184 protein-coding genes and 8 pseudogenes (2 of these 192 cut by a window edge) are annotated in these 230686 nt (G+C 39.8%); 77 read left to right on the forward strand and 115 right to left on the reverse strand.

Translation table 11 applies throughout. From position 1 onward, the window contains the following. Positions 1-864, forward strand: partial view of a LacI family DNA-binding transcriptional regulator gene (locus CIK86_RS15745; RefSeq protein WP_024597773.1) — the 3' portion only. The gene continues 168 nt to the left of window position 1, outside the view; the window shows 864 of its 1032 coding nt (coding positions 169-1032); the start codon falls outside the window, past its left edge; the stop codon is at positions 862-864. 95 nt (positions 865-959) lie between these two features. On the opposite strand, the gene gtfA is transcribed toward CIK86_RS15745, so the two are convergent. Continuing rightward, positions 960-2432: a sucrose phosphorylase gene (gene gtfA, locus CIK86_RS15750; protein WP_086996866.1), complete on the reverse strand. Its 1473-nt coding sequence runs from the start codon at positions 2430-2432 to the stop codon at positions 960-962. Positions 2433-2608: 176 nt separating this feature from the next. On the opposite strand from gtfA, the gene CIK86_RS15755 reads away from it, so the two are divergent. The 3 genes from CIK86_RS15755 to CIK86_RS15765 all read left to right on the forward strand — a co-directional run bounded on the left by CIK86_RS15755 (position 2609) and on the right by CIK86_RS15765 (position 7449). Beyond that, positions 2609-3835, forward strand: coding sequence for an MFS transporter (locus CIK86_RS15755; protein ID WP_086996863.1), 1227 nt, complete (start codon positions 2609-2611; stop codon positions 3833-3835). Positions 3836-4005: 170 nt separating this feature from the next. Beyond that, positions 4006-6390 carry a TonB-dependent receptor gene (locus CIK86_RS15760; protein WP_086996860.1) on the forward strand — a complete coding sequence of 795 codons (2385 nt, stop codon included), beginning with the start codon at positions 4006-4008 and terminating at the stop codon, positions 6388-6390. Between the two features lie 111 nt (positions 6391-6501). Continuing rightward, complete coding sequence (locus CIK86_RS15765; RefSeq protein ID WP_086996857.1) at positions 6502-7449, forward strand: carbohydrate kinase; 948 nt, start codon at positions 6502-6504, stop codon at positions 7447-7449. 235 nt (positions 7450-7684) lie between these two features. Here the strand turns inward: CIK86_RS15765 and CIK86_RS15770 are convergent, their stop codons facing one another. The 6 genes from CIK86_RS15770 to CIK86_RS15795 all read right to left on the reverse strand — a co-directional run bounded on the left by CIK86_RS15770 (position 7685) and on the right by CIK86_RS15795 (position 15410). Beyond that, entirely contained in the window at positions 7685-8377 is a 693-nt protein-coding gene (locus CIK86_RS15770; RefSeq protein WP_011329844.1) for a cupin domain-containing protein, read from the reverse strand. Positions 8378-8553: 176 nt separating this feature from the next. Continuing rightward, the gene (locus CIK86_RS15775) at positions 8554-10026 is read right to left on the reverse strand and encodes a carbon starvation CstA family protein (protein WP_086996854.1); all 1473 of its coding nucleotides are present in this window, start codon (positions 10024-10026) and stop codon (positions 8554-8556) included. 301 nt (positions 10027-10327) lie between these two features. Then, entirely contained in the window at positions 10328-11242 is a 915-nt protein-coding gene (locus tag CIK86_RS15780; RefSeq protein WP_011329842.1) for a carbohydrate kinase, read from the reverse strand. 2 nt (positions 11243-11244) lie between these two features. Beyond that, positions 11245-12768, reverse strand: coding sequence for a mannitol dehydrogenase family protein (locus CIK86_RS15785; protein ID WP_086996851.1), 1524 nt, complete (start codon positions 12766-12768; stop codon positions 11245-11247). 60 nt (positions 12769-12828) lie between these two features. Beyond that, positions 12829-14550 (reverse strand): hypothetical protein, encoded by a 1722-nt coding sequence (locus tag CIK86_RS15790; protein ID WP_086996846.1) that lies wholly within the window; start codon positions 14548-14550, stop codon positions 12829-12831. A 179-nt stretch (positions 14551-14729) separates the two neighbouring features. Next, a complete protein-coding gene (locus tag CIK86_RS15795; RefSeq protein ID WP_086996843.1) occupies positions 14730-15410 on the reverse strand; it encodes an HAD family hydrolase in 681 nt (226 codons plus the stop codon). A gap of 353 nt (positions 15411-15763) precedes the next feature. On the opposite strand from CIK86_RS15795, the gene CIK86_RS15800 reads away from it, so the two are divergent. Further along, positions 15764-17299, forward strand: coding sequence for a catalase (locus CIK86_RS15800; protein WP_086996840.1), 1536 nt, complete (start codon positions 15764-15766; stop codon positions 17297-17299). A 111-nt stretch (positions 17300-17410) separates the two neighbouring features. Next, entirely contained in the window at positions 17411-17926 is a 516-nt protein-coding gene (locus CIK86_RS15805) for an ankyrin repeat domain-containing protein (RefSeq protein WP_086996837.1), read from the forward strand. Positions 17927-17985: 59 nt separating this feature from the next. Here the strand turns inward: CIK86_RS15805 and yddG are convergent, their stop codons facing one another. After that, positions 17986-18906, reverse strand: coding sequence for an aromatic amino acid DMT transporter YddG (yddG, locus tag CIK86_RS15810; RefSeq protein ID WP_086996834.1), 921 nt, complete (start codon positions 18904-18906; stop codon positions 17986-17988). A gap of 277 nt (positions 18907-19183) precedes the next feature. Between yddG and CIK86_RS15815 the strand changes: the two genes are divergently transcribed. Next, positions 19184-19666, forward strand: coding sequence for a putative 4-hydroxy-4-methyl-2-oxoglutarate aldolase (locus tag CIK86_RS15815; protein WP_086996831.1), 483 nt, complete (start codon positions 19184-19186; stop codon positions 19664-19666). A gap of 113 nt (positions 19667-19779) precedes the next feature. Here the strand turns inward: CIK86_RS15815 and CIK86_RS15820 are convergent, their stop codons facing one another. The 6 genes from CIK86_RS15820 to CIK86_RS15845 all read right to left on the reverse strand — a co-directional run bounded on the left by CIK86_RS15820 (position 19780) and on the right by CIK86_RS15845 (position 24036). Then, the gene (locus CIK86_RS15820; protein ID WP_176359685.1) at positions 19780-19944 is read right to left on the reverse strand and encodes a hypothetical protein; all 165 of its coding nucleotides are present in this window, start codon (positions 19942-19944) and stop codon (positions 19780-19782) included. 273 nt (positions 19945-20217) lie between these two features. Continuing rightward, positions 20218-20739 (reverse strand): hypothetical protein, encoded by a 522-nt coding sequence (locus tag CIK86_RS15825; RefSeq protein ID WP_086996828.1) that lies wholly within the window; start codon positions 20737-20739, stop codon positions 20218-20220. A 56-nt stretch (positions 20740-20795) separates the two neighbouring features. Further along, the gene (locus tag CIK86_RS15830; protein WP_086996825.1) at positions 20796-22364 is read right to left on the reverse strand and encodes an EAL domain-containing protein; all 1569 of its coding nucleotides are present in this window, start codon (positions 22362-22364) and stop codon (positions 20796-20798) included. A gap of 81 nt (positions 22365-22445) precedes the next feature. Further along, a complete protein-coding gene (locus CIK86_RS15835; protein ID WP_086996822.1) occupies positions 22446-23069 on the reverse strand; it encodes an SGNH/GDSL hydrolase family protein in 624 nt (207 codons plus the stop codon). Continuing rightward, on the reverse strand, positions 23069-23593 hold the full coding sequence (locus CIK86_RS15840) for a DsrE family protein (protein WP_086996818.1): 525 nt from the start codon (positions 23591-23593) through the stop codon (positions 23069-23071). The genes CIK86_RS15835 and CIK86_RS15840 overlap by 1 nt, the downstream gene beginning before the upstream one ends. Before the next feature lie 80 nt (positions 23594-23673). Beyond that, a complete protein-coding gene (locus CIK86_RS15845; RefSeq protein ID WP_086996815.1) occupies positions 23674-24036 on the reverse strand; it encodes a DUF1294 domain-containing protein in 363 nt (120 codons plus the stop codon). A 61-nt stretch (positions 24037-24097) separates the two neighbouring features. On the opposite strand from CIK86_RS15845, the gene CIK86_RS15850 reads away from it, so the two are divergent. Continuing rightward, positions 24098-24625, forward strand: coding sequence for a hypothetical protein (locus CIK86_RS15850; protein ID WP_086996812.1), 528 nt, complete (start codon positions 24098-24100; stop codon positions 24623-24625). 73 nt (positions 24626-24698) lie between these two features. Here the strand turns inward: CIK86_RS15850 and CIK86_RS15855 are convergent, their stop codons facing one another. Next, positions 24699-25244 carry a carboxymuconolactone decarboxylase family protein gene (locus tag CIK86_RS15855; RefSeq protein ID WP_086996809.1) on the reverse strand — a complete coding sequence of 182 codons (546 nt, stop codon included), beginning with the start codon at positions 25242-25244 and terminating at the stop codon, positions 24699-24701. Between the two features lie 110 nt (positions 25245-25354). Between CIK86_RS15855 and CIK86_RS15860 the strand changes: the two genes are divergently transcribed. After that, complete coding sequence (locus CIK86_RS15860; protein ID WP_011329821.1) at positions 25355-25939, forward strand: TetR/AcrR family transcriptional regulator; 585 nt, start codon at positions 25355-25357, stop codon at positions 25937-25939. Positions 25940-26022: 83 nt separating this feature from the next. Here the strand turns inward: CIK86_RS15860 and CIK86_RS15865 are convergent, their stop codons facing one another. The 6 genes from CIK86_RS15865 to CIK86_RS15890 form a co-directional block, all read right to left on the reverse strand. Beyond that, positions 26023-28143, reverse strand: a complete 2121-nt coding sequence (locus CIK86_RS15865; protein WP_086996806.1) for a methyl-accepting chemotaxis protein — start codon at positions 28141-28143, stop codon at positions 26023-26025. A 288-nt stretch (positions 28144-28431) separates the two neighbouring features. Then, positions 28432-30552 carry a methyl-accepting chemotaxis protein gene (locus CIK86_RS15870; RefSeq protein ID WP_086996803.1) on the reverse strand — a complete coding sequence of 707 codons (2121 nt, stop codon included), beginning with the start codon at positions 30550-30552 and terminating at the stop codon, positions 28432-28434. Positions 30553-30654: 102 nt separating this feature from the next. Continuing rightward, on the reverse strand, positions 30655-31875 hold the full coding sequence (gene arsJ / locus CIK86_RS15875; protein ID WP_086996800.1) for an organoarsenical effux MFS transporter ArsJ: 1221 nt from the start codon (positions 31873-31875) through the stop codon (positions 30655-30657). Positions 31876-31887: 12 nt separating this feature from the next. Next, entirely contained in the window at positions 31888-32901 is a 1014-nt protein-coding gene (locus CIK86_RS15880; RefSeq protein ID WP_086996797.1) for an ArsJ-associated glyceraldehyde-3-phosphate dehydrogenase, read from the reverse strand. Positions 32902-33063: 162 nt separating this feature from the next. Continuing rightward, positions 33064-33408 carry a metalloregulator ArsR/SmtB family transcription factor gene (locus CIK86_RS15885; RefSeq protein ID WP_011329817.1) on the reverse strand — a complete coding sequence of 115 codons (345 nt, stop codon included), beginning with the start codon at positions 33406-33408 and terminating at the stop codon, positions 33064-33066. Between the two features lie 157 nt (positions 33409-33565). Then, positions 33566-33994 (reverse strand): organic hydroperoxide resistance protein, encoded by a 429-nt coding sequence (locus CIK86_RS15890; protein ID WP_011329816.1) that lies wholly within the window; start codon positions 33992-33994, stop codon positions 33566-33568. 132 nt (positions 33995-34126) lie between these two features. On the opposite strand from CIK86_RS15890, the gene CIK86_RS15895 reads away from it, so the two are divergent. Continuing rightward, entirely contained in the window at positions 34127-34561 is a 435-nt protein-coding gene (locus CIK86_RS15895; RefSeq protein ID WP_086996794.1) for a MarR family transcriptional regulator, read from the forward strand. Positions 34562-34967: 406 nt separating this feature from the next. Next, on the forward strand, positions 34968-36314 hold the full coding sequence (gene astB / locus CIK86_RS15900; RefSeq protein ID WP_086996791.1) for an N-succinylarginine dihydrolase: 1347 nt from the start codon (positions 34968-34970) through the stop codon (positions 36312-36314). A gap of 289 nt (positions 36315-36603) precedes the next feature. Here the strand turns inward: astB and CIK86_RS15905 are convergent, their stop codons facing one another. After that, entirely contained in the window at positions 36604-37470 is an 867-nt protein-coding gene (locus tag CIK86_RS15905; RefSeq protein ID WP_011329813.1) for a mechanosensitive ion channel family protein, read from the reverse strand. Between the two features lie 226 nt (positions 37471-37696). Here CIK86_RS15905 and CIK86_RS15910 point away from each other — a divergent pair, with 226 nt between their 5' ends. After that, positions 37697-38695: a DUF4382 domain-containing protein gene (locus CIK86_RS15910; protein WP_086996788.1), complete on the forward strand. Its 999-nt coding sequence runs from the start codon at positions 37697-37699 to the stop codon at positions 38693-38695. A 55-nt stretch (positions 38696-38750) separates the two neighbouring features. Beyond that, positions 38751-39431, forward strand: coding sequence for an SDR family oxidoreductase (locus tag CIK86_RS15915; RefSeq protein WP_086996881.1), 681 nt, complete (start codon positions 38751-38753; stop codon positions 39429-39431). A gap of 124 nt (positions 39432-39555) precedes the next feature. Here the strand turns inward: CIK86_RS15915 and CIK86_RS15920 are convergent, their stop codons facing one another. Beyond that, on the reverse strand, positions 39556-39936 hold the full coding sequence (locus CIK86_RS15920; protein WP_086996783.1) for a VOC family protein: 381 nt from the start codon (positions 39934-39936) through the stop codon (positions 39556-39558). A 127-nt stretch (positions 39937-40063) separates the two neighbouring features. Here CIK86_RS15920 and CIK86_RS15925 point away from each other — a divergent pair, with 127 nt between their 5' ends. Next, entirely contained in the window at positions 40064-41200 is a 1137-nt protein-coding gene (locus CIK86_RS15925; protein ID WP_008466968.1) for an ISAs1 family transposase, read from the forward strand. Positions 41201-41331: 131 nt separating this feature from the next. Here CIK86_RS15925 and CIK86_RS15930 read toward each other — a convergent pair whose 3' ends face one another. The 9 genes and pseudogenes from CIK86_RS15930 to CIK86_RS15970 all read right to left on the reverse strand — a co-directional run bounded on the left by CIK86_RS15930 (position 41332) and on the right by CIK86_RS15970 (position 51998). Then, positions 41332-41838: a hypothetical protein gene (locus CIK86_RS15930; RefSeq protein ID WP_086997248.1), complete on the reverse strand. Its 507-nt coding sequence runs from the start codon at positions 41836-41838 to the stop codon at positions 41332-41334. A 231-nt stretch (positions 41839-42069) separates the two neighbouring features. Beyond that, entirely contained in the window at positions 42070-42867 is a 798-nt protein-coding gene (locus CIK86_RS15935; protein ID WP_086997245.1) for a response regulator, read from the reverse strand. Positions 42868-42976: 109 nt separating this feature from the next. After that, positions 42977-43693 (reverse strand): Sir2 family NAD-dependent protein deacetylase, encoded by a 717-nt coding sequence (locus CIK86_RS15940; RefSeq protein ID WP_041454972.1) that lies wholly within the window; start codon positions 43691-43693, stop codon positions 42977-42979. A 98-nt stretch (positions 43694-43791) separates the two neighbouring features. Beyond that, positions 43792-44667, reverse strand: coding sequence for a sensor domain-containing diguanylate cyclase (locus CIK86_RS15945; protein ID WP_086997242.1), 876 nt, complete (start codon positions 44665-44667; stop codon positions 43792-43794). 44 nt (positions 44668-44711) lie between these two features. Then, complete coding sequence (locus CIK86_RS15950; protein WP_086993120.1) at positions 44712-46151, reverse strand: IS66 family transposase; 1440 nt, start codon at positions 46149-46151, stop codon at positions 44712-44714. Positions 46152-46426: 275 nt separating this feature from the next. Next, a pseudogene (locus CIK86_RS15955) lies at positions 46427-47064 on the reverse strand (isoprenylcysteine carboxylmethyltransferase family protein). Between the two features lie 143 nt (positions 47065-47207). After that, complete coding sequence (locus CIK86_RS15960) at positions 47208-50135, reverse strand: TonB-dependent receptor (protein ID WP_086999049.1); 2928 nt, start codon at positions 50133-50135, stop codon at positions 47208-47210. Between the two features lie 258 nt (positions 50136-50393). Then, on the reverse strand, positions 50394-51167 hold the full coding sequence (dsbG, locus tag CIK86_RS15965; protein ID WP_086999052.1) for a thiol:disulfide interchange protein DsbG: 774 nt from the start codon (positions 51165-51167) through the stop codon (positions 50394-50396). Positions 51168-51176: 9 nt separating this feature from the next. Continuing rightward, a complete protein-coding gene (locus CIK86_RS15970; RefSeq protein WP_086999055.1) occupies positions 51177-51998 on the reverse strand; it encodes a TlpA disulfide reductase family protein in 822 nt (273 codons plus the stop codon). Between the two features lie 160 nt (positions 51999-52158). Here CIK86_RS15970 and CIK86_RS15975 point away from each other — a divergent pair, with 160 nt between their 5' ends. The 5 genes from CIK86_RS15975 to CIK86_RS15995 all read left to right on the forward strand — a co-directional run bounded on the left by CIK86_RS15975 (position 52159) and on the right by CIK86_RS15995 (position 56540). After that, complete coding sequence (locus CIK86_RS15975) at positions 52159-52830, forward strand: response regulator transcription factor (protein WP_086999058.1); 672 nt, start codon at positions 52159-52161, stop codon at positions 52828-52830. After that, positions 52830-54146: a histidine kinase dimerization/phospho-acceptor domain-containing protein gene (locus tag CIK86_RS15980; RefSeq protein ID WP_086999061.1), complete on the forward strand. Its 1317-nt coding sequence runs from the start codon at positions 52830-52832 to the stop codon at positions 54144-54146. Before CIK86_RS15975 ends, CIK86_RS15980 begins: the two co-directional genes overlap by 1 nt. Positions 54147-54300: 154 nt before the next feature. Next, positions 54301-54606 (forward strand): hypothetical protein, encoded by a 306-nt coding sequence (locus CIK86_RS15985; RefSeq protein WP_013465796.1) that lies wholly within the window; start codon positions 54301-54303, stop codon positions 54604-54606. Next, complete coding sequence (gene tnpB / locus CIK86_RS15990) at positions 54603-54956, forward strand: IS66 family insertion sequence element accessory protein TnpB (RefSeq protein ID WP_254910727.1); 354 nt, start codon at positions 54603-54605, stop codon at positions 54954-54956. The genes CIK86_RS15985 and tnpB overlap by 4 nt, the downstream gene beginning before the upstream one ends. A 39-nt stretch (positions 54957-54995) precedes the next feature. Continuing rightward, complete coding sequence (locus CIK86_RS15995; protein ID WP_086960352.1) at positions 54996-56540, forward strand: IS66 family transposase; 1545 nt, start codon at positions 54996-54998, stop codon at positions 56538-56540. 172 nt (positions 56541-56712) lie between these two features. On the opposite strand, the gene CIK86_RS16000 is transcribed toward CIK86_RS15995, so the two are convergent. From CIK86_RS16000 to CIK86_RS16020, 5 genes are all read right to left on the reverse strand, one after another. Next, positions 56713-56967: a YfhL family 4Fe-4S dicluster ferredoxin gene (locus CIK86_RS16000; RefSeq protein WP_086993288.1), complete on the reverse strand. Its 255-nt coding sequence runs from the start codon at positions 56965-56967 to the stop codon at positions 56713-56715. 335 nt (positions 56968-57302) lie between these two features. Further along, the gene (locus tag CIK86_RS16005) at positions 57303-58391 is read right to left on the reverse strand and encodes a cell division protein FtsZ (protein WP_086993289.1); all 1089 of its coding nucleotides are present in this window, start codon (positions 58389-58391) and stop codon (positions 57303-57305) included. A 74-nt stretch (positions 58392-58465) separates the two neighbouring features. Then, entirely contained in the window at positions 58466-59440 is a 975-nt protein-coding gene (locus tag CIK86_RS16010) for a WYL domain-containing protein (protein WP_254910701.1), read from the reverse strand. A gap of 15 nt (positions 59441-59455) precedes the next feature. Further along, positions 59456-60361 (reverse strand): HNH endonuclease signature motif containing protein, encoded by a 906-nt coding sequence (locus CIK86_RS16015; RefSeq protein WP_086993290.1) that lies wholly within the window; start codon positions 60359-60361, stop codon positions 59456-59458. A 67-nt stretch (positions 60362-60428) separates the two neighbouring features. After that, positions 60429-62450, reverse strand: a complete 2022-nt coding sequence (locus tag CIK86_RS16020) for an ATP-binding protein (RefSeq protein ID WP_086993291.1) — start codon at positions 62448-62450, stop codon at positions 60429-60431. 226 nt (positions 62451-62676) lie between these two features. Between CIK86_RS16020 and CIK86_RS16025 the strand changes: the two genes are divergently transcribed. Genes CIK86_RS16025 through CIK86_RS16035 form a run of 3 tightly spaced genes read left to right on the forward strand, consistent with a single transcriptional unit; the run spans position 62677 to position 64289 of the window. Continuing rightward, positions 62677-63318 (forward strand): hypothetical protein, encoded by a 642-nt coding sequence (locus CIK86_RS16025; RefSeq protein WP_086993292.1) that lies wholly within the window; start codon positions 62677-62679, stop codon positions 63316-63318. A gap of 45 nt (positions 63319-63363) precedes the next feature. Beyond that, positions 63364-63816 carry a hypothetical protein gene (locus CIK86_RS16030; RefSeq protein ID WP_086993293.1) on the forward strand — a complete coding sequence of 151 codons (453 nt, stop codon included), beginning with the start codon at positions 63364-63366 and terminating at the stop codon, positions 63814-63816. 11 nt (positions 63817-63827) lie between these two features. After that, positions 63828-64289, forward strand: coding sequence for a hypothetical protein (locus CIK86_RS16035; protein WP_086993294.1), 462 nt, complete (start codon positions 63828-63830; stop codon positions 64287-64289). Between the two features lie 195 nt (positions 64290-64484). Here the strand turns inward: CIK86_RS16035 and CIK86_RS16040 are convergent, their stop codons facing one another. From CIK86_RS16040 to CIK86_RS16055, 5 genes are all read right to left on the reverse strand, one after another. Next, the gene (locus CIK86_RS16040; protein ID WP_086993295.1) at positions 64485-65219 is read right to left on the reverse strand and encodes a hypothetical protein; all 735 of its coding nucleotides are present in this window, start codon (positions 65217-65219) and stop codon (positions 64485-64487) included. A gap of 94 nt (positions 65220-65313) precedes the next feature. Then, complete coding sequence (locus tag CIK86_RS16045) at positions 65314-68658, reverse strand: HsdR family type I site-specific deoxyribonuclease (RefSeq protein ID WP_096317108.1); 3345 nt, start codon at positions 68656-68658, stop codon at positions 65314-65316. Positions 68659-68717: 59 nt separating this feature from the next. Next, complete coding sequence (locus CIK86_RS16050; RefSeq protein WP_176359676.1) at positions 68718-70457, reverse strand: SWIM zinc finger family protein; 1740 nt, start codon at positions 70455-70457, stop codon at positions 68718-68720. Positions 70458-70481: 24 nt separating this feature from the next. Then, positions 70482-70640 (reverse strand): hypothetical protein, encoded by a 159-nt coding sequence (locus CIK86_RS19265; protein ID WP_176359677.1) that lies wholly within the window; start codon positions 70638-70640, stop codon positions 70482-70484. A gap of 52 nt (positions 70641-70692) precedes the next feature. Further along, positions 70693-71046 carry a restriction endonuclease subunit S gene (locus CIK86_RS16055; RefSeq protein ID WP_086995950.1) on the reverse strand — a complete coding sequence of 118 codons (354 nt, stop codon included), beginning with the start codon at positions 71044-71046 and terminating at the stop codon, positions 70693-70695. A 209-nt stretch (positions 71047-71255) separates the two neighbouring features. Between CIK86_RS16055 and istA the strand changes: the two genes are divergently transcribed. Further along, positions 71256-72749, forward strand: a complete 1494-nt coding sequence (gene istA / locus CIK86_RS16060; protein ID WP_086996774.1) for an IS21 family transposase — start codon at positions 71256-71258, stop codon at positions 72747-72749. Continuing rightward, a complete protein-coding gene (gene istB, locus CIK86_RS16065; RefSeq protein WP_086996779.1) occupies positions 72742-73509 on the forward strand; it encodes an IS21-like element helper ATPase IstB in 768 nt (255 codons plus the stop codon). Before istA ends, istB begins: the two co-directional genes overlap by 8 nt. A gap of 149 nt (positions 73510-73658) precedes the next feature. Here istB and CIK86_RS16070 read toward each other — a convergent pair whose 3' ends face one another. Then, complete coding sequence (locus tag CIK86_RS16070) at positions 73659-74546, reverse strand: restriction endonuclease subunit S (RefSeq protein ID WP_086998173.1); 888 nt, start codon at positions 74544-74546, stop codon at positions 73659-73661. Between the two features lie 86 nt (positions 74547-74632). After that, positions 74633-75391, reverse strand: a complete 759-nt coding sequence (locus tag CIK86_RS16075; RefSeq protein WP_254910760.1) for a PDDEXK nuclease domain-containing protein — start codon at positions 75389-75391, stop codon at positions 74633-74635. Between the two features lie 48 nt (positions 75392-75439). Here CIK86_RS16075 and CIK86_RS16080 point away from each other — a divergent pair, with 48 nt between their 5' ends. Both CIK86_RS16080 and CIK86_RS16085 read left to right on the forward strand, forming a co-directional pair. Beyond that, entirely contained in the window at positions 75440-75820 is a 381-nt protein-coding gene (locus tag CIK86_RS16080) for an AAA family ATPase (RefSeq protein ID WP_086998249.1), read from the forward strand. Positions 75821-75921: 101 nt separating this feature from the next. After that, complete coding sequence (locus tag CIK86_RS16085) at positions 75922-76806, forward strand: LysR family transcriptional regulator (RefSeq protein ID WP_244181085.1); 885 nt, start codon at positions 75922-75924, stop codon at positions 76804-76806. Between the two features lie 79 nt (positions 76807-76885). Here the strand turns inward: CIK86_RS16085 and yegQ are convergent, their stop codons facing one another. Continuing rightward, positions 76886-78292, reverse strand: coding sequence for a tRNA 5-hydroxyuridine modification protein YegQ (gene yegQ, locus CIK86_RS16090; RefSeq protein ID WP_086998179.1), 1407 nt, complete (start codon positions 78290-78292; stop codon positions 76886-76888). 229 nt (positions 78293-78521) lie between these two features. Between yegQ and ndk the strand changes: the two genes are divergently transcribed. The 9 genes from ndk (at position 78522) to der (ending at position 89000) form a co-directional block, all read left to right on the forward strand. Continuing rightward, entirely contained in the window at positions 78522-78953 is a 432-nt protein-coding gene (gene ndk, locus CIK86_RS16095) for a nucleoside-diphosphate kinase (RefSeq protein WP_011329780.1), read from the forward strand. 169 nt (positions 78954-79122) lie between these two features. Further along, positions 79123-80253 carry a bifunctional tRNA (adenosine(37)-C2)-methyltransferase TrmG/ribosomal RNA large subunit methyltransferase RlmN gene (locus CIK86_RS16100; RefSeq protein WP_086998182.1) on the forward strand — a complete coding sequence of 377 codons (1131 nt, stop codon included), beginning with the start codon at positions 79123-79125 and terminating at the stop codon, positions 80251-80253. 146 nt (positions 80254-80399) lie between these two features. Then, positions 80400-82142: a type IV pilus biogenesis/stability protein PilW gene (gene pilW / locus CIK86_RS16105; RefSeq protein WP_086998185.1), complete on the forward strand. Its 1743-nt coding sequence runs from the start codon at positions 80400-80402 to the stop codon at positions 82140-82142. Continuing rightward, positions 82139-83002 (forward strand): RodZ domain-containing protein, encoded by an 864-nt coding sequence (locus CIK86_RS16110; protein WP_011329777.1) that lies wholly within the window; start codon positions 82139-82141, stop codon positions 83000-83002. Before pilW ends, CIK86_RS16110 begins: the two co-directional genes overlap by 4 nt. Positions 83003-83007: 5 nt before the next feature. After that, positions 83008-84126, forward strand: a complete 1119-nt coding sequence (ispG, locus tag CIK86_RS16115; RefSeq protein WP_086998188.1) for a flavodoxin-dependent (E)-4-hydroxy-3-methylbut-2-enyl-diphosphate synthase — start codon at positions 83008-83010, stop codon at positions 84124-84126. Between the two features lie 179 nt (positions 84127-84305). Then, positions 84306-85586, forward strand: a complete 1281-nt coding sequence (gene hisS, locus CIK86_RS16120; protein ID WP_011329775.1) for a histidine--tRNA ligase — start codon at positions 84306-84308, stop codon at positions 85584-85586. A gap of 47 nt (positions 85587-85633) precedes the next feature. After that, positions 85634-86254: a tetratricopeptide repeat protein gene (locus CIK86_RS16125; RefSeq protein ID WP_011329774.1), complete on the forward strand. Its 621-nt coding sequence runs from the start codon at positions 85634-85636 to the stop codon at positions 86252-86254. A gap of 10 nt (positions 86255-86264) precedes the next feature. Continuing rightward, complete coding sequence (gene bamB, locus CIK86_RS16130; protein WP_086998191.1) at positions 86265-87443, forward strand: outer membrane protein assembly factor BamB; 1179 nt, start codon at positions 86265-86267, stop codon at positions 87441-87443. Between the two features lie 93 nt (positions 87444-87536). After that, positions 87537-89000 (forward strand): ribosome biogenesis GTPase Der, encoded by a 1464-nt coding sequence (der, locus tag CIK86_RS16135; protein WP_011329772.1) that lies wholly within the window; start codon positions 87537-87539, stop codon positions 88998-89000. A 103-nt stretch (positions 89001-89103) separates the two neighbouring features. On the opposite strand, the gene CIK86_RS16140 is transcribed toward der, so the two are convergent. Then, positions 89104-89691, reverse strand: coding sequence for a DUF4202 domain-containing protein (locus CIK86_RS16140; RefSeq protein ID WP_011329771.1), 588 nt, complete (start codon positions 89689-89691; stop codon positions 89104-89106). Between the two features lie 184 nt (positions 89692-89875). Here CIK86_RS16140 and CIK86_RS16145 point away from each other — a divergent pair, with 184 nt between their 5' ends. Then, positions 89876-91603 carry a DUF885 domain-containing protein gene (locus tag CIK86_RS16145; RefSeq protein WP_086998195.1) on the forward strand — a complete coding sequence of 576 codons (1728 nt, stop codon included), beginning with the start codon at positions 89876-89878 and terminating at the stop codon, positions 91601-91603. Between the two features lie 55 nt (positions 91604-91658). Here the strand turns inward: CIK86_RS16145 and CIK86_RS16150 are convergent, their stop codons facing one another. The 6 genes from CIK86_RS16150 to CIK86_RS16175 form a co-directional block, all read right to left on the reverse strand. Beyond that, positions 91659-92120: a thioredoxin family protein gene (locus CIK86_RS16150; protein WP_086998198.1), complete on the reverse strand. Its 462-nt coding sequence runs from the start codon at positions 92118-92120 to the stop codon at positions 91659-91661. 123 nt (positions 92121-92243) lie between these two features. Next, positions 92244-94193: a hypothetical protein gene (locus CIK86_RS16155; RefSeq protein ID WP_086998201.1), complete on the reverse strand. Its 1950-nt coding sequence runs from the start codon at positions 94191-94193 to the stop codon at positions 92244-92246. 190 nt (positions 94194-94383) lie between these two features. Next, positions 94384-96063 (reverse strand): dihydroxy-acid dehydratase, encoded by a 1680-nt coding sequence (ilvD, locus tag CIK86_RS16160; RefSeq protein ID WP_086998204.1) that lies wholly within the window; start codon positions 96061-96063, stop codon positions 94384-94386. A gap of 147 nt (positions 96064-96210) precedes the next feature. Further along, the gene (locus CIK86_RS16165; protein WP_011329766.1) at positions 96211-97701 is read right to left on the reverse strand and encodes a glutamate synthase subunit beta; all 1491 of its coding nucleotides are present in this window, start codon (positions 97699-97701) and stop codon (positions 96211-96213) included. A 20-nt stretch (positions 97702-97721) separates the two neighbouring features. Next, positions 97722-102329, reverse strand: a complete 4608-nt coding sequence (gene gltB / locus CIK86_RS16170) for a glutamate synthase large subunit (protein WP_086998207.1) — start codon at positions 102327-102329, stop codon at positions 97722-97724. Positions 102330-102954: 625 nt separating this feature from the next. Then, the gene (locus CIK86_RS16175) at positions 102955-104160 is read right to left on the reverse strand and encodes an anhydro-N-acetylmuramic acid kinase (RefSeq protein ID WP_086998210.1); all 1206 of its coding nucleotides are present in this window, start codon (positions 104158-104160) and stop codon (positions 102955-102957) included. A gap of 481 nt (positions 104161-104641) precedes the next feature. Here CIK86_RS16175 and CIK86_RS16180 point away from each other — a divergent pair, with 481 nt between their 5' ends. Further along, the gene (locus CIK86_RS16180; RefSeq protein ID WP_011329763.1) at positions 104642-105670 is read left to right on the forward strand and encodes an NADP-dependent oxidoreductase; all 1029 of its coding nucleotides are present in this window, start codon (positions 104642-104644) and stop codon (positions 105668-105670) included. Positions 105671-105719: 49 nt separating this feature from the next. Continuing rightward, positions 105720-106337, forward strand: coding sequence for a glutathione S-transferase (locus CIK86_RS16185; protein WP_011329762.1), 618 nt, complete (start codon positions 105720-105722; stop codon positions 106335-106337). Between the two features lie 97 nt (positions 106338-106434). Here the strand turns inward: CIK86_RS16185 and CIK86_RS16190 are convergent, their stop codons facing one another. Next, positions 106435-106743, reverse strand: coding sequence for a YkgJ family cysteine cluster protein (locus tag CIK86_RS16190; RefSeq protein ID WP_176359701.1), 309 nt, complete (start codon positions 106741-106743; stop codon positions 106435-106437). A gap of 116 nt (positions 106744-106859) precedes the next feature. Next, complete coding sequence (locus CIK86_RS16195; RefSeq protein WP_086998213.1) at positions 106860-108806, reverse strand: RecQ family ATP-dependent DNA helicase; 1947 nt, start codon at positions 108804-108806, stop codon at positions 106860-106862. A gap of 251 nt (positions 108807-109057) precedes the next feature. Between CIK86_RS16195 and CIK86_RS16200 the strand changes: the two genes are divergently transcribed. After that, entirely contained in the window at positions 109058-110362 is a 1305-nt protein-coding gene (locus tag CIK86_RS16200) for an NAD(P)/FAD-dependent oxidoreductase (RefSeq protein ID WP_086998216.1), read from the forward strand. Positions 110363-110789: 427 nt separating this feature from the next. Next, positions 110790-111563: pseudogene (locus CIK86_RS16205) on the forward strand (DUF2235 domain-containing protein); the annotation flags it as partial. 167 nt (positions 111564-111730) lie between these two features. Here the strand turns inward: CIK86_RS16205 and CIK86_RS16210 are convergent. Both CIK86_RS16210 and CIK86_RS16215 read right to left on the reverse strand, forming a co-directional pair. Further along, on the reverse strand, positions 111731-111931 hold the full coding sequence (locus tag CIK86_RS16210; protein WP_058374703.1) for a ribosome alternative rescue factor ArfA: 201 nt from the start codon (positions 111929-111931) through the stop codon (positions 111731-111733). A 420-nt stretch (positions 111932-112351) separates the two neighbouring features. Continuing rightward, positions 112352-114889 (reverse strand): TonB-dependent receptor, encoded by a 2538-nt coding sequence (locus tag CIK86_RS16215; protein ID WP_086998219.1) that lies wholly within the window; start codon positions 114887-114889, stop codon positions 112352-112354. Positions 114890-115381: 492 nt separating this feature from the next. Here CIK86_RS16215 and hemH point away from each other — a divergent pair, with 492 nt between their 5' ends. Next, positions 115382-116401: a ferrochelatase gene (gene hemH / locus CIK86_RS16220; protein WP_011329752.1), complete on the forward strand. Its 1020-nt coding sequence runs from the start codon at positions 115382-115384 to the stop codon at positions 116399-116401. 231 nt (positions 116402-116632) lie between these two features. Here hemH and CIK86_RS16225 read toward each other — a convergent pair whose 3' ends face one another. Both CIK86_RS16225 and CIK86_RS16230 read right to left on the reverse strand, forming a co-directional pair. Then, positions 116633-117790, reverse strand: coding sequence for a benzoate/H(+) symporter BenE family transporter (locus CIK86_RS16225; protein WP_086998222.1), 1158 nt, complete (start codon positions 117788-117790; stop codon positions 116633-116635). Between the two features lie 184 nt (positions 117791-117974). Further along, the gene (locus CIK86_RS16230) at positions 117975-119195 is read right to left on the reverse strand and encodes an ectonucleotide pyrophosphatase/phosphodiesterase (RefSeq protein ID WP_086998225.1); all 1221 of its coding nucleotides are present in this window, start codon (positions 119193-119195) and stop codon (positions 117975-117977) included. A 331-nt stretch (positions 119196-119526) separates the two neighbouring features. On the opposite strand from CIK86_RS16230, the gene dgt reads away from it, so the two are divergent. Together dgt and CIK86_RS16240 are read left to right on the forward strand one after the other, a co-directional pair. Next, on the forward strand, positions 119527-120993 hold the full coding sequence (gene dgt, locus CIK86_RS16235) for a dGTPase (RefSeq protein ID WP_086998228.1): 1467 nt from the start codon (positions 119527-119529) through the stop codon (positions 120991-120993). A gap of 69 nt (positions 120994-121062) precedes the next feature. After that, positions 121063-122631, forward strand: a complete 1569-nt coding sequence (locus tag CIK86_RS16240) for a hypothetical protein (protein WP_086998231.1) — start codon at positions 121063-121065, stop codon at positions 122629-122631. Between the two features lie 282 nt (positions 122632-122913). Here the strand turns inward: CIK86_RS16240 and gshA are convergent, their stop codons facing one another. Next, positions 122914-124452 (reverse strand): glutamate--cysteine ligase, encoded by a 1539-nt coding sequence (gene gshA, locus CIK86_RS16245; RefSeq protein ID WP_343252018.1) that lies wholly within the window; start codon positions 124450-124452, stop codon positions 122914-122916. Between the two features lie 567 nt (positions 124453-125019). Between gshA and CIK86_RS16250 the strand changes: the two genes are divergently transcribed. Then, positions 125020-126747, forward strand: coding sequence for a potassium/proton antiporter (locus CIK86_RS16250; protein WP_086998237.1), 1728 nt, complete (start codon positions 125020-125022; stop codon positions 126745-126747). Positions 126748-126838: 91 nt separating this feature from the next. Here CIK86_RS16250 and CIK86_RS16255 read toward each other — a convergent pair whose 3' ends face one another. Next, on the reverse strand, positions 126839-127726 hold the full coding sequence (locus tag CIK86_RS16255) for a LysR substrate-binding domain-containing protein (protein WP_086998240.1): 888 nt from the start codon (positions 127724-127726) through the stop codon (positions 126839-126841). A 143-nt stretch (positions 127727-127869) separates the two neighbouring features. Here CIK86_RS16255 and CIK86_RS16260 point away from each other — a divergent pair, with 143 nt between their 5' ends. From CIK86_RS16260 to CIK86_RS16270, 3 genes are all read left to right on the forward strand, one after another. Further along, a complete protein-coding gene (locus CIK86_RS16260) occupies positions 127870-128325 on the forward strand; it encodes a DoxX family protein (protein ID WP_058374694.1) in 456 nt (151 codons plus the stop codon). A 77-nt stretch (positions 128326-128402) separates the two neighbouring features. Then, positions 128403-129353, forward strand: coding sequence for a glutathione S-transferase family protein (locus CIK86_RS16265; protein WP_086998243.1), 951 nt, complete (start codon positions 128403-128405; stop codon positions 129351-129353). 543 nt (positions 129354-129896) lie between these two features. Then, positions 129897-130877, forward strand: coding sequence for an SEC-C domain-containing protein (locus tag CIK86_RS16270; protein WP_086996885.1), 981 nt, complete (start codon positions 129897-129899; stop codon positions 130875-130877). A gap of 26 nt (positions 130878-130903) precedes the next feature. Here the strand turns inward: CIK86_RS16270 and CIK86_RS16275 are convergent, their stop codons facing one another. From CIK86_RS16275 to CIK86_RS16290, 4 genes are all read right to left on the reverse strand, one after another. Then, the gene (locus CIK86_RS16275) at positions 130904-131086 is read right to left on the reverse strand and encodes a hypothetical protein (protein ID WP_086996888.1); all 183 of its coding nucleotides are present in this window, start codon (positions 131084-131086) and stop codon (positions 130904-130906) included. Beyond that, positions 131070-131393 (reverse strand): helix-turn-helix transcriptional regulator, encoded by a 324-nt coding sequence (locus tag CIK86_RS16280; RefSeq protein WP_086996891.1) that lies wholly within the window; start codon positions 131391-131393, stop codon positions 131070-131072. Before CIK86_RS16280 ends, CIK86_RS16275 begins: the two co-directional genes overlap by 17 nt. 290 nt (positions 131394-131683) lie before the next feature. After that, a complete protein-coding gene (locus CIK86_RS16285; RefSeq protein WP_179300460.1) occupies positions 131684-132634 on the reverse strand; it encodes a nucleotidyl transferase AbiEii/AbiGii toxin family protein in 951 nt (316 codons plus the stop codon). After that, positions 132624-133022 carry a DUF6088 family protein gene (locus CIK86_RS16290; protein WP_011329741.1) on the reverse strand — a complete coding sequence of 133 codons (399 nt, stop codon included), beginning with the start codon at positions 133020-133022 and terminating at the stop codon, positions 132624-132626. Before CIK86_RS16290 ends, CIK86_RS16285 begins: the two co-directional genes overlap by 11 nt. 307 nt (positions 133023-133329) lie before the next feature. On the opposite strand from CIK86_RS16290, the gene CIK86_RS16295 reads away from it, so the two are divergent. Then, positions 133330-134334, forward strand: a complete 1005-nt coding sequence (locus CIK86_RS16295) for a nuclease-related domain-containing protein (RefSeq protein ID WP_086996894.1) — start codon at positions 133330-133332, stop codon at positions 134332-134334. Between the two features lie 806 nt (positions 134335-135140). Beyond that, positions 135141-138293 carry a DEAD/DEAH box helicase gene (locus CIK86_RS16300; protein WP_086996904.1) on the forward strand — a complete coding sequence of 1051 codons (3153 nt, stop codon included), beginning with the start codon at positions 135141-135143 and terminating at the stop codon, positions 138291-138293. Between the two features lie 294 nt (positions 138294-138587). Here CIK86_RS16300 and CIK86_RS16310 read toward each other — a convergent pair whose 3' ends face one another. The 9 genes from CIK86_RS16310 to CIK86_RS16355 form a co-directional block, all read right to left on the reverse strand. After that, a complete protein-coding gene (locus CIK86_RS16310; protein WP_089367531.1) occupies positions 138588-139349 on the reverse strand; it encodes an IS5 family transposase in 762 nt (253 codons plus the stop codon). 524 nt (positions 139350-139873) lie between these two features. Beyond that, entirely contained in the window at positions 139874-140428 is a 555-nt protein-coding gene (locus tag CIK86_RS16320; RefSeq protein WP_140391180.1) for an SLATT domain-containing protein, read from the reverse strand. A gap of 10 nt (positions 140429-140438) precedes the next feature. After that, the gene (locus CIK86_RS16325) at positions 140439-140645 is read right to left on the reverse strand and encodes a KTSC domain-containing protein (protein WP_086995443.1); all 207 of its coding nucleotides are present in this window, start codon (positions 140643-140645) and stop codon (positions 140439-140441) included. Between the two features lie 26 nt (positions 140646-140671). Continuing rightward, positions 140672-142441: an ATP-binding protein gene (locus CIK86_RS16330; RefSeq protein ID WP_086995446.1), complete on the reverse strand. Its 1770-nt coding sequence runs from the start codon at positions 142439-142441 to the stop codon at positions 140672-140674. Next, entirely contained in the window at positions 142434-143636 is a 1203-nt protein-coding gene (locus CIK86_RS16335; protein WP_086995449.1) for an SIR2 family protein, read from the reverse strand. Before CIK86_RS16335 ends, CIK86_RS16330 begins: the two co-directional genes overlap by 8 nt. A 32-nt stretch (positions 143637-143668) precedes the next feature. Further along, on the reverse strand, positions 143669-145513 hold the full coding sequence (locus tag CIK86_RS16340; protein WP_086995452.1) for a hypothetical protein: 1845 nt from the start codon (positions 145511-145513) through the stop codon (positions 143669-143671). A gap of 460 nt (positions 145514-145973) precedes the next feature. Beyond that, positions 145974-147512, reverse strand: coding sequence for an HNH endonuclease (locus CIK86_RS16345; protein ID WP_086995455.1), 1539 nt, complete (start codon positions 147510-147512; stop codon positions 145974-145976). Then, on the reverse strand, positions 147509-148105 hold the full coding sequence (locus tag CIK86_RS16350; protein WP_086995458.1) for a class I SAM-dependent methyltransferase: 597 nt from the start codon (positions 148103-148105) through the stop codon (positions 147509-147511). The genes CIK86_RS16345 and CIK86_RS16350 overlap by 4 nt, the downstream gene beginning before the upstream one ends. 864 nt (positions 148106-148969) lie before the next feature. Then, positions 148970-150208 carry a UPF0149 family protein gene (locus CIK86_RS16355; RefSeq protein WP_086995462.1) on the reverse strand — a complete coding sequence of 413 codons (1239 nt, stop codon included), beginning with the start codon at positions 150206-150208 and terminating at the stop codon, positions 148970-148972. A 339-nt stretch (positions 150209-150547) separates the two neighbouring features. On the opposite strand from CIK86_RS16355, the gene CIK86_RS16360 reads away from it, so the two are divergent. Then, positions 150548-152149 carry an ABC-F family ATPase gene (locus CIK86_RS16360; protein WP_086995465.1) on the forward strand — a complete coding sequence of 534 codons (1602 nt, stop codon included), beginning with the start codon at positions 150548-150550 and terminating at the stop codon, positions 152147-152149. A 1243-nt stretch (positions 152150-153392) separates the two neighbouring features. Further along, positions 153393-154286 (forward strand): tetratricopeptide repeat protein, encoded by an 894-nt coding sequence (locus CIK86_RS16365; protein WP_086995468.1) that lies wholly within the window; start codon positions 153393-153395, stop codon positions 154284-154286. On the opposite strand, the gene CIK86_RS16370 is transcribed toward CIK86_RS16365, so the two are convergent. From CIK86_RS16370 to CIK86_RS16390, 5 genes are all read right to left on the reverse strand, one after another. Beyond that, positions 154276-154596 (reverse strand): hypothetical protein, encoded by a 321-nt coding sequence (locus CIK86_RS16370; protein WP_011329726.1) that lies wholly within the window; start codon positions 154594-154596, stop codon positions 154276-154278. The genes CIK86_RS16365 and CIK86_RS16370 overlap by 11 nt on opposite strands. A gap of 27 nt (positions 154597-154623) precedes the next feature. Beyond that, on the reverse strand, positions 154624-155364 hold the full coding sequence (locus tag CIK86_RS16375; RefSeq protein WP_086995471.1) for a nuclear transport factor 2 family protein: 741 nt from the start codon (positions 155362-155364) through the stop codon (positions 154624-154626). Positions 155365-155578: 214 nt separating this feature from the next. After that, positions 155579-156322 (reverse strand): ferredoxin--NADP reductase, encoded by a 744-nt coding sequence (locus CIK86_RS16380; RefSeq protein ID WP_086995474.1) that lies wholly within the window; start codon positions 156320-156322, stop codon positions 155579-155581. A gap of 513 nt (positions 156323-156835) precedes the next feature. Continuing rightward, positions 156836-157537 carry a purine-nucleoside phosphorylase gene (gene deoD / locus CIK86_RS16385; RefSeq protein ID WP_011329723.1) on the reverse strand — a complete coding sequence of 234 codons (702 nt, stop codon included), beginning with the start codon at positions 157535-157537 and terminating at the stop codon, positions 156836-156838. Between the two features lie 13 nt (positions 157538-157550). Next, entirely contained in the window at positions 157551-158768 is a 1218-nt protein-coding gene (locus CIK86_RS16390; protein WP_086995477.1) for a phosphopentomutase, read from the reverse strand. A gap of 191 nt (positions 158769-158959) precedes the next feature. On the opposite strand from CIK86_RS16390, the gene udk reads away from it, so the two are divergent. Both udk and CIK86_RS16400 read left to right on the forward strand, forming a co-directional pair. Beyond that, complete coding sequence (gene udk, locus CIK86_RS16395) at positions 158960-159589, forward strand: uridine kinase (RefSeq protein WP_011329721.1); 630 nt, start codon at positions 158960-158962, stop codon at positions 159587-159589. 17 nt (positions 159590-159606) lie between these two features. Further along, a complete protein-coding gene (locus tag CIK86_RS16400; RefSeq protein ID WP_058374678.1) occupies positions 159607-160830 on the forward strand; it encodes a NupC/NupG family nucleoside CNT transporter in 1224 nt (407 codons plus the stop codon). Positions 160831-161818: 988 nt separating this feature from the next. Here the strand turns inward: CIK86_RS16400 and CIK86_RS16405 are convergent. Together CIK86_RS16405 and CIK86_RS16410 are read right to left on the reverse strand one after the other, a co-directional pair. After that, on the reverse strand, positions 161819-162028 hold the full coding sequence (locus tag CIK86_RS16405) for a cold-shock protein (protein WP_002959120.1): 210 nt from the start codon (positions 162026-162028) through the stop codon (positions 161819-161821). Between the two features lie 249 nt (positions 162029-162277). Then, on the reverse strand, positions 162278-163723 hold the full coding sequence (locus tag CIK86_RS16410; RefSeq protein WP_086995515.1) for a sensor domain-containing diguanylate cyclase: 1446 nt from the start codon (positions 163721-163723) through the stop codon (positions 162278-162280). A 483-nt stretch (positions 163724-164206) separates the two neighbouring features. Here CIK86_RS16410 and CIK86_RS16415 point away from each other — a divergent pair, with 483 nt between their 5' ends. From CIK86_RS16415 to CIK86_RS16425, 3 genes and pseudogenes are all read left to right on the forward strand, one after another. Next, on the forward strand, positions 164207-166006 hold the full coding sequence (locus CIK86_RS16415) for a glycoside hydrolase family 3 protein (RefSeq protein WP_086995480.1): 1800 nt from the start codon (positions 164207-164209) through the stop codon (positions 166004-166006). A gap of 11 nt (positions 166007-166017) precedes the next feature. After that, positions 166018-166746: a 5-oxoprolinase subunit PxpA gene (locus CIK86_RS16420; protein WP_011329706.1), complete on the forward strand. Its 729-nt coding sequence runs from the start codon at positions 166018-166020 to the stop codon at positions 166744-166746. Positions 166747-166898: 152 nt separating this feature from the next. After that, a pseudogene (locus tag CIK86_RS16425) lies at positions 166899-167105 on the forward strand (S9 family peptidase); the annotation flags it as partial. A 48-nt stretch (positions 167106-167153) separates the two neighbouring features. Here the strand turns inward: CIK86_RS16425 and CIK86_RS16430 are convergent. Next, the gene (locus tag CIK86_RS16430) at positions 167154-168368 is read right to left on the reverse strand and encodes an RNA-guided endonuclease TnpB family protein (RefSeq protein ID WP_014610911.1); all 1215 of its coding nucleotides are present in this window, start codon (positions 168366-168368) and stop codon (positions 167154-167156) included. Between the two features lie 24 nt (positions 168369-168392). Between CIK86_RS16430 and tnpA the strand changes: the two genes are divergently transcribed. Together tnpA and CIK86_RS16445 are read left to right on the forward strand one after the other, a co-directional pair. Then, on the forward strand, positions 168393-168806 hold the full coding sequence (gene tnpA / locus CIK86_RS16435) for an IS200/IS605 family transposase (RefSeq protein WP_086995488.1): 414 nt from the start codon (positions 168393-168395) through the stop codon (positions 168804-168806). Between the two features lie 92 nt (positions 168807-168898). After that, positions 168899-170698 (forward strand): annotated as a pseudogene (locus tag CIK86_RS16445) (S9 family peptidase); the annotation flags it as partial. 1117 nt (positions 170699-171815) lie between these two features. Here CIK86_RS16445 and CIK86_RS16455 read toward each other — a convergent pair. Next, positions 171816-173417, reverse strand: a complete 1602-nt coding sequence (locus CIK86_RS16455; RefSeq protein WP_011329704.1) for an isocitrate lyase — start codon at positions 173415-173417, stop codon at positions 171816-171818. Between the two features lie 238 nt (positions 173418-173655). On the opposite strand from CIK86_RS16455, the gene CIK86_RS16460 reads away from it, so the two are divergent. After that, positions 173656-175839 (forward strand): malate synthase G, encoded by a 2184-nt coding sequence (locus tag CIK86_RS16460; RefSeq protein ID WP_011329703.1) that lies wholly within the window; start codon positions 173656-173658, stop codon positions 175837-175839. A gap of 224 nt (positions 175840-176063) precedes the next feature. Here the strand turns inward: CIK86_RS16460 and CIK86_RS16465 are convergent, their stop codons facing one another. From CIK86_RS16465 to CIK86_RS16480, 4 genes are all read right to left on the reverse strand, one after another. Continuing rightward, positions 176064-176789, reverse strand: coding sequence for a YebC/PmpR family DNA-binding transcriptional regulator (locus CIK86_RS16465; protein ID WP_011329702.1), 726 nt, complete (start codon positions 176787-176789; stop codon positions 176064-176066). A 131-nt stretch (positions 176790-176920) separates the two neighbouring features. Next, the gene (locus CIK86_RS16470; protein ID WP_086995494.1) at positions 176921-177538 is read right to left on the reverse strand and encodes an HAD family hydrolase; all 618 of its coding nucleotides are present in this window, start codon (positions 177536-177538) and stop codon (positions 176921-176923) included. Positions 177539-177961: 423 nt separating this feature from the next. Continuing rightward, a complete protein-coding gene (locus CIK86_RS16475) occupies positions 177962-178456 on the reverse strand; it encodes a DUF6702 family protein (protein ID WP_086995497.1) in 495 nt (164 codons plus the stop codon). Further along, entirely contained in the window at positions 178456-180906 is a 2451-nt protein-coding gene (locus CIK86_RS16480; RefSeq protein ID WP_086995500.1) for a M1 family metallopeptidase, read from the reverse strand. Before CIK86_RS16480 ends, CIK86_RS16475 begins: the two co-directional genes overlap by 1 nt. 471 nt (positions 180907-181377) lie before the next feature. Between CIK86_RS16480 and CIK86_RS16485 the strand changes: the two genes are divergently transcribed. From CIK86_RS16485 to CIK86_RS16500, 4 genes are all read left to right on the forward strand, one after another. Next, on the forward strand, positions 181378-181620 hold the full coding sequence (locus CIK86_RS16485; RefSeq protein WP_011329698.1) for a hypothetical protein: 243 nt from the start codon (positions 181378-181380) through the stop codon (positions 181618-181620). A gap of 92 nt (positions 181621-181712) precedes the next feature. Next, a complete protein-coding gene (locus tag CIK86_RS16490) occupies positions 181713-182960 on the forward strand; it encodes an exonuclease SbcCD subunit D C-terminal domain-containing protein (protein WP_086995503.1) in 1248 nt (415 codons plus the stop codon). Next, positions 182957-186610 (forward strand): AAA family ATPase, encoded by a 3654-nt coding sequence (locus tag CIK86_RS16495; protein WP_086995506.1) that lies wholly within the window; start codon positions 182957-182959, stop codon positions 186608-186610. The genes CIK86_RS16490 and CIK86_RS16495 overlap by 4 nt, the downstream gene beginning before the upstream one ends. Positions 186611-186683: 73 nt before the next feature. Beyond that, the gene (locus tag CIK86_RS16500) at positions 186684-187343 is read left to right on the forward strand and encodes a class I SAM-dependent methyltransferase (RefSeq protein WP_086995509.1); all 660 of its coding nucleotides are present in this window, start codon (positions 186684-186686) and stop codon (positions 187341-187343) included. A gap of 119 nt (positions 187344-187462) precedes the next feature. Here the strand turns inward: CIK86_RS16500 and CIK86_RS16505 are convergent, their stop codons facing one another. Further along, on the reverse strand, positions 187463-187915 hold the full coding sequence (locus CIK86_RS16505; RefSeq protein ID WP_011329694.1) for an Lrp/AsnC family transcriptional regulator: 453 nt from the start codon (positions 187913-187915) through the stop codon (positions 187463-187465). Positions 187916-188019: 104 nt separating this feature from the next. Here CIK86_RS16505 and CIK86_RS16510 point away from each other — a divergent pair, with 104 nt between their 5' ends. After that, positions 188020-188664 carry a LysE family translocator gene (locus CIK86_RS16510; RefSeq protein ID WP_086995512.1) on the forward strand — a complete coding sequence of 215 codons (645 nt, stop codon included), beginning with the start codon at positions 188020-188022 and terminating at the stop codon, positions 188662-188664. A gap of 112 nt (positions 188665-188776) precedes the next feature. Here the strand turns inward: CIK86_RS16510 and CIK86_RS19405 are convergent, their stop codons facing one another. The 6 genes from CIK86_RS19405 to CIK86_RS16535 all read right to left on the reverse strand — a co-directional run bounded on the left by CIK86_RS19405 (position 188777) and on the right by CIK86_RS16535 (position 192595). Next, complete coding sequence (locus CIK86_RS19405) at positions 188777-189070, reverse strand: zinc ribbon domain-containing protein (RefSeq protein ID WP_343252014.1); 294 nt, start codon at positions 189068-189070, stop codon at positions 188777-188779. Next, positions 188982-189281, reverse strand: a complete 300-nt coding sequence (locus tag CIK86_RS19410) for a helix-turn-helix domain-containing protein (RefSeq protein ID WP_257010468.1) — start codon at positions 189279-189281, stop codon at positions 188982-188984. The genes CIK86_RS19405 and CIK86_RS19410 overlap by 89 nt, the downstream gene beginning before the upstream one ends. A 123-nt stretch (positions 189282-189404) precedes the next feature. Continuing rightward, a complete protein-coding gene (locus CIK86_RS16520; RefSeq protein ID WP_086993120.1) occupies positions 189405-190844 on the reverse strand; it encodes an IS66 family transposase in 1440 nt (479 codons plus the stop codon). Positions 190845-191142: 298 nt separating this feature from the next. Next, a complete protein-coding gene (locus CIK86_RS16525; RefSeq protein ID WP_086997238.1) occupies positions 191143-191535 on the reverse strand; it encodes an ACT domain-containing protein in 393 nt (130 codons plus the stop codon). A gap of 39 nt (positions 191536-191574) precedes the next feature. Further along, positions 191575-192138 (reverse strand): hypothetical protein, encoded by a 564-nt coding sequence (locus tag CIK86_RS16530; RefSeq protein WP_086997234.1) that lies wholly within the window; start codon positions 192136-192138, stop codon positions 191575-191577. A 1-nt stretch (position 192139) separates the two neighbouring features. Beyond that, entirely contained in the window at positions 192140-192595 is a 456-nt protein-coding gene (locus CIK86_RS16535; protein WP_086997231.1) for a YaiI/YqxD family protein, read from the reverse strand. A gap of 119 nt (positions 192596-192714) precedes the next feature. On the opposite strand from CIK86_RS16535, the gene CIK86_RS16540 reads away from it, so the two are divergent. Next, complete coding sequence (locus CIK86_RS16540; RefSeq protein ID WP_086997228.1) at positions 192715-193239, forward strand: lipocalin family protein; 525 nt, start codon at positions 192715-192717, stop codon at positions 193237-193239. A gap of 164 nt (positions 193240-193403) precedes the next feature. On the opposite strand, the gene CIK86_RS16545 is transcribed toward CIK86_RS16540, so the two are convergent. The 3 genes from CIK86_RS16545 to CIK86_RS16555 are packed head-to-tail and all read right to left on the reverse strand — an operon-like array spanning position 193404 to position 195687. Continuing rightward, positions 193404-193739: a DUF3325 domain-containing protein gene (locus CIK86_RS16545; RefSeq protein ID WP_086997225.1), complete on the reverse strand. Its 336-nt coding sequence runs from the start codon at positions 193737-193739 to the stop codon at positions 193404-193406. Then, positions 193736-195337: a PepSY-associated TM helix domain-containing protein gene (locus CIK86_RS16550; RefSeq protein ID WP_086997222.1), complete on the reverse strand. Its 1602-nt coding sequence runs from the start codon at positions 195335-195337 to the stop codon at positions 193736-193738. The genes CIK86_RS16545 and CIK86_RS16550 overlap by 4 nt, the downstream gene beginning before the upstream one ends. Beyond that, positions 195334-195687 (reverse strand): hypothetical protein, encoded by a 354-nt coding sequence (locus CIK86_RS16555; RefSeq protein ID WP_086997219.1) that lies wholly within the window; start codon positions 195685-195687, stop codon positions 195334-195336. Before CIK86_RS16555 ends, CIK86_RS16550 begins: the two co-directional genes overlap by 4 nt. Before the next feature lie 204 nt (positions 195688-195891). Here CIK86_RS16555 and CIK86_RS16560 point away from each other — a divergent pair, with 204 nt between their 5' ends. Both CIK86_RS16560 and CIK86_RS16565 read left to right on the forward strand, forming a co-directional pair. Further along, positions 195892-196248, forward strand: a complete 357-nt coding sequence (locus tag CIK86_RS16560) for a VOC family protein (RefSeq protein ID WP_011329684.1) — start codon at positions 195892-195894, stop codon at positions 196246-196248. A 151-nt stretch (positions 196249-196399) separates the two neighbouring features. Then, on the forward strand, positions 196400-196978 hold the full coding sequence (locus CIK86_RS16565; RefSeq protein ID WP_041454961.1) for a uracil-DNA glycosylase family protein: 579 nt from the start codon (positions 196400-196402) through the stop codon (positions 196976-196978). Between the two features lie 280 nt (positions 196979-197258). Here the strand turns inward: CIK86_RS16565 and CIK86_RS16570 are convergent, their stop codons facing one another. Continuing rightward, positions 197259-201314 carry a DEAD/DEAH box helicase gene (locus tag CIK86_RS16570; RefSeq protein WP_086997216.1) on the reverse strand — a complete coding sequence of 1352 codons (4056 nt, stop codon included), beginning with the start codon at positions 201312-201314 and terminating at the stop codon, positions 197259-197261. Between the two features lie 181 nt (positions 201315-201495). Here CIK86_RS16570 and arfB point away from each other — a divergent pair, with 181 nt between their 5' ends. Next, positions 201496-201909, forward strand: a complete 414-nt coding sequence (gene arfB, locus CIK86_RS16575) for an alternative ribosome rescue aminoacyl-tRNA hydrolase ArfB (protein ID WP_011329681.1) — start codon at positions 201496-201498, stop codon at positions 201907-201909. Positions 201910-202134: 225 nt separating this feature from the next. Here arfB and CIK86_RS16580 read toward each other — a convergent pair whose 3' ends face one another. The 7 genes from CIK86_RS16580 to CIK86_RS16610 form a co-directional block, all read right to left on the reverse strand. Next, positions 202135-203184 carry a DUF2955 domain-containing protein gene (locus CIK86_RS16580; protein WP_086997213.1) on the reverse strand — a complete coding sequence of 350 codons (1050 nt, stop codon included), beginning with the start codon at positions 203182-203184 and terminating at the stop codon, positions 202135-202137. Between the two features lie 10 nt (positions 203185-203194). Next, entirely contained in the window at positions 203195-204262 is a 1068-nt protein-coding gene (locus CIK86_RS16585) for an HlyD family secretion protein (RefSeq protein ID WP_086997210.1), read from the reverse strand. Then, the gene (locus CIK86_RS16590; RefSeq protein WP_086997207.1) at positions 204252-204743 is read right to left on the reverse strand and encodes a MarR family transcriptional regulator; all 492 of its coding nucleotides are present in this window, start codon (positions 204741-204743) and stop codon (positions 204252-204254) included. The genes CIK86_RS16585 and CIK86_RS16590 overlap by 11 nt, the downstream gene beginning before the upstream one ends. 231 nt (positions 204744-204974) lie before the next feature. Then, positions 204975-205862 (reverse strand): fused MFS/spermidine synthase, encoded by an 888-nt coding sequence (locus tag CIK86_RS16595; RefSeq protein ID WP_041454960.1) that lies wholly within the window; start codon positions 205860-205862, stop codon positions 204975-204977. 13 nt (positions 205863-205875) lie between these two features. Then, positions 205876-206496 carry a fused MFS/spermidine synthase gene (locus CIK86_RS16600; protein ID WP_011329676.1) on the reverse strand — a complete coding sequence of 207 codons (621 nt, stop codon included), beginning with the start codon at positions 206494-206496 and terminating at the stop codon, positions 205876-205878. Positions 206497-206719: 223 nt separating this feature from the next. Further along, the gene (locus tag CIK86_RS16605; RefSeq protein WP_086993120.1) at positions 206720-208159 is read right to left on the reverse strand and encodes an IS66 family transposase; all 1440 of its coding nucleotides are present in this window, start codon (positions 208157-208159) and stop codon (positions 206720-206722) included. Between the two features lie 454 nt (positions 208160-208613). Next, positions 208614-209114 carry a lactoylglutathione lyase family protein gene (locus CIK86_RS16610; protein ID WP_011329672.1) on the reverse strand — a complete coding sequence of 167 codons (501 nt, stop codon included), beginning with the start codon at positions 209112-209114 and terminating at the stop codon, positions 208614-208616. Positions 209115-209218: 104 nt separating this feature from the next. Here CIK86_RS16610 and CIK86_RS16615 point away from each other — a divergent pair, with 104 nt between their 5' ends. Both CIK86_RS16615 and CIK86_RS16620 read left to right on the forward strand, forming a co-directional pair. Beyond that, complete coding sequence (locus CIK86_RS16615; RefSeq protein WP_086996247.1) at positions 209219-210088, forward strand: LysR family transcriptional regulator; 870 nt, start codon at positions 209219-209221, stop codon at positions 210086-210088. A 149-nt stretch (positions 210089-210237) separates the two neighbouring features. Next, a complete protein-coding gene (locus CIK86_RS16620) occupies positions 210238-210687 on the forward strand; it encodes a GyrI-like domain-containing protein (protein ID WP_086996244.1) in 450 nt (149 codons plus the stop codon). A gap of 128 nt (positions 210688-210815) precedes the next feature. Here the strand turns inward: CIK86_RS16620 and CIK86_RS16625 are convergent, their stop codons facing one another. Next, complete coding sequence (locus tag CIK86_RS16625; protein WP_011329667.1) at positions 210816-211685, reverse strand: MYG1 family protein; 870 nt, start codon at positions 211683-211685, stop codon at positions 210816-210818. 603 nt (positions 211686-212288) lie between these two features. Between CIK86_RS16625 and CIK86_RS16630 the strand changes: the two genes are divergently transcribed. Then, the gene (locus tag CIK86_RS16630) at positions 212289-213806 is read left to right on the forward strand and encodes a DUF3360 family protein (RefSeq protein ID WP_011329666.1); all 1518 of its coding nucleotides are present in this window, start codon (positions 212289-212291) and stop codon (positions 213804-213806) included. A gap of 250 nt (positions 213807-214056) precedes the next feature. On the opposite strand, the gene CIK86_RS16635 is transcribed toward CIK86_RS16630, so the two are convergent. The 5 genes and pseudogenes from CIK86_RS16635 to CIK86_RS19415 all read right to left on the reverse strand — a co-directional run. Then, positions 214057-215847 carry a hypothetical protein gene (locus tag CIK86_RS16635; RefSeq protein ID WP_086996241.1) on the reverse strand — a complete coding sequence of 597 codons (1791 nt, stop codon included), beginning with the start codon at positions 215845-215847 and terminating at the stop codon, positions 214057-214059. Between the two features lie 88 nt (positions 215848-215935). Then, positions 215936-217327 (reverse strand): hypothetical protein, encoded by a 1392-nt coding sequence (locus tag CIK86_RS16640; RefSeq protein ID WP_254910736.1) that lies wholly within the window; start codon positions 217325-217327, stop codon positions 215936-215938. A 17-nt stretch (positions 217328-217344) separates the two neighbouring features. Next, complete coding sequence (locus CIK86_RS16645) at positions 217345-217803, reverse strand: hypothetical protein (RefSeq protein WP_086996238.1); 459 nt, start codon at positions 217801-217803, stop codon at positions 217345-217347. An 89-nt stretch (positions 217804-217892) separates the two neighbouring features. Then, complete coding sequence (locus CIK86_RS16650; protein ID WP_086996235.1) at positions 217893-219662, reverse strand: AAA family ATPase; 1770 nt, start codon at positions 219660-219662, stop codon at positions 217893-217895. Between the two features lie 465 nt (positions 219663-220127). Beyond that, a pseudogene (locus CIK86_RS19415) lies at positions 220128-220223 on the reverse strand (LysR family transcriptional regulator); the annotation flags it as partial. 361 nt (positions 220224-220584) lie between these two features. Between CIK86_RS19415 and CIK86_RS16660 the strand changes: the two are divergent. Together CIK86_RS16660 and CIK86_RS16665 are read left to right on the forward strand one after the other, a co-directional pair. Continuing rightward, on the forward strand, positions 220585-221457 hold the full coding sequence (locus CIK86_RS16660) for a DMT family transporter (protein ID WP_086996231.1): 873 nt from the start codon (positions 220585-220587) through the stop codon (positions 221455-221457). Positions 221458-221516: 59 nt separating this feature from the next. Then, positions 221517-222308, forward strand: coding sequence for an aspartate dehydrogenase domain-containing protein (locus CIK86_RS16665; protein WP_086996228.1), 792 nt, complete (start codon positions 221517-221519; stop codon positions 222306-222308). 151 nt (positions 222309-222459) lie between these two features. On the opposite strand, the gene CIK86_RS16670 is transcribed toward CIK86_RS16665, so the two are convergent. From CIK86_RS16670 to CIK86_RS16680, 3 genes are all read right to left on the reverse strand, one after another. Next, positions 222460-223587, reverse strand: a complete 1128-nt coding sequence (locus CIK86_RS16670) for a zinc-binding dehydrogenase (protein WP_086996225.1) — start codon at positions 223585-223587, stop codon at positions 222460-222462. A gap of 68 nt (positions 223588-223655) precedes the next feature. Then, complete coding sequence (locus tag CIK86_RS16675) at positions 223656-224330, reverse strand: glutathione S-transferase family protein (RefSeq protein ID WP_086996222.1); 675 nt, start codon at positions 224328-224330, stop codon at positions 223656-223658. A gap of 327 nt (positions 224331-224657) precedes the next feature. After that, positions 224658-225089 carry a PACE efflux transporter gene (locus CIK86_RS16680; RefSeq protein ID WP_086996219.1) on the reverse strand — a complete coding sequence of 144 codons (432 nt, stop codon included), beginning with the start codon at positions 225087-225089 and terminating at the stop codon, positions 224658-224660. 210 nt (positions 225090-225299) lie between these two features. Here CIK86_RS16680 and CIK86_RS16685 point away from each other — a divergent pair. From CIK86_RS16685 to CIK86_RS16700, 4 genes and pseudogenes are all read left to right on the forward strand, one after another. Next, positions 225300-226184 (forward strand): annotated as a pseudogene (locus CIK86_RS16685) (LysR family transcriptional regulator). A gap of 274 nt (positions 226185-226458) precedes the next feature. Continuing rightward, positions 226459-226653 (forward strand): annotated as a pseudogene (locus CIK86_RS16690) (LysR family transcriptional regulator); the annotation flags it as partial. A gap of 107 nt (positions 226654-226760) precedes the next feature. Further along, positions 226761-228200: an IS66 family transposase gene (locus CIK86_RS16695; RefSeq protein WP_086993120.1), complete on the forward strand. Its 1440-nt coding sequence runs from the start codon at positions 226761-226763 to the stop codon at positions 228198-228200. 4 nt (positions 228201-228204) lie between these two features. Further along, positions 228205-228927, forward strand: a pseudogene (locus CIK86_RS16700) (substrate binding domain-containing protein); the annotation flags it as partial. A gap of 186 nt (positions 228928-229113) precedes the next feature. On the opposite strand, the gene CIK86_RS16705 reads toward CIK86_RS16700, so the two are convergent. Next, positions 229114-230511 carry a heavy metal sensor histidine kinase gene (locus CIK86_RS16705; RefSeq protein WP_086998457.1) on the reverse strand — a complete coding sequence of 466 codons (1398 nt, stop codon included), beginning with the start codon at positions 230509-230511 and terminating at the stop codon, positions 229114-229116. Continuing rightward, positions 230498-230686, reverse strand: partial view of a heavy metal response regulator transcription factor gene (locus CIK86_RS16710; RefSeq protein ID WP_086998455.1) — the end only. 498 nt of this gene lie beyond the right edge of the window; the window shows 189 of its 687 coding nt (coding positions 499-687); its start codon lies beyond the right edge, outside the window — the gene reads right to left on this strand; the stop codon is at positions 230498-230500. Before CIK86_RS16710 ends, CIK86_RS16705 begins: the two co-directional genes overlap by 14 nt.

A 230686-nucleotide genomic window follows, 5' to 3' on the forward strand; every position in this document is an offset into this window, starting at 1 on the left:
GCGCAATCATTGCGTAATGGCACATTTAATATTGTCGCTTTAGTACTGCCCGATAGTGTGGAATACATGGTGTCGGATCCTGTGGCTAGCAGCTTTATGCGCGGTGTTACTTCGGTGCTTGAAAAAAACGGCATTAATGTTTTATTGTTTTCAGGTAATAGCGATACCCTTAATAACATAGTCGACTTTGTTGATGGTTTTATTTGTTATGGCCGTCCTCGTAATAATGCATTGGTTGAGCAGTTAAAAATAGTGTCTAAACATGTGGTGACTATTGACTTTGATATAGCCCGCAATGCCTCTGTAAATATAAATAATGAGCAAGCCAGTTACGAAATTGCTAGGCACGTTATACATAATCAAAATGATAAAGTCGCTATTTTGGGACTTAGATTACTTGATGAAAACGTATTGTGCCGCGTGTATGAGCATTACGAATTTGAAGCCGGACAATCTATTTCTCATCAACGTTTACGTGGTTATCAACGCGCTTTAAGCGAGGCAAATATTACGGTAGCTGACGATCGTATTTGGAATATACCTGAAAGTAGCGAACGTTTTGCCAATATTGCTGCAAAAGAAGTACTTAGTGCATCACCGCATCCTAACGTTATAATTTGTATGAGTGATTTAATTGCCCTTGCCACAATGCGAGAAGCAATAAAGCAAGGCATAAAAATAGGTGAAGAACTGCGTATTGTGGGCTTTGATGGTATTGATGAAGCAGCCCGGTTTGTACCTCGCCTAACCACTATTCATCAAAACAGCCAAGAAAAAGGCGTTATAGCCGCTGAATTATTTATTTCTAAAGAAGAAAAAACTCAGGAAGTCAGTTACGAATTAGAGATTGGTGCGAGTAGTTAGCTTACAAGCCTTGTAATTGTTTTATGTATTAAAAAGCCAAGCTTAAGTAGCTTGGCTTTTGTTTTACATGGCGTTTGTAAATTACTTTTACAGCATTAAGCTAAAAATGAATTTAAGTTAATCGTTGTTTCTTCATCACCGTTTAGCTGCGTAATCAGTGCATGGCGTAATTTAAAATCAACAGTAAGTGAAATAGTTTGCTCACCTAGTTGCCACGATAAACAACACATACTGCCTTCACCTTGGGCACTAAATTCACCTGCAAACGCGGGGTGTGAATTGCGAATTTTAATTAATTCAATTAAACCTTTTACTACAGGCTTATTTAAGGCTTTGTCGATTATATTTGCATCTAAATATGGGCGGTTAATATCACGGCCAACATTTGTATTAGCTAATAGATCCATATCATTTTCACAGGCAAATAAGCCGCCGTAATATACTTGTGGTACACCTGGTGCAAAAAATTGAATTGCACGCGACAGTAAGTAATCAAAGTCTTTAGCGCCTAATGCGTTGTAGTACGTACAGTTAACTTGATATAAGTCGACATTACTCGCCGCAGCGCCCGTAGCTTGGCGGCTTTGGTTGTTACTGTTGGCGTGCATTGTTTCTACTAGGTTATCAATCTGCTGTGCATTTAATAGCCCTGGCTTGTCGCCCATTGGACCTGCGTCAATAATGCCAATACCGTCGTGTGTATCAAGTACGGTTAAGCAATTGCGTGGCGAAATTTGTAACCATTTGAGCAGTGCATCTACATCGTTGTTAAATAAGCTGTGTAAAATAAGTGGTGGTAACGCAAAGTCGTAAACCATATTTACACGTTTTGCCACTTCTACCTGAGTTTGATAATGGCTATGTATTTCTGCAATGGTTTCCATGCCTAAATCGTTTGCTTGCTTAGATAAGTTATCTAGGTAACCAAATGTTTCATCAAGCATAAAGCAATTAGTGCCCGCTTGCTTAATGGCGTAGCCCGCCGCATCTAAACGAATAATATTTACATTGTTAGCCGAAAATTTAGTAAGTACGTTATTTAAATACGCAACACCGGCTTCTACTTTTACGTTTATATCGATTTGATTGTCGGTAAAAGTGGTCCAAAAATCATACGTTTGGCCGTCGCCACAATGCATTGGCGTAAAACAGCTACCTGGGCGTGGGCGGTAAATTGCTTTTTGCTCAGCTTCGCTCATACCATTTGGAAATACATCTTCTTTGGTTAAAAATAAATCCCAAAATTCTGATTGCTTACCTTTAGCTAATACATCTTGAAACTGAAAAGACTGCGCCGATACATGGTTAACAATTAGGTCTGCCATTAAGTCGAGATCTTTACCTAATACTTGTATGTCTTCCCAAGTGCCTATTCTAGAATCAACTTCACTATGATCAATAGGGTCAAAGCCAGCATCGCTGCCATCAATAGGATTGTAAAATGGCAATAAGTGCACACCACCAAATACGCCTTTTAAAGGACCGTTTAAAAGTGTGGTTAGCGCGCCTATATTTTGGCCAGTGATTCGATCAGCATATGTGATCAATTGAACTTTATTCTTCATCATTGTGTGATTACCATGTTGAAACTTAATCGATTAAGATATATCTTTAACTAGCGAGTAAAAATTTACAAGTAATTTTTAATAATTTTACATACAAATTTCGTGGCTCACGTAATACTACAGTAAGCAACTGACTGACTTACGAAGTGTTAATAGAGAATTTAACGAGGAATAAACACATGACAAAATCACACACACAAGTAAGCAGCGGCCCACTGCAACAAATACGCTGGCTTACATATATGATGTTTTTTATGTTTGCCATGACCTCTGACGCAGTCGGCATGATAATCCCCGAACTTATAAAGGATTTCGGTTTGAGCATGACTCAAGCTAGTGCATTTCATTACGCTCCCATGGCATTAATAGCCTTTAGTGGATTATTTTTAGGCTTTTTAGCTGACAGCCTTGGCCGTAAAAAAACCATTATGCTGGGTTTATTAATATTTTCTGCTAGTTGTTTTTTATTTGCATTTAGCACCAGTTTTACCTTCTTTTTAGTATTGCTTTGCTGCATAGGTCTGGCCATTGGTTTATTTAAAACCGGCGCACTGGCATTGCTTGGCGATATTTCACATAGTAACGACGACCATACTAAAACCATGAACAAGGTTGAGGGATTTTTTGGCATTGGCGCTATTGTAGGCCCTGCCCTAGTTGGTGTTTTATTAGTGCAAAACGTAAGTTGGACATACCTGTATATTACTGCGGGCGTAATGTGTTTAATACTTGCTTTATTAGCATGGCGCGCAGACTACCCTGACGTGGTTAAAACAACTGAAAAGCCTGCTTCGCTTGCCACTACCCTGAAAATGGTAAAAAACCCTTATGCACTTGGCTTTTCTTTAGCCATTGCACTGTATGTAGCGACTGAAGTGGCTATTTATGTATGGATGCCAACGCTATTAAAAGACTACACAGGCTCTTGGCCGCTCCTTGCCACTTATGCACTTACTATATTTTTTATACTACGTGCTGCAGGTCGCTTTATTGCCGTATGGTTACTAAACCGTTATAGCTGGCAAGGTGTTATGGCTTATTTAAGCTTAGGCATTGCGCTTTGTTATGTGGGTACACTTATTGGTGGTGTTGACTGGGCTGTAGGGTTACTACCTCTTTCAGGTTTATTTATGTCTATGGTTTATCCAACTTTAAACTCTAAAGGTATATCGTGTTTCCCTGCTGAGCGCCATGGAGCCGTAGCCGGCGTTATATTGTTTTTTACCGCATTATCGGCTGCTTTAGCTCCTTTATTTATGGGTATGATCAGCGATTACTTTGGCCATGTGCGCTATGGCTTTTACTTAGCAACAGGGTTTGCCGTGATTTTATTTGTAGCTATGTTGTTCAATTATTTACGCGACCCATCAATGAGTGCTTTACAAGAAAGTAACCCAACAGCTTAATAAACTTGTATTTCAATACAATAAAAACACCTTAAAAATCAAAATATGAATAATAAAAGAACAAATTAAACACAAAATGATTTGCTTATTGTAAAATATTTGTTATTTTTACTTAATCGATTAAGTAAAAATGACAAATCCTATTGGGTTCAACACAATGAGGCGTTAACATGACAACACACCACACACCTTTATATTTAATCAGTGCTTTGGCACTTGCTGTAAGCCAAGGCGTTCATGCACAAGATGAGCAAGAAACCAAAGTCCAAGCCAACAAGGGCCTTGAAACAATTGTTGTTACCGGTGTACCTCGCCGAACAACCATTATGGCGTCGAGTTCATCAGTAAGCAGTTTATCGCTTGAACAAGTAGAGGTGTCTACACCTCGCTCAACGGCTGAAGCATTTAGAATTATTCCGGGTGTTCGCGCCGAATCAACTGGCGGCGAAGGTAACGCTAACATTGCTGTTCGTGGTTTACCTGTAGCATCGGGTGGCGCTAAGTTTTTACAACTACAAGAAGATGGCCTTCCTGTTATGCAGTTTGGTGATGTTGCCTTTGGTAATTCAGATATTTTTATGCGATTAGATAATACGGTGCAGACTATCGAATCGATTCGTGGTGGCTCAGCATCTACTGCAGCAAGTAATGCACCTGGTGGCATTATTAACTTTATCTCTAAAAATGGCAAAAGCGAATCTGGCAGTGTGTCTACAACTCTAGGCCTAGATTATGACAGCGTTCGTACAGACTTCGAATACGGTACTTACTTAACCGATAGCGTGCGTTTTCATGTTGGTGGTTTTGTTCGTCAAGGCGAAGGCCCGCGCGAAACAGGTTACACGTCTAATAAAGGTGGCCAAATAAAAGCTAACCTTACTAAAGATTTCGACAACGGTTACGTGCGCCTTTATTACAAACACTTAGACGATAAAAGTGTTGGCTACCTTCCTATGCCAATGTACTCAAATGGTGACTCTATTGCTGGCTTTGATGCGCAATCAGACACACCTCACTCAGCGTTATTTACTAAAACAGTACGTTTAAATAGTGAAAACCAAATCAGTAGCGGCGATATCCACGATGGTATGAATCCAAAGGTTGACTCTGTTGGTTTCGAAGCTGTATTTGATTTAGATAACGATTGGCGTATCGAAAACCGTTTTCGTAAATCATCAATTAGCGGTAACTTTAATTCACCTTTCACAGAACAAGTAGGCAGTGCAACATCAATAGCAGAAAGCATTGGTGGCGCAGGTGCAACCTTGAGTAACGCGAACACCGGTGAAGCGTTTAACGATGGTTTAGCAATGAAGATGGTGACATTTGATGTCACAATGAATGACTTTGGATCTATAGTTAATGACTTTAAATTAACTAAATCGTTCGACGATGATACCAGTCTTACATTTGGTTACTATGCATCTACGCAAAACATTGCGATGTCGTGGTTATGGAACTCTTACGTAATGGAGCTCAAGGGTGACAATGCTGCATTATTAAATGTAACAGGTGGCGATGGCACTGAGTTATCTGAAAACGGTTTATACGCTTACAGTGCATTTGGTAACTGCTGCCAACGTGATTACGATACGGAATACGATACACGCGCCCCTTACGTAGCATTTTCTACTAAGCTAGGTGATGTCAGTATTGATGCTAGTGCTCGCTACGATAGCGGTGAAGCTCGCGGAACATACGCAGGTGCAGTGACTTCAACAGTAGATATGAACCGCGACGGTGAAATATCAATCCCTGAGCAAAACGTTGCAGGTATTGATACTGCAAACGCAAGTCCAGTAAATTATGACTGGAACTATTCTTCTTATTCAATTGGTGCTAATTATCAAATTGACCCAAGCCTTGCTACGTTTGCACGTATTAGTAAAGGTGGTCGTGCAAATGCTGACCGTCTTTTATTTGGTAAAGTACGCGCCGACGGCTCTGTTGCAAAAGAAGACGCTGTTGATGAAGTAAACCAGTTTGAGTTTGGTGTTAAGAAGCGCTTTGATTCGTTATCAGTATTTGCTACTGCGTTTTTTGCCGAAACTGAAGAGCAAAACTTTGAAGCAACATCACAAACATTTTTTGACCGTGAATACGAAGCAAAAGGGATTGAAATAGAATCTACTTACTTTATTGATGCATGGGATTTTCGCGGTAATTTAACCTGGACCGATGCAGAAATAGCAAAAGATGCGCTTAACCCAGATGTTGTAGGTAATACGCCACGTCGTCAAGCCGATTTAATTTACTCATTAATGGCACGTTACAACTATGAAAAAGGCGCTGCAGGGGTAAGTTTCATTGGTACTACCGATGCGTACGCTCAAGATAATAACGACTTGCAATTTGACGGCTACACACAGGTAAATGGCTTTGTAAGCTATGATTTATCTGAAAACCTTAATATTGCGCTTAATGTGAACAACCTATTTGATACAGTAGGTATTACAGAAGCAGAAGAAGGCTCAGTACCTGAAAACAACATTATTCGTGCCCGAGCTATTAACGGCCGCACAACGTCGGTAACTTTAAAATACGCTTTTAACTAAATGTGTATTGCGCTGCGGTGAGTAGTCACTGTAGCGCCTTTTAAAGTATGAATAATTAACACCCTTCACGTTTTTTAGCCTAGCCTTGCTAGGCTTTTTAGGATATTCCAAATGACCAAACTTCTGTGCTTAGGCGAGCTATTAATTGATATGCTGCCACAAGATGCGAATAACTCTGCCTATTTACCTATACCAGGTGGCGCACCTGCCAATGTAGCTGTTGGCTATGCAAAACTCGGAGGTGAAGCTGCATTTTGTGGTGGTAGAGGGGACGATCATTTTGCCAATCAATTAAGTAATGCATTAGCGCAATACAATGTAAATACAGACTATTTATTTACCATTGCAGGCTCACAAACAGCTATGGTTATAGTAAGCCTTGATGAAATCGGCGAGCGTAGTTTTGGCTTTTATCGCCATAACACAGCCGATGTACTATTAACCCAGGCGCATTTAGTGCGTATAAATTGGCAAGAAATAAGTACACTACACTTTTGCTCAAACACATTGACCGAATCAGCAATTGCCAGCACAACGGTTAAAGCGCTAGAACTTGCAAAAGCGAATAATAAGCTCGTCAGTTTTGATGTAAATTTACGCTACAGCTTGTGGGAAAACACAAACGATATAGCAAGCAATGTAAAAGCTTGTTACACCTATTGTGACATAGTAAAACTCTCGCGTGATGAGCTTAATTTTTTAGCCCAACATAGCGATACAACGAGCGATGATTACATTCAAACACTATTAAATACCGGAGTAAAACTGGTGTTTTTAACCGATGGGCCAGAGCCTGCAAAGGTTTACCACAGCGCATTTACACTTAACGAATCGGCACCAAAAATAAACGCCGTAGATACAACAAGCGCGGGTGATGCATTTATAGCGGGGGTTTTATACTACTTAAATAAATTGGGAAGTGATTTACCACTAGCAGATAAACTAAATGATAAAGCGAGCGTAAAAGACGCCCTGCACTTTGCTCTTAAATGTGGCTCAAAAGCCTGTTTAACTAAAGGAGCCTTTCCGGCATTACCTGTATTAGCTGATGTAATTTAAACGATTAAAGCCCCATATTATGAGGCTTTAAAGTAATTTATCCGTGTGACTTCTCATAGGACAAAGGTTTACAGCGAAACTGCTAATCAATCTATAGTTGCGGTGGTATTTTAAAGATATCGAACCTCGCAAAATATGATTTTCTTTGAGTATAGGTGATAGCTTAAGGCTCATACTGATACAACTCAAAGATCAGCTATAACGGGTGTTTTGCTACTTCATTTGAAGTGGTTAATTATGCATTTTTTAATCGAGTGATTTGGTTTGCTACATCAGTTAAATAACCGGTTTTAAGCCAGACTGTTGCGCCTGTACTTCCTGCTTTAGCATTAACAGTGCTATTAATAGGCACTCTTAACCAGCTATTTTTAATAAGGGTATCTGTTTGCTCGTTAAGCAACCCCTCAAGTACTAACAGCTCAGCCCCATCCTTTGCATTTATAACCATGTCGGCGTTAGGTTTAAAGTGCAGTAAGCTTACCTCTTCAAAGTTATCTTTATATAAAGAAATTACGCTAACATTATTAAACTGGGGGTGCGTAACGCCTTGCATTTTTTTAGTGTGTAAACACACATGCTGTCTATCTTGTGGTTGAAACTGCCACAATTTTACAAATATTACGCAGCCCCCCTGAGATCCCGGTTTGTGCTTTGACTGGGGAGGATTGCGAATATAACTACCTACAGGGTAATCGCCGTGCTCATCTTGAAATACGCCATCGAGCACTAAAAACTCTTCACCACCTGTATGTATATGCGGCGAAAATTCACTGCCAGGCGCATAGCGCACTATGCTTGTAGCGCGGGCAACTTCATCACCTACTCTGTCCAAAGGGCGTCTATGTACTCCCGCCATTGGCGAGGCTACCCACTCTAGTTTTTCACTATGTACAACAACGCGCTTACTAAAATCAGCGGCTATTTTCATTTTGTATTTCCTAACTCAGTTAAAGCAATTAACAAATAATAGCAGTTATATTAGTGGCATTAAATTAAGTCATGTTATTTAGCCGTAAGTGTGATGGAGCTTTATTATTGGGCATAAAAAAACGAGCAGGTTTAGTTGCTCGTTTTTAATTAACACTTATGATTTATGGTCATTTTTTAATTAATAACTTTTACTCTGCCTTTGTGCTTAGAGTGCACTATGGCAAGTGTAATAAAACCAATTACCGCTACCACTGCACCAATTGGCTTACCCATATCACTTGATAAGTTAAGACCAATTGCCGCTGTCATAATGTATGAAAGCGTCACTGCTGTAGCAATTACTGCAGGAATACTGGCAATCCAATGGAATGCACCGCGGTCAAACAAGTACTTAGTTGCCAGCCATAATACGCTAGTAGAAAGCAGCATGTTTGAGAATGCAAAGTAGCGCCAAATAAGCGAGAAGTCGAGTTTAGTCATAAAGTAAGCAATTGCTAAAATTGGAATCGCTACTAATAAGCGATTACGTAAGCTTTGTGGAATATTAAACGCATCAACTACGGTTAAACGCAGTGAACGGAACGCAGTATCACCTGAAGTAATTGGGAATACAGCTACAGCAATAATAGCCATAACACCACCAAATACACCTAAGTAGCTATTAGCAATATGATTAACCACTAAACCTGGGCCACCTTGATCAAGTAATGCTTTTAAACCGGCATAACCTTCTGGGAATGCTGCAATACCAGCAAGTGCCCAAACACAACCAACAATACCTTCACACATCATGGCGCCGTAATATACCGGGCGTACATATTTTTCGTTTGTTAAACAGCGTGCAATAATAGGTGCTTGCGTTGAGTGAAAACCACTAATAGCGCCACAGGTAATTGTTATAAATAACAATGGCCACGTAGGTAAACCATCCGGATTTGGCTCTAAAAAGTCATGTGCATGGTCACCACTAAAGTAAGCTAAAAAGTCACCTGCAACGGGTAAGTGTGGCGCGTTAATCAATAACGAAACTGCAATAGCAACTGTCATTACAATCATTAAAGCGCCAAAAATTGGGTAAAACTTAGTAATGATTTTATCAATTGGTAGCAAGGTCGCTAAAAAGTAATACGCTAAAATAGCCAACACCCAAAAGGTGTTATTTGCCAGCATTGTACCTTCAAAAAAATCAAGGTTACTTAATAAGCCCGCAGGGCTCATAATAAATACTACACCTACAAAAAACAGTAGCATGGCAGTAAATATCAGCATAAAGCCTTTAAATACAATATTGTAGTAATGCCCGGCTATTTCTGGCAGGCTTTTTCCGTCTTCTTTTATACTCATAACACCTGAGAAGAAGTCGTGAACAGCACCACCTAACACGTTACCTAGTACAATCCAAACTAGTGCAACGGGTCCGTATAAGGCACCAAGAATAGGACCAAAAATAGGACCTACACCGGCGATGTTTAAAAATTGAATTAAAAATGCACGCACAGGATGAATAGCCACGTAATCAACACCTTCGCTAAAGCGCTTTTGTGGTGTTTCAATCGTTGAGTCTAAACCTGCTTGCTTTTCAACAAAGGGACTATAAAATTTGTAACCCAGTATTAAAATTGTGATGCAGATAAAAAAGATGATCATAAAGCATGTTTCTCTTTTTGTATTTGTATTATAGAGCGCACTGTTTGCCGCTCCGGCCTTTCATTCCGTGAATAATCGACGAACATTAACAAAGGATTAATATTCTTACTATAAGACGTTTAGCTAATACTATAGTCGAATAAAATAACTTAGACCTATTTCGTGGCCTTATTGAGCGTTAACTGTACAGAACATAAAGATTTAAAGTAATAAAAAAGGCAGCTTTACTGGGTAAATCTGCCTTTATATGTTGCCCGATAAGCTATCGATAACAATTAACAATACCTTATCACCAATTTATTTATGGGTTCATAAATTCATTTATTTGTTGATGCGTTAAAGTAGGTGTTGCTCCGGCACTTTCGGCGACCATAGCGCCAACAGCACAAGCAAAGTCAACCGCATGTTGTGCGCAATCACTACTGCACAGCTGATAAATTAACGAACCTAAAAACGAATCCCCTGCGCCAACTGTATCAACAACACTAATTAAATAGCCTGAGTTATAGTAGTTTTCGCCTTTAATGGTGAGTAATGCGCCATGGCTGCCTTTAGTTACACATAAATATTCGGTATTAGTTTGTGCAGCAATAAAGGCTAAGTTTTGCTCAAGCGAATGAAACTTACAACCCATAGCTTTAGCAATTTCGTATAGCTCTTCGTCGTTTAATTTGATGAAGTCGGCTTTGTTCATTAAATCTACGAGTGTTGCTAATGTGTAGTGAGGCGCACGTAGGTTTACGTCAAATACTTTAAAGTTTGCTACATCAACTAATTGATTTAATGTTGCCAAAGACGTTTCGCTTCGCCCTATTAGGCTGCCAAATACAAATACATCGCTACTTTTAACTTTACTCAGTAACTCATCTGTAAGCGCTATATTATCCCACGCTGTATCTGCCACTATTTCATAACTTGCTGAGCCACCACTATCGAGTGTTACCTCAACCGTGCTGGTTTTTTTGTCACTGTTAATAGCAATATAATCGCAGCTTACGCCTTTGCTCGCAATTTCGCCGAGCAGTTCAGCGCCTAACTCGTCGTTACCAACGGCGCTGATCATGTCGGCTTTTATGCCCAGTGAGTTAATACGCACACACATATTAAGCGGCGCGCCACCTAGGCGTTTACCAGAGTCAAAACAATCCCACAGTACCTCGCCAAAGCAGCTAACACTTACGTTTTCGCCTGATTTATGATTAATTAAAATACTCATAATTAGTTACTCTTTTGCTCAAGTGCAGCCTGCATAATAGCTTTAATTTTACTATTACGTGCGTATAGCGCGGCAATCGATTTTTTATACTCTGCAGTAAAAGCTTCGTTATGTTCAAGCTTACCAAACAAGCTTGCTAGCTTTAAAAATGCAGTTGGGTTAGCTTGGCTTTGCTGCGCGTATGCATTTAGCTCTTTTTGCATAGCATCTTGAATTTCAAGCTTTTCGCCTTTTTCACTTACACCTTTATCGCTGTATAAACACCAAGTAGCAATGACAAGTGTTGCCAGTGACACATCTCGACCTTGTACTAGGTTTTCGTTAATTGTGGCAATTAAAAACTTAGGCAGTTTAGCAGAGCTTTCACTGCAAATACGCGCCAGGCCGTCTTTAATATTAGGATTAGCAAAACGCTCTATTAACGTATCTTTGTAGCTTTGAAGATCAATACCTTCAAGCGGTTCAAGGTTTGGCGTTACTTCTTTATCCATAAAAGCACGTAGGTATGTGGCAAATAATTCATCAGATACCGTTTCGTCAATTGTGCCATAACCATGAATTGAACCTAATAAACCAAGCACAGAATGCCCAGCATTAAGTAAACGTATTTTCATGGTTTCATAAGGCGTCACATCAGTTACAAACTGTGCACCAACAACATCCCAATTTGGGCGAGAGTCACTAAAGGTGTCCTCTATTACCCATTGTGTAAACGACTCACAAGTAATTGGCCACTCGTCGCTAACACCATAGGCATCAACCACGTAATCAATATCACTCTTTTTAGATACCGGTGTTATGCGGTCAACCATCGCATTTGGAAACGATACGTTTTGCTCAATCCACTCACTTAGGTTTTTGTCTTGCTCTGTAGCAAAGGCTAAAAGCATTTTGCGTGTTACGTTACCGTTATGCTGAATGTTATCGCACGACTGTACTGTAAACGCGCCCAAACCTTGCTCTTTACGCAGTTTTAGCGCAGCAGTAATGTAACCAAACGCCGTAATTGGGTCGTTCGGGTTATTAATGTCGTTAATAATATCTGGATTGCTGTAATCAAATTCGCCCGTTGCCGGGTTAAAGTTATAACCGCCTTCGGTAATAGTAAGCGATACAATTTTAGTATCGCTGTGTGCGAGTTTATTAATTACCGCTTGTTTGTCCTCTGGAGCAAACAAAAAGTCGATCATTGAGCCAATTACTTTGTTATCTATTTTACCGTCTGGGTGTCTAACAGTTAGCGTGTAAAGGTAATCTTGCTGCTTTAAAATATCACGCAGACCACGGTTACCCTCTAACAGGCCAACACCACATATGCCCCACTGCTCAGAGCCTGGGGTTTTTAAAAGCTCGTTAACATATACTGCTTGGTGAGCACGATGAAAGCCGCCTACACCAATATGAACAATCCCCGCTTTAACGGCGCTACGGTCGTAACTTGGTGTGTCAACATGGCTTGGTAATTGAGCCAAGCTCTGTTGGTTTAGCCCTGTAACAAGAGCGTTTGTGTGTTGATGTTGCGTCATGGTGCGACCTTACTAAACAAAAATAAAATATAAATTACGATACTGTATTACAATAAGTAATTACGATGCTGTATTGAGTACTTTATGGCGTTTTAACGACCAGTACGCAGTAACAAAATAAATAACAGTACAAATAAAACAGGCAATTTCGAACTGCGACTTATTAGCGCTGTACATCACCATAGTGTCACTGAAAAACATCACTTGGCTGGCAAATATAAAAATAATCACCAATGAAATAGTCGATATGCCATTAAGAACTTTGGTAAATACAGAGCTGTCAATTACTGGCTTTGGAATGTCTTTAGCCTCAGCTGCTTGATATTCTTTAATATCACGTTGCTCTTGCTCTTCTGCTGCAATCTCTTGCGTGTAATCTTCACCGGCACCGTATTTTTTAGCTAAAAGTGTGTAAATAACGATGGTGAAAATCCAGGTAGGAATAAACAAGTAGTAAAACGACATTATATCAATTGCGTTTAAGCCAAAACCGAACACAAGTGCAAGTGCCCATGAGGCAATAGCAGGGATACTGCGGGTAATATTTTTATATTTAGCCCAGTAACGTGTTAAGCCAATTTTAGGAAATAACACATGCTCGGCAAATACAATGCCGCCCACTGGCACAACTAATAAACCGGCGTAGGTAAGTAGTGGTAGCATTTGTGAAAATACAAACGGGAAGCACGCAATAATCACGGTTACAACACCTACAATAGCGGTTGTACGCTCACGTGACTGATTTACAAAAATCGATTGTGCAGCAAGACCTGCGCGGTATAGGTTTGCGTTAGCTGTAGTCCAACCGGCAATAATTACAATAACAAATCCAGTCCAACCTAATGCATGGTATGCAACATCGCCCGGATCAAGTGACGAAATGGTTGTTTTAAGTAATACCGCAACACCTGCGCCCATAATACCGGCAGAGATCCACGCTAAGTAATGACCAAAAAACATACCCACACCAGAGAACAAGCCATAGCTTTTGCGTTTAGCAAATCTAAAAATAGCCATGTCGATTAAACCAAAGTGAGTAATTGAGTTAGCAGCCCATGCAAAGCCAATCACTTCTAATAGGCCAATACCTTTTTCACCATCGGCATTGGTGCCCGTCCAGATGGAGGAGTCGCCTATGGTCATAAAGTCGCTAAAGCTAGTTAAAGAGGTAGAACCCAATACGTGGTTTGAAAGCTCAGGGAATAACGCGAACGAGCCTGCAATAAATATAACAAATAGCCAGGGCGCACACAGTTTTGAAAAGTCAGCAACGGTTGAAAAGCCATACATAGCAACAAATACAACAATTGAGCCAACGGCTAAAACAATGGCGACAAACCAAAAGCTGTTTGGATACCAATCAAGCTGCGCGGGTATGTCGAACAAAAACCGCACGGCCGTGGAGGAGACCGTGATCATGGCCGCCGATATAACACTAAAAATAACTACATTAGCCCAGTTATAGAGCTTGGTCATTGAGTTACCAGCAATTTTGTTTAAGTAGTTATATAAACTTAAGCGGGTTTGTACTGCAATGGGTGCCGTAATTAGCCACCAAGAACACATTGCTAACAGGTTACCTATTAATAACCCCAATAGAATGTCGATGGTTGATGCGCCTAATGCAACAAAGGTTGCGCCAATAACAAATTCAGTGGCAGCAACATGTTCACCAGCGTATAGCCCTGCAAAGTGTTTCCAGCCGTGAAGCTTATTATTAGCAACCGGAAGTTGCTCTTCGTTTACATCTTTAAATGTGTGTGTGTGTGGACTCGTTGCCATGGTATTTCCTAGTTGTTAACAGCAAAGTACTTAATACCTAAAGACTTTGCTTCTTATAATTTAGTTTTATAAACGCGTAACCACTTGTTTTAGTTTTTATAATTAATATCAGTACTAACAACGCTTATATTTTGCCACTTATAAACCCTATAAATGTGTGTTGGTATAAGTAGCCATGTTTAAATGTTTTTACTTTTAAGTGCAGGATAAGCTGTAAAAAACTGCTGCCAATGAGTTAAGTGAGCAACATTTGGATACGCTTTACGAACATAGTTAATGGCCGTTTGCATGTGCTGCCCGCCACTGTAATGCAGTACTTGCATATTGGCATTTATGGCTGCACATACGCCAGCTTCGCTGTCCTCAATGACCAAGCAATGCTCTGGTTTTACGCCCATTTGCTTAGCTGCATGTAAAAACAAGTCGGGGGCGGGTTTACCACGCTTTACTTCACTGCTGGTAAATATTGCATTGCTAAAACAGTTGCTTAAATTAACTATATCTAATGCTTTAGCTGTACGTGCTGGGCTGCTACTTGTGGCAATACATTTGGGCACAGCTAAGTTATTAAGTACTTCGTTTATGCCATCGGTTGTACTGAGCGCTGAACCAAACTCATTTAAGAGCGCTTCTCGGTAATCATCTTCAAAGCTATTTGGCAAAGTGACATTAAAGGCGTTTTGGATTTTTTGACTTACGGTTTTAAAATTACACCCCAAAAAGTGTTGCTGTACATATCCGCGGTCAATGTTAACCGTTAAATACGCAAGCATATCAATCAACACTTGAGCGCTGAGTATTTCACTGTCGATGACTACCCCATCGCAATCAAATATTACTAAATCAATTTTAGCGTTCATTGGGTTACCTTAAACATTTACTTTTTGTGCAAAACACCAAATGAGCATAAGCCCGGCTAGCGAGCATATTCCCTTTATTGTTTTTGAATGTCAACAAAAAGTGAACGAATTTACTTGTCGCTACTACAAACATAAATAAACAAAACTAAAAGCCGCTGTATTTAATCAAGTTTACAAAAAATATATAAATCTAAAATTGGATCTAAAAGTATATTTTAAGCCCCTCTTGCAATCTTATTTATGAATTATTCTAATATATTTAATCAACTTTACCGAACAAAGGAATATTCATACACTCCTCAACAGTTAAACAGCCAGCAGCACTGCCGGCAATTTTAAATAATAAGGTCGACATGAATATTTTATTAAACGCAATAAACAAGAATACAAAACTAACATTAAGCACGTTAGCACTTGCGATGGCATTACCAGCAAGCGCGGCTACATTAACTAAAGACAACGGCGCAGCTGTTGGCGACAACCAAAATTCAATAACTGCAGGCGAGCGCGGCAGTGTGTTATTAGAAGACGTACAACTAATTCAAAAACTACAACGCTTTGCACGTGAACGTATTCCTGAGCGTGTGGTACATGCGCGTGGTACGGGTGCTCATGGTGTATTTGTGGCATCAAAAAGTTTAGATGATTTAACCATGGCAGCACCTTTTACCGAGGTCGGTAAAGAAACTGACGTTTTTGTACGTTTTTCATCGGTAATTCACTCAAAAGGTAGCCCAGAAACACTGCGCGACCCACGTGGCTTTGCGATTAAATTTTACACCGATCAAGGTAACTGGGATTTAGTGGGCCTTAACTTACCGGTGTTTTTTATTCGTGATGCAATTAAATTTCCAGATATGATCCATTCATTAAAGCCATCACCTGTAGATAACATTCAAGATCCTAACCGTGTTTTTGACTTTTTTTCATACGAACCAGGCTCTACTCACATGTTAACGTGGGTTTATAGCGACTACGGCACACCAGCAAGCTTACGTAAAATGGATGGTTGGGGTGTTCACTCTTACAAAATGATTAATAAATTGGGCGATGTTAAGTACGTTAAATTTCATTGGGTAAGTAAACAAGGCATTGAGAATTTAAATGCAAAAGAAGTCGCTGAAGTTCAAGGCCAAGACTTTCAACATTTAACACGTGATTTATACAGCGAAGTAAATAAAGGTAACTTCCCAGAATGGGATCTATACATTAAAACGCTTGATCCGTCGCAGCTTGACGACTTTGATTACAACCCATTAGATGCAACAAAAATGTGGTTAGGTGTAAAAGAAGTGAAGGCAGGTACATTAACGCTTAATCGCATGCCAACTAACTTTTTTCAGTCAACAGAACAAGTAGCAATGGCACCGTCTAACATTATTGCGGGTATTGAACCCTCAGAAGATAAGTTATTACAAGGGCGTGTATTTTCATACGCAGATACGCAAATGTATCGCCTTGGTGCTAACCATCAACAGTTGCCAATTAACCGTGCAAAAGTGGAGGTAGTTAACTACAACCAAGACGGCGCAATGAACTATGGTAATACTCAAAGCAACGTAAACTATCAACCAAGCCAAGAGAACCTAGCTGAAAACCCAATTGCCCGTAGAAGTAATACAGAGCTTAAAGGTTTTGTACAACAAGCAGCCATTAAAAAGCAGCAAAACTTTGCGCAAGCAGGTGTTTTATACCGAGGTTTTAGTAAGCAAGAACGTACTAATCTGATCAATAACCTAGCGGGCGATTTAGTAAAAATAAAAGACAGTAACGTTAAGCACAAAATGCTTAGCCACTTTTACAAAGCTGATAGTGAGTACGGTACACGTTTAACTAAAGCCATTAATGGCGATATTAAAATAGTTAAGCAGCTGGCAGCTAACCTGTAATTAGCAAGTTACAAAACATTAGTCCCAACTAAACAAGCTGTTATATAAGTAACCACAACCATGAGGAAGGAGGTAACCAATCCCCTTCCTCTTTTTAAAAGGTATAAAGTAATGCGTAATTTATTGATTATAGTAGTGCTACTAATAAGCTTTACCAGTAGTGTTTACGCTAAAAATACAACGGATACACAAACACCTAGTACACAACTTGAAAACCAACACTCAGCGCAAACACTATACGAGAGTTTATTTGCTTATTACTTTGCTGCTGCACGTACCAACGATACCGCTGTAATTAAGCAATTTGTAAGTGCCGGCATTCCTATCGACAGCTATAACAATAAAGGTTACACCGCATTAATGATTGCCACTTACCATGGTAATAAAAATACGGTAAACACACTTTTACACTTAGGCGCTAATGCTTGCATGGAAGACAACCGAGGCAACACAGCGCTAATGGCCGCTATTTTTAGAGGTGAGTTTAGTATAGCCAAAACACTGGTATCACTTGATTGCGACAACGCACATCAAAACAAAGCAGGCCAAACAGCCGAACAATTTGCACACACATTTGGCCAACAAAAGGTTATTGAGTTACTCGCGCAAGTTAAAAATTCTAAATAAAGTTCAAAAGCCCTTATAAAAAGAGCTTTAGAGGTAAGTAAACTTTAGCTGACTGTTTTTTAAGTCGTTACTTTTACATTATATTTTTGGGGCTTATCTCGCGTAACAAAATAACAAACAAGCGATCCAAGCGTTACCAGTACGACTCCTTGATAAAACGACGCACTAAGTGACACCAATAAATACAGCGCCGAAATAATAGTAGAAAACACCGGTGTAAAGTACGAAAGCGTACCCAACAACATTAAGTTACCGCCAATAATAGCTTGATTCCACAGTGCATAACCACTGCCAACAACTACACCCGCAAGTAACAATGTCATGCTTGAGCTGATTGAAAACGTTAATGGCGCTTCATTACTAAAACCATATTGCGCCCACAAACTCATTGCCGTAACAGTAAAAAATAACGTAATAGCATTTTTACCATTACTTATTTTTTGCGTTACTACGCAATAAATAGCCCATATAAACGCGGCAGCTAATGCCATTAAATAAGTAGCAGGATTATCAGCAAAGTTAGTAACTAACGTATCGACTGACATTTCTTGATCGCCCGTAATACACCAAGCAACCCCTAAAAAAGCAATGATCATACTTGGGTAAACCCAGTAACTTACTTTTTTACGCCCAATAATAATAGAGAGCAATATAGTCAGCGTGGGCCATAAATAATTAATTACCGCCATTTCCATAGCCTGATGGCGGCTATTTGCCATACCGATAGAAAGTGCCAAGCAAATTTCGTACGACACAAATAATAAAGTACCTACTACCAAGTAGCGTTTCGAAAATCCACTAAACTTAGGCACTCCCATAACCAAAATTAAAAATATCGCACTGACAGAGTACATTGCCGCAGCACCACCAATGGGGCTAAACAACTCAGAAATATCCCGTAGTAATGCCACTAAGCAGCCCCACAGTAATATTGCAGCGACTCCATAAAGTGTATATTTATTTTTGCTTATAAAATCCATATTAAACCTAAAGTACTACTTAATAATTTGAAGCTAAACTAACAGTAATTTTTTGTTTTAACAATAACATGCCGTTAATCTGCAGTGCATAACTAGCATTATCAAAGCTAAATATTATCACTATAGTTATAAGCAATAAGCGTAAACAGCCATTCAGTGTTTAAATTTAGCAAAGCAGCACAAACGCTAGGTAAATTAAAGTTACTGACTCTTTTGTCTCGTATTACCACTTTTACAGTGGTGTGGTTAAATAACTCACTAAACAGAGAAAGCAAATATGAACAAGTTCACGACTCCCGATCTATACGACGAACACCGTGATAGCGTACAAGTAGCCGACAGTGGATTACAGCACTTTGGCAACAAAACCACCTTTAGTGGTCAAGTCGTTACTGTAACGTGCCCCGATGACAATTCGTTTGCCGCTGAAATACTCCATCAAAATGGCGTAGGTAAAGTGCTGGTTATTAACGGCTTTGCTAGTAAACGCTTTGCATTTATTGGCGATATTATGGCAGAGCGTGCTTTAAAAAATGGCTGGGAAGGTATAGTTATAAATGGTTGTTGCCGAGATATTGAGATTCTTGCTACCTTAAATTTACCTATTATGGCGCTTGGCTCAACACCACGCAGTACGTTAAAGCGAGGTTGTGGTGAAAATAATCAAGCTATTGCCATGTTAAGCGTCTGCATTGAGCCTAATGATTGGCTTTACGCCGATGTGAACGGACTAATTGTGAGTAAACATAAACTTAGTTAGTTGCTAAATCACAACTGAAACAGATTAGCTGCCGCTTTTTTTAATAAAATCTTAAACAAAAAAGCCCAGCATTGCTGGGCTTGTGTCATATTAATAGGTAACTATTTTATTAGTTAAAAGTTACCGTCATATTGTGCACGTTGCTCAGCTTTTGGCATTGCATCACCCATATTTATAGTGTTGAACAAAGCCTGGAGGGTTCTTAAAATATCCTTATAACTATACGAGTAAGCCGATGATTTTAAATTTGTTTTTATAAAAGCTGATTGCTGTAACATGAAACTCTTCCTTAGAATTCTTATGTAACACTACCTAATTTTTGAACAACTTACAATACAGTTTTTACATTCGTTCACAGTTGTTAACCACCTGTTTTGCATCTCACGATAAGCATGCTTTGCAGTCTCTTACGTATCTATTTATTTAACCCAAACTAACTATTACTTATTGCAGAACACACTGTAATTAACGAAGCCAAAATTAACATCAGTAGAGGAAAACTAGTAATAGTCATTTAGAATAAAGCTGTAAAACAAAAGCAATCAATAAATTTAGTTTATAGTCGCTTTTAACTTATTTAACGCATCAACTGAAAAGCCTCTATCGTAAAAATACAGTATTTTACCGCTGTTATTTATAAGTACTACACGGGTATTGTTGGGATTTTGATTACCAGTGAATTTTTGTGCTTTTTCGCCGTCTTTATAAATAGTGATCACCCCTGCCCAAAGCTCTTTTGGAATTCCTTTGCGCATACCACTGTCTATAAATGCGCTAAACATACGAGGCGCCATACCTGCAATAGTGGGTAGTTCGTAGGTAGGAATAATAACACCGCTCATGTCTAAACCAATTAACCATCGATCAATGTCAAACTGACTATCTTGCTTATAACCTATAAGCAAAAGTGTTTTATCTGCATTAAAATCGCTTGGAATAGTCACTTTATTTTGCGTTAAACTTTCACCATTAATCGTTGGAAATTGTTTACCCGTTACTTGCTGATTGGGGTACTTAGTGGAGCATGCCGCTAGAAGTATAAATAAAAAAGCAGTGAGTATTGATTTAGCCATAGTAAATCCTATATTAAATTTTTAGAGTAAACGTGAGTAATAATATACGCTAAGCGTTACTTTATCGATCTAGCTATATACTCTTTAAATTCTAAAATAGGCATAGGACGGCCATACTTCCAGCCTTGCCCGTAATGTACCCCTGCTTCTTTTAAAATGACTTCTTGCTCTGTTGTTTCTATGCCCTCTGCCACACAGGTATAACCAAATTTGTGTACCAACTCCATAATATTAGGGATCATAGACGCTTTTAAGCCTTCCGTAGCTATGTCTTGTACAAATGAACGGTCTATTTTAAGCTGATGGAAACTCAAATTATGTAAGTTTTTTAAGTTTGAATAACCAGTGCCAAAATCATCAAGTGACAAGCGAAAACCCGACTCGATTAATGTTTTAAAATAGCCATGAGCAATAGTTGAATCTAAATACTCGTCTTCGGTTATTTCTAAACAAATTACAAATTTAGATTGCATTAATCCGGTTATTTTCGGTAATGACAACACATTCCCTTGCTCTACATCACAAGGAAAAATATTTAATGACACCTTAAATCCACTTGGTAACTGCTCTGCACTTTCTAACTCATTAAGTACAGTGTTAATCATTATTTTGGTAAAAGACCAAGTTAAATTAATTTGTCTAAGTATAGGAATAAATTGATCCGGTGTAAGCACCCCGTAATCATCTTTAAAGCGCGCAAGTACCTCGCAACCAATTATTTTTCCGCTTTGTAAATTAACTATTGGCTGATAAACCCAATAAAAATTACCGCTCTTTAATCCCCTACGTATCCTGCTTACAATTGAGCGGCGCGTAGTTAGGTGCTCATCAACTAATAAGCCACACGAAATACTCACCAAGCAAATTAAAATAAACGAAATAATGAATAGTTGACGATTATCGGTAAAAAATACATCCCATGGCAAATACAAGGCAACACAATAATTTCTATTATTATTACTGCACGTTATATTCGTTTCGTAATGTAAATAGTCATTACTTTTTATATTATTATGAAGCCCTGTTTGCCCAGCTAAATGAAATAAGTTTTCAGATTCTTTATAAAAAACCTGCCAATTAGGCGTTACAATAATTTTAGGATCGAATACTTCTGATTTTAATATGAGGTTATAGTTGCCTTGGCGAATAATTAGTACTTTTAGTGGGCGCTCGGTAAAGAGTAATAAGTAAAGTTCAGGCTCAAAGCGTATGCCTATTTGTGAGGGGCTGTTTTTATTTACAGTATAATCTGGTTGGTTATCTGGTAAAGGATTTTCAAGCATACCAGTACCTGTAGTACAGATTAATGTATTATTTTTAAAGTAGCCTATATCAATAGCAAACTTGGCATCAAATAGCATCCGCCGCATAGCAAGTAAATTCGCTTCGTTACAAGTAGTAAAATTTAGGTTATTTAATTTAGTTAAAACACGAACGCTTTCCTCTACACCATCGTCTACTTGGGAGAGTAAATATTGTGAGTCTGAATGTGTTTGCGCTACTAATTTTTGACCCGCAAAGTACAATAAAATAAAGCAACCTAATGCAAATATAAATCCACCTGATAGCAGTACTACTATTATTTTTTTAGGATGCTGTTTCATTGTAAATTGAGGTATTCCCATTTATGCAAAGTCCTTTAATAATTACATAAGTAACTGAAAATTCAAGTTTCTGATAATATATTTACAATAAATATTTAAAAATTAAAACTCACGAATAATCGCCTCTAATGCATCACTAATTTTTTGATGCTGTTTTTCGTCCAAATGCACACCATCCTCATTTGAAACACTCACAATCCTTGCCAAATCATAAAATGAGCATTGTTTTATACTAGCAACATTTTCAAATGCTGCAGCTAATTGCACTACTTTTTGCTCTGCCCCTTTGTATACGCCTGAGTAACTTCCGACTTCTCGTACATGAGCGGGACTAAGTATTAAAATTTTTGGAGAGCCTGGCGCATTGCTTTGCTCATAAAAATTCAATATTGAATCTATTAATGCTGTTAACCCAGCGGCAATATCGTGCACATTTAAATTAAACCGATTTTTCAGATCGTTAGTACCTAAATCTATAATAATTAAATCTATTTCAAGTTCATTTAAGTAAGACTGTAAATAAGTTACGCCCGATAACTCACCTGCAAACGGTGGGTTGTTTACTAAAGCACGGTTAGGCTGCCCAGCTTCTATTATTGTAAAATTAGCCCCTAACTTTACAGCAAGCTTTGCTGGCCAGCGCACTGTAGCACTAAATCGTTTTCCTGTTTGCGGATTTAAACCCCAAGTATTGGAATCCCCAAAGCATAATATGTTTTTTATCATTAAAAAGGGTTTAGCGTATAGCCCTGCTGTTGTAACTGCGCATGTGCTGTCATTGCCGATAACGACATTTTTACGCCTTTTATTAACTGCTCAGGAGCTACTTTATAGTGCGTGGCCGACTGCCCACATACATAAACCACCGTATTATTAGCAAGTAATTGCTCAATTAAGCTTTGATTTTTGTTATCGACTTCAAAGCGGTTTTTATATGTATTATTATCAAGCACATCTACGCTTGCACTGCCATGTATTACGAGTGCCAGCTCTATATTTTCTGGTTTAATACCATGTGCTATATGCATATTGATAAACCGCGCTAAAGAATTCATACCATTATTTTGCTCACCCTTTTGCGCGCCTTTACCAACATCAAAGGCAATTTTAAAATGTGTGTTTTGCGTTATAGGTGCATGTGAGGGTACATTATAAAAAAAGCCAAAGTCTTTTATTGCGGGCTCTAAGTCATTCGCAAATACTGGCAGGCTTACAAACATTAGGCCAAGACCTAAAATAAAAGATTTCATTAATATTATTCCTTTTTATTTTTAATATTTTAATTAATAGTCATTTTTTGAACTACTTTAAGCTATCTACGAGTAATGTTTTACCCTAGTTGCCAATAATAGTAGCCGCCAAATAACGCACTGCAGTTAATAATGATGGTGAGCCAAAGTACGGCTATAAAAATACGCTTTTGTGATTTATGCCTAAACCATTGCTGAGCGATTAACGCCCCCGGCCAGCCACATAATAATGCTAATAGGTGTAAAGTTCGCTCTGGCACTCTCACCACGGGCTGCTTTTTACTCATGGCCAAACGTTTGTCCCATTTATAAACTAAAATGGTAATTGTACTCATAAGTACGTACACACTTGCGGCAATAGTAGGCCAATAGCCAAACAGCCCTCCTACGGTTAATACACACAAAAAACCAATCGAAAAAAGTAATAATGCTTTTTTAATCAAGTAACTCTCACCTATACTGTATCTAGGCCATACCCAGATTCACTTATACTAGGCAGTAATTATGTCATATTTAAAAACACTGATACTAACCTTTTGCATTGTATTTACAACCACTGTAAATGCACAGCCAGCTGATTTAGCTAAAGAGCTCAGCGCATTTAAGCCATATTTAGGCACATGGCAGGCTAATTTTACAGTCCCTGAAGGTGCAAAGCCAAAGCAAGACATTAGTAAATGGCAGCGGGCTTTAAACGGTAAAGCTATTCGTACTATACATTCAATCAATGAAGGAGAGTATGGCGGCGAGTCGATGATATTTTACGATAGTAAAAAAGACTCATTAGTATTTTATTATTTCACTACGGCGGGGTTTTACACTAAAGGCACAATGAAGATACTTAGCCCTACTCAGTTTGTAGCCTATGAAGAAGTAACGGGAAATAAAGAAGGCATAACTAAAGTTAAGTCTACCAGCGAAATTAAAGGTGATGAATTTATTGTATCAACCTCGTACTTAAAAAAAGGCGAGTGGACTAAACCTGCAACCCGAACCTATACACGCAGTAACCAGCAGGTTAAGTTTCAATAAAGCGTTTATAACAACATTTAATTGAAAAAGGCAGCCAAGGCTGCCTTTTTCATAACTACTTAGAATTTATAAACTACTTTATGAATTTTTTAAATGGTTCATCAACTGGCGTATCTGCAAGGTGGTTAGTGTAGTTACTCATTACTTTTTGCGATAAGCCTACAATAATTTCAAGCAGTTGTTGCTTGCCATAACCCGCTGCAAAAAACTTTTCAATTTGCTCATCACTTATCACACCGCGGTCACGTGCCATTGCAAGTGTGGTTTCACGAAGTGCTTCAAGCTTAGGATCAGCAAGTGGTGTTTTATTTACTAGCGAATCAACAATACCTTGATCAACTTTCATTGACGCTGCAATTGCACTGTGGGCTGGCACACAATAATGACAGTTATGTTCAACGTTAATTGATTGCCATACAACCGTTAATTCTTCAGCATTAAATGACGTGTTTTGAAACAGCTCATGCAGTACTTGATAACCTTTAAGTAAAGTAGGTGCTTCTGCCATTACTGCATGTAGGTTCGGTACCATACCAAACGCAGCTACTGAATATGCAGCCATAAGAGATTTTGATTCTTCAGGTGCATTTTCTGCTTTATATAAAGTAAATTCTGTCATGTTTAGCTCCAATAAATAATTAGTTAGTTAACTTCGAGACACATACCATTTGATTTTGAGCAGTTGTTCAATTTAAAATTGAGCATGTGTTCAAATAATTGAGAAATGAGATGGCGAATAAGATTAAGTTTGAGCGTGAGACAGTTGTCCGCCTTGCAAGTCAGCTATTTTGGGAAAAGGGTTTTCATGCAACATCGACGCGTGATTTACAAGAAGCTATTAATATGCGACCTGGCAGTATCTACTCTGCTTTTGGCTCTAAGGAAGGGCTTTATATTGAGTCTTTACGAGACTACACAGTACAAATGGAGAGCCAGATTAAAGAGTGCCTATCCACATCAGATACTATTTTGGGTGGGCTGCGCGCTTTTGTTGAAAATGTAATAACAAAAAAAGAAAGTGCGCCTAGTGCTATTTGTATGCTGGTAAAGGCCAACTGTGAATTTGCAGATAAAGACAGCAATTTATATCAACTAAGCTTAGATTTAATTGATAAATTTGAAAACTACCTTTCGGTTCTTTTTGAACAAGCAATAGCAAAAAATGAGTTAAGTAATAATATATCTGCGCAAGAGTATGCACGCTTTTTTGAAGTGCAGTTTACTGGTTTACGTGGTTATTTTAATCGCCCGGGTGTTGAGTCACTGGCTCAGCCAATGATAGATCAAATGTTTAAGATCATAAAAAGCTTATAAACGTCTCATTTTAGTTATTTGAACAAAAACGGCAGTAATTTAAATTACTGCCGTTTTTATTTTGTCTCAGTGCTAAATAACTATTACGTTTTTAACTTATTAAGTTCTGAGTCTTGTTGCGCAACTAATTTATTAAGTACTTCACTGCTGTCGCCTGCTTGTGAAGATAAATCAGATAGCTGCGAAGCCGCGTCTGATATCAGCGTTAAATTACGGTTTATTTCTTCGCTCACTAAGCTTTGCTCTTCGGCTGCGGTAGCAATATGCGTAATTTGATTGGTAATTTCGTCCACTTTAACTACCACGCTATGCAATGCATCAAACGCAACTGAGGTTTCATCAACTGCACTTTGTGCCCGCACTACGCCTTTTTCGATAACCGTTGAGGCATTACCTACTTCAAGCAACAAGCTATCAATTAATCGACTAATATCATCGGTTGATGAGCGCGTTTTTGACGCCAGTGCACGCACTTCGTCTGCAACAACCGCAAAGCCTCGACCATGATCACCCGCTCGTGCAGCTTCAATTGCAGCATTTAGCGCAAGTAAGTTAGTTTGCTCTGAAATAGTACGAATAACATCTAAAATTTGCGTTATGTCGTTACTGCGCGACGCCACTTTTTGCACCGCTTGGTTAGCTTCTTTGATTTCTTCAGACATAGTTTTAACTTGGCTCATGGCTGATGACAAACTCGTTTCACTGCTTACCACTAAGCTATTAATTTCACCTGCTTGCTGCGCCGATTGTTCTGATGCGCGCGCAACGTCAAGCGCAGTTGCACTCATTTCGTTCATTGCGGTAACTACGCTTTCAATTTCATGAAATTGCGCCTGTACATTATGTTTAGTATCAATAGCAATATTGGAAGTTAACTCGCCTTGATGTTTAGTCTGCGTTGATACATCTTTTAATTGCGAAATTAAAACTCGTAATTTTGATAAAAAGCTATTAAACCCACCTGCAAGAGCAATTAACTCAGCATGAGTATCAACATCAAGTGTTTGAGTTAAATCTCCCTCTGAACTAGCTAAATTATCAACTCGTCCTTGGATTTGTTTAAGTGGGGCTACAACACTACTGACTACTACTTTCATCAGAGCATACGCGATAACGGCGATAATGCTGCCTGTGATTAAAATTATTATACCTAATGCCTTTGCAGCATCAGACATACCTGTCGATAATTTGTTTGGCCCTTCTAAAGCAATCTCTGCGGGCACTTCTATTAATAATGTCCAATTCACTTTTGCTAGTCTAATATTGATAGGGTAAGAAACTATAATTTCGCTACCTTGCTTATCAATATCCGCAGTACCTTTCATTACACTATAGTTTTCATAAACAGAAGCTTCTACAGCCTCTTTAAAAGGACGTCCTAGTTTATCTTTGTAATGGCTACTACCTACAATTAAACCTAAGTGACTCAATAAAGTAACTTTTGTTTTACCACTATAAAGCTCTTTCGATAATTTCTCTGTTAACTTTTGAAATACAGGAAGCGTAACATCTACTCCAGTAACACCTATAAATTCTCCTGATTTTATTATTGGCACAATCAGAGATGTCATCATTTCTGAATAACCTGGTGATATTTCATAAAGATAGGGCTCCATAATACAAGCCTTTAATTTCTCTCTAGAACATAAATACCACTCAGACTCGCGCAATCCAAACTCATTACGATTAGTTAGGTATTTTTCAGCAGCGTCTTCTACTGGTTCTTGTTTGATAACTCCGCTTTTGCTTCTTGTTAGGTAAATTTCTAGTGTCCCTGCACCTTCAACCGAATGCGAGTACCCTTGTGTATAATCTTTATCTTTACCATCAAAACCATTCTTCTCAAACTGCGAGTATATAGAGGTAAGTGATTTATTATTATTAATGAGTGATTTATTTAATGAGACCGCCGAATTCCGATCGAAAGAATTATTTTTTGCAGCGTCACCTAAAATAGTAGCTGCCGAGAAAGGCACCTGATAGACCTCGTTAATAAACCCAGCAATTTCTTCACCATAAGCTGCGGCATTAGCAGTTAGTTTACTATACACTTCAGCAATAATAATGGTCTCAGCTGAAGCTGATGTCTCTGTATTACTTGATGATAACTGTGACCATAAAATACCCGACAATAATATTACTGTTAACAATATACTCCCAACACAAATCCACAGTAACTTTTTTGCTAACGCTATTTCCCGCATCAAACCCACCTTATCTCATCTTTAAATATGCATTATCTAGTTTAGACTAACAATAAACTATTGAGTAAATTAATCTCTATAAAAAACTTCATAACTTAAGGCGTATTAACCTTTGCACTGTATACCAACTCAAGCTGAATCCGCTTTAATTACAGTAGGTAGCATTTATGTTGTATTTTTGAAAGTCATTGTGAAATTAATAAATAATTTCATACCAAGTATTTAATAAAAAGGCGAAAAATAATTCCTCCGCCTTTTTAATGCTATATTACTTAACTCAGTACACTATTACGTTTTTAACTTATTAAGTTCTGAGTCTTGTTGCGCAACCAATTTATTAAGTACTTCACTGCTGTCGCCTGCTTGCGATGATAAATCTGATAACTGCGAAGCCGCGTCAGATATTAACGTTAAATTACGGTTTATTTCTTCGCTCACTAAGCTTTGCTCTTCGGCTGCGGTAGCAATATGCGTAATTTGATTGGTAATTTCGTCCACTTTAACTACCACGCTATGCAATGCATCAAACGCAACTGAGGTTTCATCAACTGCACTTTGTGCCCGCACTACGCCTTTTTCGATAACCGTTGAGGCATTACCTACTTCAAGCAACAAGCTATCAATTAATCGACTAATATCATCGGTTGATGAGCGCGTTTTTGACGCCAGTGCACGCACTTCGTCTGCAACAACCGCAAAGCCTCGACCATGATCACCCGCTCGTGCAGCTTCAATTGCAGCATTTAGCGCAAGTAAGTTAGTTTGCTCTGAAATAGTACGAATAACATCTAAAATTTGCGTTATGTCGTTACTGCGCGACGCCACTTTTTGCACCGCTTGGTTAGCTTCTTTGATTTCTTCAGACATAGTTTTAACTTGGCTCATGGCTGATGACAAACTCGTTTCACTGCTTACCACTAAGCTATTAATTTCACCCGCTTGTTGCGCCGATTGTTCTGATGCGCGAGCAACTTCAAGTGCAGTTGCGCTCATTTCATTCATTGCAGTAACTACGCTTTCAATTTCGTGAAACTGCGCTTGTACATTATGTTTAGTGTCAATAGCAATATGCTGGGCAATTTCACCTTGCTGCTTAGTTTGATCAGACACATCTTTTAGCTGTGCAATTAACACTCTAAGCTTAGTTAAAAATCGATTAAAGCCATCGGCTAATGCAATTAGCTCTGCATGCGACTCTACATGCAGCGTATGGGTTAAGTCGCCCTCCGAGCTAGCAAGGTTATCAACGCGTTGCTGAATTTGCTGCAGTGGAGCAACAATACTGCCAATAACTAGCTTCATAAGAATAAAAGCAACAACTGCAATTGCTAAACCGGTTATTAAAATAATAACCCCTAGTGACTGCGCAGTTTGCTGCATGTTTTGCGAAAGAGCTTGCGGCCCAGCCAGTGCAAGCTCTGCTGGCACTTCTATAATTAATGACCACTGCCTATTAGCAAGCTTAATATTAATTGGGTAATTAACTAAATACTGATCGTTAGCTTTAAAAATACCACTGTGATCTTTTAGCTTTTCTAAATTATTAATCGTTACTGCGTTAACAGCTTCTTTAAAAGGACGCCCTAATTTAGATTTATAATGGCTGCTACCAACCACTAACCCCAAATCACTCAGCAAGGTTACTTTTGCTTTGCCATTATAAAGTTGCTTAGAAAGCTGCTCTGTCATGGTTTGAAATGTAGGTAGTGTTAAGTCAGCGCCAGTAATACCAATAAACTGCCCTGATTTTAAAATAGGCACTGTTAAAGACGTTAGCATAACCGAATCGCCAGAGGGAATTTCGTATAGGTAGGGTTCCATAATACACGGCTTAAGTGTGTCTTTAGCACATAAATACCAATGTGCCTCTCGAATACCAAACTCGTTAAGTGTTGTAATGTATTTATCTGCGGCGTTAGCTACTTTTTGCTGCTCAATAACACCGTTTTCGTCGCGGGTAATATATACTTCAAGTGTGCCAGCACCATCAACAGAATGTTTATAACCTTGCTGAAAGTAGGCGTCTTGGCCGTCAAAAGCGTTGGCTTCAAACTGTGAGTACACCGATGATAAAAGAGTGTTTTTTTCAATAATAGCGTGGTTAATACTTACCACTGTATCTCGGTTTAAGCTATTTTGCTGGGCTGCGTCGCCAAGTAATGCTGCCAATGTATAAGGAATTCGGTAGGCTTCGTTAATAAACCCAGCTATTCTTTCACCGTAAACAGCCGCGTTTGCATTAAGTTTTTCTTCTACTTCAGCAACTATATATTCTTCAGACTTGGCCGCTAAATCTTTATTACTTAATGACAACTGCCACCATAAAATACTAGACAGTACTAATACAGTTATAAATATACTGCCCACTGAGAGCCACAACAACTTTTTTGCTAACGCTATTTCCCGCATTCATCACACCCTTTAATTAATTAACGTATATAGTTTAGTTGATCTATAAAATGAAGCTATTAATTTAGTGTAAAAACAGCAATCTCATACAAAAGTTTAGTTTTAACGTTTAGCTAAAAAGGCGGTGGCTATTACAGCCATAATAAGTAAAAAAACACTAACCCATAAACACGCCGCTAACCCATAAGCCTGAAATACCCAACCAGAAAGCACAGTGCCCAGTAAGCGCCCCATGGCATTGGCCATGTAATAAAAGCCTACATCGAGCGACACACCATCACTGCTGGCAAAGCTCACTATTAAATAACTATGTAGCGATGAGTTAACCGCAAATACCCCACCAAAAATAAATAAGCCCACTATAAGCGTATAATTTACCGCACTATTAAATTGCATTAGCAGCGCTAAAACGCCAGTTACAACGCACAATAGCGTAACCCATTTATATGCTTTATTAACTGTATTAAAACCAGAGGTAATAACTTGTCCAGTAATTCGCGGTGCTTGCGATTGCACTAACCCATACGCTATTACCCACAGTGCCATAAAGCCACTCACCCAAGTATGGTTCCAGTTAAATTGCGTGGCTAAATACACAGGCAGAGCCACTACAAACCACACGTCTCGCGAGGCAAATAAACACAATCGTGCGGTGCTAAGTAAATTAATAGCGCGAGATTTAGAGAATAACGTTTTAAATTTAGGTTTGTTTTTGGCCTTACCTATATCGCCTTTTAAAAAGACTAAACTTATAACCCAGGCAACACTCAATAAAACGATTAAAGTAAACAACGCACCAACAAAACCAAATAAAGTAAGCAGTACCCCACCTAAAAAGAAGCCCACTCCTTTTAATGCATTTTTAGAGCCTGTAAGTATGGCAACCCATTTATATAATTGACTTTGCCCACTGCTGTTTTGCGGCACCAAATATTTAATCGCGCTTTTGGCGCTCATTTTATTAAGATCTTTGGCAATCCCACTTAACGCTTGTGCTGCCATTACATAAGCAACCGTTAACCAATCTGTTGGCACGCAAAGCATAGCAAGCGCAAGTATTTGCAGCCCTAAGCCTATATTCATGGTTTTATTTAAGCCAAGTTGCGCTCCTAACCATCCCCCCACTAAGTTAGTGATCACGCCAAATATTTCGTAAAACAAAAACAACATAGCAATCGCTAATGCGCCATAACCTAACTGATGAAAATACAGCACCACTAACATTCGCAGTGCGCCATCGGTTAAAGTAAAAGCCCAATAATTGCCGGTAATGATAAAATACTGTTTTAGTGAGCTTGGTAAGTTAGCTAGTTGCGCAAACATTAAATTAGCCTATTAACTTGATTGATCACTTAAACCAACTTTTAGCATTAGCTCTGCAGTACGATTTGCATAGCCCCACTCGTTATCGTACCAAGCATATAATTTAAGCTGAGTGTTGTTAATTACCATAGTTGAAAGCGCATCTATTATGCTGCTGCGCGGATCGGTTGCGTAATCAATCGATACCAGTGGTTTTTCCTCGTAACCTAAAATACCTTTAAGCTCGTTATTAGCCGCACTTTTAAACCAGCCATTTACTTCATCTTCACTAACGCTGCGCTGCAGTTCAAACACACAATCGGTAATTGAGGCATTAGTAAGTGGTACACGTACAGCATGGCCGTTTAATTTACCTTTAAGCTCAGGAAAAATATGCGTAATAGCTGTTGCGCTGCCTGTTGTTGTTGGTATTAAACTTGTGCCACAAGAACGTGCTCGGCGTAGGTCTTTATGTGGTGCGTCAATAATGGTTTGCGTGTTGGTAATACTATGAATAGTGGTTATGGAGCCGTGTTTAATTCCCACTTCTTGTTGCAGTACCTTCACAATAGGCGCTAAGCAGTTGGTGGTACAGGAGGCCGCAGTAACTATTTTGTGCTCACTTGGCTTATAAAGATGATCGTTCACCCCTACTACTATATTTAAAATGCCCTCTTCTTTTACCGGTGCGGTCACCACCACGCGTTTAACACCTTGGGCTAAATACGCATTTAGTAACTGGGTCGTTTTCATTTTACCGCTAGCTTCTATTACTACATCGCAACCAGACCAATCGTTGTCGTTAATGGTTTTATGGTTGCTTACAGTTATATTGTGTTTGCCAACCTCAATAATATTATTAGTAGCAGTAACAGAATGATGTAGACGCCCATGCACTGAGTCAAACTCCAATAAATGGGCATGGGTTTTAGCATCGCCCGCTATATCATTTACTTTTATAAACTCTATATTTGGCCAGTCAACCGCTGCGCGCAGCGTTAAACGCCCCATACGGCCAAAACCGTTAATGCCTACTTTAATGGTCATAATAAAATACCTTTTGTTATATTAATTACTTAATCTGAACTCTGGTTAAGAGATTTACTAACGTATTGAGTCATAGTTATATTTAATTTTATTTTCTCTAGCCAGAGGTTTTCAGTGAAAATAGCTGCTTGAGATAAGTTTATTACCCACAGATCAGGTTACTTAGCAACAGCGCTCAGGGCGATTACCCATAGCATTTAAGCGCTCTAAATCACTTTTATAAAATGATGCTGTTGCAACACGTGTTTGCGTAATTACTGTTTGTGCCCAATCTGGTAGTGCCTTATTAATACTGTAGTACACCCATTGGTTTTGTTTTCGATCTGTAAGCAATCCGCATTGGCGAAGCTGTGCTAAATGACGTGACACTTTAGGTTGGCTTAAATTAAGTGCCGCAACTAATTCGCAAACACATAACTCTTGCTGATCAGCAATAAGCAGTATGGCCTTTAACCGTGTATCGTCCGCTAGGCATTTATAAAATTGCAGGGGGTTGAATTGTTCCATAGCGTCCTCGTATCGTTAATATGTACACAATAAAACAAAAAATGAATATATGAAATAGTGAATATACGATTTTTCGTATATTTATTTTTTATGACCTCAAAAACAAAAAAGCACACAAGGTTATTGTGTGCTTTTTAAATATTAGCGAGTTTTGTTATTAAATAACCGACAGCTCAACTTCAATATTACCGCGTGTTGCGTTTGAATATGGGCATACTAAGTGCGCTTTATCTACAAGCTCCTGTGCTTGCGCTTTATCCATATCACCCAGCGACACTGCTAGCTTAACTGCAATACCAAAACCACCGTCAATAGCGCCAATCGATACTTCTGAATTAATGTGCGTGTCACTTGGCAGAGTAATTTTCTCGCTGCCCGCTACAAATTTAAGCGCACCAATAAAGCATGCCGCGTAACCTGCTGCAAATAGCTGTTCAGGGTTAGTTCCTTTACCATCATCGCCGCCTAAGCCTTTAGGAGTTGATAAATCTACATTTAAACGACCATCATCAGATTTAGCAGTGCCTTCACGGCCACCGGTTGCAGTTGCTTTTGCTGTATAGGCAACGTTTTGTAATACATTCATAATGAACTCCAAAATTTAAAAAATTAATTAACTTATTTAGTTTGTGTGCAAAATAATAGAGCAACTAAATATAGATTGCAAATACTTTGCATACAAATTAAAATGCACTTTATTCAGCAAAGAGGTTAAAGCATGTCATTTGAGCAGTTAAAATTAAAAAATCAGTTATGTCATCGTTTATATATGGCCTCTAATAGTATTGCTCGCGCTTATAGGGAGCCTTTAGCTGAACTTAATTTAACTTATCCGCAGTATGTAGTAATGATGGCACTGTGGGAGCAAGACCAAATAACCATTGCCGAGCTTATAAATAACACCGCGATTGATGGCGGTGCAATGACCCAAATACTAAAAAAAATGACCGATAAATCATTACTTGCCGTAGTAAAAGACGAGCACGACAAGCGCAAGCGTTTAGTACAACTCACTCAACAAGGGCAATCACTAAAGCTAAAAGCGGCTGATATACCCAGCAAAGTGCTGTGTAAATTTAATAACGTAAATACAGAGCAAGCAAAACAACTAATGCAATTACTCGACTCAGTCGTTAACGATTTATCTGATTAATGCATAAACTATTTAAAATAGCGCGTGTATCAAATAAGTGCATACAGCCCAAAAAAACCACCATATAAGTGCAAAAAGCTAACAACTCTTTTATGTAAAAATACTAATTCATTGATTCGTATTCATAAAATATTCAATTAAACGTTGGCATACTTCTTCCTATTACTTTATGTGTTTAAAAAAAATCAAAGGAAAAGCTATGTTTAATTTATATCACACACTTTATTTACTATGGCGTTTAGATGTTAGTTTTTGGCAAGTAAACGAGCCAAATAATCCGCGTACTACCGCTGATAAAGAGCGTATTCTCAGCCGTTAAGCTTTTCTTGTTGGTGTCGCTTTGCAAGTAAACCCAATGCATTGTATTGTATTGTTAGTTCTATTAAACAATTTATTTGGAATGTGTATGCCTGCCTTAGAAGTTAATTTTGATGGTTTAGTTGGCCCTACTCACAATTATGCGGGGTTATCGTATGGTAACGTTGCTTCGTTAAATAACGCCGCTAGCTTTTCAAATCCCCAAGAGGCGGTGCTTCAAGGCCTTGAAAAAATGAAAGCCATGCACGATAAAGGCTTAACTCAAGGTGTATTTGCACCCCATGCACGCCCCGACTTAAATATACTGCGCCGCCTAGGGTTTAGCGGTAACGACGCGCAAGTTATTAATAAAGCTTTTAACGCCGATCCTATTTTATTACGCGCATGTTATTCAGCCTCAGCAATGTGGACAGCAAACGCCGCTACTGTGTCGCCATCGCCCGATACAACCGATGGTAAAGTGCACTTTACCGCTGCAAATTTAAACAATAAGTTTCATCGCTCGTTAGAGCCTGCCACCACAACGCGGTTGTTAAAAGCAATGTTTAATAACCAAAACCACTTTGCGCATCATACCCATTTACCCGATCAAGGCTTTTTTGGTGATGAAGGTGCAGCAAACCACACCCGTTTTTGCGACAGCCATGGCGAGCAAGGCCTAGAAATGTTTGTATTTGGGGCCAGTGCATTTAACAGCCATTTACCAAAACCGGTTAAGTTTCCTGCAAGGCAAACACTCGAAGCCTCTGAAGCTATTTGCCGCTTACATAATTTAAAAGATACCAGCCAAATTTTACTGCAGCAAAACCCTGATGTGATTGACCAAGGGGTTTTTCATAACGACGTTATTGCAGTAGGTAATGCCAACGTACTGCTGTGTCATCAGCAAGCATTTTTAAATCAGCAGCAAGCATTGCAAGATATTCGCGAAGCCTATGTTGGTAATAAACAATTTTATATTATTGAAGTACCTACAAGTAAAGTAAGTATTCAAGATGCTGTTAGCAGCTATTTATTTAATAGCCAACTAGTAAGCCTAAGTGATGGCTCTATGTTATTAGTAGCGCCAAAAGAGTGCCAACGTAATAGCGCGGTTAACGACTACATTGAAGAAATGATCATGGCCGATAATCCTATAAACCAAGTACGCTTTTTTGATTTACGCCAAAGTATGCAAAATGGCGGCGGCCCAGCTTGCTTGCGTTTACGGGTTGCTTTAAACGAGCAAGAACTCGCTGCAGTAAACCCAGACGTTATTTTAACCGACACTAAATACACGCAATTGTGTAACTGGGCACAACGTAACTACCGCGATCAATTAGGTGCTAAAGACTTTGCCGACCCAGCACTGCTGAGCGAAAGTTACCAAGCACTTGATGAGCTAACCCAACTACTTAATTTAGGCTCAGTGTACGACTTTCAATTAGAAGGCTAATTACTTACTTAAGCTAAATAACCTGAGCTCCGGGTAATAAACTTATCTCAAGCAGCTGTTTTCAGCACTAACTGCGTTGAATTTACTTGCAATAGGCCAGCTATTGACGCGTAAATTCGCCTTGTTTTCACTGAAAACCTCTGGCTAGAGAAAATAAAATTAAATATAACTATGACTCAATACGTTAGTAAATCTCTTAACCAGAGTTCAGGTTAAATAATTACAAACGATACAACAAAAAATAGCGAGCCTTAGCTCGCTATTTTTATGTGTGTTGATACTGCTAATATTAATCTACTTTTGCAGTGTCTTTATTAATTGTAACGCTTGTTGCTAGCGACTCAGGTAAGTGCAAAGTGCGCTGCGGGAATGGAATTGTTAGCCCTGCTTGCTCAATAGACTCTTTAACGCGCTTATTAAGATCCCACACTGTTTGCCAGTAATCACCATTTACAGTCCATGCGCGTAATTGTAGGTTTACCGAACTTTCGGCTATAGATACCACCATTACTTTTGGCGCTGGCTCTGCTAGTAAACGCCCTTCTGAGCTGGCTATTTGTTTAAGTACATTTAAGCCATCGTCTATTGAGTCGGCATACGAAATACCCACTACAATATCCATGCGTCTTTTACCGTTACGGGTAAAGTTTTTAATATTACCACCCCACACTTTGCCGTTAGGAGAGGCTATATAAAGGCCGTCGGTGGTTTTAAAAATAGTAGTGAATAAGTTAATTTCGCTCACCGTACCCGATGTACCACTGGCATCAATAAAGTCACCTACTTTAAAAGGTCTCAGTATTAATAACATAATACCTGCAGCTATATTACTTAACGTACTTTTTAACGCCAAACCAATTGCTAAACCTGCAGCGGCCATTAGTGCCACTAAACTGGCGGTATTGACCCCAAAAATATCTAAAATAAATAACGAGCCAATTATATAAACCAAGTAACTCGAAAGGCGAGAAATAATAGGCAGCAAAGTTTTATCTAATTTATTAAGCGGCGATTTAGAGCCATTAACTGCTCTTTTAACAGCGCGGGCAATTACGCCACTGGCAATTAAAATCACCAAAGCTAGAATCACTTTGTATCCTAAAGTGATGATTGTTTCTGAATGGCTTTGCCAAAATGCTAAAAGTTTATCTTTCATGTTTGTTCCGATAAATGTGGCTGAAACTCAGCAAAATTATGGTTAAATTTAATAAAAACGACTTCAAAAGAAGTGGCGCGATTATATAGTAAAAAACAATTAAATCGATAAAATTAAAAACCATTTAAAACAGCATGTTAAAAGTTCTAACTCTTCATATTTTTAATTCAATTTAGGTTAAGGGTTAAATACATACACTTAACAAATCAAATAAAAGGAAACAAGCATGAACTTTAAATCAACAATATTAAGTAGCGCTATTATTTTTGCCTTAGCAGGCTGTGGCTCATCAAATGACGAGGCTGAAACAACCCCACCGCAAGCAAGTGATAAAACCACTTTTAGCTTAGGCATTTCCGACGCACCAGTCACTGGTTTAAAACAAGTTAACGTGGTGTTTGATTCAATAACAATTAAAGCCCAAGCAGGTGAAGAAGTTAGCTTTGCAACTCGCTCTAAAAACGATTCCACCTTAGCGCAAATGGTCAATTTACTAGACTATACGGGCGACGATATTTTTCAATTACTTGACGATCAAGAAGTCCCCGCTGGGGATTATTCGTGGATCCGCGCACAAGTGATAAACGGCGACACGAACAACCTTAGCTTAACATCTCACGTAGTTTATGAAGACGGCAGCATTGCACCGCTTATCGTAAAAAGAAAAGGTAACGATGGCGTGGGTGAAATTCAGTTAGATGGCTTTACACTCAATCAAACCGACAACGAGTTTGTATTAGAGTTTGATTTAAAAAAATCGTTAGTTGATCCACAAAATAATGACGAAATATTTTTAAAACCTCGCGGCGTGCGTTTACAAAACCTTTCTGAATCACAAGATATTGAAGGCACTGTAAGCCAAACACTTATAAACAATTGCGAGACTGATAACATTGCTCTTGCCGCAGATGATTCATCATTTGGTCATGCTGTTTACCTTTATTCTGCGCAAGCACAAACCCCTACAGATATGCATGAAATAGATGACCAAACGCCTGATAACGCTCCGTTAGCGACTGCCAATGTTGTATTTGATGCGGACGATAATGAATACGAATTTGAACTCGCATTCATAACACCAGGCGACTACCAACTTGGTTATACGTGTAGCGCACACATAGACGATGCAGAGCAAGTAGATGCTGATTTTAATATTTATCAACTAAAACAAATTAGTCTAACGCAAACTGAAGATTTATCAGTCAGTTTTGACATAGCACAATAACTGCATGGCGCACATTGAGCTGCGCCTTTATTCATTTGTTAACAAGGAAAAAACCATGGCAAAAGAGAAAATAGTACTCATCACCGGCGCTTCTAGTGGCATTGGTGAAGCAACGGCAAAAACCTTAGTAAACAACGGTCATAAAGTTATATTAACCGCCCGTAGAGAAGAGCAACTTAACCAACTTGTTGTCGAGCTAGGATCAGATAACGCACTGGCTGTAGCCGCAGATGCCACCGACTTTACCGCGCTCGAAAACGTAGTTACCAAAGGCATTGAAAAGTTTGGCCGATTAGATGTAGCCTTTGCTAACGCAGGTATGGGCGTTTCAACTGCTGGCACTGAAAAAGGTGATCCGGATGAATGGTCAACCATGATCGATATAAACATTAAAGCCCTATTGTGGAGCGCAAAATTAACACTGCCATATTTACGCAAAACTACCGGACACTTTATATTAACCAGCTCTGCCGCTGGCCGTAAGCCAATTGGCGGCTCTATTTACGGTGCAACTAAATGGTTTGCTTATGGCTTTGGACAAAACTTAGCACAAGAAATGAGTGAGTGGAATGGCCGCTGTACAACCATAGCACCAGGTATGGTAAATACCCCATTTTTTGATGAAGCTAAACCCGACAAACTCGACCCACAAGATGTCGCTGACGCAGTACTTTTTGCTATTGAAGCAAACCAGCGCAATAGCGTACGCGAAATTTATTTAATGCCGACTAATTAAAGCGTTAGTTGGTAGAGTTTGGCTGCCAGGTTTAATGCTAATGGTGTTAAACCTGATGGTTGCTTGTATTTTGAGGTTAGATTTTAATAGTGTAGGATTGAACACTGCATAATTAAAAATCTGATTAGCTGCGTACTTCTACACGCCAAGGTGGATTAACCCTATTTTCACCAGCCCAATAAAGCTTAATTTTGTGACCTGACGGATCATGCAATACCGCCTCTCGCCATAAATAGCTCTGATCAGTAGGATCTTGTAAAAATACAAAACCTTTAATTTTTAAACTCTTAACTAGTTCATCTAATTTTTCATGTTCAAAATATATTACAGCGCCGCAACCAAACTCACCTTCCTCTAAAGACAAGGAGAAAGTTGAATCTCCATCAGGACATTCAAAACGAGCATAATGTGGGGTATCTACAATTTGAATAAAGCCTAAATCGCGATAAAATTTAGTAGATATCTCCATATCAGTAACGGGTAATGTTATTTGATTTAAATTCATTGAACCTCACTGTGAAAAAATTAAAGTAGGTAACCACCCAATTAATCACGGCAAGATCATTATAAATTGAACTTATAGAGCAAGTAGTGATCAGATCAAGGCATAATAATTACTTGGTCGCATAAATATGAGCACTACTTTTCTGAAACATTTTAATTCAATTACAGATCCTCGCATTGAACGTTGTAAAAAGCATGAACTTATCGATATTCTTCTCCTTGCTATTAGCGCTGTACTCTCTGGTGCAGAAGGATGGGAAGATATTGAAGACTTTGGGCACCTAAAGCTTGATTGGTTAAAAAAATACGGTACGTTCAACGCAGGAATTCCAAAACATGACACGATTGCTCGCGTCATGTGTCGGTTAAAAGCAAATGAAATAGAAAGGGCATTTCAATCTTGGATATCATCACTGATTGAAACCACAGGTGCAGATATCATCGCTATCGATGGCAAAACCGCACGGCGTTCATTTACCACAAAAGACAGAAAAAGTGCCTTACACACGGTCAGTGCATGGAGTTGCCAACACCAGTTAGTGCTTGGGCAGACGGCTGTTGATAATAAAACAAATGAAATCACCGCAATACCAGAATTACTCACCCTGCTCGATATTGAAAACAGTATCATTACGTTAGATGCGATGGGATGCCAACAAGAAATAGCAAAACAAATCATCCAACAAAAAGCAGATTATATTCTTGCACTTAAAGGTAATCATTCAGGCATGCAAAAGGAACTAGAAGCGTGGTGGCACAAGTGCGAGCGTGAAAGGTTAACTAAGCATAATTGTGATGAACATACCGAAATAAGCTCAGGACATGGGCGTGTTGAAACACGTACATGCCAGCAGTTACTTATAGATAAAAGCTGGCTAGGCAAGGATTATCGTTGGCCTGGCTTAACGAGTATTATTAAGGTCAGGGCTGAAGTTCATGATAAGTCGGCAGGGTCGGATACCACTGAAACACGCTGGTATATAAGTTCATTAGACTTAAATGCAGCGCAAGCACTCAATGCGGTACGCAGTCACTGGCAGGTTGAAAGCATGCATTGGATGCTTGATATGAACTTCAGAGAAGATGAATCGAGAATACGCAAACTTCAAGGGCCATTAATGTTTAATGTAATGCGAAAGATAGCCATGGCGCTTTTTAAACAAGATGCATCTAAGTCAGCAAGTATGGCGAGGAAAAAGAAAATGGCAGGGCTAGACGATGATTACCGCTCAACCCTGTTAGAGTCTGGGATTAAAATGCGCTAGCCGTGCCCAATTAATTTACGATTGCCATGTAATACTTTACTTATTTTTTACACTAATTAAAGCCTGATACGTAGCTCATCAGAGTTCAAAAACAAAAGTGCGTGTCTAGTTTATTGTGGTTTACTATTTTTCTATTTCACGTGCTGATTTATTAATTGTTCTAACTTTAATTGCGACTCTTCAAACCAAGCGTGAAACTCTTCGTTGACTTCTAGATAAGGATGGTCGCTAGGAATCGTATCCCCACTTTCCAACTTTGGCTCACTTAATCCGTCAATTCCTAAGCTGATGATATCATCAGATATAGAAGTATCTATCTTTGACTGACAAAAATATAGACTGCACAAAGTGTTAACCTTGATTCCAAGCCCTACAAACTTTTCAATAAGCTTATCGTCGTAAGTCTTACCTAGGTTAAGAGAGCGGTTTACCTCAAGACCTAACGAGTAAAACTCATGTATTGATCCCGTAAGCTCTTCTAGCTTCTCTATAGTCCTTTCTTTGCGATCTCTTTTTCTAATAAACAATTGATTTAATAACAAGAGCGTGACCGCAAGCGTTGTCGAAATAGCTACCGTAAACAACTTTGCTTGTTCTGATGGTTCAGAAAACATCGTAGAAAACCATTCAAATATCATGAAAATTCCTTTCATACTGCGATAGCACTTAAAGCCCATATTAACAGGCTAAAATACGAGCGGAGCGAGGAGCCCACTGCTTTTTTAGTCCTTGTTTAATTGCCTTATAGTTACTCCGTTCCATTAATTAATGTATTTACCTATCTCATTAATACATGGAATATGCTTCTGTTGATCACGAATATTTGAGCGGAAACAATCAATGTTTGTAACAGTACTTGCTTAAACTTGTTAAGACATTATTTTAAAGAGTAAATCTCTCACTGTTGCTGGTTCAAACGGTTTGTCGCATATGGCATCCACTCCGGCTTGAGAGATGTTTGCTAGGTGGGTTTCATTGGCTTCTGAGCTCACCATTAAAATAGGAATGTGCGAGTAGCTATTTGAGCCTCTAACCGCTTCGGTTAACTCTCGGCCATCCATTTCCGGCATATTATAATCGGTTACTATTAAGTCAAACGCTTGCTCGTTTAGCTGCTCAATTGCTTGTTTGCCATTCTCAGCCTCTACCGGCGCAGGTATTCCCATACCAGCAAGCACCCGAATAATATGTTTACGAGCAAAGCGACTATCGTCAACCACTAATACGCGCAGCAAAGTAACATCAAAGTGTTCAAGCTCTACTTCTTGTTCGCTAATTATATCTAAGGTAGCTTTAAGCGCTCGGGTAATGGCTTCGCTGGTAAAGGGTTTAGGTAAAATAGCTAACACGCCCGATTGCCTTAATTGCTCAAGATACTTTTTATTACGCTCGCTCGATACCAACATAAATGCTTGGTGCTCTGTGCGCGGGTTCGACCTAATGTTTTGTAGCAGTGAATCGGCGGTGCCGTCAGCTAAGTACATACTGCTAATAACTAAATCTGGTTGGTAATTTGCAAGTAGGGTTAAAGCTTGGGTTTGTGTAGTGGCGGTTTCTATTTGTTTTACACCACTTTGTATTAATGATTTTATTATCAGTTTTTGCTGCACTTCTGAAGGCTCGACCAATAATATTGATAGATTAGCTATTGCAGTTAAGTCACTCATTTATATCTCTTTAATTTATTATATTATTACTGTTTTTATAAGGCTTATTATATGCCAAAAAGTATTACAGAGGGTAACTCTTTGCATTTTTGTAAAATATATTGAAATTTTAATTACTCTGAATATATTCAAGCGCGGTCATTTTTTTATAACTTACATTTGGATGTAAAATATGTGCTGGATGTGGATCTACAACTTCTAACGCAATATTGTATTCGCGGGCTATTTCCAGCGCCATTTGGGTAATGTTAACGCTAAACGATGTACCCATAAATACAATTTTATCGGCATTGACCATGCGTTGTTGTGCTTCGCTAATTTTATATAACTCGGTGTAGTATTCATCAAATAATAATACAAACGGTTTAAAAGAGTGATTAAGCACTGGCGCTTGGTTTTGAATATTAAACACCTCAAATAATGAGTTGTGTAAATGAGCCTCATCTACCTCATCCCAAGGGGTAATCACCGTTTCTACGTTTTCGCCTTGCTGATGAAACAGGGTCATTTGATCTAACCTGCCATGAACTGCAATATAGTTTTTATTTCCTGCTTTACCATCAAGCCCATCTATATTTTGCGTTATTAGGTTTTTATCTTTTAGCCAATAATGTACGTCGTTAGGGCCGTGGTTTCTATACGTTGCAAACCTGTGGTAATACCAAGCTAAAAACTCTTTAGGGGCGTTTTGATACATAGCGCGTGTGGCCATTTGCATTGGTGTATAATTTTTACTACCAATAGTCCAGTAACCATCTTCACCTCTAAAGGTAGGAATACCGCTGGCTGCGCTAACGCCCGCGCCTGTAATATATAACGTATTAATTGCTAACCTCTGCACTTACTATTTGAATCTAAGTTATGTAACATAAAATACTTAACTTACCTAACTGGCCTGCTTTTTTATTATTTGAGCGTTTAATTTTAAGTTGGGTAATCTATGCTATTGGCACTCATTCTTTTGATTTTATACATGGCTTGATCTGCGTGTTTTATTAATTGATGGTCTGTTTCTCCGTGGGTGGGGTAATTTGCAATTCCAATACTCGGAGATACATTTAATGATAGCTCATCTAGTTTAAATGGCTGTTGGAACTGCCCAATTATTTTTCTTTTAACGGCCGTGGTATCGCCAGCGCTACTTAAGCCCTCTAGCACAATCAAAAACTCATCTCCGCCTAAGCGCCCTACTGTATCGTATTCTCTTACTACGCTTAAAAGCCGCTGTGCTATGTGTTGCAGTAGCTTATCACCCATAAGGTGGCCATACGTATCATTAATAGCTTTAAAGCCATTAATATCAATAAATAATATCGAAAATAGTGTATTTTCTCTTTCTGCTTTTATTATTGCAGCCTGTAACCTGTCCATTAGTAATGAGCGATTTGGTAAACCTGTCAGCCCATCGTGGCCAGCCATATAATAAAGCTGCTCTTCCATTTTTTTTCGCTCAGTAATATCGTGAGCAACTGCAATTCTTACTTGGTGATCTGATGACCAGCACACTGACCACAAAATATGTATTATTTGACCGTCTTTACGAACCCAGCGGTTTTCGAACCGTGAATGAGTTGTTTCGCCCGACAAAAGTGAAGCAACGGCATTATAAGTTTTATTATGATCGCCTTTATAAACGTAATCAATCATAGGCTTGCCTACTACTTCGGCAGCTTTATAGCCAAATATTTGTTCAAACGCGGCACTTACAAATACAAACTTACCTACTTTATTTACCACGCACGCAGCATCAAGCATTAAATCAAGCACATCTTCTAGTTCTATTAACTCATTTTTTGTCATACTATGTTTGCCTCTAAAGTAAGGTGAAGCTAGTTAAGTAGTAACTATTCAGCCTCATCTGAAATGAATATATCAGGCAGCTGATTTTTGAATAATAACTCAAGGGCTAGGCTTGCAGATACATATTGTTTTCTGCAAGTCGATAAATAGCTTCTCAGCAAGCAGAACATTTCAGCTCCTTGCTTACTTCTAAAACACCCCGATATTTTTTGATGAACCTTGGTCATCCTAATATCATTCTCGCCTTGGTTGTTGGTAAATGGCACGCCAGTGCTCATCATGAAACGTAAAACATCATCTTGATAATCTCTTAGTCGTTCCAATAATGCGCGGGATTTGGTTCGCTTTAATCGGCCTCGCTGACCTTTCACTCGGCTACTTTTATCTGGTGGTGGACATTTAGCGTCACCTTGAAGCAATATTTTTTGATATTGCTCACGATATTTCTGTTTAGCCCCTTTATCTAGGTCGGGATTATCTATTTGAGCTTTATTCATTTCTTTAAGTAAGGTTTGCATATCCTTCGCCCATTGCATGCCGTCTTGCTCCCAAGCCCTTTCTAATTCTCGGATGTGGTGAGCATTACATAATGCATGTTGGCATTGGGTATATTGATAATATGGCTTCCAATGGTCATGACATAGCACACCGGTAAAGTGCGGTAAAATACCGGCCTCATCCATCGCTATTTTTCCTCTTTTTTCATGAGGATAAAAATAAGTCCACCAAGTCGTTGATGCACCATGAAGCCATCGCCGTTTACCGCCGATATTAATGCCAGTCTCATCAACATGCAAAGTTTGATACGGGCTTTGTAATGCCGCTTTGATGATACCTTCTGCGCCCGATGACTTTACCAGTGCCGCTGCTTGTTCATTAAAGTTAAATAAACTGCCGGCACTGATCGGAATACCTAGTTGGTCACTAAAGTATTCTTCAATGCGGTTATAAGGGAGTAATTGATATTGTGATAAGTAAACCGCATGGGCTTTCACACCAACACCATATTGAATAGGACCGTTAACACCTTGGGGGAATTCACCAACAAACCGCTTCCCTTGCTCATTCTCAAGGATTTGAGCCTGGTATTCGGTCACCACTTTACTGATATCTATATCGACGACTTGTCGCTTTTGAAAACCCACCTCACGATAGTGACCTTTAGGTAAAAAATCTCGGTCAACTAAAATGACTTGTACCTCATCAGGTGTTTCTGTTTGAGTCAGCGTTTTACCTACTCGGCCTTTTTGTCCGCCAGCTGATTTTTCTGACTTCTCTCTCGTTGGCTTTGTACGGTTGATATCTTTTGATGGAGGAATGCTACTATTTTGACTATTAAGTCCTAATTTACTAGCTAGCATAACAACGACAACAAGAATGAGTTCAATAGACATCTTCAACGCTGGCGAGAGTGTTTTATCTTCTTGTAACTGAGTTTTAGTTTGCTCAACTATTTCAGTGATATTTATGCTGTTTAAATTCATTAAAGCTAGAGCGATAGGGTAATAGCTCTAGCTTGGCATACTGGCAGGATCAGTCAATAGCTAAAAAAGATCCTTAGAAAATAATTTGTCTTGGTGAATAGTTACGCCTCTAAAGTAAGGTGAAGCTAGTTAAGTATTCAATATAACGTTAAAATATACTTGTAAAAATAGCAATAAATTGCTTTTGTAATCATGATTTTTTGTAGCGAAAGTAAAGTATTACTCATTGGTAGTTAAACTAAAACCCTCATTGCTGCAAAATAACGGAGTAATTATTATAACCAACGTGGTACTAATTCTTTATATTTTTTATATTGGGTGTTAAATATGCTCACTAAATGCTGCTCTTCAATCAACACCTGACGATATAACGCAGTAAGCCCAACCAGTAAACACACTAAGCTAAACACACTCGGCAATGCTAAAAAAAAGCCTAACTGCGCCGCAGTAACGCCTAAATACATAGGATTACGAGAATACGCATAAAAGCCGTTTACTTTTAGCTCATCGGGCCCTTGTGGGTCTATTCCTGAACGCCAAAGTGATGCCATATTAAAATGCACCACCATAAGTTAATATAAAACCAACAGTTAATAAAGCATTACCTAGCATTACGCCTGGCCATGTATTTAACGGCACAAAAAATTCCGAGGTAGTTATCGGTTGCAGGTATAAATACTCTTACAACACACACCAACCAAATAGCAGCTCTAAAAAAACGAAAAACGAAGTGATTCCACCAATTAGCGCAATATTTTGTCCCTGTAAAAATCACTCCCGATGGTGTATTGCTGTTTTTATAGAGTATTCTAACGGTGTAGAACCCCGCTACAAAGGTATAAAAAACGGCTAAATAAATGCGGGTAAATTCGATTAAGGCCGCAGAGTCATTAATTAAAGGCTGATAGGTTATCAATATTAGTTACTCGCGGTGATTACTCAATTTTAATTATAAATTCATCATAGTATTCATACCGTTAAGAAACAAGGTAAACACAAATAATAAGCCAACTTTATGTTTAAGCCGGCTTATTAAAAGTTGCTTTAGGGAGCAGTTTAAAAGCTGTAGTTAAACCCAGCGTAATAACGCCTGCCCGAGTAGCTTGAGTTTAGTAACCGTGCGTCACTATCGTTACCTAAACGGGTAACCGACTCTGACTTGGTTAAGTTTATAATTGCTGCGGTAAAACTAAGGCCTTCGTATAAGTTAATTGAGGCATTAACATCAACTTGATCATATGGGTCTTGGTACACGTTTAAGCCACTATTTAAGCCCAGTACCGTTTCGCCGCGCTTATTGTATGAGGCACGTATGTTAAAATCATCACCCTCAAAATAAACCGAAGTATTATATTGATACTTAGCACTGCCGATCAGTGGCGATTGTCCAAATGCTTCGCCATCTACGGTTACTTCTGCTTTATTGGTTTTGTTATAGGTGTAGTTAGCGTAAAAACCAAAGCCGCTATCAAAGGCATGTTGCAAAAACACCTCGGCTCCTTTAGATACCGCGTTAGTGCCATTACCTACTGTGCTGTAAGGAGTAATATTTATATTACCCGCCTCTACAATACCGTTTTTACCAGCAAAGTTTTGTTGGGCGTTAATTACCACTGGCACTACAAAGTTATCAACTTTTTTATGAAATAGCGCTAAGCCAATTGCTGAGCCTTCAGCGTAATAATATTCGATAGATAAATCGGCTTGTACCGATATAAACGATTTTAAGTTTTTATTACCGCCACTGCCACTAAAGCCAGGTTGCTCGTTAAAATCGGCTCTGTCTTGTGCCCACTCGTCTGAAATATAACTAATGCGTTGCTGCGCGCCTAAATCAGCATAATCGGGGCGCGACATTACTTTAGCAACCGCACCACGAATAACTAAGTCATCTGTGGCATCCCAGGCAATGTTAAAGCTAGGCAGCACTTGGGTGTCGGTGTTTTGTTGCACTACAAGTTGGTAATCCTCGACTGAGCGATCATCACCGGTAACAGGCTCCCCTGTTTCATCATTGGTATGATCTAAAAAGTAGGTATATAAATCGGTAGAAGCACTCATGGTTTTGCTGCGTACAACCCGTACCCCTAAATTACCTCTAACTTGATTAAATTCAAAGTCACCTTGCAGATAAAAAGCCGCTATTTTTTCTTCTATATCGTATACAAAGTTGTCTTCCATACGGGTGTAAGGCACGTAGTTACTGGTAATCATATCGCGGTATTTATCCCAATCAATACTGGGCATTTGGTTTATATTAAAGCCACCTGCAATATTGCCTTGGTTAATAAAAACATCTTGCGCTGCCGGCATACCGTTATTCCACTGGTAACTATCAAAGCGGGTTATGCCGCCCTCTTTGGCTTCCCCGGCGGCAATATCAAAACGAGGATCTAAAAAGAAGGTATTACCGGTTTCGCGGTGCAATGTGGCTTCACGGTATTTTACGCCGGTTTTAATGGCTGTTAAAAAACCCCAATCGGTGTAAAAATCTAGATCGCCTTGGTAGTAACTTTCTTCAAGCTCGCTGCGTACAAAGCTTGAGTTTGATGAACCCGGATCGCGCCCACCGCCTACGCCACTGAGTAAATTAGCCAGTGTATTTGGGTCTATATTGAGGGTTACATCGTTTTTACCAAGTTGCCAACCAGCATTTTGCGCTGCGTTTTCAATGGTTGTTGGGGTTTCGCTGGCATTTGAGCTTTTATAGGCGGCCTCCCAACTTTCTTCTGGGCCGCCTTTTGAGCGAGTATTGCCCGCAACAAAGCGCGCTTTAAAATCATCACCTTCGTAAGTTAAATTAAAATCGAAGGTATCTGAACTCGACTCCTCACGAACATAACTGCCACGCATCCACGGAAACTGCATGTCACCTTGTGCGCCACTCGCTGTAGCATCAAACTGCATACCATTAACAATCGTGCCCGATTCATCCAAGTTCACATCGGTTAGGTAATCGGGATTTAACGACCACTCTGGCATATCAATAACCGACTCAGTTCTGTTTTGCCCCAGCGTAAAGCCAAAATAGTTTAATCCTATTTCTACACGATTGGTTGGACGCCACTGCGTACTAAACTGTATGCCTTCACGTTCACGATTTTCATTAAGTACCGAGCCGCGCACGACTTGTGGAAACCACACGCCATCATAATTATTACCATTGGTATCGGTAATTGTATCCCAGCTATTATTGTTATTGACCGCATTACCATTTACATCTACCGGTTGGCCATCACCTGTGTAGCGCCACACATTGGCATCGGTGCCACCAGAGAGGGTACGGTTGGTGCGCTCTTGGCGAGTATACCCTACTAAAAAACCAAACGTTTCTGCATCGTTTTTCCAAGAATATAAACCGGTTAGTTGTGGCTCACTGTTTTGCGTTACATCACTGTAAGTACCTTCAACATTGAGTACTCCAGAGTTTGCCTCCATGCTAAGCGGCTTACGGCTATGCATTAATACTGTGCCGCCTACACCACCTTCATCTAAACGCGCTTCGGGCGATTTATATACCTCAACACTGGCTATCATGGCTGAAGGGAGTAGCGTGTAATCAAACGAACGCGAAGGCTCACCTGGTGACGAGGCAATAAAATTACCGTTAAGCTGAGTAAAAGTAAGCTCAGACGACAAACCTCGAATACTTACCGATGCGCCTTCGCCGCCATCACGTTCAATCATGACCCCTGGTATACGTTGCAATGAGTCGGCTACGTTTTTATCTGGAAACTTACCAATATCTTCTGCAGTTATGGCATCAACAACTGAGCTAGACATACGTTTAATGTCGAGGTTTTCGGCCATACTGGAGCGAATACCTCGTACTTCTATTACTTCTATATCGGCATTATTTTTAACAGGAATGGCTGGTTGCGCCGCATACGCGCTACCTATTGCAGATAAAACAGATAAACACAGTGCTGATTTTATAAATGTTAATGCAGGTAGTGAAAAGGGACGATTATTGCAAGTACTCATGACAGTGTGCGGTTCCGTTTTATGCGCTTTTGATACTTAGCGGCAGCGCTATTAATAAAGATTAATAGCGGGTCAAAAATTGCTGCTAAGTCTACAGCGCCAAACTTAATGGCCGATTAATAAAGCCAATAACTTACTGAATAGCTTATGTAAATAACAAAGTGTAACAATATTTAGCGTTATTTATAAAAAAGCCGGTAAAACTTTACCGGCTTGACGTTGCATACTATGTACTTGGTTGGTTTTTTACTTGGTTTTTTACTTGGTTAGCTTACTTGGCCGTGGGCCAAGGATCTCAGTCATTAATGAGGCAGGCGGTAAACCCATTTGCATTTTTACCGCCCCATTAGCATCGTGATAAAAAGTAGCGGGGGTGGCTCTGGCACCAACACTCATCATTATTTGATGGTTTTTCATTAATTGCGCATTTATGTGCTCAGGTGGATTTTTTAGCGGCTGTAATGTGCGCGCTAAATTATCGTTTTCAAACTTTTTTAATACTTCTTCAGGGTTACTGGCACTCATTATAGCCGCCGCTTTGCCTAAACTGTCGGCTTTTAAAATACCCACTAAAATATGGCGTATTTGTACCTCACCCGCATCCACCCAAGGACGCGCATTTTGCCAAAACTGTCTGCAGTAAGGGCAGTTTGGATCAGTGAAGGTATAAACTACTCGCTTTGCCGAGGCTGAACCATCAACTATCCAATGGCTACTCTCTAATGTTTGCCAGTCTTTTTGCGCTTTAGGGCCTGTAGCGTAGTCGTTTGCCGCTTGCTCTCCTACATTATTACCATTGGCGTCAAGCATAGGGCCGGTAAATAAATATTGCTCGTCGGCGGTGATATATAAAGTAATAACTTGGCCTTTAAAGTCGGCAACATAGCCTTTCATGTTGGCAGGCGCTGCAAACTCGCTGACTATTTCGCCGCCTTGCTCAGTAACTAACTGAAGGGGTGAAGGCAGTGCTTTTTGTTGAGCCAATATGGGCGAGGTAAACGCAAGTAATGGCAATAAATAAATTAACTTCATGAGGCATCCTTATTGTGCAGACTGTTGATTTATAGCTTGCATGTAATAACGCAAACTCGCGTGTGAGAGCTCTCCCATGTGACTGGTTACTAATTTGCCATCACTGCTATAAAAAAGCGTGGTTGGTAGCCCAGCAGCTCCGGATTCACGACTTACATTACTGTTTTGATCAAAAAACACATTGCGTAAGTCGAGCTGCTCAGCATTAATAAATTTTTGTACCGTAAATAAATCCTCTCCTTGGTTAACAAAAACAAAAGCTATATTAGGATTGTTTTTTTGCGCAGCCTGTAATACCGGCATTTCTTTACGGCACGGTGGGCACCACGACGCCCAAAAGTTAATAACGACAGGTTTGCCTTTAAATGACTGTAAATCAACCTCTTTACCACGCAGGTTATATACCGCAGATTGTGGCAGCTCAACCCCAGCTTTATAAATAGAGGCAGCAAAGGTAGGCACCATAATGGTAAGCAACGCGACAATAGCCGCTATGAAATAGGTTTTCAGCACTGCTTTTTTGCCTCGCGCATACAGCGCCAACACAAGCGCACCCGCCACCCAGCCATAGGTAGGCATAAAGCCGCCATCACTTATATTAATAAGTTGCCACCAGTTTTCTTGATACGCATCCCACATAATCAAAACAAACATTAATCGCGCAACAATAAAGCCCACTACAAATGCTTTAAATACAGTGTCTAAAATTGCTTTTTGCTGTGGTTGCTTACGAGTTTGTAAATAAGTAAGCAACCAAAATACGCCTAAGCCTAATAAAATAATAAGCTGCGAAATGGCAATAACAAACGGCCCGAGTGAAATACTTAACATAGCTATAAATCTTCTTTAAATACGGTTAGCCGCTATAGTATACAAAGCGTTAATTAAGCCAATATTAAGAGCAAAAATTAATAGTAAATAAGCACATAGCAGTTACTTCACCAATGGAAACAGGTATTCTAGCTAGGGTGTTTTAAACAGGGTAGCGAGTATGTTTGTATTGTTAGTGGAAGATGATGACGTAATAGCCGACGCTATTTGTACTTACTTAACCCACCAAGGACTAGCCGTTGAGCACGTTAGTACACTAAGCGCAGCCACTACTTATATGCAATCGAGCAATTTTGATTTATGCATTCTTGATTTAAACCTACCCGATGGTAATGGCATTAACTGGTTAAGCTGGCTGCGTGACAATCGTTTTTCGCTACCCGTGCTTATTCTTACCGCCAGCAATACCATAGATGACAAAGTTATTGGATTAAAAAAAGGCGCCGACGACTACCTGGTAAAACCTTTTGATTTAAGAGAGTTATTAGCGCGGCTATTAAGCTTAAAGCGCCGCGCAAGCGATAGGCTCAGCAATACAATTACTCACGGCGCACTGCAATACGATTTAGAGCAACATAAAGTATTACTCAATGGCACGCTTGTTTCCTTGTCACGTAACGAGGACTTATTACTGCAAACCTTTTTAAATAGTCCGCAACAAATTTTAACCCAAAGCCAGTTAAAAAATGTACTTTATGGCGTGTGCGATGATGTAGCGAGTAACGCACTTAACGTACATATTTTTAATTTACGTAAAAAACTAGGCGCACCGGCAATAGAAACCATACGTGGCCTAGGCTTTAGATTAGGCACAATAGAGGTGAGCCACTAATGAGCTTGCGGTTACGGTTAACGGTATTGGTTGCAGCGGTATTTTTAGGCTTTTGGCTTATCGCCAGTGTGTGGATGATATCGGGGTTAAACAATAAGTTAGAGGTTAACTTTGATCAGCGCCTGCGCTCAACCGCTTTTATGTTAGGTAACATTTTAGCCCACGTACCCAAAGATGCGCTCAGTAAAAGCCTCCCTGATATTATAAATGCCAGTGGGGTAAACACTGAAAAAGGCCTAACCTGTCAAATTAGCTCCCTGCAAGGCAGTATAATTGCCAGCAGTAACAGCCAATCGTTTCCCAATCAGCCTAGCTTAAACCAAGGTTTTAGTTATTTAAGCTCTGGGCAAGCGCAGTGGCGTACATTCACCTTAATTACTGCGCAATATAAAATTACCATTGCCGATAAAGTGGCCGAGCGCGATGTGCTCTATCACGACTTGCTCATTAGCATACTCATTCCACCGGCGTTAGCTATTTTTGTTGCCCTAATATTACTTTGGTTTGCAATTGGCACAGGAATACGGCCAATAAAGTTATTAATACACGCGCTTGAAAAACGCGGCAGTCACGACTTAGAACCGATACAGTTAAACCAGCCTTTAAAAGAACTGCAACCGCTTATAACTAGCCAAAATGCCTTAATGGCACGCTTAGCAAAAGGGATCAGCCGCGAAAAACACTTTACTAGTAATGCCGCACATGAGCTAAGAACCCCATTAGCGGGTATTTTAGCGCAAATACAATTAGCAGAGCTTACGCAAGATACCACCCAGCAAAAAGCACTAGGGCAAGCTAAAAAAAGTGCGCATAGATTAAATACTATTTTAGACAATCTACTGGTGTTAGCCCATGTAGATGCCGACACGCCGCTAAACATTACAGAGCCTTGGGAGCTTGATTCGTTAATTACTACTGTGGTAACAGAATCAAACAACAATAACGCCCGCTTAACCTATAATATAACAGCAAGCCAGCCAGTGTACTGTATTCCCAGTGCCATGCTCACTATAGTGTGTCGTAATTTACTTGATAACGCATTTAAGTACAGCAAAGCGAATACACCAGTCATTTTAGCCGCTAATTTAACAGCCACAGCACTAAAAATAACCATTAGTAACCACGCCTATATTAACCAAGCTGACTTAGCTAATATGGCAACTCGTTTTTGGCGTAAAGGCGCAGCAAACGGCGCTGGGCTTGGCCTATCAATTGTGGCCAGCATCGCCGAAAAGTACCAAGGTTCGCTCACCCTTAAAAATAATAATGCGTTATTTATTGCCGAATTTACCGTGCCCGTTAAGGTAAATAACTAAGTTACGAAGTAACCTGATGTAACAACCTTCCTTTTACTGCATGTTTTTTTAAGCTAATAGCTGTTTTATTAAAAGTAAGCGCGCAATTAAACCCACATACCAATATTAATGCTACCTATGCATAATTTACTCAGCATATTAACCTGAGGTAATTATGAATAAACAGCAAAAAATAAAACACTGGCAAGGCATTTTTGAGCAGCAAAAATCGAGTGGTTTAGCCATCATTCAATTTTGTCGTGATAACAACATTAACGCATCGACTTTCTATGTTTGGCGTAAACGCCTTTCTGACGAAACGATAAGGGTTAAAAAGCAACAGGTGATCCCGTTTGTTATTCATGAGCAAGCCTTTACACACCCTTCAATCATTAAACTCACCACACCAAACGGCTATCAAATAGACTTCGAGTCGACATTAGCTAACCAAACGCTAGCCAAATTATTGAGCGTACTGTGACACCTTGCACCCACCAAGTTTACTTGGTCACGGGATTCACCGACATGCGAAAATCAATCAATGGGTTAAGTATTATTGTCAGCGATACCCTATCTCTCGATCCTTTAAGCCAAGCGTGGTTCGTTTTTTGTAATAAACAACGCGATAAATTAAAAATTTTGTTTTGGGATACCAATGGTTTTTGGCTTTATTATCGTCGCTTAGAGCAAGGACGATTTCAATGGCCAAATCATGCTCAAGCACACGTAGCCATGGGGATTGAACAACGGCAGTTACAATGGTTATTATCTGGCTTACCGGTAAATAATAAAACCCGCCACTCAACTTTATCAGGGTTATCAGTGATATAAATTAACCAGATCGTTTTTTTTACTTGAACGATCTTTCCCATGTGTCATGCTATTAAAATGCCAGACACTATTCTCATCACCGAACTACAAAATCAGCTTGCACTTATGCAGGCTAAGCTTGATGGCTTAGAAAAAGATAAAATTTCACTGCAAGAAGATAAGGTTGAAATGCAATCGCGGATTGACCACTTGCTTGCTGAGCTTAAGTTAAGTAAATCCCAAAAATACGGTAAAAAAAGTGAAAAAGCCCCACGGGGCACCTTCAATGAAGCGGAGCAGCATAAAACGACTGAGCCGCCTAAACACCATAAGAAAGGTAAACAAATACTGGCTGAGCACTTTGAACGAGAAGAGGTTGAGCACACCTTAACCGAGTTAACGTGTCAGTGTTGCGGTGAACAACTACATCAATGTGGTAGTGAAGACAGCGAGCAAGTGAAGATTATTCCGGCGAAAGTCAGTGTCATTAAGCACAAACAATTTAAATATGCTTGCAGACATTGCGAGCATGAACAATTGGCCAGTAAAATAATCACCGCGCCTAAACCCAAGCAGCCTATTCCTGGCAGCATTGCGAGTCCAGAAGCGTTATCGGCGGTTGTTACGGGCAAATACTGCGATGCCTTACCGCTTTATCGTTTCGTTGACATACTGGGCCGTGGCGGCCTTGAACTATCGCGCGGAACATTAGCTAATTGGTGTATTAAAGCGGGCCTGCTAATCAGCCCCTTAGTGGCAGCCATGCAACGTCACTTGCTTAGTGAGCACAGTTTATGTGCCGATGAAACCCGTACACAAGTGTTAGATGAAGGTGACAACCCTAGCAGCAATTCCTACATGTGGGTTTATCGCAGCAATGAGGTCAGCCGTGAGCCTGTCGTGATTTACGATTACCAAGCAGGTCGAAGTCGCGCTTGCGCAAAAGAATTTCTTGCCGGTTATCAAGGCTATTTACAGTGCGACGGTTACCGTGTTTATGACGGTATTGAAGGCATTACCCCTGTTGGTTGCTGGGCACACGCTAGACGCAAATATAACGATGCCTTAAAAGCAGAGTCGAAAAACAAAGGTCGAGCGCATAAAGCCATCAGCTTTATCAGCCAATTATATAAACTGGAAACCCACGCTAAAAACAAACAGTTATCTCCTCAAGCGCGGTATCAGTTACGACAAGAAAAAGCCTTACCCATATTAATGCACTTTAAAGCGTGGCTTGATGAAGCCGAAGGTAAAGTAACGGCGGGGAGTTATATTGGCAAAGCGATAAAATACACGCTTAATCAATGGCCGAAATTAATGCGGTATAGTGAAGATGGCGAACTAGGGATTGATAATAATATTACTGAGCGAGATATTCGGCCGTTTACCACTGGTAGAAAAAACTGGCTATTCTCAAAATCGGTTAATGGTGCTCAGGCCAGCGCGATACTTTATAGTATTGTGATGACCTGCCGTGCCAATGACATCAATCCTTATTACTACTTTGTGCATTTATTTAAAACGTTGCCGAATCGAGATGAGGGTGATGATGATTTTACCGACCTAATGCCGTGGAATGTGCAGCTAGACTTCGATTATAGCTAAGCGCACTGCTTAAATGCGCGCTTACTATTAAAATATGCTGAGCACTTGCTAATACATGCTCAGCAACCCGCACACTATCTCGCGCTAAGTACTAGCTGCGGCCAATATTATTAATAAAAACGAATATTACTAAGCGTACTGTTAATCAGCTTTAAAACAGTACGCTTAGCAGTTAGCCACAACTACTAGTTAACCTTACGTACTTATCGGCAAGCTCATCAATAGCTTCACTATGGGTTGGGTCTGGCTTAATACAATCAATTGGGCAGACACTTACGCAAGTAGGCTTATCATAATGACCTACGCATTCAGTGCATTTACTGGGATCTATTTGATATATTTTAGCCCCCATATAAATAGCCTCATTAGGGCACTCTGGATCGCACATATCGCAGTTAATGCATTTACTATTTATGAGTAGAGCCACTTTTTAGCCTTTCCAATTCAAATCCATATAAAACATATAGATAAAATAAAAACAGATGCAATTAGACTGATTTTAAAACAACTTTAGTTTAATAAAAACCACTGTTTTTCATTAAATCGTAGCACACATTCGTAACACACCATTTTATTTTTGGGTGTAAATTACAGCCGCGGATTATGCCTATTTTTCTCTGTTGCTTTGTTGATCTTAATCAATAAAAATCGCCGCAAGGCCTTTACTTGTAAAGGTTATAGCAAAGCTAATAAATTTTTATCTAAATCGTCCTTTTGTAGCGCTTACACATAGCTATATACCGCTGTCTTTGCTTACAAAACCTATAAAGAGCTTTTACTAGGTGGTGCAGATTGATTTCTTATAAAAGCAGGGATATCAAAAATATCAGATGCTTTTGGCTTAGTGGTAACTACTTTAGAGCTTGACTCACTTTTAGTGTCATCAAGTATCATTTTTGAACTCGCGCCCGTAGCAATAACCAGTAGCTCATAATTGGTTGCTAAGCTTTCTATTTTTGACACACCACAAATAACTAACGCGTTTGGGCTAACCTGCTGACGCACGGTATCGGTAATGAGGTTATAACTACCCAGTGAAATTTCATCTTTGCAGTTTACTTGCACAATAACGCCAGTACTTGATGACATATCAACTTGGGTAACCAGCGGGTTGTTAAGTGCCCCATCAAGCGCAGTAGTTAGCTCGCTTTCTTCATCGCATTTACCGACACCTAATACCGCATCGCCCTGGCAATCCATAATTTTAGCAAAGTCATTTAAATCAACGTTTATTAGGCCTTGAAAGCAAAGCATATCGATTAGTGACTTGATCAGTGAGTGAAGTATTTGATTTGAATGTTTAAACGCATCGAATAATCCTATATCGTTACCAAGCACCTCAATCAGTTGATCGTTAGGGAGCGTAATAACCGCATTAGCATGCTCTTTGAGCTCATTTAGACCAGCTTGCGCTATATTATTTCTAAACTGCCCCTCACTACTAAATGGCAATGTAGCAACAAATATAATGGGCTTACCTTGTTCATTAGCAAGTTGAGCAATATACGGGCTGGCGCCAGTCCCAGTACCGCCACCCAACCCTGTTGCACACAGAATTATATCGCAGCCATTAATAAGCGTTAAAAGCTGCTCTTTACTCTCTTCTGCCGCTTGCAGCCCAACTTTAGGGTCTGCTCCAGCACCGTAACCATGAGTGAGCTCTTCACCTATAAGTACCGCTTCATCACTTTGCGTATGCTCAAGTACAACTTTATCGGTATTTACGCTGTACAAGAATGCCTGATCAGACTCGCGTTGTTCAAAAATACTGTTAAGCGTATTACAGCCACACCCACCAATACCAAATACACCGATTGATAAACCATCATTTTGCTGAATTAATTGAAACATAACTACTCCTTAACTTTTAAAGGAGCATAACAAATAGGTGCGTCAACTTTTGACGCACCTAAGTTTGAAATTAATCAAAGATAGTTTGTAGTAGCAGCTTTAAGCTTGCTAACAATTCTTTGCCGCAGCTTTTCAGGTTTAATAACTTCCAGCCAATGTGCACATTTAAATAGCTCATCAGTGAGCTGCTCGGTATTAATAGTTTGGTAGGTAAGTAATACGTTTTTATCGTCAATCTTTTGCTTATCAGTCAGCTCCCCAAGCTCAATAAAGCCTTGATTAACCGCCGAATGAATAGGTACTTTTACAATTAACTCAATCGCTTCTTGCTTCATACCTTTATTAATCGCACTGCGTAACGATTTTAATTGCTCAGTGCTTGGCTCACGTCGTGTCTTTTGCAAAATGTGTACATTACGAATGCGGTAAACCGGCATTTGATAACACTTATCGTGAAGCGTCCCCACCATAAACTGCGCCATTAACACACCGCCTTGCTCAACTATGTTATAAAAACTCAACTCAGCAAACTTTAACCAATGTGCCTCATCGTAAAGTACTCTATAAAGCTCAGCGCTCACTGCACGCTTATACTTAATCGCATGCTTAATTTGCGCCACTAACTGAGTATCAATATTCACTTTTAAAGAAGGCTTAGGAAGGGTTGAAAGCCAATCTGGCACATAGCCATTAAAGCGTTTGAGTGCTTGTTCTGCTTTAATATGTACCGACTGCTTAACGTCACTGGGGACTGATTGCGGTAATAACTGCTCCAACAATAAATAATGCTCAGCGACTTCACTGCTCATTATTTTTAAGTTACCACCCCGCCACTGCGAATTAATAGACCAACCATACGGTTTACTGCGCGTGTCTTTTTCAAGGCCAAAACAACCTTGGTCGTATAGTGATTGCAGGTCACGCTGGAGCATGCGGGTTGAAATATCAAAGTCACGTTCAAGCAATTTTTGCTGCAACTGGTGGGTCGAGATAGAGCTTGGTGCTATTGGCACAAGCTCTAAAATTGAAAAGTGACGGCGTGAATTCATTGATAACCTTTTATATCAACATTCAAAACCATACTTTTCTCGGTGGCACTTCATGTATTCGTGTGTTTCTGGCGGCATTTTAAGTTGCATACTTTTATCAACCGATAACTTATTTAAATCTGATTCGCTTATCAAGTCTGATATCAAGATAAAACCATTCGAGTCAAAGCTTATCAAGCCTTTATCAAATAACGCATCTAAATGTGCAGCAAGCAACAAACCATTGAATGGGTCTATCCTTTCATGGGCCTCAGCATCGCGCCAGGCCTTGATATGTGAAGCACGGAGTAAATCTCTACATTTTATGCCTGTTAATGCGCAGCCTTTCCAAATATCATCTAAAGCTGCTCTATATCTTCCTTGCCCAATTCTGATCTTAACAAGTGCATCTTTTTCCGTTTCATTTAAGCCTTTAGATTCAGCTATTTTATCAAACGCTTCATCTATTTTATCTTCTGATATGGCATCGATATGCTTCCCTGCAGATAATGGCGTAATCAAATTTGTTGAAAGCACTTTAATCAGGTGTTCATAACTAGCTTTATTTTTAGATTCTACTTCAAATTTCAACTTTAATTTACTTTGTTCAGGTTTTTTTAAAAAACTAGAAAACCCAAGATCGTCTAGAAGCTCATTGTCGTTTGGCAATGTTATAGTAACTGTGCAATCGCTTTGATTACAGCGGATACTTAAGCGCGGCCCAACTGAATCCCTACCAAATTTGAAAACATGACTTTCTGTACGATCAAACCAGCCATATGGAAAACTAGGTTCTCTATACTCCTCAAGAAAGCCAAGTAGTTCTTCAGTTAACTTATAAACTTTAGGATTTTTTTCAAGCCACTCTTTAGTCTTCTTTCTTTCTGATAGATTAGGTGTTCTTTTGGTTTTTGTTAAATCTGATTTTTTACTATCATTCATGACTCTTTTCCCTTTTAATTTATAACCTTAAGTACAATGCTTTATTGTAGACAAATATTTAACAGATTCATATAACAAACCCAATCTTCTGCTTCCCACCTTCTTTTAGGTCGTTTTGCTCTTGTAAAATCGATAACATTCGCTCTTGTGTCATTCGCTTTTTTGAAAACTTCATTTGCCTTTTTACAATCGCAAAGTCACCTGGTGTGAGCTTTGTAAGCTTGAATAACTCATGCATTAGGTGCTTATTTAACACTCCTGGACCTAATGTATCTTTAAATAATTGCTTAGCCTGTACCGGAGTCAAATAGGTTAAATTTAAATTAAAATCAAATCGCCTCATTACCGCTTTATCTAAATTTTTAGCAAAGTTAGTTGCGGCAAAAAGTGGGAGTTGAAATTGCTCCATATAGCATAGTAATTCATTAACTGTTTGCACTTCCCAATTTGCCGTTGCTTGTTCGCGGCTGCACAACAAACCATCAGCCTCATCAATAAATATTGCACTTCCTTCTTGTGTAGCTTGTTTAAATAGTTGAGCAATATTTTGCTCACTTTCGCCAACCCACTTGCTTAATAAGTCTGATGCTTTAACTGAAATAAGTTTGAAATCAGCTTTTTCGCATAAATAATTTACAAAAGCTGTTTTACCTGTGCCTGGCGGGCCAGTTAGTAGAGTTCGTGAACTCGAATACTCAATTACAGCCTCTTCTACCTGTTCGAGTGATGCATATTCAGACTCTATATTCACCATTTTAGGGTTAAACTTTTGCGCTGCTTGATAAGTTAATTCATGAGCCGAAAAGCCGCATGCAGTTAAGGTATCTTGAATATTCTCTTCTATGCATTCACGCGCGGTTTGTGCTTTAAATCCGCATAACCTAGCTACATGTACAGCTTTAGCGATATGAGCTGGAAGTAAGTTTTGTTGAGCTGCTAATTTGCTAATAAAACTGTTACCAACACTTAAGCCTTTAACATATTTACCGATCATTTTTTCTTTAGTCGTTTTACTTAGTTCAGGAATTTCGTAAACAATATTAAATCGCCTAATAACGCTTTGTGGTAAATCCTCTAAATGATTAGTGATCCAAATACTCACTACAGGGTGATTTTCAATGTAAGTATGAAGTAATTCCTTTGAGAAGCTTTTAGAGAATAAATCACGCTCAAAAATATTTTCACACTCATCCAGTAACAGCATTGTTTTTTTACGCTTGCCAACCAACTTACTCACCACATTAAAGTGCTCTAAACGCAGCTCAGAGCTTGCGCTTCGGCTATCGAGCTCGTTTGTTGGGCTTATTAAATTACTACCTTTAGCTTGCACCTTAAGCAACTGCGAACCACACGCTTGCGCTATATATTTCGCCAATGAAGTTTTACCCGAACCTGGCACACCATAAAATAGAATACTTAATGCTTGATCACCCGTCTCAGTCGCATTTTGCGTAGCTTTTAGTAAAGTATTTAAATCTAAGTGAGATAAATCAGCAGCGCTAAGCTCAGAAGCTTCACAAGGAGAGACCAAGTTAGATAAAATATCACTTTCACTATTTAACTTACCCTCGAGAAGACTTTTAGCAATTGCGTTTGGTAATATTAAAAACTCATCTTCCCCAGCAAATATCTCCATATCCATTGAATACATGCCAGATTCAATAATTAATCCAATTTGCTTGTTGAGTAGTGCTTCATCAATACCAATCACATAAGCTATTTTTTCTAAAATAACGCTCGCGTAATCGTCACGTAAGTATTCGACAAGTTCGCGCAATGGCTTACTGAGCGTCATACAGCAAGAAAAAATAACTAATGGAGTTACCGCTTTTGGTAGATCAAACGCTTTACAAAATATATGCACATTTTTTTGTAACGTTTTAGGCATTGTGTTTATTGCTAAATGATCTAATCGCAAGATCAAATCATCAGCATCTAAGCCCTGTAAATTTGTATAGCTAAAGCCCGAAATGTTACATAAAGCCTTTTTAAATAGCTTATCTTGCCAAAGCTCTTCTACGTCGAACTCTTCTAATAATTCAGTGGAAAAGTGTGCCACAATACGTTTTAATTGAGGGGTTGTGTTCATGCTATGTACCTAGTTATTGTTAATCAATGAGTACATAGTAGCTGGGTGAAATATTTTTAGATCACGTAAGAAAAGCAAACACAAAACGGCATAAGCCATTGAACTTAAAGTAAATAAAAAAGGTTTTTCTTTTTTTATTTAGAAAAACAAACGTAAAAAAATAAGTGTTTGTTTTATAATGAATATTATAGCAATATACAGACTATAACGTTGAAATGGACTTTATATGGAAGAAGTTAATTTAAAACCAGGCTCGGTAGATAACCCTATTGTTTTAAAGAATAAGCATCAAAATACTAAGCTCACCCAAAAGCATCTAAAAAATAGTAAAATCTATATACATAGACCACTACTGCAAAAATATACTAAAAATAACAATGGTGAGAAAGGGTTTTCTTTTGACAAGGCTCCCGATAGTTTTGAATCTTTTACCAATAACGTGATTTCAAATCCCAATTTGAAACCTATTGATATTAAAGTAGTTTTAGGATTATTTAATATCTTGGATCAAATCAGTGCAGGTGAAGGAGTTGTTTTTATTTGCAGTACAAATGAACTTGTATATCAATATTATGGTGAAGATAATTTAGAGGTTCACTTTACAAATATGCACACCGCCGATATTGAACTTACTCCGCTTCATGAACTCATATCAAAAAAGCTCAACTCAAAAATTAGTAACGACAGCTTAAACAAGGTTTTAATTAGACTTGATAGCTTTCACTATATAAATGTCACGCCCATTACTTACCAAAATTCGGAACTTGGTATCAACGATAAATCATTAAAAAAAGGAAAAGCATATCTAAAATTTATAGAGATTAACGATATGATGAACTCTAAATGCTTAGAAAAAATTTGGATTTAGGGAAGCATTCAAACTTTATTCGAATTACATGAAAGTACACGAAATATGAACATAGATGAATCAAAATTATCAAGTAGTGAATTAGCAGCAGCTTGGTTTAGAGCTAACCCTTCTTTTGAAAAATCCAGTAATTTATTGGCTATTCATATATCTACTTACTATAAAGCAGGTACTAAAAAATGGCGTCGTGATTCACCAGTAAAAATAGTCTTTGGTAGTAATGGAGAAGCTGGTCGTATTTCTGTGACTCCGAAACCTAATCAAAATAAAATAAAAGTAAGATTTGTACCTTTAAATAAAGAGGATCGAATTACCTCATTCATTGATACAGCTAGGTTCCAATCTATTGATATTTCACTTACGAAAGGTCAAAGTAAAGATCTTTCTACGATTGAATTAGTTACGCCAATTGACCATACATCATTAACTGAATCTTTGAATATGATAGATCAGATTATTAATAACTTTGACTTCAGAGACTTCGATAAAAAAATCTAGAATTTAGCACTATGCTTAAACTTAATGAAGAGGCAATTACAGATGTTATTACTGCTACAGAAATAAGAAGAAAGTGCCCAGAATTTAATACAATGGTGTTAAATGAAGCTCAAATGGAACAACGTTTTCAACAATGGTTACAACGTCAAAATATAAAATGTAATGCTCAAGATCGTGATGGCTTATTTCGCAGAGATGTTACTTTCACAAAAGGCGATATTTACACAATTGCAGAGTTAAAACATACAAGCTCAACTAGACAAGACATTGAAGCCGCAATAGGCCAATTACTGAGATATCAGCTGTATCCATTAGCACAAAAACCAGGCGATGAATTATTGATAGTTTCCGGTAACATTCCTGAAAAAGAAGATATTCAATGGCTTAAACTAATTAAAGAAAGGTTAGACTTACCTCTATCTTTCTTATACGAGTCAGAAGGTAAGAACGATTTTTTAAGCGTTGAAGATTAATATCTAGTATCAATATCCAACCACATAAAAACCACTCCTGGTATTTAGCTAATTAATATAAATTAGCTAAATACTTTTATAAAATAGCCTCCGATGAGGATACCCCAAAAATATTGAATGTATTTGCAAATATATGAGAAGCTTAAAATAGGTACACGGTATTGAGAAACTTTCGTGGTACTTACAGTACAAATATTAAGACAGTATTATTTCATGTTGTAGTTGCGTAACTCTGTTGCCGAATGCATGCAGCAGAGCATCACTATTTAAACCCCAACGACCACTAAAAAAAGGCACTACAATTAGCAAACTCTTGTCTATTTTACTCCAATATAAAGTACGCTTTTCTCCTGTATCTACTGTGATAATTTCACTTTGAATCGAGTCAACACCATCAGCACCGGCAAAGAACATTAGGAAATCCTTTAAGTAATTTACCCCTGTGCAGATAATTAGTTTTGGCTGATACTGTTTACGAAGAGCAACATAAAACGAGAAGCGATTAAAAAAACACCAGTTATTAAATAGGTATTTACTAGCAAACCCCGTTACTGTATCAAAGCCATGTTGATGCCATAAATCGTCAGCAGTAGAATTAAATGCGATAGGATATAAATTAAGCTTAAACAACTCTTTACCTGATAACTGCGCTACATTTCGATAAGACGCTAGTTGCTGGTGTTGGATAACCTGATAAAGCTTAGCAAATCTCACTCCATAGGGGTAACTAATACTATCTTCCCAGTCAAAATCTGTTTTTTTAACAGGTATAGCACTTCCTTGCATCTGCAACTTCAGACGCTCATAGTATTCATACGCAGCGGCTGACTCTAGCCCCCACTCTATACCACACAACCAAATATCAGCTTCTGGATTACCACCATCACAGCCGCTAAAAGAGCAAACCCAGGGTTTTATTTTTTCCAACATTACTTATCTCCAAAGCTCTTTTATTACGTAGTAAAAAAGTTAATACTAAAATCAGCCCTAGCTATAAAGTATTTCCCTTTCAAGTTATAAAGATCTACGTCTCTTTATTCGCTTTCACATTTTGCGCTTGCTCAAATATTTCTTTATAAACTTCATCGCGGCTAATTGGCGGGTACTTAAATTTAGCGAGTATTAAAATCAGCTCTACTTTGAGCGATGATTTAATATCATCGCGGTTATTCCAATCAACAAATTTTACCTTGTCGTCTACAATTACTTTTACCGCTTGGGCAAGCTCAATTAGCTTATCTTCGGGGTAGTCAAAGTCGTACTTAACCGCTAACATTTTTAGGGCGTCGTAAAAGCCTTTTTCTTCAATATCAATGCCTAGCTCGTCTCCGGCGTTCATTTCGTTGCGTACGCTGTAAATCATATCAACCATGCTTTCTGAAAATTCATCAAGTACGCTACTTACCAGTACGTCATCTTCTTTTCGCTCGTTGTAGCGCTGTACCAGCGATTCAAAGCGTTTAGTAAAGTCGATACCTTGGGTTTGGTTTACTTTTTTAAGCTCGCCTATGGCTTTGGCTAGCATTTGTTGCAGTATTTTTATTTTGGTATTGGGGAGTTTTATTTTTTCTATTTTGGCGATGTAGTCGTCATTAAAAATGTCGATTTCGCCGCCGTCTTCATTGCCGAGTTTAAATACCTCTTCTACACCGTCGCTTTGCAGGGCTTCGCTTATCATTTCACGAACTTTGGCGTTCATTTGCGCAGTATCGGGCGCTTCGCCTTTAGTTAGCTTGTAAATAATCGAGCGAATGGCAAGGTAAAAGTGAATATGGTTACGCTCGTTTTCGTTTATTTTTTCACTACCGCAACATACATCGTAAGCGGCTTTTAAGCGTTTAACTAAATCCATAAAGCGCTTTTGGCGTTTTTCGGTAATTAGCGCAAACTCAGCTGCGTGGTTTAAGCAGTTTAATTGGGCTACGGCTTCACCGGTAAAGTATGGGCTGCTGTCAAATTTATGGAATAACTCGGCTAGTAGCGCTAAATGGTTTTTTACTTCGATAACCGAGGCGGTAATATCTTCAAAATTGGTTTCATCTGTTTTTGAATACTGCGCTAACGCTTTATTCATTTCAGATTTAATACCAATGTAGTCAACCACTAGGCCTTTATCTTTACCTTCAAACTGGCGATTAACCCGCGAAATAGTTTGTATTAAGCTGTGCTTTTGCAGTGGTTTATCTATGTACATGGTATCTAAAAATGGCACGTCAAAACCGGTTAGCCACATGTCTACCACTATGGCTATTTTAAAGTTTGAGTTTTTGTTTTTAAATTGCTTATCAAGCTCTTTACGCTCGTCTTTACTGCTAAGTAAATTATATAAGCGCTCAACGTCGTCTTTGGCACGCGTCATTACCATTTTTACTTTTTCAGAGGGGGCGGCAATACGGCCTTCGCTAATAGCGCGCTTTCGCTCGGTATCTGATAGTTTTTGCGCGTTATCCTGCTCGTTTAAAGAGTCGACAACATCAAACCACTGTGGGCGCAGTTCTTCTAGTTTTTGATACAGCTGATAGGCAATCCCGCGCGAGCTACACACAAACATAGCCTTTCCTGCAACCGTAGAGCCTTCCTCAGTGCGTTTCTCATAATGTTCAACAAAGTCCCTTGCTAACACTTTAATGCGGTCAGGATCGCCTAGAATACTATTCATGTTAGCGGTGGCTTTTTTACTGTCTTCTATTTGCAGCTCGTTACTGCCTGCATCGGCGCATTCTTTGTAATAGGCTTCAATTTCTGCCAGCTTGCTGTTGTTTAAACACACCTTGGCAGCGCGGCCTTCGTACACAATGCGTACGGTTATTTCATCTTTAACCGACTCAGTCATGGTGTACGAGTCAACCACTTCACCAAATACATCTAAAGTCGCGTCTACTGGGGTGCCTGTAAAACCAACATAGGTGGCGTTTGGCAGTGAGTCGTGCAGGTACTTTGCAAAACCGAAGGTCTTTTTTACACCCTTTTCTGTAATGGTAATTTTTTGATCAAGATTTACTTGGCTACGATGCGCCTCATCAGAAATACAAATAACATTAGTACGGTCGGTTAGTAGCCGAGTGTCTTCGGTAAACTTATGAATAGTCGTTAAAAACACACCGCCACTATTACGGCCCTCTAGTAACTCACGTAAGTGAGTACGGCTGGTCACTGTTTTTACCGTGTCATCGCCAATGTAGGTTTTAGCATTACCAAACTGCTGCGAGAGTTGATCGTCTAAATCGGTTCGGTCGGTAATTAAAATAATGGTGGGGCTTTTAAGTTCAACGCTTTTCATCAACAAGCGTGTTAAAAATTGCATGGTGTAACTTTTACCGCAACCCGTTGCGCCAAAGTACGTACCGCCTTTACCATCGCCTTTTGGTTTTAAATGCCGTTTTATATTTTCGAACAGCTTATTAGCCGCGTAATATTGTGGGTAACGCGGCACAATTTTTATCTCTTTTTTGCCCGCGCTTTTATTGTCAGAATCAGGGAAGAACACAAAGTTGCGCATTACATCGCGCAAGCGCGCTTTATCAAACAAGCCCTGCAATAAGGTATGTAACGAGTTAATCCCCTCTTGCGCTGTGAGCTCTTGCCCCGTTACTTTACCCCACGAATAAAAATACTGATACGGCGCAAACAGGTTACCCATTTTGTTGTTTACGCCATCGCTTATAACGCACAAGGTATTAAACACAAATAACTGCGGAATAGCGCGCCTATAACGAACAGTTAACTGCTCATACGCTTCAAAAATAGGGGCTTGCTCGCGTATTGCGCTTTTAAATTCAAACACCACCAGCGGCAGGCCATTTACATATAAAATCCCATCGGGAATGCGCAGTTCAATATTGTCGTAGCTTGTGGGGCTTTGTATTTCTAACTGAGTAACAAACCGGTAAATATTGTCGTCTTGCAGGTAAGTAACGCTCGCTTCATTCACGTTATCGAGAGCCATATTACCCAAAGCAGCCATAGCACTGCCTGCTATTAGGCTACTTTTAATGCCTTGCTCAACGTTATCGTAATCAAGTAGCTGAATGTACAAATCTTTTTGTGCTGCGTTGCCTGCCACCATGCCTCGCTCGCGGCTTACTTCCCGTTTAAGCAAAAACCCATCACTTAGCCACTTACAAAAGGTTTTATTGCTCTCGTATAAGTCACTGGCTGGCAGCCTTTCAAGTCGAGCAATTATTGAGTCTACTTCGCCGGTGGTAATATTATTTTTAGCGTAGCGCTTGGTTAAAAAAGCACGGAGGTCGTCTTTAATTAATACATCGCTATTATTGCGGTTGAGCTCACCACCTAATAAATGCGGGTAGCCTTGCTCGCCTAATAACTCAACCACCGCTTGTTCTAATTTGGCTTCAGTAAATTTCATCTATTTAGCACCGTCCGCTGGTTTATTCATGTTAGTTATTATTTTTTAAACGTTTATTTTTAGCTACAATGCGGGAAGTATTCTCGCAACAACTTCATCATATTTCGTTTTTGCTTAAACTTCTTAGCCAATGTAGTAATCATTTCATATAATAGCGTGCAGTCGGCATTTTTGTCTTTTAAGCTTTTTTCTATTTTAATTAATAAATTAGTTGCTTCACGATAAGCGTCATTATTAGTTTGTCCAATTATGTTACTAAGTGATTTGTGATACAAGTCAATCGATTCTTGTGGGTATTGCGCCATAATTAAACCAGCCAACGTTATCAATTGACTCGACTTAACCTCATGTTTTGCAGCCCATGAACGTGCTTTTTCAATGTCATTTTGATCAATATAAAAATCCAGTAATTCACTCGGATAATTAGTAAAGCGATAAGCCCCTTGGTTTGATTTAGCCCCTTGTTCTGACAAAGAAAGCAATAGCTGCTCTACCTTTTGCGCAAACTGCGCATCAATTATGCCGGTTTTTTGTTGCAATACGTGTAAATCTTTAAAGCCATTAAAAATCGGGTTATCTACAAATAACTGCCACGCGATTGCCCATGCGGCTTTAAATTCTGACAATTCAAGGCGAAGTTCTATTTCATCGCGTTTACATGCAAGCACTTCATGTGGCTTACTTGCCCGTTGATACGCTTGCTTTAAATAGTACTCGGCATCTAACAGCTCATTACGGTCTTTGCAAAGCGCACTTATTTTTAAATAATCCGACGAGTCATGGGCTGTTAGTTTAATTAAACGCAGTTGCGCTTGCCAATCATCCTGCCCTTGCGCTTGTTTTATTAATATCGACGTAAGGCGTGTAAGCGCGCTTTTTTGCCTCCAATCACTAAAGTCAACGCCCGCGTGCAGTCGCTTTTCTATTGCAGTTGTACACAGTGCTAAAAACAAGGTATTTACACTGGGTGTTATATCAAAGTCATGCGGTACACTCGGGAATACATCGTATTTGTAGTCTTCAAAGTGTTCAAAAATCCACTGCGCTTTTTGCTCATCAGACCAAGGCAGTTGATTAAAAAGCTCGGTCAGGTTTTGGTTAAGCTGCTCTTCTAAATCAAAGCGAAAGCCGCCGGAGTCATCAATGTCTTCAAGTACGGTGTTTAAACGCACCACGGCTTTAAAATTTAACTGCCATTGCTGATCAACGGGCCGTTTTTCTATCGCAGGAAATATCATTTCAAACAGTGAATCTGCATCAGCAAAATAGCTACGTACTTCATTCCAGCCCCATACTGATTTTTTAGGCAAAGCTTTAGTGATAAGTTTGCTTAGCTCACCTGTACTCATGGCTTGCTTGTCGTTTGACATCATAAATACCCATTTATCGTATTCATGCTCTGACTCATCTAAAAAACCCATGATTATATCGGCAAGTTCGTTAGCCGGTTTATCTAAAAACCACGCCATTAATGCCCCGCGTTCGTTGCCTTGTGTTGTAGCATCGGCGTTTGCATTGGCTAATTCAGTAGCAGATAAACTATTAACTTTGAGCGCCACGGCTATGGCATGTTTACATACCTCTTGATAGTCGGCTGCGGGGCATGTGCAGCTTGCCATACATTGTCCGCTTTCACTATTTTCTAAGGTGACTTTGTATTTATACTGCCCCGCCACGCTCGCCATTGCTTGATCACCCACAATAAGTAACTTACTGACATTATTTGATGCGTACAAACCATAACCCAAATCGTAAGTTTTACTGGCCACGCGTTGCTCTATTTCATTTAAATCAAACATACTCATTCTTATTCACTCATTGTGTTAATTGGCAAAGCATGTGGTTAAAAAAGCGCGTAAGCCTTCTTTAATTAATACATCGCTATTATTACGACTAAGCTCACCGCCCAATAAATGCGGGTAGCCTTGCTCGGCTAATAACTCAACCACCGCTTGTTCTAATTTGGCTTCAGTCAATTTCATCAAACATCCTTATTGTTTTTATTTTAAATGGTTAAGTGCTCAATTAAGGTTATTAATCTACTACTTCTTCATCACTGGCTACATCGGGTATTTGTAGTTCACCAGAGATGAGTTTGGGTAATAACGTGTCACGTAGGTTTTTAAGGGTTTTGCTTTGATTATTATTCTTACGAATTTTTAAAAACAAACCTTCAACGTAACTTTCATATTCATTTAATACTAAAATAGTTGGTACGACTAAGGGTAAACTGTGAATATGATTTCGATTTAAAGTTGGCACAGCCGAACCTGAGTTAAACTGTTCCAATCCTAAAGTAGATAGTAAGTGAAATGCATGATACGGATTAGATTTTCTATACTCTTTTATCCACAAAGTTGTATTTAGCGGCCAAAAATCATCATGCACAAAAGTTATAATCCCTATTTTTCCACTTCTTCCGGTTACAACTCCAGGGCCTTTAGCTTTAAACTCAGAGTGGGTTCCATCTTGGCCACTTGATACAATCAGTGGATAATTACCATTATATTAGGCGACAATTAGCTTGGCCGAGTCGCGACAATTAGGTTGACCGGTTTTGGTACACTTCAGATATATCAAATTCAACAGAGAAAGATATGTCTGGAAAACCCATAACCAAGCAACAGGTTAATTTATATATGTCTTATCGTAAGGATCATAAACAAACAACAGCCGCAGCTCAGTCTGGTATGTCAGAGCGTACGGCTCGGCGCATCGACTCAGGTCAACATTCAACAGAAAATACCCCCAGAATCTATCGAACACGCAAAGACCCATTTGATGGTGCGTTTGAAGAACATCTAGTGCCATTACTCAAAGCAGATCCTAAGCTTCAACCTATAACGTTATTAGATCAGCTCGATACCCTCATGCCAGGTAAGTTTGGTCACAACCATTTACGTACGTTACAGCGTCGAGTCAAAAAGTGGTTAGCAACTGAAGGGCCAGAGCAAGAAGTTATCTTTCGTCAAAAGTACATGCCCGGATTTATGGGAATATCTGATTATACTTGGATGAACAAACTTGAAATATCCATTGCAGGCCAAGTATTCTCTCATAAGCTCTTTCATTACAAATTAGTGTTTAGTGGCTGGACATATGTTCAACTTGTCTTTTGTGGTGAAAGCTTCGAATCACTTTCTACTGGTTTACAAAATGCATTTTGGCGTAGTGGTGGTGTACCACAAACACACCGAACCGATAGCTTAAGTGCTGCATTTAATAACCACTATGAACAGGAAACGTTAACTGAACGTTATCAAAAGCTATGTGCTCACTATAGCGTCGTTGCGACGCGTAACAATAAAGGTGTGGCTCACGAAAATGGGGCGATTGAAGTAGCGCATAGTCATTTAAAACGAAAAGTAGATCAGCAGTTACGATTACGTGGCAGTCGAGATTTCGCGACAATTACCGAGTACCAATCGTTTCTTGATGTAATTGTCGCCAAAATTAATCGCCAATGCAAAACTCGATTTGATGAAGAACGAAAACATTTAAATGATTTGCCTAAACGTCGCACCAACGACTTCTGCGAGCAATACGTTAAAGTCACATCAAGCAGTACCATCAGTGTTAAACGCGTGACGTATACCGTACCTTCCAGACTGATTGGTTATCGATTACTGGTACACATTTATGATACCCGGCTGGATTTATTTCTTGGTCATGAAAAGACGTTATTCCTAACCAGAGTCTATGCTCAAGGACATCTAAGATCACGCGCAGTAGATTATAAACATGTGATCCACTCACTGGCGAAAAAGCCTAATGCGTTTAAATACTCGCAGTTACGAGAAGACTTGATCCCAGAAGGTGATTTCAGTTTATTGTGGCAGCAGTTAACATCTGAGCATGTCAGCGATAAAGACTGTCGTTATATGGTTGAGCTATTGTTACTCGCTCATAATTATAATTGCGAGCAGGCTCTTGGTCGTTATGTCTTGAAAAACCACGAGCAAGGTAAGCGTATAACCATTGATATGTGCCGTAAATTGTTTGGTCCTAGCACGGTCGTCATACCAAATATTGTCAGTCATCAACACAAAATAAGTGATTACGATAGTTTACTTGGAGGGTTACATGGCTAATGTTCAAAGCTTACCAATATTACTCAAAGAGCTGCGCTTAAGTGCGATAGCCAAAGAATGGGAGGCTCTTGCCCAAAAGGCTGTTTCACAGGAGTGGGAGCCAGAGTTATTCCTTGCCGAGCTATGTGAGCTTGAAGCTAATCATCGTCATGAAAGTCGATTAAAACGGTTACTTAAAGAAAGTAAATTACCCGTAGGTAAGCAGCTTCATCAATATAACTTTGACGAAGTAGAAGGAGTTACGTCACTGCAAATCAAACAAAAAGTTAGTCAGATTGATTGGCTTAGACAGGGCCATAATATCTTATTGTTTGGCGCTAGTGGTTTAGGGAAAACTCACTTAGCTTGCGCTATTGGCTACTCATTACTTGAAAAAGCAGTGCGCGTTAAATTCAGTACTAGTACGGCTATTGTTCAAGAACTTCAACGCGCGAAAGAAACGCTGGGTTTAAATGATGCCCTAAGAAAACTTGATAAATATGAGCTATTGATTTTGGACGATATCGGCTACGTGAAAAAGACTGATAGTGAGAGTCAGGTATTGTTTGAATTGATTGCTCATCGATATGAACGAGGTAGTTTGTTGATCACATCCAATCAAGCCTTCAGTGAATGGGATAACATATTCGGTGACAACATGATGACAGTTGCCGCTATAGACAGACTTGTTCACCATAGTAATATCTATCAAATACAAGGTGAAAGTTACCGTAAAAAACAAGCAATGAAACTAAACTCAAATACCGGCCAAGTTAATTGACGCCGACCGGACAAGTTAGTTGACGTCTAATACCATTAGTACGTTTAGATTTTGGTAAATCAAAACCACGTTGTAAAACTAGCATATCCTCAAGACATCCACCTTCCCAACCCTTTGATATCCAGCCTAGTTGTTCATTGTGTTCGAACTCATTGGGGAAGTGGGCGTGGGGTTAATATGTTAGGGTTGGCGCTCACGTTTGCTTTAACGGGTGTTTCAGCGGGTGTTTCAGCGGCTTTTTCTGATACTTGTACTGCTGCGTGTGTTTGCGCTTGTAATTCGTGCGCGAGCGCACTGAGTGAGGCTTTGCATTCGGCCGCATTTTCTAAACTGTTTAGTGCCGCTAAGCGGCGCTGTGCTTTTTGTATTAACTCGTCAGGCAGACTAGTTTCAAGGTTTTCTAAGTTAAAATCAACGCTGGCAAGGAGGTTGTCGAACACCGGATCAAAATCAACAAACCAACTTTTAAACAACGCCTGTGCCATTTGTTCTAAGGTTTGGTTTATCTTTTGATTTAATTCTATTTTTCCTGAAATAGCAGATAAATGTTCGGCTATCTTAATTTGTGCACTTATTGGTGGTTCAGGGATTTTAAACTTTGGTATATCTGCACATTTTAAACTTTCAAAAATTGCACCAGGGTTTAAATATTTTGCAACCTCATTCCACCACTCCTTACCATGAACAGCCCAACGAAGATATTCTGGGTGAACACGCTCTCCCTCTGGACGTAATAAAACTAAGTTTTGCCCTAAAGCAAATTTAGAGTTTCTTGGGACGTAAACAGTTTCACCAGAGTTACATCTACGAGATAAAATAATATCTCCGTACATTGGATTTGCTTTTCGTGTCCAATGTTTGAAATCATCTTCTGAAATTAGTCTGGGATTAGCATCAAAATTAATCCGGCCATTATCCATTTGTGGTATCCCAATATAAGGGATACCACATTCAACAGCTTTGGGGGTTTTATGATCACAATCTATTAATCGTACCCCAAGCTCTTTTAAAGAAGTGGATTGCCATTTACTCCCCATAACCCAACGCCTCCAAGTTTTTACGAATGGCTTTATCAAGCTCATCGCTTTGCTTCATTTGGCTATCAACAGCACCCACTATTTGTTTATTCATTATCTTGGCCTTTAACTTGCTGACTAAGCAATTGCGCTTGTACGCGTTCGCGCTCTTTTTGTAGTTCTATGCGCAGCTCTTCTTCGCTGGGTAAGTGGGCTAAATATTTTGCGGCAAAGAGTTGTTTTTGGTCGCTCAGTACGGAGTATTTAACAACGGCTTCGCTTTTTTCACTGCATAAGACCAAGCCAATAGTAGGGTTATCGTCGCTGCTGGTGTGTAGGTCGTCGTACAAACGAATATAGGTATCCATTTGGCCTATATCTTGGTGTTTGAGTTTGCCAATTTTTAAATCAAGCAATAAAAAACACTTGAGTTTAAAATTGTAAAAAACGAGATTGATATAAAAATCTTCGTCATCAAAGCGAATGCGTTTTTGGCGCTCTACAAAAGCAAAGCCTTTACCAAGCTCTAATAAAAACTGTTGTAAGTTATTTATAATGCCTTGCTCTAGGTCGTTTTCTTGATAGCTTTTGTCTTGCAGGTTTAAAAAATCTAAAATGTAGGGATCGCGCAGGTAGTCTTTTGCGGATTCTGCCAATACTTGTGTGTTTTGTTGGGCTTCATGCTCAACGGGTTGTTTTTCTTTGCTAGACAATAAGCGTTCGTAATATAGCGTACCTATTTGACGTTCTAAGGCGCGTACACTCCAGTTTTGTTGACTGGCCTCTTGCATATACCATAAGCGAGCATTTTCATTTTCAATGCGGATAAGCGTTGAATAATGCGACCAACTCAATTTGGCAGACACTGTCTGCCATTTTGAAAAGGCTAAATAAAAACTGCGCAGTTTATAAATATGAATGACCAAAAACATATCCAACAATTTTCACAAAACAGTGAATCAACAAACACACCTAATCCATTACGCAAATTAAGAAAGGCTGAAAGTGTGCTTAATATTGTTCAAGCTGAGATCCCTCAACCATGCATCATTGTACCCGCGATATTAACTGCCGGAGAGGCTACGCTACTTGCTGCCGGAGCTGGCTCTGGAAAAACCTATATATCTCAGTATATCGCTGCGTGTGTTGCTGCTGGCACTACTAGTTTTGGTAATGAGCCGTGCGAAGCTAAAAAAGTTTTTTATATTGATGCTGAATTAGGTTTGCATCAGATACAAGCACGTTTTGGCAATATTTTTAACGCGATAGGCGCTGAGCCTGGCGGCCAATTTTAAATCACTACTTTTAACATCTAATGATATTTAACAGCGCCGCTGTTATGATTAAACATAACTTCAACAATAATTAAGTTTTGAAATGATAAGCGGTTTTAATAATGCCTAATTACTCTCTTGATGATTTACGTTATTTTTGCACTATAGTGCAATTAGGTAGCTTTAAAAAAGCATCCGAAAGTCTAAATGTATCATTATCAACCTTAAGCCGCAGAATACGTTTATTGGAGCAAACTCTACAGTTAACCTTACTTAATCGAGACGCTCATCGCGTTACATTAACTCATACAGGGGAGCTATATTACGCTCGCTACTGCAAACTGTTTGAGGAAGTAGACGCCATAGAGCAAGCGTTATCTGATGAGAAGCAGCAACCAAAAGGTAAAATTAGAATTTCTGCGCCAATTTACATGGGCAAGCATTTTTTAAGCGCTATTTTTTGTGATTTTTTACTGCTGTATCCAGAAATACAGTTAGATTTACGTTTTTCAAATGACTTAATTGATATCGAAAAAAAAGGCATTGATATTGCTTTTAGAGTAAGAAACCCTGCTATTGATAATTGGGTTATTAGAGAGTTGAAACTCACCCATAATATAATATGTGGCCGCCCTAACCAAACCACTCATTTAATTACCCACCCTGAGCAATTAGAAGAACAACCCAAAGTTATTTGCTTTGGATTAGCCCCGTGGCAATTAAAAAATAAACTGACTAATGAAGTGTATAACGTTGAGCCAAAAAAACACATTAGGCTTGAAGTTGATGAAATTCAAATGATGAAACATGCCGTAGAATCGGGTGTTGGCATTAGTTATATACCTGATTATATTGCATTGCCATTAATAGAGTCAGGAACGCTTGAGCGTATTCTTCCTGATTGGCAAAGTGAAGGGCAGCCTTTTTCTATGCTTTATCGCGACAGAAAACAAATCCCTCATCGTGTGAGGTTACTAATAGACTATACCTTGCAACACTTTAGCTAAAGCGCTGCAAGGTATTTTTTAATAACTCAGCCTCAGTACCATAACGCTATAAAAGTCGCTTAAAGTATTGCTGTAATTACTAAACGGCTTGCTTAAACGGATTACGAGTATCTTGATGCTCATCAAGATTACGCATTAAAATAGCGTACGCTAAATCTAGCGCTTGAGGCAGCGCTATTTTAACAATATGGCCGGAACCTTTAGCATCGCTAATACTTTCACCCTTTTTATTTTCCATGCACTCAAGGGTAAAGCTAATATTGCCTTTTGGGGTCATTAACTCTAATGAATGGCCAACACAAAACTTATTTTTTACATCAATATCAACTAAGCCGTTAGCATCTCTACCCAGCACTTCGCCAACAAACTGTTGTTTAGTTGATACCGAATGGCCGTATTCATAATTTTGATAGTCTTGGTGCGCATGGCGCTTTAAAAAGCCTTCGGTGTAGCCTCTGTGGGCTAAATTTTCTAAGGTTTTAAATAAGTTGGTATCAAACGGGCGACCAGCTACTGCGTCATCAATTGCTTTGCGATAAACCTGCGCGGTGCGTGCTACATAATAAAAAGACTTGGTGCGCCCTTCTATTTTTAAGCTATGTATACCCATTTGGGTAAGTTGCTCTACATATTGTACTGCACGTAAATCTTTTGAGTTCATAATATAAGTACCATGCTCATCTTCATAAGCAGGCATATATTCACCGGGGCGACCTTGCTCCTCTAACATGACTATTTCGCTGCTAGGCGCGCCTTCACCAAGCGTAGGTATTATACTTTTAGGATCGAACTTATGTACCATTTCACCCGTTTCGTTTTCAACGCCCGGTTTTACATCGTAATCCCAACGACAAGCATTAGTGCATGTACCTTGATTTGGATCGCGTTTGTTTATGTAACCCGACAATAAACAGCGTCCAGAATACGCCATGCACAAGGCACCATGGACAAATATTTCCAACTCGGTATTTGGGCAAAGCCTGCGTATTTCGGCAATTTCTTCTAGCGACAGTTCGCGCGATAAAATAACTCGCTCGATCCCCTGTTTTGCCCAAAATTGTACACTCGCGTAATTTACCGCATTCGCTTGTACCGATAGATGAATAGGCATAGTCGGCCATTTTTCACGCACTAACATAATTAAACCCGGATCAGACATGATCAGCGCATCGGGCTGCATAGCAATAACCGGCTCAATGTCGCGTAAATACGAGTTAACTTTAGCGTTATGCGGCGCAATATTAGATACCACATAAAACTTTTTATTCAGTGCATGCGCTTCATCTATACCTACTTTTAATGTTTCAAGATCAAACTCATTATTACGTACTCTTAAGCTATAGCGTGGCTGCCCTGCATATACTGCATCGGCACCATAGGCAAACGCATAGCGCATGTTTTTTAAGCTGCCCGCGGGCGATAATAGTTCAGGGGTGAACGCAAACAGCGGCGTGTTTTTTGAAGAGTTAACAGTAGTTGATGGCATGAGCGCTCCATACATAAAACTGGTTACAAGCCAGTTGCATGAATAATTAACAAATACAATAATTGTAGAGCGCGGCAGTATAAATGCAGCAAATTATTTGTATTTGATCGAGATCACAAAATAACAATCAAATTGGTTATTAATAATAATTAGTATTTTTACGTTAAAACGCGTATAATTCGCGCCCGTTAATATTCACACTTTCACTTAAAATTATTGGAGCATTAAGATGGCTTTAGAACGTACTTTCTCAATCGTAAAACCTGATGCAGTTGCTAAAAACCACATCGGCGCTATCTACAACCGTTTCGAAACTGCTGGCCTTAAAATCGTTGCAGCTAAAATGGTTCACCTTTCACAAGAGAAAGCTGAAGGCTTCTACGCTGAACACAGCGAACGTCCTTTCTTCGGTGCTTTAGTATCTTTCATGACATCTGGTCCAGTAATGGTTACCGTTCTTGAAGGCGAAAACGCTGTTCTTAAAAATCGTGAAATCATGGGTGCTACTAACCCTGCAGACGCACTAGCAGGCACTTTACGTGCAGACTACGCTGACAGCATCGACGAAAACGCTGTTCACGGCTCTGACGCTGTTGAATCTGCTGCTCGCGAAATCGCGTACTTCTTCGCTGACGAAGAGCTTTGTTCACGTACTCGTTAATTCGAACTCGTTAACATATTGAAAAGGGCTTTCGGGCCCTTTTTTAGTCATTATGTAAGGTATTAATCAGTAAACTTATAATGTTTTACTTAATGATTAAGCTGAGTGAATTGTGTACAATTCGTCCTCGTAAATTTTTATCTCCACCGTCACCGATTGAGGTTGTTTCATGACCGAGCAAAAAAAGATTAACTTATTAGATTTAAACCGAGAAGGGATGCGCGAGCTATTTGCATCGTTCGGTGAAAAGCCGTTTCGTAGTGACCAGGTGATGAAATGGATTTATCATTTTGGCGTAGACAACTTCGACGATATGAGCAACGTAAACAAAAAGCTTAAAGAAAAACTTAAAGCTGAATGCGAAATTGTTGCCCCAGAAATATCAGTGCGTCAACAAGCTAAAGATGGCACGATCAAATACGCATTAGTGCTTGAAGGCGGCCAAGAAGTAGAAGCTGTTTGGATCCCTGAAAAAGAACGCGCTACGTTATGTGTATCATCGCAAGTTGGTTGTGCGCTTGAATGTACTTTTTGCTCTACAGCACAACAAGGCTTTAACCGTAACTTAAAAGTATCTGAAATTATTGGCCAGGTTTGGCGTGTAGCTAAAGATATTGGCCTTGATGGTCACAGCGAAAAACGCCCGGTAACAAACGTGGTAATGATGGGCATGGGTGAGCCACTCCTTAACGTTAAAAACGTAGTCCCCGCGATGGAACTGATGTTGGACGATTGGGGTTTTGGTTTATCTAAGCGCCGCGTTACATTAAGTACTTCAGGCGTGGTACCGGCTCTGGATTTACTAAAAGAAAAAATTGACGTAGCACTGGCTATTTCATTGCATGCTCCTGATAACGCACTGCGCGATATTTTAGTGCCCGTTAATAAAAAATACCCTATTGAAGAGTTTTTAGCGGCGTGTCGTCGTTATATCGATGGCTCTAAAGCAAATAAAGACGTAACCGTTGAATACGTTATGCTCAATGGTATTAACGACAGCACCGACCAAGCGCACGCATTGGTACAAACGCTTAAAGGCACTCCTTGTAAGGTAAACCTTATTCCGTTTAACCCATTTCCGGGTAACGAATATACGCGTTCGAGTAATAGTCGTATTGACCGTTTTTCTAAGGTTTTACAAGCAGCCGGCATTACTTGTATTGTACGTCGCCCTCGCGGTGATGATATTGATGCAGCGTGTGGTCAATTAGCTGGCGATGTTGTTGATAGAACAAAACGCTTGGCTAAAAAGAAAATGCGTGACGATAACGCGATTACCGTTAATATTCACCAAGCATAACCTCATCTCTAAATAGCAATCAGTCTTAATTAATACTTCATATCAAGACTGATTGCTTTTAAGTCGTTTATTTTTAAATAATTGATGCAACATAGATGCTTTTAGGTAAGATAGGCGCTATGGACAAAAAATAAAGAGACAAGGTAATGCGACCTTTACTAGTTTTAACTATATCTACGCTCGCCTTAGGCGGTTGCGTTACAGAAAATAGTTATAACGGCAGTGATAAACCCGTTGTCGAAAATAAAATTAATAGCGCAGGCGCAGCTCGAACTCGCATTGCCCTTGCTTTACAATATTTAAATACGGGTAATAACTCTCAAGCAAAATATAACCTTGAACGTGCCAGCGAATATGCGCCAAACCTACCCGAAGTCCACTACTCTTTAGCGTATTACTATCAACAAGTTGGTGAAAATAAACTTGCCGATTTAGCCTATCAAAAAGCACTTGCTATTAAACCTGACGATCCTAATACCTTAAATAACTATGGGGTATTTTTATGTGGTATAGATGAATACGACCGTGCTACTGATCAGTTTTTAAAAGCAATCGCAATACCCAGCTATATCCGTGTTGCCCAAAGCTACGAAAACTTAGCGTTGTGCGCTATAGAATTTGACGACTTTGATAACGCCGAAACTTATTTTCAGCAAGCAATAAATCACAGTTCTCAGCGCGCTTCAACGCTGATTAGTTTAGCGGCTTTATATTACGCTAAAAGCGATTTATACAAAGCAAGTGCACTGTTAAAGCGTTACGACGATACCGCGCAAATATCTCCGCGTGCTTTATTACTTAGTTATTTAATTAAACAGCGCATGGGTAAAATTGAAGAAGCAGAGAAAATTGCTGCAACTATCCTACAAACTTACCCAAGTAGTGAGCAGGCTTTTGCGATTAGAGATAGCCAAATAAAACAAACCGAATTTGAAGTTTTGCGCGAAAAATATCGTCAAGCGCAGCTCAATGAATTAAAACAAGATGGTAGCGAAGCGCAATTAAGTTCACAGCCTAAAATAAAAATAATTCGTAAAAAGCGTCCATCACAAAATGACTCAACAAGCTTAATTAGTGCTAATAAAACGCCCGTTGCAACAGTAACAGACCCAGCTGCAGTAATAGCAGAAGTTAAACCAGTTCTGCCATCAAGCAAAACTGTCGCACCACCAAGCCAGGCGAACGCTGTGCTTAACGCAAAACCAATAACAAACTCAACAAACCAAAGCAGTAAACAAGCTATTGTTAGCCCTTTAAGCGCGCAGCCTGAGACACCAACAAGCAACTTGCCTGCAGCACAGGCTGCAGCTAATAATAACGTTAAAATAATTTCTTTTGGTGCTCCTCAACCTGCTATTAACAGCGCTAATAAAGCAAATACAACTAACACTACTTTCAGCCAAGCGAGTGCTCAACCTAGTAATAATGGTCAGGTGGTTTTTTATAAGCCCACTAAAAATGCAGATGTATTTGCTAGCAATAACAGCAACGAACTTGACACCATAGAGCTGAGAAATGCGCCAACAAGTAACGACAATAAGCTACCTATGCTCAACCCTAAGGTTGCGCCGCTTACAGTCCCGTTTCATATTATAGAGTTTGGTGAAAACCTATTTAGCATTTCGGTACGATACAATGTTAAACTACAAAAGCTCCTATTATGGAATGGATTAAAAGAGTCAGATCGGGTAATGAATGGCAGTAAAATTTACCTTAACGATCCTAACATTTATTATGAAATTAAAGCTGGTGATACCCTTTTTGAAATAGCTACCCAGCGGCAGGTATTAATTGATGAATTAATGCGATGGAATAAATTAAGTCCTGATATAGCACTAACACCAGGGCACAATCTTTTACTAGTGGATCCAGACTCATACCTATTATGAATGAAGAAATTACTCAGCCCCAAAGCGAACAACCTTCTCTTGGGCAAATATTAAAAACACACAGAGAAAACGCTGACATTAGCCTTGCTACTATGGCAACACATTTAAAACTGACTGTGTTACAAGTACAACGCATGGAAAATGATGAATATCAGTTACTTGGCCCTACAACCTTTGTAAAAGGGTATATAAAAAATTATTGCCGAGAGCTAAAAATTGATCATACACCTATTTTGGCTATGCTACCTGCACCTACAACGCCTGAAAAACCCGTTGATATGCAGAGTTTTTCGCGTCGTACTGAAAAAGAAGCTAACGACAGTCGTTTAATGATTGCCAGCTATATTATTTTAGCCATTGTAATTGGCTCCTCTGCCTTATGGTGGTGGCAAAATTCTATGCCAATTGAAGAACAAACAAGTAATATTAATGTTGAAAACTCGATAATGAGTGAGCAACAAGAACAGGCTGCGCAAAGTAATATTGGCGCATCACAGCAGCAAGTTCAGGAAATAAATAATGTAGCATTACCGCAAAGTGAGCAATTAAGTGCGCTACCTAGCGGTAATAGTACAATTAACACCACTACTACAGCCCCTAACGAAGCAAACAATAGTAGTACTATCGTTATGCTTTTTAATGATGAGAGCTGGGTAGAAATTTATGATGCCGAAGGTGAAAAAATTGCGTTTGGAGTAAAAAAAGCAGGCTATGAAATGACCTTAACAGGCATAGCTCCTTTTTCGGTTGTGCTGGGTAAGCATGATGCAGTTAATATTACTCTAAACGGTGAAACTGTTGATCTATCAGCTTTTCCAAAAAATCGTTTAGCTAAATTTAAATTACCACTAGCAGAGTAGCCGCTATGTTTTCAGAATCCCCAATTAAACGCAGAAAATCAACCCGTATTAATGTTGGTAATGTACCTATAGGTGATGGCGCACCCATTGCCGTGCAGTCAATGACTAACACCGACACTATGGATGTGGATGCAACCGTAGCACAGATTCAGGCAATACAAGATGCCGGCGCCGATATTGTGCGCGTATCTGTACCAACTATGGACGCCGCCGAAGCATTCAAAAGCATTAAAGAGCAGGTAACTATACCGTTAGTAGCCGATATTCACTTTGATTACCGAATTGCCTTAAAAGTGGCAAAATATGGCGTAGATTGTCTGCGTATTAACCCAGGTAATATTGGCAGCGAAGAGCGAATTAGGGCTGTGGTAGATGCGGCTCGCGAGCACAACATTCCTATTCGTATTGGTGTAAATGGCGGCTCATTAGAGCGCGATTTACAAGAAAAATACGGCGAGCCTTCGCCCGAGGCATTATTAGAGTCGGCAATGCGCCATGTAAATATATTGCGCCGTTTAGACTTTGATCAATTTAAAATATCGGTAAAAGCATCTGACGTGTTTTTAGCTGTCGGTGCTTATCGCTTGCTAGCAAAAGAAATAGACCAACCTCTGCATTTAGGTATCACAGAAGCCGGTGGCATGCGCTCAGGTTCGGTTAAATCGGCAGTCGGTTTAGGCATGTTACTTGCCGAAGGGATTGGCGATACGCTACGTGTTTCGTTGGCAGCCGATCCGGTGCAGGAAATTAAAGTTGGTTTTGATATTTTAAAATCACTGCGTATTCGTTCTCGCGGTATTAACTTTATTGCTTGCCCTAGCTGCTCTCGCCAAGAGTTTGATGTAGTTAGCACCATGAACCAATTAGAAGAGCGCTTAGAGGATATTATTGAACCGGTTTCGGTCTCAGTGATTGGCTGTGTAGTAAACGGCCCTGGCGAAGCATTGGTAAGTGATATTGGTTTAGCCGGCGCTAGTCGTCGCTCAGGATTATATATTAATGGCGAACGCCAAAAAGCCCGCATAGATAACAATAATATTGTTGAACAACTTGAAGGCTACGTGCGCGATTTTATTGCAAAAAAACAAAACCAAACACCTATCGATATTAAAATCGTTGAGTAACACCTTTAATTAGTTAGTTTGGCCTTTATTTAAATTGTGCTATCGCTGGGTAACTTAGCAATAGCGCGCCTCTAAGCTCGCATTTACGTGTAAATTAGGGTTATAATATCGGGTCAATTTTTTTAGTTTTATGTTGTCGCAGTCAAGCATTGTACAACAACAGTTTTTAGGATTTAGCAGTGGCAAAACAAATTCAAGCAGTTCGCGGTATGAACGATTGCCTACCAGGCGATACTCAAGTTTGGCAAAAAGTAGAAAATATTTTACGCGAAACCGTTGCGTCGTTCGGTTATCAAGAAATTCGTTTTCCAATTGTAGAATCAACCGACCTATTTAAACGCTCTATTGGTGAAGTAACCGATATAGTAGAAAAAGAAATGTACACCTTTGCCGATCGTAATGGCGACTTACTTACGCTTCGCCCAGAAGGCACCGCTGTGTGTGTACGCGCAGGAAACGAAAATGGCTTACTGTATAACCAAGAGCAACGCCTTTGGTATATGGGCCCAATGTTTCGCCATGAACGTCCGCAAAAAGGCCGCTATCGCCAGTTTCACCAATTTGGTTTAGAAACCTTTGGTATTGCGAGTGCCGACATAGATGCAGAAGTTATTTTACTTACAGCGCAATTATGGGAATCGTTTGGGATTAGCGAACATGTACGTTTAGAGCTTAACTCATTAGGTTCAAACGAAGCACGTGCCAATTACCGTGATGCACTGGTTGCCTATCTTGAGCAACACCTTGATGTACTAGACGAAGATTCAAAACGTCGCATGTATTCAAACCCGCTACGTGTACTTGATAGCAAAAACCCTGACGTGCAAGCAATTTTAATTAATGCACCTAAGCTATCTGAGCATTTAGACACTGAATCAAAAGAACATTTTGCAAATTTATGTGAACGTTTAGACGCAGCTGGCGTCAAATATACGATTAACGAAAAACTGGTACGTGGTTTAGATTATTACAACCGCACTGTGTTTGAATGGATCACCGACAGCTTAGGCGCGCAAGGTACTGTGTGTGCCGGTGGCCGTTACGATGGCTTAGTTGAGCAACTTGGCGGAAAAGCGACCCCTGCAGTAGGTTTTGCAATGGGCCTTGAGCGCTTAGTGCTACTGCTACAAGCACTTGAGTGTGTAGGTGATATTCGTCGTAATGCTGATGTATATTTAGCATCAATGGGCGACAAAGCCAGCATTCAAGCACCTATTATTGCAGCGACGCTTCGACGCGATGTGCCAAACTTACGCGTTATGGTGCATGCTGGCGGCGGCAACTTTAAAAAACAATTAAAACGTGCTGATAAAAGCGATGCACTCGTTGCCGTTATTATCGGTGAAGATGAATTAGAACAAGGCGTTGTGACCATTAAGTATTTACGCGAGCGTAAAGAACAAGTCACATTAGAATTAGAACAAGCTAAAGCGCTATTAGCAGAGCTTATTAATAGCTAATATTTTAATAAAAGCATATTAATGCCAAAGCTATCACAGAGGTAAAAATGGATATTTATTCAACAGAAGAACAACAAGCCGAAGCCATAAAGCGCTTTTTCCGTGAAAACGGCCTTTCTCTTGCACTAGGTGTAATTGTAGGTTTAGGTGGTTTATATGGCTGGAAAGCGTATAACCAAAACCAAATTACCACAGCTGAGCAAGCATCAGACGCTTACACAACATTGGTTTCAGGCGAAAGTGTATTATCGTCAGCTGATACGTTTATTAGCGAAAATAAAGATACCAACTACGCAACGTTAGCTGCATTTGTAGCGGCTAAAGATGCTGTAGAAGCAAATGACCTAGACGCTGCAAGCGAAAAGCTAAGCTGGATAGTGTCTAACGTAAAAAACGATGAATTAAAAGCCATTGCTATTACACGCCTAGCTCGCGTTCAAATTGCCCAGCAGCAGTATGATGAAGCGCTAACGTCGTTAAATGCATCATTACCTGACGCATTTTCTGCCAATGTTGCAGAGCTTAAGGGTGATATTTACACTAAGCAAGGCGACAAAAAACAAGCTCGCGCAGCATATCAAGCAGCGGTTGATGCCGGTGGACTAACCAGTAATCCACTATTACAAATTAAGTTAGATGACCTAGCAGTAACAAGCCCAGCGGCATAAGGTTTTAGCTATGAAAAAAATAACAATCGCAACGCTTGCACTTTGCATGGCAACTTTAATGGGTTGCTCGTCAAGTGATGACGAAGAAGAACTGGTTCTGCCTGAAATAGCCAACCAGTTCGAAACTAATATTGTATGGCAAGAATCAATTGGTAATGGTGTAGAGCATTATTTTTCACGCTTATCACCTGCTGTATATAAAGATACCGTATACGTTGCTAACCGCGAAGGCCAAGTAAAAGCACTTAAGCTAGAAAATGGCGATACGCTATGGAAAAGCGATGTGCGCCAAGATGTATCGTTTTGGCCATGGGCCGATAACGATAGTGCAAAATTATCGGGCGGAATATTACAAGCTTATGGTAAAATATATTTAGGTTCGGAGCATGGCTATGTTATTGCTCTAGATCGTGAAACTGGTGAAGAAGTTTGGCGTAAAAACGTACCCGGTGAAGCACTTTCAAAACCAGCTGCCGGTGACGGTTTGGTATTTGTAAATTTAGCTTCGGGTAAGTTATTAGCCCTTCATCCTGATACGGGTGAAGAACGCTGGCGCTTTGAGCAAGAAGTACCTGCGCTAACCTTACGTGGACAAAGCGCGCCTACTATTGCAAATGGTGGTGTATTAGTTGGCCTAGAAACCGGCAAATTAAGCGTATTAATTTCAGACAGTGGTTACTCTGCATGGAGTGCCGAAATTGCAGTTGCTAAAGGTGCTTCAGAGTTTGAGCGTCTAGTTGATGTAGACACACAACCACTTATTAGCGGCCCATACGCTTATGCTATTGCTTATAATGGTAACCTAGCGGCAGTTGATATTCGTTCTGGTAATATTGTATGGAAACGTGAATACAGCAGTTACCGCGATATTGCCATGGATGCACAAAGTATTTATGTAGTAGATAGCAACGGTGTTATTTACGCATTGGATAAAGATTCAGGTATTGAACGTTGGAGCCAACCCGCTCTACGTGGTTGGTATTTAACAGGCCCTGCAGTTGCAGGTGAATATTTAGCGTTAGGGGATCAAGAAGGTAACCTACATTGGCTAAATAAAGTCACTGGCGAGCTAGTATCTCGTGAAGACTTTGACAGTTCAGGCTTTTTTGTTGAGCCTGTTGTTGCCAACGATAAACTGATTTTATATACCCGAGATGGGGAAGTTAGTGCGGTACAAATACCAAACTAACTTATGATTATTAGTATAACCCACTAATAGTTAATTATTTTTTGTAAGGCTTCGCAACGCGAAGCCTTTTGTTGTTTTTTAAAGAGGTAGTTTATGCTTCCCGTGATCGCTCTAGTGGGGCGACCCAATGTGGGCAAATCCACATTATTTAACCGTTTAACACGTACTCGTGACGCGCTCGTAGCCGATTTTCCAGGTTTAACTCGTGATAGAAAATATGGCCAAGCAAATTACGATGGCTATGAATTTATCGTGGTAGACACGGGCGGTATTGATGGTTCTGAAGAAGGCATTGAAATCGAAATGGCTGATCAGTCTCTGCTCGCCATTGAAGAAGCCGATATAGTACTGTTTTTAGTTGATGCCCGTGTAGGTATGACAGTAGCTGACCAAGCCATTGCTAATCACTTGCGCAAGCAAGAGAAAAAATGCTTTGTGGTTGCTAACAAAACCGACGGTATTGACGCCGATTCAAACTGCGCTGAGTTCTATCAATTATCGCTGGGCGAAATTCATCATATTGCTGCATCACATGGCCGTGGTATTACGTTATTACTTGAGCAAACGCTACAGCCTTTAATTGCTGAATTAGCGGCGCTTGATGAAGATGTAAGTAACGATGATGAAGAGCTTATCGATTTATACCAAGAAGACAGTGAAGATGACTCTCATCAAGCATTTGCAGACAAACCTGTAAAGCTAGCTATTATTGGTCGTCCTAACGTAGGCAAGTCAACACTTACCAACCGTATACTCGGTGAAGAACGTGTAATTGTTTACGATATGCCAGGCACAACCCGCGATTCTATTTATATTCCAATGACCCGTAACGACAAAGAATATATTTTAATCGACACAGCTGGTGTGCGTAAGCGTAAAAAAGTAAGCGACGTGGTTGAAAAGTTCTCAGTGATTAAAACCCTACAAGCAATTGAAGACTGTAACGTAGTGTTATTAGTCGTTGATGCTCGTGCGGGTATTTCTGATCAAGATTTAAGCTTATTAGGTTTTGCACTTAACTCTGGCCGTTCACTGGTTATTGCGGTGAACAAATGGGATGGCTTAGACGATTATGTTAAAGATCGTATTAAATCAGAACTAGATCGTCGCTTAGGCTTTATCGACTTTGCCCGTTTACACTTTATATCGGCATTACACGGTACTGGCGTAGGTCATTTATTTGAGTCGGTAGACGAAGCGTACGAATCAGCTACCAAGCGTATAAGCACCGCAATGTTACGTCGTATTATGGACATGGCACAAGCAGATCATCAGCCGCCACTTGTTCGTGGTCGCCGTGTTAAGCTTAAATATGCGCATGCCGGTGGTTATAACCCACCACGTATTGTTATTCATGGTAACCAAGTTCATGATTTACCTGATAGCTATAAACGCTACCTAATGAACTACTACCGTAAAGCACTGAAAATTATGGGCACACCTATCAAAATCGAATTTAGAGAAGGTGATAACCCATTTGCCGGACGTGTTAATAAAATAACACTATCGCAAAAACGTAAAATTCGTGCGTTTAGTAAAGAAAACCGTAACAAATAGGTACTAGGTACTAGGTACTAGGTACTAGGTACTAGGTACTAGGTACTAAAATATTAAATGGCGTACATTAAATGTACGCCATTTTTTTGTTTAAAATAAAGTATTACGCAACCGCTTTATGAATAAGCCCAACTAACGGTTCGGGTAATGTTACATTACCAGCGAGCACAAAATCACGCGCTTCTACTGACATTTTTTGCCACGTGCGACGAATAATGCCAAGCCATTTTTGTTCATCATAATCTGGTTTGGTACTGGTAAAGGCCAACATATAATGTTCAATAAACACCAAACTTGCAATATCCTCCACTAACTGACTGTCTGGGTTGCGTTTAATATCTTGCTTAGCTACCGCGGCATAAACCCGTTGTTGCTGTGCTTCGTTAAAGCCAACTTGTTGCATCAACTCAATTACTCTTGAAGCATGAAATATATAAAGCGCACTACGCCACTGATGATACCCCTGCTTATTCATAGCAAAGTTACTACGCGGCGACTGCCAGCGCTCAATATGCTGGCCGCGTACTGCTATTTGCATAAGCTCATCGGCATTAGGGTTAAAACGCGCTAACATTTCGCTCATACGAGTTGCGTATAAACTTTCTTTTGGCAGGCTCTGAGCATTATATATTTCAGTATTAGGGTCTTGGCTATTTGCTTGATCAATTAAAGTTATTACTTGGTTAAGCATTGTTTTATTAGGTGCGCTATTTAGCATGGTACTTATATTTAACTTGAGTTTACTTTACACCATTCTAAGCCGCTCAAAACGAATAAGCGAGTACTGAACGTTAACCGCACTAACTAAGTGTTATCTATAAACAGCACGTGTTAACCTTGAACGATAAAAATTAACTCGCTAAAACGAGATAAACATGTTCAAAAAAAGTATTTTAGCTATTTGCTTAACCCTAGTTTCGCTGCCAAGTATGGCTGATAACAATGCCGGTTTAAAAAATATAATTGATAAACATTGGCAACACGCTCAAGCCGAAAAAATATTTTTTCGTACCGATCCCGACGGCTGGAAACCCAATGGCAAGTTAGCTAATTGGACCGAGCACGCTATTGCTCAGCGTCAACAGTACAATGATGCCGTGCTCGACAATTTAAAAAACATTGATCCTAGCAAGCTCAGCGACGCGCAGTTAATGAATTACCGATTATTTAAATATGAACGAGAAACCGAGCAACAAAGCTATCTATTTCAGGATAAGTATTTTCCAGTAAACTTTTTAAGCGGCTGGCATACCTACTTTGCTGAAGCACCGGCTAATATGGCATTTTTAACTGCTAATGATTATGATAACTTTTTAGTCAGCCTTGCCGACTACCCTCGTTTTAATCAAGAAAACATTAACTTGATGAAAGCAGGGATTAAAAATGGTTATACGCACTACTGTAAAACCTTTGAAAATTACAGCAGTAGCATTAGCGCTCATATCGTTAAAAAACCTGAGAACAGCGCCTTATACGAGCCCTTTACCCGTATTCCGAGTACGTTTAGTGCAGAGCAAAAAGCCACATATCAAAACAAAGCAAAAGCTTTAATTAGCTCAAAAGTAGTACCCGCTTATCAGCATTTTTACGACTTTTTTGAAAACGATTACATGCCTAATTGCAGAGCCGAGCCTGGTATTTCAAGTGTTAAAGATGGCCTTGATTACTACAAATATACGGTAAATTATTACACCACCACCAATGCCACGCCAAAACAAATACACGAACTTGGCTTAAAGGAAGTCGCACGTATAAAAACGCAAATGCAAAACATCATTGATAAAGTGGGCTTTGATGGCACTTACGCTGAGTTTTTAGAGTTTTTAGCGAGCGACGAGCAATTTTACGCAACAGACGCGCAAGACTTGCTCGAAAAAACCGCTTTTATTACCCAAAAAATGTATGGCAAGTTACCTACCTATTTTGGCCATTTACCGCGCAACACCTTTACCATTAAAGGCTCAGCAAGTCGCGGCGCGTTTTATATGCCACCGCCTGATAACCGCTCACCAGGTACTTATTTTTTAGCTTCAATACCTAAACTACAACCTTTATATAACCTAGAGGCACTGAGTTTACACGAAGCAATTCCTGGGCATCATTTACAAAATGCCGTTGCCATGGAGTTAAATGTACCCCAGTTTAGACGCACACTTAGCCACTCTGCATTTGGCGAAGGCTGGGGCTTGTACAGCGAACGTTTAGGCAAAGAAGCCGGATTTTATCAAGACCCTTACAGCGACTTTGGCCGTTTGGGCTACGAAATGTGGCGCGCAGTGCGTTTAGTGGTTGATACCGGTATTCATGCCTTTGGCTGGAGCCGCCAAAAGGCTATTGACTACTTGGCAGATCACACAGCCTTGCCGCAAAGTGCGGTTGAGGATCAAATAGATCGTTATATTTCTTGGCCAGGCCAAGCACTGTCTTACAAAATGGGCGAGCTAAAAATACGTGAACTGCGCGCAAAAGCCGAAAAAGAGCTAGGTACTAAGTTTGATATACGCCAGTTTCACGACACTGTCATCGGCCAAGGTTCACTGCCAATGGCGGTGTTAGAAGCGGTAATAAATGAATGGATTGCACAGCAAAAGTCCGTTATTTGATCTCGGTGGCGCTGAACATTACTCAGCGCCTTTAACCTGCAAGCTCACTCGATTATTAAGGTAGGTTTTTTGTAAGATCTTGCGCAAGTGTGCCCGCTGGTTTTTCAACCATACGTGTTAGTTCTTTGCCATTTTGGCTAACTATAATAGTAGGTGTGTATTGTAAATTATGAGCCTGTGCTACGCCGCTAGCATCTTGCTTGTTGTATCCTACAGCTACAAATTTAATACTCTCTAATTGTACTTTCGACTGTTCAAGCAGCTTAATTAAACGCGGAACTTCGCGCGCGCTATCATGGCACCAAGTACCAAATAATACGGTTAACTCCTTCCCCTTTAATTTTTGTATTAGCGTAATATCTTGTTTGGTAGGGGTAAAGTTTTTATATTGCTGAGCAAAGTTATCATATTCTTCAAGTAAATCTGTCGCGCTAATACCCCCAGTATAAGGCGCTGTAGCCCCAAAAGTGGACAGTGGCAAACACAGAAAAAAGAATAAAACTAATTTTTTAAACATTAAGGCGCCTTTTTGTATTAATACTGTGAGTGTTTTATTTACTCGATTTAAGAGTATAAGTTAAGTTGATATATGGCTATTTTACAACCAAAAAAAGTCAATAGCATTACTATAATCAAGCCATTATTTATTGTTATCCATAAAAAAGTTTACTTGCGATAACTGCGTTAAATACTCTCGTCTTGCATCTTTATCTTGCGCTAATTTGTCTAAATCACCAATTAATGTAACTAACTTATTATGTGAATAATGGTTGGTATTTTTAAAATTATCTTGCTCACCAATCTCGTTTATACGCTCTTTTTTATCCATTTTGTGGCTGTTTTCGTTGCTTTCAAGCCAAATGTCGTTAATAAGGCGAATGTTACTTTCGTGAGTGGTTTTTTCAGTAAGTGCCATTTTTAGCTCATACTGCGATTTATCTTGGTTGTATTGATAGGTTTTTTTATCAATATCTATTTGCTGGTATTGGTCAAGCCCAACTAACTCGTTATTTTTAACGGCGGTATTAATATTGTAACTTTCTTCGCTGTCGTAATAATCGGGCCGGGTATTCTGGTAGTCAAAATGGCTACTTACGTTTTTACTTTGCGTAACCCCTTTTAGCTCACCTGACTTTTGTTGCTCGGTGGCTTGGCTTAGCGCAACGTTACTTTTAGGCTGATAGTCGCCTCTGTCCATGGCAAACTCAAATTTTGCATCAAAATCAGCTAACTTAGAAATACCCGCCCCTAAAGAATTTTGCGTACTGTTGCCAAGCCCTTGATAGCGAGGATCGTTCGTGATCATGTTATCGACTAAATCGGCAACCATAGCGCGCCCGTCATTAAATTGCTTATCTGCAAGTGACTCTATACTACTATAACGTTCAGCCGCCGACGACATACTTGCAAAAGCCCCTTTAAACAATTCAAAGCCTTGTTGCATTGTCTTGTCGCCCTTACGACCAAATGCCGAGTCTTTACTATCCTCGGTACTGTTTACTCGGCTATCTTCTAAGCTTTGATCGAGCGACGCTAAATACTGCTGCATTTGCTGTGTGTCTTTAGCACCAATGGTCGACATATCGAGTGCAAAGTCTATTTCGTTTTGCCCACTTTCTGATTTAAACACAAGTGCTTGCTGATTCGATGCTTCATCAATTGAGTAACTTAAATCAAGCGTGTTTTCGCCTGTATCAAGCACATCATTTTGCGTTGTTGAAAAAGACACATCAAAACCAGATAACTGCTGATGATTAAAATCAGCTAAAAAGTCTAAGTTCATATCGCCTTGGTTTACCGGCACATAACGGCTGTTAGCATATTGACTGACTTTAAAAAACTCATCAGCCATTTCACCTACACCTGCAAGTACTTCAGTTAGCGCCTGATGCTCAGCCTCTGACAAATCCCCTTCTACTTCATAGCTAAGGCTAAAATTATCAGCCGTTTTACCAGCACTTTCATCATAACCTTGCGATGAGTTAAAGGTAATATTAATAATATCGCCTTCTTTGGTTTTTACTGATAATTGAAAGCGGTAGTTATCGTCATCCTCATGCTTGCTGCGATTAATACTCTCCATATAAGGGTTAAGCGCACGCTCAACACGCTGCTGACTAGAGGCTAAAAATGATGTTTGTTGATGCCCTAATTGCCCCAGGTTAAATAAAATATCACTGGTGTTGGCGTAAGCACCCTGAATATCTGTTACCGATTTATTTAAGCGTTGTATGAGCTTATCGCTATGCTCATTTTTAAGTAGCCCTTCTTGCTGACTCGTTATTACAGTACGTATAGCTAACTCTTCAGCGCTGTAGTGGTAGCTCGATATATTTGCTTTTTTTGCAGGAGTGATCAGCATCGAAAGTTGTTGTTGCAGTAATTGGGCAACTTTTTCGTCGCTAAACTGACTGAGAAAATCGGACGTTATTTTGGGTGATAGCTCTGTTGCTAACTCTGGTATTAATTTTGGCGCTATTTCGAGTGGGCTATGTTGCAGTTTGCTGCTAAGGGTATGGTTTACATTATCAACTGGCAGTACTTGCTTTGTCGCTAAACTAGAGTGGTTATTTAACCCATTGTTAATCATGATCATCCTTAATCGCAAACTGCTATTAAGTATATATCGGTCGGCCAACTAAAAACTTGAGCGATTTATAACCTTGTTACTTAAATTACAAATAAAGTAACAAGGTTATCTAGGGCGTGTTGATCTTTGCGGATTAAAACTCGCTCTATTTAGGGGAGTTTAATCGCTAATTTTAGCGATTAATTGTGCCTTAACTTGGCTTATCGGTCACGGCTCCGGTAGAAGCTGAGCTTACTGTTCTGGCATATTTTGCTAGTAATCCGCGGGTGTATTTTGGCGCAGGTTGTTGCCAACGTTGTTTCCTACTGGCCATTTCTTCATCAGTAATATTAAGAGTCATTTCACGGCTTTGCGCGTCAATAGTAATGCTGTCACCATTTTCTACTAGTGCAATGGCGCCGCCTTCGTAAGCTTCTGGTGTAACGTGCCCCACAACAAAACCCCTACTACCACCTGAAAAACGACCATCGGTAATAAGCGCCACATCGTTACCTAAACCTTTACCCATAATAGCTGAAGTGGGGCTTAGCATTTCACGCATACCTGGGCCACCTTTAGGACCTTCATAGCGAATTACTACAACGTCTCCGGCTACTACTTGCCCATCTATAATAGCGGCAAAACCTTGCTCTTCTGAATCATATACTTTTGCGTTGCCGGTAAAGCGTAAACCCTCTTTACCCGTAATTTTTGACACTGCTCCTTCTGGCGCTAAGTTGCCAGCTAATATAACTAAATGACTGTCTTTTTTAATCGGCTGATCAAAAGGTAAAATAATATTTTGCCCTGCTGGGTAATCTGCTACATCGGCTAAATTTTCGGCCATGGTTTTGCCTGTCACTGTCATACAGTCACCGTGCAGCATACCGGCATCTAATAAACGCTTCATCAGTGGCTGAATGCCACCAATTTCAATCAACTCCGACATTAAATATTGACCGCTTGGGCGCAAGTCGGCAATTACTGGTGTTTTATCGCCAATACGCACAAAGTCATCCAATGTTACTTCAACGCCTACCGCATCAGCCATAGCAATTAAATGCAGCACCGCATTGGTTGAGCCGCCTAAGGTAATGATCAGCGTAATTGCATTTTCAAACGCTTTTTTGGTCATAATATCGGAAGGTTTAATGTCATGCTCTAGCAAATAAACAATCGCTTTACCCGCATCAATACAGTCTTGTTTTTTGTTTTGTGAAATAGCATTTTGCGCAGAACTATTTGGCATACTCATGCCTAAAGCTTCAATTGCTGAGGCTAACGTATTTGCCGTGTACATACCACCACACGAACCGGCCCCTGGTATGGCTGTTTTTTCAATATGTTCTAATTGCGTAATTGGAATATCGCCTGCCGCGTAGCTGCCCACCGCTTCAAATACCGAGACTATATCGGTATGATTTTCACCGGGTAAAATTGTACCGCCGTACACAAATATAGAAGGGCGGTTTAAACGTGCTAAACCCATTAAACAACCCGGCATATTTTTATCACAACCGCCAATAGCAATAATACCGTCGTGGCCCATACCCGCTGATACCGCTTCTATTGAATCGCAAATTACTTCGCGTGATACTAAAGAATATTTCATCCCTTCGGTGCCCATAGAAATACCATCGGATACGGTAATGGTATTATAAATAACGCTTTTCGCACCGGCGCTATCTACGCCTTTACCCACTTCTTCGGCAAGTGTATTAATGTGCATATTGCACGGCGTTACCATAGACCATGTAGAGGCAATACCAACTTGAGACTTTTTAAAATCGTCATCATTAAAACCTACCGCTCGTAACATAGAACGACTAGGAGCCTGAGCGCTACCATCTACAATTTTTTGTGAATATTTACGTGGTTTTTCAGAAGTCATTTCTTACCTTACCTACTTTTTACAAGGTTTATTAATAGAATAAATTATAAAAACAAGCCCCACCTTGCATAATTAATGCGGTAGGGCTTGCTATAATAGATGGTTTTAACTTTTAAAGCAGTTAAAGTTTACAGACTTGTAATCGCTTTAAGGCAAATAGCTTTTACCCATTAAATAGCTGTCAACCTCACGTGCGCAGCGTCGACCTTCATCTATTGCCCACACAATTAAGCTTTGTCCGCGACGACCATCGCCTGCGGCAAATACGCCAGGCTTGCTTGTAGCAAACTTATCGTACTGTGCTGCAATATTAGAGCGAGCATCTTGCTCTAAACCAAATTGTGCAACAAGGCCACCTTCTGGCCCCATAAAGCCCATAGCAATCAGTACTATATCGGCAGGAATTATCTTTTCACTGCCCGCTACTTCTTGTGGCACCATTTGCCCTTTATCGTTAAGTTGCCAAGTAATATCTACAGTGTGCACAGCTTTAACATTACCTTGCCCGTCACTTTCAATTTTTTTAGTCATCACTAAATATTGACGTGGATCTTGGCCTTGTACTGCAATAGCTTCTTTTTGGCCGTAATCAACCAACAAACGTTTCGGCCATTGTGGCCAAGGATTGCTGCTCTCGTCGCGTTGCTCGGGTGGACGAGGCATAATTTCTAGCTGAATAGCACTTTTACACTGATGGCGAAGCGCAGTACCAATACAATCGGTGCCGGTATCACCGCCACCTATAACCACTACATTTTTGCCTTTCGCATTAATGAACGCTCCGTCTTGATGTTCGCTATCGAGCAAGCTTTTGGTATTGGCTGTTAAAAAGTCCATAGCAAAATGCACACCGTTAAGCTCGCGCCCTGCAACGGGTAAGTCGCGCGGTACTGTGGCACCAATACATAACACGACTGAGTCAAAGTCAGTTTCTAACTGCGCCACACTAATGTCTTTGCCTACTTCAGTATTAGTAACAAAAACAATGCCTTCTTGGGCTAAAATATCAACCCGACGTTGCACTAATTCTTTTTGTAGCTTCATGTTTGGAATACCATACATTAGCAAGCCACCAATGCGGTCGGCGCGCTCATATACAGTAACCATATGGCCAGCTTTATTTAACTGTGCTGCAGCGGCAAGGCCCGCTGGGCCCGAACCAATTACGGCTACATTTTTACCAGTGCGAGATGCAGGTGGCTCAGCAACCACCCAACCTTGCTTAAAGGCATGATCAATAATTTCTTTTTCATGTAACTTAATAGCCACCGGATCGGCGTTAATACCCAGTACACATGCCCCCTCACAAGGGGCTGGGCATACACGCCCAGTAAACTCAGGAAAGTTATTGGTTTTATGCAATAGCTCTACTGCATCTTGCCAGCGGCCGCGATAAATTAAGTCATTCCACTCCGGTATTACATTATTTACCGGACACCCAGCTACTGCCGGTGCAAATTCTGATTTTGCCGACTGACAAAACGGCACGCCACAATCCATACAACGCGAAGCTTGCTGCTCTACATCTGCTTGTGGTATTTCTTCATATACTTCCAGCCAGTCAATTAAACGTTCACCTGCGTTACGCTCAGTTGGCAAGGCACGACCTACGTTGATAAACCCTGTTGGATTTCCCATAATATATTCTCCTTGGCAGCTTAAGCTTTAGCGCTAGCTATGTTGTTTAAATGAATGTCGAATGCTTCTACGGCAATGTCATACTCTGAGGTGAATTTTCCGCTACTGCGTACATCATTCATATAACCTTGCATGCGTTTGTAATCAACCGGCATTACTTTAACAAAGCGCTTAACATTGCTGTTCCAATCTTTTAATAAATCACTGGCAACATCTGAACCTGTAGCATCAAAATGTTGGCTAATTAAGGCTTTTAATTCGTGGCTTTCAGCGTCGGTATCTACACTTTCAAGTGCGACCATTTCCATATTGCATTTAGCCGCAAAGTCATTATTTACATCAAGTACGTAAGCAACACCGCCCGACATACCTGCAGCAAAGTTTCGACCAGTTGCGCCCAAAATAACCACTTTACCGCCGGTCATGTATTCACAACCGTGATCCCCCACACCTTCAACAACGGCTGTTGCGCCCGAGTTACGTACACAAAAACGCTCCCCCGCTATACCGCGTATAAAGGCGCTACCCGAAGTTGCTCCAAAAAAGGCCACATTACCAATGAGGATATTTTCACTAGCAGCAAACTTAGCTTGTTTACTAGGGTACACCACTAAATTTGCGCCAGAGAGTCCTTTACCAAAGTAGTCGTTGGCATCGCCTTCAAGTTCAAAACGTAAACCCTTGGTTGAAAAACAACCAAAGCTTTGTCCCGCTGAGCCGTTAAACTTAACCTTAATAGTATCTTGCGGTAAGCCATCTGCATGGTACTTTTTAGAGATTTCGTTAGAGATCATCGCCCCTATGGTTCTGTCGGTGTTAATCACATCGTATTCAAGCGCCACACTTTGCCCAGACTCTAGTGCCGCTTGAGCATCTTTGATCATTTTGCGATCGATAATGTCGTCGATTAAATGCTTTTGCTTTATTGATTGATACAGAGTTTCGTTTTCAGCGCATTCTGCTTTGTGTAATAGTGGAGTTAAGTCAACGCCTTGGTATTTCCAATGGTCAACATCTTTGCGCTGCGTAAGGCACTGAGTTTGGCCTACCATTTCTTCAATACTTCTAAAACCAAGCTCAGCCATAATTTCGCGTAAACCTTCTGCCATCATGGTAAAAAAGTTAACTAAAATATCGGCACGACCAGTAAACTTGTCGCGCAGGCCTTTATCTTGTGTGGCAATACCAACTGGGCAAGTATTTAAATGACACTTACGCATCATAATACATCCCTCAACCACCAATGCTGTGGTAGCCATACCATACTCTTCTGCACCAAGTAGCGTTGCAATGGCTAAGTCGCGTGGCGTTTTAAGTTGCCCATCGGTTTGTACCGTAATACGGCTACGCAGTTTATTACGCACCAAAGTTTGATGCGTTTCAGCCAAACCCAGTTCCCACGGTAAGCCCGTATGTTTAATTGAGCTCAGTGGTGACGCACCGGTGCCGCCATCGTGGCCCGCAATCAGTACCACATCGGCATAGGCTTTTGCCACACCCGATGCAACCGTACCTACACCCGCTTCTGATACTAATTTAACGTTAATGCGCGCGTCACGGTTGGCGTTTTTAAGATCGAAAATAAGTTGCGATAAATCTTCAATAGAATAAATATCATGGTGTGGCGGCGGCGAAATTAAGCCCACCCCTGGCGTAGAGCCACGAGTTTTACCAATCCATGCATCTACTTTATCACCTGGTAATTGCCCACCTTCGCCCGGTTTTGCGCCCTGCGCCATTTTTATTTGTAGCTCATCGGCATTCGCTAAATAATGGCTAGTAACACCAAAACGACCCGAAGCCACTTGTTTAATTCGCGAATTCATCGAATCGCCATTTTCAAGCGCAGTATAACGAATTGGGTCTTCGCCGCCCTCACCGCTGTTACTTTTACCGCCAATGCGGTTCATAGCTATAGCTAAAGTAGTGTGTGCTTCCCACGAAATTGAGCCAAACGACATGGCACCCGAGGCAAAGCGTTTGAAAATGTTGGCAACCGGTTCCACTTCGCTCAAGGCAATAGCAGGACGATCGCTATTCAATTGTAATAACCCCCGTAAGGTAAAGGCTTCTTTACTTTGATCGTCCACCGTTTTTGCATACTGCTTAAACTGCTCAACATTATTACTGGCTGTTGAATGCTGCAGTAAGCGAATTACCGTGGGATTAAATAAGTGCCGTTCACCATCATGACGCCACGAGTATTCTCCGCCCGTAGGCAGTAGTTTATCTATAGCAATGCGGTTGGCCTCAGGGAAACCCTCACGGTGGCGTAATAGCGCCTCTTGGGCAATTTGATCTAGGCTTAAGCCTTCAATACGGCTAACCGTACCGGTAAAGTACTGATCAATAACCTCCGAATTAATACCCAAGGCTTCAAAAACTTGCGCACCTAAATACGACTGTAGCGTTGAAATGCCCATTTTAGAGAAGGTTTTCAACAAGCCGCTGCCTACCGCTTTGGTGTATTTTTGGGTAATTTGTTCATTTGTTAAGTTAGTATCAAGTACGCCTTCATCACGTAAACCATACATGCTCTCTAGGGCTAAATACGGGTTAACTGCCGCAGCGCCATAACCAATAACAGTAGCAAAATGATGCGTTTCGCGTATATCACCCGACTCCAAAATTATATCGGCAGATGAGCGTAGTTTTTCACGAATTAAATAGTGATGCACCGCAGCTGTTGCCAATACCGAAGGTATAGCAACATGGTCGCTGTCTACGCCACGGTCACTTAAAATGAGTATTTCATAATCATCTTCAACGGCATTTTTGGCATATAAACAAATACGATCCAGTGCTCTTTTTAGTGCACCTGGCCCACCGCTGGCTTTAAAAGTAATGTCGATCGTTTTAGCTTGAAGATGATTGTTATCTATATACTGTAGTTTGCGTAATTGCTCATTGGTCAATACAGGCTGTTCTATTTCAACCTTATGGCAATGCCCAGGTGTTTCATCGAGCAAGTTAAGTGAGCGGCCAATATAACCGCGCAACGACATAACCAATTCTTCACGAATAGGGTCAATAGGTGGGTTGGTTACTTGCGCAAATAACTGCTTAAAATAATGTGATAATTGTTGCGGGCGATGCGACAGCACTGCAAGCGGCGTGTCGGTACCCATAGCGCCTAGTGGCTCTTTAGCCGTACCAACCATACCCGCTAGTACTAGGTTAAGATCTTCGCTGGTGTAACCAAATGCTTTTTGTATTTTTCGCAGCTCTGCCAATGGCGGCTGGGCAAAAGACGCGCTAGGAACGGGTAAATTGTCTAATTCAATTTTGTTTTCAGCTAACCAACGAGCATACGGCTGAGCCGAGCTAACGTGTTGTTTTACTTCGTCATCACTAATAATGCGACCTTGCTCTAAGTCAGCAATAAATATTTTACCCGGTTGCAAACGCCCCTTTTCAACCACAGTAGATTGGTCAATACATAAAGTGCCGGTTTCTGAGCCCATTACTAGCATGCCATCTTCGGTTAACAAGTAACGCGAAGGGCGCAAACCATTACGATCAAGGGTTGCACCAATAATATTACCATCGGTAAACGATAACGATGCCGGGCCATCCCATGGCTCCATAATACAGGCATAATACTCGTAAAATGCACGTTTAGTGGCATCCATATCGGTTTGAGTTTGCCATGCTTCTGGCACCATCATCATCATTACTTGCGCCAAAGACCGCCCGCTGAGCACTAATAGCTCAATAGCCATATCAAGGTTAGCCGAATCTGAGTTATCGTTATTACACACTGGGTTTAACATGTTCAATTCAGCATCGCTAAAATTAACCGAGCTAAACAATGCCTCACGAGCATTCATCCAGTTAATATTACCGCGTACCGTATTAATTTCACCATTGTGGGCTATATAACGAAACGGCTGCGCACGGCGCCAAGCAGGAAAAGTATTGGTTGAAAAGCGAGAATGAAACATCGCCATTCCCGAAATAGTACGCTCGTCTTGCAGATCAAGGTAATACTGGCGCACTTGCTCGGTAGTAAACTGGCCTTTATAAACAATTTTGGTAGATGACATTGAGGTTACATAAAATTCGTCACGTTCGGTGAAATCTAAACCATTAATTTTATGCGAGGTGTATTTACGCAGCACAAACAGCTTACGTTCAAATTCTTGTGCGCTTAGCCCTTGCGGCTTAGCAATAAACACTTGCTCAATATTTGGCTCGCTTTCAAATGAAGCCGCGCCTAACATAGAGTTATCGCCCGGAACATCCCGATACCCTATTAAGGTTAAACCCAGTTCGGCAATATTTTGATTTAGTATTTTTTTACACGCGTCGCTAAGTGCTTTATCGCGTGGGAAAAAAATCATCCCCACACCATAGTTTAAGGCACTTGGCAGTGTCCACCCTAGCTTTGCGGTTTCTTGACGGAAAAACTCATGAGGAATTTGAATAAGAATACCAGCACCATCACCACTTTTAACGTCAAACCCTGTTCCACCACGATGTTCCATGCAGCTGAGCATGGTGAGTGCATTTTCGATAATATCGTGTGACTTTTTACCCTTAAGGTTAGCGACAAAGCCAATGCCGCAACTGTCATGTTCAAATTCAGCGCGATAAAGACCTTGGGATTTTTTGCTCATATCATTCATTACTTATTCCTATTTCATCAGCCTATTGCTATCAGCTAAATTGTGCTTACTAATTAAGTCATATATTTTTATATACTCGAGGTATGCGCTTATCTCATTCAAAAAATCGTTAAAATGCCTAAAACAGCCACTGTAAAATTTTTTTGAATTAGTATAGTGCAGTATTTATTAGTGAAAACTTTAATCAAAGGGGGGATAAAAACTAGCCGTAAAATAACGCTGAGTCAACCAAGGAATGAATATACATTCAGATTATATGAATATATATAGTCAAAAATAGTTATTAACAGCCCATTTACACTGCATTTAATAACTATGCCTTATGTTTTAAAAAAGCGCATAGTTGATTTGGATGGGTTTGGTCTTTTTAGTTATAAAAGTGCACCACTAAGGCCTGAGGGGCGAAACTAAGGGAGGATTGGTGCATCTTTAAAAAGTAAATAAGCAATAACATTTTTATAATAATTAAAGCGCAGCTGCAATTAATTACTACAAAACAATATTCACGCTAATGGCCGCGCAAAAAAATAAGCTTACCCTATAACAGTAAGTCGCAGTTATGCAAAGGCCAAACAGTGAGTTTGGCTAGGTCTCACCTAAAAACTTAAGCTTAGAATATGTGGTTTCAATCTGCAAAACTCACTTTACCCATAGTAACGCCTGCAATTCCTTGAGCTTTATTATCAAGGTGTAGCTGCTCACCGGCTAAGCATTCGTTAGCTAAAATAGCAAAAAGTACCGCTTCTTTCGCGTCGGGATCAACCCCTAATGCGTGAGTATTTTTAAAACCTTTTATGGCCGGACAAAGCGTTACTAAATGTTGCATTAAGAGTAAATTGTGAATGCCGCCGCCGCTGGCATACACCACACTATTGGGCGCCATTTTTACACACGTATTTAGCGCATTGGCAATAACCTCTGCGGTAAAGCGGTTTAAGGTGGCCATTACGTCTTGATGACTTAACTTTTGGGTATTTGAAGCCTGTTGCGCAGCCTCTAAATAAGCCAAATTAAACACTTCAGGGCCAGTAGTTTTTGGCATTTTTAGGGTTAAAAAATGATTGTCGCAAAGCGCTGTTAGTAACGCACTATTAATAACGCCCGCTTTCGCTATCGCAGCGTTTTCATCGTAATGCATGTTATTAAAATAACGCTGCACATAGGCGTCCATAATGGTATTACATGGGCCAATGTCAGAGCTAAATACTGCGTTGCTATCACCATTTTGGGGTAAAAAAGTGAGGTTAGCTATACCGCCCATATTGAGTAAAATACGATTTTCGTCAGAGCTTGAAAAAAATAAATAATCACCATACACGGCAAGTGGTGCGCCCTCGCCGCCTGCTGCTATATGCTTTTGCCGAAAATCGCCAATGGTAGTAATACCTGTAGTAACGGCTATTTGGTCGCTATCGCCAATTTGTAAAGTGCCATTGTTAAAGTCGTTATACTGATGCTGGCTTTTAGGGCAATGGTAAATAGTTTGTCCGTGGCTGGCTATTACGTCTATGTTGGCTGGGTTTATCTGCCAGCTTTTTAAACACTGATTAACCATGTCACCATGTAATTTACCAACCCAAGGGTGCAGTAACGTAAGGTATTCTAAGTTGCATTCACGCTTGGCGAATACCTGCTTTATTTTTGTTTTATAATCATCGCTATAATCAACCGTAGTAAACTTTAAAACCTCAATTTGGGTATGCACACCCGCGGCAGTTATTTTACATAAGGCAACATCAAGCCCATCTAACGAGGTACCACTCATTAGGCCTATAATTAATCGGCTTGGCTTTAACGCACTGTTATAAAGCTTACTAATGTGTGGGTGCATAATAATTTCGCATCTATTGTTGTTAAGTTAATAGCATTCATTTTAGAGTAGTTTAAATAAAAGTTATAGCGCTATAGAAATCAGTTAATCCACTTATAAACTCACCTTAGAGTAAATACTCACACCTTGGGGTTGATTTTTTAACCGTGTGCCCAAAACTCCTGTATTAAGATATACATACTTAACCTGAGCTCTGGTTAAGAGATTTACTAACGTATTGAATCATCGTTATATTTAATTTTATTTTCTCTAGCCAGAGGTTTTCAGTGAAAACAAGGCGAATTTACGCGTCAATAGCTGGCCTATTGCAAGTAAATTCAACGCAGTTAGCGCTGAAAATAGCTGCTTGAGATAAGTTTATTCTCCGGAGCTCAGGTTTCTTACTACTTATCTGCGCATTATTGTTTAGTTTCAACTTTGCTTTAAACACAAACTAAAACATTCAGATCAAAGTAGTTCACTCATCTATTGGAGATTTTATATGTCAGTAACCAGTCGACAACTCACGTTAGCATCACGCCCACACGGTGCTCCTACCGATGAAAACTTTGCATTAAAAACACTAGAGCTGCCGCCATTAAAAAATGGTGAAGTATTACTGCGTACCATTTACTTATCCCTTGACCCTTACATGCGTGGCCGCATGAGCGACGCTAAATCGTATGCCGACCCAGTAAATGTTGGCGACGTGATGGTTGGGGCAACTGTATGCCAAGTTCAAGAGTCTAAAAACGACTCCTTTAGCGAAGGCGAATGGGTATTGGCTTACACTGGTTGGCAAGACTACGCTATTAGCAACGGCGAAGGGTTAATGCAATTAGGCAAAGAGCCTGCTAATCCTTCGTATGCACTAGGTATTATGGGAATGCCGGGCTTTACCGCTTATATGGGATTACTTGATATTGGTGCACCTAAAGCAGGTGAAACCGTGGTCGTTGCTGCAGCAACAGGCCCTGTGGGCGCTACCGTTGGCCAAATTGCAAAAATTAAAGGCTGTAGAGTCGTCGGCGTTGCCGGTGGCAGTGAAAAATGTAAGCACGCAGTAGAAGTATTAGGTTTTGATGCCTGTATTGATCACAAAGCAGATAATTTTGCACAGCAACTTGAACAAGCCTGTGATAACGGTATTGATGTTTATTATGAAAATGTGGGCGGCAAGGTATTCGACGCCGTATTACCCCTTCTCAATACATCAGCACGCGTACCTGTGTGTGGTTTAGTGTCGCAGTATAATGCAACCAGCTTACCAGAAGGCCCTGATCGTTTGGGTATGCTAATGGGGCAAATACTCTCTAAGCGTATTAAGATGCAAGGCTTTATTATTTTTGACGATTATGGCCATCGTTATGATGAGTTTGCAACCGCTATGCAGCAATGGCTACAAGATGGAAAAATTCAATACCGCGAACATATGGTAGAAGGCATCGAAAATACCATTACTGCCTTTAACGATATGATCAGCGGGAAAAACTTCGGTAAAACCGTAGTTAAAATTAACAGCCCACTTTAAATTTAATGCGTTGTTATCTGTACAAAATGGCAATGCAACAAGGATTACTATGATCAAGCTACATCATTTAAATAAATCACGCTCAAAACGTATTATCTGGTTACTAGAAGAATTAGCCGTAGATTATGAAATAGTTGCTTACCAACGTAATAAAGACACTTTTTTAGCCCCAGATGAACTTAAACATATTCATCAGCTTGGTAAGTCGCCGGTGATAGAAGATGATGGGATTATTGTTGCCGAGTCGGGCGCAATTACCGATTACCTCATTACTAAATACGGTAACGGAAAGTTTGCACCTAAAGCAGGCACTAGCGATTATGTTGATTATCAGCAATGGCTACACTTTGCCGAAAGCTCAGCTATTTTACCGCTGCTGCTTAAAATGTTTGTATTAAAAGATGGCGCTAAAACCCAGTTTTTAGAAGGTTACGCCGACGCCGAAACAGCTAAAGTAATAAGCTACTTTAACGATCGCCTAGCAGGCAAACGTTACTTAGTAGGCGACACCCTAACCGGCGCCGATTTTATGATGTCGTTTATTGTCGAAATTGTTAAAAACTCAGGTCAACTAGCGCACTTTAAAAACCTAGTTAAGTACGATGAGCAATTACAAAGCCATGAAAAATTTCATACCGCACAAGAGCTTGAAGCTAAATACGATTAATAATCGGCTGCTATTAGTTTTATAGTTATACCAATTACATTAAATTAGTACACATTTAAAAAGGGCCTTGGGCCCTTTTTACGTTTGCTGTAATAATTTAAATTCCGCCTAGCTCGCGCTCGGTAATACACTCATCTGACGCCATTTCAAATTCGCGACACACTAACGGGCGGTTTTCGTAAATAGAACACATGAGTGTGTTGCGATCGAGGGCTTGGCACCAGCCATCATCGGCACGTTTCATTACTTCGCTGCCCCATTTATCGTATTCAATATAATGAAATGGCACACCGGTATCTGTCACTATGCGTACTTCTAATTGGCAGCAACAGGCTTGGCAATTAGCACACGTAACAGGCTCTGGGGTGGTGGTGAGGTTTTTAACCGGAATAACAATTTGAGGCATAGTGGCTTAATAAAATAAAGTAAGCCACTAGGATACACCAACTAAGCTCAAATCGGCAGAGTAAATCTATCTCTAGGGGCTATTTTAAAGGCTAACTAGGTTAAATTTAGCTAATATTATGCTAGCTGACGCGCCAGTAATTTCGCTTTAATATCACTGTAGCGCATCGCTTCACACAGCGCAAAACCACTCAATTGGCGCACTTTATTGCGTGCAAATAAAGGCACGCTCATGCCCGCTAAAAAGCGACATTGGGTTTCTACACCTACGTTATTAATGCCTTTACTGGCTAGATGCTGTAAAAACTCATCTACTTTTTGATAAATTACACTCTCATCAACAACATCTGCTTGCACTGAATATTCAAGCTTAACACTGTGGCCTCTGCATACTGAGCAATGGCCGCATTGCTGGGGCGCATTTTGATCGTCAAAATAACGGGCAAGGTTGTAGCTTAAACAGCTTTGCAACTCAAAAAAGCGTACCAATGTAGCTATACGTTTTATTTCGGCTTGTTCTTTATCGGTAAAATAATCATGCAGTTGCTGCGCAAGTTCAGGGTTGTTTATCACCTCACTATGCACTTTATACACTTGGGTAATACGTTTGGTTTCTAGGGTAATAAGCTGTTTTTCGGCTAAGTAGTCAAGCGCCGCAACCACTCGTTTTCGATCGACTTGCGCGGCTTGTGTCAGGCTATCAAAATTAAGCGTGCCCCATACTTTTTTAAAATCGGTATGGCTAAATATTTGCGTTAAAAATGCTTGGCGCTGCTCATCAAACTGGCCTAGCAACTCGTTTTTATCAACCAAAAACTTATATTTAAAATCGGCGTAGTAAGCGTATTGCGGCGTAATTGCACCTTGCATTTCTAGCTGTACTAACAAAGTTTTAAGCGCAAGTTGCCTAATATTACTGTCGCTTGAAAGGCTATATTCTTGCATTTCCCATTGCTGCTGCGAGCTGTGGTGCTGGCGAATATCGTTAATTACATGCTCAATACCGCTTAGCTCTGGGGTGTCGCCATACACAAAGTTCTCTACAGTATTTAACCCATCAAGGTTGGCTAAGGTAAAACACTGTGACGGGTTACCATCGCGCCCTGCTCGGCCTATTTCTTGGCTGTAGTTTTCAATCGATTTAGGTAAGTCGTAATGAATAACAAAGCGAATATCGGCTTTATCTACGCCCATTCCAAAAGCAATCGTAGCCACTACTACATTAATTCTACCACCCATAAAGTCATCTTGAATTTGCCATCTGAGTGTATCTTCAAGCCCAGCATGATACGCCACAGCTTGCAGCCCTTGATTGCTAAGCATATTAGCCACTTGTTCGGCACTTTGCTGCAAGGTAACATACACAATACCTGGGCCATTTTGTGCGCTAATAATGTTAGCAAGCTCGGTATTTTTATCCGCCGTTTTTACACTCAGCACACTTAAGTCTAAATTAGCGCGGTAAAAACCGGTTTGTACAATGCATTCTGGGGCAATGGCAAAGCGCTCGGCCATATCGCGCTTTACTTTTTTAGTCGCGGTGGCGGTTAATAATAATACCAGCGGAATATTAAGCTCTTCACGGTAGCGTGGTAGTTTTAAGTAGTCGGGTCTAAAGTTGTGTCCCCACTCAGAAATACAGTGCGCTTCGTCAACAACCAACATAGACACTGCTATTTGGTTAATAAACTCTCTAAAACGCTCATTTTTAAAGCGCTCAACCGACACCATTAAGACTTTAATTTTACCGCTGCGAACATCGTTCATTACGGTACTGCTTTGCATTTGATCTTGGCTCGAATCAAGGCTGGCAGCATAAATACCTTTGCTGTTTAAAAAGCTAATTTGATCTTTCATCAATGCCAATAAGGGCGATACCACTAAGGTTAAATTCGGTAAATGCAACGCGGTTAATTGATAACACAAAGACTTACCCGAGCCGGTTGGGAATATTGCCAACGACGATTGCCCATTTAACAACTGCTCTATGGTTTGCTGCTGCCCGCCTCTAAACTGATTAAAGCCAAAGTGTTGCTCAAGTGATTGAATTAGTGGCGCGCTCATAAATGTCCTTTAGATAACTAAACAATAGTCATGCTTATAAAAATGCGGTGTAGATGAAATATTTGCAACTCAGTATACAACAAATAACATTATTTATTGCTGACATCAGTTTTATTTAGGCGCAAACTAGGCAGCCATAGAATGAGTAATAACTACTTGTTGCCAAAATAATTTATTGATACCCAAGTCACCTTAAAAAACCAATAAAAAATACAGATCACTTGGGTATATTATTTTTTAAGGGCAGCGTTATGAATATTACCACACCTAAAATCGTCGTTATTGGCGGTGGGGCTGGCGGATTAGAGCTTGCAACCCAACTAGGACATAAACTAGGAAAGAAAAAACACGCAGACATACTACTCATAGATAAAAACCGCACCCACATATGGAAGCCGTTACTGCACGAAGTAGCGACCGGCTCTATTGACCCAGATTTAGACGGCGTAGTGTACAGCGCTCATGCCGCTAAACATCATTATCGCTTTCAGCTTGGTACATTTTGTAATATTGACCAAAGCAATAAAACCATTACCCTCGCACCACTTTATGACGAATTAGGCCACACTATTTTACCCGAGCGCAACGTGCGCTACGACCACCTTGTTATTGCCATAGGCAGCGTAAGTAACGACTTTAATACCCCTGGTATAAAAGAGCATTGCTACTTTTTAGATTCGAATCTGCAAGCAGAGCGCTTTCAGCATTCGTTACTCGACAGCTTTACCCGCCTGCACCAAGACGACAATCAACAACAATCATTAAACATTGCCATTGTGGGCGGCGGCGCAACCGGTGTAGAACTCTCGGCTGAGTTGTATCATGTTTCTGAGTTATTAAAGCTATACGGCTTAACTAATATGTCGTCCAAACGTTTACATATTCATTTAATTGAAGCCGGGCCACGCATTTTACCCGCACTTCCCGAGCGCATTGCCGTTAGTGCCAAGCGCGAGCTGCTAAAATTAGGGGTTAATGTACGCGAACAAACGCAAGTAAAAGAGGCCACCGAGCACGGCTTCATTACCAAAGACGATGAGCACATTAATGCCGATATTATGCTTTGGGCTGCAGGAGTAAAAGCTCCTGATTTTATTAAAGACCTAGGTATTTTTGAGCTCACTCGCAGCAATCAAATTCAAGTTAACCAATTTTTACAAAGCACGGTTGATGACAGCATTTTTGTATTGGGCGATTGCTGCGCCTTTACCCAAGCCGACGGCAAACAAGTGCCACCGCGGGCGCAATCGGCGCATCAAATGGCGCAATGTGTTGAAAAAAATCTTATAGCCACATTAAAACAGCAACCATTGAGTGGCTTTAAGTACAGCGATCACGGCTCTTTAGTTAATCTGTCTCGCTACAGTACAGTTGGTAATTTAATGGGTAATCTCACCAGTAATAGCTTTTTTATTGAAGGTAAAATTGCCCGCTTTATGTATATTTCGCTCTATCGCATGCATCAACGCGCCATTCACGGCAGTGCAAAAACCTTTGCCTTGTGGATCAGCGAAAAAATACTGCGCGTGGTACGCCCTAAAATGAAGTTACATTAGGGTCTGTTGATCTTTCAAGGTTAAATTTGCAGCAGTGTGTTTGGTATTTAGGCAAGGCAGAGCCTATGTGGTGTGGTTATTCCCCATAAATAGGCGATAACGTAGCATCAATGCCAAACATGCGCTGCCCGAAGGGTTCTGCCTAGGGGCGATTAACTCTTTGTTGCTCGGTTTTTACTTAGCCCACTAGGTTAAAAATCTCGCGCCGTGATTAAATCGCCCCTAGTTTGAACAAATTTTAATCCGCAAAGGTTAACAGACCCTAAAGTTTTGCAGAGTTTAAACACCACAGCGGTGAATTTATTACCGCTGTCATTAATATTTAACACTTTTACATTATATATCCAAACCATCTCAAAATGCAAAGTTCAGCATTTCAAAGGCTTGCTTTGGGTATAAAGTAAAAAAGCTTAGGAGGTAATATGCAATGACGGCTAAAACACTCATTTTTAACTTTGATGGCACCGGTGCTGAGCCTAGAGACGCCGAGCAGTTTAGTGCTGATCATTTTAAAGAAGACAGCAGTATTTCTAATATTCTTAAACTACACTTACTCGCTGGCGGACAACTTAATAACTCTCCTAATACTAAATTAACCAATCAACTTAGTTTTTATTATCAAGGTATTGGTACTAAAGGCAGCCGCTTAAAACGTTTTTTAAATCAAACACTCGCACCACGTAACGACGATGTAGCTAGCATTTTAAAACAAGCCCTAAGTGATTTTAAAAGCCATTATAAGCTAGGCGACATTGTCTTATTAACTGGTTTTAGCCGAGGCGCTGCACTCGCTAGGCGCTTAGCAAAATTATTAGAACCATTAATAAGTGAGCAAGTATACCTGTGTGTATTTGACACTATTGCCTCTATTGGTTTATCAAAAATAACCAAAGCGACCCGTGGCGCAGAGCATGTAATTTTTGAAAACCACACCATAGCAAGTAATGTTACTCAAGCCTTACATTTTGTAGCCCTGGATGAAAAGCGTCGCGCGTTTGAACCCACACTAATGAACCAACAAAGCAACATTACCGAATTGTGGTTTGCTGGTGCGCATTCTGATATTGGTGGCGGTTACTATCGCGATGGTTTAGCCGATATTTGCTTACGCTATGCAATAGAGTGGTTAATCTCGCAGCCGTTAAATATCACCTTTTTAACTAGTCACGATATTGACTATATAGCCTTACTACCTAACAATAAAACAGCGCTCAGGCATTAAGTTTCAGGTAGAGACTAGGCTAGCTGAAGGTGGAAGTTTACATAGCACTATTAGCAACAAGTGCGAGGCGAAAGTAATAAGTTAAGCTAGTACCTAATCTCTAATAACTAAAAGCATTAGCAAAAGCCCTATTTGATCACAGCTATTTAAGCGGCGATTAAATAGGACTCTTGTCCTGAATGCTTGTTGCTGCGCTTAAAAGAGCCTTTACCTTTTTTAGCTTTAACCACTTGTGGTTTAAACACTTTAGAGGTAACCAGTGCAGCCAACGCATTGTGCCTTATAACACCGCGGCCAGTATCTACGGCGCTGTTAGTGGCCGTTTTTGTTTTCGATTTTTTAGTCATCATTTTCCTATAAACCAACTAATTATAAAATAGATTGTATGTTACTTAACCTGAACTCTGGTTAAGAGATTTACTAACGTACTAAATCATAGTTATATTTAAATTTATTTTCTCTAGCCAGAGATTTTCAGTGAAAACAAGGCGAATTTACGCGTCAATAGCTGGCCTATTGCAAGTAAATTCAACGCAGTTAGCGCTGAAAGTAGCTGCTTGAGATATATTTATTATCCAAAGTTCAGGTTAATTATATATGGCGATTGTATGCTTAATTTACAAGCTTGCAAGTGATTTAAAGCGCCATTTAAAAAATATGTCACTCCCCCTTCCCCCCCTATTTCACAGCCCTCATTTGTATAAAATTAAGGCAAAAAAAAGCGCAGTAAATAACTGCGCTTGTTACTGTTTAGCTGCTATTAAATATTAAAAGCTAAAGCTTAATTTTGCATAGTAGCTACGGCCATCAAAACCATAAGGTACGGCACGTAATGGGTATTTAAATCCGCCATTAGAGATAAAGTTAAGTACTTCATCATCACCTAATTCATCTGGCGTTTCGTCAAATACGTTATCAGCACCAACCGATACAGCAAACGTATCGTTAATTTGGTAAGTCACGTTTAAATCAACCAATACTGCTGACTCAACCGTGCTGGTAGGCTTAAATGAACCCGTAGGTGATAAAAACCCAGGTAACGAAATATGGTCGTTAGCAAAGTATTTAACATCGGTTTCGCCAAAGTAGTTAAAGCGTATCATTGAACTATAAGCATCGCGCTCATAATCAAAGGTTAACGTACCACGCTCACCTGGTTGGCCGTCTGTTAAAAAGCTGCTTTGTATATCATCAAGCGCGACATTTTTTGGAATACCGGGTGCTGCATTTACATTATCAATTTTAGTTTCGTTTAGGTTACCCGCAAAAGTAATACCTAAGTTACCACCGTCCAGTTCAGTACGGTAAGATGCAATAATATCAACACCTTGCGTAGTTGAATCTAAAGAATTTGAGAAATAGTTTGCTTGCACTGCACCGGTTGCTTGTAATGCAGCAACTGCCTCTGCACTAAATGCCACATCATCTGCTGATAATAAACTACCTAGCGTTATACGGTCTTTAATTTCTACGTGGTAAAAATCAACCGTTAACGAAAGCTCGCTGGTTACATCATAAACAAAGCCTGCGCTTAAGTTTTTAGATGTTTCTAGCTCTAAACTATTAACCCCTAAAGCAGAAGGAAATGCCGAACCTGTGGTTGCTGTAAACGATTGGCTTAACGTGCCGTCTGAGCCTAAGTTAGTGGTAAACGCTGTATAGCCACTTTGTTGTAACGACGGTGCTCTAAAGCCTGTAGATGCAGCAGCGCGCACGGCAAAGTCATCATTAAACTCATAACGCGTTGCTAATTTACCAATTAAATCATCGCCTGCATCCGAGAAATCTTCGTAGCGCAGTGCACCACTTACGTTCCATGCATCGGTGATCATGGTTTCAGCATCTACATAAAATGCATAACTGTCGCGGCTTTGTGAATTTGACGCTTCAGGGCGCAAACCGTTATAAGCTTGAAAACCACACTCTGCAAATTGATTAGGATCGTTAACTGACGGATACGAGGTATCCATATTAGCTAAACCACACGCATAAGAAGCTTCTTCCCCTGGGACTATTTCGTAATTTTCTTTACGATATTCTGCGCCAAACGAAACATACAAAGGTTCATTTCCTATATCTATAATACCGCTTATATCCATATTAAGCGTTGTTTGATCAAAACGGAAACCACCTGAATACCCACCACTTGGGCCCGCATTAGCTGCTATATCAGCGTCACTCGCATTTGGGTTATTAGCAACATACTCTGCCGCATACGAGGCATTAATGCTGTTACGTGAAGTAAAGTCGTATTGGTTTTCACCATACACAGCCGATGCATCGTAATACCAATCAGAATTAATTTCGCCTTTAAGCCCAAGCGCAAGTGAAATATCTTGTGCTTCGTTAAAAATCTGCGGTAAAAAGCCATCTGCGTATACTTGAGTTACGTTTTTGCCAGCTTCATCAAAGTTTCGATAAAAACCATTGCCTAAAGCAGTACGTTCAGAATAGCCACCAAATGAGTAAAGCTCATTATCGCCAACCGGCAGTGACATATTATAAAATAGTGAGGTAAATTCGCTCTCTGCATTACCTTGGCTCCAGCGTACATCTTTAGAAAGCGTACCCGGTGCTACATCGAGTGAGCCGCCAATATCGCGCTCTGCACGGTTAGTGCTTTGTGCATCACGGTGCTCAAGTGATAGGTTAATGAACCCACCTTCGCTGCCTAAATCAAAACCACGATTTAAGCCAACCGATACTGTTTCGCCATCGCCTTCGCCGGTTTCGCTATATTGTACATAACCTGTAGTAACGCCTGTTGAATTGTTAAGCGATAAGTTAATAACCCCTGCAATAGCATCAGAGCCATACTGTGCTGCAGCGCCATCGCGTAGTACTTCAACACCTTTTAAAGCAACTAGCGGAATCGCATTCATATCGGTGCCCGCTGAACCACCACCAACCGTACTGGTTAAACCAAAAATGGCTTGATTATGACGGCGCTTACCATTTATTAATACTAATGTTTGATCTGGCTGTAAGCCACGTAAAGTGGCAGGTCTAAATAAATCAGAGCCGTCAGATACTTGCGTACGCGAAAAGTTAAATGAAGGTGCGGTTGCTTGTAAGCTTTGCCCAAGTTCGGTAAAGCCACCTTTATTTAGATCGTCCGCGTCAATTAAATCAATAGGAGATGAAGATTCAGTAGAAGTACGATTAGATACGCGTGACCCTAATACTGATATTTGCTCAATATTTTTTACAGCTTTAACCGGTGCTTCTTGTGCGTTAACCATGCTTGGCGCGCTAAAAGCAAAAGCAACGGCAACAGCGAGTGTGTTTAAACGATATGTTGACATAGTGACGACCCTGTTTTGTGTTCTTATAATTTATAAAAGGTTGTTACATACAAACCTTGCTGCCAACATCCTAGCAACATATATAAATAAAAAGATACTAAAATGCATAAATAATTAGTCTATGTATGCAAATAACTTCTAAAATAGAAAATTAACACCTTAAATAGATTAAAATACCAGCAACTCGGCATTTTATTTTAAATATTAAAAAGTTAACGTATTATTTACACTGGCCTTCAACTCACTGATTGCTCATTTTACAGCCAAACTATGGTTACTTAGCTTTACAGCCTGTAACCTAGTGTTTACAGTGCACTAAAATGGCAGGTTTTTTAGTTTTTATATAAAAAGTAATAACCTCAAAGTATCTAATCGTGCTGATTTTTTAAAATTATAATTAAAACAACTAAATGATTGATCTAAACAGTGCTTTTTTTCGTTACACTATGCCTTAATAGTTATTTCTGAATATTTTGCTTGAAGGAGCATAACGTGTCGCGATTTTCTGCCGTTACCGATAATCCCCATGATGGGCGTTTCAATCAAAAAACAGGCATATTACTCACCAACTTAGGCAGCCCTGATGCGCCAACAGCAAGTGCTTTGCGTACTTATTTACGTGAGTTTTTATCAGATCCACGTATTGTAGAAATACCACGTTTTGTATGGATGATTATTCTCCATGGTATTATTTTACGTATTCGCCCAAAACGCTCTGCCAAGCTTTATGAAAGTATATGGACCGAAAACGGCTCACCACTTACCCATATTACTCGCCAGCAAAGCCTAAAATTAAATGCGCTATTAAAAGAGCATGGCTATACCAATACCGAAGTGGTTATGGCTATGCGTTACGGCAATCCTTCAATTGAAGCTGGGTTGGAACAACTTCGCGATAAAGGCCTTACGCGCATAATTGTATTACCGTTATACCCACAATACTCAAGCCCAACTACGGGCTCAACCTTTGACGCGGTATCAAACGTGCTGCGTAAATGGCGCTGGGTTCCTGAGCTGCATTTTATAAACGGCTATCACAAAAATACGCGTTACATAGAGTCGTTAGCTAACAGTATTAGCGAAGATTTAGCAGCCAATGGTATGCCACAAAAACTCGTTTTTTCGTACCATGGTATGCCTAAACTATTTTTAGAACGAGGCGATCCGTATCACTGTTTATGCCTACAAACCACACGTTTAGTAATCGAAAAGCTTGGCCTTGATAAAGACCAAGTAATAAGTACCTTTCAAAGCCGCTTTGGTAAAGCAGAATGGTTAAAGCCTTACACCGACGCTACCCTTGAAAGCTTTCCTGCACAAGGCATTAAAGATATTGCCATAATTAGCCCCGCGTTTAGTGCTGACTGCTTAGAAACCCTCGAGGAGTTAGAGGGCGAAAACCGTGAAATTTTTGAACATGCCGGCGGTGAGAAATACCGTTACATTGCTGCACTAAACGAGCGAGACGATCACATAGACGCTATGTTTGATATATTAAAACCAATGCTTTAAAGGCAGTAAAAGAGCAGGTTTAGGTATCAGGCTTTAGGTATTAACTGACTAAGATCGGTTTGCTGTAGCTGTAGCTTAATCGCACCTTTAGTAAAAAACCTTTTGTCTGCTTAGTGCCTTGTGCACGGGTAAAAGTGAAAATTCACCACAAAGGAGTAGCACCCAGTGGTGAGTTTTTTAATTTTTATACGCCTAAAACCTAGCGCCTAATCGCTTCCCTACAACCTACTTTTAACCCTTACGGATAATAAATAGCGTTAATACGCCGGCTATAATTCCCCAGCAAGCTGAGCCTACCGACCACAGGGTTAAATCTGACGCAGTGACTAAAAATGTAATTATGGCGGCTTCGCTATATTGTGAGCTATGCAGTGCTTGCTGCAGGCTTGAAGCAATAGTGCCAAATAATGCAATGCCCGCTAAAGCTAAAATTAATGCTTGCGGTAAGCTGGCCACTACGGCTACTAATGTTGCTGCGCACAGCGCCATAATAATATAAAAAACGCCACCGGCTATGCTCGCCCAATAACGTTTATCGGGATTTTTATCTGCATCTTCACTCATACAAATGGCGGCTGTTATGGCAGCTAAATTAATTGAATAGGTGCCAAATGGCGCTGTTACTAAATTAATAAAACCCGTTACATTAAGTGACGCCGAAATTGGCGCTTTATAATTATGGGCTTTTAGTACTGCAATACCGGGTAAATTTTGTGAGGTCATGGTTACTATATATAAAGGAATACTAATACTAATAAATGCCTGAAAGTTAAAACTTGGGGCTATATAAGCAAAACTACTAGCTTGCCATTGCAAGTTGCTGGTATCAATATGGCCCATATTCCACGCCAGTAATACGCCGGTTATTAGTACACTTAACATAGTAAAACGTGCAAAGTAACGTTTACCTATGCAGTAAACTAATACCATTAAGCCAATCATTAACGGTAATTCGTTCATAAAGTTAAATACGTCAATACCAAAAGTAACTAATACGCCCGCAAGCATGGCACAGGCAAGCTCACTGGGAATACGGTTCATAACTTTTTCAAACCAGCCCGTCATTCCCGATAAAAATACCAATAGTGCACAGAGCATAAATGCCCCTACGGCCTCATTTAGGTTATAGCCATCGGCGGTAGAAATTAGCAGTGCAGCCCCTGTAGTCGACCACGCTATTAATATTGGCACTTTATAATAATACGATAAAATAATAGAGGTGCTGCCCATTACCAAGCCCAGCATTAAAATCCAGCTGGCTACTAGCTCAGGCGTACCGCCAAGCACAATAACTACCTGGTAAATCAGTGCTACTGAGCTGGTAAAACCAATAATAACGGCCACCAACCCTGCCATTACACGGCTAACTAACTGATCAATCCCTGCCATAAGTTTCTCTATTTATTATTGTTATATTTTTAACATACGTGGCAGTTAAATACTTTGCAATTAGCAAGAGGTCTAATTTGAGTGAAAAATAGTCATGTCAGTTTACAGGCATAAAAAAGCGGCTAATTAGCCGCTTAGGTATTATGTAGTTTACAGCCTAAGCTGTTATTTTTTAGACTACAGATTAATGCACTATCATTTTTCGCTGCACAGCGGGCATTAAGCTTTTACCGTCGCCGTCGGTTTTACTAAGTAGCTTTAGCCCCATTATTTTTGCCAATACCGGATAAATATCTAAGTTATTAACTTGCTCAATACTCATACCCTTTTTAAACGCAGGGCCAACAGCTAAAAAGGTTGCTGCCATATCATCGGTATAAGCATAACCGTGGGTGCCTATAGGGCCTGCTTTTTCTGAACTAGCAAATATTGCTGGTGCCGTTGTTTGCACTACAATATCGCCTACACGGGTGCCTTTATTATAATGATAGCCCGCTAACTGCTCAGCCGTTAATACCGTATAACGCCCTTTAGCTGCTTGTTGTAAACGCGCTTTATAGCCCTCAATATCGGCATTAACCGCCTCAGGTTTTGTATAAATAAGTAACCGCGGGCCAGTGTTTTTTACTAAAAAGTTGTCATCTTTAGGTAAACTACTAACTAATATACTTTTAGCTGGATCAAGCTGCGCCATACCATGATCCGACACTATCACTAAGTTTACTTCTTGATCTAATTTGCTTAAACGCGCTTGTAACTGCCCCATTAACTCATCGAGTTGTTTAACTGCATCGCGCGTTTGAATCGCATCGGGCCCATATTTATGCCCCATGCTATCTACCAATGAGAAATAACCTGCAACTAAACGTGGGCGCTGCGCTTTAGGTAAACTTAACCACTGCACTATTTGATCAACTCGGTCTTGATAGTCACTATGCTGCGAGTAATGAAAATAGTAGTCTGGGGTCATGCCGTTAAAACGCGCATCCGATTCAGGCCAAAAATAAACTGCCGATTTAAGTCCCTGCATTTTAGCCAAGTTCCACAACGGCGTACCGCTAACCCAAGTACTATCGGTAAAGCCTTTGCCCATGCTATAACATTCATTATTTCGGGCTTTATCACAAAATCTATTGTCAACAATGCCATGATTAACAGGGAGTAAGCCGGTAATAATTGAAAGATGGTTAGGAAACGTTTTGGTAGGATAAACCGGAATCAACTTTTGCGCTCTTACACCGCGATCACCCATTGCTTTTAAATTAGGCGCACCATGTTTTTCTATATAATCCCAGCGCATACCATCAATTGATATAAGTACTACCGTTTGCTCTTTTGCGGCAAACGCATTACTCATCCCTAATAAAAGGCAAACCGATATTGCCTTTACAATCCACTGTTTCATTTTAATACCCTGTTTAACATAATGTTTATTTATAAAATATGTGTGCAAATGAGCGCGTTTGGCTCATCTCTACCAAAGCGCTAAAAATTAAAAGCTACGCTTTTCGCGCCAGCAAGCTATACGCCTACAAAGTAACAGCGCGAGGTAAACTCCCGCCTTACAATCACCGCACTTGGCTAACCTTTACCTGACATCTAAAAACCTGCTTTGTAATTCGATCTTAAAGCAATATATTAATTTAAGATACAAACTGATAGATTAAAGCAAATTAATGAAAAACATATGACGATGCGCTAAAACTATGCCTGTCATCAACTTAAAAAAGGACAAGATGATGATCGATTTTAGTAAAAAAATAACCCCCGCACGTATGTATCGCACTACCGCTAACTTACAAATGGCACTAGAGAGCGATCGGGGCCGAATTATAAACAGCGCCGCTATTCGTCGCCTACAACAAAAAACCCAAGTGTTTCCACTAGAGCGTAACGCCGCGGTACGTTCTCGCCTTACTCACTCGTTAGAAGTACAACAAGTAGGGCGCTTTATAGTACAACGTATTTTTGCATCACTAAGTTATCAGCAGCTGCAAGACTACGGACTCACCGAGCTAGAGCGGCCGTTAGAAAGCCTAGTTGAAATGGCCTGCCTAATGCACGATATAGGCAATCCGCCGTTTGGTCACTTTGGTGAAGCCGCCATAAACCATTGGTTTAATAATAATTTAGCAAGTGTAACCCCCGAGCGCTGTAAACAGCCTAACTCTGGTATTGGGGTTGTTTTTAAAAGTCTAGCACACGACATTTGCAGCTTTGAAGGCAATGCCCAAGGCATACGTATTATTCACTCATTACAATTACTTAATTTAACCTACAGCCAAAGTGCCGGTATTTTAAAATATACCCGCCCTGCAGGGCTCGACAAAAAAGAGATACCACAAAACAAAAACTATTTAATGAAAAAGGTCGGTTACTACTACAGCGAAAAAAACTTTGTAGAAGCACTGCAAACTGCGCTTGAAATTCAGCCGTATTGCCGCCACCCTGCAAGTTATATTATGGAAGCCGCCGATGATATTTCCTATTGCCTAGCCGATATAGAAGACGCCGTAGAAAAAGACATAATAAGCACCGAGCTATTATGCCAAAAGCTTAAAAGTCATTATACAAAAGTACTTATAAACCTCACTATCGACGACAGCCAACATCAAGACTTTGTAAATAAAGCCGTAGACTACGCACTTGAGCGTGCCAACGCACAACCTTATAATTTTAATAGTGAATTTTTTATATACTTACGCGTAGCGCTGCTGCATCCGTTAGTTAATCATGCGGCTAAACGCTTTATTAAACACATAGAACCCATTTATCATGGCGATTTTAACCAAGCACTACTTGAGGATCGCAGCTATTTACACGCACTCACCATAACCCTTAAACAAGTGGCGCTTGAATATGTATTTTCAAACAAAGAAGTAGAAAAACTCGAACTACAAGGCTACCGTATTATTAACGGTCTGCTCGATTGCTACAAACCACTGCTATTATTAAGCAGTGACGATTTTAAACGAGCGCTCAATGGCGATTCACGCTTATTAATAGAATCGCGACTGGTTAGAAAGCTTTCTAAAAAGCACTTAAACAGCTATCAGCACGCCATAGATGCAATGCAAGAAGAGCCTGATCACTTTACCGCCTATGAGTTTTATTACCGCTGCCGGTTAATTCAAGATTATATAAGCGGCATGACCGATCAATTTGCCTACGACGAATATCGCAGCCTAATGGTAATTGAGTAGCCCACAGTAGATATATTTTAAATTAGCGCTTAAAATCAAACTATTGATGCTTAAGCGCTACTGAACTTTATGATAAAAATACTCACACGCCTGACCCTTTGTGTTGCCCTATTTTATAGCTTTAATAGCGCAGCCTATAACCAAGCTATGTGCATACTTATAAAACAAGAAATGCAGCAGCACAGTAATAACAAAACGGGCCGCAGCTACCGCAATGCCGCGCGCGACTATAATAAAAATTGCAATAAGCCGGTAGTAACACCAACTCAGCCAAAACCTAAGCCACATGCTATTGTTAATGATCCAGAGCCGCAGAAGGCACTGCCCGAGCCTATTACTGAGCCGGTTAAAGCGCCTATTGTTGAGCCTTTAAAAACACACTCTGAGACAGACAATACCGCGAGTATTAATACCGAGTTACAAGCAAGCCCTAGTCAAACAAGCCAAGTAACAACTGATGAACCCGTTGCTAATGTAAAAAGCTCAGATATAAAAAGCTCAGATATAAAAAGTACTGATGTAAAAAGCACTGATATAAAAAATCCGGCAGCTAAAAGTACACAGACAAACACGACAGAAATAAGCGCAGAGCCCATCGCAGCAGCACAAAAGCCGGCAAATATAAAACCTACGCCAGTATCAAAACCAAACACCGAAAGCGCCGCCTCACTACTGCTACCTAGCTTATTATTATTGCTAATAGTACTTATTGGCGTAATGGTTTTAGTACGTATGCGCCGCTCTAAACAAAGTAATTCTGAGGTGGCAACAGTACTGCCAACGAGCCCAGCTGCTACCACGCCAGTTACAAAACCAGTAACTAAATCGGCAGTTAAACCAGTAGTTAAATCGGCAGATAAGCCAAACCCTAGCGCCGTAAATACGCAAAATACGACAACAGCACAAATTGCGGCAGAATCTGTTTCAATGCAACAAATTGATGCCGCGCTGGCAAAACCACAAGCAAGTACTAGCGAGCCAGAAACCGTAGCTAAAACAACAAATACAACATTTAGTAATGAAAAACCCAAAGCAGAGCCCAATACCGCAGAGTTTGAAGCCGCGGCTAAAAACACCTTAGAGCGAATAAAAAATGCCAGCGACTTTGCCGAGCCAGAAGTACGCATGTTCGATCCCGATGCACCACTGCCTACTAAAAAGCAGCGCCAACAACAGGTTACTCAACAAGCGCCAGCAGCAATTAATGATCAAACGCCAGCTCAAAATACAATTGAGCCCGCCAATATCAGCCCAGAGCCAATTATTGCGCAGCAACCAACAACGAATATACACCCCCCTGTAAACAGCACCACAGAGCAAGCAACTTCATTTAATACCGAGCACGAATTTAAAGAGCCCGAAGTACGTACTTTCGATCCCGATGCACCGCTACCAGGTAGTAAAGCAAAGCCTGTAATAAAAGCAGATACAAACCAACAGCCAGAACCAGTAGCTGAGCCTAAAGAGCAAAATGTGCAAATAGACAACAGCAACCCATTTGCTAACCTATCGCTAGATGATAGCTGGGATCCAAATTCATCGGTAAAACCTAAAATAGCAGAGAAAAAACGTGAACCTAAATCTCAAGCCCTGATCGAAGCCGAGCAGCGTGCTAAAAATATGCAAACTAAAGAATAGAGTTAAAGGTTTTATACATTGGTAAGTTAAGTGCCAATATAAATTTCAAAAAGTGTATTGGCTCATTTGGGGTTTACTTTTATTGTTGTGGTTTATTAATTTCGGCCAGAGTTTGAGGCTTAATTGTAAAAAGTGCGATATAAAATCGCACCTACAAGTAAATCCAAGTACCAAGCTTGATAGGGCGTATTGACCTTGATACGACCCTAGTGCGGTTTACTTTATCGGGGTCGTATCATCTATCTAAAAGCTAAAGCCCGACACCTAAAAGCTGCTCTTTTGCTAAACCTTACCCTCTAACTTTTGCTGCTCTGCGTGTGATGAGCTTACAAGCTGTTTAAAGTAATCGCTTTGTGCTGCGCTCAGTGGCATTTTTTTCCATTGTGCAGTGAGCTCAGTGGCGCGCTGCCCTACCCAATCACTGTGATCCTGATTATTAGCGACAAGCTGCGTCAACATAAGCCCCGACGGAGTTAGCTCTGGCTGTTGTAATAATGGCTTGTAGTGTTGTATCGCCTCACTGTAGCCGCTACCAGCTTGATCAAGTAACTCTGCTATAGCATCTAGCTCTGCAAATAGCTGTTCGCTCCAAGCACTGCGACTAAGCTCACCATTAGCAGTTTCTAGCAGTAAATCAGGGCATCGCCCCTGCTCGGTCACACGGGCATGATTGCGTGCCAAGCGCTGTTGTTCTTGCTCGCCAATTTCTGGGCTATCTTGTAATAAGCAAAACAGTAAAAATGTATCTAAAAAGCGAATTTGAGTGTCATCAATACCTAGCGCCAACATGGGGTTAATATCGAGATTACGTACTTCTATGTATTTAACCCCGCGATCGTTCATAGCCTGCAGTGGTGTTTCACCCGCGTGAGTAACACGTTTAGGGCGAATATCGCTGTAGTATTCGTTTTCAATTTGTAAAATATTATCGTTTAGCTGACGTTTTTCACCATTTACCTCAACCCCTATACGCGTATAAGGTGCATGTGGCGTGTGAAGCGCTTGTGTTAAATCGCGGCTATATTCAGCTAAGTTATTGGTACTTACATTTAAACTCGCTTGGGCATCGTTTTGATAGCCAAAACCACTCATTCGCAACGAAGTTGCATAAGGCATATAAAGCGTATCGCTGCCCAAACTGGCTAACTGATGCGCGCGGCCATCAACAAACGAGCGGCTTAACGCAGGAGATGCACCAAATAAATAAAGCAATAACCAACCATAGCGACGAAAGTTACGGATCAGCGCAAAATACTGAGCAGAACGAAAATCAGCAAGCGAGTCTTGGTTACCCTGTAGAGTTTGATACCCCTGCCAAAAGCTATCCGGTAATGAAAAATTAAAATGAATACCCGCAATACTTTGCATAATACGCCCGTAGCGCATATCTAGCCCACGACGATAAGTGTGCTTCATTTTTCCTTGCACCGAGCTACCATATTGAGCAATAGGCACACTATCATTACCTTGAAGCGCACACGGCATACTTGCTGGCCATATATTTTGCGCGGTTAGTTCAGTGGCAGTATAACGGTGCAATTGTTGTAAAAAGTCGAGTGTGTCATCAATACTTTCAACTGCTGGGGTAATAAACTCCAATAATGACTCTGAGTAATCTGTAGTGATATGAGGATGAGTTAGCGCCGAGCCTAAATTATAAGGATGAGGGTTTTGTGCCAACAAACCATCTGTAGTTACTCGTAAGGCTTCCTTTTCGATACCCCTTTTAATATGCGACAATGGTTGGATCAAATCAGCATTGGCTAACTGTGTTAGGCGTGGAGTTAGGGATAACGTCTTGACAAAAACCTCTGTAATAATTCAGTTAATCAGGAAGTTTCCCTGATCCTTTTTACTTGTGCTGCTTTCGCGCCTTAACCTAGGCATACGATTACTATGCTAGTAAAAATAAGTAGAGCATTATATTTCTTATGCATTAATAAATAATCCCCTCATTGTGTAAATGACTTTTACTAAGTGGTAATAGTGCCAAAGGCGAAGTGCAAATTTAAAAAGCAATCTAAAAGGTTAAAAACTAAAGCGACTAAGTTGAACCAAAACTCTCACTGTAAATATTAAACCTAAAGCGCGAGCTAAAATGACATCTAAAAATGGCCCTTTAACACCGAGCTTGGCAAGTTTTTAGCAGATCACTAATACCTGCTATTTATAACGCTGGCCCTCCCTATTTAATGAGAATAGTGCTACAATATCAAAAGCTAAAAACATTTTTGTGTAAACAAACCCATGTTTAACATCGCTTATTATTTTATCTATTAAAATAAAACCAATGCAAACTTAGCAACGGAGTAACTACTATCCCATACTTTAGTGCATAATTTATAATAACGACCTAACCCAGCCCTTAGCCATAAATGAGAATAATATATGTTTTTGATTGATCAAATAATATTGTTAGCCGCGGTATTAATTTTACTGGGTATTGTATCCAGTAAATTATCAGCTCGTCTCGGTTTGCCCGTACTGGTAATGTTTTTACTGGTCGGTATGCTCGCTGGTGAAGATGGCCCCGGAGGCATATTTTTTGACAATGCAGCAGCGGCACACTCTTTAGGTACGCTCGCATTAGCAATGATATTATTTGATGGCGGTTTACAAACGCCCTTAAAAGCGATAAAAAAAGTCTGGAAACCCGCCTCCGTATTGGCCACCCTTGGGGTACTTATTACTAGCGCAGTGACTGGGGTTGCTGCCGCTTACATGCTTGATATTCCTTTACTACAAGGCTTATTGTTTGGCGCTATTGTAGGCTCAACCGATGCCGCGGCGGTATTTTCGCTGCTACGTAATGCCGGTATTCATTTAAACACCAAACTAAAAGCCACCCTCGAAATAGAAAGTGCCTCAAACGACCCTATGGCAATATTTTTAACTGTAGGCTTACTCGAAGTGTTAGTAAACGACATGGAGCTAGGCACAGGCCTGTTACTCATGTTTGTATCACAAATGGGCTTAGGCGCATTAGTCGGCTTAGCCGTGGGTTGGATATCAGTTAAATTAATCAATAAAATTCAATTAGTTGCTACGGGGTTGTATCCGGTATTGGTTGCAGCGTGTGGTTTACTCTCATTTGGTATTACCGCAAACATTGGTGGTAGCGGGTTTTTAGCAGTATTTATTACCGGTGTGGTTATTGGTAATAGCCGCTTTGTGTTTCAGCGCAGTACGTTTTTATTCCACGACGGATTAGCTTGGTTAGGCCAAATTACCATGTTCGTGGTGTTGGGCTTATTAATAAACCCAACCTCGTTATTAGATGTGTGGTTTGAGGGACTGATCATTGCATTAGTGCTTATATTTATTGCTCGCCCTTTGGCGGTTATTCCGGTGTTAGCGCTATTTGGTTTTAAAGCGCGTGAAATCACCTTAGTGTCTTGGGTTGGCCTGCGCGGCTCAGTCCCTATTATTTTAGCAATATTTCCTCTTATGTTTGGCCTGCCTGGCGCCGAACTCATATTTAACGTGGTATTTTTTGTGGTGTTAATTTCAGCCACACTACAAGGCTCAACGCTTGCTTTAATGGCCCGCAAACTCAAGCTAACTTTACCACCGCCAGTGACTCCCGCAGCCACGCTAGAGATCACTGCTTTAGGTGATGTTGACGCCGATATTGTTGAATACACCATAGGCAAAATGTCACGCGCTGTTGGCCGTCGTTTATCGCAATTAGCACTACCCGATAGCACAGTAATGGCAATGATCAGCCGTAATAATAATATTATTCCCCCGCGCGGCTCTACACTATTACAGGCAGACGATCAGCTATTTATGGTACTAAAACCGCATACCCGCGAGTTTGTTGACTGTGTTTTTTCAAGCACGATTGATCAAGATATTACCGAGCTTTCGGCTAAAGAGCTAAGAGTTAAAGGCAATACCAGTGTAGCCAGCATAGCCTATTCTTACGATATTCATATTGCTGCTGAACCAAACGATACGCTAGAGCAAGTACTAAAAACCTCGCTAAACAGCTTACCTAAGGTAGATGACTTTATTGAACTTGATGACGTAAAACTCACTATTTGTGAAATGGTTGGCGACCGTATTATTACCGTTGGTATTATAATTACCCTAGATGAAAGCCTAGAAGAATAAAGAGCTTACCATGGCTTTTAAGTAGTAAATTACATTTAATACAGCTATTAGCTAACAGCCTTACACGGCTGTTAGCTTTAAAAGCGCAACGTTAAGGTTGTAGTAACAGTGAGGTAAGTCGTTGCAACCCTTTACCTTTATTAGTTATTTTCCAGGCAATAAATAGATCTTGGCAAGGTCGTTGCTCGGTTAGCTTTACCTCCACTAACTGCCCCGACCCTATATACTGCTCAATTAAACGCTTGGGTAAATAACCAATACCTATACCGGCAATAATAGCCGCAATTTTTTGCGCAACAGAGCTAACAAAAAAGCGCTGGGTGCCCTCTATTATATTTGCCGACCATGGAATTTCTTGCTCTGCAGAGTCGTGTACTATCACACTGCGGTACTGAGCAAGGCTACTCATATCGAGAGGTTGCTGCTGCGTTGCTAACGGGTGCGTGCTATTTACCACAAGTACACTTTGATACTCATCTATTTTAACCGCGCGAATGCCTTTTTGGTTCGGCACTGGCGACGGCGCGCCAATAACTAAATCAACTTTATCTTCAATCAGCACTTCCCAGCTACCGTTCATTACCTGTTCTTGTACATCTATTTCAATATTTTCATGCTCTGCTAAAAACTGCTCTATACTGGTAAATATCGGTTTTATATCAATAATAGAATCCAAAGCAATACGAATTTTTGGCTCCCAGCCGTTCGCAATTGTTTGTGTTTGCTCCGACAATGAATTAATCGCCGTAAGCAACTTGCGCCCCTCGGTCAGTAAATGTTTGCCCGCAGGAGTTAGCACAGCACGACGCCCCTGACGCTGAAACAAAGTCACGTTTAATTGCTCTTCTAGTTTTTGTACTATGTAGGACAGCGCCGAAGGTACTTTATTTAATTGCTCTGCGGCTGCCGCATAACTGCCACGATGCTCAATAGCATCAAGCACCAGTAACGCTTCAATACTAATAGGAGGTGTATTCATGGTTTTTTCATCCAAATAACAACTGTTCAAATTATTTGAACATATCAAGCAAATAATAGGCATTATTTAATTACAAAACAACAACTACAATGGCTACATACTCAATTAAAAATACTTACTTAACATCAATAAGGGTAAAAATTATGACTATTAAAAATATTGCTAACGTTATCACTAAAACTGAACAATCACTGGCTGCAGTACCACTGCGCGTTATTGCTGGTATTATTTTTGCCGCTCACGGTGCACAAAAATTATTTGCATGGTTTGGTGGTTACGGCTTAGAAGGCACAGGACAATGGATGGAATCAATTGGCCTAGCACCAGGGTTTTTAATGGCCTTAATGGCAGGTAGTGCAGAGTTTTTTGGTGGCTTATTTTTAATTGTTGGCCTACTAACAAGACCTGCTAGCTTTGTACTGGCTATCACTATGGTTGTGGCTATATTTACCACTCACATTGATAACGGCTTATTTATGAGCAACAACGGTTACGAATTTGGCCTAGCGCTATTAGCAATCACACTTGCTTTAGTTATCCAAGGTGGCGGTAAATTCTCACTTGATAACGTAATTAACCGTAACTTAAACAAAGCGTAATATTAGTTATTTAAAACACACACCGCATAGCTATGCGGTGTGTGTTTATGCATTTACAGCAAATTAAGGAGTTAATAATGGGACTAATCGTAGACGGAAAATGGGTTGACCAATGGTACGACACTAAAAAATCTGGTGGTAAGTTTGAGCGCCAAGCAAGCCGCTTTACCCAACAAATTTCAAACGCCGCCGATAGCCAATTTAAACCCGAAGCGGGACGTTACCATTTATATGTGTCGCTAGCTTGCCCATGGGCACACCGCACCATGATAATGCGTAAATTAAAGCAACTCGAAAACGTAATTACACTTAGCGTAGTAAAGCCCGAAATGCTCGAAAATGGCTGGGAATTTGGTGAGCACGGCGATCCGCTTTATAACCTAGATTACGCCTACCAATTATATTTAAAAGCCGATGCCAATTACGAAGGCCGCGCCACTATTCCTATTTTATGGGATAAAAAAACCCATACTATAGTTAATAACGAATCATCAAACATCATGCGTATTTTAAATACCGCGTTTAACGAGCTAACCGGCAACACCGACGACTACTACCCGCAAGCACTGCGAGCAGAAATCGACAGCGTAAACGAGCGCATTTACAACACGGTAAATAACGGCGTATATAAAGCAGGCTTTGCCACCACGCAAAGTGCTTATAACAGCGCTTACCATGCATTATTCGAAAGCCTAGACTGGTTAGAGCAACGCCTAGCTAAACAGCGCTACTTAGTTGGTGAGCAAATTACCGAAGCCGATTGGCGCTTATTTACTACTTTAGTGCGCTTTGACGCTGTGTATCATGGCCACTTTAAGTGTAATCAGCAAAAAATTAGCGAATACCCTAACCTATATAACTATGTCACTGAGCTGTACCAAGTACCGGGTATTAAAGACACCATTGACTTGGAATACACCAAAATACACTACTACGCCAGCCACAAAACTATTAACCCCACCGGCGTAGTACCACTAGGGCCTAAAACACAATTTGAGCAACCGCACGATCGCGACCGCCAATATTAATAAATTTGCTAGCTGTGGGCGCTATCAACCCTAGCGCTACTCATTCACCCTCATTGCCTGCTCTTTGTGCACAAGTATTTAAGCCCATTTATTCACAAAGAGGAGGTGAGGCGCTGCGCTTTTAGAGGAATAACAATGCCAAGAACGATATATTTTATGTCTACTCATTTACCCTCATTGTCTGCTCTTTGTGCAAATTGTTGTAGGCGAGGCTTTATGCCGCGCATTTTATATTAAAAACCTATTCACAAAAAGGGTATGAAGCGCTGTGCTTTTAGAGAAATAACAACGCCAAAAACGATGTGTTTTCTGTCTACTCATTTACTCCTCATTTTATTCTCTTTGTGCAAATTGTTGTAGGCGAGGCTTTATGCCGCGCATTTTATATTAAAAGCCTATTCACAAAAAGGGTATGAAGCGCTGCGCTTTAGAGAAAAAACAATCCACGGTCAGTTTCCAGTTAGCCCTCTGCTCGTAGCTTTTATTTACTAACAAATATAATGATGTAACACTAAACCCATATTGCGCAGAACGAGCTAATAAATGAAACTAGGACGAAATGATCCCTGCCCATGTGGCAGTGGCAAAAAGCACAAACATTGTTGTATGAACACTGTATCTACTAAACAGCATGCACAAATATTTGATGACATAACGCAAACTTTAGCCATGAATCCAGAGTTAAGTTTAGATGAGCTAAACCTTGTCGCAGAACAAACAATAGCTGCGCGAAACAACCAAGCCGATAGTGATTTTTGCGGGCTTTGCCCAACGCAAATATCTAATTGGCTCTATGCCCCGTTCAACGAATTAACAAAAGTTACTTTTAATACTCCAGCAGATTTATCAAGTAGCCCAGTGATGAGCTATTTAGCATTAATTTTTACTGAAGCCATGCAACAAGGCGGCTCAATTAAAGCAACGGCTAAAGGCAATTTACCTGCTAAATTAGTCAAACAAGCCTCTGAGCTACTACCTAACTTTGCTGTTTCTAAATACCCCATCCATATCAGTATTAGTGAATTTGCAGGCAGTAACGAAGATAAGTTTAACGCCCTACACTACACGCGTACTTTGGCTGATGTTGCCGGTATTATTTACTATAAAAGTGGCCATTTTCATATTAAAAAATCGGTGCAAAAGCTGTATCAAACCCAGGGGATTAATGCTTTTTACCTCCCTATGCTCGAAGCCGCCATCATGCAATACAATTGGCGTTACTTCGACAGCTTTACCGATAGCGTGGATCTGCGCGCATTTTGGCTATTTATGCTGTGGCGACTACAAAAACATGCCTCGGTCGAGCAACTAATTGACGAAGTCATTACCGCATTCCCAGCGTTACTTAGTCACGCTCCAGCGTCTCAATACTCAAGTCCGAGTGAGCTATTAGGCAGACTGATTGAATCTCGATTCATCAATCGCTTTTTAGAATTTTGGGGATTTGTTAGCATCGATCCAAAGCGTAGGGGAAATGCCAATATACAGCCATTGCTAACGCAAACCTTTCAGTTTGCAATTTAGTACCACACATACAATTATTATTCGCCTCACACAATGAGGCGAATAGTATAGCTAATTGCCTCATTACTGATTTTTACGGCAACATCTAAAAACAGGTCACTATCAATTAACATTTCATTTTCAGAGCCTATATCAAGAGTTATCGCACCTATCTTCTGCGTATGACCAATAAACACGTCTAACCTATTTTGTTTAATACCACTGCTCATCGTTCACCTCTTTATTATTGTGGTGCGACGCGTCATCACTAACAAGGCTAAACGACAATCCCAAGTACTCCATCACTTTAAGCACATTAAAAAACTGCACATTAACATCACCTTTTTCTATTTTTATCAGCGTAGGCTTCGAAATGTTTAGTGCTTGCGATACATCAACTAGCGTAAGCTTCATGCCTGTTCGCTTTGAAGTGATCGCTTCAGCGAGTAACACTGACGAAAATGACTTAGATAAATCAGGCATTTCAGTGTGTTTAACCACTCTTCCAAGTGTTTTTTTTACAGGGGGGTTACTCATTAAAGGTCAACTACAGTTTACTTATATGCTTTATATTAGAATACAGCTATTAAAAGTCAAATTAAGTTTACTTTTAGTTGTAATTAATCAGGCAGGAAACCATAAGTAACCTAAAGTTTACTTATGACTCATTTGAATTAGTTTTAGACCCTTAAGTAAAGTATAGATTACCGTAGGCGTTGAGCTTGCTGACGCAAAAAGCGCAGCTTTTGAATTTTAGGTGTGAGTTTACCTCGCGCTTGGGCTTTTAAATTGCAAATTTGAGTTATATGTCGCGTTGCCGACAGCAGTTAAAGCTTTATGTTATTTAACACTTGATTGCAATATAACTTAAATACATCAAATGCTTGCTGCCAATTAAGGCTATTATTCCCATAAACCATAGGTACTACATATTTGTTAAAGCGTTCTTCATATAATGTATTGGTTTGTAGTAAGCTTAAGCCAAACTTCAGTTCAGCAATCGGACTTTTCATAAATTCAGCGTGTTGGTTTGAGTAACGCGTTAAGTCTTCCGCAATAACTTTACTTACCAAAGACATTACGTCAGAAGCACTCGCAAGCCCAGCTTGTTGAATATAATACGTATCATAAATATGGCGTATTAATGCAGGATCATCATCTCTTATATTATCGCGCGCAAAACTTGCTGTTCGCCTCAACATAGAGACTAGCTTTTCCGCTTGTGTACTCTTAATACTCGAAAACCCCATTAGCGCAACTTCAGGAGGCTTTTGAGTGACCTCATTCATTAAAGAACATATATCTCTACTCACTACTTGATCATAAAGCAAGGTCTCTATCAGCTCTAACTTAATAAACGGCCTTAGGCATGGAACTTTTGAATGTGCTTGAGGATAACGTATATCAATTTGTTGATAACGATATTCATCATAAATAGTAGGGCGGTTTTCTACCGAAAAAGAGTTGTGCAGACTAATGGCATTAAGTAATTGAAGATGTAACTCTTTCCTAGCCTTTCTTTTTTGTGTTTTTGAAATATTAGCAAACACATCTGTAGGTATGATTTTAATATCAATGTCTTCAGACATTCGATGAGTTTTAATGCCCGACTTTGTTAATGCGGTACCACCAGAAAAAACCAATAAGTGCGTATCAAAAGACAATTCAGAAAGTAGTTTTAGTAATGCAACAACATAATAATCTTTTTCAACAATAGCAGGGTTACCCATACCAAGAGCATCGGCAACATCTAAAAACAGGTCACTATCAATTAGCATTAATAGCACTATTATTTACGACAATTTTGCGTTTAAAGCGATTATTTGTAATTATTTTCAGAGACGCTGGAATTTGCAAGCTTTCACCATTGATACTACGTTGTGAAAACTCATCAAATTTGTAGTCAACACCTAGCTTTTCAATCGCTTCTAATATAACACCATCAGCTCCCGCAGGAGATGCCGGCATTAACTTACCCGTAATGCGATTTTCTCTCGCTTTAGTGTAAAGCCCATAACCAATACGCAATAAATGACCATTATCAACCAGCTTTTTTAATACCCGGCCAACTTGGTCGTAACCAGCAATATCTGCAAAATCAGCACGATCAAAAACATAACGCTTTGAGCGGTTTATTCTTGTTGTTACTTTACTTGCTATTGTCATAATAAATACCCTCGTTACTTGTATTAAATATAGCAAATATACGACACCTTAACAACGCAAACATACGACATTTAATAATAGATTGGGTAAGGTAGCTATCAACACTTAATTTGCTGACGCGAAAAGCCTAGCTTTTAAATTGTAGGCAAGAGTTTACCTCGCGTTTAGGCTTTTAATTGCAAGTATTAGTTATATGTCGCGTTGTCGATGACTTTAAAGCTTCCTAATCAACATTAAAGCCTTAATCGTATTGCTATTAGGTACATCAGTGATATCCTATCCACATGCATGATTGAATGGACGCCTCATGATTTTAAAAGATAAAATACTCACCATCAGTAACTCTGCAAAAATACAAGCAGGCCAAAAACAAGAGCTCGACGTGGCATTTTATTTACGCCGTGCATTTAAAGATCACCCTCAAGTTTTTGTATTTAACGACCTCAAATTTAAACACAACGACGAAACAGCTCAAATAGACCATCTAATTGTATATACCTACGGCTTTATTCTCATCGAATCTAAAAGTATTACAGGGGAAGTAACGATTAATGAACATCAAGAATGGAGCCGAAGTTACCGTGGTAACTGGCAAGGTATGCCCTCACCGATAAAGCAAGTTGAGCTACAACTAGCAGTACTAAAAAGCCTATTACGAGCCAATGCCCCATTATTACTGCCAAAAATATTTGGTAAGCTACAACAAGGCTTTGGTGGCCGAGAATGGCAAAGTGTTTGTGCAATATCGAGCAATGCAATTATCAACAGGGATCACACCCCAAAAGCAACGCAAGAGCGGTTAGTTAAATCAGAATTCATAGCTGATAAACTACTACAAATGATGAAACTACCCGCATCGGCATCTAATGCTTTACATTTTTTATCCACTAACGTTAGACCATGGTTTAACGAAGAAAGCCTGGGCAAAATTTGCCAATTTATTTTAGAGAAAAACATATCACTTAACTTACAAGAGCCTTCATATGTATCTGCAAAGATAAGCGAATCAGAATCTTTTTACGATGAGGCTTTAATAGCGACTAAGCAAACCATTACTGAACAAGTAAAACCTAAAAGTGATCTAATCAAAGAGATAACATTAGCTTGTAAGCAATGTAATAGCGCGACCAATTTGCTGCCTCTTTTTGGGCGCTATGGCTACTTTGTAAAATGCGGTAATTGCAGTGCAAATACACCAATGAAATCACCATGCCCTGAGTGCTCAAGCACCAATACTAAAACAAGCAAACGTAAAGAAAATTACTCTTTAGTATGCAAAGATTGTGAGATAAGTACGCCTATTAAGCTTTAGCATTTGTAGGTGCGATTTTACATCGCGCTTTCTCTTTAGTAACTAGCTCTTTAGTAACTAGCTCATTACCCCAATCAACAAACAAAGCTCACCTAAACACCTGTAGGCGCACAGCTTGCTCGCGCGAAAAGCGAAGCTTTTAAATTAATTTACAAATATCGTATTGGCGACGGCAACCAAAGAAAGGCAAACGCCGGCCTCTCTTTGGAATCTCACAGCACCCCGAGGAGCACACTATATCCTCAATTGTAATTAATAATATGAACGTAAACGCCGTGTATTCGCCGTCCATAGCAAAGTCACGGCTATCGCGCATTGCCTAAAGGGATTTAGGTACTTGGAATTTGTCGGGAACAAAATTCCGCCATGCGCAGCTATTACTCATCATTAATTCAATTTCGGGTGTGATCACGGGGAAATATCTCAGCGTCAGCCTTCAAATTGGCGGGAGTTTACCTCGCACTTGGGCTTTTAAATTGCAAATTTGAGTTATATGTCGCGTTGGCGACGGCAACCAAAGAAAGGCAAACGCCGGCCTCTCTTTGGAATCTCACAGCGCCCCGAGGATCACACTGTTTCCTCAATTGTAATTAATGATATGAACGTAACCAGCGTAGATAGGCCATCCGTGGCCTAGCTACGCTTTTTAACAGCATCCATGCTGTAAATTACTCATCATTAATTCAATTTCAGGTGTGATCACGGGGAGTTGTCTTAGCAGCTGCCTTTAGTTCAACAATGAGTTAATGCTTGTTTACATTGCATTTTTTAGTAAACTGAATGTTCGCAAACAGGGAGTGGTTTTAATGCAGCAAATTGGTATTTACGAGCAGTTAATTACGCAAGTAATTAAGCAAAACTTAAATCGTGATCAATTTTATGTAGGTGAGCGCCAGCTTGAAACGGCCGAAGCCGCAACATGGCTTTCACGCTTTTTAGGTAAGCTTGTTGAACATGCGATTGATGCAATCCCTAATTCAAAAAAGCGCTTAGAAGAACAAATTGACCTTGCCAACAACCTTGTACTTTGGCTTAAAGATCACATTCGTGATGACGAACTAATCAACGAAAATCTTATCGACAGCCAAGGCCGAATACTTACCGCGCTATTTAATACCCAAAACCCTATTGCGGCCAACCTTAAAGATTACTCAAGCGATATATTCCCACTCACAGGCCTTACACAAAGCGAATTATTTAGCGGTGCTAATGCAGGTATATCGCTCGAAACCGAGCTAAAGCGCGAGATAAAATCGTCCGACACTATTTATTGGTTGGTCTCATTTATAAAATGGACAGGGCTGCGCATATTTAAAAATGAGCTGGAAGCGTTTACCAAAAGCGGCAATAAACTCAAAGTTATTACTACTTCGTACATGGGCGCAACGGATGCTAAAGCCGTTGAGTTTTTAGCAAACCTACCAAATACCGAAGTAAAGCTAAGTTATAACAATCAGCAAGAACGCCTACATGCTAAATCCTACTTATTTATGCGCAATACGGGTTTTCATACAGGGTATATTGGCTCGTCTAACTTATCGCATTCGGCGCTTACCAGCGGCCTTGAATGGAACTTAAAAATTACCGCACAAGAAATCCCACACATAATAGCCAAAACCAAAAGTACCTTTGAAACCTACTGGGAATCAAAAGACTTCGAGCTATTTACAGGCGCTGTTGAGTGTAAAGAAAAGCTCATTAATTCACTTAACGAGCAACGCGGTGTTGGGCAATCAAGCAGCCTATTTTATTTTGATATAACACCAAAAACGCATCAGCTCGCTATTTTAGAAAAGCTAAGTGCTGAGCGCAGCGTACATAAGCGTTTTAAAAACTTAGTGGTTGCCGCAACCGGCACAGGTAAAACTATAATATCGGCGTTCGACTTTAAAACCGTTTACGACAAAAACCCAAACGCACACTTTTTGTTTGTAGCCCACCGCGAAGAAATACTAAAACAAGCGCAAAGCGCTTACCGTGGTGTGCTTAAAAATAACGACTTTGGTGAGCTGTGGGTAGGTAACTACAAACCACAACGCTACAACCAATTATTTGCATCAATCCAAACGCTGAACAGCCAAATTGAATCGCTAAATTTAACTCACGATTATTACAACTACATAGTAATAGACGAAGTACATCACGTAAGCGCTGCCAGTTATCGCGCTATATTAAACCACTTTACGCCCACAATATTACTTGGCTTAACCGCAACACCAGAGCGACAAGATGGTGCAAATATACTCGATGATTTTTGTGGCGTAATAGCCGCCGAAATTCGCTTACCAGAGGCAATAAACCAGCGCCATTTATGCCCATTTCAATACTTTGGACTAGATGACGACACCGACCTAAGCCAAATAACATGGCGAGGCGGCCGTTACGATATAAGCGAGCTAAGTAACCTTTATACAGGTGAAAACAACCGCGCTAACAAAATTATATCCAGCCTTGCCGATATCGTAACCAATGTTCACGCTATTAAAGCACTCGCGTTTTGCGTAAGCCAAAAACACGCTGAATTTATGGCCTCTAAATTTAACTTAGCAGGCATAAACGCCGATGTACTCACCAGCAAAAACACCAATGAGCGCGCGGCTAAGCAACAAGCACTGCGCCAAGGCGAAATACAAATACTCTGTGTAGTTGATATTTTTAACGAAGGTGTCGATATTCCAGAGGTTGATACTTTACTATTTTTACGCCCGACCGAAAGCCTAACGCTGTTTTTACAGCAACTCGGCCGTGGCCTGCGTTTACCTGATAACAGCCAAAAGCAGTGCTGTACCGTACTCGACTTTGTAGGCAACGCCCGCCCAGAATACGACTTTGCCAGTAAATTCCGCGCCCTTATTGGTAAAAGTAATCAACCAATAAAAACCGAAATTGAAAACAACTTCCCACATTTGCCGTTGGGTTGCCGTATAGAGCTACAAAAGCGCACACAACAAACAATATTAAAAAATATTCAGCAAGCTATAAACTCTAAACGCCGTTTACAGCAGCTTATAAATAGCTATTCGCAACATACTAATGACGCGCTTACGCTAACTAACTTTTTACGCATAAACCCACAAGTTACACTTGAAGATGTATACAAACCAAAAGATAAAAAACTCGGCGGCTGGCATTGGCTAAAAGGCGATGAAATACCAGTAGAACAAGCCGATATTTACGCCGCGTATTACCGCGCTATAAACACCCAATTACTCGGCTGCGACTCAATCAGTTATTTATGCTTTTTACGTGATTTATGTAATAACAACTTTAGCTTTATGCCAACAGCGCAAAACCAACAGTACGCGCTTATGGTGCATTACAATTTTTGGGATGGCACTGGTAAAAGCTTGGGATTTAAAACGCTTGAACAAAGCTTACAAGCACTTAAACACAAAGAGCTACAGCACGAACTTGCTCAAGTAATTACGCTATTAATAAACCGCATTCACCAACAAGAAAGCGATTTAGCGTGTTTACCTAATCACGCCATAAAATTGCACAGCCGCTACACGCGCCAGCAAATACTTTCTGCATTTGGAGCGCACTCGTTTGATAAAAAATCGACAGCCCGCGAAGGCGTTTTAGAGTTTAAAAACCAAAATCTAGAGCTATTATTTGTAACGCTTAATAAGTGTGAAAAAACCTACTCACCCACCACGCTGTATCACGATTACGCAATCAGCCCCACCCTATTCCATTGGCAAACGCAAAACAGCGCTCGCCCTGAACACGGCCGTGGCCTTAGTTATATTCAGCACCAAAAAACTGGCAAAACCATCCTGTTATTTGTGCGAGAACAAGGCAAAGACGAAAACGGCAGAACTATGGGATTTGTAAACTACGGCGAGGTTAAATACCAAAGCCATAACGGCAGCCAGCCAATGAATATAACGTGGGAGTTAACAAACCCCATGCCAAGTAAAATGTGGCATGGGGCTGGGAAATTGGCTGTTGGTTGATGGACTACAATTTTGGTTAAATTCTGACTCAGTTCACATTTTAACTATTGATACTAAGCGAAAATATATGAAAAACTCTACACTCTTACAAATTAAGACACTTCCTGAACTAGTACAAAAAAATGAAAGTAACTCATGCGGAGCATACTGCGTCGCAGCAACTTTAGCTTGCTTTGGCCTTTTTCCCCCCAAGCAATCGCTCCGTATAAATCGTTTTAACATTGAAGCCAATCAATTTAATGGAAAAGCATTAAATATTCCCTTTAGGGGCTGTTGATCTTTGTAGTACATATATCAATCAGCCCACATTGGTAGCCACATCATAGTAAATGCTAAAGCGAGCATTGAATGATAATTTCGTTCAAGCTTTTCATACCGCGTGGCTATCCCTCTATATTGCTTAATACGGCCAAATGCATTCTCAACCAAGTGCCGATATTTGTACATGCACCAGTCAATATCTTCATTGCCTACTAAACTGTTGCCCTTACGTGGAATAACGGGTGTAGCGTTATTATCACGAACAAACGCTCTCAGTTTTTCACTGTCGTAGCCTTTATCTGCGACAACCATATTACTTGTTGGGCAATTAGCTACGAGTGACTCTGCATGGACGATATCATGCGTATTTCCACAGGATAATTCATAATAAACAGGCAACCCTCCGCTATCGACTGCAAGATGAATTTTCGTAGAATTTCCACCTCGGCTCTTTCCAATTGATTCATTGTCAGCAGTTCTTGCACCGCAACTATGTTGATGAGCCCTGACAATACTGCCATCAATGAAGACCCAATCCATGTCCGCATCACGAGATAATGCGCGAAACAGTTCATTCAAAATCCCTTTTTTGGACCATAAATTAAACCGTCTGTAGATAGCACTCCAACGGCCAAAATCAGAAGGTAAATCTCGCCATGGAATACCTGTGCGCATCTTATACAGTATGCCTTCGAGCGTTTTTCTATGGTTGGGCTTATTATAAATTCGACCACTTAAGTACATTACTTTTGATAAGACATTCCATGTCCCGTCTGTTAACATTAATCTTGGCATGTAGGTTCGGTGTAAAGTTTTCTGGCGAATTCAATTATACCTTATCTTCATGCTGTTTGTTTTTCATACCACAAAGATCAACACGCCCTAATATTAGCTTAAACAATTTTGCAGATTATGTTTATCAGATAACTGGCATCTTGGATATCGATGAGCCATCTCAATATGTTGAAAAAATGGACTTAACTCTCTAGCGGCTATGTTTTATGCACTTGAAAAATATAATTTAAACGTAGCAGTATTATTTAAAGATAAATCAAAATTTGAAAATTTAAAGAAGACTTACCCGAATGAAATAGAATTACTCTGTAAGAATCTAAAAGCTAATATTTATATAAATAATTCTGTATCTACGATCTCTAACTGCGTGACCATTTATGCAATTTCTTATAATAATGGCAATACACATTACATAGCTTGCAATAGCAGTGGTAACTGGTATGACCCCGCTGAAGGAAATTACTCTACGGACTTTAATTCAATAGAGCAATTTACTGAAATGTACGGTGGCGAGTGGCTTGGAGTTAGCTTAGTGTGCAATATAAAAAATTAGCAATAAACACTAAAAGACCACCTAAAAACACACAGGTAATTTGTTCTAAATGTATCTTGTAACTGTTTTTTTCAATCGCGGATAAGGGCGTTAACGGTGCATTTTGTGAAGTATATTCCCACTCAATTCTCAGTATTTTAAGCTTATAATCAAGCTTTTCACTTTCAATTAAATCTTTTTCAATATTTAGTTTTTCTAGTTGTCTCCTTAGTTTCCCATAACAACCAGCGGTAGATCTGTGCTGTTCCGCTTGCTCTGAAAATCTAGCAAAAGAAACCACACCAGATAAAACAGCTGCCAAAATGCTCATACAAACCATGATGTTCTTCAACAAACCTTTTGCTTCCATAAACAACATCGCTGTAACTATTGTTGAGCTAATGATTAATGCGTATCCCGTTAAGTTAGCTCTAAGGTATAAAGTTTCAGAACGAGTATAATGCCCTTTTTGAGCATTATGTAATCTAGTTATCCAGTCATTGATTAACGTCTGTACATCAATCAATTGCGTATTATTTTCAGACATACTTTTCTCTTTAAACTTTACTACAGGTAAACTCACTCTTGATGAGTCTATGAAAAAATGACCCTAAAGAATTTGAGTTAATTAATTCCTCATAAATATACTGTGGTACATCATAATATTGATAAACGCCGCTTTTAAACTCAATTTCGAGAGTTAAACTATTTTCGTCATACCCAACTGATAATAAATTACTTGATTCTACTGGTTCTCTTTCCATATTATTTACTCTTCTTTAGCTATTAGTCACTTAACTTCTGTACTTTGAGAACGCCAAGCATTCACCAAAACTTTAAAATCATGAGCCTTTCTTACATTAGTCCAACTTTCAGATACTTGAGGATCGTGACTGTTTGGAAATTGACCATCCTTAGGTATTCTAAACTTAAATCGCATAGGTAACTTTGCTGCCTCCCCCGTCACTATGGCTTCTCCCGTCCTTAAAACAGGCAAAGAATCAACTATACCTGAAAGGCTATCTGACATTGCCGCCTTAACTCTACTACGGTCTGCTGAGTTGCTTATTCTTAATGAAAATAGAGTTCCGCATTGCGAAAGGATAGTTTCATCAATCTCAGAAGGCCTTTGACTTATTAGCATTGAGCCAACTCCAAATTTTCGACCTTCTTTTGCAATTCTTCTCACCATTGATTTAGATAAACCACTATTCTCTGTCGATAGATAACGATGTGCTTCTTCCATAACAAGTAATAAGGGGTTTGAGCGCATACCTGCATCTAAATTTTTGCTCCAAATTGCTGCCTCAAAGAGAATATCAAGCATTGATCCAAGTAAAAGATCCAACCTCTCAGATGGCATTCCGGATAAGTCTAATATCGTGATCGGTTTATCATCGCCTATCCAACATCTAATCAAATCTGGTAAGTCTTTCTTTGATTTGTAGCCTGTGTCCGGTGTCCAATCTCCAGGTGATAAGAAGAAGTTATATTGGCTATCAAGTAACTTAGAACGCATATTCTCAAGGTTTTTCTTCCATTTGTTATCCCCTCCTTTTTTTGTAAAACCATTATTTGAAGTATTAGGAGGTCTAAATTTTGGAGGTATTAAATTATCGATATCACCTTTCCCATCATCAATAAAGGCTGGTGTTTCCATTTCCTTATCATTCCAAGTGATTGAATCAAATATATATAAGTCATACCAAATTTTTTTTAAGCTAAATGGAATTGGTGTTGCCGCTGTTACTTTGTTTGGGTCTAAGTTAATTTTCGGATTGTTATTAAGAAAATTTTTTTTCTCTTCCACTATCAAGTCTAAAAATTTATTTTTTAGGTCTTGGGTATTGCCACAAAGAAATTCAATCAAGCTTTCAGGAGCGACACACCAGTATGGTATAAATAAATTTTCAGTACCTTTTTCACCATCAATGGTAAAAACATTCGCAATATCACCTAAAGCTGATGAATACTCGCCATGCAGATCAAAAAGAACAACTCTAGCGGATGGCATTAAAATTTTCGGAGTATGAGAGGTAATAATTGCTCTTAATAAACTGGCAACACTTGTCGATTTCCCTGAGCCTGTAGAGCCAAGCACAGCGCTATGTTTATTGACTAAGCTATCTAAATCGATACTTACATCAATACTATCTGAGCTTGAAAGCTTGCCTATTATGATTTGTCCTAGCTCTCCAGCACCATATATTTTTTTTAAGTCTGCCTCAGTGACTAAATGTACTTCTTCTGAAATTGAAGGGAACTGACTAATTCCACGCTCAAAATCACTACCAATAGCTTCACCAACTAGCTCAACTTTAATTACTCTACTGGTAGTTTGGTCATTCTTATCAGATGAGTGTTCCGCTGTCTCTGATATTACGCCATAAAGACTGTTATAACCTTGTGGTATCCTAACAAAGCTACCTACTTGGCCGATCCTATGTGTTTTTCCTTCAATAACTAATAAGCCGGAAACAACCTGTGGTGTTAACTCTACAAAAATAGAAGAACCAGAGACCGATGTTATATTTCCTAAAAAGGTTGGAACTTTAATCATCAGCAAACCCCATATCTTCTTTTTTACCCTCCGACAAAAGCTCTTGTAAACGGATTGAAGAACCACCTGAGCTAGCTAAAAATTTTGCAAAGGTAACAAAGTCACCTAACTTAAATGAATCTTTCATCCAATATTCACTTCTAATGACATCCCAATTCTTACTCGGTGATTGGCCTATTGCCCAAGGTGCTTTTATTCCATTAATAACAGCACCATCAGAACAATAAACACTTATATTTGGTGTTCTTAAAGCTGCGCAAGTTGCATGAAGTTCTTCGTCTAATTTTTTATATTGAAATGCAAATATTGCTGAAGATTTATTTTCCGATAAACATTCATCTAACTTGGCCGTAATATGCGCATCAGCAAACGAAAATCCGATTGTTAAAAGAAGAGTATCCGGTTCAAGAAGAAAATTTTTAAGTCTATCGAATAAAGCTGAAAATGGAGCTGATTGAGTTTGGTCATATTTTATATGGGAAGGATAAACCATCGTATCTACATCATTGCTACTTCCTCGGATTACCTCACCCTTTTTATTTTTTGACCAATTAATTGATCCATGCAACTTCCATAGCCTAATCCATTTGGCTGGTAAATCATTACTTGAAATACTAGATGGGTCAAAGAATGCATTACGGGAGCCTGAAAAACCATCAAAATATGGGGTTCTCACTCTCTCCATTGCCTCTTCTAATAATAAATCATAGTTTGTTGTAAACAGCTCAACTGCGAAATCACGGTTTATACCATTAATCCATGAAATTAAGTGGCTATAAGGATTATCAACATCTGGTAACTCCTTGCTTACTATGACTTTAATTATACTACATATTTTGAATGATAACTTTTCATAACCTTCGGCATTAAGACCATATACTTCAGTTAAACCGATTACTTCAGCTAAGGAGCGTACCCGAGAAAGTATTAATTCAATATTTCTAACACCGAGATCTTTCTCTAAAGCATTAAATACTTTTTTTTCTAAAACAGCATCTAAACCCTGATACACAAGATCTGTTAATCCAGCTATATCTGGTATAAGAGGCTTTCTTGGGGCTTCTGGGGCGGCAGTATTAATACTAACAGGTGCTCCTGCACCGATTAGGATTCCTATTTTCTTCTTATTGTGCGTTAGTAAATGGCGAAAGTCATACATATATTGATCTGGATTATGTACTGTCGTGGTAGTCATATTTTTCCTTGAATATCCATAAACTTTAAGAGCTATAAATTCTTCGCTATTAACTCAGCTTTCAACAAACCACCTTTAGTCAATAGCTTAGGCGCAAAACTTGGGTTACGTTTTGACTTGTATGCATCAAGTATTAACTTAAGGCCATGTGCTTCTAACAATGAAATATTAACTTCGGTATCCATTTCGGCTGATTCGATGAAATCATCTGAAAAGCTAGGGGCAATTATTAATACCTGCGCCACTCGTTTACCTTGGTTTTCAGCACGGGTTACATAAGCTTTTACTTGGCGAGACGTTGTTGAATATTTAGCGAAATCTCCATTTTTACAGGTTTTTGCTTCACCAATAATTATGTCGTTATCACTGAGTGAAATTACGATATCGGCTTTATCTTTAGTGGTGTTCAAATCTTTACGGAGATCTTCATCAATATTAAGCTCTAGTAGTTCAAAAATGGCTTTTGTAACTTCTTCAAATTTAATGCCGATATCAGCTTCTGTTACATCTGCGCCAGCTTCTCTTAATGCGTTAATATCACGACGTGCTAGTGCGTCATAGTTCTCTATTAGCTTATCTGTCGCGTTTGCAAAGCTTTCTAAAATAGCAAAACGTGCATTGCCACGCCTAGAAAGCCCCATGCTGTCGCGAACTTCTCTTACTTCATCATTTGATAGTAAATATAAAATGTCGTGTGGCGTAATACTTAAAGCACGCAGCTTTTCAGTGTCAATTAATTCATTAGCTTCAAGTTCAAATGCTTCCTTTAGTACAGCTTGCATCGTTGGGAAGTGTTCTTCTAGTGTTTTTAGAAGTTGTTTAAAACCACTGGCGCTAAGTGAATCAAACTCTTTTTCTGTAGCACCTGATAATGATGACAGTATTAAACCAATACGTTCATCTAAAGTAGTGCCTAATTTTTCAGTATCAATTTCTAGGTCTTGTATCAACTGCTTTAGGCGTTCTTTACGTTGATTTTGGTTATCTTCGACATTATGAATATCGTCCGATAATAATTTAGCGGCGCTAATCCCTGAGTGAATAATTGTTTGAATTTTATCAGTGCGGCTTACACCTCTAATTTTACGCCCATGGGCTTTAAGCGCATTCGAAAGCTCAGCATCTGTGAGTGTTCTAAGTATTCTAAGTACATACTTATCGGCTAAATCCTTGCCTTGAATTTCATTAAGTAAAGTTACAATTTCATCTGGAATAAACACTTCTTGGCGTTTTTTACTTATAAATAACAGCCCTATATCTCTTAGGCTATTTAAGGCATCTAACACACCATTTTGAGGGATAATATCAACTAGGTGCTCTACTGCGGCACATTCATCTGTTGTAAGGTTTAACTCATTAGAAAGCACATTAAGAATACTGCGCTCATCGTCTGTAACTTTAGCATCTCGGTTGTTTTTTTCGTCATTGAAATATGCTTCTTTCATACAAGCATGATAAATTTTTAATGCGCGATTTCTTTCTAAAATACCCTCTGCTGAGTTTTGTTGAATACACTCTTTAAGCTCTTTTGAAAGCTTTGATAATTCAGCCCACTCTTTTTCGTAAAGCGACTCAATCCAGCTTATCCTTGCAACTCCATTGCCATCACGGCTTAAAATATTCACCAGTAAATTTAGCTGTGCAGTGCTCATTAAGATCTGCTCTTTTACTGAGTTTTTAAAAAACTCCCGAACGGTGTTAAATAATTGAGTTATTTCACTGCCTGATGCATTTTTAATTTGGCCATCAATATTGTCTATTGTTTTAGCTAGCTTTTTATTATCTTTAGCCGCATCGGTACATAAACGATCTAGACAAGAAATGAATTTTGATTTTTCGACTTGATTAACAATTGATAAAACTTGATTAAGCTTCATTTTATAGAGTCCTTTCTTTTAATGTGACTACTAACGTACCAGTTAATTATTGTTACGGCAACATCGTTCACTTCGCATTCAGGTTGTTTAATCCATTAAATAACAAACAATTGAAATTAATAAACACCAATCGACCAGCACACTCCAATTCCCCGTGATCACACCCGAAACTGACTTAATGATGAGTAATTTACAGCATGGATGCTGTACAAAGCGTAGCTTGGCCATGGATGGCCTATCTACGCTGGTTACGTTCACATCATTAACGTAAGTTGAAGATACAGTGTGATCCTCGGGTGCGCCGGGGGATTCCAAAGGGCGGTCGGCGGCAGCCGCCCTTTGGTTGCCATCGCCAACGCGATAAAACCTCGAATAGAGGTTATTAAGCCCCTAAAGCTCTCACGCAAAATAGCTATCCAAAAAGCTTCGCTTTTAACGCCAACAAGCTGCGCGGCGACAACTACTCTGCAACCACTTGTTTAAAGCGTGCGAATGTTCGCATGCTTTCATCTGCAATCATTACTTCGTAATCTGGGTTTTGAGCGATTAACTCATATTGCCCATTTGGTAATTTATTAACTTTGCGCAGTAAATACTGCCCATCACCGCTTATATCGTCTCGCTCTATCGCGACTATTTGGCCGCGTAGCGATCCCGCTTTATCGGATGTTATAAGCTCAAGTAGTAGTAAATCTCCATCAAGTATTGGGTGTTTACCGCCATTCATTGAGTTACCCGATGCATGCGCAAAAAAGTGTACTTGTGGGTCGAGCTTTCCTGCGCCAATTGGCGCAGCCATAAATTCCATATCGCTTTCATCCCCTGTTTTAAAATGCCCACAAGCAATTTTTATATTGGGGAAATACGGCAGCTTTAATGCATTATCAGTTGATTTTAAGCTAATAACAGGCTCTGCAACTTGATTTAACTCTGTTTGTTTTGCTTGCGGGAAAGCCACTATATCGGCGGTTGGTTTTGCTTGCTCAAAATGGTCTTTATTTCCAAGCCATAATTTAGCATTGTTGGCTTGTGCCACCTGATACGCCCAATTGCTTACTGCGAGTGACTTATCTGCATCGCAGTGAAAATACGCACTTAGCTCATTACTAATAATTTGGCTGTTAACAACCAAGTTTTGATTTTGCCAGCGCTCGCGATGCTGTTGCGCAGCTAAAAAGTCGCGCTTATTGTTATTACATATGCGGTGCGCAGCCACAAAATTATGGCCAAGATCGTTTGCGTAGCGGGAAAACGGTATAAAGTGATCGACCTCAATATCGTTTTTCATTGGCTTTTGGCAATAAAAACAGCTGTTTGATTGTAGCTCTACCAAAACAGGTTTTGCTTTGGTGAGTGCGTTACGGTCAAAGCCAAATAAAAAGTCGTGCAGTTGGCTTTGCGGGCCAATAAGTGTTTGGTTGTACTTTATACTTTGAATTTTTTGCAGCCACGCATTTTTAGCTAAGTACACCACTAAATCATAAAAGCGCCTAAAGCAACTGGCGATGCCAGCATTTAAGGTAATGAATTTAGTGTTTTTAGTGTGCGGGTATAAAAAGCATTCTTCTTGCTTGGCGAGTATTTGCAAACGCCAAAGCGGACCACTTTTCAATGTTGCCATAGCAGCGTTAAATGTTGGTTTATAAAATGAACTTTGCTTTAGCTGGCGTAAATTACGAATATTGTTTTGTTGGCATTCAAACAATACGCTAATCACTTTTGATTGCGCGCCTGTGTTTTGCAAAAGTAGAGCGCTTTCACCGGTATGTTCTGACGGAAACGGCATTGCATGATGCCAATATAAGGTAATTAATTTATCGGCAAGTGTAGGTAACTCTATTACTAATTCACTTTGATCTGACAATAACGGCTGTTCTACACATACATCGGCAATAGCATGCAGCAAGGCAAACTTATAAGTTGCGCTAAAGTCCCCTTCAACTAACATTCGTTGAATATACGCAATAAAGTCGAGCTGTTGCTGCATTGCTCCAATCATAAAACGTGCACTACTTTAATCAACGCATTTAGCCACACTTCACTTTCGCGCTCTGGGCGCTGATCAACACTTTGCCATTGTTTAATAGCTTTTAACTGCGTATGGCTAAGTAAATGCGTTAAAGCATTTTCGGTTAAATCGGTAAATACACGACCATTATGCACACGCTCTGTATCGCCATATTTAAACGATACATACAAAACACCATTCGGTTTTAATGCATTTTGTAGGTTTAAAAATACCTGTGGTAATTCAGCTTTTGGCACGTGTAATAAACTGGCGCAGCACCAAATAGCATCGTATTTATTAACGCAATCTAGCTGTTGGAAGGTTTTAACGTCGACGGGTTGCTGTAAGTAACTGCTTGCTAATGCGGCAAGCTCTGCACTTGCATCAAACGCGCTAACAGTAAAACCCTGCTTTTTAAAGTAGGCAGCATCGCGGGCGCTGCCACAGCCTGCATCTAAAATATGGCCGTGTTCGGTAACGTGTGGTAAAAATTCAGCATACAGCGCTGACATATCAACATTTAGGGTTGAGTCACTAAAGCTTTGTGCGTTTTGATTGTAGTAACTAAGTGTGGAGTTTGACACGAGACACACCGCTCCTTGGTTTATCTGTTAATAACTAACGTATTATTAAGTTAGTATTCATTTAAAACAATTTACCTGATTGATAAAAATAAATATAGGCTTATTAGTTATATAACCAATAAAAACTACGCCGTTATCATTAATACGCGCCTGCTTTTACAATTATGTAAATTTAGCCTTAACTTTTAAACAATTAAGTACAAGCTTTTGTTATTACTAAATTTAAAAACCCACACAATACGTTTAAATTAATCCGAGTGCATAACCGTACCTACACATTAAAAGCTGCGCTTTTCGCGTCAGCAAGCTCAACGCCTACGAGCCCATAAGCGCGAGGTAAACTCCCGCCAACATTCATAACACCAACCTACCAACACACTCCAATTCCCCGTGATCACACCCGAAAGTAAAAAATTGCTGAGTAATGAGTGGCATGGATGCCACAAAAAGCGATGCTTTTACAGGGAAGTATTTCATCGCGTTTACGTTCATAGCAGTTTTTAACTTGAGGTGCCAGTGTGATCCTCGGGTGCGCCGGTGGATTCCAAAGGGCGGTCGGCGGCAGCCGCTCTTTGGTTGCCATCGCCAACGCGATATAACCTCGAATGAGGTTTTTAAATGCCAAAACCCACACAACACGTTTAAATTAATCCGAGTGCATAATCGTGCCTACACATTAAAAGCTGCGCTTTTCGCTTTTTGCGTCAGCAAGCTCAACGCCTTGTAAGCACAAGCGACATTGATATTGCACGTTTAACAAGCGTAATTTCTACTATTGAATAAAAACTTAAAAAGCGGTTATGCACTTCAAATTGAATCTGCGTTATGTTTAGCGCGATATAAATCACGCTAAACGTTTTTTACCTACTTTTTTCTTAACCAAAAAAGACTCGCCGGAACCGAAATCCATGCCTGCTTACCTAATGAATCAAGGTAAACACCTACCTCTTCTTTGCTGCCTGGGCTGTAATATGGCGGCTGTTCTTTAAGTTTTTCTTGCCCGGTGAGTATTTTTACAAAATGTTTACTCTGTTGTTTAAGCATTTCTTTGTAATCGTTAGCTGGTTTTGAATCGCCATGCTTTACAAAAGCACTTAGCGCTAGGCTTGCTGTTGTGTGTAGTTCTTGAAAATCAAAGTCGGCCAATAGAGCGTCTAACTTCCCCCACTCTTTGTTTATGATTAGGCAGTTCATTAATAAAAAGCGGTTTGCTTGATTATCGTTTGGGTTTAGCTTTAATAGATCTTCGAGTTCTGATTGTGCTTTTTGGGTATAACCATGCAGCGCGTGTATTTTTGCACGATGCGCACGCAGCATCATATAAGGGCGGGTTTCGTGCAAGCCCCAAAAGTGCCCGGCGTTGTCTTTAATATATTGCTTTGTTATGAGCCCTTCCATAACCTCTAAAAGCATCTGTATTGGCTCAAGTGCTGTTAGTTCTGTATCGGCGAGTACCAGTTCAAGTAGTTCATCAAGCTGATCGAATTCATCTGGTTCTTCATCTAAAAAGCTGTTGTTAAATTCAGCCTCATCTTCATCGCTTAAAGTAAGGTCGTTATTAAATCTAAGCTCAAAAATAGCATCAGCCATAAAATAAACATAGTTACGTTTATATTCTTGGGCGTTATATTGGGCAAACTCCCCAAATTCTTTTGCTGCTGCTGTTTCATTAGAAAAAGCTTTTAAAACCCGATTTATATTATCAAAAGCATATTTTTGCTCTTTATCTAGGGTGCGTTTATTTATATGTTTAAGTGCCTGTAAAACCCCTTTACAGTAGTTTGGTAAGGGCATATTTGACTTAAGTGATTCACGGTAGTCTTGCTTAGACAAGCTGCACTTCGCTGGCATTTTTAAGTCATTTTGAATTACTTTGTCCATACTCTGGTTGTAAAGTGTCATTAAGCTTTCTAAGTATTTGAGCTCTGTTTCATTTTGAACATTTATTTCCCCAAATAGATCTGGTTGCCACTTTGTAGGAGTAAGTATTTGTGGTAATGCACCTAACCCGATTAAATAACCTTGAATAAAGTAGTAATCAGGTTTTTTAGTACTTAGTTTACTGAGTTTTATAACGTCATTTCGTATTTTAGCTGGCGACATAACTTGTTCCGTCAATGATGTATTTAATTTTAGTCTACCTATTCATTGAGTTGGCAACAATATTATTTGTTGAGTTATTGAATTCCTAAAACAAAAGCGCGAGGCAAACTCCATCCTACTCTTGTACATTAACCTTGGTTAATTTTTCCCTAAAACTTAAAGCGTGACACCTAAAACCCGCTCTTGCCCTACTGGCTATTTTTTAAGTTTCTTTTACCTTTCATCTTTGGCTTTGGATCTGTATAATTCGCCAGCTAATTTACCCTATTGTCTGGTTCTTGTTTGTGGCGTTTTGCTGCAGCCTATCCCTGTCAGTACTTTTTCTAGGATTACATTTTTTTGATCTCCACCGCAAATATCACGATGCAGTTTGGCGCAGAGCCGTTGTTTGAAAACATTTCAGCTAAATTTGGTAACGGTAACCGTTACGGTTTAATTGGCGCTAACGGCTGCGGCAAGTCGACTTTCATGAAAATTTTAAGCGGGGCACTTGTGCCAAGTGCCGGTAATGTATCTATTACTCCTGGGTTAAAAGTAGGTAACCTAAGCCAAGACCAGTTTGCGTTTGAAGAATTTAGCGTAGTTGACGCTGTAATTATGGGCGACGTGGAGCTTTGGAAAGTAAAGCAAGAGCGCGAACGTATTTACTCTTTGCCAGAAATGAGCGAAGACGATGGCATGAAAGTAGCTGAGCTAGAAAGCGTATTTGCAGAAATGGACGGTTACACGGCAGAAAGCCGCGCTGAAGAAATTTTGCTAGAAGCGGGTATCGATAAAGAATTTCATTATGGCTTAATGGCAAACGTAGCGCCGGGCTGGAAATTACGTGTGCTTTTAGCACAGGCGTTATTTGCAAACCCTGATATTTTGCTACTCGATGAGCCTACCAATAACTTGGATATTCATACAATTACCTGGCTTGCTAACGAGCTTAACAAGCGTAAATGTACCATGATTATTATTTCGCATGACCGTCACTTTTTAAACTCGGTATGTACACACATGGCCGATATTGATTACGGTGAGCTGCGTATTTACCCTGGTAACTACGAGAAGTTTTTAGAAGCTGCAGGCCTACAACGCGAGCAATTACTTGCTGAAAATGCGAAAAAGAGCGCTGAAATTGACGAACTACAAGACTTTGTTAACCGTTTTGGTGCTAACGCATCTAAAGCGAAACAAGCAAGTTCGCGTGCTAAAAAAATGGATAAAATTAAACTTGATGAAGTTAAATCGTCAAGCCGTATGAGCCCTTCGCTAAGCTTTGACGAAGGTAAAAAAATGTATCGCCAAGCGCTTGAAGTTAATAAAATTGGCCATGGCTTTGATGGCGAAATGTTGTTCTCTGGCGGCGACTTATTACTTGAAGCCGGCGCTAAGCTTGCAGTAATTGGCGAAAATGGTGTGGGTAAAACTACCTTTTTACGCTGTTTAGTAGACGAGCTTAAAAGCTTAGAGGGCGAAGTTAAGTGGTCTGAAAATGCTACTTTTGGTTATTGCCCGCAAGACAGCACTAAAGATTTTGATAACGACTTAACCTTGTTTGATTGGATGTCGCAGTGGCGCACCGCTAAGCACAACGATTTAATGGTACGTGGCATGTTAGGCCGTTTGTTGTTTACAGCAGACGATTCAAACAAAAAAGCGCGTAACTGTTCAGGTGGTGAAAAAAACCGTTTGTTATTTGGTAAGTTAATGATGCAAGACGTTAACGTACTCGTAATGGACGAGCCTACAAACCACATGGATATGGAAGCCATTGAAGCACTTAACAATGCGTTAAAAGACTTTCAAGGTACGCTTATTTTTGTAAGCCATGACCGTGAGTTTGTATCGTCACTTGCTACGCGTATTATTGATATTAAAGATAAACAAGTAATCGACTTTCAAGGCTCGTTTGACGAATACCTAGCCAGTTGCGAAGAGAAAAAAATAGCGTAATAACAGGCTTTAAATACTTTATTTAAGTATTAAGTAAAAACGGTGCTAACTTTAGCGCCGTTTTTTTGTGCTTGTTATTTGCGTTTCGAGTTGCGATCTTGGGCTTTGGCCTGTGAGCAATCGCTTTTTAAGTAATTAACTCACAAAGAGGCTATGAGGCGCTGCGCTTTAGAGGGTGAAAAGAGCTGTAAGTTTCGAACTGCGGATAAAATGGAACTGCTCTACTCATTCACTCTCATTGCCTACTCTTTGTGCAATTTTTGTAGGCCGGGCTTTATGCCGCGCATTTAAAATTAAAAAACCTATTCACAAAGAGACTATGAGACGCTGCGCTTTTAGAGGATGAAAAGAGCTGTGGGTGGTATGAAAAATAAATATAGTTCTACTCATTTACTCTCATTGTCTTCTCTTTGTGCAATTTTTGTAGGCGGGGCTTTATGCCGCGCATTTTAAATTTAAAAGCCTATTCACAAAAAGGTATGAGGCGCTGCGCTTTTAGAGGATGAAAAGAGCTGTGGGTGGTGTGAAAAATAAATATAGCTCTACTAATTTACTCTCATTGTCTTCTCTTTGTGCAATTTTTGTAGGCGGGGCTTTATGCCGCGCATTTTAAATTTAAAAGCCTATTCACAAAAAGGTATGAGGCGCTGCGCTTTTAGAGGATGAAAAGAGCTGTGGGTGGTGTGAAAAATAAATATAGCTCTACTAATTTACTCTCATTGTCTTCTCTTTGTGCAATTTTTGTAGGCGGGGCTTTATGCCGCGCATTTTAAATAATAAAAATGATCGCTTTTAAAATAAGCGACGTAATGTAATGTGAAGGGCTTAAAAAGTTGGCTGTCGGGTAACCAAGGTCACTGTGTATATCCCCCTTCGCCATGTGACATAAAGGTGTATTTTGTGATGATTTATACACCTTATTTATTTTTGTAACTTAATTTAAAGTATTGAATTGAGTTAAGTAATTGTTCAGCTTAGTCGCGTTATTATGCAATCTAACTTATTGTTTTTCCCTTTGACATTATGTTGTTTTAAGTAGTTTTTGCCAGCTCACCTTGAGCTGGTTTTTTTTGCCTAATTTTTATCAATAGCGTCTAAAAATGTCTAATTGCTGCAAACTAACGTTAATTACCTAACCGGCGCTATAAAGTGTTTAACGAAACAGCAACCTCCTCTAGTACCCTGAATCTGTGCATGTTAAAGTTGCCTTAGCGATTTATTGATTTTATTTATTAGGCGTACTATGCGTTACTTTTTATTACTATTGTTTATTTGCGTAACTTTTAATTCTACAGCAATCATTGCTGCTGAAGATGACCCTTTTTCGGCTCCCACCGAGCAGCAACAAAACCAAGCTGTTGATGGGCTAGCTGCTCCTATGTATAAACCGCTAATGGAGCGTTATATTCTTGATGAGCTTAGAGCTGTGCGTCAAGATCAGCAAAAACTGCGTGAGGATGTAACTAAACAAGTAACTCATGCCCAGCTAGATACCGCTGACCGTGCAATTACCTATACTACTGATACCATTAACAATGTATTTTTTATTATTACTGCTACCGCATCAATTTTAGTATTAGTTGGTTGGAACTCACTGCGCGATGTTAAAAATAAAGTAGAAGACATAGTAAATACCCGAGTAAGCGTTATTACCGATGAGTATGAAGATCGCTTAAAAATTCTTGAAGAAAAACTGCGCGTTCGCTCTGAAGAAATACTCAGTAACCAAGAACGGATTTCGGTCACTAATGAAGTTCACTCACTGTGGATGCGGGCTAATTTAGAAAGTGATTTTGCTAACAAAATTGAAATTTTTGACGAAATTTTAAAACGTAAACCTGAAGACGTAGAAGCCATTGCTTATAAAGCCGATGCGCTGCTAGAAATTAACGATACAACACAAGCTATTGAGCTATGTAACCAAGCAATAGAGATAGACAGTGATTATGGCTATGCTTATTGGCAACGTGCGTGTGCTTATGCGTTAATTCATGAACATGCCGATGCGTTAGCCGATATAAAAATGGCGTTAGATTACTCACCTAACTTACGCAATGAACTACTGCACGAGAGTGCGTTTGCTAGCCTACACAACAACGAAAGCTTTAACGAAATTTTGAGTGCGACTAGCGTTTAAAGTACAGATCTATTGCTTTACTGAGCAGCTCGTCGAGCTGCTCTTCAAACTCTACTATATTTATTTGAAAGTGATCAAAATACAGCTTGGCCTGAACTTGCGATAAGTTGCGGCTATTTACGCTGTATTGACGTTCACTTTTTTGCTTGTCGTAACGAGGGGTAAATAAAAATTGCGCATAATATGGTGATTTAATATGCTTATTAGCATAGCGACAAAAATCTTCTATGTGGCTTAGCCCTTGTGGGCCTAAACAGCCTGGCTCTACCCGATACTCTAGGCGAATTTTTTTCTCATCGTTTAACTGCATCTTGATACTTACTTACCTAGTTATGAGTTATCGAAAAAATAACACACGAATTATTTTACCATCTTTAACTTGATAGCTTGAAATAAGCTCTGAGCGTTTGTCTATTACGTTTGCATCTACTGAGCAGGTTTCTGATAATTCATGATCAATTACTATGTCGCCATGTACTATGCGTTTAATAGGTGATGAATGAATACATTTTAGCTTTTTAAACATTAAGCCATAACGGGCTATTAGTTTTTCCTTACCTTTAAATAGCAGCTCGTTAGGGAAAATATAAAATTCAACGTCTTCGGCATAAACCCGAATAAACTCTTCAATATTACGGGCGTTATAGGCTTTAACTAATTGTTCAACCACAGCTAATGATTCGCGCGATTGTTTGGCTTTTGTTTGCTGCCTTTGCGTTAAGGCTTCTTTTGCTTGCGTTACCACTTGCTCAGCTTTGGCAATAGCGGCCGCTTTTTCCTCTTTATTTTTAATCTTTTCAACTGGCTTAGGGGTTTCGGTGCCAAGTACTTTTGAGTCGTCTACTTTGTTAGGATCAACAACTGGTTTTGTTAATACTGCCTCTTTATGCTCAAGGGTATTGAGTCTATCTGTAGCTTGTTGTTTTGACTCGTCGGCAGCTTGCTGCTCTTTTTCAATTGCAGGTTTAGCTTGCTCTGTACTGCTTTGCGCCGTTGTGTTGGTTTCTTGCTCTGTTGCGTAAACAAGTGCCGCGGCACCAATAAATATAAAAGCAAAAACGATAGGTAAAGATTTCATAGTTTTCCTAAAATGAGCACGAAATACTGTTAGGGCGCAACATAGCAAATTTTGCAGTTTTGGGGTAGTGATTATCTGTTTAGTACTAGGGCATGTTTGGTATTTAGCATGGTTATTACCCATTTAAAGGAATATCCACACTAAATAGGTACTTATTTACCTAAAAACCAAACACCCGGCTACACGTTTAAACAGGTAAAATAAACACACCTAACTACCAATATTGCTCAACCGTTATGTGGCCGGGGGTTCTGCGCCGATTGCGTTGGTAATTTTGGTTTATGAGTAACTCTGTGGTGTCTTTCACCATTTGCGGATTACCACAGATCATAAACTGTGCGTTTTCGGGCGTTGCATTTAGCCCAACGTGCGAAAATAATTGCTTATTCGCAATCATATCCGTTATTCGGCCATGTAACCCTACATCAGCTTGCTCACGACTCACTACAGGAATGTAATTTAACTGCTTGGGATGAGCTTCAAGTAACGTGTTTATAAGCTCCTGATAGCTTAAATCGTCATTTAAACGCACGCCATGCACTAGGTTTATATGTTGATACTTTTGCCATACTTCGCTCTGTTGTAGCATGGACAAAAACGGCCCCAAAGCGGTGCCTGTACTTAGCATCCATAACTGTTCGCTGGCGGGTATTTCGTCAAGGGTAAAAAAGCCTGTAGCACGGCGCTCTATTAATACATTATCGCCTGGTTGTAGCTTGGCTAAATACGATGAGAGTAAACCGTCAACTACGTTTATTAAATAAAACTCTAAATTGGGGTCATCAGGGGCATTAACGTAGGAGTAAGCCCGTGCAATACGCTTATCGCCATCCATTATAGATAACTTAGTAAACTGCCCCGCTTTAAATGGCTCAACGTCGGCATTTACCGTTATGCTAAATAACGAGTCTGTCCACCAAGTAATTTTTTTTACTGTTGCATCAACCCAATTAGACATAGTTAGCTCCTATATTATCAGCTATAAAGTATTAAGGTTACTGACTTTAAACATGCGTTTTTATAGCTTAAACCTTAACACTAAGTAACAAATACTTATAGCTAAAACACTGTGTAATTGCAGGTAAAACAATCAGGATCAACCAGTCAAAATAAAGAGAGTATATGTAGTTAATGTCTGTGTTTATTTTGCGTTAGATTGGCTTTTTTACTTTTAGATCTGATATTTTTTAAAATATAATATATTTAATGATTCGCACTGCGTGCGCGCGGCAGCAAGCTACTCGCCTACGGTCAATTTTACAATGGGGCTGTTTTAAGCAAATAATTAACTATTAGCTATCTTTAATTCTTCGCCTTTCTCTTTAAGCTAAAACGCACGATATGAAATTGCACCTATAAAAAAAGCCGCATAAATGCGGCTTTGGGGTTTAGTCTCACTTCACTTTGGGCGTGTCTCCAAAATTTAGTGAATACGTTACCAAGGAACTGTTTTACTTAAATAGCCAATTACTTAGATAGACTCTAAAGCAATTTTAACCATTTCGTTAAATGTGCTTTGACGCTCGTCAGCAGGAGTTGCTTCGCCAGTGATCACATGATCACTTACTGTGAATAATGCCATTGCTTTTGCGCCATATTCGGCTGCAACGCCATATAAACCGGCTGTTTCCATATCAACAGCAAGCACACCTAATTTATCTAAATCTTTATAAAAAGTGTCGTCGGCTTGATAAAATGTATCGGTAGTAAATACGTTACCTACTTTTGCTTTAATACCAAGATCTTTTGCAGCATTTACGCCGTTTAAAAGCAGGTCAAAGTCAGCAATTGCTGCAAAATCAGTACCGCGTACACGGGCACGATTTACATTTGAATCGGTACATGCACCTTGTGCAAAAATAACATCGCGTATTTTAACGTCGCTACCAATACCGCCACACGTGCCAATACGAATCAGGTTTTTAACCCCAAAAGTAACAATTAGCTCACGCGCATACAAAGACATTGATGGAATGCCCATGCCCGATCCCATAATGCTTACAGGCTTACCTTTGTAAGTGCCTGTAAAGCCAAGCATGTTACGTACACTGGTTACTTGTTTTGCGTCATCTAAAAAGTTTTCAGCAATATATTTTGCACGTAGCGGATCGCCTGGCATTAATACTGTTTCGGCGAAATCACCTACGTTTGCATTGATATGCGGAGTACTCATTAATCTTTCCTTTTTATTTAGATGTAGTTAGCTTATCTATAAAGCCATCACCGTATTCAAGCGCAGGTAAGTTAAACCATTGTGCTAAGGTTTGACCTATGTCTGCAAAACTATTGCGCTCACCAAGTGGGGTGTCGCTCATACCCGGTTGGTAAGCAATTACTGGTACGTATTCACGGGTGTGCTCAGAACCTGGAAAGGTTGGATCGCAGCCATGATCGGCAGTAATAATTAGTAAATCATCGGCTTTAAGTGCGTTTAATATAGTTGGCAAATAATCGTCAAACTCTTTTAACGCTTTTGCATACCCAACAGGATTACGACGATGACCAAACATTTCGTCAAAGTCGACCAAGTTAGTAAATATTAAGCTGTGATCGGGCGCACTTTGCATTAATTCGTTGGTTTTTTTCAGCAAGTTTATTAACCCTGGTGCTTTATGCTTTTGGGTAATACCTTGATGCGCGTATATGTCTGAAATTTTGCCAATACTTATTACTTCGCCACCGTCTTTTGCTAGTACGTCTAGCAATGTAGGGGCTGGCGGTAATACCGAGTAGTCACGGCGATTGCTGGTACGGGCAAAATCTTGATTATTTGAACCCAAAAATGGCCGCGCAATCACTCGTCCTATATTCATTTCATCAAGTAGCGACCGTGCAGTTTCGCAAACCTGATAAAGCTTTTCTAGGCCGAATGACTCTTCATGCGCGGCTATTTGAAACACGCTGTCAGCTGAGGTGTAACAGATAGGTTTACCTGTTTTAACGTGCTCTTCACCTAGCTGCTCTAAAATAGTGGTTCCTGATGCATGGCAGTTACCTAATATGCCTGGGATACCGGTACGAGCAATAAGCTCGTCAATAAATTCTTGTGGGAAGCTTGGCTGAGTTTTAGGAAAATAACCCCAATCAAATAAAACGGGTACTCCCGCCATTTCCCAATGGCCTGATGGCGTATCTTTACCGCTCGAAAGCTCTTTAGCGTATCCCCATGCACCTTGCGATGCTGAACGGTTTGACACTAAACAAGGCTCTTTACCGGCCGCTTCGCAGGCATCAATTAACCCTAACTTTGATAAGTTTGGTAGCGATAATGCTGTGCCTGTTTCGTCATAATATGCTTTTAGCAGATGTGCTAAAGTATTTGCGCCAATATCACCAAATTTATCTGCATCTGGTGCTGCACCAATACCTAAACTGTCTGCCATTAGGATAATTGCTCTTGCCATTGTGACCTCCCGTTATTCAATATGGTTACTTTATCTGCTCTTCGATTTTTACGCACAGGACATAAGTCCTGTTTCATATAACCTAAACATTATAAATTTACGTCCTTAAGCGAAGCAAAAGAGATTAATCGTGTCTTTTTTGCTATTGTGATCTACCAACAATATATCTTCCTGTGTGGGTGAGAACTTTAGTGACACGAACTATTATAGCCATTGCTGGCGCATCAGCGTCGGGTAAATCTCTTTTTAGCCAAACAATTTACAATGAATTGGTTAATGAACTTGAACCAGGCGCTATCGCCATTATCGAAGAAGATGCTTATTATAAGGATCAGTCGCATTTACCGTTTGCACATCGTACGCAAACTAACTACGACCATCCTGATGCATTTGAATATAAGTTAATGCATGAGCATTTAACACAACTTCGTAACGGCCACGCTGTAGAAGTACCTATTTATGATTACGCACAACATACTCGCAGCGAAACAACGCGGTATGTAACTGCAGCTAAAATATTAATCGTAGAAGGCATTTTACTACTTAGCGATAAAGCGCTTAATAAAGAATTTGATATTAAGGTGTTTATAGACACTCCCTTAGACATTTGCTTAATGCGTAGAATGCAACGCGATATGGAGCAAAGGGGCAGAACATTACAATCTGTTGTTGAACAATACCAAGCAACTGTTAGACCGATGTTTTATCAATTTATAGAACCGTCAAAGCATAATGCAGATCTAGTTGTCACTCGAGGCGGCATGAATCGCGTTGCGATTGATATAATAAAAAGTAAAATCAAACATATTCTTCAAGAATAGTAACGGGAAACATTTGTATGACAACTTTTATGAGCGTAGTTGGCATGTTTGTGCTGCTAGCTATTGCATTTGCGGCGTCAACTAATCGCAAAGCTATAAAGCTTAGAACGGTAGGTATCGCATTTGCGATGCAAGTAATTATTGGTGGTTTTGTATTATTTTTTGATGCAGGTAAAAATGCATTAGCAAGTGTATCTTCCGCTGTTTCATCGGTTATTGGTTTTGCTAACGACGGTATAAGCTTTTTGTTTGGACCTTTAGCATCGCAAGATACATTAGGATTTATTTTTGCTATTCAAGTACTGCCGGTAATTGTATTTTTCTCTGCGTTAGTGGCCGTGTTATATCATTTAGGCATTATGGCGTGGGTTATTAAGATTTTAGGTGGCGGCTTGCAAAAGCTGTTAAAAACCTCACGTACTGAATCACTATCGGCCACTGCTAATATTTTTGTTGGTCAAACAGAAGCACCGTTAATTGTTAAACCCTTTATTGCCACTATGACCAAATCGGAATTATTTGCCGTAATGGTAGGTGGTTTGGCAACGGTAGCAGGCTCTGTTATGGCCGGTTACGTAATTATTGGTATTGACCTTAAGTATTTAATAGCAGCTAGCTTTATGGCGGCTCCTGGCGGCTTTTTAATGGCCAAAATGATTGTGCCAGAAACCGAAACGCCTAAAGACAATTTAGCTGACTTAGATTTAGATGATGAAAAGCCCGTTAACGTTATTGATGCAGCCGCATCGGGTGCTGCAAGTGGTATGCACTTGGCACTAAACGTAGGTGCAATGCTACTTGCTTTTGTAGCATTAATTGCATTGTTAAACGGTTTATTAGGCGGTATTGGCGGCTGGTTTGACTACCCGACATTAACGCTGCAAGAAATTTTAGGTTATGTATTTGCGCCTGTTGCATGGTTACTTGGTGTGCCATGGAATGAAGCAATACTAGCCGGTAGCTTTATTGGTCAAAAGTTAGTAGTGAATGAATTTGTTGCTTACTTAGACTTTATAAATTATCGCGATACGTTAAGTGCGCACACTCAAGCAATTGTTACTTTTGCACTGTGTGGCTTTGCTAACTTATCATCGATAGCCATTTTACTAGGTGGATTAGGCGGTATGGCGCCTAGTCGGCGAAAGGATATCGCTCGCTTAGGGCTCAGAGCAGTGTTAGCAGGATCTATGGCTAACCTTATGAGCGCCGCAATTGCTGGATTTTTCCTCTCGCTAGCTTAGAAACTTAATGAGATGAACCACTGTTGCAAAACAATAGGATAGTGCTTTAAGGGGTTAAAGCTCTATCTGACTTGAACGATACTTCATCAAGGGCCGCAAGGCCCTTTTATCGTTTTGGGCTTATAAATTGGCTTATAATGAGCTTAAAGGCTAATCTTTGAATCATATAATAAAATAAAGAACCACCTGCCAACCACCGCCTTTAAACACTAAAATGGTATTCACCAGCAACCAGAGATCAACATCAGATAACAGTCCCCTGTCATAAGCGTAATATAAAGCAGTAAAAAGCGTGCGAGATAAACTCCCGTCTACTTCCATAACCATTAACTTGGGTGGGATTATAACTACTCGCTAATAATTAAGAAGTTGATAGTTGACTGGCAGACAGCTCAAGCCTGAGTGCTATCCCTTTTCGTATTTACAGCCAAAGCTAAACATTGAATTTGCTTAGTTACTTTATTGAGCTTGCATCAAACGCCTAAAACCTGAAATATAAAACCTGTTTTGCCTCATGCTGGCATTTCATCTATAGGGTTTAAATCACTACTTTGTGATCTCATCACCTTTACGAATACGTTTTTCGTACTACGAGCGTGCGGCAGGTAACAAGCTACTCGCCCAGGGTAAGTTTATACCCAGCACCAAAAGTACAGTAAAAAGCGCGAGGTAAACTCCCGCCTGCTTTTGCAGCCATTAATTTGGCTGGGGTTCTAACTGCTCGCTGATAGTTGATTGATTAATTGATAGTTGATTGATAGCTCAAGCCTGAGCGCTGCCTTTTGCATTTACGCCTAAAGCTATACACATTGAGCATGGCACCTGTATTTTATATAAAATTGCATTCAAAAAATCGGCACAGAGTTTGGTTAGTTAAGTTTAATGCGTTGAAATACAATACTGAGGGGGGAGTTACCGAGGAATATCAAATTTTAGGCACAAAAAAAGCGCCTTAAGCGCTTTTTTTCATTTTACTTAAAAAGTAAAATTATACAGCTGTGATGTTATCAGCTTGTGGACCTTTTTGACCTTGTGAAAGAGTGAACTCTACACGTTGGCCTTCAGCTAAAGTTTTGAAACCTTCGCTTTTGATTGCTGAGAAATGTGCGAAAACGTCTGGGCCGTTTTCTTGCTCGATGAAACCAAAACCTTTAGACTCGTTAAACCACTTAACTGTACCTGATACGATGTTTGACATTGTAATATCCTGATATAAAAATAAAAATATGCTCATATGAGCGGGTATAGCAAAAAATGAGATGGTACTTTAAAAACTTCAGGACGGTACTACAAGTATTACTTATACAACATCGAAATGGAGATTTATAGATTACATACTTTCTTTCTAGCTGCGGCCCACTATATAGAAGTTTTAATTTGTGTCAAGCTTATTATTCAAATAATTTAAAATATTAAACCTTGTTTAAATTAGTTAAGGGTCTTTCAGTTACTCTATTAAATTAGCAATAACGCTACGGTTACGACCATGCTCTTTTGCATAGTAAAGTGCGTTATCGGCTTTTTTAAATACTTGCTCAATATTAGTGCCGTGCTCTGGGTAACTAGCAATACCTATTGATATGGTTATGTAACCAACTGTATCTATATGTGACGACTCAACTGCAAGGCGCAGCCTTTCTGCTATTTTAAATGCACCTTCACTGTTTTGATTAGGTATTACAAGCACAAATTCTTCGCCGCCAATGCGCGCAACAATATCATCTTTGCGAGCAACACTTTGAATAAGCTTGGTTAATGCTTTGAGTGCTTCATCGCCTTTGTCGTGCCCATATGTATCATTTACGCGTTTAAAAAAGTCGATGTCTATTTCTAAAATGGTAAATAACGTTTGTTCGTGGATTAGTTTATCAAGCCATACTTTTAAACTTCTGCGATTATGAATCCCCGTTAGAGGATCTGTTTGTGCATCGTGGCGTAACTGCCCTATTTGCAGTTGTAAAACACTTTCACCTTTTAACATTGCTGTTTTTAATTGCTGACTTTCAAAATACCATGACTTAACTTTTTTCAACTCACTTTCATGATTCAATTCATCAGTTCTATTTGCAATATCAGCTAGTCGCTTAAGTGGCTTAGAAATAAAATGCGCAAACAAGCCGATTAAAATAAAAATAATAATAACGATAGGCAATGTACGTTTTATCACTGCAATTATTAATGTGTCTAACGAGCTTAACGTTACTTTTATAGGGCGTTGCGCAATAATCCCCCAGTTGGCCAGTTTTACTGGGGCGTAACCTGCAAGCATATGAATATTTTGGCTGTTATTTATATGAGCGATGCCATCATTACCCATAAGCACCTGATTAATAACTTTATTATTAGCTAAAAAAGTACCTATGCGTGCAGAGTCAGGATGATAAAGAATACGCTTTTTAGTATCAACCACATAAATATGTGTTCCTCCCTCAAAATAATGATGCTCCAACAGGTCATTTAATATACTGCGCTCTTTTAAATATAATGACCCACCTATATACCCTAAATAGTCACCTTTACTAGAAAAGAGCGGATGTGAAATAAACACAATTAAATTACCTGATTTAGACATATAAGAGTCGCTGATCAACGGGCGACGCTCTTTAAATGCCTGTGTTGCGCCTGGTGACGATAAGGGTTGGTCAATAATCAGTGGTAGCTCGGGGGAGGTTGCGCTAATGATGCCGTATTTGTTTATAATAACGGAGTTAAAGCTGTTTGTTTGTCGATTTAAGCGCGTGACCTCTGCTTGTAATAGCGTGTTGTCATCTATGTTTTGTTCTATTTTTTTAGCTGAATAAGCCAGTTGTTGCATGGCTGACTCTAAAAAGTTATTCGTTGCCGATGCTAATTTATTAGCATAAGCAAAGTTGCTTTTTAGTGTATTACTCATTAGCTGTTCTTTTTGCACTTGATAAGTAGAATAAAGACTACTCACCAAGGTACTTAATGCAGCTAAGAGTACTAACAAAAAAATAAGAAACCGAAGGTTTAAAGCCGATAGCAATTTATTGAGCAAGCGATTATCGTCCACAGTACAAAGCTAATCAGCTTGCACTTATAATTCATACATAAAGCTAGAAATAATACTTTCTTTATGCTTTAAAATCCACATTTGTTATAAAATTGTTACATTTAAATTGTGTTATTAAAACTTTTAGATTGCGAATTTTCGCCTAAATAAAGTGCTTTATGTAAGCGCCTATTCAGCTTTAAAAATCAATAAGACTTAAACGTACCGCTATTGCGTATCTGCTTTGCAGTTGCACTAAAAAATAGATAAGCTGCATGCACTTATCTATTTTATTTAGCTTTGGAGTGTGTTTTGCTAAATAAGTATGCTGTATCGTCTATTGCTTTTTTAATCGGGTGTTTAATGCCATTACAATCTTCTATAGCTCAACCTGCGCTTACGCTTGAACAACAACTTGGCCAAAAGCTATTACTCGACTTTCGCTATTTTTGTCACCAAGGTGCAAGCAAACAGTGCCGAACGCCAATGACTCAATTACCCAATGAACTGGCAAACGCCATTAGTAAATACAATATTGGCGGGGTGATTTTATTTTCTGAAAACACCCAATCTATTGAACAAATAATTACCCTTAACCAACAATTACAACATGCTGCAAGTAAATCGAGTTCGGCATTACCTTTGTTTATTTCGGTTGATCAAGAGGGCGGCCGTGTTGCACGCCTACCGCGCGATGTAGCAACCTCGTTTACCGGTAATATGTCGATTGGTGCTACTTTTGAAAAACACGACAGTTATTTTGCCGCGCAAACCGCTAAAGTAATGGCCACCGAGCTAAGTGCTTTGGGTATTAACGTTAATTATGCGCCTTCAATCGACGTAAATATGAACCCAGATAACCCCGTTATTAATGTACGTTCGTTTGGCGAGGATCCTAAGCGCGTTGCAACTTTAGGTGCAGCTCAAGTTGCTGGGTTTGAAAATAACGGCATTATTAGTTCACTTAAACATTTTCCGGGCCACGGCGACACTAACGTAGATAGCCATACGGGCTTACCTAGGGTAAACCATGCAAAAGAGGTTATTTACCAACAAGATCTAGCCCCTTTTAAACAGATTATTGCCACGCAAAGCCCTGGCATGATCATGACCGCACATATTCAGTACCCTGCGCTTGATAGCAGTACCTTTACCAGTGTTGATGGTAAAAGCATGATTAAACCCGCAACTATGTCGCGTAAAATAATTACTGATATTTTACGCCATGAGCTTAATTATAATGGCGTAGTAGTAACCGATGCACTTGATATGGCAGGTATTAGTCACTTTTTTAATCCTACTCAAGCGGTTATAAACACCTTTGCTGCAGGGGTCGATATTGCCTTAATGCCAATAGAAATTCGCAGCATAGATGACTTAACCAAACTTGATCAGCTCATTAAAGATTTAGTTGCTGCAGTTAAGTCTAAGCAACTTAATCAACAAGAAATAACTGAGTCGGCGCAGCGTATTACAACGCTTAAAAGTAAGTTTAAACTTAACACCAGTTTTAACGCCATTAATGCGCTAGTTAACGCCAAGCACGTTATTGGGAGTAAAGCGCATCGCGATATTGAAGCACAATTAGCGGTAGAGGCTATTACACAAGTTAAAAACACTCACAATACACTGCCACTTACACTTAAAGCCGGGCAACATGTTCATATTATAATGCCCGACACCCGCAAATGCATGGCACTACAACAAGCCCTGCAAAGCATTAGTAAACATACGCTTAACTATACTTGTAGTAGCTTGCAAGGCTTTGATCCGCAACAAGCGCACACAGACATTAATAAAGCCGATGTTGTTATAGCGGGCAATGCAACGCCAAATCAAAGTGCGGTAGAAATTGGCGGTATGGATGATTTAAAAAACGATCCTCAATTTGCACTTAGCAACGCACAGCAGCCAAAAGCACTTGAGTCGTTATTAAAAGTGGCCAAAAAGCAAAATAAAAATATGGTATTTATTAGCCTAAGAGCGCCTTACGACATTGCTGAGTTTAGCGATTATGCGCATGCTGTACTTGCATCGTATGCCTATAATATTGATCACGATAAAAACGATATTGTAACAGGCCCCGCATTTACCGCTTTAGCACACGTACTGTTAGGCAAATTGCCAGCTTATGGCACTTTGCCTGTAACAATAAAAAAGTAAGGAGAACTTAAATGCTATTAAATTGCGATTTAGGTGAAAGCTTTGGTGCTTGGAAAATGGGCTTAGATGAAGAGGTTATGCCGCACATTAATATGGCTAACATTGCTTGTGGTTTTCATGCGGGTGATGCCGATGTAATGGCAAATACGCTCAAGCTGGCAAAACAGCATAAGGTACAAATTGGCGCTCATCCTAGCTACCCAGATCAACAAGGTTTTGGCAGACGATCTATGGCGCTAAGTGCAAGCGAGCTTACAAATTGTCTGCACTATCAAATTGCTGCGCTAGAAGGTATGGCCAAAGTACAAGGCTTAAGCCTTAGTTATGTTAAGCCCCATGGCGCACTTTATAACGATATGATGCTTAACGAGCAGCTTTTAACTAGCGTAATGAGCGCGGTAGCACACTACCCTAGCCCATTAAAATTAATGATTTTAGCAACGGCTGATGCTAAAAAGCATCAAAAAATGGCCGACACTTTAGGGGTAAAATTAATATTAGAAGCCTTTGCCGACAGACAATACACCGACGAAGGGCTTTTAGTGTCAAGGCAGTTAGCAGGTAGTGTGCATAACGAGCAAGCTTTAATTGAGCAAGTAAAGCAACTGTTAGCTGATGGCAGCGTAACTACGCGTTCAGGTAAAAAGTTAATTTTAGATGCCGATAGTTTATGCGTTCACGGCGATAACCCTGCCGGTATTGCACTCATTCAACAAATAAAGTTATTGTGTAAACGTTAAATCATTATTTAATATGTTCAGTTGTAAACCCCCTTTACAGCTGAACCGTTTTACAGATTCAGTCTACCCACGCAATTACTTCATCACCCTAGCTATTATTTTTAAACTCTCTAACATATAACCATTATTATTAACAACCACAGGGATTTGAAATGAAAACATTTTTTGCGCTTAGTCTATTAATAAGCACAGGTAATCTTGCCTTTGCCAATAGCAGTACCCTACAGTTAGAAGATGTATTTACGCTTGAATACGCCAACCAGCTAGACATTACCAAAGACGGTAAAACAGTTTATTTTGTACGTAACAGAATGGATATAAAAACCGACCGTAAAATAGGTAATATTTGGACAATGAACAACTCCCACTAAACGCTGCGCGTTTTGAAGGAGTTTCAAAAAGAAAGCCTAAGCTACCTTTTTAGGCTGGTTCCCAGCCTGAATACCTAACGCCCAGTTTAAGTTAACTTGCGCACTGGCTACATCGCGGGGCTTCTCACAACCACATTCGCATGAGTGCCAGCGGTCTGCTAAGGATTTCTTCTTCTTAGCTCCGCAGTCTGGGCAGGTTTGACTTGGCTTAACTTGCTTTGTTGGTACTTCAACAAATTCGCTACTAGCTTCTTCCGCTTTGTATCGCAGTAAATTAAGAGTCATGGCTGGCGCGGTGTTCAGAATTTCCCGATTCAGACCAGCCTTTTGTTTCACCATTTTTCCGTTTTTCTCGACAGTACCTTTGGCACTGCGAGTCATGTTCTTAACGGTGAGTTTTTCGGTGGCGATCAATGCCGCCACTTCAACTAATTTTGCAGTTTCTTTATGAGTAAAATCGAGTCTTTGACGGGCGATTTTCTGGTGGAGTTTGGCTATTTGATGCTTTAATTTTCGCTGGGTGCGAGTGCCTTTTTTCGCTAACGCGAGGTCACGTTGTAAAGAGGTTAATCGCTCTTTGCTGTTTCTGAGGTAACGGGGGTTTTCGACTTGCTCAAAATTACCATCCTGATCGATAGTCGAAAAGTAATGAGAAACACCCCAATCCAAGCCAACAGCTTTAGTGCCACAGTTTCTCTCAATGGTGTCATACTCCATTGAAACTGAAATGAACCACTCACCATTCTTTCGGATGATTTCGGCAGTTTTCGGCTTGCCTCCTGTGTTTCTAGCTTTACCTCGGATCTTAACGATACCAACATCAGCCAAATAAACAGCACCATGCTTTTTTTCTTTCAGGTTGAGCTTCCAACCATCACCATGAGCCTTGTAGCCCCAACCTTTAAAGCGTTGAAATGGTTTAAAACGTGGGAATCCAGCTTTCTTATCACCTTTTTTGAGCCGTCTAAAAAAACCGTCAAAAGCCAGTGCAACACGTTTTAATGTGACTTGCTCACTCTGAGCATTAGCATTGAAAATGCCATGCGCTTTACGGTTATTACGCCACAGAGTGTTGATTTTGCACTGTTCGTGAAAGTTAAGACTGTAATTAGAATCACGATATGTTTCGATGCGATCACGTAAAGCCCAGTTGTACAACTGGTGATGGTGGACAAACAAATCCATCAGCGATTCTTCTTGAGAAACTGATGGTTTCATTTTATATGTAACTTTACGGATTGCTTTTTTCATAACAACTAATTATATTTAGTTGTTATGAAAAAACAAGCCCTAAAAACGCTGTATCACAGCGTTTATAATATTCACTATCATTTAGTTCTTGTAACTAAATATCGTCGTCGCTGTATCACGCCAGAGGTTGCCGCGTACTTAGAATCTCAGTACAAAAGGTTGTTAAAATCTTGGGATTGTGAGCTTTTGGAGTGCAATGGTGAGCCAGATCACCTTCACCTTTTAATTTCTGCTAATCCCAAGATGCAACCAAGTAAAATGGTGAACAGTTTAAAAACTGCTACATCAAGACTTGTGCGAAAGGAGTTTTCCGAACACTTGGGTGAGTTTTACTGGAAGCCAGTTTTTTACAGCAGAAGTTATTGTCTGGTTAGTTGCGGAGGTGCACCACTTGAAATCGTGAAGCAATATTTAGCTCAGCAGGAAGGATTTGATTAAAGCCACCACTTCGTGGTGGTGCGCCTTTCACCACCACCTAAATTAACTCGCTTTGGCTCATTAGATTTAGATGGAGCACTTGGCGCTATTGGGTAGATTATAAAACACGACAAATTCAACCGCTTACTTCTGGCGTGCATATGGATCATTCGCCCAAGTTGTCGCCGGACGGCTCTCGTTTAGCGTTTATTTCAAACCGTGACGGTAGCAACCAAATTTACATGAAATGGCTTAAAACTGGCGCGGTTAGCAAAATAAGTAACCTTACAAGTACGCCAAAAGCGCTAAGCTGGAGCCCAGATGCTAAGCAACTCGCATTTAGTATGTTTGTTGCCACCACATCAAGCTCACCCATTAACTTACCTGGTAAACCTGAAGGCGCTACTTGGGCAGAGCCAGCTAAATATATTGACGATGTGTATTATCGTGCTGATGGTGCTGGTTACTCTAAGAAGGGCTTTGAGCAATTATTTATTATTGACGCAAATGGCGGCAATGCTAAACAGCTCACCTTTGATGAGTTTAATAACGGCGGCGAAGTTAGCTTTAGTAAAGATAAAAAAGCGTTATATTTTTCGGCTAATAGGCATAACAATTACTTGTTAAAACCAACTAACAGCGAAGTATATAAACTTAATTTAATTACGCTTGAAGTAACCGCTGTAACCGATAGAAACGGCCCCGATCGCCAACCTCAAGTATCGCCTAATGGCCGCTACCTTGCGTATACCGGTTACGATGACAAGCAAACTAATTACGAAAACACCCAATTGTATATTCGCGACCTACGTTCGGGTAAAACAACTAATTTAACTGCCGACTTAGACCGCAGCGTAGCCAAAATAAAGTGGAGCGGTAACTCTAAAGGCATTTACTTTAGTTACGCTGATCAAGGGCAAACCACGTTAGCGTACCAACCTCGTAGCGGTTCACGTAAAGTTATTACTGAAAAAATTGGCAGCGTTTCGTTTGGTCGTCCTTATTCTGGTGGCGACTTTGATGTGAGCGAAGATGACGAAATTGTGTTTACCCTAGCCGACACGCAGCGCCCTGCCGATGTCGCGGCAATTAAACGTGGTAAAGCACAGCGCTTAACAAGTTTAAATGACAACTCGCTGGGGCATAAACAACTAGCCAAGGTAGAAGAGCTATGGCTTAAATCGAGCCACGATCAACTGCCAATTCAAGCTTGGGTAGCCTACCCGCCTGGTTTTGACAGTAATAAAAAGTACCCATTAATTCTTGAAATTCATGGTGGCCCGGTAGCCAATTACGGCCCGCACTTTAGCGCCGAGGTACAATTATATGCGGCTAAGGGGAACGTTGTATTGTATATGAACCCTCGCGGGAGTGATTCTTACGGCAAAGAGTTTGCACAAACTATTCATCATAATTACCCAAGTAACGATTATGACGACTTAATGACTGGAGTAGATGCTTTAATTGCCAAAGGTTTTATTGATGAGTCTAAATTGTTTGTTACCGGTGGCTCTGGTGGCGGCGTACTTACCGCGTGGATAGTTGGCCATACCGACCGTTTTGCCGCAGCCGTGGTTGCTAAACCTGTAATTAACTGGATCAGTTTTGTACTAACTGCCGACTTTTACCCGTTCTTTGCTGACTATTGGTTTCCGGGTAAGCCGTGGGATCATATAGAACATTATATGAAACGCTCGCCAATTAGTTATGTCGGCAATGTAAAAACACCCACTATGCTACTAACCGGTGAATCTGATTTCCGTACACCGATTTCAGAAACTGAACAGTTTTATCAAGCATTAAAGCTACAAGGTGTTGAAACCGCTATGGTACGTATTCCCGATGCATCACATGGTATTACCGCTCGTCCGTCTAATTTAATGGCTAAAGTTGCCTATATTCAATGGTGGTAATCTATAAACACACTAAATAACCTAAACATACCGCTTGGTATGTAAGTTAAAGCCACTTTTTAAAAGTGGCTTTTTTGCATTACCAATAAGTGTAAAGGGGGTTTACAGTAAGTAACCTAAACTCAGGTTAGGTATTTTTAATAGTAACACCAAGGCAAACCACAAACGCCGCGGCAAGTTAATTAACCTGAACTCTGGTTAAGAGATTTACTAACGTATTGAATCATATTTATATTTAATTTTATTTTCTCTAGCCAGAGGTTTTCAGTGAAAACAAGGCGAATTTACGCGTCAATAGCTGGCCTATTGCAAGTAAATTCAACGCAGTTAGCGCTGAAAATAGCTGCTTGAGATAAGTTTATTATCCGGAGATCAGGTTAATATAGCCAAAAAGTACTCTCTACCCCTTTAGGGATATAGTCCACTTTAACTATATTCACCTACACGCTAACATCAGCAATATAGAGATAAAGCCATCTAAATGCTTACTAATACTTAAGCTATCTTAATGCCTAGCTTAAGTATCGGACTTAACTATTATTTGAGTTGGTAAAATTTCGGTTTATACAATTAAATACCCACTGAGTTGGTAAAAAACCGGTTTGAGCTAGTGTTTATAGGCCCTCAGTTAGTAAAAAAGTGTTTTGTGGATTGCTCAAGTTAGTAAAAAATCGGTTTATTATAAGGTGAGTGTTCACTTAAAAAGCTAAAATCAGTCACTTATGGCCTTTATTTACAGTTTATAAAGCCATAAAAGTGCTAAAAAGGTTAAATAATGGGCTTTACACTAAGCTTGGTTAAACTCTGATCCGTAATTATTGCCAGCTAGTTAAATACTGATCTGTTGTGGGTAGCTACTTAACTGAACTGGTTAAAAGGTTTACTAAAGTATTAAACTGTAATGATAATTTTATTTTCTTTAATCAGAAGTTTATTTGAGGAGTGGGGAGGAAACAAGGCAGCTTTACGCGCCCATGGCTGGCCTATTGCAAACAAATTCAATGCAGTTAACGTCAAAAAGCGACTAAAGCTAGCTTTATTACCCACAGACAGGTTACTTAATTATACGCATAAAAAAAGGGCCTTTCGGCCCTTTACGTAACACTATCTAGTTGAATTAGAATTGGTTCATGGTGTTATCTTCACCACCGGCTTTAAGCGCATTATCACCAGAGAAGTACTCTTTGTGTGTATCGCCAATGTTAGAGCCTGCAAGGTCTTGGTGCTTAACAGACGCTTGTTCGCGACGAATCTCTTGACGCTGTACATCACGTACATAAGCCAGCATACCTAAGTCACCAAAGTAACCTTCTGACAAAATATCCGTACTTAGTGCTGCTGTATGGTACGTTGGCAATGTGATTAGGTGATGGAAAATACCGGCTTCACGTGCACCATCACGTTGGAAGTTTTGTACTAGTAAATCGGCTGCTACTGCAAGCTCGGTAGCATCCATTTCTGGTGCCATAAGGCCTTTATTGTCACCCAAGCTTGGGTAAGCGCTAAGGTCACGGCCCGCTTCTTGCCATTCTTGATACACTTGCTCACGAAACTTAAGTGTCCAGTTAAACGACGGTGAGTTGTTATAAACAAGCTTAGCATCTGGCACTTGCTCTTTAACACGATTAACCAGCTCAGCAATTTGCTTAACATGTGGTTTTTCGGTTTCAATCCACAGTAAATCTGCACCCGACTGTAGGCTAGTTACACAATCTAGTACTACGCGGTCTTTTTCTGTACCTTCGCGGAACTGGAATAAACCATTATCAAGGCGCGTTGGTTTGCAAAGTTGGCCATTAAGCTTCATTGCAGTGTCGCCTTCATTTAAATCTTCAACACCGTTAATTGGCGTAGTTTCTAAAAATGCATTGTATTGGCTAGCTAAGTCACCTGGAGTTTGTGAAACCGGTACTTTTTGCGTTAGGCTCGCACCTAGTGAATCGGTACGCGCAACAATAATACCGTTATCAATACCCAGCTCTAAAAATGCGTAACGTACTGCGTTAATTTTAGCTAAAAAGTCTTCGTGCGGTACGGTTACTTTACCAGCTTGGTGGCCACACTGCTTAGCGTCAGACACTTGGTTTTCGATTTGAATAGCACAAGCACCTGCTTCAATCATTTTTTTAGCGAGTAGGTAAGTCGCTTCTTCGTTACCAAAACCGGCATCGATATCTGCAATAATTGGCACTACGTGCGTTTCAAAGTTATCAATTTTATCTAGTACCGCTTGTACGTCGCCACCATTTGCTTTAGCTGCATCTAGGTCATTAAATAAATGGTCTAACTCACGTGCATCGGCTTGCTTTAAAAAGGTGTAAATTTCTTCAATTAGTGCCGGAACTGAGGTTTTTTCGTGCATACTTTGATCCGGAAGCGGACCAAACTCTGAACGAAGTGCCGCAACCATCCAGCCACTTAAGTATACATAACTACGCTTAGTTGTTTTTTGATGGCGCTTAATAGCCATCATCATTTGTTGCGCAGTAAATCCATGCCAACAACCTAAAGACTGAGTGTACTGGCTTGTATCTGCGTCGTATGCGGCCATGTCTTCACGCATAATGTCAGCAGTAAACTGTGCAATTTCTACCCCAGTACGAAAGCGATTTTGTAAACGCATACGTGTTGCATATTCAGGGTTAATGGTTTTCCATGCACTACCTTGTTTTTTACAAAGTGTTGCTAATGTATCTGTTTCGCTTTTATATGTAGTCATAATTAAAATCCTTTGAACGGGGTAAATTATTATAGTGTTATGAGAGTGACTGCTTTAGTTGCTCTGCAGCGCTTAATTAAACATTAGGCTTATTTTTCAGATTTAGTAAATTTATAGTTTTTATTGCGGCTATACATATCATGAATGAGTAAAATGCACTCAACCCCTCTTTTTTACGTTATGGTTACACTACGCACACTAAAATTTACAATATCGCGACCGTTTAAGGATTATTAAAATGCCCCATACTCTCACTCACTCAGGACTCAGCGTAGACAACCAACTAGCTGATTTTGTTAAAAACCAGCTATTACCTGGTACACATTTAAATGAGCAGCAATTTTGGCAGCGCTTTGCGCATATTGTACAAACATTAACGCCAGTAAATAGAGCTCTACTTGCTAAACGCGAACAGCTACAACAGCAAATTGATGAGTATCATCTGGCTAATAAAAGCTGGGATAAAGCCCAGTACCAGACGTTTTTAACCGACATAGGTTACCTTGTAAACGAACCTGAAAATTTTAGTATTGAAACAAAGAATGTTGAGCCCGAAATAGCACAAACAGCGGGACCACAGCTAGTAGTGCCGGTAAGCAATGCACGCTTTGCACTTAATGCTGCAAACGCACGTTGGGGTTCGTTATACGATGCCCTATACGGCACTGATGTACTAAGCGAAGAAGATGGTGCCGAAAAAGGCCGCACGTATAACTCAGTTCGTGGCTTTAAAGTAATGGCATACGCGAGGCAGTTTTTAGATAAAGCCTTGCCACTAGAAAACGGCTCGCATATAGAGAGCACTAATTATTCTGTTGTTGACGGTGCGCTGTCAATTACTCTACGCGACAGCTCACAAACCAAACTAAAAAAGCCTGAGCAATTAGTGGGTTACCAAGGTGAAGCACAAAACCCTAGCGTTATTTTGCTCAAAAATAATGGCCTACACCTTGAGCTACATATAGATCACCATCACCCAATAGGCCAAGCAGATAAAGCTGGCTTAAAAGATGTGGTACTTGAAGCTGCACTTACCACTATTATGGACTGCGAGGACTCTATAGCTGCGGTTGATGCAGAGGATAAAGTACAAGTTTATAAAAACTGGTTAGGTTTAATGCAAGGCAACTTAGTTGAATCGTTTAAAAAAGGCGATAACACAGTTGAACGTACCCTGCAAAGCGATCGCCAATATACGGCGCTAAATGGTGAAACCCTAAGCTTAAAAGGCCGCAGCATGATGTTTGTGCGCAATGTAGGCCACCTAATGACCAATCCTGCAATTACCGACGTAAGCGGTAACGATGTGTTTGAAGGCATTATGGATGCCATGTTTACTGCAACAGCGGCGCTGCATGATTTAAATTCTAGCAGTGCGCTTAAAAACTCCAGTGCGCAAAGTATAAATATTGTAAAACCTAAAATGCATGGTCCTGAAGAAGTGGCATTAACTAACACGCTATTTAACATGGTTGAAGAAGCACTTGGCTTAGAAAAAAACACCATTAAAATGGGCATTATGGATGAAGAGCGCCGTACTTCAGCTAACCTAAAAGCCTGTATTCATGCAGCAAAAGAGCGTGTAGTATTTATTAATACCGGATTTTTAGATAGAACAGGTGATGAAATTCATACCTCAATGCACGCCGGTGTGGTACTGCCTAAAGCCGCTATTAAATTAGAGCCGTGGATCAGCGCCTACGAAGATCGCAACGTAGACATTGGTTTGGCTTGTGGCTTAAGCCATAAAGCACAAATAGGTAAAGGTATGTGGGCTATGCCCGATAAAATGGCATTAATGATGGAGCAAAAAATAGCTCATCCTAAATCAGGTGCTAATACCGCGTGGGTGCCCTCCCCTACTGCAGCAACTCTGCATGCTATGCATTATCATGATGTAGATGTATTTAGCGAGCAGCAAAGCATTGCTAAGCGTGCTATTGCCAGCCTAGATGAGCTACTTACCCCGCCATTAATGGACGAGCCTGAGCTACTTAGCAAAGAAGATATTAAAACCGAGCTTGAAAACAACGCCCAAGGTATTTTAGGTTATGTAGTACGCTGGATTGACCAAGGGATTGGCTGCTCTAAAGTGCCCGACATAAACCACATTGGCCTTATGGAAGACAGAGCAACACTGCGTATTTCAAGCCAACATATGGCTAACTGGCTGCATCATGGTATTTGCAGCGAGCAACAAATTAGATCAACCATGGCCAAAATGGCAAAAGTGGTAGATGGCCAAAATGAACACGACAGTGCTTATAAGCCTATGGCAATTAGTGAGCAATCACTTGCTAATAATATTGCCTACCAAGCGGCACTAGCCTTAGTGTTAGAAGGAGCTAAGCAACCAAGTGGCTACACTGAGCCTTTATTGCACAGCTACCGCTTAAAATATAAAGCGCAGCAGGGTACTTAACACTTAACTTCAAGTAATAACCCCCCCTAGTTAGCATACAAAAACCAGCCAAAGTGCTGGTTTTTATTTATTTGCCAAAAATACCAGCCATTATTAATAACTAAGGTGAATGGCTAACATTCATCTTAGTAGCCGTTATTAGTTTTTAACCACAAAAAAGCGCGTTTTGCTTACACAAAACACGCTTTTTCTTAAATTATTACCGCTTTAATATACAGCTTTAATTAGTTTTTGATGATTGCGTTGTGATAAATATTTTGTACGTCATCACAATCCTCAAGCATAGTGATGAACTTATCAAAGTTAGCAATTACTTCTTCATCTGTAATTTCAATATGCACTTGCGGGACAAAAGTAATTTCGTCTACTTCAAAATTAATGCCTTCAAACGCCTCTTCAAGGGCTGTTTTAGCTTTAAAGTATTCTGTATGTGGGGCAAACACCGATACTTTACCGTCTTCTACTTCAACATCGGTTACATCAACGTCAGCCATCATTAGTGCTTCTAACACAACTTCGTCGTCATCGCCTGAAAAACCAAGCACAGCAAAATGATCAAACATATGCGCGACACAACCCGGTGTACCAATTTTTGAATCTGTTTTAGTAAAAGGCAAACGTACATCTTTAATAGTACGATTTGGGTTATCGGTTAAACAGTCAACAATAACCATACAATTTCCAGGGCCATAACCTTCGTAACGTGCAGTTGAGTAATCCTCCCCTGCTCCACCGGCGGCTTTTTCAATTGCTTTTTCGATAACATGCGCAGGCACTTGATCTTTTTTTGCCTTTTCGATTAAGCGGCGCAAAGTTTGGTTTACATCTGGGTCAGGTTCGCCGTTTTTAGCTGCAACGTAAATTTCTTTGCCGTATTTTGAATTTACTTTAGTTTTTGCGTTAGCCGTTTTAGCCATCGAACTTTTACGAACTTCAAATGCTCTGCCCATCATGTACCTCTAATGAATACGTTAAACTTGTCGACATTTTACCAATTCAAAACGTATTGGGCTAGCACCACGTTAATATATAACGTTTATAACACCACACTAATTACATAAAAAAACAAACAAGGCGCTATTTAACATAACACAACTTTTTGTGCGTAATTGTCAATTAAAGTAACTAACTGCGTAAAATCATGTAATACATAATCGGCCTGGCTAGCATAACTAGGAGTAACATCGGGGGCGTATAAACATGCACGCATATTGGCATTATGCGCTGCCTGAATATCATATAAAAAATCGCCCACATACAATAAATTACTTGGACTCATATTCCACAAGGTAGCAATATTATTTAATGCACTCGGATCGGGTTTTGCTGGCGCGTCACTTCGGGTAAGTACTATTTCTATTGGCAGTGGATTATTTTGTAACTTAATAGCGGCCGCTTTGTCAAAATTGCGTGTAACTATCGCCATTGGAATGTTTTTAGCTTTAAGGGCATTTACAGCCTCACTCACACCGGGTAGCATTTTGGCATGTTGAGCGTCGAGTAACTCATGCTGATGTACAATATTCATTGCTTCTTCGCGCATATATGCTGAAGGCAATTGGGCAATATAATCGAGTAAGTCTTGCTCACACGGGCACCCTATTTGCGCTTTAATTAATGAAAAATCTAATTCTGATGACACTAAAGTGCCATCTAAATCAAAAATCACACCTTTAATCGCTTCAATCTGCATTTCTATATCCTTCCTTGTATTTAATACCCATTGAATTAAACCCTATATAAAAATAACTTCATCGTTTATAAAACTAAATCACTGATGAATAACAAAATTTATATACCTAACCTGACCTCTGGTTAAGATATTTACTAACATACTAAATCATAGTTATATTTAAATTTATTTTCTCTAGCCAGAGATTTTCAGTGAAAACAAGGCGAATTTACGCGTCAATAGCTGGCCTATTGCAAGTAAATTCAACGCAGTTAGCGCTGAAAGTAGCTGCTTGAGATAGATTTATTATCCAAAGTTCAGGTTACCTAGCTTGCTAAAAAGCACACTAATATACAGGTATATTAACGTAATTTAGTATTAAGTCGATCATAAAAACAGGAGTAAAAATAATAAAAACGCGCACAGTGACTGTGCGCGTAGTTTGTAGGATTATTGTTGCTCAAACCTTGCTTCAAGCCAAGTGTCGTCTTGAGTAAAGTTTAAGGTTTTTATTTTTCCTTGTCCTTCAACGTTAACCATATTAACTTGCGAAGGCCATAAGTCGCGCAGTGCACCGTTACTCATTTTAATTCCTGCAATTTTTACCGGAATTGGCGCTTCTTGGTAAACCCAAAAAAACTTGCCATCAACTTGCGCTCCTACAAAATTAAGCGGCAGTGGTTCACCGTTTAACGTTTGTAGCGCAACATGCGACTCTACATACTTAGCAAAGCGTTGTTGATCTATTTTATTGCTAATAATATCAACCTTACCTTTAAATAAGTGCGCCACGGCATGCTCAGTATCGTGCAAATAAAAACGATGCATTAGCTCAATATTATTAGTACGTTTATTAAAAAGCACAGTAGTAACAGACGACTTTAATTGATGCGCCATGCTAGGCGCAGCAATTAATAAACCAACAATAATTAGCAATATGCGCATTATTGTTGCTCCTCACTATTATTATTTTCGTCGCCTTTAGGTTCGTCTTTTTTAAGCTCGGTTTTAATATCTTGCATGATATCGCGGCTTACTTTTGCTTTGCTCTTTTCTTTTTTAAATACTTCTATGCGTGATGGAATAATACGACGTGGGTAGTTATTATTTTCAATATCTACGTCAGCCGTTTCCCAGCGCGGATCGATAGTAACCGACACCAGCGATTTATTTTTGTCTGTCACTATTAGTTTTTGCACATTTTTATAATTACGACGCCAAATTTCGGCCGCAATATAACGCTCTTCTTTGCTGCCATCTTCAAAAGTCAGCTCTAATAGAATAGGCATTACTAAGCCGCCTACGTTAGAAAACTCCATTACGTAGTAGTTTTGGTCTTCTTTTATTGCACGCTCAAGCGTTTTACGCTCCCACGGCTCTAAGCCCTTTAAAAACTTGTTGTACGCGTTGCGTTCTTTATTAGTAACGGTAAAACGGTCGTTTTCATCATAAAAGTCGGTAACATCGGGATTTTCTTCTACCCAGGTTTTTTTACCTTGTGCGCGGTTACGCTCTACAAACAGCGAAGTTGGCTTATTTGCTTCAATATCGCGTAGGCGACTAAAATCAATATCAGGGTTTTTAGTGTCTAAACGCAGTTGATATACCTTATCTAAAGCAATATCTACGTGATCTGTGGTAAAAAACCAACCACGCCAAAACCAATCTAAATCAACACCCGAAGCTTCTTCCATAGTACGAAAAAAATCAGCTGGGGTAGGGCGCTTATACTTCCAGCGCTGGGCGTATTCTTTAAACGCAAAATCAAACAGCTCTCGGCCTAAAATAACTTCACGTAAAATATTAAGTGCAGCAGCGGGTTTAGTGTACGCGTTAGGGCCTAAACGCAATACGCTGTCTGACTGGGTCATTATAGGCACTTGAATTTCTGACTTCATATACGCCACTATATCGCGCGGCTCAACACCCCATGGAATGCTCGGGTCCCACTCTCGCCCTGCAACACCGTCTAAAAAGCTATTTAAACCTTCATCCATCCAAGTCCATTGGCGCTCATCTGAGTTTACTATCATCGGAAAGTAAATATGACCCACTTCATGGATCACTACACCGAGTAAAAATCGTTTTTCTGCTTGAGAGTAAGTACGAGTTCCATCATCTTGCAGCTTAGTGCGCGGGCCATTAAAGGTGATCATTGGGTATTCCATACCACCAACAGGGCCATTTACTGACTGCGCGGTTGGGTATGGGTAATCAAATGAATACTTTGAATACACTTCCATAGTGTGAATAACAGCTTCGGTTGAATATTTTTTCCATAAATCGCCCCCTTCTTTAGGGTAAAACGACATAGCCATAACCAATGGCTGCTCATCACCGCCTTGCTGATAGCCTTTAGCATCCCACATAAATTTGCGTGACGACGCCCAAGCAAAGTCGCGTACGTTATTAGCTTTAAAGTGCCAAGTTTTAGTTTTATCTGTACTGGATTTTTCGTTATCGAGCGCTTCTTCTTCACTAACAATAAACACAGGGCGTTTAGCATTTTCGGCTTGCTTTAAACGTTTGCGTTGCGTGCTCGTTAATACGCTACTTGCGTTATTAAGCTTACCCGTTGCCGACACGATATGGTCCGCAGGTACGGTAATTTCAACATCGTAATCACCAAACTCTAAGGTAAATTCGCCGCCACCTAAAAATGTTTTATTAGTCCAAGCTTCGTAATCAGTATAAGCAGCTAAACGCGGAAACCACTGCGCCACTAAAAATATATCGTTACCATCTTTTTCAAAGTGCTCATAGCCCGAGCGTGCGCCTACTGCATCTTCTTCAACTAAGTTAAACGCAAAGTTCATGCTAAATTCGGCTTCTTTACCTGGCTTTAACGGCTTATTTAGGTCAATGCGCATTAATGTATCAACTACGGTTACACGTAACTCGTCGCCATTGTCATCTTTTACATTGCTAATTGTATAGCCAAGCTCGTTGTCACTCATAAACTGTTGACGACGAAGGTCGCCTAAACTTAACTTGGCGGGTTTATCGGCTGGTAAACTTGTTAAAGTACTTTTAAACGTTTGAGTGGTTTCTGCAATTGAATCATTTTTAAAAACGTTTTGATCTAACTGTAACCATAAGTACTTTAATGTGTGTGGTGAATTGTTTTTATATTCTATTTTTTGGCTACCGCTTATACGGCGCTTTTTTTCGTCTAATTGTACGTCAATATCGTAATTAACGCGTTGCTGCCAATAATTTTCGCCAGGTTCTCCGGCAGCACTTCTATAAACATTTGGTGTTGGCAATGCTTCGTCTAGTTGACGAAACTTATCGATATAGCTGCCTTTGGTTTGCTCAATAGCAGACGCTAAAACAGTGCTCGACATTGCTATTGGCAATATAACCGCACTTAGCGTATAAATTATTTTTTTCATTATTAAACCTGTTAGATTTTAGTGTACGCACTTTGACAAAATTATCGTTTTTCTTCAATAAAATAACGATAAAGTGCGACTTTTTCAGGCTAGTTTTCACTATTTTTTTACAATTAAAGCGCATTATTCTTTTAGATAAAATTAATTAAACGTGAATTAAAATAATAAAACTGTAAAGGGGCTTTACAGTTTGTCGTTTTAAATAAAAATAATTGCCAAATATCAGCTAAAAATAACGGCTTACAGCTACTAAATCTCCCTCTGTATTTTGGCTTCAAAGGTAGCCAAATGTAATTATTTAGCAAAAAAGTTAATCCCTTTGTATGAGAAATCGCCAATAGTGAAGTTTAAGGTTGATCTTTGTATCCATTTGTACTTAGAATCGCCCACTTTTTTCATTTGAGGGTAATTTAATATAATTATTTTCAAATATGTTTATTAATATTTTAGTGTTGAAAAGTGTGGTGGTGTATGGATTTTTATGTTCTAAAAAAGCAGCAAAAACTAATTGCTATTCCAGCAGACGCGCAAAACTGTAAGCAGTATTTAAACTCAGGTTATTTGTATATTGACAAAGTGGCCGCTTGTAACGAAAAAAATGCATTGAAAGCGTTACAAGCTAAAAAAGCCAAAGCAATTAAACTGCCGTTATTTATGGCACTTTTAGCCTTGCCTCTTATTTATGTTGGTTGGTTTAGCTTAGGAGCTAGCTAAAGCCCATTCACCCTAGCAAGATGAGCCTATAAGGTTGCATCTTTAACTGCCTTGGGTATATTGGCGCTCTTACGATTTTTTAAGAGCGCTACATGAAAGTTCTGCACACTTCTGATTGGCACCTTGGCCAACAATTTTATGAATATGACCGTCGTCATGAACACCTTGCTTTTTTCACTTGGCTGTTAGCCACTCTCGTTGAGCAACAAATAGATTTACTGCTCGTTGCTGGCGATATTTATCATACTGCAACCCCCAGTGCTAGCGCCGAGAATCAACTCTATCAATTTATTAAAGATGCCAAAAAGCAGTGCCCTAATTTACATGTAGTAATTATTGCTGGGAACCACGACTCTGCAAATCGTATTTTAGCCGCGCAACCGTTACTCGCTCAATTTGATACCCATGTTGTAGGGCGTTTTGAGGCAACAGCAGCGGCTGATATCGTAATCACTATTAACACTAACAAAAAACGCGCTGTAATCGTTGCCATGCCATTTTTGCGCGCAAGCGATGTAACTACACTAAGCCAAACCAAAAGCGGCCCTAGCTATGCCCAAGGCGTTAAAAAGGCATATGAACTTGCCCTTGAGCATGCAGCTACTTTACAAAGTGAAAATACCCCGTTAATTGTTATGGGGCACCTTCATGCTAAAGGCGGCGATATATCGAGTGACTCTGAGCGCAACTTAGTAATAGGCGGCGAAGAAGCCATATCTGCCAACGTATTTGGTAAACAAGCACACTACGTTGCGCTGGGGCATTTACATAAAGCGCAGCAAGTTGCTAAAAATGAATGCATTAGATACAGCGGTACGCCAATTCCTATGTCGTTTTCAGAGCGAAATTACAGCCACCAAGTAAATGTAGTTGAATTTAATAGCGATGAAAAACAGCAAATTAGTGTAACTGTAAACCCCCTTTACATTCCTCGTTTAGCCGATGTAATAATTTTACCGAAAGGGGAGTGCGTACCATTAGCTGAGCTATGCGAGGAAATTAAAGCCCTCGACACCACAGCCAATACAATAGCACCCTATTTACGGGTAAAACTTAAATCTAGCGATACCGACACCACCTTCAGAGAACAAATAGAACAAGCTCTTGAGGGTAAACATATTCGTTTTTGTGGCATAGAGCGCGTGCGCGAACAAGCAGCTAACAATGAAGGCGGCGCAGTATTTGAAGATTTAACTGAAGTTGAAATGCTCAACCCACTTAATTTATTAGAACAAGCATTTACAAACGACAAAGATATGCACGGTGAAAGCGTACCCGACGCACTAAAAAATCTATTAAACGATGTTATTAACGAACTAGAGGAGCAACAGCAACTATGAAAATAACCGCAGTGCGTATTCATAACTTAGCTTCTATTGTTGATGCCGAAATAGACTTTTTAGCAGCCCCGCTAAAAGACGCCGGATTATTTGCAATTACCGGCGATACCGGCGCAGGTAAAAGTACTATTTTAGATGCTATTTGCTTAGCTTTATATGCTAAAACCGCAAGGTTAGGTGGCGATAGAGGCAATAAGGTAGAGTTTCAAGGCGACAGCATTAGGCTTAATGACGCACGTAACTTACTTAGACGAGGAACGTCTAATGGCTATGCTGAAGTTGACTTTGTAGGGCAAGACAAAGAAAGTTACCGAGCGTGTTGGAGCGTTAATCGCTCGCGAGGCAAAAGCGACGGCAATTTACAAGCAGCACAGCATACGCTTCATTTATTACCTGATGATACGTTAATTTCATCAGATAAAAGTAAAACAGTAAAACAAATAGAAGCCAAAATAGGGTTAACCTTTGATCAGTTTTCGCGAGCAGTGTTATTAGCGCAACACGAATTTGCCGCGTTTTTAAAAGCCACCGGCGATGAGCGCGCACAGCTTTTAGAATGCTTAACCGGTACCGATAAATTTAGCCGTATTGGTGTACGTATTTTTGAGCGTAATAAAGAGCTAAAAGAAAAGTTTGAATTACTCCAAGCAAGTTTAGCAAGTTACACATTACTGAGTGAGGATGAATTAGCCGCTAAACAAACTTCGCTTAATGAATTAAAACTGCAAATTGAACACACTAAAAAAACCTTAACAACTACAGAGCAAAATTTAAATTGGTATAAACAAGCCAATACGCTTGAGCAAGCACTTAAACAAGCACAGCAAAACCAGCAACAAGCGCAAAACGAGCTTAATGCTATTGCTCAGCAAAGTGAGCAAGCTAAACAAGCACAAAGCGCACTTGAAATTAAAGATAACCGCAGTCGCTTTAAAAGTTTAACAGCTCAAAATATTGAGTTAAATACGAAAGTAAGTGACTTAAAAAGTATAGATCACACTGCAATAATTACTGCGCATGCTAATACGCTTAGTAAGCACCAAGAGATATTACAAACAGCTAAAGAACAAAAACAAACTGCTGAGCCTATTATTGCTAAAGCGCGCGAGCTCGACAGTCAATTAGCTATTCAAGCACAAACCATTACAAGCCTTACCCAGCAAAGCGAAAAAGAGCAATTACAATTAAACGATTTGCAGCAGCAATTTAAGCAAAGCCAATCTGTGCTTGATGAAGCTACAAAATTAAGTGCTCAGCATCAACAGTGGTTAACTACGCACACACAATTAAAACCTTTAGCCAATGATTGGAATTACTATCAGCACAGTTTTAATCAGTTTTTAAACGCAACTGAGCAATTAAAAACAACGGCACATCAAAACCAAAAATTAGTGGCTGAGCAGGCTAAGCAAGCGATGCTTTTAACCACGCAAAATACAAAGGTTGAGTCACAAGAACAGCTACTTGCTAGTGAGCAAAAAAATCTTAACCAATTAAATGAGCAGCAACGCCAATTTAATATTGAACAGTGCGATGCAAAGCTTAAAAATATTGATTACTTAAAAGATCAACGCGAGCGCTATAAACAGTTTAATCATGAACTAAAACACAGCACACAACAGCAAACACGCGTTGCAGAAAAAATTACCCAAAGTGAGCAAGCGAAAAACGCATTATTACAAAATTTGGCTTCGTGCGAGCAAACGCTTAAGCACAACGAATACACGCTCAGCCAAGCACGCCTTCGCGCCAGTGAAAATGTAGAACACTTACGCACACAACTTGCTCCTAACGAGCCATGTTTAGTGTGCGGTGCAACTGAGCACCCATATGCAAGCACTCAAAACCAGCAATTAAATAACTTAATAGCCGATTTTGAAACAGCGTATAACAATACAAAACAGCAACGCGATAGCGCCCAAACCCAGCTGCATCAGCACCAAACACAACATGCTGTGTTAATGGCCGAGCAAACGCAACATAGCCAAGCAATACAAATTGCACTAGCTAAGCAGCTAGAAATAAAAACGACCATGCAAGACGCTCGCACCGAGCTTAACGATTTAACAACCGAGAAGCTTGATGAAACCTACAAGCAACTCAGCGAGCAAAAAGCCCAGTACTTTGCAGTACAAACACAGCTGCGTACTTTACAAGAAAAAGTAAATCAACAGCTGAATGCTTTAAAAACCGAGCAACACGTACAGCAGCAATTGCAAAACCAGCATGTTGAGTTAACTAATCAGCTAAACCAATTAAGCAGTAAACATAACGAGCTAAGCGTACAAATAAACGAGCTAAGCACAGCGCTTAACGCGCAATTTGAACATAGCGATTTTTGGCAGCAGCTGCAAAGTGAATCGCTTACCCTAAGTGATTTAAACAAACAGGTTGAGCAATACCAGCAAACACTAACGCAGCTTGAGCAAAGTCAAAAACAGCTCGACAGTGCAAACCAGCACTTACAGCAATTAACGCCATTAATCACTAAAAGTGAGCACGCACTTAAAGCATTAAATGACGATTTAGCCAAAGCGCAGCAACAGCAAAATATTACGCAAAGCGAGCGATTAGCTTTATTTAATAATGAGCAAATAAGCGCAAGCGACTATCAAACCAAACTAGCCATGCAGCTTGAGCAATGCCAAACACAGCTAAATGCCAGCCAACAAGCGCACGATAACGCAATTAAACAGCGTGACGAGCATGCCATAACACTTAAAAATGTTGAGCAACGCTTGCAAGAGCACGCCCAGGAGCTAACCAGCCTTGAGGCACGTTACTTAGAGTGGTTTACTGAATTTAAAGCGCAACATAGCGATGCAAGCCACGAACAGGTCACTATTTTACTAACCTTAAGTAGCGAGCAAATTAAAGCGCACTTAAAACAGTTTGAACAAGTATCACAAACGCTAACCGATACAAATGCAGCGCTTAAACAGCAACAAAAATCGTACACTGAGCATCAAAATACTGACAAGCCTTCAAAAAACCACGATGAGTTAACTGAGCAGCTAAATGTATTAAATACCCAGCAAACAGAGCTACAAAATAGCTTGCTCGCCACTAATACCGCTATTGAGCAGCACAACCAAAATGCTAAAACGCTCAAAGGCAAACAAGCTGAGTTAACTACGCTTAAAACGCAAGTTGATCAGTGGCATTTACTTAATAAAGTATTAGGCGATGCAACCGGTAAAACCATGCGTAATTTAGCGCAAACGCAAACTTTAAAAATACTGCTGCATTATGCAAATAGTCATTTAAAAACCCTTAATAAACGCTATGAATTAACCGCTATTGAGCACTCTTTAGATATTGCTATTATTGACCGCGACATGGCCGATGAGCAACGCTCTGTAAATACGCTCTCTGGTGGTGAATCATTTTTAGTCTCTTTGGCGCTGGCTTTAGGGCTTGCTTCATTGTCGTCAAACAAAGTACAAATCAATTCTTTGTTTATTGACGAAGGGTTTGGTACGTTAGACAGCGAAACGCTCAGTGTTGCAATGGATGCACTTGATTCATTACAAGCACAAGGGCGAAAAGTAGGTGTTATATCGCATGTAAGCGAAATGAGTGAGCGCGTAGCAACACAAGTCCATGTGGCTAAAAAGCCGGGCGGTTATTCTAGCGTAGAAATTGTGTGAGGTTAATTTATATTGATAACACCCATTGTATTTATGATCCCCAAAAAACTTGGGGTCTATAAAGGAAGTAATAATGCCAACATTTACAGATGATCAAGCAACACAATACGATAGCCGCATTACGCGACTAGTACCAGGCTACGAGTTATTGCATCAACTAACTAATGCGCAACTGCAAGCCACATTAAAAGATAACGCACATATTTTAGTGGTAGGGGCGGGGACTGGCAAAGAGGTAATTGAATTAGCTAGCATTAATCCAACATGGAAGTTTACCGCACAAGATACCTCAAACGACATGCTTAGTGTTGCTAGCGATAAGTTTGCTGAGCAAGGAATAAGCGATAGAGTAACTGTACATTGCGGGCCTTTAGAAAAACTTAAAACTAAAGCCGATGCAGCCTTATGCTTATTAGTTCTACAGTTTGTAGAAGATAATGGCGATAAAAAGCAAGTTCTTAAAAACATTAAAGCAAGTCTGAACAAAGATGCTGCGCTGTATATTGCTGATTTAATGCGCCCAGAAACCTTATTTGAGCGTGATGCCCAGCTTTTAACTTGTGCAAAACTAGGCTTAGGTGAGGCTGGACAAACTCATATTCGTCATAGCCTAGAAAATGAATTTTATCCGTTAGATCGCATGCGTTTTAGCGAGCTACTGCATGAGTGTGGATTTAGCACTATTCCTAAATTGTACTTTAAAGCGCTAGGTTTTAGCGGCTATGTAATTTAGTAACAGCTTAACTAAATAACTTAGTAACTTAGTAACTTAGTAACTACACCACCTAGTAGCTAAGCTTTAAATATTAAACAGCCCCGCCTAGCGCAGGGCTTTTTTAATGGGGTATATAATTAAAAATGCAGGTTTCGGGCTCGAACAATATCTTTCATCACAATGGTTGAGGTTAAACGTTGCACGCCTGGCAGCGCCGACAGTTTATCATCGTATAATTTTTGAAACGCGCCTAAATCCCTAGTCACCACATGTATTAAATAATCAGGTGTACCAAACAAACGCTGCGCATTAGTTATTTGTGGAATATCTTCAACTGCTAATTCAAGTTTAGCCAACGATGCTTTATCACCTTCTTTAATAGTAATAAAAACCAACGCAGAAAAATTAAGCCCTACTTTTTCTGGAGAGATCTCCGTCCTATAGCCCACAATAGCTTTGGTTTTTTCTAATTCTTTAACTCGGCGGTGACATGGCGAAACACTAAGCCCCACGCGATCTGCAAGTTCTGAAAGAGTGAGTCGGCCATCAACTTGCAGCTCAGCAAGAATTTTCCGATCTATGCTATCCATATTCAATTGTTTCCTAATAATGGCGTTTAATAAGGTAAAATATAGTATTTTTTCCCCATAAGAAAGCAATAAAATAAGCTCCCAATTATTTTAGGTTATTGTTGATGGATATTAATGTTATTTTTTCTTTTTGGCTGGTGTCAATATTGTTTGTACTTACCCCTGGTGCTGATTGGGCGTATACCATAAGCGCAGGAATTGCGGGAGATAAAATTATTCCGGCAGTTTCAGGGCTCTTGTTAGGCCACCTTATTGCCGCGCTGATTGTAGTGGTAGGTTTGGGTGCTATTTTAGCTTCTCATGTGATGTTAATGAAATTTTTAACCTTATTTGGCGCACTGTATGTTGTTTGGATCGCGGTTTCGCTTTATAAAAACCCGCCAGTACCCGCAGTATATAATGGCGCTGCTAGTGAATTAGGCGAAACACCATTAAAGTGGATGAAAAAAGGCTTTATTATTAGCGGGTTAAATCCTAAAGTAATGCTGCTATTTTTAGCATTATTGCCACAATTTGTATTTCCGACCTTTTCATTTTCGATCACCGAACAGCTGTTAGTATTAAGCGTAATTCATTTAATTGGCTGTGGCTTTGTATATTGGTTTATTGGTGTTAGCGCCCGAAAAATATTAAGCAATAACCCTGCACTTGCGATTAAATTTGGCCGACTTTCTGCCATTATATTATTTATTTTAGGCTCTTTAATGCTGTTTGATAGCGCACAAAAGCTACTAATACACTTACAGTAATACACGCTTGACATCCTCCCCCACCTCGCTTCGCGCCCGACAAGTCGGGAAAGGAGGGGGATTCCTGTTTCATAGCGTATCGCTTTAAATTCAAAAGAATCTAAAGTCTTACTTACGCTCCACAGGCTAACACTGTCTGCCCGACAGCTTTAATATTCAGTGCCGCATTTATGTCGCGGTCTAGCTCGCTAGAGCATTGAGGACACGACCATTTGCGGATATGTAACGGCAAGGGATCGACAACGTAACCGCAGCAATTACAGCGTTTAGAGCTTGGATACCACTTATCAATCTTAACTACAGTTCGACCGTACCACTCAGTATTTAGCTCGACCCTCAAAGAAGTTCTTAAAAGCAGTTTGTTGGTTTCTGATTGCTTGCTGCAAAGGAACGCTAGAAACATCATTAAGCCAAGGGAACTCAGGGTTTTTCTTGAGTTCAGTTAGATAGCTTGATGCTTTGCTGTAGTTAATCTTGATTTGCTCATTGTAGTAAGCATCAGTACGCCAACGAAGAATAGAGTTGTAAACAAAACGCGTACAGCCAAACGTCTGTTCAAGTAAGGTTACTTGCTCAGGTGTTGGGTAGAACCGTTGTTTAACCGCTATCTCTTTCATGCCTTACAAGATACACAGTGTTTTTGTAAGATTCAAGCTCTATTGTTAGCGCGTTGCGCTAAAACCTTACATCCCCGACCTAAAGGACGGAGTTTTTCGGCTCAAATGATAAAAAAATAGTAACTATTCAGCCTCATCTGAAATGAATATATCAGGCAGCTGATTTTTGAATAATAACTCAAGGGCTAGGCTTGCAGATACATATTGTTTTCTGCAAGTCGATAAATAGCTTCTCAGCAAGCAGAACATTTCAGCTCCTTGCTTACTTCTAAAACACCCCGATATTTTTTGATGAACCTTGGTCATCCTAATATCATTCTCGCCTTGGTTGTTGGTAAATGGCACGCCAGTGCTCATCATGAAACGTAAAACATCATCTTGATAATCTCTTAGTCGTTCCAATAATGCGCGGGATTTGGTTCGCTTTAATCGGCCTCGCTGACCTTTCACTCGGCTACTTTTATCTGGTGGTGGACATTTAGCGTCACCTTGAAGCAATATTTTTTGATATTGCTCACGATATTTCTGTTTAGCCCCTTTATCTAGGTCGGGATTATCTATTTGAGCTTTATTCATTTCTTTAAGTAAGGTTTGCATATCCTTCGCCCATTGCATGCCGTCTTGCTCCCAAGCCCTTTCTAATTCTCGGATGTGGTGAGCATTACATAATGCATGTTGGCATTGGGTATATTGATAATATGGCTTCCAATGGTCATGACATAGCACACCGGTAAAGTGCGGTAAAATACCGGCCTCATCCATCGCTATTTTTCCTCTTTTTTCATGAGGATAAAAATAAGTCCACCAAGTCGTTGATGCACCATGAAGCCATCGCCGTTTACCGCCGATATTAATGCCAGTCTCATCAACATGCAAAGTTTGATACGGGCTTTGTAATGCCGCTTTGATGATACCTTCTGCGCCCGATGACTTTACCAGTGCCGCTGCTTGTTCATTAAAGTTAAATAAACTGCCGGCACTGATCGGAATACCTAGTTGGTCACTAAAGTATTCTTCAATGCGGTTATAAGGGAGTAATTGATATTGTGATAAGTAAACCGCATGGGCTTTCACACCAACACCATATTGAATAGGACCGTTAACACCTTGGGGGAATTCACCAACAAACCGCTTCCCTTGCTCATTCTCAAGGATTTGAGCCTGGTATTCGGTCACCACTTTACTGATATCTATATCGACGACTTGTCGCTTTTGAAAACCCACCTCACGATAGTGACCTTTAGGTAAAAAATCTCGGTCAACTAAAATGACTTGTACCTCATCAGGTGTTTCTGTTTGAGTCAGCGTTTTACCTACTCGGCCTTTTTGTCCGCCAGCTGATTTTTCTGACTTCTCTCTCGTTGGCTTTGTACGGTTGATATCTTTTGATGGAGGAATGCTACTATTTTGACTATTAAGTCCTAATTTACTAGCTAGCATAACAACGACAACAAGAATGAGTTCAATAGACATCTTCAACGCTGGCGAGAGTGTTTTATCTTCTTGTAACTGAGTTTTAGTTTGCTCAACTATTTCAGTGATATTTATGCTGTTTAAATTCATTAAAGCTAGAGCGATAGGGTAATAGCTCTAGCTTGGCATACTGGCAGGATCAGTCAATAGCTAAAAAAGATCCTTAGAAAATAATTTGTCTTGGTGAATAGTTACAAAAAATAAAGCCTAAGCAGTACTTTAAACACCGCTTAGGCTTTTTATTACTAATATTGTCTTGCCCTCAAATATATTTAAAAACGTAGGTCGGTTAAGCGAAGCGCCACCCGAAGAACGAATGCCACCATCACTCAGATCATTGTATATCACCTTAAAATAGCTCTCATTTAACATTTAAAGCCAAGCTAGTCTAACCAATCTCTTTCAGCGCATTTAACGCTGTATGGGCTTTATCTGCTTGTACAAAAATATGGTCATGATAAAACGCAGCTACCACATTAGCGCTAATGCCATGCTCTGTCAGTTTGGCAGATACTGCCGCTGTTAAGCCTACAGCCTCAAGGCTGGAATGTACGTTAAGAGTAATTAAACTATATTTTCCCTCGTAAGTAATTCCTGCTTTATCGGCAGTTTCAGCTTTCAAAATAAGGGTTAGCCCTTCTTCTTCAACGTAAGTGGCCAGTGGGTTTAAATGAACATAATCGGCAAGTGAGCCTGCCAAACAGCAAAATATATATTCGCCTTGTTTAAGCACAGGCTGCATTGATTTTAATAATTCGTTTATAGCTAAAATTCCGGCCATAACTGTTCCTTGTACTATTTTTTGAATTGTTTGTAGCGCTCATAAACTACTTTTAAGTTGCGCGACAAGCTCGCTCAATCGTGCAATTTTTATATTACTTAGTTGTCTGTAGTCGAAATACGGGCACACAATAATATTATTATTAGCGTCTATTGCAAACTCGTCATCGAGCCAATCAAACTGCGTTTGTAATTTACCGTGTTGGAGTAAATTTTTAGCGTGGGTACGCCCTGCAATTATGTGCAGTTGGTTTTTATTGCTAGAAGCTTTATCTGCAGAAGTAATAGTAAGATTAGGCGCGCTAAACAGTAGGGCGGTTTTACTGTTTTTTTGAAGTAAAAATTCATCGCGATATTGCTGCCAAGTAGGCGCTTGTTTAGCAAATGAGTAATGCTCACTAGGCAGGGCAAATAATACTTTAGCGTATACGTTAAACACTTTTCGCCAACCATTACCGCAATGTTGGTTTATAGTATTTATTTGCTCATTAATAACGGGCTCTAGGCTGTTGAGCGTTTCGAAATAGGGCATTGGCGGGGCTTTTGCTACGTACACCGCCACTTTAAATTGCTCGTCACCTAAACCAATTAACTGCTTACTCAAATTAGCCTGCCTTATTTTGCGCTAAAATACGATCGAGATTATTAGCAAAGTTTTGGCGATCAGCTTGGCTAAGCGGCGGCGGCCCGCCACTCATTTCTACGCCGCTTGAGCGCATTGTATCCATAAAATCGCGTACGTTAAGTATTGATCGAATATTCTCGGTAGTATAAAGCTCGCCGCGCGGGTTGAGTGCTTGCCCGCCATTATCAATTACTTCGCTGGCCAGCGGAATATCGCCGGTGATCACTAAGTCACCTTTGGCAATGCGTTTTACTATTTCGTCATCAGCAACATCAAAACCCGAAGACACTTGTAGGCGGCTAATATATTTTGATGGCGGGATACGCATGGCATGATTAGCCACTAATATGGTTTCGGTTTGTGTGCGCTCTGCGGCCCTAAAAAGCATTTCTTTGATAACCACTGGACACGCGTCTGCATCTACCCAAATTTTCATGATTAAATCTTTAAATTGCTCTAGTATTTAATTGATCCTATAGCAATTTTTTTTAATCGGCTAGCAAACTTTATTATAGCTATTACGTAATATTAATAACCACTCAAAAAGGAGCTTAAATGAACAAAATAAAATATTTTTTACTCACCATTACACTATTTTCACTCAGTGCATGTACTAGTCCGCCAGAAGGGATCACTGCGGTTAAAAACTTTGACTTACAAAAATATCAAGGTAAATGGTACGAAATAGCACGGCTAAATCATTCGTTCGAAGAGGGTATGGAGCAGGTTACTGCTAACTATACTATTAATGACGATGGCACTGTAAAGGTAATTAATAAGGGCTACATTACTAAAGAGCAACAATGGAAGAATGCTGAAGGCCTTGCAAAATTTGTTGGGGATTCTGACATAGGACATTTTAAAGTATCGTTTTTTGGTCCATTTTATGGGGCTTACGTTATTTTTGAACTTGAGCAAGCTGATTACCAATATGCATTTATAACGAGTTATAACAAAGATTACTTATGGTTTTTATCACGTACGCCACAGGTAGGCGATGAGTTAAAAGAGCACTTTTTAAAAACAGTTAAAGACTTAGGCTTTGCAACTGAGCAAATTATTTGGGTTAAGCAAAAATAAATGTAAAGGGGGTTTACAGTAAATATTTACCGCTAGAGCAATTGTAATAACTATTTAAACTTAATGCTCGCAATAACTAAAATGGCAAGCAATGAGCTTACCATTTTAGTTATTTACTACTTATTTAAAACTACACTAGCAGATCAGTATTTTACTAACTTAGCCTAGTTTAATACTAAAAGTAGAGTAGTTAAGGCTGTTACAACCAAATTTAACACACTAAAAACTTTAACAAGCTGAGTTATAAAATTATAAAAAACCATTATAATTAAAGCGCTTAGCGACATATAACCACAAAAAAGCAACGCACCATACCCGCCTTGATCATTCACACAAAGGAGCAGACTTAGTAAAATACTGATCCAAGCGGTAACTAGGAGGTATTTTCTTTGTAAATTAGTCGGCCGTTTTTTAAAAATATCTTTAAAATGATTAAATTTAGCCAACGCAAACGCGTTAAAAGCCAGCAAACAGAGGCTAAATTGTAATAACTCCATCATGCTTTTTGCCCTTTTAAGTCAGAACTAGTATTTTTTTTTATCGCTTTTGTAGTTGGCTTGGCAGTACGTAATTTTTCGGTTTGTATAAAAAACAATATGCCTGAGAGTATAAACAGCGCATCAAAGGTGAATAACGCCCACTGTTTATTTATTAAATAACTAACTATATTACCGTTAGTTGTTAGCGCATTAATTACAGGCACTGCTAAACAGGCTAAGCTATTTATTGCCGCCATAACTCGCCATTGCACTCTATCGCGCTTTATAAGCGCTACAATAGCCACCACAAGCCAGGTTAAAAAGAACGCCAACACTTCTTTATCAGCACGCCCGGCAACTTGTAGGCTAAGTACTCTATTAGCAATAAAAAACGCACAGGTAGCTAAAGGAAGCCCCATTAAAGTAGCTAGGTTTAATCCTTCGACTAATTTTAAGCCAAACGATGGGTGAGCATTTTTTTTCATTCGCTCACGTAAGCGTTTTGCCCACATAATGCAGCCAGAGGCAATCATTACACAACCCGCAATACCTCCTAAAAAGTAGAGCCAACGTAGTAATGGTTCGGCTAAGCGCCCGGTATGCATTGAGTTTAACGATTCATAAAGCGCTTTACCTGCACTTAGTTCTTCATCGGTTTGGGCTACTAACTCCCCAGTGGCGCCACTAAATATTAACCGCGGCGTTTGGTCACGAAATGCTTTTTGTGGGCTAACTAGTACAGTGATAGTTGATGCTGCCATATTAGGATTACTTACCTGTACACGGCGAATATCAGCATTTGGCCACTTAGTATAAAGTTGATCTAAAATGCTATTTACTTTTACCATAGGCGCTGCACCCTGCGCTTTGTCAGTTACATTATTACGCGGTGTAACATCATTAAAAAAGTCTCGCATACCTTTGTCGTAACTAGTTTCTGCCGGGTAAGGAAACAGCATAAAGATTAAGGTAATTAACCCAGTGTAGGTAATCATTAAATGAAAGGGCAGGGCTAATACTGAGCTTATATTATGAGCGTCGAGCCATGTACGGCTGCCTTTATTGCGCCTAAAGGTAAACATATCTTTAAAAATACGCTTGTGGATCACCACCCCCGACACAATGGCAATCAGCATAAATAAACTTGCAAAACACACAATCCAGCGCGCTGTAATAACATCTATGTAATGTAAATCAAAATGCAGGCGATAAAAAAAGTTACCGCCTTTGGTTTCTCTAAAAGGTGCAAGCGGCTGCATAGTATTTGGATCTAATTGCGTGTCTTCAAATTTACTTCTACGCTGGCCCGGCTCTTTAGGTTTTGCAAAGCCGTAGGTTAAGTAAGGTACGCGTTGTTCAGGAAGTGTTATACGCCAATTTGGGGCATTGCTTGCTTGAGCGTTTAAGTAATCAAAACCTGTAATTATTTGCTGTTTTTGGGCACTTATACGATCAGATTGTGCTTGAATATTATGAATTTCGGGCTGATTCCATAAACTCATTTCGTCTCTAAAAAAGCTCAACGTACCAGAAAAAAAGATCAAATAAAGTAACCAACACACTAATAGCCCAACCCAGGTATGTAACCAGGTCATTGAACGAAAAAAACTATCCTTCATACCCAACCCTTTATTAGTGCTAATAAACTTAATTGTGCTGCAGTAGCTAGTAAAATACTGATCCATACTGTTTTTAATGACTTAACATAAAAAGCGTAAATAAATACCAGCGTATAAATTAAAATACTTAACGACACGCTCATCAAAACTGCATCCGCTTTATTTAGTGGCAAAATAGCGCTCAGTAGCGAACAGCTCACCGCGGTAAAAAAGTAGCCACCGACAATGGCAATTAAAAAGCGTAAACACACTTTAAAAGCATAACTAAAATGGCTTATGTGCTGAAATATCAAAAGCGGCTTTAATAAAAGCAGCTTAGTTGACCCTAAACTAAGTGATGAAGCCTGCATAATGAGTCAATCCCTTAAATATGGCGAAAAATAAAAGTGCTATTATATAGTTTATGAATGCAAAAGATAGTGATTCCTATTTGCATGCGTAAATTAACTTTAACTTAGTATAATATTGATCCCAAATACGCTTAAGCGCCTTGCTTGGTAGTTAACTTAGGTTTATGGTTAATTTACCCTTTAAAAATAGTAAGTAGAATAATGATGAATAATCACGAAAAGCTAAACTATGTAGAGTTTCCAGCCGCTAATTTAACCGCAACTAAAGCGTTTTTTAGCCAAGTTTTTAATTGGCAATTTACCGACTACGGCCCAGACTACACGGCTTTTAGCGGGCAAGAGCTTAATGGTGGGTTTTACCAATCGCCGTTAAAATCGAGTACTGAAGAGGGTGGGGCGCTATTGGTTTTTTACAGCAGCGATATTCATGCAACACAAAGAAAAGTAACCTTATACGGCGGTAAAGTAATTAAACCTATTTTTGAATTTCCTGGCGGTTGTAGGTTTCATTTTACCGAGCCAAGCGGTAATGAGTTTGCAGTATGGGCTGAAAAACACTAGGTTATATAACAGGTTAAGTGCATAACCAGTAATAGATCACTATTATACTAACTAGTAGTTAGGCACGCTAAAATAAACCGATTTTTTTACCAACTCAATACCACAAATAACGAATAGAGGCCTAAATTTGAGTGAAAAACAGTCAAAAAAGATAGAATTGAATGAATTAGTAGCTCAAGTTAGTAAATGCGTGATCTGCGAGCCGCAATTACCGTTAGGAGCGCGCCCCGTTATACAATTTAACCCTAACGCCCGAATATTAATTGCAGGCCAAGCGCCCGGTATAAAAGTACACCAAAGCGGTATACCGTTTAACGATCAAAGCGGTGAACGCCTAAGGCAGTGGTTAGGGCTTACTAACGATCAGTTTTATGATGCCAATAACATTGCAATTTTACCTATGGGGTTTTGCTATCCGGGTAAAGGCAAGTCGGGCGATTTACCACCACGTAAAGAATGTGCCCCAGCTTGGCGCGCGCAGCTTTTAGCCGCCTTGCCTAATTTACAGCTCACTATTGTGCTAGGTAAGTATGCTCAGGCTTATCATTTACCCGACACTAAAAAGCTACCGCTTACTGAGTTAGTAAAATCGTGGCGTGACTATTGGCCAAGCCATTTAGTACTACCACACCCCAGCCCGCGTAATAATATTTGGCTTAAAAAGAATCCTTGGTTTGAACAGGAGGTACTGCCAGAGTTAAAAAAACGCGTAGCAGAGGTATTATTGTAGGCAAGTAGCTTGTTGCCGCGCACACCTAATGCAAACATTTAAATAATTATATTTTCGTTGAAAATATTGCGCCAGCAAGCTTAGCGCCTACGAGTAAAACCAAGTACGTTTGCTTTTGTCTACTCATATTACGCGTATCTAATGCAAACATTTAAATAATTATATTTTCGTTGAAAATATCGCGCCAGCAAGCTTAGCAACTTCGAGTAAACCTATGGCTGTGCTTAAATTTTATTGTAAGTGCGACTTTAAATCGCACTTAGTACTAAACGCTTTATTTTTACTGATTTTGCAACAAAGACAATAACTGATCTTTTGATAATTGCCCGGTGTTGCTGCTGCCGCTGAGCACTTTGTCGGCAAGGGCTTGTTTGTGCTCATGCAGTTGCAGTATTTTTTCTTCTATGGTGTTTTGCGCAATTAAACGATACACGGTTACAGGGCGTGTTTGCCCTAAGCGGTGCGCTCTGTCGGAGGCTTGCTGCTCAACCGCGGGGTTCCACCAAGGATCTAAGTGCAGCACATAGTCGGCGGCAGTTAAATTAAGCCCGGTGCCGCCAGCTTTTAAACTAATTAAAAATAAAGGCGCCTCACCTGCCTGAAACTTATCAACCTGTTGCTTGCGTTTGTTGCTGCTCATGCTGCCATCAAGGTAACAATATGCTATACCGCGTTTTTTTAGTCGCTGTTCAACTAATTTAAGTACATCAACAAACTGGCTAAAAATAAGTGCTTGGTGATCATTTTCAAGTAATTCTTCAATTATTGCTTCGGCGGTGTCGAGTTTACTTGACGGTAACTTACTGTTTTCAATTAATAACTGCGGAGCAATACACGCGCGGCGCAATTTAGTTAATGACGCCAATATAGTAATGTATTGGCTGTCTTCTTGGCTGGCTTGCTCAAGCGCGTTTAAGCGAGTGGCTTCGTAAAGAGCTTGCTCTTTATCGCTGAGCGCAAAAGTAAGGTTTATTTCGGTTTTATCGGGTAACTCGGTAAGTACCGTTTTTTTATTACGGCGTAAAATAAACGGCGCAATTAATGTTTTTAACGTATCAGCCTGCTGCTGATTTTTATCGGCATTACCAAAGCGCTTTTTAAACTCAGCTAATGAATGTAAAAAACCCGGCATTAAAAAGTTAAATAGGCTCCACAGTTCACCTAAATGATTTTCGATAGGTGTGCCCGAAAGCGCAACTTTAAACTGGCCATTAAGTGCAAAAGCAGCTTTAGCGCGAAGGCTTAATGGATTTTTAATGGCTTGTGCTTCGTCTAGTACAATATTGGCAAATTCGTACGCAGCTAATTGATCCCCTATTAAAGGTAATAAGCCATAACTAACAATTACTAGGTCATTAGCGGTAGCACCGGCTAGCACCTCATCAGTTGCGGCTGCATTATCAATAGTTTTAATATTGAGGGTAGGGGTAAATCGCGCAGCCTCTACCTGCCAGTTATGACATACCGATTTTGGCGCTATAACTAAGCTGGCACCTAAAGCACTGCGCATTTGTAATACGTTGAGTGTTTGTAGCGTTTTACCTAAGCCCATATCATCGGCTAAACAGGCATTTAACCCCCAGTTAGCCAGTTGCATTAACCATTTTACGCCAACCACTTGGTAGTCGCGTAATATATTAACTAAATGCGCGGGTAATACAGGTTCACTTGGGCGCTCAAATTTAGCTAAGCGCTGTTGCCAGTTTGCACCAAAGCTAACATCACTCAATTCTGCAGCACTGTGATACAAAGGAAGAGCGCGCGCATTAGCAATACGAAGTTGATCGTCGGGGGCGTTTTTAGTTTTACTTTGCATGCCCTCTAAGCGATTTAATAAGTTAGTTAGGCGCTGATCTAATAATAACGAGTTATTTTCGTCAAACTCTATAATACTGCCACGACGCGGGGCTTTAAGGAGTGTTTGCAAAGCAATAATTTGACCATCGGGGAGCGATAATTTACCACTAACACTGAGCCAATCGTTATCATCATTTAAATTAAGAGAAAGGTGCTTACTATTGGCAACCTTCATACCTTGGGCGTTTTCATCCCAACTTAATACTAGTGCGTTGTCTTTTTGCGCGGCTTCTAATTGTATTATGGCTTGGCTAATATCTTCTGGTAAATAAAACTGCTGATGCGCGCTGTTATACTGCGGATGCTCTTGATCGGCAAATACGCCAGCTAAATTACTAAGTAGGTTTTTTAAAGCGCGTTTTTCTGCTTTTAAATCACGTTTTACAACGCTGTTATCGGCTTGCTCGTTATCGCTATAGGCTAAGGTTATTGCGCCTATTGCGGGCTCAACCCATGGGCCGTCAACACCAAATGGCATAGTATAAAAGTTAACGTCTATACCCATTGGGGTTAACTTAATTACTGCGGCTAAATCAACAAGCCCTTGGCGCACGTTATTAACCGCAGAAAACTCGCTGCGGCTACTGCTAATATAATGATCCTCCGACAAGGCCTCTAATGCCGCATTAAGTTGTGGCAGTTTTTCTTCTGTTAAGTTATTAGGTTGCTGAGCAAGCAGGCTATTTAGTTTGTGTTGTTTGTCGTCTACTACAAATACTTGGTAACTATTAGCGTGGCTGTGGGTAAGTAAAAAGTCGCCGTCTATGTCGGTAATTTTAGGCTGTATAATTAATTGGTAACAGTCGTTAATATTTTGCCCAATTTCAATTATAAATTCACCTTTGTTAAGCGTAACTAAATTACCTTTAATGTCTTCAAGCCCTTTGAAGTTAATTAGCGCTTGCAACACCGCGCTGGTTGCTTGTACTTCACTGTAACCAAAGCCCGCATGATTACTAATTACTTGCACTAAATTATGATCGGCTGGGCTAAGTAAATGTCGGTATTGAGCATTGTCAAGATCATAAATATTTACTTTACGGCCTTTAGTCCATTCGCCTTTGCTGTTGTGTTTTTGCACTTTGGCTTGAATAAGTGGCAGGTCTAAATGGGTAAGGTCTAGCTGCCAAACTAGGCGCTCATTTTGCGTTGGAGTATCTATTTTACTTACTTCATTTAACCAACGCTGCCATTGTGGCACGCGTTTAAAATGCTGTAATAAACCGGTATCTGGCAATGGTGTATCGTGCGTTAGCCAATTTGCTAAATGCGTGCACTGCTCACCTAGCCAGTGCTGATGCTGTTGGCTTGAATGAATTAATTGGCTCAGCAGTTTACTGTTATCTCTAAGGGCATTAGTTTGCTCTTCGCTGCCGTGCTTTATTAAAGCCAATAATAGGCAAAAAAGAGGCGCTAGTGCATTTGGGTTTGCCTGTAGGTTTGCAATCGTATCGTGTAGTAAGCGCTGCTCAAAACTTATTACTTTTTCGGGTGCGAGTAACAAAAATTCAATGGCTTGCGTTGTGCTACTGAGCTCGCCGAGTTGTTTGTTATACCAATTTTTATGTGTTTTTAGCTGTTTTAAATCGGCTTCAGTACCACTGGCATATAAACACACCATATACAGTAAACCGCTTATTTCACACGGATAGCTACCCTTAACAAAGGTTTTACGATAAAGCGTTAACCCCGTTTTAAATTGTTGCAGCGCTAATTCTAAATGAGTGCCGTCAATGGCAAGGCTATTAGCCTGACTAAATATTACTAAGTTACTGTGCGACTTATCAATGAGTAATTCATTATAGTCAGGTTGTTGCAGCAGCGTAGCTAAGCTTTCGTTTAGGTAAATTCGCTTACTTGGCTCAATAGTGGTTGCGGTACTTTGTACTATTGATGGCCATGAATGCTCAGCAGTTAGATTAAAAAATTCACCGCGAATAAAATGCTCTAAACATATTTGTTGCCACTGCGCGGGTAAAGCTAACCACAGCTGCTTACTGTATTTTGATTGTGCTAGTAAATTAATAAAGTGATGATCAATTTCAGGCTCTGCAGATGACGCTAACGGCGAGCCTTCACTTTTCTCAATGCTATTAAATAGCTCAAACATAAACATTAAAGCACTGTCGTTAAAGCGGTATATGGTGGTTATTTGCGTTAAAAAGCTTTTAATTAAGCCAGGGCAGTACTCTAACAAACTTACAATTGCATATACGATGGCATCAATAGAAAGTTTATGATTTTGCCTAAACGGTTGCTCCCAAACCAGTGATTGTTCTTCTAACTCGCGGGTAATTTTTTTTACTTCGGCGAGTGAAAACGAATACCCGTTTATAAAATGATTAAATAGCAGTTTAGAAAACAGCTGAGGCGAATTTTGATAGCTGTAAGATGAAGAACTTAAAAGTAAACTTAATAAAACACAAAGCTTTTTTTGATCATCAATCGTGGTTACTGGGGCAAAAGTAGATAAAGACATAAAACACTATAATAAACACAAGATAACTGAGTATATACTCCCGCGCCTTTAGGTTACAACCTAAAGGGCTGCTTAACCCGTTAAGGGTTAAATTTACGCCAATTAATAGCTGCTTACCTTGATTTGGGTATAGTTAATTACAAATGGTATACTAGATTTTTATAAAAACTAGCTGAGTCTAATGTTAACTATTTCAAATACCGTGACCATTGATGAATGGGAAGTCGAATTAACCGCAGTTCGCTCGCAAGGTGCCGGTGGACAAAACGTTAATAAAGTAGCCAGCGCTATCCATCTTCGTTTTGATATTAACCGCTCTAAATTACCCGACTTTTATAAAGAACGTTTACTTGCACTAAACGACAGCCGCATAACCAAAGACGGCGTATTAATAATAAAAGCGCAAAGCCACCGCACACAAGAGCTTAATCGCGAAGATGCATTTAAACGCTTAAAAGATCTAATTATTAGCGCAACTAAAGTAAATAAAGCCCGCAGAGCCACTAAACCGAGCCGTAATTCGCAGCGTAAACGCATGGATAAAAAAACCAAACACGGCCAAACCAAAGCGTTACGCGGCAATATTAAGCTTTAAAAGTAAGGCGTTAAGCTTGCTGACGCGCGGGCGAAGCCCGAATATTTTCTTGATATAAGACTTCTTCTTTTTCTGATATCTATTTTATATGCGTCTGTTTTTTGTGTAATAGCCCATTAAGTAAATTATTCACAAAAAAGGGATGAGGCGCTGCGCTTTAAAGAAGAAAGGGAAGTGGGCTGCAAACTCAGCGCTTGTAACCCAAAATCAGCATCGATGTTAACGCTAATCGTAGGTATGATGGCGTGTAGTATTAAATTTATTTAATAATCTATGCATCGCATATACCGCACTTAAGCTAATAACAACAGCCACTGTCACAGAGCTAAACCTATACAGCGCACTGTAAATCAAGTCTTGCCCCGGGGCTAACGACTGCCCAAATAAAATACCAAACGTGGTTAAAACACCAAAGCCAATGCCCGGCGGCCCCCCACCTAAAATATGAAAACGACTAAATATAAACGATAAAATCCACAACACAATAACAGGAAACAGTAAAAAGTCGGTATGGGTGTATAAAAATAGCTGCGACAAAAGTGCGGCATTACAGCCTATAAGCGTGCCAATTATACGCTGCCAACTGGCTATGCCTGCGGCTTTCCAGCATAACGAAAATAAAATTAAAATAGATGCCGCCTGCGCCGAAATAGAGTCTTGTAAATCCAGTGCCTGAAAAACAATAAACGATAACGTAGCCACGCTCGAGCACAACAGCACTTCGTGGCGAATACTTGCTTTATCTTTTGTTGGCACTGCACGCCCAGGGCGCGCAGTAACATCGGGAAATAAACCATGCATTACTGCTGCAATTACTACAGTTAAAATAATGGCTATACCGTTACTTAAAATAAGCGGATAAATACTGCTACTACCAGTTACATAGCTGGCAAAGTGTAATTGAATCGATAAACTAACCGCACCTAAGGCACCAAACAAAAAGCCACTTCCGCTACTCATTTGGTAAAATAAAATACAAAAGCAGGCAAATACAATCAGTACCATAAGTACCGGCAAGTGCGAAAATAACCCCTGCAATATAAGCACAACAAGCGCGCTAAATGCGGCACTGGCAAAAAACTGCCTAACCACAGATTTATTTAACGTTGGCACTAAACCTAATAGCAACATGGGGTAAACAGTAAAAAAAATCCCATTTGGCCAGTTCATTAATTTACTAATAGCAAACCCTAACGTGCACCCGCCGGCAATACGCAGCGCTTGGCGTAGGCCGTTAGAGTCAAGTTGTGGAGACTGGCTAATTTTTTGACTCATTTTGCCTCCACTAATAAATGTAATGTAACCAGCTAATAAAACGTATTTGTGATGCGCCTAACCATTGTCCAAATTTTGACTCTGGAAGTAGTTGCACCGTAGCACGCGCGCCACTAGGCATATTAGCAATTAGCGCTTGATCGTTTTTTAATAACTGCAAATGAATACGTTGGCGCTGTGCGTCGCGTACCCAACGGTTACTGGTTTCGGTAGTGCTTAGCAAGCCATTGGCACTTAATTGGCCATCGCTTACACCCGCTTCAAAAGTACTAATTTTTGCGTCGTATACTTCACCGGGACAGCTATCAAAAACCACTTTTGCTAAACTACCTGGGTGCATATTAAGCAGTGATTTTTCACGAAAGTCGGCTACTAAATCAGCCTTTTTAGCCACAATAGCTAACAAAGGTTGGCCACTAAGAGCATAAGCACCGTCAAGTAATTGCAAGTTGGCAACCACACCATCGCTTAAAGCACGTATTTGTGTATACGATAAGTTAAGCTCAGCTTGCGCTAACTGATTCGCTCCATGGCGCAGCGCTAAGTTATCCTCCCCTGATGTGCCACGCGCTAAAACAGCTTCGGCTAATTGCGCTTCAAAAGCCGCTACGTTTGATTTACTTGCAGCAAAGTTAGCCCGAATACTCTCCAGCTCTTGTTCCGATATAGAGTTTTGCTTATAGAGCTTTTCGCCTCTACTTTTTAATAAGCTTTGCTCATGTTGTTTTGCTTTAGCTGCACTAATTTGTGCCTCAAGCGCTTTAACATTAGTATCAAGGCGTTTATTTTGTAATTTGGCATCATCGAGGGTTAGTTTAGCTTGTTCAACAGCCAGTAAGTAAGTACTTTGATCTATCTCAAACAATATATCACCAGCCTTTACCGGTTGGTTATTGCTAACTAACACCTTAGTAACACGGCCACTTATTTGCGGTGAGATTTGTACTACTGGGTGGTAAACACGCGCTTGTGGCGTTACTGGCAGCCAAATATCGGCTATAACATAGTATAAAAACACTAAAATGAATCCAACGAGTGAAAGCCTCACATAGCGCGCAAATTTTTGGTCAGGTGTCATTGTTAACCTTATTAGAACTGTGATATTTAATATAATTTTTTGCGTTGTCTTCCATTTTAATTAAACCATGAGCCATTGCATCTAACTGCTCATCGTTTAGTCCATTATAAAGCTGATTTTTAATATCAGTGATCTGTGCCTCTACCGCCTTTAATATATTGCGGCCTTGCTCTGTAAAATAAATTTTTTTACTGCGCTTATCGTGCTTATCAACTTGACGGGTAATAAGAGTAAGCTCTTCGAGTTGCTTGAGGGTACGCGTAAGCGACGGCATTTCTATGCCTAAACTATGCGCCAACGCTTGTTGAGTTACTCCCTCTTTCAGCATATTTATATGCACCAAAGCAATCCAACGCGATTGAGTTAAGCCTAGCGGCTCAACGGCAACTGTAACAACTTCTCGGCATAATCTATGCACTCGACCCATACTGCCACACAAGGTTAAATCGAGTGTTTCATGAAAAGGAACCGGTTTAGACATTTCAACCTCTAACTACTTAGCATGCTAAGCACTTTACCATTAGTTAGCATGCTAAGTAAATATTTAGCTAGGGTTTAGTAAAGGTTTAGCCGCTAAAACACTAGGGGTTGTTGATCTTTTAAGATTTAATTTGCAGCGTTATATTTGGTTTTAGGTAAGGCAGAGCCTGTGTAGTGTGGTTACTCCCATAAAAAGGCGGTAACCACACATAAATACCAAACACGCCCTAGGCTAAAAGTTGAGTAGGTTAGCAGGGGAGTATTGATCGGTAAGGACTTTTGTATTTTCAGGCCAATCGTGATTATTTTTTGTAAAGTGCAGCATTTGGCTAATAGCTTTAATATTTACACCGTAAGGCAATAGCAGAGGGGTTAACTCACTTACGCGTTTATTTATATGCGCTTGGGTAAGGGTACTTTTATTGCCGGCTAAAATAATACGATTACTGTGGTTTTTTCGGCTAACGTTAATAAAGTCGCCAAAAACAGCGTTATAAGTGGCCGACTCGTGCTCGTACAGTTTGCTCGATGAAAACGTATTGGCCGCAATAACGCCGTCACTCGCAAGCACACTTTTTAACTCTTCAAAAAACTCTTTAGTTAGTAAATGTTCGGGAATGTAGTCGCCATTAAATGCATCTAAAATTATCCAATCAAACTGCTGTTTTTTAAGCGCCGCACGTTTTATAAAAATACGACCATCTTGTACTTTTGCCGTTACCTTAGTACTTTCTTTAAAATTAAAGTAATCGCGGGCCACTTTAATTACCGCAGGATCTATTTCAATATTTTCGATTATTGCCTTAGGGTAAAGCTCTGAAATGGTGTTAGACAAAGTGCCACCGCCTAAACCAATAATAAGTACTTTTTTAGGATCTTCTATTAGCAACAAGCTTGAAAACACCAATTTAGTGTAATTAAAAACTAACTTTTTTGGCTCGTTAATATACATGCAACTTTGACTACTTTGGCTAGATTTTTCATCAAACTTTAAACAGCGTAAATTACCGGTTTCTTCCACTAATATATTACGATAAAGCGAGCGCTCGCTATGTATTGTTTTAGCCACACTTAAGTGTGAAAACAACAAGCTTAATAACATCAGCACATATAAAACCATGTAAAAATTGCTTTTATGCATAACGACGCTCCGCTAAAAATAGTTTATTTACCAGTATGGCTAGTAAGCCTAATACCGCTAAAGTTAAGGCAAAACCAATTATTATGGCGTTTACGTCAAACGCGAGCACCATATAAAATGAGGTAATAATAGTGCCTAGTGCGCTGCCCAAGGTACTTACAAAATATAACCCGCCAGCAACTTGGCCGCTGTGTTCGCTGTCGGTAACTAAAAGCCGAACCGAGTAAGGGGAGATCATACCTAATATAATAGTAGGAACAAAAAATAATGCCGTAGAGGCGAGTAACGAGCCATAGCGGCTGTCTTCAATGTGAGTAAAAATAAATTCCATTATCGGGTTAGCAAATAACGCAATGGGCAACACCATAATGCTTGCCAGTAAAAAAATACTCCCGTACTTGGCTAGGCTAGGGCGCTTAATTGACATTTTACCGCCAAGTAAATAACCAAACGATAGGCTCAGCATAAATACCGTAATTATACTGCCCCAAATATGTACGCTACTACCAAAAAACGGCGCTAAAATACGCCCACCTAATAGCTCAATTCCCATAATACTAAAGCCACTACTAAAGGCCAAAAAGTAAATAAGTGCATTGGTTTTGTTTAACATTTTATAATTCTTATCGTGTTATTTTTGTCCATATTAACGTGATGCTCAATAACTGGCTATGCTTTATTTTTATACTGTAAAGGGCGTTTACAGTACTGCCCCAAATGAAGCAGCTAAGGCAACCAACTAAAACCCAATTAAGTAGACACCCACTTTATAATTTATCAATTAATTAGACACCCATCTTAAAAACCAGTGATTATTTAACTAAGAATAGTTGTAACTATTCAGCCTCATCTGAAATGAATATATCAGGCAGCTGATTTTTGAATAATAACTCAAGGGCTAGGCTTGCAGATACATATTGTTTTCTGCAAGTCGATAAATAGCTTCTCAGCAAGCAGAACATTTCAGCTCCTTGCTTACTTCTAAAACACCCCGATATTTTTTGATGAACCTTGGTCATCCTAATATCATTCTCGCCTTGGTTGTTGGTAAATGGCACGCCAGTGCTCATCATGAAACGTAAAACATCATCTTGATAATCTCTTAGTCGTTCCAATAATGCGCGGGATTTGGTTCGCTTTAATCGGCCTCGCTGACCTTTCACTCGGCTACTTTTATCTGGTGGTGGACATTTAGCGTCACCTTGAAGCAATATTTTTTGATATTGCTCACGATATTTCTGTTTAGCCCCTTTATCTAGGTCGGGATTATCTATTTGAGCTTTATTCATTTCTTTAAGTAAGGTTTGCATATCCTTCGCCCATTGCATGCCGTCTTGCTCCCAAGCCCTTTCTAATTCTCGGATGTGGTGAGCATTACATAATGCATGTTGGCATTGGGTATATTGATAATATGGCTTCCAATGGTCATGACATAGCACACCGGTAAAGTGCGGTAAAATACCGGCCTCATCCATCGCTATTTTTCCTCTTTTTTCATGAGGATAAAAATAAGTCCACCAAGTCGTTGATGCACCATGAAGCCATCGCCGTTTACCGCCGATATTAATGCCAGTCTCATCAACATGCAAAGTTTGATACGGGCTTTGTAATGCCGCTTTGATGATACCTTCTGCGCCCGATGACTTTACCAGTGCCGCTGCTTGTTCATTAAAGTTAAATAAACTGCCGGCACTGATCGGAATACCTAGTTGGTCACTAAAGTATTCTTCAATGCGGTTATAAGGGAGTAATTGATATTGTGATAAGTAAACCGCATGGGCTTTCACACCAACACCATATTGAATAGGACCGTTAACACCTTGGGGGAATTCACCAACAAACCGCTTCCCTTGCTCATTCTCAAGGATTTGAGCCTGGTATTCGGTCACCACTTTACTGATATCTATATCGACGACTTGTCGCTTTTGAAAACCCACCTCACGATAGTGACCTTTAGGTAAAAAATCTCGGTCAACTAAAATGACTTGTACCTCATCAGGTGTTTCTGTTTGAGTCAGCGTTTTACCTACTCGGCCTTTTTGTCCGCCAGCTGATTTTTCTGACTTCTCTCTCGTTGGCTTTGTACGGTTGATATCTTTTGATGGAGGAATGCTACTATTTTGACTATTAAGTCCTAATTTACTAGCTAGCATAACAACGACAACAAGAATGAGTTCAATAGACATCTTCAACGCTGGCGAGAGTGTTTTATCTTCTTGTAACTGAGTTTTAGTTTGCTCAACTATTTCAGTGATATTTATGCTGTTTAAATTCATTAAAGCTAGAGCGATAGGGTAATAGCTCTAGCTTGGCATACTGGCAGGATCAGTCAATAGCTAAAAAAGATCCTTAGAAAATAATTTGTCTTGGTGAATAGTTACGAATAGTTTTGTTCAAATACTAACAATAAGTGTGGGTGTTTGTTTAACTATTAACTATTAAGTAGACACCCACTTTAAAAACCAGTGATTATTTAACCAAGAATAGTTTTACTCAAATATTGATAATAAGTGTAGGTGTCTACTTAACTCTCTATCTGAAATAATTATCTAGACACCTAACTATCTGAATACCCACTTTAAAACCAATGATTATTCAACTAAGAATGGCTTTGTTCAAATACCCTAAATTCGGATAATAAGTGTGGGTGTCTACTTAATTTTAGGCAATAAAAAAGCTGCAGTAGCTTACTGCAGCCTTTATATATTTTAATACTAGCTACACACTAACTTAGTATGCACCGGCGCTATAAATAAGTTCGTAGCTGTGGCTGTATATTTCTAGGATATTACCAAACGGGTCTTCCATGTAGATCATGCGGTATGGTTTTTCACCTGGGTAGTAGTAACGTGGCTCGGCCATACGTTTTTTACCACCGGCTGCTACAATACGCTCTGCTAGGCCTTCAACATCTGGGTCTTGCACACAAAAATGAAAAATACCGGTTTTCCAATATTCAAAGTTATCTTTTGGGTTTTCTTGGTTTTTAAATTCAAAAATTTCTACACCAATACGATCGCCTGTAGATAAGTGCGCTATTTTAAATTTTTCCCATTTTTCACCAAACACTTCAGTACACATTTCGCCTATTGGGCTTTTGTCTTCGAGAATTTCGGTTGGCTCCATAATAGTGTACCAACCCATAACTTGGGTATAAAACTCTACTGCTTTTTCAACGTTTGGTACCGAAATACCAATATGCGAAAAACTACGTGGATAGGTATGACTCATAATAATGTTCCTGCTTATCTTGTTACTGGTTAATGCGTTTAGTTTACGAAGCCAGTTAAATTAAGTAAAATAATCATTAATCATCATTTTGAGTACATTTTGTAATGATAAATCCCATATGGTTAAATACGTTTTGTACTTTGGTTGAGGTAAACCACTTTACGCAAACAGCCGATCGCCTCCACATGACCCAGTCGGGTGTAAGCCAACACATTAAAAAATTAGAGCAGCACGTTAACTGTGCTTTGCTAGAAAGACACGGCAAACAGTTTTCGCTTACTGTGCATGGGCAAAATCTATATCAACAAGGCAGTTTATTACTTAAAGAGTGGCAGTTTTTAGAGCAGCAATTAAAAGACGACTCGCCTTACAGCGGTAAAGTAAAAATACAGTCGCCTGGTAGTTGTGGATTGCAGTTTTATAGCCAGTTATTAGCTTTGCAAACAAAGCACCAAGGGCTGAATATTGACTACCGCTTTGCGCCAAATATAAGTGTTGAGCAGGCTGTAGCTAACCATAATGCCGACATTGGTTTTTTAACCCAAGCACCCACACTTAGCGAAGTAACCAGCCATAAAATAGGTACAGAGCCGTTACTATTAGTTACCCCTGCACATATTAAAACCCCAACATGGCAAGCTTTATGTGAACTTGGCTTTATTGCTCACCCCGACGCTAAACACCACGCGCAACTTTTGTTGAGCGAAAACTACCCGCAGTTTGAACATTTAGAGCAAATAAAACACACCGGTTTTTCTAATCAAATTAGTTTAATACTGGAGCCGGTAAGCTTAGGCCTGGGCTTTACTGTGTTACCTGCGCATGCAATAAGTGCGTTTAATAAGCCTAAACTTATACAAACTCATTATTTGGCAAACCCTATAAGTGAAAATATTTACGTGTGCCACCATCGCAACAGGCCATTAGCAAAACGTATGCATACAGTAATTTACACAATAAAAGAGAGTTTATAATTGCTGTAATAATAAATCCCTTAACCAGAGTTCAAATTAAATAATTTAAAGGACTTATAAATAGTTACAGTCCATAATAGTTTTTCTGTTACGTTATAGTTACGTTATAGTTACGTTAAAGCTAAGTGATTGAAGTAAGGAAGGTCATAATGCAAGTAAAGCAACTCCCAAGTATAACTTTAACTGGTTTAAAGGTAAGAACGTGTAACGCCGATGAAATGAACTCTGGCACTGCAAAAATAACGGAGCTTTGGCAAAAATTTGGTGATAAGCATGGACAACAGCTAACAAAAAATACAAAAACGTATGGTGTTTACACTAACTATGAAAGCGATGTAACCGGTGAATTTGATGTAATAGCCTGTTGCGACGACTTATCGATTGGAGATCAAAAGTCAGTAAAAGTAACTACCGAGGCAGGGAGTTATTTAGTATTTAACGGGACAGGTGAAATGCCCGATGCGGTAATCGACCTGTGGGGCGAAATTTGGCAATACTTTAGCTCAGACGACTGTCGTTTTATTCGTACCTACAGCAGCGACTACGAATATTACAAAAGTGCTGATGAAGTAGAAATAGCCATAGCGGTTAAAGAATAAAGCTTTAGGCTTTAGGCTTTAGGCTTTAGGCTTTAGGCATAATTAAAAACGCTAGCTTAACTTGCTAGCGTTTTTTTATGCGCGTAAATATTAATTTTAGCGACTAGCACTTTTAAAGCCCTATATTACTAAGCTTCTAGCGCCATTGCTGCCATTTTCATCGCACTTGCAAACGACTTTGCGCCAGCAATAAATAAACCGTTATGACAAAAAACAGCATCTTCAAGCCCAGTTTCGTCCTGAAATTCTTTATCAGATAAACCAGCCCACGGTTTTGGGAGTGACTTGCGGTCTTCAAACGATCCTGGCTCAACCGGTACAGTTTGCACAATCCACTGGCCAGAGTGCGAAGGATAAACCATATATAATGCTTTATCAGAAAGCGCATGCACGGTTTTTTTCCACGGTGTGTATTGCTCTAACACAATTACACGTGGATCAGCTGCATTTTCAATCGCTTTAGCAACAATTGCTTTTGCATTAATGCCACCGTTAGCCGCAGCTATAAAGCGAGTTAAAATGCGCGATGCAAACTCAACCGCTTCATCAAAACAGGCATCAAAGTTACTCTCTTCTTGCCACGTTGGGTTAAACATTGAAATAGTTTGACTAAGGCTAATGCCTTTAGCAACGCCTTCAACATGGCCGCAGTCAATTGCATCAATAGTAGAGACTAAACCAGAGTCAATTGCATTGGCTGTTTCTTGGCTGCCTTGGCATATTTCAAGGCCATATTTTTGCCAAATTAGACCAAATGAAGAAAAAGGAATACCATTTTCACGCGCCCCGGCACCGCCACGTTGGTGGTGATCAAAACGGCCTGTCTCTGGGTTATGCTCGCCACCTACATCAATCACAACATCGGCTTTGCTTATAAGCTCCATATCGCGGGTACGTATAAGTTTAAAAGAAGGATAAATATACTTAAGTGCAGCTACACTAAAAACATCATCTGCATGAAAAGTACCGTTGTGGGTTGCTATCGTTATATCATTCATTGGTTTTGTATCATTTTCTAAAAGGATAAGAAGGTCTCGCTATTTAAACGTTACGGTTTTGAAAATACTTAACAAGTAAAAATCATAAGGCGGATTCTATCTGATGAGCGCTAACAAAAACAGTAAACTGTTTTTTATCCTTGTTAAAGTAATTAAGCTCGCATGCAATAGCCTACTAATTATAGAGAGATGCAAAGCCACACGTTATTATTTTGCTGCGTTATTTTTGTATCAACAACCAAACTTTAGTTAAATTATCAGCTAAAGCATGGCTAAATGCCCTATTTTCTTAAACAACATAATATAAATGCAGATAAAATTATTTTAATTTTTATTATTGCTGTAAGTGCTAAAAAACAAAGCATTGCACTTTAACCTTTATAAAAACAAGCTAACCATCTGTTTAAAAACAATAAAATCACATTTAACATCAAATACTACATTCAGCTATAGGTATATAAATGTTACTAAATAGTTTCATACAAGACCTTTGACTAATCGTAATCTGTTGCTAGCTGCTTTATCCTGCCGCCTCAATTTTTATTTGCTTTAAACAAAGCTGTATTTTTATTTTGAGTGAGCAACTATGTTGCAGGAGAAGCCATGAATACCACGCCGCAAGATGATATTTCATCTGATGCCAAACCAGGAGCGGATACTCAAACCGCTACCAATAGCTATAAAAATCTACACAAGCCTAGCTCTGAGTTTAATAGCCGAGACGAATACCTAGAACACGAGCTGCAAATTATGCAGCCTAAACGCTGGCGCCCAAACTTACCCTTTAGAGACTACAGATTCGAATTTGAAGACGCTATTCCTGCAATGGCTGCCACCATAGGTAAAGTGGTTATGGTTGCCGCTATTGCCGCAACGTTTGCAAGCCCACTGGGTTTAAGTGACGCTTTTGTTTTAGAAAACGTGCGTTACGAATTACTTATCGTCGCCTTTTTTATTATTTTGTTTTCAGGCTTTATTTTACCTACCGCTAACTTAGCCGGTACTCATGGCCCTTTAATTCCGTTAATTCCAATTGTAGTTGCAGCAGGGGGGCACCCTATGGCATTTGGCTTGCTCATAGCTGCCTTTGGTTTAATTTTGGCAATAAGTAAAGGCGGAACCCTACTGGCTAAACTAACCAGTAAAGGCGTATGTGGCGGGCTTTTACTCTACCTAGGGTTTATAGGCATAACCTCGCAAGTTAAAAAGCTGTTTGCATGGGCCGAAGCCATCGATATGACCCACATTGCCTTTATTGTTATTTTTTCCACTATAATTTTATATGCCATGTTAGAGCATTTTAAAAAGCGTTGGTTAGCCGTACCACTTAGCTGTATTTTAGGCGGCGCAATAGCTTTTGCATTAGGCGCACCGTTTGAGTTTCATACTGCACCGGGCCTGCCAAACATGGACCCTATGTACTGGTGGGGCGAAGACACTGGCTGGATGTTAGGCTTACCTACCCTAGAAAGCTTTGTAGTAGTACTGCCATTTGCAGTGCTTGCTGTTGCTATGTGGTCACCGGACTTTTTAGGCCATCAGGTATTTCAAAAAATAAGCTACCCAAAACGTACCGAAAAAGTACAAATGAACATAGACGACACCATGCTTAGCGCATCAGTTAGGCAAACCTTTGGCTCGCTACTGGGCGGCGCTAACTTTGCATCATCGTGGGGCACTTACATAGTGCCTGCAGCCATTGCTAAACGCCCAATACCAGCAGGCGCTATTTTAACCGCACTATTTTGTATTATTGCCGGCGTATGGGGCTACCCTATGGACCTTGCAATTTGGCAACCTGTGCTGTGTGTAGCGCTAATAGTAGGGGTATTTATTCCACTACTAGAAGCCGGCATGGAAATGACTCGCGTAGGTAAAACCACCCAATCAGCTGCTATTGTAGTATTTGCTTCAAGCTTAGTTAACCCAGCATTTGGTTGGTCACTCACCATATTGCTAGACAACTTAGGCTTTATTGGCTGTAAAGAAAGAAGTAAAGAACTCACCCGCATGAGCCGCTGGATCATTCCACTGGTCATGTTTGTACTACTAACCAGCGTAATGGCCATGGTAGGCATGCTGCCAGGTATACCCGCGCTAGTATCAAGCTTTAGGCACTAACTTTAAAAGTTAGCTTAAAGTAAATTACTCCCAGTAAGCGCATTTTATATGCGCTTACTGCGTTTTAAAGCTTAATTTTTTAGGTGGCAGCATAGAGCGATCAGCGGACGGTCGGGTAAACTCGTTTTTGGACATTTATGAGTTAGAATCGACAGACGGAACTGTACAATGGCTAGATATTGGTAACGCTTGTAGCACAAGCCAATCTTAGGCGAAGCGGATTAGTCTTTGTGACTACACTTGTTATATTTCAACTATCCACACCTATGATATGGAACTCTGCTCCAGAAGCTCTGATAGCACTTTCGGCACTAACCAATAGAACATCCAATTGCCTTTTACTGTTGGAGCTCGTTGCGCCAGTGTATACAGTCTTTTTTGTGTGAGGTTGCACGATTACGACTCTAAACCGACATGTACTAGAACCACTTATTTTATCTAGTTCATTCAAAAAGTCTTCAGCTTTTACGGGCTTTCCATCTTTCCAGCACTGTTTTGATGTTGAATTTTCAAACCTCTCTCTAAGATCAGTCGTTAAGTTTTTTCTCATACAGTACCTTAGATTCTTCACTCCTTGGTTTAAAACAATATCGTGTGCTCCAACCGATATTCGGCGTTTATCTGAGTTTGATTTTGCAGCCTTGACATGGATCAAAGAAATTACGTTAAAGCCTTCAAATTCTGTTAAATGAATAAAATCAGCTTTTTCCCCAGCACCATCGTCGCAGTAAAGCCACCCTTTGGGCTTCTCAGTAGTATTGAATTTTTTATAATCACTCCAGTCGCCATTCCAGCGGTTTTTCACCCAGCAGAATAATGACTTTTGATTTCCGATATCATGCAAATCCGGTTTTGTTGGTACTCCAGGCTTTTCTATCTTAAGGTCATAATTTTCAAAGTCAGCCCATATGAACCTATCAAACTTTACATCTTGGTAGCCTGTCTTAAACACCATTCCATTAACTAAAGCATGTCCCGAATCAAACCAACACTTTATTATTTCAGGATACTTAAAGATTTTCTTGTATGTGTCTAAATAAGTTTTCTTAATAGCTATTTCTGACTTAATTTTGAACGTAACTTGGTAGTCGTTTATTTGAGGCTCAACAACAATACTCCCGACTTTTCCTCCCTGATAAAAAACATCAAGTGCAATGTCAGATTTAATAAACGTACCTTGCAACTCAACACTAAAGTCATAGTAGAGTTTTTTCAAAAGCTCTTTCCGATGTTGGCCATCTTCCTCCGGATAAAATTCATAGTCTATAAGTGAAAAGTCATATGGATCAGCTAGGCCAGAGCAATTCGGAATTGGATACGAAAGTATACTAATTGGGTCTGCTTTTTTCTTTATGCTATTTGCTAGCAAATCTAAAATTTGAATTACTCTATTTTCGAATGTTTTCCAATCCTTACAAGGCCCTCTCCATATTGATGATTTAAAAGGGTTTATTCCGATTGAAGACTTAGAGTTATTTACAGCTTCAGTTCTCACAGCTGACATCATATACGACTGATCGATTAGAGGGTCTAGTGTATCTGCTACACTTTCCCCGCCTAAAACTTTGGAATCAGCCTTGAAGTTGCTTTTTCCATGTATTCCGGATAGCCATAGCATTTTTATCTTATCCTCGTTGATAAAATTGCTATTTAGTTCGTCAATCGGCACTGGGCAAAGATCTTTTAATGAGTTTTTAGCAAAATTCTCTCGAATCTCATCTTTTTTACCTTTCTCAGAAAAGTAAATTCCGATATAGCCATTAACATTAAATGTAACGAAAACATGGTGTTCTACATCCATTACCTCATAACCAGAAAGCCAACTGGGTGCTTTCATTATTCGATAAGGTGTAAAAGAGACCTCCGCTACCTCACCAATTCTTTCGCTTTTGCTTTCATAGAACGAAATCTCATTTTCTGAACTATCTTCCAGTAACTTTTTAACACGTTCATGAACATCACAAGGACCGTTATTCGTATCCTTGACTCCCATTAGAATTGACAAGTATGGAGCAATATTTTCTTTTTCTAGCTCGTACATAGCAGATACCTACCTATGGAAATACCAACGCCGCGCTCTGCGGCAAATTTGGAGCGCAGCTGAAAATTTATCCGACAGCAGCGCTTTGTTAAATGCTTGATATCAAGAGTTTGAGAGCAAACCCATTAAACTTATGATTTGGCCAATGCTCTACAACCAAGGTGATTGTCTTATCCTCAACTTTCTCAGAATATGAGTTACAACCTGAAATAGCACTTTTCATACCTTTGGATAAAGGTAGGTTTAAGCTAGAGATACTCAATGCTTCTGCCATAGCCTCTAACTTTTCACATGCCTGATGGGTTCTGGAAGCATCATTCACGTTCACTTTAAGCTTCAGTACTTTTGCAACATCTTCAGAACCTTCAACATAATAAGCGATATTGTCCGGGATAATACCATCACTAAATTCTTCCATTGGGGATGATGCAAGCCATTCTTCTTCGAAAGATTTATTATAGAATCCGGTGCTCAGCCCTTCGTTTACGAGAAATTCTTTAGCTTTGTAAGGGCTCCAACCTTGCTCTTTTGGCACTTCCTTTGGATTTTTCTCAGAATATCTCACTTTAAATATATATTTAAAGGTATCAATCAGATCCGAGTGTGACTCTATGTTTGCTTTGGCGACTTGAAATGACCATCGTTCAAGCAGACTGAGCCGAACATTAAACAATATAAATGCATAGAGTTTAGCAGCATATCTATGGAACCGGCTTTGTATTGAAAACCTTAGACGAACAAAGACCTGCTCATATGTTGAATAAACCAACATAAAGAAAACGAATGGTAAGTAACAGAGAGTCAGCAGTGGTGGAACAAAGAAGTCGTACGCAGTTTTTTCTTTCCCAAATTCACCAAAATTAGTTATTAACATGCACAAAGTGTAAACGATTAAGACTGCCCCGAAAGAAGATAGGCAATATTCTAGAAACACCTTTACCTGATGATGTTTTCTGTCGGTTTCTGCAATAGCAAGCATAGCTCCCAATAATGCTAAAACTGGAACTAGCAGAACCTCGACCCAAAGAGTGAAAGTATATACACCAACGACAAATTGAAGAATCGCTAGTAGTTTCAAGTTATCCATAACTGAATGCTTGAAAAAATGCTTATCTTTTTTGATTTTTTCAAGCTTAAATAGCGAGATGAAACCAACAGAAACGCACCAAAAAACAGTATTTTTTAGCTGTTCAAAATTCCATAGCCCCAAATCAGAAAGCCAGTAAATGACAATTACCATGTAAGCAACCATCAAACAAAGGACAGACATTATTTGCCGAACAAATAAAGCTGCCATGACGCCTTTGAAGGCGTTTCTGACCTCTGCCATTTTCGAGGAAGAAAAAATGTAAATCGAAATTGCCAGAAGCCATAACGCAATTGCAATTTCTCGATTATTTAGAATATCCACGAGCTTCCTTGTGCATTTTACGCCGCCAGCAGGGGTGACAAAACCAGAGCGAACCGGCGGTTTTGGCATCCCTCTGGCTGGCCTAGTTACGTATTTTTACGAACAACCGTCTGATTAACGATTCTCCAGTTAATTTTTTGCTTCCAAGCAAGCTGCTTCTCTGAGAGTTTACGCTTACGCCTTGTTTGCATTAAAAATTGATACTCTTTTTCGTAGATATAGCCCAGCTGATAAGCGTGAAGAATCAGATCTTCATTTGCATTAGCTGAGTTATCTTTTGCAATACGTTTCAACCCTGCGAATAAATTACCTGTTTGGATGCCGATGAACTGGTTTACACAAACATTTCCAACATACGTTTTGTTGCCATTAAATTGATTTTCAATGTAACAAAGCTCTTTAATAGTTTGGCCACATGGGCAATTATCCCAGTCTTCCTGTATTTCTACGCCTACAAGTTTCCATTCATTCTTGGCAGCATAGAAATCCTGCGAATTTGAAAGCGGCAATATATGTGCCTTCAACCTCTCAAAATTGTGTTCCATTGCTACTCCTTTGCACGAATTGACACGTAACGCCTTGCTCACCGGAAAATGAGGAGCGTAGTGAGCAATTTTCCGAGTGCAGCAACTTGTTAGGCCTCTGCGTCATAAATTTTTCTGATTTTTTGTTCCATTTGCGGAGTTAATTTGAAACCTTCTGCGGTAATGTGACTTAGTGCTACATAAGGTTTGCTACTACCACCATTCGGTAAGCCCAGCTCTTCTTCTATATCGTTTTCTAACACGACAGATGAACCTATATTGACATCAATCTCATCAACAATTTTTTGTGTTGAACGATCTGCTGATGCAATTGCGTCTACCCCTTTATGAGCTTGGTGATCTCTATCATAAACAGCCAAGTATGGGATAGAAAATTTATTCATAAGCTTAATGTAAAGGGGAATATTATCTTTTGAGCCGCAATCGATTAGCGTATATTCGTACCTAAAAACACCAAGTTCCTTAGCCAATAGAGGAAATACAGTTTTTTCGGTAGCACCCTCTAGCAAAACAACTTTACTAGCAAAAAATAACTCCCCACGGTCAGGATTGATCCAGTAAGAAAGATTGAAATCTTTCTTTGAATCTCCTTCAAATAAGTCTTCAGTGCATTGTTTTACTTTTGTTCCGTTTAACTCATCGTTTTTAGTTGCTATATAAATAGACTTATAACGCTCAACATCAATTAAACCGCTTGAGTGAGTACAGAGGATAACTTGACTCCCTGAGTCAGACAAAGCAACGAATGAGTCGAATAGCGACCTTTGTGCTTGAGGATGCAGATAAAGCTCAGGCTCTTCAAATATGAAATACCTAGAGTTTGATACTTTTCTAGTACCTTGTTCTTTTGCTAATTCAGCCTCAACAAAAGCCTTCTTAGCAACTACTTGTATTAACGCAACTGTCAGAGCCCGCTGTAAACCGTGCCCTTTCCGTTTTATATCTGTTCTAACACCGTCATCAACCCAAACCTGAGTATTTGCTTTAAATACACTTTCAATATCAGGGGCGCTTACTTCAATATCAACTTTCGCACCCCATGCAATAAGCTCATCAGTTAACTCTTTTTCAAAGTCAGTTAATTGCTTGGGTCTATCAATATTCTCATTGCCTTCTTGATCTTTTTTGTTAAGAGTTGAAAATAATTTACCAAGTTTTTCTTTTGTTTCCTTCCAGTCATTATTGTGTTCAGACATTAATGCAACAACATCGGCATACATTTTCCCGAAAATACTAGAGTCTTTAGAAGAAAAATCATCCGAGGCTTCTTTTACCGCAGGTATAAAGTAAACTTCACCGAATATCCCCTTTGCTACACTTTTCAACCCAAGAAAGTTTGTTGTCTCAAGTTCAAAAGAAAATTGAATATTTCCCATGTTATTCTGGATATATTCATTTTGGGCATCGATGATATTCTGCTTGGTAATGCGGCCAGAATCTGGGATATAAGGATGAAATGGAAGACTGGAAGCAAGCTCTCTTTTTGTGTAAGCTGAAGCATTAACTTCTTGAAGCCAGTCCTCAGATGGATTTTCTATGTATCCTCGGTATTCAAAACTGCCGCCTAAAAAAGCGGTTTTCCTTACAACTATTTTTCCTTGGGAGGTTAAATACTTCTTGAAAGTAGTTTTATCTGATTCGTCAAGGTCACCAAACTCAATTTCCACAAATAGTTCAGCTGAGCCATGATAAAAATCTAGATCTTGTTGCTTAACCTCGCCAAAGAAGAACAAGACGGAAGACAAAAGGTTCGATTTCCCGTGGTTATTTTGGCCAATAATAACCATCAGGTCTTGGGCCCTGAGTTTTTCTTCTTTTACGGAGCGCCAGTTTTTAATCCATATACTTTCAATTTTCACGATATACTCCCTGTGACCTAACAATTTAGTGTTTATGCGACACGTAGTTTGTGTTGCATAATCGCTTGTTGGACTGAGCCGCTACCTGCTCGGAGTGTCAGAGTTGGTGTTGTTTATGCTATCGGAATTTGCTTTTTATGACCTAAAATATAGTAAGCCAATTTCATTGGAGTATCTGGCCTTATTTAAGCTTTCCCTGCACTGCTCAGCGTTTATTATGCTTCCATTACACCTAAGTTTGGTTAAATAAGCAACTATATTTTTGCACGCACAAAGCAGTCGTTAGAGCATTTAACCTAACTTGTTTTGGGGCAGAAACGAGTTAATCATGAATGACTGCTCATGGCACTTTCCAGCCACTCGATAACATAAAATGCTGATAATAATAGGCAAGGTATTTTACTGTGTCGGAGGGCGCGCTTCGCTTATCCGACCTACAATTGGCACTGCGGGGCTAATTTTTAATTGAAAACTGCTTGTTTGCGTATTAAATGAACGTATAAGTAACTGGCAGTGCAAACGTAAGCTATCCATATTTTCACAAATCTACCCGCTAATGGGTGCTATTTTGCTACTTACAAACCAAATACCCGCCTTTAAATGCCATTTATGGGATTTACTATGCAGCTTATGCTTATTTATAAAGTCAATTAAGGTCAATATACTAAGCTAGTATTTTATTAATCGTTTAATTAAATAGCAGGCAATGTTCTGTCGTTAAATAAAAATTGGCTGCCTTGCCTGTTTAACAGCTTAAAACTATTTATATTGCGACTTTCTTATATGGTGTTTTTGTAAGCCTTTATTACCTTATCAATTTTAAGCTAAGAATGGTGCAAGGGATCATGTTGGCTATGCAATTTAATGGCAACATTTCTTAGAGCGGCTACTTCATTCTAATTTATAAAGGAATCATTTAATTATGTGGATAATTTTTGCATTACTCGCCACGGTTTTTTTTGGCGCACGAGGAATAATGTATCAATGGACATCCCAGAAAAAAATTAATCGAAACTTATTATTATTCGGTGTGTTTTTTGTCGGATTTATAATCAGTGTTTTGGGTGTAACCTTGTTAAATCAAAAGTGGTATGGCTGGGCTGATATTACTGTTGGCTTAGCATTGGGCTTTGGCTCTTTTGCCGCGAATGCTTTTTTGCATAAAGGTTTTTCGGTTGGAAAGGCTTCGCTTATTAGTATTTTGTCGGGTTTAACTCCTTTATTTGTGTTGGTTTTTGCCTTTTTATTATGGCAAGAAACCTTAACAACGCTGCAGCTAATTGGCTTTTTTATTATTTTTGGTGGGCTTTATATTATTCGCTACTCTAATGATATTTCGTTTACTAATTTACAAGGGGCGCAATGGGGGTTACTGGCTGCATTATTCTTTTCATTTAATGACTTACTAGGTAAGCAGTCTACTTTGCTGGAGGCCGATACGTTCGCTACGCTCACCTCTATGTTTGGTTTTGGTAGTTTGCTTTTTGCTATTAGTTGGTTAGTAAGTAACAAAAAACAGGCCAGTGACGCAAATGACTCTCGGCCTAATTGGTCGCCAGTAAAAACGTTTTCTTGTGGGTTACTTATTGGATTGACGAATGTGGCTGGCATGGTTGCAATAATATCGGCTTTTGCAATTGGCAATACAGGGCTGGTTTCTGCTATTTCTGGTATGAATATTTTAATAATTCTTTTGTACTCACGCATTATTTTAAAAGAGTCGTTTACTCGCCAAGAGTTGTTAGGACTAACGACTGCTTTTATAGGGGTAATTGTACTAAGGCTGAGCTATTAACGCTTAAAACCACACACAGTAAGGACGTTTCGGTAAATAATTAAATAGGAATAGTAAAAATGAAGAAGAAGTTAGCACTAATAGGGTGTGGTTATTTAAGCCAAACTATTGCTCAGGCTGTAAAAAGTGGCTCTCTTGCTGGTTACGAGCTAGTTGCGGTATTAGGCAGAAACCCAATTAGAACCAAACAATTTGCTGATTACTTTAACTGTACACCATGCACAGATATTGATGCGTTTATAGCTTTAAAGCCTGAATTTGTAGCCGAAGCTGCATCGGCGGTATCTGTAACCGATTATTGTGAAAAAATATTAGCCGGTGGCTCGCACTTAATTGTTTTATCTACGGCGGCATTTGCAGATGTAGCTTTGTACCAAAGAGCCATAGCTGTAGCATTAAAAAATAATACTAAAATATACATTGCCGGTGGTGCAACAGGTGGCTTTAACCTGCTTCAAACCGCTTCATTTATGAGTTCAACACCGATTGATGTAACAATAACATCTAAAAAATCACCTGGTTTTATTGCTCGAACCCCTTTTAACAAAGAGGGCTTAATGAACATAACTGAGCCAGAAAGAGTTTTTAGCGGAACAGCTAAGGAAATTATTGATATTTTTCCTTATGTTTTTAATGTTATTTATGCAACTTCGCTAGCAAGTGCGGGGCCAAAAGCAACTAAATTTAATATTGATGCTGTACCTAACTTTGCTGGAGATGACTACAGAATTGAAGTTAAAGGTGAACAAGTAGCTTTAGATTTAACAATTAAATCGGGCGATTATGCTATTGCAGCATGGAGTGTGGTGTCTATTTTAAATAATGCGGCTTCTCCGGTCGTTTTTATGTAAAACACTAAGCTGAGCGGCTATAGCAGCCTGCTATTCTCACCTTATAATATTTATTATTCATAAATAAAAAGCCGATACTGCAATCAGTATCGGCTTTTACCTATTTGTAATTCAGGTATTAAAAAACTAATTAGTTATTGCTGAGTTTTAATTAGCTTTGCGGTGTAATTAAGTATTTTTCGCCTGTGGCTTGTTTAGAGTAAGCCGCTATTGATGCTAATTGTAGCGCCTCAGACAACGACACTTCATGGGTGTAATTGCTGGCAAATGTGGTAGTAATTTCATCGGCTATACGTTTACGCATTGCCACTACCGTATTCGTGCCTAATTTACCAAGCGCATTAAATAATAAAAACCCATTTACGCCCCAAGCAAAGCCAAAATTACGATTTAGCGTAATAGGGCCGCGATCAAGTGCGCCATAAATATAAACTTGCTTGAAAGTATCTGAGCCATACACGCTATACTCTTCTACGTCGCGAGTTATAGCAGCTTCCATACAGTTAAGAATGTCGCTGGTTAGTTGGCCACCGCCAATTGGATCAAACGCAATTGTGGCACCAGTGGCAATAATTGCTGCGGTTAAATCCTCAACAAACGACTCACTACTAGAATTAACCACATACTTTGCGCCCATGTTACGTAACAGTGTTTCTTGCTCTGTTTTGCGTACAATATTAACTAAATCAATACCGTCGGCAATACAAATACGGTTTAACATTTGCCCAAGGCTAGATGCCGCCGCCGCATGAATAATAGCTTTATGGCCTTCGGCGCGCATGGTTTCTACCATAGCTAGTGCTGTAAGCGGGTTAACAAAAGACGATGCGCCTTGCTTAGCGGTAGTGCCTTCTTTTAACTCTAAGCAACTTTGTACATTAACGCAGTGATATTGACGGTACGTTCCGCCGCCAATTACAGCAACCATTTTACCCATTAATGCTTGTGCCGCTGGCGATGAGCCCGCAGCAACTACAGTACCGGCACCTTCATTACCTACAGGCGTTGCTTTATTAACACGTGTTTTGAGCGCTGGCATAAACTTAGCTGGCACATTAGCTGTAATAGCTGGGCTTTGCCCAGTACCCGATTGCGTTGCTGTAGACATGTCAGCGGCGCTGAACATAACCGCTAAATCAGATGGGTTTAATGGCGCAGCTTCAATGCGAATAACCACTTCATCGGCACTTGGTTGTGGCATGTCGATGTTTTGTAAGGCAAGCGTTAGTGTGTTGTCTTCGCTGATTGTTGAAGTAAGTTGGATATTTTTGTCTGTCATCGGGATTTGCTCCTGCACATTATTAAATTAGTTAAACCAATAAGGTTAATGAATTGGCTGTTTTATAGCTAAGCATTAGCTGCCTGAATTTGCGCTGTGACCTTTTGCATAAACTCGGGCATGTTTGCGAGCCGATCTACCTCTACTTTTTGCGCAATAGCAGATTGGCGCATGGTGTCGTTCCACTGTTTCATTCCCGGTACATCACCCAGTACATCCCAATTAAGTTGGCTGGCACCAAAAGCGTTAACTATGGTATTTACGTGATAAACGTAAATATCTGCCATAGTAAACTGCTCACCCGCAATCCAAGGTGAAAACTTACATAAGCGACTCAAGGCGGTAACACCACGGGTTAACACTTGGCGTACCTCATTTTTAAGCGATTCTGGCGCGTTTGTACCACTAAACGCATACGGTATAAGGCGTCTGCTTGGCAGTTCAAAGTACAGCTCTGCTATTTTCATTATTTGGCGCACTGCTGCACGCTCTGTGCTATTTTTTGGATAAAGCGGAATATCTGGGTATGACTCTTCAATATAGTCGCAAATAACACTCGACTCTGAAATATTAACGCCCTGAGATGTTGTTATAACTGGCACTTTACCCGCAGGACTCATTGCCAGTAACTCGTCACTACCGCCGTAAATAAGGTGCTCTTTAAATGGCAGTTCTTTATATAAAAGTACATGTTTTACTAGGTTGTAATAGTTGCTAGCAGCAAAACCGTGCAAAGTAATCATAATAAATTTTCCATCATTAACGTGAAGGGACTTTTTAATTACCTAAAATGCAATTAATGCCTCAGTGCTTAATACACTGCGACTGGGCTATTTAAGCTAAACACATTATTACTGGTTTTAATTTGCTTATATATAGGGGTAAATGCTAATCACTTTTGCTTTTAAGACAAAAATAGAAAACTATTTGGCAAGGAAGTAGTGGCGGTACTAGCGCTCCCTATTTACATTTTTTAATAGGGAACCCCAGCTAAAGAAGTTATTTTTGTTGGTAATAATTTACGTTAAATTAAGTAAAACAGGTGAACTCAGCAAAGTTATGCCAACAGGCTAAACTTGGTTATTACAAGCTCGGCGCTGAATTACTGCGGCTCTAATATGGTCGTAACTCAAGTTAAATAAAAAAGCATAAATAGTAATAAAAATAGTCACGCCTAAATCCATTAAAAAAGCATTCCATAAGCTCACCGATAATAAATAAGCCATAATTGGAATAGTTAACACCAGTAAACCCGCTTCAAATAAGATAACGTGAAATAGCCGCATTGAAAAAGTACGCTTAGTTTTATCTCCTTTAACATAAAGATCAAAAACCCAATTAAAAGCATAATTCCAAACCATGGCGACACTCGCAATAACTATCATAGTTCCTGATAATGCAGCGATATCGTGCTCAGTAAAAGCAGCTAAACCGGCAATCGATAAAGTTACTGCTATTACTTCAAATGACACAGAGTGAAACACACGCTCTACAGCTCTCATTGTTATATTTCTCCAATAAAGGTCTTACTTTAAAATTAAGTGATTAACACAAAGCAATTAACACTAAGGTGATAAAAAAGGATAACGAAATTATTAAGCGGCGATTATGACAGTCAATCAAAACAGATAAAGTTAACAGCTATCACGAATAGTGATAATCTGAGCCAAATACCTGTAACTCTCAGACACACCATGTATAGCTTCGAGCAATTGAAAGTATTTATCACTGTATGCGACACCGGATCTTTTTCAGCTGCTGCTCGTAAATTAAAGCGTGCTCAATCGGGGGTAAGCCAAGCCATTGCAAACCTTGAAATAGCCATTAATCAAGAGCTGTTCAATCGTGATAAAAACACTCCGGTATTAACTGATAACGGCAAAACCTTGCTGCCAATTGCAAAGTCTATTTTGCATCAACAAAAGTATTTTGATCAAACAATAGAATCGCTAGCAAAAGAGCATGAGCATGAAATGGTTATTGCTGTTGATGAGAGTGTAATGAGCCCAGACTTTTTAAATATTCTCATGCCGCTTGCCGATAAATACCCAATAACTCACTTTGATATCATCACCACCTCAACCTTTGATGTAGAACAACTCGTTCGTTCGGGTAGGGCGCAAGCCGGTATTGTTTATGCCGACGGTGAGTTAAAGGTGGATATGGATTTTTTCTTGCTAGGGCAAGCACGCTTTTTAACCGTAGCATCATCGACCCACGAATTAGCCAAACTAGCTAAAGTGCAAGGCTCTGATTTAAAACGTTATAGACAATGTGTACATCGCAGTGCTTAACATAAAGAGTTATGGTTTAGTTACGGTATTAGCTCTATGTTGTGGTATGCCAACACTCACCAAACACTGGTTGAGTTAGTTCATGCGGGCATGGGGTGGGCAAACGTACCTGAGCTATCAGTAAAAGAGCAGATAAACCAAGGCCATATTGTCGCATTGCCTGTTACCCATGAGTACAATGGGTGGTTAACGCCTGTAGGATGCTTAATTTCTCGAAGCCATCAATCGGGGCCTGTACTAACGAGTTTAATTGACACTCTTCAACAGTATCATTTTAGTAAAAACAGCTGGAAAATCAGATAAGCTACCCATTGTTTTGATAGAATAATTGTCACTTTTAAACAAATTAATCTATCATAAATACATAAATTTTAGAGCCTGCTTTATGATAATTTGAGGGCGTTTTTCTGCTTAAATTTTGCATTTAAAAAGCCAGAGATTAATGTTTTCCTTACTCCTGCGTTTAGTAAAATATTAATTTTATTTCAGCTTTTTATGAGCAACGTCCTTTTCAAAGCCTTGTTATTCCCAAGGGCAATTTTAAAGTTGAGTTAAAAACAACAAATGGAGCAGCTCGTTGGATCAACTACGTGCAATTAGGTATTTTAGTAAAGTAGTCGAAACTGGCAGCTTTACCAAAGCAGCCAGTACTTTTAACGTGCCGCCGTCGTCGTTATCAAGGCGCGTTGCAGATTTAGAAAAAAGCTTAGGCGCTACGCTGTTAAAGCGCTCAACCCGACTCGTTAAATTAACAGAAGTAGGGCAAATTTATTAGTAACTATTCACCAAGACAAATTATTTTCTAAGGATCTTTTTTAGCTATTGACTGATCCTGCCAGTATGCCAAGCTAGAGCTATTACCCTATCGCTCTAGCTTTAATGAATTTAAACAGCATAAATATCACTGAAATAGTTGAGCAAACTAAAACTCAGTTACAAGAAGATAAAACACTCTCGCCAGCGTTGAAGATGTCTATTGAACTCATTCTTGTTGTCGTTGTTATGCTAGCTAGTAAATTAGGACTTAATAGTCAAAATAGTAGCATTCCTCCATCAAAAGATATCAACCGTACAAAGCCAACGAGAGAGAAGTCAGAAAAATCAGCTGGCGGACAAAAAGGCCGAGTAGGTAAAACGCTGACTCAAACAGAAACACCTGATGAGGTACAAGTCATTTTAGTTGACCGAGATTTTTTACCTAAAGGTCACTATCGTGAGGTGGGTTTTCAAAAGCGACAAGTCGTCGATATAGATATCAGTAAAGTGGTGACCGAATACCAGGCTCAAATCCTTGAGAATGAGCAAGGGAAGCGGTTTGTTGGTGAATTCCCCCAAGGTGTTAACGGTCCTATTCAATATGGTGTTGGTGTGAAAGCCCATGCGGTTTACTTATCACAATATCAATTACTCCCTTATAACCGCATTGAAGAATACTTTAGTGACCAACTAGGTATTCCGATCAGTGCCGGCAGTTTATTTAACTTTAATGAACAAGCAGCGGCACTGGTAAAGTCATCGGGCGCAGAAGGTATCATCAAAGCGGCATTACAAAGCCCGTATCAAACTTTGCATGTTGATGAGACTGGCATTAATATCGGCGGTAAACGGCGATGGCTTCATGGTGCATCAACGACTTGGTGGACTTATTTTTATCCTCATGAAAAAAGAGGAAAAATAGCGATGGATGAGGCCGGTATTTTACCGCACTTTACCGGTGTGCTATGTCATGACCATTGGAAGCCATATTATCAATATACCCAATGCCAACATGCATTATGTAATGCTCACCACATCCGAGAATTAGAAAGGGCTTGGGAGCAAGACGGCATGCAATGGGCGAAGGATATGCAAACCTTACTTAAAGAAATGAATAAAGCTCAAATAGATAATCCCGACCTAGATAAAGGGGCTAAACAGAAATATCGTGAGCAATATCAAAAAATATTGCTTCAAGGTGACGCTAAATGTCCACCACCAGATAAAAGTAGCCGAGTGAAAGGTCAGCGAGGCCGATTAAAGCGAACCAAATCCCGCGCATTATTGGAACGACTAAGAGATTATCAAGATGATGTTTTACGTTTCATGATGAGCACTGGCGTGCCATTTACCAACAACCAAGGCGAGAATGATATTAGGATGACCAAGGTTCATCAAAAAATATCGGGGTGTTTTAGAAGTAAGCAAGGAGCTGAAATGTTCTGCTTGCTGAGAAGCTATTTATCGACTTGCAGAAAACAATATGTATCTGCAAGCCTAGCCCTTGAGTTATTATTCAAAAATCAGCTGCCTGATATATTCATTTCAGATGAGGCTGAATAGTTACATTTATTATAACGATATACAGCAAATTTTGAGTCAACTAGAACAAAGTAATGAAACCGTACGCAGTTATCAAACAACGCCAATGGGGCGTTTACGTATTAGCTCTATGGTGGGGTTTGGTGAGCAAATATTACTACCTTTGCTAGATGAATTTAGCGCCTTATACCCTGAAATAGTGCTGGATGTTAGTTTAACTGATCAGCTATCGACACTCGGACGCGACGATGTTGATATTGCTATTCGCGGTGGTTACGCACCCAATGAGCGAGTACTAGCAATAAGGTTAATGGACAATGGCTTTATTCCGGTGGCATCACCTTGTTATTTAAAAAAACACGGAACACCTAACAATGCGATGGAACTAAAGCAGCATAATGGCCTTTATTTTAAAGCGCCAACGGGGCCAACGCCTTGGTTATGTAATATGGACGGCCAATGGCATGATGTATCTGGGCCTGCTGTGGCTATTTCTAATAGCGGATCGTGGCTAGCAAAAAAAGCGTGCAACGGTGAAGGTATTTTAATGTCGACTCGGTGGGCGTTAGCCCCTTATATTGACTCAGGTAAGTTGCAACAACTTCACTTTGAACATGAGTTAGCTATAACTCAAAATGCTAATATGGCTGTGTATTTGTTGTATCAAAAACAGCGCTACTTAGTACCTAAAGTAAAAGCGGTAGTAGACTTTTTAGTGCAAAGAATAAAGACAGAAAATGAACAATAAACACAAAGTAACAGATTCCCTAGGCTGATTAATTTACAACTGCGTGGTTTGTTAAACAAAACTAACCGCAGGTTACTTTCGTTTTTTGCTTATGCAAACTGTAAACCCCCATTACAGTTTGCACAAAAGCCACAAATTAACACTGCATTTTACGCTATAGGCACTGTGCTAATAAAAGGATTAAGCTTAACTTTTAACGTGTTTAAAAAACACCTTAAAGCGAGTGTTCGCGTTTGAGGTTACCACTATGTTGCCCCCATTTGCTGTAACTAGCGCTTTTACTATCGCAAGCCCTAAACCCGCGCCGTTGCCTTGTCGCTGCCTTGATTTATCGGCTCGATAAAATCGGTCAAATAAATAGGGTAAATGCTCTGCTGCTATTTTTTCGCCTGGGTTGGTAACCGCAATACACACTTGATCATTTCCAGTGCGCTCACTACTAATAGTTATCGATTCGCCTGCTGGGGTATACCTAATCGCATTTGATAATAAATTAGATAACAACTGCCTAAAGTGTAATTGTTCACAATAAAACTCAACATTACTACCTTGTTTAATAAAGGTAATATTGGCATCTTCTGCTACCGCATCAAAGTATTCTAGTAACGCGTCTATTTCTTCATCACTTTGTAATACTTGTTGTTGTGCTTTTATCAGTCCATTTTGAGTTTTTGCCAACCACAGCATATCACTCACCATTTTTGTTAGTCGCTCTAGTTCTTCAAGGTTTGAAAACAACAATTCTTGGTATTGCACAAGGTCGCGCTGTTTTGTTAAGCCAACTTGTGTTTGAGTAATAATATTAGTAAGCGGGGTACGCAGTTCGTGGGCTATATCGGTAGAAAAATTTGATAAACGCATAAACTCATCTTGTAATCTATCCAGCATGGCATTAAATGAATGCACCATATTCACCAGCTCAATTGGCACTTTACTTTCATCTAACCTAACATCCATTTTATGGGTTTGAATGTCATATATTTTTTTGCTTAAGCCACGCAGTGGATTTAACCCCTGATGTACCGCAAACCAAGCAACAAGTAAAATGAGCACAGCTGAGCCAAACATAATCACCCATAGGCTTTGTTTAAATTGGCGCAAAAAATGTTTATGAAAACTCATATCAATGGCGGCGGTAATTTTATAATGCTGTTGCTGCACGTTAAAGTCGCTAACTAATGCGCGATAGGTATGATCATTGGCTTGCCAATGCACTATGTTATCGCGATTAAAACCAAGCGCCGATGGCGCACTCATAATCTGCTTAGTAAAATCGCGACCTGAACTTTGGTAAATTAAGGCTCCTTGCTGGCTATTTACTTGATAATAAACACCATGGTGCCCTGCCACAGCTTTAGATAATGCCTGCCCTAAAGGTTCACTTGAGCTATGCTGCTGGGCTAAAACAGCTGCAACTGACTGGCTAATAACCTTTAACTCGCCACTGTCTTGCTCAATAAAGTGATCCTCAATGGAGGAGTTAATTAATGACGCGACTAAGGTTAAACAGGCTATTACAGTAACAGCAATAAACAATACCACCCGCATGGTCAACGACATTGGTCGAGCGTTAATTTTGGGCATTTTCGACCTCTAATTTATAGCCCATACCGCGCACTGTATGAATAAGCTTAATACTATACTCATCGTCAACCTTGCCCCGCAGGCGTCTAATCGCAACATCTATTACATTGGTATCACTTTCAAAGTTCATATCCCATACTTGCGACGCTATAAGTGAGCGAGATAGCACTTCGCC

The sequence above is a fragment of the Pseudoalteromonas sp. JB197 genome (assembly GCF_002332205.1).
Lineage (GTDB): Bacteria > Pseudomonadota > Gammaproteobacteria > Enterobacterales > Alteromonadaceae > Pseudoalteromonas > Pseudoalteromonas nigrifaciens.

Bases quoted from the DNA above. Each gene is read 5' to 3' on its own strand.
- CIK86_RS16335 (WP_086995449.1), bottom strand. From the start codon at position 143,636: ATGACTACCACGACAGTACATAATCCAGATCAATATATGTATGACTTT.
- CIK86_RS15760 (WP_086996860.1), top strand. From the start codon at position 4,006: ATGACAACACACCACACACCTTTATATTTAATCAGTGCTTTGGCACTT.
- CIK86_RS15835 (WP_086996822.1), bottom strand. From the start codon at position 23,069: ATGATAAAAAACATATTATGCTTTGGGGATTCCAATACTTGGGGTTTA.
- CIK86_RS16185 (WP_011329762.1), top strand. From the start codon at position 105,720: ATGATCAAGCTACATCATTTAAATAAATCACGCTCAAAACGTATTATC.
- CIK86_RS15915 (WP_086996881.1), top strand. From the start codon at position 38,751: ATGGCAAAAGAGAAAATAGTACTCATCACCGGCGCTTCTAGTGGCATT.
- CIK86_RS16640 (WP_254910736.1), bottom strand. From the start codon at position 217,327: ATGCCAAAACCGCCGGTTCGCTCTGGTTTTGTCACCCCTGCTGGCGGC.
- istB (WP_086996779.1), top strand. From the start codon at position 72,742: ATGGCTAATGTTCAAAGCTTACCAATATTACTCAAAGAGCTGCGCTTA.
- CIK86_RS16500 (WP_086995509.1), top strand. From the start codon at position 186,684: ATGCCAACATTTACAGATGATCAAGCAACACAATACGATAGCCGCATT.
- CIK86_RS16580 (WP_086997213.1), bottom strand. From the start codon at position 203,184: ATGAGTCAAAAAATTAGCCAGTCTCCACAACTTGACTCTAACGGCCTA.
- CIK86_RS16585 (WP_086997210.1), bottom strand. From the start codon at position 204,262: ATGACACCTGACCAAAAATTTGCGCGCTATGTGAGGCTTTCACTCGTT.
- CIK86_RS15775 (WP_086996854.1), bottom strand. From the start codon at position 10,026: ATGATCATCTTTTTTATCTGCATCACAATTTTAATACTGGGTTACAAA.
- CIK86_RS15905 (WP_011329813.1), bottom strand. From the start codon at position 37,470: ATGAAAGATAAACTTTTAGCATTTTGGCAAAGCCATTCAGAAACAATC.
- bamB (WP_086998191.1), top strand. From the start codon at position 86,265: ATGAAAAAAATAACAATCGCAACGCTTGCACTTTGCATGGCAACTTTA.
- tnpA (WP_086995488.1), top strand. From the start codon at position 168,393: ATGAAAAAACAAGCCCTAAAAACGCTGTATCACAGCGTTTATAATATT.
- CIK86_RS16190 (WP_176359701.1), bottom strand. From the start codon at position 106,743: ATGCCTCAAATTGTTATTCCGGTTAAAAACCTCACCACCACCCCAGAG.
- CIK86_RS16680 (WP_086996219.1), bottom strand. From the start codon at position 225,089: ATGAGAGCTGTAGAGCGTGTGTTTCACTCTGTGTCATTTGAAGTAATA.
- dsbG (WP_086999052.1), bottom strand. From the start codon at position 51,167: ATGAAGTTAATTTATTTATTGCCATTACTTGCGTTTACCTCGCCCATA.
- CIK86_RS15890 (WP_011329816.1), bottom strand. From the start codon at position 33,994: ATGAATGTATTACAAAACGTTGCCTATACAGCAAAAGCAACTGCAACC.
- CIK86_RS16460 (WP_011329703.1), top strand. From the start codon at position 173,656: ATGCCCCATACTCTCACTCACTCAGGACTCAGCGTAGACAACCAACTA.
- CIK86_RS16275 (WP_086996888.1), bottom strand. From the start codon at position 131,086: ATGAGCAGTGGTATTAAACAAAATAGGTTAGACGTGTTTATTGGTCAT.
- CIK86_RS15795 (WP_086996843.1), bottom strand. From the start codon at position 15,410: ATGAACGCTAAAATTGATTTAGTAATATTTGATTGCGATGGGGTAGTC.
- CIK86_RS16365 (WP_086995468.1), top strand. From the start codon at position 153,393: ATGCGTTACTTTTTATTACTATTGTTTATTTGCGTAACTTTTAATTCT.
- CIK86_RS16480 (WP_086995500.1), bottom strand. From the start codon at position 180,906: ATGAAAAAAATAATTTATACGCTAAGTGCGGTTATATTGCCAATAGCA.
- CIK86_RS15785 (WP_086996851.1), bottom strand. From the start codon at position 12,768: ATGACGCAACATCAACACACAAACGCTCTTGTTACAGGGCTAAACCAA.
- CIK86_RS16475 (WP_086995497.1), bottom strand. From the start codon at position 178,456: ATGCGCATATTGCTAATTATTGTTGGTTTATTAATTGCTGCGCCTAGC.
- CIK86_RS16390 (WP_086995477.1), bottom strand. From the start codon at position 158,768: ATGGCAAGAGCAATTATCCTAATGGCAGACAGTTTAGGTATTGGTGCA.
- CIK86_RS16410 (WP_086995515.1), bottom strand. From the start codon at position 163,723: ATGAGTAATACACTAAAAAGCAACTTTGCTTATGCTAATAAATTAGCA.
- CIK86_RS16630 (WP_011329666.1), top strand. From the start codon at position 212,289: ATGAATACCACGCCGCAAGATGATATTTCATCTGATGCCAAACCAGGA.
- CIK86_RS15840 (WP_086996818.1), bottom strand. From the start codon at position 23,593: ATGAAATCTTTTATTTTAGGTCTTGGCCTAATGTTTGTAAGCCTGCCA.
- CIK86_RS15930 (WP_086997248.1), bottom strand. From the start codon at position 41,838: ATGATATTTGAATGGTTTTCTACGATGTTTTCTGAACCATCAGAACAA.
- CIK86_RS16380 (WP_086995474.1), bottom strand. From the start codon at position 156,322: ATGTCTAATTGGGTTGATGCAACAGTAAAAAAAATTACTTGGTGGACA.
- CIK86_RS16030 (WP_086993293.1), top strand. From the start codon at position 63,364: ATGAACATAGATGAATCAAAATTATCAAGTAGTGAATTAGCAGCAGCT.
- CIK86_RS16015 (WP_086993290.1), bottom strand. From the start codon at position 60,361: ATGAATGATAGTAAAAAATCAGATTTAACAAAAACCAAAAGAACACCT.
- deoD (WP_011329723.1), bottom strand. From the start codon at position 157,537: ATGAGTACTCCGCATATCAATGCAAACGTAGGTGATTTCGCCGAAACA.
- CIK86_RS19265 (WP_176359677.1), bottom strand. From the start codon at position 70,640: ATGAAATTGACTGAAGCCAAATTAGAACAAGCGGTGGTTGAGTTATTA.
- CIK86_RS15995 (WP_086960352.1), top strand. From the start codon at position 54,996: ATGTGTCATGCTATTAAAATGCCAGACACTATTCTCATCACCGAACTA.
- CIK86_RS16100 (WP_086998182.1), top strand. From the start codon at position 79,123: ATGACCGAGCAAAAAAAGATTAACTTATTAGATTTAAACCGAGAAGGG.
- CIK86_RS16035 (WP_086993294.1), top strand. From the start codon at position 63,828: ATGCTTAAACTTAATGAAGAGGCAATTACAGATGTTATTACTGCTACA.
- CIK86_RS15755 (WP_086996863.1), top strand. From the start codon at position 2,609: ATGACAAAATCACACACACAAGTAAGCAGCGGCCCACTGCAACAAATA.
- CIK86_RS16325 (WP_086995443.1), bottom strand. From the start codon at position 140,645: ATGGAAAGAGAACCAGTAGAATCAAGTAATTTATTATCAGTTGGGTAT.
- CIK86_RS15860 (WP_011329821.1), top strand. From the start codon at position 25,355: ATGGCGAATAAGATTAAGTTTGAGCGTGAGACAGTTGTCCGCCTTGCA.
- CIK86_RS16550 (WP_086997222.1), bottom strand. From the start codon at position 195,337: ATGAAGGATAGTTTTTTTCGTTCAATGACCTGGTTACATACCTGGGTT.
- CIK86_RS16370 (WP_011329726.1), bottom strand. From the start codon at position 154,596: ATGCAGTTAAACGATGAGAAAAAAATTCGCCTAGAGTATCGGGTAGAG.
- CIK86_RS15820 (WP_176359685.1), bottom strand. From the start codon at position 19,944: ATGTTACAGCAATCAGCTTTTATAAAAACAAATTTAAAATCATCGGCT.
- yegQ (WP_086998179.1), bottom strand. From the start codon at position 78,292: ATGCCATCAACTACTGTTAACTCTTCAAAAAACACGCCGCTGTTTGCG.
- der (WP_011329772.1), top strand. From the start codon at position 87,537: ATGCTTCCCGTGATCGCTCTAGTGGGGCGACCCAATGTGGGCAAATCC.
- CIK86_RS16255 (WP_086998240.1), bottom strand. From the start codon at position 127,726: ATGAATACACCTCCTATTAGTATTGAAGCGTTACTGGTGCTTGATGCT.
- CIK86_RS16285 (WP_179300460.1), bottom strand. From the start codon at position 132,634: ATGCTAATTGATAGTGACCTGTTTTTAGATGTTGCCGATGCTCTTGGT.
- ilvD (WP_086998204.1), bottom strand. From the start codon at position 96,063: ATGACTTCTGAAAAACCACGTAAATATTCACAAAAAATTGTAGATGGT.
- CIK86_RS16510 (WP_086995512.1), top strand. From the start codon at position 188,020: ATGGATATTAATGTTATTTTTTCTTTTTGGCTGGTGTCAATATTGTTT.
- CIK86_RS16400 (WP_058374678.1), top strand. From the start codon at position 159,607: ATGACAACTTTTATGAGCGTAGTTGGCATGTTTGTGCTGCTAGCTATT.
- CIK86_RS15855 (WP_086996809.1), bottom strand. From the start codon at position 25,244: ATGACAGAATTTACTTTATATAAAGCAGAAAATGCACCTGAAGAATCA.
- CIK86_RS16180 (WP_011329763.1), top strand. From the start codon at position 104,642: ATGTCAGTAACCAGTCGACAACTCACGTTAGCATCACGCCCACACGGT.
- CIK86_RS16645 (WP_086996238.1), bottom strand. From the start codon at position 217,803: ATGGAACACAATTTTGAGAGGTTGAAGGCACATATATTGCCGCTTTCA.
- CIK86_RS16595 (WP_041454960.1), bottom strand. From the start codon at position 205,862: ATGGTTTTATATGTGCTGATGTTATTAAGCTTGTTGTTTTCACACTTA.
- CIK86_RS16375 (WP_086995471.1), bottom strand. From the start codon at position 155,364: ATGAAATCTTTACCTATCGTTTTTGCTTTTATATTTATTGGTGCCGCG.
- CIK86_RS16110 (WP_011329777.1), top strand. From the start codon at position 82,139: ATGAATGAAGAAATTACTCAGCCCCAAAGCGAACAACCTTCTCTTGGG.
- CIK86_RS16430 (WP_014610911.1), bottom strand. From the start codon at position 168,368: ATGAAAAAAGCAATCCGTAAAGTTACATATAAAATGAAACCATCAGTT.
- CIK86_RS16025 (WP_086993292.1), top strand. From the start codon at position 62,677: ATGGAAGAAGTTAATTTAAAACCAGGCTCGGTAGATAACCCTATTGTT.
- CIK86_RS16505 (WP_011329694.1), bottom strand. From the start codon at position 187,915: ATGGATAGCATAGATCGGAAAATTCTTGCTGAGCTGCAAGTTGATGGC.
- CIK86_RS16540 (WP_086997228.1), top strand. From the start codon at position 192,715: ATGAACAAAATAAAATATTTTTTACTCACCATTACACTATTTTCACTC.
- CIK86_RS16420 (WP_011329706.1), top strand. From the start codon at position 166,018: ATGCTATTAAATTGCGATTTAGGTGAAAGCTTTGGTGCTTGGAAAATG.
- CIK86_RS16200 (WP_086998216.1), top strand. From the start codon at position 109,058: ATGAATATTACCACACCTAAAATCGTCGTTATTGGCGGTGGGGCTGGC.
- CIK86_RS16225 (WP_086998222.1), bottom strand. From the start codon at position 117,790: ATGGCAGGGATTGATCAGTTAGTTAGCCGTGTAATGGCAGGGTTGGTG.
- CIK86_RS15920 (WP_086996783.1), bottom strand. From the start codon at position 39,936: ATGAATTTAAATCAAATAACATTACCCGTTACTGATATGGAGATATCT.
- CIK86_RS16230 (WP_086998225.1), bottom strand. From the start codon at position 119,195: ATGAAACAGTGGATTGTAAAGGCAATATCGGTTTGCCTTTTATTAGGG.
- CIK86_RS15770 (WP_011329844.1), bottom strand. From the start codon at position 8,377: ATGAAAATAGCCGCTGATTTTAGTAAGCGCGTTGTTGTACATAGTGAA.
- CIK86_RS16600 (WP_011329676.1), bottom strand. From the start codon at position 206,496: ATGTTAAACAAAACCAATGCACTTATTTACTTTTTGGCCTTTAGTAGT.
- CIK86_RS16140 (WP_011329771.1), bottom strand. From the start codon at position 89,691: ATGCTTAACCAAGTAATAACTTTAATTGATCAAGCAAATAGCCAAGAC.
- CIK86_RS16355 (WP_086995462.1), bottom strand. From the start codon at position 150,208: ATGTCGCCAGCTAAAATACGAAATGACGTTATAAAACTCAGTAAACTA.
- CIK86_RS16165 (WP_011329766.1), bottom strand. From the start codon at position 97,701: ATGGGAAATCCAACAGGGTTTATCAACGTAGGTCGTGCCTTGCCAACT.
- CIK86_RS16665 (WP_086996228.1), top strand. From the start codon at position 221,517: ATGAAGAAGAAGTTAGCACTAATAGGGTGTGGTTATTTAAGCCAAACT.
- CIK86_RS15980 (WP_086999061.1), top strand. From the start codon at position 52,830: ATGAGCTTGCGGTTACGGTTAACGGTATTGGTTGCAGCGGTATTTTTA.
- CIK86_RS15815 (WP_086996831.1), top strand. From the start codon at position 19,184: ATGAACAAGTTCACGACTCCCGATCTATACGACGAACACCGTGATAGC.
- CIK86_RS15935 (WP_086997245.1), bottom strand. From the start codon at position 42,867: ATGAGTGACTTAACTGCAATAGCTAATCTATCAATATTATTGGTCGAG.
- CIK86_RS15790 (WP_086996846.1), bottom strand. From the start codon at position 14,550: ATGGCAACGAGTCCACACACACACACATTTAAAGATGTAAACGAAGAG.
- CIK86_RS16345 (WP_086995455.1), bottom strand. From the start codon at position 147,512: ATGATTGGAGCAATGCAGCAACAGCTCGACTTTATTGCGTATATTCAA.
- ndk (WP_011329780.1), top strand. From the start codon at position 78,522: ATGGCTTTAGAACGTACTTTCTCAATCGTAAAACCTGATGCAGTTGCT.
- CIK86_RS16590 (WP_086997207.1), bottom strand. From the start codon at position 204,743: ATGTCTAAACCGGTTCCTTTTCATGAAACACTCGATTTAACCTTGTGT.
- CIK86_RS16620 (WP_086996244.1), top strand. From the start codon at position 210,238: ATGCAAGTAAAGCAACTCCCAAGTATAACTTTAACTGGTTTAAAGGTA.
- CIK86_RS16525 (WP_086997238.1), bottom strand. From the start codon at position 191,535: ATGGCCGGAATTTTAGCTATAAACGAATTATTAAAATCAATGCAGCCT.
- CIK86_RS15850 (WP_086996812.1), top strand. From the start codon at position 24,098: ATGTCATATTTAAAAACACTGATACTAACCTTTTGCATTGTATTTACA.
- CIK86_RS16520 (WP_086993120.1), bottom strand. From the start codon at position 190,844: ATGAATTTAAACAGCATAAATATCACTGAAATAGTTGAGCAAACTAAA.
- CIK86_RS16415 (WP_086995480.1), top strand. From the start codon at position 164,207: ATGCCATTACAATCTTCTATAGCTCAACCTGCGCTTACGCTTGAACAA.
- CIK86_RS16490 (WP_086995503.1), top strand. From the start codon at position 181,713: ATGAAAGTTCTGCACACTTCTGATTGGCACCTTGGCCAACAATTTTAT.
- CIK86_RS16455 (WP_011329704.1), bottom strand. From the start codon at position 173,417: ATGACTACATATAAAAGCGAAACAGATACATTAGCAACACTTTGTAAA.
- CIK86_RS15780 (WP_011329842.1), bottom strand. From the start codon at position 11,242: ATGAGTATTTTAATTAATCATAAATCAGGCGAAAACGTAAGTGTTAGC.
- CIK86_RS16250 (WP_086998237.1), top strand. From the start codon at position 125,020: ATGTTTTTGATTGATCAAATAATATTGTTAGCCGCGGTATTAATTTTA.
- CIK86_RS16050 (WP_176359676.1), bottom strand. From the start codon at position 70,457: ATGTTTGATTTAAATGAAATAGAGCAACGCGTGGCCAGTAAAACTTAC.
- CIK86_RS15985 (WP_013465796.1), top strand. From the start codon at position 54,301: ATGAATAAACAGCAAAAAATAAAACACTGGCAAGGCATTTTTGAGCAG.
- arfB (WP_011329681.1), top strand. From the start codon at position 201,496: ATGTTAACTATTTCAAATACCGTGACCATTGATGAATGGGAAGTCGAA.
- CIK86_RS15945 (WP_086997242.1), bottom strand. From the start codon at position 44,667: ATGACAAAAAATGAGTTAATAGAACTAGAAGATGTGCTTGATTTAATG.
- CIK86_RS16670 (WP_086996225.1), bottom strand. From the start codon at position 223,587: ATGACAGACAAAAATATCCAACTTACTTCAACAATCAGCGAAGACAAC.
- dgt (WP_086998228.1), top strand. From the start codon at position 119,527: ATGATGATCGATTTTAGTAAAAAAATAACCCCCGCACGTATGTATCGC.
- CIK86_RS15950 (WP_086993120.1), bottom strand. From the start codon at position 46,151: ATGAATTTAAACAGCATAAATATCACTGAAATAGTTGAGCAAACTAAA.
- CIK86_RS15885 (WP_011329817.1), bottom strand. From the start codon at position 33,408: ATGGAACAATTCAACCCCCTGCAATTTTATAAATGCCTAGCGGACGAT.
- CIK86_RS15805 (WP_086996837.1), top strand. From the start codon at position 17,411: ATGCGTAATTTATTGATTATAGTAGTGCTACTAATAAGCTTTACCAGT.
- CIK86_RS15870 (WP_086996803.1), bottom strand. From the start codon at position 30,552: ATGCGGGAAATAGCGTTAGCAAAAAAGTTGTTGTGGCTCTCAGTGGGC.
- CIK86_RS16125 (WP_011329774.1), top strand. From the start codon at position 85,634: ATGGATATTTATTCAACAGAAGAACAACAAGCCGAAGCCATAAAGCGC.
- CIK86_RS16070 (WP_086998173.1), bottom strand. From the start codon at position 74,546: ATGGGGAGTAAATGGCAATCCACTTCTTTAAAAGAGCTTGGGGTACGA.
- CIK86_RS16535 (WP_086997231.1), bottom strand. From the start codon at position 192,595: ATGAAAATTTGGGTAGATGCAGACGCGTGTCCAGTGGTTATCAAAGAA.
- CIK86_RS16610 (WP_011329672.1), bottom strand. From the start codon at position 209,114: ATGAGTCATACCTATCCACGTAGTTTTTCGCATATTGGTATTTCGGTA.
- ispG (WP_086998188.1), top strand. From the start codon at position 83,008: ATGTTTTCAGAATCCCCAATTAAACGCAGAAAATCAACCCGTATTAAT.
- CIK86_RS16635 (WP_086996241.1), bottom strand. From the start codon at position 215,847: ATGTACGAGCTAGAAAAAGAAAATATTGCTCCATACTTGTCAATTCTA.
- CIK86_RS16020 (WP_086993291.1), bottom strand. From the start codon at position 62,450: ATGAACACAACCCCTCAATTAAAACGTATTGTGGCACACTTTTCCACT.
- astB (WP_086996791.1), top strand. From the start codon at position 34,968: ATGCCTGCCTTAGAAGTTAATTTTGATGGTTTAGTTGGCCCTACTCAC.
- CIK86_RS16270 (WP_086996885.1), top strand. From the start codon at position 129,897: ATGAAACTAGGACGAAATGATCCCTGCCCATGTGGCAGTGGCAAAAAG.
- CIK86_RS16295 (WP_086996894.1), top strand. From the start codon at position 133,330: ATGATTTTAAAAGATAAAATACTCACCATCAGTAACTCTGCAAAAATA.
- CIK86_RS16560 (WP_011329684.1), top strand. From the start codon at position 195,892: ATGAATAATCACGAAAAGCTAAACTATGTAGAGTTTCCAGCCGCTAAT.
- gltB (WP_086998207.1), bottom strand. From the start codon at position 102,329: ATGAATGATATGAGCAAAAAATCCCAAGGTCTTTATCGCGCTGAATTT.
- CIK86_RS15960 (WP_086999049.1), bottom strand. From the start codon at position 50,135: ATGAGTACTTGCAATAATCGTCCCTTTTCACTACCTGCATTAACATTT.
- CIK86_RS15765 (WP_086996857.1), top strand. From the start codon at position 6,502: ATGACCAAACTTCTGTGCTTAGGCGAGCTATTAATTGATATGCTGCCA.
- istA (WP_086996774.1), top strand. From the start codon at position 71,256: ATGTCTGGAAAACCCATAACCAAGCAACAGGTTAATTTATATATGTCT.
- CIK86_RS16465 (WP_011329702.1), bottom strand. From the start codon at position 176,789: ATGGGCAGAGCATTTGAAGTTCGTAAAAGTTCGATGGCTAAAACGGCT.
- CIK86_RS16085 (WP_244181085.1), top strand. From the start codon at position 75,922: ATGCCTAATTACTCTCTTGATGATTTACGTTATTTTTGCACTATAGTG.
- CIK86_RS16340 (WP_086995452.1), bottom strand. From the start codon at position 145,513: ATGAAGCTTAATCAAGTTTTATCAATTGTTAATCAAGTCGAAAAATCA.
- CIK86_RS16240 (WP_086998231.1), top strand. From the start codon at position 121,063: ATGATAAAAATACTCACACGCCTGACCCTTTGTGTTGCCCTATTTTAT.
- gtfA (WP_086996866.1), bottom strand. From the start codon at position 2,432: ATGATGAAGAATAAAGTTCAATTGATCACATATGCTGATCGAATCACT.
- CIK86_RS16555 (WP_086997219.1), bottom strand. From the start codon at position 195,687: ATGCAGGCTTCATCACTTAGTTTAGGGTCAACTAAGCTGCTTTTATTA.
- CIK86_RS16545 (WP_086997225.1), bottom strand. From the start codon at position 193,739: ATGATGGAGTTATTACAATTTAGCCTCTGTTTGCTGGCTTTTAACGCG.
- CIK86_RS15800 (WP_086996840.1), top strand. From the start codon at position 15,764: ATGAATATTTTATTAAACGCAATAAACAAGAATACAAAACTAACATTA.
- CIK86_RS16150 (WP_086998198.1), bottom strand. From the start codon at position 92,120: ATGTTTAAAAAATTAGTTTTATTCTTTTTTCTGTGTTTGCCACTGTCC.
- CIK86_RS16615 (WP_086996247.1), top strand. From the start codon at position 209,219: ATGATAAATCCCATATGGTTAAATACGTTTTGTACTTTGGTTGAGGTA.
- CIK86_RS16005 (WP_086993289.1), bottom strand. From the start codon at position 58,391: ATGTTTCAATTAATTCAGCAAAATGATGGTTTATCAATCGGTGTATTT.
- CIK86_RS15865 (WP_086996806.1), bottom strand. From the start codon at position 28,143: ATGCGGGAAATAGCGTTAGCAAAAAAGTTACTGTGGATTTGTGTTGGG.
- CIK86_RS15895 (WP_086996794.1), top strand. From the start codon at position 34,127: ATGTCATTTGAGCAGTTAAAATTAAAAAATCAGTTATGTCATCGTTTA.
- CIK86_RS16660 (WP_086996231.1), top strand. From the start codon at position 220,585: ATGTGGATAATTTTTGCATTACTCGCCACGGTTTTTTTTGGCGCACGA.
- CIK86_RS15975 (WP_086999058.1), top strand. From the start codon at position 52,159: ATGTTTGTATTGTTAGTGGAAGATGATGACGTAATAGCCGACGCTATT.
- CIK86_RS16310 (WP_089367531.1), bottom strand. From the start codon at position 139,349: ATGCCAAGATTAATGTTAACAGACGGGACATGGAATGTCTTATCAAAA.
- CIK86_RS16215 (WP_086998219.1), bottom strand. From the start codon at position 114,889: ATGTCAACATATCGTTTAAACACACTCGCTGTTGCCGTTGCTTTTGCT.
- CIK86_RS16260 (WP_058374694.1), top strand. From the start codon at position 127,870: ATGACTATTAAAAATATTGCTAACGTTATCACTAAAACTGAACAATCA.
- CIK86_RS16625 (WP_011329667.1), bottom strand. From the start codon at position 211,685: ATGAATGATATAACGATAGCAACCCACAACGGTACTTTTCATGCAGAT.
- CIK86_RS15925 (WP_008466968.1), top strand. From the start codon at position 40,064: ATGAGCACTACTTTTCTGAAACATTTTAATTCAATTACAGATCCTCGC.
- CIK86_RS16485 (WP_011329698.1), top strand. From the start codon at position 181,378: ATGGATTTTTATGTTCTAAAAAAGCAGCAAAAACTAATTGCTATTCCA.
- CIK86_RS15910 (WP_086996788.1), top strand. From the start codon at position 37,697: ATGAACTTTAAATCAACAATATTAAGTAGCGCTATTATTTTTGCCTTA.
- CIK86_RS16145 (WP_086998195.1), top strand. From the start codon at position 89,876: ATGTTCAAAAAAAGTATTTTAGCTATTTGCTTAACCCTAGTTTCGCTG.
- CIK86_RS16040 (WP_086993295.1), bottom strand. From the start codon at position 65,219: ATGTTGGAAAAAATAAAACCCTGGGTTTGCTCTTTTAGCGGCTGTGAT.
- CIK86_RS15880 (WP_086996797.1), bottom strand. From the start codon at position 32,901: ATGACCATTAAAGTAGGCATTAACGGTTTTGGCCGTATGGGGCGTTTA.
- CIK86_RS16290 (WP_011329741.1), bottom strand. From the start codon at position 133,022: ATGACAATAGCAAGTAAAGTAACAACAAGAATAAACCGCTCAAAGCGT.
- arsJ (WP_086996800.1), bottom strand. From the start codon at position 31,875: ATGTTTGCGCAACTAGCTAACTTACCAAGCTCACTAAAACAGTATTTT.
- CIK86_RS16280 (WP_086996891.1), bottom strand. From the start codon at position 131,393: ATGAGTAACCCCCCTGTAAAAAAAACACTTGGAAGAGTGGTTAAACAC.
- CIK86_RS16195 (WP_086998213.1), bottom strand. From the start codon at position 108,806: ATGAGCGCGCCACTAATTCAATCACTTGAGCAACACTTTGGCTTTAAT.
- CIK86_RS16210 (WP_058374703.1), bottom strand. From the start codon at position 111,931: ATGACTAAAAAATCGAAAACAAAAACGGCCACTAACAGCGCCGTAGAT.
- CIK86_RS16155 (WP_086998201.1), bottom strand. From the start codon at position 94,193: ATGATTAACAATGGGTTAAATAACCACTCTAGTTTAGCGACAAAGCAA.
- CIK86_RS16495 (WP_086995506.1), top strand. From the start codon at position 182,957: ATGAAAATAACCGCAGTGCGTATTCATAACTTAGCTTCTATTGTTGAT.
- CIK86_RS16010 (WP_254910701.1), bottom strand. From the start codon at position 59,440: ATGAATTCACGCCGTCACTTTTCAATTTTAGAGCTTGTGCCAATAGCA.
- CIK86_RS16330 (WP_086995446.1), bottom strand. From the start codon at position 142,441: ATGATTAAAGTTCCAACCTTTTTAGGAAATATAACATCGGTCTCTGGT.
- CIK86_RS16605 (WP_086993120.1), bottom strand. From the start codon at position 208,159: ATGAATTTAAACAGCATAAATATCACTGAAATAGTTGAGCAAACTAAA.
- CIK86_RS16175 (WP_086998210.1), bottom strand. From the start codon at position 104,160: ATGCACCCACACATTAGTAAGCTTTATAACAGTGCGTTAAAGCCAAGC.
- CIK86_RS15825 (WP_086996828.1), bottom strand. From the start codon at position 20,739: ATGGCTAAATCAATACTCACTGCTTTTTTATTTATACTTCTAGCGGCA.
- CIK86_RS15970 (WP_086999055.1), bottom strand. From the start codon at position 51,998: ATGTTAAGTATTTCACTCGGGCCGTTTGTTATTGCCATTTCGCAGCTT.
- CIK86_RS16080 (WP_086998249.1), top strand. From the start codon at position 75,440: ATGAATGACCAAAAACATATCCAACAATTTTCACAAAACAGTGAATCA.
- pilW (WP_086998185.1), top strand. From the start codon at position 80,400: ATGCGACCTTTACTAGTTTTAACTATATCTACGCTCGCCTTAGGCGGT.
- CIK86_RS16405 (WP_002959120.1), bottom strand. From the start codon at position 162,028: ATGTCAAACATCGTATCAGGTACAGTTAAGTGGTTTAACGAGTCTAAA.
- CIK86_RS19405 (WP_343252014.1), bottom strand. From the start codon at position 189,070: ATGATGTTTCTAGCGTTCCTTTGCAGCAAGCAATCAGAAACCAACAAA.
- yddG (WP_086996834.1), bottom strand. From the start codon at position 18,906: ATGGATTTTATAAGCAAAAATAAATATACACTTTATGGAGTCGCTGCA.
- CIK86_RS16695 (WP_086993120.1), top strand. From the start codon at position 226,761: ATGAATTTAAACAGCATAAATATCACTGAAATAGTTGAGCAAACTAAA.
- CIK86_RS16045 (WP_096317108.1), bottom strand. From the start codon at position 68,658: ATGAAATTTACTGAAGCCAAATTAGAACAAGCGGTGGTTGAGTTATTA.
- CIK86_RS16320 (WP_140391180.1), bottom strand. From the start codon at position 140,428: ATGTCTGAAAATAATACGCAATTGATTGATGTACAGACGTTAATCAAT.
- CIK86_RS16675 (WP_086996222.1), bottom strand. From the start codon at position 224,330: ATGATTACTTTGCACGGTTTTGCTGCTAGCAACTATTACAACCTAGTA.
- CIK86_RS16300 (WP_086996904.1), top strand. From the start codon at position 135,141: ATGCAGCAAATTGGTATTTACGAGCAGTTAATTACGCAAGTAATTAAG.
- CIK86_RS16705 (WP_086998457.1), bottom strand. From the start codon at position 230,511: ATGCCCAAAATTAACGCTCGACCAATGTCGTTGACCATGCGGGTGGTA.
- CIK86_RS16570 (WP_086997216.1), bottom strand. From the start codon at position 201,314: ATGTCTTTATCTACTTTTGCCCCAGTAACCACGATTGATGATCAAAAA.
- CIK86_RS19410 (WP_257010468.1), bottom strand. From the start codon at position 189,281: ATGAAAGAGATAGCGGTTAAACAACGGTTCTACCCAACACCTGAGCAA.
- CIK86_RS16265 (WP_086998243.1), top strand. From the start codon at position 128,403: ATGGGACTAATCGTAGACGGAAAATGGGTTGACCAATGGTACGACACT.
- CIK86_RS15830 (WP_086996825.1), bottom strand. From the start codon at position 22,364: ATGGGAATACCTCAATTTACAATGAAACAGCATCCTAAAAAAATAATA.